General features: G+C 37.9%; 197 protein-coding genes and 30 pseudogenes (2 of these 227 only partly in view). 71 read left to right on the top strand and 156 right to left on the bottom strand.

Annotated elements, in window-relative coordinates:
- Positions 1-135, bottom strand: a pseudogene (locus A3835_07280) (DNA polymerase III subunit alpha); it reaches 3,482 nt to the left of the window's first position.
- Here A3835_07280 and A3835_07275 point away from each other — a divergent pair.
- A pseudogene (locus A3835_07275) lies at positions 109-244 on the top strand (4-hydroxy-3-methylbut-2-enyl diphosphate reductase). The pseudogenes A3835_07280 and A3835_07275 sit on opposite strands and share 27 nt — an antisense overlap.
- A 202-nt stretch (positions 245-446) precedes the next feature.
- On the opposite strand, the gene A3835_07270 reads toward A3835_07275, so the two are convergent.
- From A3835_07270 to A3835_07205, 14 genes and pseudogenes are all read right to left on the bottom strand, one after another.
- Positions 447-1,298 (bottom strand): universal stress protein, encoded by an 852-nt coding sequence (locus A3835_07270; protein ORI07356.1) that lies wholly within the window; start codon positions 1,296-1,298, stop codon positions 447-449.
- A 17-nt stretch (positions 1,299-1,315) separates the two neighbouring features.
- Complete coding sequence (locus A3835_07265) at positions 1,316-3,514, bottom strand: polyribonucleotide nucleotidyltransferase (GenBank protein ORI07355.1); 2,199 nt, start codon at positions 3,512-3,514, stop codon at positions 1,316-1,318.
- Positions 3,504-4,202, bottom strand: a complete 699-nt coding sequence (locus tag A3835_07260) for a sodium:proton antiporter (protein ORI07354.1) — start codon at positions 4,200-4,202, stop codon at positions 3,504-3,506. Before A3835_07260 ends, A3835_07265 begins: the two co-directional genes overlap by 11 nt.
- Complete coding sequence (locus A3835_07255; protein ID ORI07353.1) at positions 4,203-6,362, bottom strand: hypothetical protein; 2,160 nt, start codon at positions 6,360-6,362, stop codon at positions 4,203-4,205.
- The gene (locus tag A3835_07250; protein ID ORI07352.1) at positions 6,355-6,804 is read right to left on the bottom strand and encodes a hypothetical protein; all 450 of its coding nucleotides are present in this window, start codon (positions 6,802-6,804) and stop codon (positions 6,355-6,357) included. The genes A3835_07255 and A3835_07250 overlap by 8 nt, the downstream gene beginning before the upstream one ends.
- Positions 6,801-8,044, bottom strand: a pseudogene (locus tag A3835_07245) (phosphoribosylamine--glycine ligase). Before A3835_07245 ends, A3835_07250 begins: the two are co-directional and overlap by 4 nt.
- 233 nt (positions 8,045-8,277) lie before the next feature.
- A complete protein-coding gene (locus tag A3835_07240; protein ID ORI07351.1) occupies positions 8,278-8,916 on the bottom strand; it encodes a uroporphyrinogen-III synthase in 639 nt (212 codons plus the stop codon).
- Positions 8,909-10,068: pseudogene (locus A3835_07235) on the bottom strand (Bcr/CflA family drug resistance efflux transporter). The gene A3835_07240 and the pseudogene A3835_07235 overlap by 8 nt, the downstream one beginning before the upstream one ends.
- Positions 10,069-10,181: 113 nt before the next feature.
- Positions 10,182-10,826 carry a cupin gene (locus tag A3835_07230; GenBank protein ID ORI07350.1) on the bottom strand — a complete coding sequence of 215 codons (645 nt, stop codon included), beginning with the start codon at positions 10,824-10,826 and terminating at the stop codon, positions 10,182-10,184.
- 224 nt (positions 10,827-11,050) lie between these two features.
- Positions 11,051-11,361, bottom strand: a pseudogene (locus A3835_07225) (GNAT family acetyltransferase).
- A 17-nt stretch (positions 11,362-11,378) separates the two neighbouring features.
- A complete protein-coding gene (locus tag A3835_07220) occupies positions 11,379-11,747 on the bottom strand; it encodes a hypothetical protein (GenBank protein ORI07349.1) in 369 nt (122 codons plus the stop codon).
- Complete coding sequence (locus tag A3835_07215) at positions 11,731-12,135, bottom strand: hypothetical protein (protein ORI07348.1); 405 nt, start codon at positions 12,133-12,135, stop codon at positions 11,731-11,733. Before A3835_07215 ends, A3835_07220 begins: the two co-directional genes overlap by 17 nt.
- 389 nt (positions 12,136-12,524) lie before the next feature.
- Positions 12,525-14,056, bottom strand: a pseudogene (guaA, locus tag A3835_07210) (glutamine-hydrolyzing GMP synthase).
- Positions 14,057-14,066: 10 nt separating this feature from the next.
- On the bottom strand, positions 14,067-15,455 hold the full coding sequence (locus tag A3835_07205) for a sodium:proton antiporter (GenBank protein ID ORI07347.1): 1,389 nt from the start codon (positions 15,453-15,455) through the stop codon (positions 14,067-14,069).
- A 313-nt stretch (positions 15,456-15,768) separates the two neighbouring features.
- Here A3835_07205 and A3835_07200 point away from each other — a divergent pair, with 313 nt between their 5' ends.
- The 4 genes and pseudogenes from A3835_07200 (at position 15,769) to A3835_07185 (ending at position 21,640) form a co-directional block, all read left to right on the top strand.
- Complete coding sequence (locus tag A3835_07200) at positions 15,769-16,218, top strand: hypothetical protein (GenBank protein ORI07469.1); 450 nt, start codon at positions 15,769-15,771, stop codon at positions 16,216-16,218.
- Positions 16,212-18,028: pseudogene (locus A3835_07195) on the top strand (excinuclease ABC subunit C). Before A3835_07200 ends, A3835_07195 begins: the two are co-directional and overlap by 7 nt.
- A complete protein-coding gene (locus A3835_07190; GenBank protein ID ORI07346.1) occupies positions 18,025-18,780 on the top strand; it encodes a hypothetical protein in 756 nt (251 codons plus the stop codon). Before A3835_07195 ends, A3835_07190 begins: the two are co-directional and overlap by 4 nt.
- Positions 18,770-21,640 (top strand): hypothetical protein, encoded by a 2,871-nt coding sequence (locus A3835_07185; GenBank protein ORI07345.1) that lies wholly within the window; start codon positions 18,770-18,772, stop codon positions 21,638-21,640. Before A3835_07190 ends, A3835_07185 begins: the two co-directional genes overlap by 11 nt.
- Here A3835_07185 and A3835_07180 read toward each other — a convergent pair.
- The gene (locus A3835_07180; GenBank protein ID ORI07344.1) at positions 21,637-22,908 is read right to left on the bottom strand and encodes an anthranilate synthase subunit I; all 1,272 of its coding nucleotides are present in this window, start codon (positions 22,906-22,908) and stop codon (positions 21,637-21,639) included. The genes A3835_07185 and A3835_07180 overlap by 4 nt on opposite strands.
- Positions 22,909-23,060: 152 nt before the next feature.
- On the opposite strand from A3835_07180, the gene A3835_07175 reads away from it, so the two are divergent.
- Positions 23,061-23,801, top strand: coding sequence for a hypothetical protein (locus tag A3835_07175; GenBank protein ID ORI07343.1), 741 nt, complete (start codon positions 23,061-23,063; stop codon positions 23,799-23,801).
- Positions 23,802-23,845: 44 nt separating this feature from the next.
- Here the strand turns inward: A3835_07175 and A3835_07170 are convergent, their stop codons facing one another.
- The 24 genes and pseudogenes from A3835_07170 to A3835_07055 all read right to left on the bottom strand — a co-directional run bounded on the left by A3835_07170 (position 23,846) and on the right by A3835_07055 (position 49,266).
- Positions 23,846-25,306: an SAM-dependent methyltransferase gene (locus A3835_07170; protein ID ORI07342.1), complete on the bottom strand. Its 1,461-nt coding sequence runs from the start codon at positions 25,304-25,306 to the stop codon at positions 23,846-23,848.
- Entirely contained in the window at positions 25,306-26,385 is a 1,080-nt protein-coding gene (locus A3835_07165) for a 3-phosphoserine/phosphohydroxythreonine aminotransferase (protein ORI07341.1), read from the bottom strand. Before A3835_07165 ends, A3835_07170 begins: the two co-directional genes overlap by 1 nt.
- A 2-nt stretch (positions 26,386-26,387) precedes the next feature.
- The gene (locus A3835_07160; GenBank protein ORI07340.1) at positions 26,388-27,554 is read right to left on the bottom strand and encodes an exodeoxyribonuclease VII large subunit; all 1,167 of its coding nucleotides are present in this window, start codon (positions 27,552-27,554) and stop codon (positions 26,388-26,390) included.
- Positions 27,547-28,269 carry a bifunctional demethylmenaquinone methyltransferase/2-methoxy-6-polyprenyl-1,4-benzoquinol methylase gene (locus tag A3835_07155; protein ORI07339.1) on the bottom strand — a complete coding sequence of 241 codons (723 nt, stop codon included), beginning with the start codon at positions 28,267-28,269 and terminating at the stop codon, positions 27,547-27,549. Before A3835_07155 ends, A3835_07160 begins: the two co-directional genes overlap by 8 nt.
- A gap of 12 nt (positions 28,270-28,281) precedes the next feature.
- Positions 28,282-29,682: a metal-chelation protein CHAD gene (locus A3835_07150; protein ID ORI07468.1), complete on the bottom strand. Its 1,401-nt coding sequence runs from the start codon at positions 29,680-29,682 to the stop codon at positions 28,282-28,284.
- Positions 29,683-29,826: 144 nt separating this feature from the next.
- Positions 29,827-30,237, bottom strand: a complete 411-nt coding sequence (locus A3835_07145) for a transcriptional repressor (GenBank protein ORI07338.1) — start codon at positions 30,235-30,237, stop codon at positions 29,827-29,829.
- A gap of 72 nt (positions 30,238-30,309) precedes the next feature.
- Positions 30,310-32,135, bottom strand: a pseudogene (locus A3835_07140) (1-deoxy-D-xylulose-5-phosphate synthase).
- Positions 32,128-32,991: a flagellar assembly protein FliH gene (locus A3835_07135; GenBank protein ID ORI07337.1), complete on the bottom strand. Its 864-nt coding sequence runs from the start codon at positions 32,989-32,991 to the stop codon at positions 32,128-32,130. Before A3835_07135 ends, A3835_07140 begins: the two are co-directional and overlap by 8 nt.
- Positions 32,988-34,018, bottom strand: a pseudogene (locus tag A3835_07130) (flagellar motor switch protein FliG). Before A3835_07130 ends, A3835_07135 begins: the two are co-directional and overlap by 4 nt.
- On the bottom strand, positions 34,018-35,715 hold the full coding sequence (locus A3835_07125) for a flagellar M-ring protein FliF (protein ORI07336.1): 1,698 nt from the start codon (positions 35,713-35,715) through the stop codon (positions 34,018-34,020). Before A3835_07125 ends, A3835_07130 begins: the two are co-directional and overlap by 1 nt.
- A gap of 4 nt (positions 35,716-35,719) precedes the next feature.
- Positions 35,720-36,816 (bottom strand): annotated as a pseudogene (locus tag A3835_07120) (histidinol-phosphate transaminase).
- Positions 36,816-37,895, bottom strand: a complete 1,080-nt coding sequence (locus A3835_07115; GenBank protein ORI07335.1) for a chloride transporter — start codon at positions 37,893-37,895, stop codon at positions 36,816-36,818. Before A3835_07115 ends, A3835_07120 begins: the two are co-directional and overlap by 1 nt.
- The gene (locus A3835_07110) at positions 37,879-39,102 is read right to left on the bottom strand and encodes a diaminopimelate decarboxylase (protein ORI07334.1); all 1,224 of its coding nucleotides are present in this window, start codon (positions 39,100-39,102) and stop codon (positions 37,879-37,881) included. Before A3835_07110 ends, A3835_07115 begins: the two co-directional genes overlap by 17 nt.
- Positions 39,103-39,157: 55 nt before the next feature.
- The gene (locus A3835_07105) at positions 39,158-40,222 is read right to left on the bottom strand and encodes a permease (GenBank protein ID ORI07333.1); all 1,065 of its coding nucleotides are present in this window, start codon (positions 40,220-40,222) and stop codon (positions 39,158-39,160) included.
- Positions 40,219-40,767: an aminoacyl-tRNA hydrolase gene (locus A3835_07100; GenBank protein ID ORI07332.1), complete on the bottom strand. Its 549-nt coding sequence runs from the start codon at positions 40,765-40,767 to the stop codon at positions 40,219-40,221. Before A3835_07100 ends, A3835_07105 begins: the two co-directional genes overlap by 4 nt.
- A gap of 11 nt (positions 40,768-40,778) precedes the next feature.
- Positions 40,779-41,315 (bottom strand): 50S ribosomal protein L25/general stress protein Ctc, encoded by a 537-nt coding sequence (locus tag A3835_07095; GenBank protein ID ORI07331.1) that lies wholly within the window; start codon positions 41,313-41,315, stop codon positions 40,779-40,781.
- A gap of 116 nt (positions 41,316-41,431) precedes the next feature.
- Positions 41,432-42,424 carry a transaldolase gene (locus A3835_07090; protein ID ORI07330.1) on the bottom strand — a complete coding sequence of 331 codons (993 nt, stop codon included), beginning with the start codon at positions 42,422-42,424 and terminating at the stop codon, positions 41,432-41,434.
- A 6-nt stretch (positions 42,425-42,430) separates the two neighbouring features.
- Positions 42,431-43,057 carry a phosphoserine phosphatase SerB gene (locus A3835_07085; protein ORI07329.1) on the bottom strand — a complete coding sequence of 209 codons (627 nt, stop codon included), beginning with the start codon at positions 43,055-43,057 and terminating at the stop codon, positions 42,431-42,433.
- Positions 43,058-43,065: 8 nt separating this feature from the next.
- Entirely contained in the window at positions 43,066-43,563 is a 498-nt protein-coding gene (locus A3835_07080; GenBank protein ORI07328.1) for a chemotaxis protein CheW, read from the bottom strand.
- A 9-nt stretch (positions 43,564-43,572) separates the two neighbouring features.
- Complete coding sequence (locus A3835_07075) at positions 43,573-45,927, bottom strand: chemotaxis protein CheA (GenBank protein ORI07327.1); 2,355 nt, start codon at positions 45,925-45,927, stop codon at positions 43,573-43,575.
- 8 nt (positions 45,928-45,935) lie between these two features.
- Positions 45,936-46,889, bottom strand: a complete 954-nt coding sequence (locus A3835_07070; protein ID ORI07326.1) for a fused signal transduction protein/response regulator — start codon at positions 46,887-46,889, stop codon at positions 45,936-45,938.
- A complete protein-coding gene (locus A3835_07065) occupies positions 46,889-47,680 on the bottom strand; it encodes a UDP-2,3-diacylglucosamine hydrolase (protein ID ORI07325.1) in 792 nt (263 codons plus the stop codon). The genes A3835_07070 and A3835_07065 overlap by 1 nt, the downstream gene beginning before the upstream one ends.
- Positions 47,681-47,743: 63 nt before the next feature.
- Positions 47,744-48,229 carry a transcription elongation factor GreA gene (locus tag A3835_07060; GenBank protein ID ORI07324.1) on the bottom strand — a complete coding sequence of 162 codons (486 nt, stop codon included), beginning with the start codon at positions 48,227-48,229 and terminating at the stop codon, positions 47,744-47,746.
- 2 nt (positions 48,230-48,231) lie between these two features.
- Positions 48,232-49,266, bottom strand: a complete 1,035-nt coding sequence (locus A3835_07055; GenBank protein ORI07323.1) for an ipid-A-disaccharide synthase — start codon at positions 49,264-49,266, stop codon at positions 48,232-48,234.
- Between the two features lie 102 nt (positions 49,267-49,368).
- Between A3835_07055 and A3835_07050 the strand changes: the two are divergent.
- Positions 49,369-50,144 (top strand): annotated as a pseudogene (locus tag A3835_07050) (5'/3'-nucleotidase SurE).
- Positions 50,134-50,781, top strand: coding sequence for a tRNA cyclic N6-threonylcarbamoyladenosine(37) synthase TcdA (locus A3835_07045; GenBank protein ID ORI07322.1), 648 nt, complete (start codon positions 50,134-50,136; stop codon positions 50,779-50,781). Before A3835_07050 ends, A3835_07045 begins: the two are co-directional and overlap by 11 nt.
- A 220-nt stretch (positions 50,782-51,001) precedes the next feature.
- On the opposite strand, the pseudogene A3835_07040 reads toward A3835_07045, so the two are convergent.
- From A3835_07040 to A3835_06915, 26 genes and pseudogenes are all read right to left on the bottom strand, one after another.
- Positions 51,002-52,515: pseudogene (locus tag A3835_07040) on the bottom strand (2-isopropylmalate synthase).
- A 145-nt stretch (positions 52,516-52,660) separates the two neighbouring features.
- Entirely contained in the window at positions 52,661-53,392 is a 732-nt protein-coding gene (locus A3835_07035) for a CDP-diacylglycerol--serine O-phosphatidyltransferase (GenBank protein ID ORI07321.1), read from the bottom strand.
- Entirely contained in the window at positions 53,385-54,011 is a 627-nt protein-coding gene (locus A3835_07030) for a phosphatidylserine decarboxylase (protein ORI07320.1), read from the bottom strand. Before A3835_07030 ends, A3835_07035 begins: the two co-directional genes overlap by 8 nt.
- Positions 54,012-54,013: 2 nt before the next feature.
- On the bottom strand, positions 54,014-55,939 hold the full coding sequence (locus tag A3835_07025; GenBank protein ID ORI07319.1) for a cell division protein FtsH: 1,926 nt from the start codon (positions 55,937-55,939) through the stop codon (positions 54,014-54,016).
- On the bottom strand, positions 55,932-56,765 hold the full coding sequence (locus tag A3835_07020) for a ribosomal protein L11 methyltransferase (GenBank protein ORI07318.1): 834 nt from the start codon (positions 56,763-56,765) through the stop codon (positions 55,932-55,934). Before A3835_07020 ends, A3835_07025 begins: the two co-directional genes overlap by 8 nt.
- Positions 56,765-57,130: a two-component system response regulator gene (locus A3835_07015; GenBank protein ORI07317.1), complete on the bottom strand. Its 366-nt coding sequence runs from the start codon at positions 57,128-57,130 to the stop codon at positions 56,765-56,767. Before A3835_07015 ends, A3835_07020 begins: the two co-directional genes overlap by 1 nt.
- Before the next feature lie 63 nt (positions 57,131-57,193).
- Positions 57,194-57,904 (bottom strand): 1-(5-phosphoribosyl)-5-((5-phosphoribosylamino)methylideneamino)imidazole-4-carboxamide isomerase, encoded by a 711-nt coding sequence (locus A3835_07010; protein ORI07316.1) that lies wholly within the window; start codon positions 57,902-57,904, stop codon positions 57,194-57,196.
- Complete coding sequence (locus tag A3835_07005) at positions 57,904-58,515, bottom strand: imidazole glycerol phosphate synthase subunit HisH (protein ORI07315.1); 612 nt, start codon at positions 58,513-58,515, stop codon at positions 57,904-57,906. Before A3835_07005 ends, A3835_07010 begins: the two co-directional genes overlap by 1 nt.
- A complete protein-coding gene (locus A3835_07000; GenBank protein ID ORI07314.1) occupies positions 58,512-59,408 on the bottom strand; it encodes a hypothetical protein in 897 nt (298 codons plus the stop codon). The genes A3835_07005 and A3835_07000 overlap by 4 nt, the downstream gene beginning before the upstream one ends.
- Positions 59,409-59,410: 2 nt before the next feature.
- Positions 59,411-61,192 (bottom strand): UDP-N-acetylglucosamine 4,6-dehydratase, encoded by a 1,782-nt coding sequence (locus A3835_06995; protein ID ORI07313.1) that lies wholly within the window; start codon positions 61,190-61,192, stop codon positions 59,411-59,413.
- Complete coding sequence (locus A3835_06990) at positions 61,193-62,284, bottom strand: aminotransferase DegT (protein ORI07312.1); 1,092 nt, start codon at positions 62,282-62,284, stop codon at positions 61,193-61,195.
- 50 nt (positions 62,285-62,334) lie between these two features.
- Positions 62,335-62,925 carry an acetyltransferase gene (locus tag A3835_06985; GenBank protein ORI07311.1) on the bottom strand — a complete coding sequence of 197 codons (591 nt, stop codon included), beginning with the start codon at positions 62,923-62,925 and terminating at the stop codon, positions 62,335-62,337.
- Positions 62,912-63,517: a UDP-galactose phosphate transferase gene (locus A3835_06980; GenBank protein ORI07310.1), complete on the bottom strand. Its 606-nt coding sequence runs from the start codon at positions 63,515-63,517 to the stop codon at positions 62,912-62,914. The genes A3835_06985 and A3835_06980 overlap by 14 nt, the downstream gene beginning before the upstream one ends.
- Positions 63,510-64,625, bottom strand: a complete 1,116-nt coding sequence (locus A3835_06975; protein ORI07309.1) for a galactosyltransferase — start codon at positions 64,623-64,625, stop codon at positions 63,510-63,512. Before A3835_06975 ends, A3835_06980 begins: the two co-directional genes overlap by 8 nt.
- Before the next feature lie 2 nt (positions 64,626-64,627).
- Complete coding sequence (locus A3835_06970; protein ID ORI07308.1) at positions 64,628-66,727, bottom strand: general glycosylation pathway protein; 2,100 nt, start codon at positions 66,725-66,727, stop codon at positions 64,628-64,630.
- The gene (locus A3835_06965; protein ORI07307.1) at positions 66,720-67,844 is read right to left on the bottom strand and encodes a glycosyl transferase; all 1,125 of its coding nucleotides are present in this window, start codon (positions 67,842-67,844) and stop codon (positions 66,720-66,722) included. The genes A3835_06970 and A3835_06965 overlap by 8 nt, the downstream gene beginning before the upstream one ends.
- Complete coding sequence (locus A3835_06960; GenBank protein ORI07306.1) at positions 67,841-68,884, bottom strand: general glycosylation pathway protein; 1,044 nt, start codon at positions 68,882-68,884, stop codon at positions 67,841-67,843. Before A3835_06960 ends, A3835_06965 begins: the two co-directional genes overlap by 4 nt.
- The gene (locus A3835_06955; GenBank protein ID ORI07305.1) at positions 68,881-69,939 is read right to left on the bottom strand and encodes a general glycosylation pathway protein; all 1,059 of its coding nucleotides are present in this window, start codon (positions 69,937-69,939) and stop codon (positions 68,881-68,883) included. The genes A3835_06960 and A3835_06955 overlap by 4 nt, the downstream gene beginning before the upstream one ends.
- Positions 69,936-70,867 (bottom strand): annotated as a pseudogene (locus A3835_06950) (glycosyl transferase). The gene A3835_06955 and the pseudogene A3835_06950 overlap by 4 nt, the downstream one beginning before the upstream one ends.
- Complete coding sequence (locus A3835_06945; GenBank protein ID ORI07304.1) at positions 70,868-71,629, bottom strand: glycosyl transferase; 762 nt, start codon at positions 71,627-71,629, stop codon at positions 70,868-70,870. It abuts the pseudogene before it with no gap.
- The gene (locus A3835_06940; protein ID ORI07303.1) at positions 71,630-73,147 is read right to left on the bottom strand and encodes a polysaccharide biosynthesis protein; all 1,518 of its coding nucleotides are present in this window, start codon (positions 73,145-73,147) and stop codon (positions 71,630-71,632) included.
- Positions 73,147-75,273, bottom strand: coding sequence for a hypothetical protein (locus tag A3835_06935; GenBank protein ID ORI07302.1), 2,127 nt, complete (start codon positions 75,271-75,273; stop codon positions 73,147-73,149). Before A3835_06935 ends, A3835_06940 begins: the two co-directional genes overlap by 1 nt.
- An 8-nt stretch (positions 75,274-75,281) precedes the next feature.
- Positions 75,282-76,514, bottom strand: coding sequence for a Vi polysaccharide biosynthesis protein VipA/TviB (locus A3835_06930; protein ID ORI07301.1), 1,233 nt, complete (start codon positions 76,512-76,514; stop codon positions 75,282-75,284).
- Positions 76,511-76,951, bottom strand: a complete 441-nt coding sequence (locus tag A3835_06925) for an ecotin (GenBank protein ORI07300.1) — start codon at positions 76,949-76,951, stop codon at positions 76,511-76,513. The genes A3835_06930 and A3835_06925 overlap by 4 nt, the downstream gene beginning before the upstream one ends.
- Positions 76,948-78,270 (bottom strand): UDP-glucose 6-dehydrogenase, encoded by a 1,323-nt coding sequence (locus A3835_06920; protein ORI07299.1) that lies wholly within the window; start codon positions 78,268-78,270, stop codon positions 76,948-76,950. The genes A3835_06925 and A3835_06920 overlap by 4 nt, the downstream gene beginning before the upstream one ends.
- A 9-nt stretch (positions 78,271-78,279) precedes the next feature.
- On the bottom strand, positions 78,280-79,263 hold the full coding sequence (locus A3835_06915) for a UDP-glucose 4-epimerase (GenBank protein ORI07298.1): 984 nt from the start codon (positions 79,261-79,263) through the stop codon (positions 78,280-78,282).
- Positions 79,264-79,452: 189 nt separating this feature from the next.
- Here A3835_06915 and A3835_06910 point away from each other — a divergent pair, with 189 nt between their 5' ends.
- On the top strand, positions 79,453-80,493 hold the full coding sequence (locus A3835_06910) for a luciferase (protein ID ORI07297.1): 1,041 nt from the start codon (positions 79,453-79,455) through the stop codon (positions 80,491-80,493).
- On the opposite strand, the gene A3835_06905 is transcribed toward A3835_06910, so the two are convergent.
- The 11 genes and pseudogenes from A3835_06905 to A3835_06855 form a co-directional block, all read right to left on the bottom strand.
- The gene (locus A3835_06905) at positions 80,490-81,341 is read right to left on the bottom strand and encodes an ATP-dependent DNA ligase (GenBank protein ORI07467.1); all 852 of its coding nucleotides are present in this window, start codon (positions 81,339-81,341) and stop codon (positions 80,490-80,492) included. The two genes, A3835_06910 and A3835_06905, sit on opposite strands and share 4 nt — an antisense overlap.
- Entirely contained in the window at positions 81,338-81,916 is a 579-nt protein-coding gene (locus A3835_06900) for a DNA-3-methyladenine glycosylase (GenBank protein ORI07296.1), read from the bottom strand. The genes A3835_06905 and A3835_06900 overlap by 4 nt, the downstream gene beginning before the upstream one ends.
- Positions 81,917-82,975 (bottom strand): capsule biosynthesis protein CapI, encoded by a 1,059-nt coding sequence (locus A3835_06895; protein ID ORI07295.1) that lies wholly within the window; start codon positions 82,973-82,975, stop codon positions 81,917-81,919. It lies immediately after the preceding gene.
- 44 nt (positions 82,976-83,019) lie between these two features.
- Positions 83,020-83,697, bottom strand: a complete 678-nt coding sequence (locus A3835_06890; GenBank protein ORI07466.1) for a hypothetical protein — start codon at positions 83,695-83,697, stop codon at positions 83,020-83,022.
- 38 nt (positions 83,698-83,735) lie between these two features.
- Positions 83,736-85,082 carry a malate:quinone oxidoreductase gene (locus A3835_06885; protein ORI07294.1) on the bottom strand — a complete coding sequence of 449 codons (1,347 nt, stop codon included), beginning with the start codon at positions 85,080-85,082 and terminating at the stop codon, positions 83,736-83,738.
- A 128-nt stretch (positions 85,083-85,210) separates the two neighbouring features.
- Positions 85,211-87,223, bottom strand: a complete 2,013-nt coding sequence (locus tag A3835_06880; GenBank protein ID ORI07293.1) for a TonB-dependent receptor — start codon at positions 87,221-87,223, stop codon at positions 85,211-85,213.
- Positions 87,224-87,651: 428 nt separating this feature from the next.
- A pseudogene (locus A3835_06875) lies at positions 87,652-88,318 on the bottom strand (hypothetical protein).
- 79 nt (positions 88,319-88,397) lie between these two features.
- The gene (locus tag A3835_06870) at positions 88,398-89,216 is read right to left on the bottom strand and encodes an enoyl-ACP reductase (GenBank protein ID ORI07292.1); all 819 of its coding nucleotides are present in this window, start codon (positions 89,214-89,216) and stop codon (positions 88,398-88,400) included.
- Positions 89,217-89,534: 318 nt separating this feature from the next.
- Complete coding sequence (locus A3835_06865; GenBank protein ORI07291.1) at positions 89,535-90,215, bottom strand: triose-phosphate isomerase; 681 nt, start codon at positions 90,213-90,215, stop codon at positions 89,535-89,537.
- On the bottom strand, positions 90,212-91,414 hold the full coding sequence (gene pgk / locus A3835_06860; protein ORI07290.1) for a phosphoglycerate kinase: 1,203 nt from the start codon (positions 91,412-91,414) through the stop codon (positions 90,212-90,214). The genes A3835_06865 and pgk overlap by 4 nt, the downstream gene beginning before the upstream one ends.
- Positions 91,415-91,430: 16 nt before the next feature.
- On the bottom strand, positions 91,431-92,429 hold the full coding sequence (locus A3835_06855) for a type I glyceraldehyde-3-phosphate dehydrogenase (protein ID ORI07289.1): 999 nt from the start codon (positions 92,427-92,429) through the stop codon (positions 91,431-91,433).
- A gap of 79 nt (positions 92,430-92,508) precedes the next feature.
- On the opposite strand from A3835_06855, the gene A3835_06850 reads away from it, so the two are divergent.
- Positions 92,509-93,390, top strand: a complete 882-nt coding sequence (locus A3835_06850; GenBank protein ID ORI07288.1) for a ribosome silencing factor RsfS — start codon at positions 92,509-92,511, stop codon at positions 93,388-93,390.
- Here the strand turns inward: A3835_06850 and A3835_06845 are convergent.
- Positions 93,374-94,357, bottom strand: a complete 984-nt coding sequence (locus A3835_06845; protein ORI07287.1) for a hypothetical protein — start codon at positions 94,355-94,357, stop codon at positions 93,374-93,376. The two genes, A3835_06850 and A3835_06845, sit on opposite strands and share 17 nt — an antisense overlap.
- Before the next feature lie 103 nt (positions 94,358-94,460).
- Between A3835_06845 and A3835_06840 the strand changes: the two genes are divergently transcribed.
- Entirely contained in the window at positions 94,461-95,396 is a 936-nt protein-coding gene (locus A3835_06840; GenBank protein ORI07286.1) for a sugar transferase, read from the top strand.
- A 91-nt stretch (positions 95,397-95,487) separates the two neighbouring features.
- Here A3835_06840 and A3835_06835 read toward each other — a convergent pair whose 3' ends face one another.
- From A3835_06835 to A3835_06810, 6 genes are read right to left on the bottom strand one after another with little or no spacing between them, the layout of a single operon-like run.
- Positions 95,488-97,071, bottom strand: a complete 1,584-nt coding sequence (locus A3835_06835) for an arginine--tRNA ligase (protein ORI07285.1) — start codon at positions 97,069-97,071, stop codon at positions 95,488-95,490.
- A 9-nt stretch (positions 97,072-97,080) separates the two neighbouring features.
- Positions 97,081-97,302: a preprotein translocase subunit TatA gene (locus A3835_06830; GenBank protein ORI07284.1), complete on the bottom strand. Its 222-nt coding sequence runs from the start codon at positions 97,300-97,302 to the stop codon at positions 97,081-97,083.
- Positions 97,303-97,352: 50 nt separating this feature from the next.
- Positions 97,353-97,964 carry a guanylate kinase gene (locus tag A3835_06825; protein ID ORI07283.1) on the bottom strand — a complete coding sequence of 204 codons (612 nt, stop codon included), beginning with the start codon at positions 97,962-97,964 and terminating at the stop codon, positions 97,353-97,355.
- A complete protein-coding gene (locus tag A3835_06820) occupies positions 97,965-99,407 on the bottom strand; it encodes a hypothetical protein (protein ID ORI07282.1) in 1,443 nt (480 codons plus the stop codon). It lies immediately after the preceding gene.
- Positions 99,408-99,464: 57 nt separating this feature from the next.
- Positions 99,465-100,226 carry a flagellar biosynthetic protein FliR gene (locus tag A3835_06815; GenBank protein ID ORI07281.1) on the bottom strand — a complete coding sequence of 254 codons (762 nt, stop codon included), beginning with the start codon at positions 100,224-100,226 and terminating at the stop codon, positions 99,465-99,467.
- A 4-nt stretch (positions 100,227-100,230) separates the two neighbouring features.
- The gene (locus tag A3835_06810; GenBank protein ORI07280.1) at positions 100,231-101,694 is read right to left on the bottom strand and encodes a phosphoglycerate mutase (2,3-diphosphoglycerate-independent); all 1,464 of its coding nucleotides are present in this window, start codon (positions 101,692-101,694) and stop codon (positions 100,231-100,233) included.
- A 79-nt stretch (positions 101,695-101,773) separates the two neighbouring features.
- Here A3835_06810 and A3835_06805 point away from each other — a divergent pair, with 79 nt between their 5' ends.
- The 8 genes from A3835_06805 (at position 101,774) to A3835_06770 (ending at position 110,726) form a co-directional block, all read left to right on the top strand.
- On the top strand, positions 101,774-102,838 hold the full coding sequence (locus tag A3835_06805; protein ID ORI07279.1) for a phospho-N-acetylmuramoyl-pentapeptide-transferase: 1,065 nt from the start codon (positions 101,774-101,776) through the stop codon (positions 102,836-102,838).
- Between the two features lie 8 nt (positions 102,839-102,846).
- The gene (gene murD / locus A3835_06800) at positions 102,847-104,064 is read left to right on the top strand and encodes a UDP-N-acetylmuramoylalanine--D-glutamate ligase (protein ID ORI07278.1); all 1,218 of its coding nucleotides are present in this window, start codon (positions 102,847-102,849) and stop codon (positions 104,062-104,064) included.
- Positions 104,065-106,932: 2,868 nt separating this feature from the next.
- Positions 106,933-107,598: a hypothetical protein gene (locus tag A3835_06795; GenBank protein ID ORI07465.1), complete on the top strand. Its 666-nt coding sequence runs from the start codon at positions 106,933-106,935 to the stop codon at positions 107,596-107,598.
- Positions 107,595-108,068, top strand: a complete 474-nt coding sequence (locus A3835_06790; protein ID ORI07277.1) for a hypothetical protein — start codon at positions 107,595-107,597, stop codon at positions 108,066-108,068. Before A3835_06795 ends, A3835_06790 begins: the two co-directional genes overlap by 4 nt.
- 127 nt (positions 108,069-108,195) lie before the next feature.
- Positions 108,196-108,552: a hypothetical protein gene (locus tag A3835_06785; protein ID ORI07276.1), complete on the top strand. Its 357-nt coding sequence runs from the start codon at positions 108,196-108,198 to the stop codon at positions 108,550-108,552.
- Between the two features lie 1,023 nt (positions 108,553-109,575).
- Positions 109,576-109,773: a hypothetical protein gene (locus tag A3835_06780; protein ORI07275.1), complete on the top strand. Its 198-nt coding sequence runs from the start codon at positions 109,576-109,578 to the stop codon at positions 109,771-109,773.
- On the top strand, positions 109,745-110,311 hold the full coding sequence (locus A3835_06775; protein ORI07274.1) for a hypothetical protein: 567 nt from the start codon (positions 109,745-109,747) through the stop codon (positions 110,309-110,311). The genes A3835_06780 and A3835_06775 overlap by 29 nt, the downstream gene beginning before the upstream one ends.
- Positions 110,312-110,444: 133 nt before the next feature.
- Positions 110,445-110,726: a hypothetical protein gene (locus tag A3835_06770; GenBank protein ORI07273.1), complete on the top strand. Its 282-nt coding sequence runs from the start codon at positions 110,445-110,447 to the stop codon at positions 110,724-110,726.
- A 71-nt stretch (positions 110,727-110,797) separates the two neighbouring features.
- Here A3835_06770 and A3835_06765 read toward each other — a convergent pair whose 3' ends face one another.
- A complete protein-coding gene (locus tag A3835_06765; protein ORI07272.1) occupies positions 110,798-111,835 on the bottom strand; it encodes a 3'-5' exonuclease in 1,038 nt (345 codons plus the stop codon).
- Between the two features lie 63 nt (positions 111,836-111,898).
- Here A3835_06765 and A3835_06760 point away from each other — a divergent pair, with 63 nt between their 5' ends.
- From A3835_06760 to A3835_06725, 8 genes are read left to right on the top strand one after another with little or no spacing between them, the layout of a single operon-like run.
- Entirely contained in the window at positions 111,899-112,873 is a 975-nt protein-coding gene (locus A3835_06760) for a lipopolysaccharide heptosyltransferase I (GenBank protein ID ORI07271.1), read from the top strand.
- On the top strand, positions 112,866-113,759 hold the full coding sequence (locus A3835_06755) for a lipid A biosynthesis acyltransferase (protein ORI07270.1): 894 nt from the start codon (positions 112,866-112,868) through the stop codon (positions 113,757-113,759). The genes A3835_06760 and A3835_06755 overlap by 8 nt, the downstream gene beginning before the upstream one ends.
- Positions 113,753-114,457 carry a glycosyl transferase gene (locus tag A3835_06750; GenBank protein ID ORI07269.1) on the top strand — a complete coding sequence of 235 codons (705 nt, stop codon included), beginning with the start codon at positions 113,753-113,755 and terminating at the stop codon, positions 114,455-114,457. The genes A3835_06755 and A3835_06750 overlap by 7 nt, the downstream gene beginning before the upstream one ends.
- Entirely contained in the window at positions 114,454-115,515 is a 1,062-nt protein-coding gene (locus tag A3835_06745) for a heptosyltransferase (protein ID ORI07268.1), read from the top strand. Before A3835_06750 ends, A3835_06745 begins: the two co-directional genes overlap by 4 nt.
- A gap of 4 nt (positions 115,516-115,519) precedes the next feature.
- Positions 115,520-116,593 carry a glycosyl transferase family 1 gene (locus tag A3835_06740; GenBank protein ID ORI07267.1) on the top strand — a complete coding sequence of 358 codons (1,074 nt, stop codon included), beginning with the start codon at positions 115,520-115,522 and terminating at the stop codon, positions 116,591-116,593.
- On the top strand, positions 116,590-117,387 hold the full coding sequence (locus A3835_06735; GenBank protein ID ORI07266.1) for a hypothetical protein: 798 nt from the start codon (positions 116,590-116,592) through the stop codon (positions 117,385-117,387). The genes A3835_06740 and A3835_06735 overlap by 4 nt, the downstream gene beginning before the upstream one ends.
- Positions 117,387-117,893: a hypothetical protein gene (locus tag A3835_06730; GenBank protein ORI07265.1), complete on the top strand. Its 507-nt coding sequence runs from the start codon at positions 117,387-117,389 to the stop codon at positions 117,891-117,893. The genes A3835_06735 and A3835_06730 overlap by 1 nt, the downstream gene beginning before the upstream one ends.
- Positions 117,886-118,671 (top strand): glycosyltransferase, encoded by a 786-nt coding sequence (locus A3835_06725; protein ID ORI07264.1) that lies wholly within the window; start codon positions 117,886-117,888, stop codon positions 118,669-118,671. Before A3835_06730 ends, A3835_06725 begins: the two co-directional genes overlap by 8 nt.
- 8 nt (positions 118,672-118,679) lie before the next feature.
- Here A3835_06725 and A3835_06720 read toward each other — a convergent pair whose 3' ends face one another.
- From A3835_06720 to A3835_06710, 3 genes are all read right to left on the bottom strand, one after another.
- Entirely contained in the window at positions 118,680-119,438 is a 759-nt protein-coding gene (locus tag A3835_06720; GenBank protein ORI07263.1) for a xylanase, read from the bottom strand.
- Positions 119,435-120,484 carry a glycosyl transferase family 1 gene (locus A3835_06715; protein ORI07262.1) on the bottom strand — a complete coding sequence of 350 codons (1,050 nt, stop codon included), beginning with the start codon at positions 120,482-120,484 and terminating at the stop codon, positions 119,435-119,437. Before A3835_06715 ends, A3835_06720 begins: the two co-directional genes overlap by 4 nt.
- A gap of 131 nt (positions 120,485-120,615) precedes the next feature.
- Complete coding sequence (locus tag A3835_06710) at positions 120,616-121,515, bottom strand: hypothetical protein (protein ID ORI07261.1); 900 nt, start codon at positions 121,513-121,515, stop codon at positions 120,616-120,618.
- Between the two features lie 86 nt (positions 121,516-121,601).
- Here A3835_06710 and A3835_06705 point away from each other — a divergent pair, with 86 nt between their 5' ends.
- Positions 121,602-122,774 (top strand): O-antigen ligase, encoded by a 1,173-nt coding sequence (locus A3835_06705; protein ID ORI07260.1) that lies wholly within the window; start codon positions 121,602-121,604, stop codon positions 122,772-122,774.
- A 57-nt stretch (positions 122,775-122,831) separates the two neighbouring features.
- Here the strand turns inward: A3835_06705 and A3835_06700 are convergent, their stop codons facing one another.
- The gene (locus A3835_06700) at positions 122,832-125,660 is read right to left on the bottom strand and encodes an excinuclease ABC subunit A (protein ID ORI07259.1); all 2,829 of its coding nucleotides are present in this window, start codon (positions 125,658-125,660) and stop codon (positions 122,832-122,834) included.
- Positions 125,661-125,834: 174 nt separating this feature from the next.
- On the opposite strand from A3835_06700, the gene A3835_06695 reads away from it, so the two are divergent.
- The 14 genes and pseudogenes from A3835_06695 (at position 125,835) to A3835_06630 (ending at position 137,966) form a co-directional block, all read left to right on the top strand.
- A complete protein-coding gene (locus A3835_06695) occupies positions 125,835-126,119 on the top strand; it encodes a ferredoxin (GenBank protein ID ORI07258.1) in 285 nt (94 codons plus the stop codon).
- 108 nt (positions 126,120-126,227) lie between these two features.
- On the top strand, positions 126,228-126,641 hold the full coding sequence (locus tag A3835_06690; protein ORI07257.1) for a nucleoside-diphosphate kinase: 414 nt from the start codon (positions 126,228-126,230) through the stop codon (positions 126,639-126,641).
- Positions 126,642-126,657: 16 nt separating this feature from the next.
- Positions 126,658-127,017 carry a hypothetical protein gene (locus tag A3835_06685; GenBank protein ID ORI07464.1) on the top strand — a complete coding sequence of 120 codons (360 nt, stop codon included), beginning with the start codon at positions 126,658-126,660 and terminating at the stop codon, positions 127,015-127,017.
- Positions 127,018-127,029: 12 nt separating this feature from the next.
- A complete protein-coding gene (locus A3835_06680) occupies positions 127,030-127,176 on the top strand; it encodes a 50S ribosomal protein L32 (GenBank protein ORI07256.1) in 147 nt (48 codons plus the stop codon).
- Positions 127,177-127,179: 3 nt separating this feature from the next.
- Positions 127,180-128,169: a phosphate acyltransferase gene (locus tag A3835_06675; protein ORI07255.1), complete on the top strand. Its 990-nt coding sequence runs from the start codon at positions 127,180-127,182 to the stop codon at positions 128,167-128,169.
- A gap of 3 nt (positions 128,170-128,172) precedes the next feature.
- Positions 128,173-129,180 carry a 3-oxoacyl-ACP synthase gene (locus A3835_06670; protein ORI07254.1) on the top strand — a complete coding sequence of 336 codons (1,008 nt, stop codon included), beginning with the start codon at positions 128,173-128,175 and terminating at the stop codon, positions 129,178-129,180.
- 235 nt (positions 129,181-129,415) lie between these two features.
- Entirely contained in the window at positions 129,416-130,015 is a 600-nt protein-coding gene (locus tag A3835_06665) for a peroxidase (protein ORI07253.1), read from the top strand.
- A gap of 123 nt (positions 130,016-130,138) precedes the next feature.
- Positions 130,139-131,221, top strand: coding sequence for a pilus assembly protein PilZ (locus A3835_06660; protein ORI07252.1), 1,083 nt, complete (start codon positions 130,139-130,141; stop codon positions 131,219-131,221).
- 8 nt (positions 131,222-131,229) lie between these two features.
- Positions 131,230-133,518, top strand: coding sequence for a hypothetical protein (locus tag A3835_06655; protein ORI07251.1), 2,289 nt, complete (start codon positions 131,230-131,232; stop codon positions 133,516-133,518).
- 59 nt (positions 133,519-133,577) lie between these two features.
- Complete coding sequence (locus A3835_06650) at positions 133,578-134,189, top strand: glycerol-3-phosphate acyltransferase (protein ID ORI07250.1); 612 nt, start codon at positions 133,578-133,580, stop codon at positions 134,187-134,189.
- Positions 134,186-134,512 carry a dihydroneopterin aldolase gene (locus tag A3835_06645; GenBank protein ORI07249.1) on the top strand — a complete coding sequence of 109 codons (327 nt, stop codon included), beginning with the start codon at positions 134,186-134,188 and terminating at the stop codon, positions 134,510-134,512. Before A3835_06650 ends, A3835_06645 begins: the two co-directional genes overlap by 4 nt.
- 76 nt (positions 134,513-134,588) lie before the next feature.
- Entirely contained in the window at positions 134,589-135,260 is a 672-nt protein-coding gene (locus A3835_06640; protein ID ORI07248.1) for a DNA-binding response regulator, read from the top strand.
- Between the two features lie 38 nt (positions 135,261-135,298).
- The gene (locus A3835_06635; GenBank protein ORI07463.1) at positions 135,299-136,516 is read left to right on the top strand and encodes a two-component sensor histidine kinase; all 1,218 of its coding nucleotides are present in this window, start codon (positions 135,299-135,301) and stop codon (positions 136,514-136,516) included.
- Positions 136,517-136,518: 2 nt separating this feature from the next.
- Positions 136,519-137,966 (top strand): annotated as a pseudogene (locus A3835_06630) (guanosine polyphosphate pyrophosphohydrolase).
- 102 nt (positions 137,967-138,068) lie between these two features.
- Here the strand turns inward: A3835_06630 and A3835_06625 are convergent.
- From A3835_06625 to A3835_06585, 9 genes and pseudogenes are all read right to left on the bottom strand, one after another.
- The gene (locus A3835_06625; protein ID ORI07247.1) at positions 138,069-138,947 is read right to left on the bottom strand and encodes an excinuclease ABC subunit A; all 879 of its coding nucleotides are present in this window, start codon (positions 138,945-138,947) and stop codon (positions 138,069-138,071) included.
- Positions 138,944-139,261, bottom strand: a complete 318-nt coding sequence (locus tag A3835_06620) for a flagellar motor switch protein FliN (GenBank protein ID ORI07246.1) — start codon at positions 139,259-139,261, stop codon at positions 138,944-138,946. The genes A3835_06625 and A3835_06620 overlap by 4 nt, the downstream gene beginning before the upstream one ends.
- Positions 139,258-139,676, bottom strand: a pseudogene (locus A3835_06615) (restriction endonuclease). Before A3835_06615 ends, A3835_06620 begins: the two are co-directional and overlap by 4 nt.
- Before the next feature lie 831 nt (positions 139,677-140,507).
- Positions 140,508-141,677 (bottom strand): annotated as a pseudogene (locus tag A3835_06610) (tryptophan synthase subunit beta).
- Positions 141,670-142,281 (bottom strand): N-(5'-phosphoribosyl)anthranilate isomerase, encoded by a 612-nt coding sequence (locus A3835_06605; protein ORI07245.1) that lies wholly within the window; start codon positions 142,279-142,281, stop codon positions 141,670-141,672. Before A3835_06605 ends, A3835_06610 begins: the two are co-directional and overlap by 8 nt.
- Positions 142,281-143,884 (bottom strand): annotated as a pseudogene (locus A3835_06600) (bifunctional glutamine amidotransferase/anthranilate phosphoribosyltransferase). The gene A3835_06605 and the pseudogene A3835_06600 overlap by 1 nt, the downstream one beginning before the upstream one ends.
- Positions 143,885-143,969: 85 nt before the next feature.
- Complete coding sequence (locus A3835_06595; protein ORI07244.1) at positions 143,970-144,542, bottom strand: recombination protein RecR; 573 nt, start codon at positions 144,540-144,542, stop codon at positions 143,970-143,972.
- Positions 144,539-145,795 carry a histidine kinase gene (locus tag A3835_06590; protein ORI07243.1) on the bottom strand — a complete coding sequence of 419 codons (1,257 nt, stop codon included), beginning with the start codon at positions 145,793-145,795 and terminating at the stop codon, positions 144,539-144,541. Before A3835_06590 ends, A3835_06595 begins: the two co-directional genes overlap by 4 nt.
- A complete protein-coding gene (locus A3835_06585) occupies positions 145,792-146,463 on the bottom strand; it encodes a DNA-binding response regulator (GenBank protein ID ORI07242.1) in 672 nt (223 codons plus the stop codon). Before A3835_06585 ends, A3835_06590 begins: the two co-directional genes overlap by 4 nt.
- Before the next feature lie 122 nt (positions 146,464-146,585).
- Between A3835_06585 and A3835_06580 the strand changes: the two genes are divergently transcribed.
- Positions 146,586-147,728 (top strand): molecular chaperone DnaJ, encoded by a 1,143-nt coding sequence (locus A3835_06580; protein ID ORI07241.1) that lies wholly within the window; start codon positions 146,586-146,588, stop codon positions 147,726-147,728.
- 215 nt (positions 147,729-147,943) lie between these two features.
- Here A3835_06580 and A3835_06575 read toward each other — a convergent pair whose 3' ends face one another.
- Complete coding sequence (locus tag A3835_06575) at positions 147,944-149,395, bottom strand: pyruvate kinase (GenBank protein ID ORI07240.1); 1,452 nt, start codon at positions 149,393-149,395, stop codon at positions 147,944-147,946.
- Between the two features lie 90 nt (positions 149,396-149,485).
- Between A3835_06575 and A3835_06570 the strand changes: the two genes are divergently transcribed.
- Complete coding sequence (locus A3835_06570) at positions 149,486-150,541, top strand: ABC transporter substrate-binding protein (protein ID ORI07239.1); 1,056 nt, start codon at positions 149,486-149,488, stop codon at positions 150,539-150,541.
- A 121-nt stretch (positions 150,542-150,662) separates the two neighbouring features.
- Here A3835_06570 and A3835_06565 read toward each other — a convergent pair whose 3' ends face one another.
- From A3835_06565 to A3835_06525, 9 genes are read right to left on the bottom strand one after another with little or no spacing between them, the layout of a single operon-like run.
- A complete protein-coding gene (locus A3835_06565) occupies positions 150,663-151,451 on the bottom strand; it encodes a shikimate dehydrogenase (GenBank protein ORI07238.1) in 789 nt (262 codons plus the stop codon).
- Complete coding sequence (locus A3835_06560; protein ORI07237.1) at positions 151,448-152,293, bottom strand: ABC transporter ATP-binding protein; 846 nt, start codon at positions 152,291-152,293, stop codon at positions 151,448-151,450. The genes A3835_06565 and A3835_06560 overlap by 4 nt, the downstream gene beginning before the upstream one ends.
- Before the next feature lie 13 nt (positions 152,294-152,306).
- A complete protein-coding gene (locus A3835_06555) occupies positions 152,307-152,849 on the bottom strand; it encodes an ABC transporter (GenBank protein ORI07462.1) in 543 nt (180 codons plus the stop codon).
- Complete coding sequence (gene glyA, locus A3835_06550; protein ORI07236.1) at positions 152,849-154,093, bottom strand: serine hydroxymethyltransferase; 1,245 nt, start codon at positions 154,091-154,093, stop codon at positions 152,849-152,851. Before glyA ends, A3835_06555 begins: the two co-directional genes overlap by 1 nt.
- Positions 154,090-155,601, bottom strand: coding sequence for a lysine--tRNA ligase (locus A3835_06545; protein ORI07235.1), 1,512 nt, complete (start codon positions 155,599-155,601; stop codon positions 154,090-154,092). The genes glyA and A3835_06545 overlap by 4 nt, the downstream gene beginning before the upstream one ends.
- A gap of 1 nt (position 155,602) precedes the next feature.
- Entirely contained in the window at positions 155,603-156,070 is a 468-nt protein-coding gene (locus tag A3835_06540; protein ID ORI07234.1) for a transcriptional repressor, read from the bottom strand.
- A gap of 1 nt (position 156,071) precedes the next feature.
- Positions 156,072-156,683, bottom strand: coding sequence for a colicin V synthesis protein (locus A3835_06535; protein ORI07233.1), 612 nt, complete (start codon positions 156,681-156,683; stop codon positions 156,072-156,074).
- Positions 156,683-157,777: a type IV pili twitching motility protein PilT gene (locus A3835_06530; protein ORI07461.1), complete on the bottom strand. Its 1,095-nt coding sequence runs from the start codon at positions 157,775-157,777 to the stop codon at positions 156,683-156,685. Before A3835_06530 ends, A3835_06535 begins: the two co-directional genes overlap by 1 nt.
- 55 nt (positions 157,778-157,832) lie before the next feature.
- On the bottom strand, positions 157,833-158,120 hold the full coding sequence (locus tag A3835_06525) for an asparaginyl/glutamyl-tRNA amidotransferase subunit C (GenBank protein ORI07232.1): 288 nt from the start codon (positions 158,118-158,120) through the stop codon (positions 157,833-157,835).
- A 127-nt stretch (positions 158,121-158,247) separates the two neighbouring features.
- On the opposite strand from A3835_06525, the gene A3835_06520 reads away from it, so the two are divergent.
- From A3835_06520 to A3835_06500, 5 genes are read left to right on the top strand one after another with little or no spacing between them, the layout of a single operon-like run.
- The gene (locus tag A3835_06520; protein ORI07231.1) at positions 158,248-158,811 is read left to right on the top strand and encodes a hypothetical protein; all 564 of its coding nucleotides are present in this window, start codon (positions 158,248-158,250) and stop codon (positions 158,809-158,811) included.
- Entirely contained in the window at positions 158,811-159,818 is a 1,008-nt protein-coding gene (locus A3835_06515; protein ID ORI07230.1) for an L-seryl-tRNA selenium transferase, read from the top strand. Before A3835_06520 ends, A3835_06515 begins: the two co-directional genes overlap by 1 nt.
- A complete protein-coding gene (locus tag A3835_06510; protein ORI07229.1) occupies positions 159,815-160,147 on the top strand; it encodes a hypothetical protein in 333 nt (110 codons plus the stop codon). Before A3835_06515 ends, A3835_06510 begins: the two co-directional genes overlap by 4 nt.
- On the top strand, positions 160,134-160,763 hold the full coding sequence (locus tag A3835_06505; protein ID ORI07228.1) for a type III pantothenate kinase: 630 nt from the start codon (positions 160,134-160,136) through the stop codon (positions 160,761-160,763). The genes A3835_06510 and A3835_06505 overlap by 14 nt, the downstream gene beginning before the upstream one ends.
- Positions 160,760-161,368, top strand: coding sequence for an ATP phosphoribosyltransferase (locus A3835_06500; GenBank protein ID ORI07227.1), 609 nt, complete (start codon positions 160,760-160,762; stop codon positions 161,366-161,368). The genes A3835_06505 and A3835_06500 overlap by 4 nt, the downstream gene beginning before the upstream one ends.
- Before the next feature lie 761 nt (positions 161,369-162,129).
- Here the strand turns inward: A3835_06500 and A3835_06495 are convergent.
- From A3835_06495 to A3835_06460, 8 genes and pseudogenes are all read right to left on the bottom strand, one after another.
- A complete protein-coding gene (locus tag A3835_06495) occupies positions 162,130-162,774 on the bottom strand; it encodes an ABC transporter ATP-binding protein (GenBank protein ID ORI07226.1) in 645 nt (214 codons plus the stop codon).
- Entirely contained in the window at positions 162,774-163,838 is a 1,065-nt protein-coding gene (locus A3835_06490; protein ID ORI07225.1) for an elongation factor Ts, read from the bottom strand. The genes A3835_06495 and A3835_06490 overlap by 1 nt, the downstream gene beginning before the upstream one ends.
- Positions 163,838-164,626, bottom strand: coding sequence for a 30S ribosomal protein S2 (locus A3835_06485; GenBank protein ORI07224.1), 789 nt, complete (start codon positions 164,624-164,626; stop codon positions 163,838-163,840). Before A3835_06485 ends, A3835_06490 begins: the two co-directional genes overlap by 1 nt.
- A gap of 145 nt (positions 164,627-164,771) precedes the next feature.
- On the bottom strand, positions 164,772-164,987 hold the full coding sequence (locus A3835_06480; protein ORI07223.1) for an acetyltransferase: 216 nt from the start codon (positions 164,985-164,987) through the stop codon (positions 164,772-164,774).
- 251 nt (positions 164,988-165,238) lie between these two features.
- Positions 165,239-165,844: a hypothetical protein gene (locus A3835_06475; protein ID ORI07222.1), complete on the bottom strand. Its 606-nt coding sequence runs from the start codon at positions 165,842-165,844 to the stop codon at positions 165,239-165,241.
- A gap of 156 nt (positions 165,845-166,000) precedes the next feature.
- Complete coding sequence (locus A3835_06470; protein ID ORI07221.1) at positions 166,001-166,732, bottom strand: multicopper polyphenol oxidase; 732 nt, start codon at positions 166,730-166,732, stop codon at positions 166,001-166,003.
- 9 nt (positions 166,733-166,741) lie between these two features.
- Positions 166,742-167,356 (bottom strand): riboflavin synthase subunit alpha, encoded by a 615-nt coding sequence (locus tag A3835_06465; GenBank protein ORI07220.1) that lies wholly within the window; start codon positions 167,354-167,356, stop codon positions 166,742-166,744.
- A 103-nt stretch (positions 167,357-167,459) separates the two neighbouring features.
- A pseudogene (locus A3835_06460) lies at positions 167,460-168,343 on the bottom strand (AraC family transcriptional regulator).
- A gap of 190 nt (positions 168,344-168,533) precedes the next feature.
- Here A3835_06460 and A3835_06455 point away from each other — a divergent pair.
- The 4 genes and pseudogenes from A3835_06455 to A3835_06440 all read left to right on the top strand — a co-directional run bounded on the left by A3835_06455 (position 168,534) and on the right by A3835_06440 (position 171,734).
- Positions 168,534-169,617 (top strand): annotated as a pseudogene (locus A3835_06455) (hypothetical protein).
- A gap of 45 nt (positions 169,618-169,662) precedes the next feature.
- Positions 169,663-170,810, top strand: a pseudogene (locus A3835_06450) (butanol dehydrogenase).
- A gap of 17 nt (positions 170,811-170,827) precedes the next feature.
- Positions 170,828-171,244: a hypothetical protein gene (locus A3835_06445; GenBank protein ORI07219.1), complete on the top strand. Its 417-nt coding sequence runs from the start codon at positions 170,828-170,830 to the stop codon at positions 171,242-171,244.
- Between the two features lie 89 nt (positions 171,245-171,333).
- Positions 171,334-171,734, top strand: a pseudogene (locus tag A3835_06440) (cupin).
- A gap of 156 nt (positions 171,735-171,890) precedes the next feature.
- Here the strand turns inward: A3835_06440 and A3835_06435 are convergent.
- The 10 genes from A3835_06435 to A3835_06390 all read right to left on the bottom strand — a co-directional run bounded on the left by A3835_06435 (position 171,891) and on the right by A3835_06390 (position 178,681).
- Entirely contained in the window at positions 171,891-172,301 is a 411-nt protein-coding gene (locus A3835_06435) for a hypothetical protein (GenBank protein ID ORI07218.1), read from the bottom strand.
- A gap of 46 nt (positions 172,302-172,347) precedes the next feature.
- Complete coding sequence (locus tag A3835_06430; GenBank protein ORI07217.1) at positions 172,348-172,614, bottom strand: hypothetical protein; 267 nt, start codon at positions 172,612-172,614, stop codon at positions 172,348-172,350.
- 63 nt (positions 172,615-172,677) lie between these two features.
- A complete protein-coding gene (locus A3835_06425; GenBank protein ID ORI07216.1) occupies positions 172,678-173,529 on the bottom strand; it encodes a peptide methionine sulfoxide reductase in 852 nt (283 codons plus the stop codon).
- A 10-nt stretch (positions 173,530-173,539) separates the two neighbouring features.
- Positions 173,540-174,394, bottom strand: a complete 855-nt coding sequence (locus A3835_06420; protein ORI07215.1) for a colicin E2 tolerance protein CbrC-like protein — start codon at positions 174,392-174,394, stop codon at positions 173,540-173,542.
- Between the two features lie 192 nt (positions 174,395-174,586).
- Positions 174,587-175,522, bottom strand: coding sequence for an acetyl-CoA carboxylase carboxyltransferase subunit alpha (locus tag A3835_06415; protein ORI07214.1), 936 nt, complete (start codon positions 175,520-175,522; stop codon positions 174,587-174,589).
- A gap of 1 nt (position 175,523) precedes the next feature.
- Complete coding sequence (locus A3835_06410) at positions 175,524-176,735, bottom strand: beta-ketoacyl-[acyl-carrier-protein] synthase II (protein ID ORI07213.1); 1,212 nt, start codon at positions 176,733-176,735, stop codon at positions 175,524-175,526.
- 34 nt (positions 176,736-176,769) lie between these two features.
- Entirely contained in the window at positions 176,770-177,003 is a 234-nt protein-coding gene (locus tag A3835_06405; protein ORI07212.1) for an acyl carrier protein, read from the bottom strand.
- Between the two features lie 88 nt (positions 177,004-177,091).
- On the bottom strand, positions 177,092-177,835 hold the full coding sequence (locus tag A3835_06400) for a 3-oxoacyl-[acyl-carrier-protein] reductase (GenBank protein ID ORI07211.1): 744 nt from the start codon (positions 177,833-177,835) through the stop codon (positions 177,092-177,094).
- Positions 177,836-177,892: 57 nt separating this feature from the next.
- Entirely contained in the window at positions 177,893-178,312 is a 420-nt protein-coding gene (locus A3835_06395) for a hypothetical protein (GenBank protein ID ORI07210.1), read from the bottom strand.
- Entirely contained in the window at positions 178,313-178,681 is a 369-nt protein-coding gene (locus A3835_06390) for an L-arabinose ABC transporter (protein ID ORI07209.1), read from the bottom strand.
- Between the two features lie 84 nt (positions 178,682-178,765).
- Here A3835_06390 and A3835_06385 point away from each other — a divergent pair, with 84 nt between their 5' ends.
- Positions 178,766-179,287, top strand: a complete 522-nt coding sequence (locus A3835_06385) for an ATP/GTP-binding protein (protein ORI07208.1) — start codon at positions 178,766-178,768, stop codon at positions 179,285-179,287.
- 18 nt (positions 179,288-179,305) lie between these two features.
- Here the strand turns inward: A3835_06385 and A3835_06380 are convergent.
- Positions 179,306-180,045 (bottom strand): annotated as a pseudogene (locus A3835_06380) (hypothetical protein).
- Positions 180,042-180,737 (bottom strand): dUTPase, encoded by a 696-nt coding sequence (locus tag A3835_06375; GenBank protein ID ORI07207.1) that lies wholly within the window; start codon positions 180,735-180,737, stop codon positions 180,042-180,044. The pseudogene A3835_06380 and the gene A3835_06375 overlap by 4 nt, the downstream one beginning before the upstream one ends.
- Positions 180,738-180,866: 129 nt before the next feature.
- On the opposite strand from A3835_06375, the gene A3835_06370 reads away from it, so the two are divergent.
- Positions 180,867-181,055: a hypothetical protein gene (locus A3835_06370; protein ID ORI07206.1), complete on the top strand. Its 189-nt coding sequence runs from the start codon at positions 180,867-180,869 to the stop codon at positions 181,053-181,055.
- On the opposite strand, the gene A3835_06365 is transcribed toward A3835_06370, so the two are convergent.
- Positions 181,052-183,355: a diguanylate phosphodiesterase gene (locus A3835_06365; GenBank protein ID ORI07460.1), complete on the bottom strand. Its 2,304-nt coding sequence runs from the start codon at positions 183,353-183,355 to the stop codon at positions 181,052-181,054. The two genes, A3835_06370 and A3835_06365, sit on opposite strands and share 4 nt — an antisense overlap.
- Before the next feature lie 142 nt (positions 183,356-183,497).
- Between A3835_06365 and A3835_06360 the strand changes: the two genes are divergently transcribed.
- Positions 183,498-184,037, top strand: a complete 540-nt coding sequence (locus A3835_06360; protein ID ORI07205.1) for a hypothetical protein — start codon at positions 183,498-183,500, stop codon at positions 184,035-184,037.
- Here A3835_06360 and A3835_06355 read toward each other — a convergent pair.
- Both A3835_06355 and A3835_06350 read right to left on the bottom strand, forming a co-directional pair.
- Positions 184,030-186,357 (bottom strand): diguanylate phosphodiesterase, encoded by a 2,328-nt coding sequence (locus A3835_06355; protein ORI07204.1) that lies wholly within the window; start codon positions 186,355-186,357, stop codon positions 184,030-184,032. The genes A3835_06360 and A3835_06355 overlap by 8 nt on opposite strands.
- A 10-nt stretch (positions 186,358-186,367) precedes the next feature.
- Positions 186,368-188,208, bottom strand: a pseudogene (locus A3835_06350) (hypothetical protein).
- 89 nt (positions 188,209-188,297) lie between these two features.
- Here A3835_06350 and A3835_06345 point away from each other — a divergent pair.
- Both A3835_06345 and A3835_06340 read left to right on the top strand, forming a co-directional pair.
- A complete protein-coding gene (locus A3835_06345; protein ID ORI07203.1) occupies positions 188,298-188,711 on the top strand; it encodes an acyl-CoA thioesterase in 414 nt (137 codons plus the stop codon).
- Between the two features lie 143 nt (positions 188,712-188,854).
- On the top strand, positions 188,855-189,493 hold the full coding sequence (locus A3835_06340; protein ORI07202.1) for a Cro/Cl family transcriptional regulator: 639 nt from the start codon (positions 188,855-188,857) through the stop codon (positions 189,491-189,493).
- Between the two features lie 85 nt (positions 189,494-189,578).
- Here the strand turns inward: A3835_06340 and A3835_06335 are convergent.
- The 11 genes and pseudogenes from A3835_06335 to A3835_06285 all read right to left on the bottom strand — a co-directional run bounded on the left by A3835_06335 (position 189,579) and on the right by A3835_06285 (position 200,084).
- A pseudogene (locus A3835_06335) lies at positions 189,579-190,444 on the bottom strand (formate transporter).
- A gap of 165 nt (positions 190,445-190,609) precedes the next feature.
- Positions 190,610-191,056, bottom strand: a complete 447-nt coding sequence (locus A3835_06330; GenBank protein ORI07201.1) for a hydrogenase 3 maturation endopeptidase HyCI — start codon at positions 191,054-191,056, stop codon at positions 190,610-190,612.
- On the bottom strand, positions 191,056-191,400 hold the full coding sequence (locus A3835_06325; protein ORI07200.1) for a hypothetical protein: 345 nt from the start codon (positions 191,398-191,400) through the stop codon (positions 191,056-191,058). Before A3835_06325 ends, A3835_06330 begins: the two co-directional genes overlap by 1 nt.
- Complete coding sequence (locus A3835_06320; protein ID ORI07199.1) at positions 191,397-192,221, bottom strand: hydrogenase; 825 nt, start codon at positions 192,219-192,221, stop codon at positions 191,397-191,399. The genes A3835_06325 and A3835_06320 overlap by 4 nt, the downstream gene beginning before the upstream one ends.
- Positions 192,218-192,756 (bottom strand): annotated as a pseudogene (locus A3835_06315) (formate hydrogenlyase). The gene A3835_06320 and the pseudogene A3835_06315 overlap by 4 nt, the downstream one beginning before the upstream one ends.
- Positions 192,753-194,489 carry a hydrogenase-4 component G gene (locus A3835_06310; protein ID ORI07198.1) on the bottom strand — a complete coding sequence of 579 codons (1,737 nt, stop codon included), beginning with the start codon at positions 194,487-194,489 and terminating at the stop codon, positions 192,753-192,755. The pseudogene A3835_06315 and the gene A3835_06310 overlap by 4 nt, the downstream one beginning before the upstream one ends.
- The gene (locus tag A3835_06305) at positions 194,486-195,967 is read right to left on the bottom strand and encodes a hydrogenase (protein ID ORI07197.1); all 1,482 of its coding nucleotides are present in this window, start codon (positions 195,965-195,967) and stop codon (positions 194,486-194,488) included. Before A3835_06305 ends, A3835_06310 begins: the two co-directional genes overlap by 4 nt.
- A 2-nt stretch (positions 195,968-195,969) precedes the next feature.
- Positions 195,970-196,614: a hydantoin racemase gene (locus A3835_06300; protein ORI07196.1), complete on the bottom strand. Its 645-nt coding sequence runs from the start codon at positions 196,612-196,614 to the stop codon at positions 195,970-195,972.
- 1 nt (position 196,615) lies between these two features.
- A complete protein-coding gene (locus A3835_06295) occupies positions 196,616-197,536 on the bottom strand; it encodes a hydrogenase (GenBank protein ID ORI07195.1) in 921 nt (306 codons plus the stop codon).
- Positions 197,537-197,545: 9 nt separating this feature from the next.
- Positions 197,546-199,513, bottom strand: coding sequence for an NADH dehydrogenase (locus A3835_06290; protein ORI07194.1), 1,968 nt, complete (start codon positions 199,511-199,513; stop codon positions 197,546-197,548).
- Position 199,514: 1 nt separating this feature from the next.
- On the bottom strand, positions 199,515-200,084 hold the full coding sequence (locus A3835_06285; GenBank protein ID ORI07193.1) for an electron transporter: 570 nt from the start codon (positions 200,082-200,084) through the stop codon (positions 199,515-199,517).
- 414 nt (positions 200,085-200,498) lie between these two features.
- Between A3835_06285 and A3835_06280 the strand changes: the two are divergent.
- Positions 200,499-201,582 (top strand): annotated as a pseudogene (locus A3835_06280) (multidrug transporter).
- 44 nt (positions 201,583-201,626) lie between these two features.
- A complete protein-coding gene (locus tag A3835_06275; protein ID ORI07192.1) occupies positions 201,627-201,914 on the top strand; it encodes a hypothetical protein in 288 nt (95 codons plus the stop codon).
- Positions 201,915-202,662: 748 nt separating this feature from the next.
- Here A3835_06275 and A3835_06270 read toward each other — a convergent pair.
- The 4 genes and pseudogenes from A3835_06270 to A3835_06255 all read right to left on the bottom strand — a co-directional run bounded on the left by A3835_06270 (position 202,663) and on the right by A3835_06255 (position 207,503).
- Positions 202,663-203,703, bottom strand: coding sequence for a cytochrome C (locus A3835_06270; protein ID ORI07191.1), 1,041 nt, complete (start codon positions 203,701-203,703; stop codon positions 202,663-202,665).
- A 2-nt stretch (positions 203,704-203,705) separates the two neighbouring features.
- Positions 203,706-204,950: a ubiquinol cytochrome C oxidoreductase gene (locus A3835_06265; protein ORI07190.1), complete on the bottom strand. Its 1,245-nt coding sequence runs from the start codon at positions 204,948-204,950 to the stop codon at positions 203,706-203,708.
- Positions 204,951-204,960: 10 nt separating this feature from the next.
- Entirely contained in the window at positions 204,961-205,464 is a 504-nt protein-coding gene (locus A3835_06260) for a ubiquinol-cytochrome c reductase iron-sulfur subunit (GenBank protein ID ORI07189.1), read from the bottom strand.
- 174 nt (positions 205,465-205,638) lie between these two features.
- Positions 205,639-207,503 (bottom strand): annotated as a pseudogene (locus A3835_06255) (tRNA uridine(34) 5-carboxymethylaminomethyl synthesis enzyme MnmG).
- Between the two features lie 168 nt (positions 207,504-207,671).
- Here A3835_06255 and A3835_06250 point away from each other — a divergent pair.
- The 5 genes from A3835_06250 to A3835_06230 all read left to right on the top strand — a co-directional run bounded on the left by A3835_06250 (position 207,672) and on the right by A3835_06230 (position 214,431).
- The gene (locus A3835_06250) at positions 207,672-211,124 is read left to right on the top strand and encodes a 2-acyl-glycerophospho-ethanolamine acyltransferase (protein ID ORI07188.1); all 3,453 of its coding nucleotides are present in this window, start codon (positions 207,672-207,674) and stop codon (positions 211,122-211,124) included.
- A gap of 364 nt (positions 211,125-211,488) precedes the next feature.
- Positions 211,489-212,241, top strand: a complete 753-nt coding sequence (locus A3835_06245) for an amino acid ABC transporter substrate-binding protein (GenBank protein ORI07187.1) — start codon at positions 211,489-211,491, stop codon at positions 212,239-212,241.
- A 9-nt stretch (positions 212,242-212,250) separates the two neighbouring features.
- Positions 212,251-213,003 carry an amino acid ABC transporter substrate-binding protein gene (locus A3835_06240; protein ORI07186.1) on the top strand — a complete coding sequence of 251 codons (753 nt, stop codon included), beginning with the start codon at positions 212,251-212,253 and terminating at the stop codon, positions 213,001-213,003.
- A 73-nt stretch (positions 213,004-213,076) separates the two neighbouring features.
- Positions 213,077-213,694, top strand: a complete 618-nt coding sequence (locus A3835_06235; GenBank protein ID ORI07185.1) for a cysteine ABC transporter permease — start codon at positions 213,077-213,079, stop codon at positions 213,692-213,694.
- The gene (locus A3835_06230; protein ID ORI07184.1) at positions 213,694-214,431 is read left to right on the top strand and encodes an arginine ABC transporter ATP-binding protein ArtP; all 738 of its coding nucleotides are present in this window, start codon (positions 213,694-213,696) and stop codon (positions 214,429-214,431) included. The genes A3835_06235 and A3835_06230 overlap by 1 nt, the downstream gene beginning before the upstream one ends.
- Positions 214,432-214,465: 34 nt before the next feature.
- On the opposite strand, the gene A3835_06225 is transcribed toward A3835_06230, so the two are convergent.
- The 4 genes from A3835_06225 to A3835_06210 form a co-directional block, all read right to left on the bottom strand.
- The gene (locus tag A3835_06225; GenBank protein ID ORI07183.1) at positions 214,466-214,957 is read right to left on the bottom strand and encodes a flavodoxin; all 492 of its coding nucleotides are present in this window, start codon (positions 214,955-214,957) and stop codon (positions 214,466-214,468) included.
- 11 nt (positions 214,958-214,968) lie between these two features.
- Positions 214,969-215,682 carry a UDP-N-acetylmuramate--alanine ligase gene (locus tag A3835_06220; GenBank protein ID ORI07182.1) on the bottom strand — a complete coding sequence of 238 codons (714 nt, stop codon included), beginning with the start codon at positions 215,680-215,682 and terminating at the stop codon, positions 214,969-214,971.
- 3 nt (positions 215,683-215,685) lie between these two features.
- Positions 215,686-215,997: a fumarate reductase gene (locus A3835_06215; GenBank protein ID ORI07181.1), complete on the bottom strand. Its 312-nt coding sequence runs from the start codon at positions 215,995-215,997 to the stop codon at positions 215,686-215,688.
- Between the two features lie 132 nt (positions 215,998-216,129).
- Positions 216,130-217,293 (bottom strand): sugar transporter, encoded by a 1,164-nt coding sequence (locus tag A3835_06210; protein ID ORI07180.1) that lies wholly within the window; start codon positions 217,291-217,293, stop codon positions 216,130-216,132.
- Positions 217,294-217,462: 169 nt separating this feature from the next.
- Here A3835_06210 and A3835_06205 point away from each other — a divergent pair, with 169 nt between their 5' ends.
- The 6 genes from A3835_06205 (at position 217,463) to A3835_06180 (ending at position 227,115) form a co-directional block, all read left to right on the top strand.
- Entirely contained in the window at positions 217,463-221,065 is a 3,603-nt protein-coding gene (locus A3835_06205; GenBank protein ID ORI07179.1) for a pyruvate:ferredoxin (flavodoxin) oxidoreductase, read from the top strand.
- Positions 221,066-221,241: 176 nt separating this feature from the next.
- A complete protein-coding gene (locus tag A3835_06200) occupies positions 221,242-221,847 on the top strand; it encodes a hypothetical protein (GenBank protein ID ORI07178.1) in 606 nt (201 codons plus the stop codon).
- A 52-nt stretch (positions 221,848-221,899) separates the two neighbouring features.
- Positions 221,900-222,406 (top strand): DNA-deoxyinosine glycosylase, encoded by a 507-nt coding sequence (locus A3835_06195; GenBank protein ORI07177.1) that lies wholly within the window; start codon positions 221,900-221,902, stop codon positions 222,404-222,406.
- A 107-nt stretch (positions 222,407-222,513) separates the two neighbouring features.
- Positions 222,514-223,659 carry a hypothetical protein gene (locus tag A3835_06190; protein ID ORI07176.1) on the top strand — a complete coding sequence of 382 codons (1,146 nt, stop codon included), beginning with the start codon at positions 222,514-222,516 and terminating at the stop codon, positions 223,657-223,659.
- Positions 223,660-223,983: 324 nt separating this feature from the next.
- A complete protein-coding gene (locus tag A3835_06185; protein ID ORI07175.1) occupies positions 223,984-225,378 on the top strand; it encodes a C4-dicarboxylate transporter DcuC in 1,395 nt (464 codons plus the stop codon).
- 9 nt (positions 225,379-225,387) lie between these two features.
- Entirely contained in the window at positions 225,388-227,115 is a 1,728-nt protein-coding gene (locus A3835_06180) for a peptidase M3 (protein ID ORI07174.1), read from the top strand.
- Positions 227,116-227,124: 9 nt separating this feature from the next.
- On the opposite strand, the pseudogene A3835_06175 reads toward A3835_06180, so the two are convergent.
- From A3835_06175 to A3835_06150, 6 genes and pseudogenes are all read right to left on the bottom strand, one after another.
- A pseudogene (locus tag A3835_06175) lies at positions 227,125-227,546 on the bottom strand (Sua5 YciO YrdC YwlC family protein).
- Positions 227,543-228,430, bottom strand: coding sequence for a hypothetical protein (locus tag A3835_06170; protein ID ORI07173.1), 888 nt, complete (start codon positions 228,428-228,430; stop codon positions 227,543-227,545). Before A3835_06170 ends, A3835_06175 begins: the two are co-directional and overlap by 4 nt.
- Before the next feature lie 5 nt (positions 228,431-228,435).
- Complete coding sequence (locus tag A3835_06165; GenBank protein ID ORI07172.1) at positions 228,436-229,113, bottom strand: hypothetical protein; 678 nt, start codon at positions 229,111-229,113, stop codon at positions 228,436-228,438.
- Entirely contained in the window at positions 229,103-229,507 is a 405-nt protein-coding gene (locus tag A3835_06160; GenBank protein ID ORI07171.1) for a hypothetical protein, read from the bottom strand. The genes A3835_06165 and A3835_06160 overlap by 11 nt, the downstream gene beginning before the upstream one ends.
- Positions 229,492-230,160 carry a hypothetical protein gene (locus A3835_06155; protein ID ORI07170.1) on the bottom strand — a complete coding sequence of 223 codons (669 nt, stop codon included), beginning with the start codon at positions 230,158-230,160 and terminating at the stop codon, positions 229,492-229,494. Before A3835_06155 ends, A3835_06160 begins: the two co-directional genes overlap by 16 nt.
- 47 nt (positions 230,161-230,207) lie before the next feature.
- Positions 230,208-230,686, bottom strand: a pseudogene (locus A3835_06150) (MATE family efflux transporter); it runs 879 nt beyond the window's last position.

Below are 230,686 nucleotides of genomic sequence, written 5' to 3'. Positions count from 1 at the left end.
GTGATCAGTAATCGCCGCTGCTGTGTCGCCTCTATCATGAAGTACGTGAGCTAGCTCTTTTATCTTGTTCGCTCCGTCAAGCAGGGAGTATTCAGTGTGTAAATGTAGGTGCGTAAAGCTAGAATTTTCACTCATTTTTTATCCTTTTTTAATGAGTGGATTTTACAAAATTTTGGCTAATAAGGTGCTTGATGAAAACTTAATGGGAGCTTTAAAATTTATAGAATTTGTAGTTTGTGGCTAAGAACGAAGCGCGCTGTCATCTGACGCACTATGCTATTAAGGTCTTGTAAATTTTAAAATTTCATGAACGAGTAATTTCGGCTCTAAAAGTTGAGTTAAGCGGTCAGTGAAGCTAAAATTTAGTAGTCAATCCTTGCGAGTGAATGGAATTTTAAAATCTATAAAGTGAAAAAGAATTAGATCGCGGACTAAGCCGCAATCCATTATAAATAAACTGGGATATTTGTGTGTTCTAAGAAAAATCTTGATGTTCCGCCAAGCACCATTTCCATAAGACCATTTTCACCATATCTGCTAGCAACGATAAGATCAGCATTTCTATCAATAGCTGCTTTTAAAAGCGCTTCACCAGGTATCATCGTAGTAGCAATCACTTCAAAAGTGGCTGATATGCCATGAATTTTGAAGTACTCTTCAAGCTTTTTAAGATTTAGTTCAGCATTATCGCCAAGGCTTGCTTTTGAGGTAATGCACTGAACCTTTTTTGCCTTTTTTAAAAGATCGATCGAGCCTGTTAATGCCCTTGAGCTTTGCGTCGTACCAGTCCAGCTTACAAGGATATTATCGGCTTTAAACTCACGCATTTTTCTAGGGATTACAATCGCATTTTTACCACTTTTTAAAACAGCTGACTCAAATGTGCCAGTGATCTTTCCATCAAGTGGCACAGCAGCCACCACTAGATCGCAAAATTTACTCTCTTGCTCCACTATCGCGCTTCTTTTGCCACTATGAATAGTAAAATTTGCAGTGCAAACATCTTCAATGATTTCACTAGTTACTTTTATGCCAAGCTCAGCACAAATTTTATTGAAAATTTTTTCATTCTCTTCATGCTCGACAGCTAGTTCAGATTTAGCTGATTTTAGAAATTCCTCAAAAAGCACTCCTCCACGAAGCGTCATTTTCATATTATAAACTACGCTTGGATCAAGCTGGCAAGTCATAATTTCCATATGTGTGTTAAACCACTGAGCAACCTTTAGGGCACCATAAATTCTTGGCTCGATATCGTCTCCAGCTCCTATTGGAAAAAGCAACTTTTTGTATTTCATAATCTGTCCTTTAAAATTTATTCAACCAAAGAGAGCGAAATTTTATTTCCTTTTTGCTCGCTCACACTTACTTTGACCTGATCGCCTACGTTTAATGGGGTTTTTATCTTTGAGATGTGAAGCAAGCCATCAATGCCATCTTTTAGCTCGATAAATACACCAAAATCAACAACACTCTTTACAGTTCCCAAAAACTCATCACCGATATTAAAATTTGGTTTTGAACGCTCTTTGTCGTGTTTAAACGGCTTTTTGCCAAATGAACGTCCATTGTCTTTTGAAGTGATAGAGATGATGTAGTCCTTTGCGGCATCGACATTTTTCTTTGCTCCACCTGCGATTTTTACCTCGCCTTTTTCTCTATCAAGATCGATTGAGACTTCAAATTTCTCAATGATCTCTTTTATGGTTTTTCCAGCTTGTCCGATGATGTCTACGATCTTGCTTGGATCGACACTAAATAGTTCAAGCTTTGGAAGCACATCTTCATTTATTTCTATATTTTTATCCGCTTCTGTCATCAAAGATAAGATATGCTCTCTACCACGTTTTGCTTGATAAAGCGCCTCTTTTAGCACTTCTAAACTAATGCCACCAAGCTTAATATCCATCTGAAGTGCCGTGATACCATCGCTTGTGCCTGCTACTTTAAAGTCCATATCGCCGTCATGATCTTCAAGTCCCATGATATCTGTTAGCACTGCGTGTTTATCGCCTTCAAATATTAGTCCCATAGCGACACCTGCGACAAGTTTTAAAGTATTTACGCCAGCTGCTCTAAGTGCGAGAGAGCCACCGCAAACGCTAGCCATCGAGCTTGAGCCGTTGCTCTCTAAAATTTCTGAAACGACTCTTATTGTGTATGGCGAAGCTAGATCGATACTTGGTGCAAGGGCACGTTTGGCTAAATTTCCATGTCCAAGCTCGCGTCTACCAGGAGCTTTTAGTGGACTTGCCTCGCCTACGCTAAAGCCTGGGAAGTTGTAGTTAAACATAAATTTCTCTACAAAAGGTACTTTTTCAGTTAGGATGTCATACATTTGAGCGTCACTGTCAGTGCCAAGAGTAGTGACAACTAGGGCTTGCGTCTGTCCTCTTGTAAAGAGGCATGAACCATGGGCATTTGGAAGCACATTTGTTTCGATACTAATAGGCCTAACCTCTTCAAGACCACGCCCATCAGCTCTTACGCCTTCATTTATTATCTGCTCTCTTACGATTTTCTTTTTATATTTACCAAGGACATTTGTGATAACAGCCTCGTCCCAACCCTCTTTTTGTGCTACCTCATCGCTTGAAATTTGTTTCGCGATCTTGCTAAGTTCGCTCGCACGCTCGCTTTTTGCCATTTGATTGATAGCATTTTTGACTTCAGCTTTATAAAATTTATCAATATAAATAGCGATATTTTCATTTTCTATCTCAGGTTTTAGATCAAGTGCAGCGTCCTCTTTTTTATGCTCTTTGAAAGCTTCTTCGTAAGCACTGCTAGCCTTTAATATCGCCTTACCAGCAAAATCAATCGCCTCAACCATCATATCTTCGCTAAATTCATTCATTAGCTGTTTTTGAGACATACTGTCACTTAGGCTAGGATCTATCATCGGCTCAATCGCGACCATCGGAATAAGCTGCGTAGTTTGTTGAGGTAAGCTTCTCATCTCGATCATCAAAAGCTCATCTTTTGTTCCAGCTACGTATAGATCGATCGCACTTTGTTTTAGTTCAGAGTTGCTTGGGTTGATCACAAATTTTTCATCTATATAACCAACTCTCACGCCACAAACTGGGCGATTTACAGGGATGTCGCTAAGATAAAGAGCAACTGAGGCTGCATTTAGACTTACAACTTGCAAATCAACCTCAGGATCAGCTGAAAGCACCATTACAACAATTTGAGTTGGATATGCGTAACCTTTTGGAAAGAGTGGCCTAAGAGATCTATCGATGATGCGAGCTGTTAGCGTTTCAAAGTCGCCTGGCTTTGTCTCGCGCTTAACATAACCGCCAGGAATTTTACCAGCAGCGTAAGCTTTTTCGATGTACTGCACCGTTAGAGGTAAAAAATCCTCCTCAACTTGTGTGTCCTCTCTTGCAACAGTTGCTAAAACGACGGTATTTTTCACCCTTAAAAGCACTGCTCCGCTAGCTTGTTTTGCTACTTTATTAAGGTCAAAAATTTCAACCTGATTATTGACTTCTATACTATATTGCATTATTTTTATCTCCTTGTTGTTTTTGTAACGGCAAATAATAAGGGCTCTCTTCTAATATCGACATGATACGCTCACTCGTAGCTTCGATCTTTTTCTCGTAATACGAATCCACATCGATAAAATCAACGATCTTGTTTATCGTGTAAATTTCATCAACCATATCATTTAAATTTGTAAAGACATCAGTAGCAATCACTGGCGTTGCGTATGAGATGGATTTTACCTTCACATCAAGCAACGTCTTTATGCAAATGAGTGCCGTCATACCAGTCTCGCACCCCTCATCGATTAGTAAAATATTTTTATCTTTTAGCTCTCCTATCAAATTTCCTTTTCGGTATTTATAAACGTTTTTTAAAATTTTTTCTTCATATTTTCTATGCGCTTCGCCGTAAATATAGTCATAGCTTATATTAAAGGCTTTTATAAGCTTATCATTTAATACTATATCTTCTGTCTCACTAACTATTGCAACGTCGCATTCGCTATTATTTGGCGCAGGTATTGGCTCGCTAAAAAGCATCTCGTAGCTTAAATTTAAACTTCTACAAACCGCATCTGTGAGTATAACTGACTCAAGCGACATACAAACGATTATCGTCTTTTTATCTACGAGCTCTTTTTTTGGCAAAATTTCAATTAGTTTGCTAGCTGCTTCTAATTGATCCTTAAATTTAGCCGTTATCATTTAGTTGGCACTCGATTTTGTGCTGCTTTGCGAAAAGTCATAGTGCAAACCGCCCATTGGATAGAAATTTATCGTGAAATAGATACCATTTTTTCTAGTCGATGCTGAACCATTTATTGTTGTTGTTGGCTCGACATCTTGTTGATAAATTATCCCGTAATTCCAGCATTTTCTTTGATGAAGTACACCAACTCTCCAGCTTTTTGTGTAACTTCGCTCGATATCATATTGCCAGCCGCCAATAAGGCTGTATTGATGAGGTAATTTTACTCCAAGACCACTTGTAAAATAGCTATCTTTTGTCGCACTATTTTTTATTTTGCTATCATTTTTCTTCATGGTGTGAAGCATATTTAGCCAAAATAGATCATTTGTGTATGAAAGTCCGCTTTGTATCTTTTTAAGCTCTTTGCTCTTGTGTGAATACTCAAGCTTATTATAAAGGCTTAAATTTTCAAATGGATATAGATAGATAGCATTTTTTAAATTCGAATATTCATCTTCTTTTGTGTAATATCCTTGAGAAATACTATGTTTTATAATCTTTCTACCATTAGAGTTAAAGAAATACTGCGTCAAATAACCAGAAATTTCTTCTTTGCTCTGCCCTTGAGCCAAGAAATTTTCATACTCATTTAAATTTTTATCATAGATAAACTCATCATCTAAATTTCCTTTTCTATAGCCTGGCAGTAGGTATTCAGCTCCAAAATTTAGAGTGTGATAAAAGCTTTCATACGCTTTTGCAAGGTCAGTGTGAAGGGTAAATTTGTGGTAATTATTTACAAAATTTGTATGCTTATCTTCTCTTTTATCATCAAATGAATTTATCTTATTCTCGTAATTTATTCTTGAAGCGTATAGATACTCGTAAAATGAAAATGTTAAGCTATCATCAAGCAGTGGCACATGCACTGAAGCTGGGAGCGTAAATTCATACTGAGTCGCTCTAACGCCTATCTTTCTATCATATCTATGTGACTGAAGATCGAGCGAGTATAAGATATTTGGCAAGACAATATCATCTGTAAATTTATGATACTGAAGTGATGGAAGCTCTTGAAGAGTATCTTTGTTCTCATTTTTTGAGCCAATTTTTTCAGTGTCTATGTAGTATTTTGCATAAGCACCAAAATAATGATCGTCATTTGCGATGAAATAGTTAAATTTAGAAGTTACAAGTGAATCATAATCATCATCCCTGCCCTTTAAATTTAAATAATCTATATCATTTAGCTTCGTTGCATCTATCCAAATTCCCTCTTGCAAATCTGCTTCACTAAGATATCTTATAAGCTTATCTCTTTCGTATTTTAGTCCGATACCTTTATGTGTTTTATTTTTTAGTTCAGCCTTATTTGAAGTCTCTCCTTTTTGCTTGGCTTGGTAGCTGTTTTTATCAGTAAATAAACCAAAGCTGATTTCACCCCTTGAATCAGGCGACTCAGTAAATCTAAACGCACCATAAATTCCAGCACCTCTGTTTGTTCTTATCTGCGGATCAAGCTCGAAGTCCCACTCATTATAAGGTGCAAAATAAATCGGCTGCTTGTAATAAAAACCTTCAGATTTTCCGTATCCAAGCTCAGGCGGTAAAAGACCTGTTCTTCTTGTGGTATCTGTTGAAAAACCAAAATATGGCAAGTAAAAAACTGGTACATTAGCTATACGAAAGACTGGATTAAAAAGATGTAAAAATTTGCTTTGTTTATTTAGCATAGCTGAGCTTGAGGTGATGCTCCAGTCAGGATCTTGAACATTGCAACTTGAAACCATCGCTTTTTTAACTCTATAGTACTCACTATCAGAGCTACTTTCATCGCTTCTCATCCATACTTCCATGTCTTTATTCATCATAAAAAGCGATTCAAAAGCAGTATCATTATTTTTTAAATTTAGCTTTGCATAGTTTGAGCGAGAGACTTCACTTTTGCCCTTCATCATATTGACATTTCCAAAGAGCTCGATAACCGAATTATTTTGATCATAAACTGCACAATCAGCTGTCACAAGATAATCTTGTGAATACACAACAACATTTTTATTGGCCGTTACGATGCCTTTATCTTGCTTTACATCATCAGCCAAAAGCTGCACATCTTGCACAGCTGCACTTAGATTTAAAATACAAACCGGAACTAAAAATAAAATTTTACGCATTTATCACCACTGTTTTTGCTATTTTGTCTTGCCAAGTTTGCCTAGCTGGATTTGCAAATGCCCATGCAAAACCAAGATAAAAACAAGCTTCACTAACCAACCTAAAAATCGCTCTTACCAAGCTTGAAATAAAATTTGGTCTATCTAAAATTTCTACATTAATGCACATCGTCTTTGTTAGCATTTGTCCAAGACTCGTACCATAATACCAAACAAAAAATGTATGGTAAATAATCTTTAGTGCGACTATTTGCCAAAAGAAATTTAAGGTCAAATTTCTGGCTTCATCATAGCTCATAACCGATAAAAAAGCATCCCAGTAAATGATCAAAAACAAAAAAGAAACGATACATTCATCAATTGAGTAGGCTAGCACTCTTTTTGAAAATGGCGCTAGCGAAATTTCTTCTTTTTCAAGTTTTTCAACTATCTGCATACTCATTTTAATGCCTGCCAGGCAATATCTTTTCTATAATGTGCTCCGTCAAATTTTACATTTTCGCAAAGCTCATAAGCTCTATCACGTGCTTCTTTTATACTCTTTGCAGTAGCCACGCAGACTAATACTCTGCCACCATCTGCATAAATTTCTCCGCCTTGCTCGCTAACACCAGCATAAGCAATGTGAGCATCTTTTACATTATTTAAAACTGAAATTTTAGCTTTTGGACTACTTTTATACGGATAGTCCTTACTAGCCATCACAACGCCAACTGCAAATTCATCTTTTAAACTAATAGGCTTTAGCTCGCCCTTTGCAGCATTTAGTAAAATTTCGCTTAGATTTCCGTCAATTAATGGCATCAATACCTCGCACTCAGGATCGCCAAATCTTACGTTAAACTCAAGTACATAAGGCTCATTTTTCACGATCATTAGCCCTACAAAAAGTACTCCACAAAACGGACTGCCCTCGTTTTTCATCCCTTTTAAAGTTGGCTTTACAACCTCTTCTTCAACCCTTTTTATCAGCTCTTTTGAAGCAAGCGGACTTGGAGCATAAGCACCCATGCCGCCAGTATTTGGACCTTCGTCATTATCAAGCAGACGTTTATGATCTTGTGCCACTGGCAAACTTACAAAATTTTCGCCGTCACAAATAGCAAAAAAACTTAGCTCAAAGCCGTCTAAAAACTCTTCAACGACAACAAATTTACCAGCATCACCAAAGCTGGCTCCGCTTAGCATGTCGCTAACTGCCTCTTTGGCTTCTTCTTTAGAATTTGCGATTATAACGCCTTTGCCAGCACAAAGGCCATCGGCCTTTACGACCATCGGAGCGCTTAAGGTATCAATAAATTTAAATGCTTTTTCTTTATCGTCTGTGTTTAAATATCTTGCAGTTTTTATATTATTTCTAGCTAAAAAGTCCTTCATATAGGCCTTACTGGCTTCAAGTCTAGCAGCTGCTTTGCTTGGTCCAAATATAAGCAAGCCCTCTTTTTTAAAGATATCCACTACGCCTTCACTAAGCGTCGCTTCAGGGCCTACGATAGTTAGAGCGATATCATTTTGTTTAGCAAATTTTGCAAGCTCATAAAAGTCTTTTATATTTAAATTCTCGCCAAGGCGTGAGGTCGCACCATTTCCTGGCGCAAAGTATAAATTTATATTTTTTTCGTTTTTTAGTTTTAGAGCAATGGCGTATTCGCGGCCGCACTTCCTATTATGAGAATATTCATTTCATCTCCGTAAATTTAAAAAACCCGAGTGGGCGTCGCATAGAAGAGTGGCCCATAAACAAAGCCAATCTTGCAAATAGATGGATACCAAACGGTTGCAACTTCTCGCCTTTTCAGACTCAAACGAAGCCACATCACAAGGCATCCATACCTTTTCGCTAACAAAAAAGTGTTGGACCCCGTAAAATGCTGACTCGCTTCACTCAGGCAATAAAATTATATAAATTCTTTGCTTAAAGTAATGTTTTGGCAAGCGCGATACAGGCGTTTATATCTTGACTTTGGCTCACTATTGGCTCGGTAAATTTTAGCTCTTTTGCAGTGACCTTTCCAATGCTTATCGCTTGATAGCTCTCATCCCAGCCAAAATTACTAAGAAAATTTTTGACATTTAGCGGAGAAGCGAAGATCAAGATACTATTTTTTAGTGGTTTTAGCTCCATTTTGCAAGGATTTAAGACATTTTCATAGGCGATGATCGCTTTTATATTTACGCCGCCATTTTGCAGAATTTCTAAGAAATTTGAAGCACTATCTTTACCTTTTAGATAGAGAACTTTTTTGCCCTTTAAAAGTGGTAAAATTTCTCTTGCAAAGTCGTCTCCGTGAGCATTATTTCCGGTGTAAATTTCACTAAATCCAAACTCTCTTGCAGCTGCCGCACAACTATTTGCGATGGCAAAGACTGGCAAATTTATAGCTTTTATATTGTTAAATTTTAATGCATTAAAAGCATTTTTAGAAGTGGCTACCAGCACGTCATAATCACTTAAATTTAGTTCAAATTTTAAAAACTCTATCTTGCTAACGCTTAAATTTACAACGCTCTCATCAGCCGTTTTTGTATTTGAAATAAGATAAATTTTACGCAACTCTTTTTAACCTAAAAAATGATATCAAAGCAAGTAATGTGCAAGCTAAAATAACAATAGAAGTCGAATAAAATATATCACCAAGCCCAACTAGCGGAGAGACGACTCCACCTAAGAAAAATGGGCAAAATCCAAGTATCGCTGAGGCTGAGCCTGCGTATTCTCTACCTTCGTTCATGGCTAGCGATGAAGCAGTTGGCAAGACAAATCCTGTAAAAAGAAGCAATAAAAAAAATGCGATAATGACGCCGATCACTTCAAATTTAAAACAAAGCATGAAAGCAATAAAAATGCTAGCAAACAAGGTGCCAAAAAGCCCAGTTTTGAGCGCTTTTCTCTCATTTAAAAGACTAGCAAGCCTTGCTCCTATAACAAGCCCTAAACCATTTGAAGCAAAACAAAAGCTGTAGCTTACTGGACTTAGAGAATAAAATTCTTGAAAAATAAACGAAGATGACGCTATATAGGCAAACATCGCACCCATTGCAAATGTCTGAATGCTTACGAAAAGCATAAATTTTTTCTTTCTTAAAATTTTACCAAAAACACTATAAGTCACTAGCAAAGGCATTTTTAAGCGATTTGACTGACTTAAGCTCTCTTTGAAATAAAAGTTTGCGATAAAAAGTAAAATACCAATGATAGTAAGTGCCATAAAGATGCCACGCCAGTCAGTAAATTTAAGCAGCAAACTGCCGCCTATTGGTGAAAGTATCGGGGCTAGACCATTTACGACCATCATAAGGCTAAAAATTTAGTCATTTCATGGCCCTTATAAAGATCACTAACAACAGCCCTTGAAATAACCAAACTACCGGCACTTGCAAGCCCTTGAATAATTCTCATAAAGATAAAAAACTGGATATTTTGCGCAAAAAATATAAAAATCGTACTTATCGTATAGACGATGAGCGAGATGGTAAGGGGCAGTTTTCGGCCAAATTTATCACTTATTGGGCCAACTATGAGCTGACCTATGGCTAAGCCTGCCATCGATGTCGTGATCGTTAATTGCGTAGCTGTGACACTTGTTTTAAACCACTCGGTAATAGCCGGAAGTGCTGGCAAATAAAGATCTGTAACAAATGGTCCAAATGCAGAGAGGGCACCTAAAAATAGCAATAAAAATAGCTTGGAATTTTCTTTTTTCATAGTTTTTCTTTAAATTTTAAAAGAGATTATATTATGACTTTGCTTTTTGGGTTATTAAGGGTAAATTTAACGTGATATATAAAATATAAAAGCCCTAAAGATAGGGCTTGGTATTACATTTTGTCTTTAGTGACGATTAAAAGCATTTTAAATTTATCTTTTATCTTTAATCCATGTGGTATTTTACCTGGAAGCACGATGGTATCGCCTTTTTTGATATCAAAATGTTCATCACCAATAGTTAGCTTCATCTCGCCATCAAGTGCGATAAGTAGTGCATCACCTGGTGCTGCGTGAGTTGAGAGCTCTTGGTCTGTGTCAAAACTAAGTAATGACATTGAGCCGTTTTCGTTCTTTACGAGCGTTTTGCTAACGATTTTGCCTTTTTCGTATTCGACTGCATCAACTAAGCTAAAAATAGCTGCCTTAGGTAAATGATCTATCATTAAATCCTCCTTAAAATCAATTGAAATATATTTCGTTGGTTCGTTAAAAACTAGCTTGCGCCACACTTTTTTCTCTATCAGACAAGCTTGCTCATTACCTATATGCATCTGCTTTTCACCGTAGTATAGGCTAGCACCGCCCTCCACAACCCATGCGAGGCTGTCACAAAATAACATCTCATGATCTAGCTCCTCGCCCGTATCAAAAGCAAATACATCGACATGAGCATTCTCGCAATCAAAAATTCTCTTGCTAACAACGCTTTTTGCGACGACTTTCGTGTCGGCGTTTAGATTGTAAATTTTACTCATTTTATATCCTTTTTTGCAAAATTATAAAAGGTTAAGAACTAAATTTCATTGACCAATGTTAATAAAAAGATAAAATATATCCTAATTAAAACCAATGCGTATAAAGAAGTTCCATTTACAGAAAATTTCATAAAGGGATTTTTGTGTCTACTCCCACTCAATAATTACCATATCATATTTGTTTCTTTTATTCTATAACGGTATCTTTTTAGTTTCTGTTTTTAATATGCATAACCCGGCTTCCTTGCCGTAGTTTTGTAAGCTTCGTTAAGTACTGATCCAATACCCATTTGATGGAATTTTTTATACCAATTACAAAAATATCTGTACAATCCTTGTCGGTTGCATTTAATACAACAAAACCAACCGACTCATCATTCATATGGCAAGCGAGAAAAGGCTTTTACCGTGAATCACAAATATACTCTTCTGTGCTTTCCGGCATTCCAAACCATTCTGAAAGGTCATATAATATCTCTCTTGATGCACCTTCCTTTCCCAGTTCATCTTCAACTTTTTTTATTTTTATATCAATTTGCTCTTCCACAACTTCTATACTTTTAAATGTATACCTTTATTTCTTAAATTTTCTATGCAATCAGCCAGATATTCAATATTATGCTCTTTGTAAATTGGACTGCTTATAATTTCCTCTTTAAGATTATTGTACTTTTCTACCGTCCTTCCTCTATAATTTTTATCTTTCCATTCCACAGAAACATTATATCCCCTTTTTTCCATCTCCTCCATAACCAATACATGGTAAATAAAAAGATGATACGGGGAATATGTAAACACATAGTCCACAGTTTTATGTTTCTTTTTCCATCCATTGCCCCTCAAAGCACAACATTCCCTATGTTGTCCAAGCAGCTGACTTTTGGGCAATAAGTGGATAAGTTTTTCATGCCATAGTCTCATATTTTTCTCCTGTTAAGAAGGTTGATTTTTCTAAATATTCATTAGGGTATCTTTTTAGTAAAGTGTTAATGTATTCAATTACAACATCTTGATTATTTTTCCCCTCCATATATTCATTTAATATATCAAATAATGCCTGTTTTTCAACTGTACTTGCATTTTTTTTGAAATATCCCCATATGTGAAGAATGGCATTACTAAAATCTTTTTTACTCTCCTTCATATCTCTTGTTTCCTGTATTTTTTTATTTATCCATAAAACATCCGGTTCTTTTTCCCTCAAATACGCCCTTATCTCCAAATATGCTTTATGCGATTTGCTTAGTACAAAATATTTATTTTTTGCCCATAACTCTTCACATTCTATTTTTGTATCTTTGTGTCTCATATTGACACCTCTTTAAAAATATTCAAACTAAAATAAATCCCATATAATGTACCACCATTTAAGCATTTATTAATAGCATTTAAATTTTTATTTAGGTCAGGTATAAATGAATATCCCGCATTACTGTATGTTAAAGTGGTCTCCGATGCAAAGAAGTTTCATTGCTATAACCTCTTCAAATTCAAACTTATCAACCGCTGTTTCCACAAAAGCCTCCCACCAAAATGATGGAAGGCTTTCTAAATAATTTATCTAAATTCAACAACTCCCTTTGGAACCTACTTTTTCTTACTTTTAGTATCAAAATAGTATCACTAAAGAGCTTTTTGCTTCCGTCAGCCGTTGTGATATTGTATTTTCAACGGTTTTACAACAGAAATACTTTTACTCTATTCCCACTCAATAGTTGCAGGTGGCTTGCTCGAGATGTCGTAAACTACGCGGTTGATGCCATTTACCTCGTTTATAATGCGGCGACTTACGTTTTCTAGCAGATCGTACGGCAGGCGTGAGAAGCTTGCAGTCATGCCATCGCTCGCATCGACCACACGCACGCAAACAGCGTTTTCATAAGTGCGGTTATCACCCATTACGCCAACAGAATTTACATTTAAGAGTACGCAAAACGCCTGCCAAGTTTTGTTGTACCAGCCAGTACTTTTTAGCTCGTCACGTAAGATCACGTCAGCTTTGCGAAGTAGCTCTAGCTTGGTTTATTTACTTCGCCCATTATGCGGATAGCAAGGCCCGGTCCTGGGAAAGGGTGGCGGAAGACTAGATCGCGGCTTAGTCCAAGCTCAAGGCCTAGCTTTCTAACCTCGTCTTTAAAAATTTCTCTTAGCGGTTCTATCAGCTCAAATGTCATCCAATCAGGCAAACCTCCAACGTTGTGGTGACTCTTTATCGTCTTACTTGAGCCAACTACGGAGCTTTCGATGATATCAGTATAAAGAGTGCCTTGAGCTAAAAATTTCACATCACCATGCTTTTTAGCCTCTTGCTCAAAAATTTCTATAAATGTCTCACCTATGATCTTGCGTTTTTTCTCAGGATCTACTACACCAGCTAATCGTCCCAGGAAGGTCTCACTCGCATCTATGCTAACTAGCTCAACACCAAGCTTTGTTCTAAATGTAGCTTCAACTTGCTCTCTTTCGTTTGTTCTAAGAAGTCCGTTATCAACAAAAACAAGGATCAAATTTTCAGGCACAGCAGCTGCTAAAAGTGCTGCGGTCACAGAGCTATCCACACCGCCGCTAACTGCGCAAAGCACCTTGTGAGTGCCTACTGTTTTTCTTATCTCTTCTATCTTGTTTTTAGCGAAGCTTCCCATGTTCCATGTGCTCTCGCAACCGCAGATATATTTAGCAAAATTCTTTAAAATTTGCGTGCCATACTCGCTGTGTTGCACCTCTGCGTGAAACTGGATTGCATAAAATTTTCGTTTATCATCGCCAAAAGCACAATAAGGCGAATTTTCACTAACAGCGATCACTTCAAAGCCCTCTGGCAAGTCTTTTACATAGTCACTATGACTCATCCATACGATTTGTTTTGAAGGTGTATCTTTAAATAGCTCATGCTCTTTAATAACGTTAAGCTCTGCCTTGCCGTACTCTTTTTGATCAGCCGCCAAAACCTCAGCCCCATGCGTGTGAGCAAGTAGTTGCATGCCGTAGCAAACGCCAAGTATAGGGATATTTAGCTCAAAGACGCCGTTATCGCAAAAATAAGCATCTTTAGCATAAACACTAGCTGGGCCGCCACTTAAAATGATACCCTTTGGCTCTTTCGCCTTTATCTCACTAAGCTTTGCATTAAATGGCAAAATTTCAGTGTAGACGCCCTCTTCTCTTAGCCTTCTGGCTATTAGCTGAGTGTATTGTGAACCAAAATCCAAAACTATAATCGTATTGTTCATTTATAACCTTTTAAAAATAGATATGAAAAATTTCAAACTGCACATACCAAACAATGATCGATACGATATATCCTAGAACCACCATCCAAGCGTATTTCATATGTGCACCAAAGGTATAAATTCCTTTTAATTTACCCATTACTCCAACACCAGCTGCTGAACCAAAGCTGATCATCGAACCACCGATACCAGCAGTTAGTGTCACTAATAGCCACTGACTCATCGCCTCGCCTGCATCAGCTCCCATTGCTGGATTTGCTTTCAAAACAGCTGACATAACAGGGACATTATCAACGATCGCTGAAAGGAATCCAACTCCGATATTTACAGCAGTTGAGCCAAATTTATCATAAAGTGATACAGCGTAATTTAAAAATCCAGCAAAATGAAGAGCGCCAACTGCAGCTAAAATTCCAAAGAAGAAAAATAGTGTGTTGTTTTCGATCTTTGACATATAGTGAAATACATGCATTGGCTCTTCATTTTTGTGAGCTTTTTTGAAATAGTAAGTATAAAGACTAAGTAGTGAGAAACCAAACATCATTCCCCACATCGCTGGCAAGTGGAAAAGCTGATGCATCATAACTGCACAAAAGATAGTAAATGCGCCTATTGCAATAACTGCTTTGCCACCTTTTTTCATAACCACTTTTGGCTCGTTTGCCACATCAAAATGTGGTGCAGTACTTGGCACCACGCGAGAAAGTAAAAATGCTGTTACAAGCCAGCCAATAATAGATGCTGGGAAAAGTGCGAAAAAGTCTAGAAATGGTGACTTACCTGCTGCCCAAACCATAAGCGTAGTGATATCACCAAATGGACTCCATGCTCCACCTGCATTTGCTGCAACGACGATATTTATCGCGCCAGCTACTAAGAAATTTGTATTATTCCTATCTATCGTTAGAAGAACGGTTGAAAGAATAAGCGCTGTTGTTAGGTTATCAGCTACTGGGCTTATGAAAAATGCCAAAACACCAGTTAGCCAAAATAGTTTTCTATAAGTATAGCCTTTTGATACGAGATTATATTTAAGTGCGTTAAATACGTCTCTTTCTATAAGTGCTTCGATAAATGTCATCGCCACCATCAAGAAAAATACTATCTGAGCGATCTCTAAAATCAGGTGATTTACCTCATGTTCAAGCGAATGCACATCCATGCCATTTATAAGCATATAAACGCCGATAAGCAGGAACATAAACGTACCGATAAAGATAGCAGGTTTTGCCTTATCGATATGGAAATTTTCTTCTGCTGCTATGAAAAAATATCCAACAACAAAAATTATAAGCGATAAAATTCCTGCCCAAGTAGTAGTTAAGTCAATAGCCGCAACTTCTCCATCAGCACCAAAAGCCATCGCAAAAAACAAGCCTAGAAGTCCAAAAAACCTCATTATACTCTCCTTGTAGAATAAAAAATCTTGGTATATTACTTAAATGAGCCTAAAAATTAGGTTAGTTAAAATTATTAAGCTTACATTACATTTTTATTTAAATACGAAAATTTTACTAGATTTTGTTTATCTTGTCAGTTTTCTTTTCTTTTACGGGAGCATTTCCATAAAATGGATCATCTTTATAGCCACAACCACTAAATGCAAAAAGAGTAAAAATTAAAATAAAAGATGATAAGATAAGCCCATGAAAAACGCTAAATTTTTGATAAATACTATTCACGAAAATCCTTTGTATAAAGAAAAATTAAGCATGGCAAATGAGTGCCAACAGCTTTTAGAGCTTATGGGGAAAGCAAAACGATTTTATATAGCTTTTTGCTACGTTAGAGAAGGTGTTTTGACCTTTGTTCTTACTCATCCCACTGGGCTTTTAGAGCTTAGGCGTGATAGTAGTATAAATGATATAAAAAGGTTATTAAAAACCTTTTGCAATTTTAATAAAAATAGCGTTTTTAACAGCATTCTTACTCCAAAACCTATTAACGAAATCAACTATACAAAGAACAAAAAAGAAGAAAATATAAGATTTGTCGTGAGCAAATTTTTAAAATTTTTTAATCAGAAAGAGCAAAGTGCCATCTTTTATGCGCCAGCTAGTAAAGGCGAGTTTAAAAATTTAGCAAAAGACGAGCAAATACACCAAAAATTTGAAGAGCTAAGAGAAATTTTGCTCAAGAAAAATGAGCAGACAAGATGCTAATAGACGAGATCAGAACGCTTCCAAACGAGCCTGGCGTATATCAGTATTTTGACGCGCAAAATAGACTCTTATATGTCGGCAAGGCCAAAATTTTAAAAAACAGGGTCAAAAGCTACTTTAAATTTACCCCAAGCCTAGCGCCAGCCGAAAAACTAAGCCCAAGAATTTCTAAGATGATAAGCGAGGCTGTGCATCTTGAATACATCGTAACTCCAAGCGAAGCAGACGCGCTCATACTTGAAAATTCTTTCATCAAGCAGCTTAAGCCAAAATACAACATCTTGCTTCGTGACGACAAGACCTACCCTTATATCTTTATAAATTTAAATGATGATTTTCCAAGATTTGAGATCACTAGAAAGGTGGTTAAAGGCTCGAATATCCGCTATTTTGGGCCATATTTTAGTGGAGCTAGCGAGCTGCTTGAGGCACTTTATCTAAATTTCAACCTAGTTCAGAAAAAGTCCTGCATCAAAGGCAAAAAAGCCTGCCTTTTTTATCAGCTAAAACGCTGCTACGCCCCGTGTGAAGGCAAAATTTCAAAAGAAAACTACGCTAAAATCGTAAACGAAGCTATCGCAGCCTTACAAAATCCAAATTTGCTCATCACTCGTCTTGAAGAGCTCATGCTAAACTACGCTAAGGCTGAAGACTACGAGCAAGCAGCCCTGACTAGAGATAAGATACAAACACTTAAAAATATGCAAACAAAGGTCGAGGTCGATCTTGCCAAGCTTGAGGACTTTGAGGCATACTCGGTCGCTTGCGTGCACGATATGATCTGTGCGGTAAGATTTAGCGTGCAAAGTGGCAAGATAACTGGCGTAAAAACTGACATCACGCAGGCCAAAAACGCTCAAAAAGACGAGATAAACGAAGCTTATAAGCAGGCTATTTTAAAAAGCTTCATAGCTAGACAGCCGATAATTAGCACCAAAATTTATGTGCATGAGAGCTTTGAAGATAGCGAGCTGGTGGAGGAAATTTTAAACGAGAGATTTGGTCGTAAATTTAGCATCACTTGCCCTAAAATAGGCGATAAGCGTAAAATTTGTGAGATCGCTACAAAAAACGCTGAAGTTAGCATCGAAAAATACCTAAAAACACACGACAATGAGCTATTAAATGAGATAAAAGAGTACTTTAATCTAGCTCACACGCCTTACGTGGTCGAAGCCTACGACAACTCGCACCTTTTTGGCGAGGCAAGTGTCGGAGCGATGGTGCGCTATGAACACGGCGAGTGGGCGAAGCAAAACTACCGCCACATGCATCTAAACTCTAAAAACGACTACGATCAGATGAAAGAGAGCCTAACAGCTAGAGCGCTTAGATTTGACAAGCTTAGCCCGCCTGATATTTGGGTCATTGATGGTGGTGAAGTGCTTTTAAATTTAGCCTGTGAAATTTTAGCAAGTAGTGGCGCAAATGTCGATGTGATAGCCATTTCAAAAGAGAAGATCGATGCCAAAGCTCACCGCGCAAAAGGCGAGGCAAAGGATAAAATTTACACAAAAAATGGTAGCTTTAGCCTAAGTACAAGCGATAAAAAGCTGCAGTTTTTCCAAAAAATGCGTGATGAAAGCCATAGATTTGTCATTAGCTTTCACAGAAAAACAAGGCAGAAAAACGATATGCAAAGATCAATTCTAAAGCAAGCTGGCGTTTCTGAGGGCAGTATCGCGAAATTAATCAGCTTTTACGGAAGTTTGATAAAATCAGCGAAGCGAATTTAGACGAAGTGGCAAAAATAACAAATAAAAGCGTAGCAGAAAAGCTTGCAGTACTCAAAGAAGGAAATTTGAAGTGATAATATATGATGAAAATTTAAAAATATCTGCGATAACGCAAGATTCACTTGAGCTATTGGGTTTTGATAGTTTAGATGACTTTTTGTTGCAATACAAAGATATAAGCGAGCTAGTCATAACAAGCCAAGAAAGTACAAACTACAGCTTCTTGGAATTTTTACAAAATACGAAAGATAATAGCGCTAGAGTAAATTTAAAAAGAAAAGATGGCGGTGCGATCTTACTAGAAGCGAGACTGCAAAATGCTATTTTAAAAAATGGTGAAAAATTTTTTATCGTTCTTTTAGAGAAGCAAGACATAATAAACAACCAAAATCTAATAGCAGCAGTAAAAGTAAAACCTACATTAAGACTACCTGTTTTTAAATTAAATGCATGGTATCTTTTTGACACACAGACACAATCACTTATCGATGATTCCTGGTTTGAAACATCGCTTAAAATACTAAATTTAAATAAAAAAGATTTTGCATCCTATTTAAATATATTTTTGCACAACGCAAGAGAAATTCTTATCCAGATCCAATCAGCCATAATTGCAAAAGACGAGATAATGCTCAAAAAATACGTAGATGAGATAAGAGAAGCTGCATTAAATTTAAAGCTTAATAACCTTGCAAATGAGCTTAACGCTCTTTTAGATAACAATCAAAATGGAAAAATGAAAGAGATGTCTCTTTTTACCAAAAGACTAATCGAGATAGAAAATATCGTCAAAAAATATAGCAAAAAGAGTATCCATGAAAAATAATAAATTTTATATATTGTTAGCACCAATAATAATTTCAGTGATCTTTTGCGCATATAGCGGAAATGAAAGCTATAAAAAATTTACAGATCTAAAAGATCTAAATGAAAAACTATATAAACAATCCTTAGTATTTCAAACTATAAAATCCGTAATACAAGAGCACGATACACTAATAGGCAAAAGCCAAGAAGATATAAAAAAGTTGCGAGATAGCACCTTAAAAAATACACAAAAATTTATAAATTCTATAAGAAAAGACGATCGCACCGAGATACGAAATGTAAATAAATTAAAAGAATTGCTAGCAAATCTAAACCAAAATGATAAATTTGATGAATTATTTTACGAATTTTTCCAAAATATAAATGGAGAAATAGATAGCGATTTTAAACAAGATTTAGACCGAGACTTTCCGCTTATAATAAAAGCTTATGTCGCGACTTTAAGTAAAACTTACAATCAACTCTCTTTAGCAAACAACACTAAATACTACGTAAAAAATATCTTTATAAATGGCCCTTTATTTTCAATAAACAATAATGTGAGAGAAAATATATATTCCGTAAAAGACAACACGCCAAATCTTGATATGCTTCCAAAAAGTGAGCTAAAAGAAAATATTTACAAAGACTTTAATCAGTTTGAAGCCAACTATCAAGCTAAAAAAATAAGAGAAGCTAAAGCCAAGATCGCATTTTCTGAGAAGCTAAATATCGAAGATATCATCTTAATAAAACAGTATGAAGATGATAAATTTATACTTTTATTAAATAGTGCCATAAACATAAAAAATGAGCTACTAGAACTTACCAAGAGCGAGAAAATAAGCTTTGGCATAAAGACCTTTTTCGAGTTTTTGCTTTGTGGCTTGCTCATTTTATCTTTGCTTGGTATTTCTGCTAGGTTGAAATTTTTAAAGGTGCTTATCGATAAGTCAAAATACATATCGAGTTATATCCTATCATCAAAAGAGACAAGTGCAGATAATGCGATATCAAAGCTTATAAAAACTTATGAAGATCTAAAAGAAACCTATGTAAAAGATAGTAGCTTTTTTCAGATAAAAGATAGATATATTTTGTCAGTAAGCAAGAAACTAGAGTCTATTAATAAAGAAATTTTTACATCGACTGCGGCTTTAAAAATAGAAACAAATAATAGCAAAAAGCAAGTATTTATAGACACGATAGAAAAAAATGCAAATATCATGACTTCGCTTTATAACAATGCTAAAAATATCTCAAATGTTAAAAAATATAGCGAATGCAATAAAACTGAGATATTTGATCCTCAAAAAAGCTTTGAAGAAATTTTGCAAGCAAATATCGTCTATTCGCAAAGCAAAAAGATAAATTTTATAAGCTACCTTGATCCAAGCCTTACAAATGAACTAGAAGGAAATCTAAATTCATTAAAAACCGCATTTAACTCTATCTTTTTGGCATCTTTATCAATGTCTTTAAGACATCAAAACATTATCATCACTATCAAAAAAGTTCAAAAAGAGTTTGATAGAAGTGGACTTTGTTCTGTAAGCTTTAGCATAAAAAATAGCTCAGCTGCCATGAGCGAAAAGCAAATTTCAGATATATTTTCAGATGATGAGAATAGCTTAAATAATGATGAGAGCGAGTTTTATCTAAAAATCGCTCAAATTTATTTAAAAAATTTAGAAAGCAAGCTGGAGATTAACTCGTTTCCAAGTATCGGAAATGAGTTTAAATTTGTAGTCATTTTTAAAACAACATCAAACTATAAAGACTTTGATATAAAATGCAATCACAAATTAGCATTCTTACAAGATGTAAATGTCGCTTACAACGAAGCTTTTGAGCAGACTACAAAAGATCTTGGGCTCAAAGTGGATATGCTAACAAGCACTAGTCCATCTATTACAAAAAATTATGATGCTATATTTGTAAGAAACACCAATAAGCAAGGCCAAGATATTAAAAATCCGCTCATTTTAAAAGATCCGCTAACTCCATTAAGTATCACAAGGCTACTTTGCTTAGGTGAAGCTGATATTATGAATAAAAATTTAAACGATAAACCAAAAATTTTAATCTGCGATACTAATGAAATTTACATAGATATAATAGCAAGTGGTTTTAGTAAATTTAACTGTGAAGTTGTTGGAGTTTGTAATAAAAAAGATCTAAAACAAGCCATAAAGCAAGGCGATTTTGACCTTATATTTGTTGGCTCGAAATTTTTCGAAGCTGAAAAAAATAGCCTTCAAAAAAATCTTGATCTTATAAAAACAGCCATACAAAATGCGAAAATTCCAATTATACTAATGCTTTCAAATACTTCAAATATAGATGGAGAGAGTGTCAAAGAATACTTCAATGCTTATATAAAAACGCCAATAAATAGCGACGAACTGGCTCAAATTTTTAGAAAATTTTTGCCAAATTTTGGTGAGATTGCAATAGACGAAAGCTATCTGGCAAAAAGCGAAAATATTATTTTATTTAAGAAATCGCCAATGGAAAATAAAATATTTAGCTCAGCTTTAGGAGAATTTTACAACACACTTGAAACCACAAATAGCTTTGATGAGCTATTAACAAAGATAAAAACCAAAACTTACGGCATCGTTCTTATAGATGAAAATGTAAAAGACTTCAACTATGAAGAGCTAATAAGAGTTGTTGATAAGATAAGACAAAGCCAAAAGGTTGATACAAGAGTGCTGATATTTGGCGCACAAGAGATAAGTGAATTTTCTTTTGTAAAAGTGCTAGCAAAAAATATCACAAAAGCAGAGCTTTCAGCTACCGTAAGAGAGCAAATCGATTCTATGGGCACTAGCTATGCTAAAAGCTCTTATGAATTTATTAAGTTTAACGCCTAAAACTCTTTTGCGTTATTTTTAAATACATTTAGCACGCTTGCTCGCTTATGGCAAATTTCAGCGTATTCTCTTTCGCTCTTTGAGTCATAAACTATACCAGCTCCAGCCCCCACAAATACATCACTAAAGCCATTTTCACCTGACACAAAGATGGCTGAGCGAATAAGAATAGCAACCTGAGCATCGCCATTAAAATGTAAAAATCCAATGCCGCCGCCATAGATATTTCGCTCAGAAATTTCAAGCTCATTGATTATCTGCATAGCTCTTATTTTTGGGGCTCCGCTTAGCGTGCCAGCCGGAAATATACTAGCTAAGACATCGAAAAGATCAAGCCCTTTGGCGCACTTGCCATAGACATCGCTTACGATATGAATTACTTTTTCATATTTTTGGATATGCATCGCATTTTTTACAGCTACACTTTTTGGTTCTGAAACCCTGCCGATGTCATTTCTAGCAAGATCAATTAGCATTTTGTGCTCAGCCAGTTCCTTTTCGTCACTTAAAAGCTCACTTTCAAGTGCTGCATCTGCATTTGCATCGCTTCCTCTAGGCCTTGTGCCTGCGATCGGAGCTACAAAAATTTGCTCACTTTTCATCTCAAAAACAAGCTCTGGCGAAGAGCCAACTACATCGCCATAAGGTGTAGGAAAATGAAACATATATGGGCTTGGATTTGTAAGTGAGAGCTTTTTATAAAAGTCTAGACTGCTCATATTCGTTGAAATTTCAAGTAATTCACCAAGCACCACCTGAAAGGCATCGCCACTTCTTATATACTCTTTTGCTAACTCAACCATATCCTCAAAGTGTTTCTTTTCTTTACCAAGATCAGTTTTTATACTAAATTTACTCTGCTCTTTACTTTTGCATTCAACTTTCGCATCAAGCAAAAAGCCATAATATTTTTTCTTATCTCCATAAAATGTATAAATTTTACTCATCTTATCAAAGTGTAGATAGGCCTTTGCATCGGCATAGATAAATTTTGGAAATTCATACTTTTTAGCTTTCTCTTCTCCAATATATTCAAAATATCTAACGCCATCATAAGCAAAAACACCAAATAGACCCGCAAATGGAGCTAAAGATTTATTACGATTTGTATCAAAATAACTTCTAAGCCCATAAAAATCCATATCCTTTTCATCGATGTATTCGCAATCAATGCCTATAATCGTTTGCGTCTTATCCTCAGCTAGGTAGCTATTTTTAAATTTCTCTCTGATTGCTTCGTAATAAAAAAGTGGTTGTTCTAAGAGCATTTTTTTCCTTTAAATTTTTAATGATTATAAAAAAAGTTCGCTTTTAGTTTTTAAAATTTTTATCAAATTTCTAAATTTATGCCCAAATTTCACCTTTTTACTATTTTTTTAACACCGCTTGGCTAAAATTTGGCACTCGTAAAAGGAAAATTATGCTTTTTGTTGAACTTTTTATAATTGGTATCGGCGTTGGATACATCGCTGGCTTTTTTGGCATCGGTGGCGGCACGGTCGTCGTTCCTATCATGGTCGCTTTTGGATACGATGTGAAAACAGCCATCGGTATAAGCGTCATGCAGATGATATTTAGTGCGACTTTTGGCTCATACCTAAACTATAAAGCTGGGTTTTTAAAACTAAACCGCGGTGTATTTTTAGGTCTTGGAGGATTGGTCGGAGCTAGCTTTAGCGGCATAATAGTATCTCATACACCTGAGCTCTTACTCGAACTGCTCTTGCTTGCAACTTTTATCTTTTCACTCGTAAAACTATACTTCACGCCAAATAGCGACGGTACAAATGCGAACAACTCAGTGTTTTTGTTATTTCTAGTTGGTTTTTGCATAGGTGCACTTGCCATTAGTATAGGCATAGGCGGTGGGGTTTTTATAGCTCCTATTTTAGTTGGCTTCTTGCGCTATGATATGAAAAAAGCCGTTTCAATGGGAGTATTTTTCGTGATGTTTGCAGCCATTTCAGGCTTTATCTCACTATCTTTAAACGGCCACATCTCTTATTTGGAGGGTACATTCCTAGGACTTGGCTCATTAATAGGAGCCTACTTTGGCACCAAGAAAACACAAGCCATGGACAAAAAAGCACTTAAAAAGTGGTTTTTACTCTTTTATATCACGATGATAATCATAATACTAAAAGATATAATGTTTGACTAGATAAGTGATAAAAATTTTTAAGGCTGGGGTAGACCAGCCTTATGCTAAATTTCTTCAAAAAAGTAAGCTTCCCTTAGCTTAAATGCAAGATTGTCTAGTTCGTCTTCTTTTAAATTTACACTCTTTGTGATCTCTTTTAAGCTGGTTTTACCATCAAATTTCAAAGCAGCTTTAATCTCTTCCTGGCTTAAGTTTAGCTTACCGTTTAGCTCATTTGCAAGAGAGATGACTGGCGAACTAGCATTTAAAAAATACTCCAAATACGACGCTGCTGTCTGCTTTAGTCTAGTTTTATCAGGCTCATAAATAAGTGCTGTGAGTTTTGATGAAGAAATTTTTGTATTTGCGTCATTTAAAATTTCAAGCAGTCCTACAAAAGCTTCGTTTGCATTCTCGCCAAGTGCTATTTTTAACTCGCTTAGATTTAAGCTTTGTGGATAGCTTTTGCTTAAAATTTCTTGCGTTTTTGTCCTTGGCTGCTCACTAAAATATACAAAATTTATCTTCTCAAGCTCATTCTCTCCAAGAACTGCATCAAAATCCTCCGCTCCATTTAGTCGCTCTTTGTGAGCTATAAGACTTTTTCTAAAAGATCTATTGAACAAAAAGTCATTTAACTGCTCTTTTTTTATGCGATTTTGATAGCTTTGCTCTATATGCGCGTCAAAGCGGTAAATGCCAGTCGAGCTTGCAAAAATATCATTTAGTGAGGCATCTATGACATAGCAAAGACCGTGTTTATCAATATGTTTAGCAAATTTATGAAAGTAGGTTGGCTCATTGCTTGCTTCTAAAAAATCATGCAAAATATAGTAATCATTGCCTTTTGCGATGATTCCTTGCAAGAAATTTAGCTGGGTTAAAAGTAGCTTCATACTATCCTTGTATACAACATCACTTTGACTTTGCAGGCTAAATTTTAAATAATCTTGTAAAAATTTTAGCTCATCTTTGATAAGAGAAAGGGCTTCTTTGCTCTCCTTGCCAGCACTTACAAAAAGCATAAAATCCCTTAATATATCAAGGCTTTTCCAACCTGGATATGTATTGTAAGAGACATAAGCGATGCCATCTTTACTAAGTAGCGCCTTTATCGTAGCAAGGAGCGCATCTCTTACATTTGGGCTTACCCAACTATAAACGCCATGAGCTATGATATAGTCAAACTCGCCAAGCTCTTTGATGTCTTTTTCGTTCATGTGCAAAAAATCACGCTCAAAAAGTGTGAAATTTTTTAAACCCATCTGCTTGGCTATGCTGTTACCCTCTTTTACCTGATGGCTTGAGATATCGATGCCAACGACTTTTGCATTTTTATGCGAAAGTGCAAATGGCAAGATATTGCCACCATAAGACGAGCCAAGCTCAAGCACTCTAGCCTCTTTTAGGCTAGCTACTTTAAGCCCTAGAAATTTAGCAACCGCTTCTATCCTAACTGGCGAACAGTCACTAAATGCGGCTGAGAAGTAAGGAATTTCATCGTAAGCTTTTTTCGCTTTATTCATCAACCGTGCTTTCTTACAAATTCTCTCATAAACTCGCCAAGTTTATCAACGTCACTTTGGCTAACAGCATTATAGATAGACGCTCTAATACCACCAAGGTGCCTATGACCCTTTAGTCCTATCATGCCCTCTTTTAATGCCTCTTCTACAAAAATTGGCTCAAGAGCGTGATCTTTTGGGATAGTAAAACTAACGTTCATATCCGATCTACTTCCGGCCTTTGCGTGTCCCATGTAAAAGCCATTTGAACTATCGATGATGTCATAAAGCGTGCTTGCTTTTTTGGCATTTATCTTCTCAACCGTGCCAAGCCCACCAAGATCAAGTAAATACTGCATGGTTAAATTTAAAAGATAAATTCCAAATGTTGGCGGTGTGTTGTAAAGCGAGTTTGCCTCTACGTGCGTTTTGTAGCGCAAAAACATAGGGACATTTTGGCTACTCACGCGATCAACCAAGTCTTTTCTTATAATAACGATAGTTACGCCACTTGGACCTGCATTTTTCTGAGCGCCACCGTAAAGCAAGCCAATACTGCTAAAATCAAGCGGCCTAGCGAAAAAGTCGCTCGAAGCATCGACAACTAGGGGCGATTTGGTCTTTGGCATAGCCTTATACTGCGTGCCGTAAATCGTATTATTTGAGCAGATGTAGGCGTAGTCGGCATCATCGCTAAATTTCACCTCAGGGATGTAAGAGAAATTTTCATCCTCGCTGCTTGCGACGACATCTACATTTACACCAAGCACTTTTGCCTCTTTGATCGCTTTATTTGTCCAAACGCCAGTGTTTGCGTACTGCGCCTTGCCACCTTGATATAAATTCATCGGTATCATGCTAAATTGCAAGTGTGCGCCGCCTTGCAAAAATAAAATTTCATACTTATCGCCGATGCCGTAAAGCTTTCTTATCTTCTCCATCGCGCCAAAGTGGATCTCCTCAAAGGTCTTGCTTCTGTGGCTAATCTCCATGATCGAGTAGCCCTCGTCTCTATAGTCTGTAAATTCGGCCTTTGCGTGCTCTAAAACGCTTAGCGGTATCGCGCTTGGGCCTGCACTAAAGTTAATTTTTCTACTCATTTTTACTCCTTGATAATTGCTTTTTTATGTGTATTTTGCGAGATAAGCTCGATCTCATCGTCTATTTTTAAATCCCTAAGATCGGCTCTCTTGCCATCTTTTCTAACCTCGATAAGCCCTTTTGTGCTCTCAAAAAAGAGCTCCCTCATCTCATAAGCCTTCTCTAGCGAGCTAAGGGTCGAGCCTAGAAGCAAGATCTTTCTTTGTACGGCGTTTGTTAGGGCATTTTGCTTGTTTGCTACCTCGCTAAATTTTAGCTCGATCCTAGATTTTAGAGCGTTTGATGAAAATTTAGAAAGTAGTAAATTTAACAAATTTTGCTTCTTTGTGATCTTTAAGCTTAAAGCACTATCAAGATCGTCGCTAAGCCTGTCAAGATACTGAAAAAACGCCTCCTCATCAGGCAGCAGATCAAGCATGGCTGCACTTGGCGTAAGCGACCTGCGGTCTGCTACAAAGTCACTTATAACATAGTCTATCTCGTGTCCGATGGCGCTTATGACTGGCGTTTTGGTGGCATAAATTTCACGCGCTAGACCTTCGTCGTTAAAGCACCAAAGATCCTCTTTGCTGCCACCTCCTCGCGCTAAAACGATCACATCAACGCCGTATTTATCGGCCCTGCGTAAGGCTTTTATAAGCGAGCTTGGAGCACTTTCACCCTGAGTTAATGCGTCAAATATATAAATTTCACTTAGCTTCCAGCGGCTCGTCACGACCTTTAACATATCCTGAAGTGCCGCCGAGGTAGCGCTTGTGACAAGGGCTATTTTTTTAGGTAAATTTGGTATCTCTTTTTTTGCAGCAATGTCAAAAAGGCCCTCATTTTCGAGCTTTTCTTTAAGCTGCCTAAACGCAAGCTCAAGCTCGCCCTCACCATCAGGCAGCATCGCACTAGCCACTAGCTGATACGACCCGCTTGGCGAATAAATGGTCACTTTGCCATAAATTTTTACTTTTAACCCATCTTTTGGCAGGAATTTCACCTTTTGGTTATTCATGCGATACATCACAGCTGAGATGCTTGACTTTTCGTCCTTTAGCGTGAAGTACCAGTGCCCAGAGGCATGCTTAGTAAGGCGCGAAATTTCTCCACTTACCTCGACGTAGTCAAGCGTTGCTTCAAGCAGTGCCTTTGCTTTTTCGTTTAGCTCAGATACACTAAGCATTGATTTCTCTTACCTTCTTAGCGATAAATAGTGTCGAGATATCCATGCTAAAGCCCTTGCAAAGCTCTATCTCAAAGCCAGCTTCGGCTAGCTCGTCGCAAAAGCTCTTTGCATCCAAGAAATTTTCGATCGAGCTTGGTAGATACTCGTATGCCTCTTTATTTTTTGAGATAAAGCCACCAATTTTTGGCAAAATTTTACTTAGGTAAAAATCTCTTAGCGAGGTTATAAGACCCTTTTTCTGACGTTTTGTAAATTCAAGCACGACTACGTAGCCATTTAAAGCAAGCACTCTATTAAACTCCCTAAGTGCCGCCTTTCTCTCGACTACATTTCTAATACCATAGCTTATGCTTAGAATTTGAGCCTCTCCGCTTGCAAGCGTCGTGTTGTCAGCGTAGGCTTCTATAAATTTAAAATTTGGAAATTTCGCTCTCGCCTCTTTTAGCATACCACTTGAGGGATCGATGCCAGTAAGGCTTTTCACCTCAACGCCAAATTCTTTTGAAATTTCACTCCAAAGCCCCATCATATCGCCAGTACCGCAAGCTACATCTACGATATTTATGCTTCTTTCTTTAAAAATTTCTAGCATATATCTGCAGGCAAATTTCCTCCAACTCACGTCCACACCAAGACTTAGCACTCTGTTTGCGACGTCATAAGTCGGAGCGATCTGGTTAAACATATCAACGATTTTTTCTTGTTTTTGCATAAATTTGCCCTTTTATATGTAGTAAATTTTTAAATTTCTTGAAATTTTGCGAGTTGCTTTTATAAATTTAAGACGCTTTTTTAGTATCTCTTCTCTACTTTTATAAATTTGCTTGTAAATTTTACTCTCGAGCCTCTCTTTATCTGGCGTTTCTGGAAGTCTTTTAAGGATACCGAGCCAGACGTCATAGTCTTGAAGACTACCAAAAATTTCTTGCATCTGTTTTAGCTTCTCTTCATACTTTTTAAGCCCTTCAAAATAAAAAATTTCACACAAAAACTCATATGTGTATCTCATCTTTTTAAGCTCTATCCTAAGATCATGAAAGCTCTCATTTGGGCAGTCTTGATTAAGGCTTTTTAGCCTTTTTTGAGCTAAAACCAAAAGCGTTCTAAGCTTAAACGAACCAAGGCGCGAAAGGCTTACATCAAAGAGTTTTGACTTATAAAATTCACCCTCGTTTAAAAATATCTCCCACTCTTTTAAAAATGCGTAGTTTTCTTCGTCGCTAAGGTAGCTTTTTACATTTTCATACTCTAAATCTAGAGCCTTTCGCACAAAATAGATAGGCTCATTTGCGTGCTTTTGCTCGTTTAAAAAGTTCAAAAATACATCCAAATCTCGCTTTTTGTTTGTCGAGTTTGCAAGCATTTTAAAATTCTCACCAAAAAAAAGTGTCACTTTCTCATCAAAAACGCCACTAAAAATTTTAAGGATCGATCTAACCTTTCTTAAATTTACGCGAAGCTCATGCAAAACTTCTTCATCTTTGTCTATCAAATACTGGCTTTTTAGCCTTTTTATTACTTTAAAAATACTAACAAAAAGGACTCTTAGCGCCTCTCCGCTTTTTAGATTTGCAGCAAAATTTGGCAGAATTTCTTTTTCTTTTATGATCTTATAGGCTCTTTTGTAGTCAATTTGTTCATTTTCATTAGCATGGATGGCAAGAAATTTGTTTTTATATCTTTTATCGCAAGTTACGTCACTTAGGCAAAAATTTTCTAAAAATGGTGGCAGATTGAAAAAGACGGCCTCATTTTCATCGCTAAATTCGATCTCAAATGTACAAAGCCCGTTTAGTTCATTTTTAAAAATATCAATATTGCAAGGATTGTTATTTAGTTTAAAAATGTATCTATCTTTTAAGATGACGCTACCGATGCGGCTTTTAAGAGCCTTTTTAAACTCTGCTTTTTCGCAAAATTCTTCATTTTCTTCCCTGATTAGATCTTTGCCAATCTTTACAGTTTTTATAAATTTATCCTCTTCGCTTCGAAAGCGGATCTCTTCATTTTGCGTTATCTTGGTATAAAACTGAGAAATTTCAAGATGTTTAAAGACTACTCCAGCTTCTTTTAAAAAATCTAGAATTTGAGAATTTTTGAGTAAAAATTTACGCTCTATCTCCAAACTCACATTTTTCTCCAAAATTTTTTGTTCATTTTAGCAAGTTAGTGCTTAAAACAATGAGAAAAATGCTAAATTTAGGCTTATTTTAAAAGTATTTTTACAAGAAAAAGATGGAATTTATGCTACTAAATAGCAACATAAATTTTATTTACAGTGTTTACAGCTTTTTACGCTAGCTACGATATTTAGACGCTCTATTATATTTCCGATCTTCTTTTCTAGTGCTTCTTGATATTTGCCAAGCTCAGCATCATCGTAGCTCACGTCCTCGACGCTTCCACAGCTTTCACAGACAACATGAATATGTGGATATTCGTAGATGTCATATCTAGCTTTTTGATTGACGATATTTACTTCGACTACGAGACCTTCGTCTTTTAAAGTATTTAAATTTTTATAAACTGTCGCAAGAGAAACCGATGGACTCTCCTTTAAAATTTCATCATAAAGCTCATCAATCGTTGGATGCGTGTGGCGATCAAGAATTCTTAAAACGCTAAGGCGCTGTGGTGTGACTTTTAGCCCAGATTGCTTTAATAATGATACGTATTGCATAATGCTTTTCCTTATTTTTATTTTGGCTTATGCTAGCAAAAATAATATTAAACGTTACTTTATTAAATGATATTAATTATTTTCTAGTAAATTTTTGGTAATCTGCTCGGCACTTATACCAAGGTACTTTTCAATCTCGGTGGTTGAACCATGGGGGATAAATTTATCTTCATACTCAAAGCTAATGACGCTTATATTTGAAATTTTATTTTCTTGTAAAAATGCACTTACTATCTCACCAATACCGCCTTTTTTAGCACTATCGCTAAAGATGTACCACTTTTTAGTGCGTTTTGCAAGATCTAATAAAAGCTCACTATCAAGCGGCTTTGCAAAGACAAGATCAACCAATATCACATCAAGCTTGCCAGTTAGTAAATTTCTGACCAAATTTGCTCTGCCAACGCCGTTGCCATAGCCTAAAAATACAATATCACTATTTGCATCAGCTAAAATTTCACCCTTGCCAAACTCAAGTGGCTGAGCTTCAAACTCATCTCTTAAGATAAACGCTCCGCGCGGATATCTAAATGCGCTAACACCCTTGTAAGAGTAGGCAAATTCCATAACATTTTTCATGCTCTCTTCGCACCTTGGAGCAAAAAGAACCATGTTTGGCACGGCATTTAAAAAACTGATATCAAAAGCACCCTGATGCGTTTCGCCGTCCTCGCCCACAATACCAGCCCTATCCATCGCAAAAGTGATGTTTAAATTTAAAATAGAAGCGTCATGAATGACTTGATCATAGGCCCTTTGCATAAAAGTTGAGTATATCGCGACAAATGGCTTAAAACCCTCTTTTGCCATAGCTGACATCGAGGTGACTGCATGCTGCTCGGCTATCGCTACGTCCCAAAAACGATCTGGAAATTCTTGTATCAAGCATCCATGCCAGTGCCTGTTGGCATCGCAGCCGTCACACCAACGATATCGCTGTGCTCTCTTGCCATCTTTAAAAGATGCTCGCTAAAGATCGCCGTGGCTGACTTATTTGACTGTCTTTTGATAAATTCTCCACTTTTTAGATCAAATGGTCCAACTCCGTGCCAATTTTCATAATAGCCCTCGGCAAATTCATATCCTTTGCCCTTTAGTGTCTGCACATGCACTATGACTGGTTTTTTCATGTTTTTAGCAGTTTCAAATGTACTAAGAAGCGCTGCCAAATCGTGTCCATCAACTGGGCCTATATACTCAAGTCCAAGCTCTTCAAAAAACATACCTGGAGTAATTAGCCTGATACCCTCCTCCATGCGCCTAGCCATATATGCTGCTGAGTCTGGCATATAACTTAGAAATTTCTCAACCCTGCCCTTAAATTTTTGATAAAACTGCCCTGCCATCATTTGGCTTAGATACTTGCTAAGTGCGCCTATTGGCTTGCTTATACTCATCTCGTTGTCATTTAGGATGATGACGCAAGGATATTTTCTGTCTCCCAGCTCATTTAGCGCCTCGTACGCCATGCCGCCACTTAGTGAGCCATCGCCTATAACAGCTACTGGGATACGATCTTCGTTTTTAAGTTTTATCGCCTTTGCAGCACCAACTGCTAAAGATATGGACGTCGAGCTATGCCCTGCTACAAAGTAGTCAAATTTACTTTCGCTTGGCTTTGTATAGCCACTGATACCATTAAATTTCCTAAGCGTATCAAAGCTCTCCCAGCGTCCAGTTAGTAGCTTGTGTGCGTAGCTTTGGTGGCTCACATCGAAGATAAATGGATCTTTTGTCACATCAAAAATTTTATGCATCGCAACGATGATCTCGACTGCACCAATATTTGAGCTAAGATGACCGCCATTTTTGCTAACGGTGACTAAAATTTTACCCCTGATGTCATGACAAAGTGCGTTTAGTTCATCAACATCTAAACTTTTAACGTCTTTATTCATTATTTACCAGCATTTTTAGTTTTTCTAGCCTTGTTTGCATAGTTGCATCAATATTGCCACCATCACTTATAATAACCACACCGCCTTTGCTTATAGCATCATCAGCGCTTATCTTGACGTGTTCATTCTTGCTAAATTGCTCTTTTATATATTCGCTATCTTCGGGATTTACGCGAATTTCTATATTTTTAACATTACTTAGCTCTTTTATAAGAGAGCTTGCTAGATGATGAGCGATCTGATTTGAAGAGGTTGAAATTTCTTTATCGATTACTTCTTTTGCGATTTTTATAGCAGTTTGTCCAAGCTCTTCTTCGATCTTCTTTAAAAACTCATCAAATTTAATATATTGCTCTTCAAGTTTTGCAGCTGAAGTGCTAAATCTAGCCTCTAACTCATTTATCCTTGCTTCATTTGCCGCATTTGCTTGGGCGATACCCTCATTTTTGCCATCCTCTTTTGCGCGAGAAATTTCAGCCTCAAGGCGCTTAGCAAATTCGCTTTCTTGGTTTTCTATTTGCATTTGAAGTTTGATAATATTGCTACTTAACTCGTCTGTTTTCTTAAGTAACTCTTCGACGAAGCTCGACTCGCCTGCTTGCTGTATTTGTGGACTTTGAGCCTGAGAAGCAAAGTGGTTTTGCGGGCTTGCTTGCGTTTGGTGGTTAGCTTGAGGAATGAAATTTTCACCCTTTTGCCCAAAATTTTGCTCGCTTAGCTCTTCACTAAGATTATTTTCTTCTATCAATACAGGAGCACTATCTGCGACTCGCTCTCCAACTCCAAGTACCTTAAATCTGTAATTTTCTATAAAGTGAGCTGGAGAAGTCTCACTGGTTATTACGCTGCTTTTCATTCTATCATCTCATCTGCTTCGCCGACTTGGAATACACCTTGATCAGCTAGAGTTTGCACTGTCTCCACTATGCGCCTTTGGGCCTCTTCAACATCTTTTACACGCACCGCACCAAGATATTGCATCTCCTCTTTAAAGGCTTCTGCTGCACGCTGAGACATATTTGATAAAAATTTATCCTTGATGCCATCGCTTGAGCCTTTAAATGCGACCATAAGGTCTTTTTTATCGACATTTTTAAGAATTTCTCTAATCGCAGTTGCGTTAAGGTTGATAATATCTTCAAAGGTAAACATAAGCTCTTTAATCGTTGTTGCGAGCTTATCATCACTTTGTTCGATGCGTTCGATCGTACTTTTGCTAGCTTTTTGCCCAAGTCTATTAAGCACTTCTGCCACAGCTCTTGGACCACCAACTTCGACTTTATATGACGTAAGACTTTCAAGCTTGCCCTCAAGTACAGTTGAAACACGCTTAATTACCGATGGACTAATATCACCAAGATTTGCCATCCTGATCACGACTTCGCTTCTTAGCTCATCTGAGAAAAAACTAAGCGTTTCAGCAGCGCTCGTTGAGTCCATGTGAGCTAGTATTAACGCGATGGTTTGAGGGTGCTCTTTTATGATAAAGTCTGCAAGCTGTTGTGGTTTTATCTTATCAAGATAGCCAAAGCTTTTTGAGTTCTCCATGCTTTTTGCAAGCTTGTCTAAAATTTTCTGAGCTGCCTCTGGACCAAATGTGCGGTAAAGAATTTCTTTTGCATACTCTAAGCCACCACTTCTCATATATTGATTTGACTGCATTAATGCATAAATTCTTCTAGCACGGCACTTGCGACTTGTTTGTCTATGTTTTTTGCAGTTGCGATATAGCCTGAAATTTCAGTGATGACATCAACATCCATGTGAGAAAATATAAGAGCAGTTGCCTCTTCGCCAAGCTGAATCAGCAAAATAGCAATCTTTTCAGGCATCGATAGATCATCATATATCATTTTTTGCTTGTCATTTAGCTTTATTGACATCAAATTTCCTTACGCATATTAAAGTCGCTGTCATTTTTTACCATATCTTGAAGTAGCATTGCTATCTCTTCATTTCTTTCTGTGATGATCGCTCTCATTTTCTCAAGTAAAACATCGTATTTTAATTCATCTTCATTAAAATCGCCACTAAGTCCTAGTTGCTCTTCGACCTTTTTGCGAGCAGCTTTAAATTTCTCAAGTGTATCTTCAGCATCTACCTCAATATCTTCAAGACCATCTTGAACTTGCTCATCTTCTTCTTTTGTCTCTTCAAGCATCTTTTGCATAAATGGCACAATGACTTTTTTATAGAAAATATAAAGCAACAATGCTGCAAAAATATATTTTACTAGCGGCAAAAATGGCATTACATAGTTATTTACGAAACTATCCATCTTCTCGCCAGTGCTTACATCCTTGCCAGTTTTAAACTCAAAATTATCTAAACTTACCTCGTCGCCCCTGCTTTGACTATAGCCTATTGATTGCTTGATTAAATTTGTGATTGACTCTCTTTGCTCTTTTGTAAGTGGCGTAAATTCTAGCTCCCCAGTTGGCTTGCCATCTTTATCTTTTTTGCTCTGATAAAGCCCGTCTATAACGACAGCTGCACTTACTCTGTTGATGCTAGCAAACTGCCCTTTTATATTTGTAACTTTCTTTGAAATTTCGTAGTTTGTCTGCTGTGAGCTCTTATTATATTGCTCTTTTAATGTGTTGTCATCTAGCCCTTGAACTGGGCCAATGTTGCTGACCGCACCTGGTACGCCGCCCACTTCATTTGGAGATGATCCCTGGCGTTTTTCTTCTATATTGCTTTCACTTCTAACAACGTTATTTGGGTCGTAAACTTCGCTTTTCGTATCTTTTTTGTCAAAGTCAAAGTCAATATTTACCTTCGCTACGACCTTATCAGCTCCGCCTACTATCGGAGCTAAGACATTTACTATCTTTTGCTCATAGTTGTTTTCGAACTCGCGCTTATAGCGGATCTGTTGAGCTATAGCGTCACTATCAAACTCACCATCTTCGTTGCCAAGTGCGACACCATCTTGATTTACTATTTTTACATTTTCAGTACTTAAGTTTGTAACAGAAGCTGCGACTAAATTTTTAATACCAAAAATTTGCTTTGCATTTAGGCTAACACCTGGCTTTAACTCAACCACGATAGAAGCTGTTGGAAGTGCTTGACGCTCAGTAAAGACGCTCTCTTTAGGGATGGCGATACGCACAGTCGCTTTTTGAATAGATGAGAGACTCTCGATCGTTCTAGCCAACTCACCTTCTAGTGCTCTTTGAAATTTTACCCTTTGCTCGGCATCGGTCGCACCAAATTCTTGTTTATCAAAAATTTCAAAACCAATCTTGCTCTCTTTTGGTATTCCAAGCGTTGCAACTGCAATCCTCTCTTTGTACACATCACTTGTTGGAACAAGAATAGTACCCTCATTTGCAAGCTTATACTTGACGCCATCTTTATTTAGCTGATCTACTATTAAAGCCGAATCGCTCGGACTGATATTTTCAAAAAGGACGCTGTAGCCTGCAAAATTTTCGCTTTTATTTTTATAAAGTGTCAGAAAGACTAAAAATGCCACTACCAAGACAATGGAGCTAGCCGCAACAATCTTTTGTTTTAATGAAAGCTTCTGGTAAATTTGACTTATTTGATGAAGTAATGCCTTAAAATCCATATTCCTACTTTAAAATCTGCTTTAATTCTTCAAAAACTCTATCATTTTGCCACCCAAGTCCAATAGTAATTCTTATTGCATTTAGGCCATAGCTTTTTAGATCTCGCAAAATTATACCTTTTTTTAACATCTTTTCGCATATCTGGCTTGATTTTGGCTCATTAAATTTAAATGTTATGAAATTTGTATAGCTTGGGATAAATTCTATGTTGTTTTGCTTTGCAAATTCTTCATATCTTTTCATTTGATCAAAGTTATTTTGCATGGTTTGCTGTACAAACTCATCATCACCAAGAGCCACAATTGCCGCTTTTAGGCTTGGTGTTGTGATGTTAAAAGGGGCTCTTAGCTTCGAAAGTGCATCTATGATCTCTTCGTTTGCTATACCGTATCCAACACGCATGCCGCCAAGTGCATAAGCCTTTGAAAATGTTCCAAGATAGATGACGTTTTTAAGCTTAGCCGCATCGCTTGATCTTATCTCTTTTTTGTTATCTTTAAATTTTGCAAATTCGTTATAGGCACAGTCAAGCACCACAAGTGTATTTTCATCGATCTTTTCTATAAAATCAAATACATCTTTAGCATCCAAGCACTCACCCAAAGGGTTGTTTGGCATACATAGAAAAATGACCGAAATTTCATCTTTTTTTGCATTATAAATTTCTAAAAATTCATTTAGATCGTGCCCCATGCTCTTTGTGCGATAAATTTTTGCTCCAGTTTGCTTTGCATAAATTTCATACATTGCAAAGGTCACACCAGCCATCAAACGCCGCTTTGTTTGTCTGCTTTTGCGTGCAGTGCATACTCTATAATCTGGTCGCTTCCAGAGCCGATTATTAAATTTTTACTGCTAACATCATATTTTTTAGCCAGCCCTTCTTTTAGTTCAAAATAGCTGTCGTCTGGATATAAATGTGCATTTTTGGCGACCTCTTTTAACGCCTCTTCCACTCTTTTGCTTGTACCAAATGGATTTTCATTACTGGCTAGCTTGATCACGTCTTTTGCTTCGATGCCAAATTCTCTAACTACAAGCTCGATTGGCTTTCCAGCCTCGTAATTTACTAGATCATCTAAAAAATCATTAAATTTCATCACTCATCTCCGTTTAAATAGCTTCCCAGCCACGTAATCTCAGCACCGCTCTCTTTTGCAAGTTCAAAGGCATTTTGTACCTTTTCATCGTCTATATGCCCCTCAAAATCAAGATAGAACATTGACTTAAACTCGCGCTGTTTTATAGGACGTGACTCAAGTTTTGTGATATTGATATTTTCATTTTTAAAAATTTGAAGCAGATCGGCAAGGCGTCCCGGACTGTGATCGGTCTTGGCAAGTATTGAGGTTTTTGAGTTTTCAACTCTTGCGTTTTTAAAATCACTTAAAATCAAAAATCTCGTCCTATTTGCCATATTATCTTCGATCGTCTCATAGATGATCGGCACATTGTAAATTTTAGCTGCGATCTTTGAACAAATGGCGGCTGCATTTCTATCCATAGAGGCCATATATGCGGCGGCTGCGGTTGATTTTGCTGGGACAAATTCGACTTCGTTTAGCAAGTGATCTTCTAAAAATTTACGGCACTGGTTGTATCCTTGCGGATGCGAGTAAATTCGCTTTATCTCTTTTAAATCTTCATTTATGCTGACAAAGCTGTGGTGGATGTCAATATAGAGCTCGGCGACGATTTTTACATCGTTAAATTTACCCAAGCAGTCAAGTGTGGCACCGACAGCACCTTCTGTGTTATTTTCTATCGGCACAACCCCATATTTTGCCTCTTTGTGAGCAAGCTTTGAAAATACAGCTTCGATAGTTGCAAGAGGCAAATACGAACTCATCGCACCAAATCTACTCTGCGCTGCTTGATGCGTGTAAGTGCCCTCAGGTCCGAGATAGACGATCTTTTGCGGCATCTCTAAATTTCTACTAACGGCAAAAATTTCAAGATATATAGCTTCAATCGCAGCCTTGTTTAAAGCTTTTTCTTTGCTAAGGCTTGTTAGGCGGTTTATGATAGCTCGCTCACGCTCAGGGCGATATATAGGCGTCCCAGTAGTTTGTTTTAGCTTGCCGATTTGCTCGACCAGCCTCATTCTCTCATTTAGCTTATTTAAAATGAGATCATCGATCGCATCGATCTCTTTTCTAAGTTCATTTAGCTCTTGCATCGCCATTCTCCAGAAATTCTCTCTCCAAAGCCACGACATCTTCGAAGCTCTCGCGTCTTCTTATCAGCCTATCCTCTCCGTCAAGTAGGCAAACTTCAGCGGCTCTATTTCTTGTATTGTAGTTTGAGCTCATGCTAAATCCATAGGCGCCTGCCCCTTTAACCACAACTAGATCGCCACTCTTGCACTCTGGCAGTTTTATATCTTTTGCCAAAAAGTCGCCGCTTTCACAAACTGGGCCAACCACGTCGCATGGGCTTAAATTTTCGTCCTTGCCGTAGACAAAAATTTCATGATGAGCGCCATAAAGGCTTGGTCTAATGAGATCATTCATCGCGCCATCAGTGATGACAAATCTCTTTTTGCCGTTAAATTTCTCATATAAAACGCTTGCAACAAAATAGCCGGCATTGCCTACGATAAAGCGACCTGGCTCGCAAACGATGGTTACATCTTGACCCTTTAGAGCACCCAAAATTCCTTGTGCGTAGTCGTATAAATTTATCTCTTCTTCATCGCTATAAATAATGCCAAGTCCGCCGCCAACGTCAAAAAATTTGATGTCTATTTCAAGTGCTTTTAGCTCTCTTAAAAGCTCGCTAACGATGTTTGCAGCGTCGATTATCGGGCTAAGTGATGTTAGCTGAGATCCGATGTGAAAGTGTATGCCAGTTGGCTCAAGAGAGTCTGAAGCTTTAGCGTGGATGTACATTTTTTTGGCTGTTTCAGAATCAACTCCAAATTTATTTTCATTTAGCCCTGTTGAAATGTAAGGGTGAGTTTTTGCATCGACACCTGGATTTACCCTAATGCTAATTCTTGCCTTTAAGTTTAGCCCTTTTGTGATCTTTTCAAGTCTTAAAAGTTCAGCAAAACTCTCCACATTTATTAGCAAAATTTCATTTTTTAAAGCCTCTTTTAGCTCATCATCGCTCTTGCCAACACCACTAAAAATGATCTGATACCTCTTCGCGCCTGCTAAAAGCGCTCTTTTTACTTCTCCAATGCTAACACAATCAAATCCAGCTCCAAGGTCGGCTAGAAATTTCAAAACACTTAGATTTGAGTTTGCTTTCACCGCATAGCAAATGAGAGATTTTCTAGCGTAAAATGCGTTTTTTAGCGCCTCGTAGCGCTCTTTAATGTAGTTAAAATCATAAACGTAAAGTGGGGTTTTGTATCTATTTGCAAGCTCTTTAAAATCCATAAAATAGCCTTTATTAAAATGGCTTGATTTTACAAAAAGCTTGCCAAAATTTGGCTTAACGATGCGATCTTATGAGATAAATGGCGTATGCAAAAAGTAAAATAACTGGCAAAACTATGCCGATTTCTGGCAAGATCACAGAAGTTTGTGCAAATTTTGCAAGAATAAAGAGCAGTCCCCAAACGACAAGAGTTATCACAACAAAAATAAAAGTCGAAAGCGCAAGATTAAAAAATCTACCGGTCACAGGCAAATGATAGTAAAAAATGAGCAACAAAAATGGTGCAAAAAATGGTGCGATAGTAAGGTTGTAAAAAGCTGTTTTTGCGCTATCAAGGCCGATACCTTCATTTTTAAATGTTTTTATAAAATTTATCGCATCTGGGATATTAAATTTTGAGTTTTCAACACTAACAGCGCTTTCAATACTCTTTGGCTTAAAGCCTTTTAGTGCATCTAAGTTCTCGCTTTGTATCTTATTAAAACCAGCCTCACCAAGCTCTAAAATTTGCGGTAAAAGAGTTTGATTAACATCTTTTAAAATCCACTCATTGTCTTTAAAATTAGCATGATTTGCAAATGTAGTTGAGAGTAAATTTGTGCCATTTATCTCAAAAATTCTAACATCATTTGCTATTTGATTAACAGAATTTAGCTCTTTTATGTAGATAAATTTGCCTTCAAATTTTAAAAATGAATCATTTGTGCTTTTTGAGAAAGCCGTATTTTTAGCGATACTTTTTTGATAGTCGTGCGCATAGGCAAATGGAGTAAAATTTAAGCCAACATAAAAGATAGTTACAAAAAGTGCAATAAAAAATGGTGGAAAAATTAGACTATTTTTACTAATACCAAGCGCATAAAAACTGATTAGCTCATTTGACCTGACCATATTTACATGCAAAATTATTAGTGCAAAAATAAACGAAAGTGGCAAAACGTAGCCAATAGCGCTAAGCGATGTAAGCCCAACATAAAGGAGCTGAAGGTTAGCAGATGGTGGCAGATCTTTTAAATTTGTAAGCAGATCGATACCAACATAAAATAGTTCAAGCGCTAAAAATACGATAAGAAAAGATTTTATATAGACCCAGCCAACATATCTGGCGTATAGTTTCATTTGATAAGACCTTTTTTTATCGTAAATTTTTGCGAGATTTCGTTGATGTCACTCTTTAGTAGCTCGCAAACTGTTTTTTTTGTATAGGCTAAAATTTCATCTAAAGCCTTTTTCTCCTCATCGCTAAACTCTCCAAGGACAAAATTTTTAGCATCACCAAGGTGCCCAATGCCAACACGCACCCTTTCGTAGTCGTTGCCGATTAATCCATCGATTGATTTTATACCATTATGCCCACCACTACTGCCACCTTTTTTAAATTTAATCGCACCAAAACTAAGATCGAGATCATCATGTATTACGATTATTCTATCTGGTTTATAAAAATCTTTGACCGCTTTTACACTTTGTCCTGAGAGGTTCATAAAAGTTGTTGGTTTTAGCAAGATAATGTCATTGAATTTAAAAACTTCGCCTTGGAATTTGGCTGAGCTAACATCTTTGTAATTTGAGTCTTTTAGGAGATCTATAAGCATAAAGCCTATATTATGTCTAGTGTTTTCATATTTGGAGCCAGGATTTCCCAGCCCCGCTATTAGTGTCACAAAAGCCCTTTTTATTTAGCTTTAATAACTCCAAGTACCGCAACACGGTCAGCGTCTACAATGGTAACGCCTTTAGGAGCTGTGATATCACGAACCAAAATCGTATCATCAATGTCAAGTTTGCTTACATCAACGTCAAATGAATTTGGTAAATTTTCAGCCGTGCATTTTACGCAAAGACGTCTTTTTGACTGGATCAAAACGCCCTTATTTTTAAGACCAATAGGTGTTCCAACTGGCTTAACTGGGATCATATATTTTGATAAAACGCCTGGAAGTGCTACTTTTAGATCTACGTGTTTAAGATCGCTTGTAACAACATCTCTTTGGTAATCAACAATAACGACATTATAAACTTTTCCGCCTACTTTTACATCAAAAGCAAGGCTCTCTTTTTTGCGCGCTTCTTTAATAAAGTCATTTACTTTAAAAGCAGCTGCAATATTCTCTAATCCCTTGCCATAAATGTTGGCGATTAGATAACCATCTCTTCTCAAAGCCTTTGCAGACTTCTTACCGATACTCTCTCTAACGATTCCTTCTAACATCGTTTTCCTTTCGTAAAAAATAGGTGCTGATTCTATCCAATACTTTATAAATTTCAAATAAAGCTTACTTTGGAATGATCGCTTTTTCTATTTGTATTATTAGCTTATTTCTTTGTTTAAAGTGATTTCATAATATCATCAAATGCTGATACAAACTGTTTTAATCCATCATTTAGCAATTCTTTATAAATAATATTTATGTCTATATCATTATTTTTTATAATTTGAAAAAAGCTTAAAATATTTTCTTTACTAGGCACATTTTTTATCTCCGCTTTTGCTTTGATAAATTCTTTTATAGTTTCGATTGGTGCTGTATTGATGGAGTTTTTATACATTAGCTCTCTAACGTAGTAATCCCCTCTTAAGCTACCACCTTTTACACCTGTACTTGCAAAAAGCGTTCTTACATTTTCTAGCCCAAAATCTTCAATCATGTGATATATATTTGCAGCGTTCATTATACCAACTTGTCCAGTTGGTAGACTCTTTGCAGCCATTGTATCATCAAGTTTTCTATCAAATCTACTAACAAAAACACTTACTACACCTTTTGGCATAGTTGTATTTACAAAGCGACTCGTGTAAATTTTAGAACCTTCACTAAAAGCCTCAAGACATTGTTTTGCTTGATCTGGAGAAAAAATGAGTGTTGCATTTACACTAATACCCTTTGCCATAAGTGCGCTCATTGCCTCATAGCCATCTTTTGTAGCTGGAATTTTTATCATAACATTTGGCATTGATATTAGATTATGAAGTCTGATACCTTCCTCTATCGTTGCGGCTGTATCGTCACTTAAATTTGGATCAACCTCAATGCTTACAAAGCCATCATCGCCGTTTGCATAATTTCTTAACATTTTACATGCTGCAATTTTTATATCTTGAGTAGCCAAAATTTCATAAAGATCTTTTGGGTGGCGTTTATTGCTAGTTTCTATTATCTTTTTATAAGCAGGTGAAGCAAATGCTGTTTTAAAAATAGCTGGGTTGCTTGTAGCACCGTTTATAACATTATTTTCCAATAAAGAGTTAAATTCGCTTTGTAAAAAATTTCTCTCTATAAAATCACACCAAAGAGAGAATTTAGCTTTGTTGTCATACATTAATTTCTACCTTATAAATTTTAAAATTTCACGCAAATCTTTAACATCAACACAATGTGTCGCTTCTTTTTTTAAGATATCTTTTGCACAAAATGCAATGCTAAGGTCGCACTTTCTAAACATCGATATGTCATTGGCCCCGTCCCCAACACACATTATCTCGTCCTTGCCTAGATTTAATAGTCCACACAAGCGGTCAATCATATCTCCCTTTGAACTACCAAACATCATTTCTCCACCAACTTTACCAGTCAAAACTCCATCTTTATGATGCAAGATATTTGCAAAATTTGCATCAAATTTAAGTTTCTCTTGCATGACGTCAGTTGCTATGTGAAATCCACCACTAAAAACCACAACCTTGATACCTTTTTGCTTTAAAGCCTCTATTAGCTCGCCAGCCCCAGGCATTATGGGTAAATTTTTGCAAATTTCATTTACCTTTAAAAGTGGTAATCCTTTTAAAAATTTTACTCTTTTTGTAAGACTTTCAAAAAAATCAAGCTCACCGTTCATCGAACGCTTAGTTATGTTAGCTACTTCTTCACTAGCATTATTAGCGGCGGCGAGAATATCTATTGTCTCGCCGTCCATTATTGTAGAGTCAAAATCAAAAACACAAAGTTTTATCAAGCTATACCCTAAAAATCACGTTTTAAAAGGCTTTCGACCTTTAAGATCGTAAGGATATTTTGGTCGCGCTTACCGATACCATAAATCATGCCTTTGTCTTTTACTAAAGTCTCTGGTGGCGGATCGATCCTGTTGCGGTCTATTCTTATAGCCTCCGTCAAGCGGTCTATCACAAAGCCAGCGATATTATCTGCATCTTTCATAACGATATATCTTGTGCTTGCGCTTTGTTTTGTAACATTTAACGAAAAACGTTTTCTTAAATCAATAAGAGGAATAACGTTGCCACGTAAGTTAAATACACCAAGAACATAATCAGGTACGCTAGGAACACGTGTGTATTCAATAGGCTTGATTATCTCTTGAATATTTAAAATAGGTATTGCGTATTCTTCCTCTCCGACCACAAAACCTACTAGCTGAACTATGTCCTCGTTATTTTTTAGCTCGGTTCCATTTATTTGCTGTTTTTGTTTATTTAAAACTTGATTTAGTTTATTGTCCATCCTTTACCCCTAAGCTAATTTTATATTCTTTCTAACGACATTTTCTAGGTATTCGGCTGAATATGGTTTTGTAATATACTCAGTCATTCCAACTTCTACGCCACGTAATCTATCTGTTTTTGACGTCCTTGACGTAACAGCAATAAGTGGTAAATTTCTATACTTAGAGTATTTTCTAATTTCGCCAGCCAGTGTATATCCATCCATTCTTGGCATCTCAATATCTATCAAAATCGCATCAAAGGAGTGTTCTCCGGATTTTACGATATTTAATGCCTCAACACCATTTGTGGCTTCTATTATTGTTACCCCGGTTGGTTCAAGCGCTTTTTGCATGATAGTTCTATCCATTTTAGAGTCATCAACTATCAAGACTTTATAATCACTTGGCTTTTCCTTTGCTTTTGTGCTATCTTCTATTTCGGCTCTAATGTCTACCTTGATATCTTTTGCCATCTCCATCATAGCACCAACATCGATAATCAATGTCACACGGCCATCACCTCTAATAGTCGCACCAGCAATACCTGGGATATTTTGTAGATAATCACCCATTGATTTGATAACAATCTCTTCTTGTCCAACCAAAGTATCAACTATGATGCCTAGTTTTGCTTCGGCAACACCGATTATTACGACATAGGTTTGCTCTCCACCATCAAATGCTTTTTCTACACCAAATACATCAGAAAGTCTAACAAGAGATAAGACTTCATCTCTTAGCCTTAGTACATTTTTGCCATCGATCGTGTAGATATCATCAATCGGTACACGAACAGTCTCAAGAACACTTGCAAGTGGAATAGCATAAAATTCTTCTTGTGTTCCAACAAGTAACGATTGAATAATCGCAAGTGTAAGTGGAATTTTAAGCTTCATAACTGTGCCTTTTCCAACTTCACTTTCAATATCAATGATACCATTTAGCTTTTCAATATTTGTCTTAACAACGTCCATACCAACACCACGACCAGATACGTTTGTAACTTTTGCCGCAGTTGAAAATCCTGGTCTAAAAATAAGGCCAAATGCCTCTTTTTCGCTCATCGCATCAGCTTCACGCTCAGTAATAATGCCTTTTTCTATTGATTTAGATTTAAGCATATCAGCATCTAAGCCTTTACCGTCATCAACTATCTCAACAACGATATGATTGCCTTCATTGTAAGCTTTTAGCTGAACAAGGCCTTTTTCAGGCTTGCCTGCTGCCTTTCTTGTCTCAGGATCCTCGATACCGTGATCGCATGAATTTCTTATGATGTGCACTAGTGGATCGCCGATCTCTTCTACGATTGACTTATCAAGCTCGGTCTCTTCACCTGAAATTTCAAGATCGATTTGCTTACCAAGATCGCGGCTAAGATCGCGTATCATACGTGGAAATTTATTAAAGACTTTTGCTATTGGAAGCATTCTTGTTTTCATAACGGCAAGCTGTATATCGGTCGTTACTAAGCTTAGACTTGAAACGACTTGATTTAGCTCTTCTAAAAATTTCTCTCCCTCGTATCTCTCTTCCACGTCATCATAAATTTTTAATAAGCGGTTTTTACCAAGAACAAGCTCGCCGATTAAGTTCATTAAGTGGTCAAGCCTTTTTACTTCAACACGTATAGTTTGTTCCTGAGCTACTGCACCGCTGCTCGCGGCTGGGACTTTTTTATCTCCATCCTTTTCTTTACTCTCTGCTTTTGCAGCTGGAGCTGAAGTGCTACTTGCAGCCGGAGCTATCTCGCTAGGAGATTTTGGAGCTATGCCTTTTGAGGCACGTCTAGCCTTATCTTCAGCTTTCCTAACTTTTAAAAGTCTCTCTATCTCAGCTTCTACTTCAGAGTCGCTTAGCTTTGAAAGCTCAGCATCACTTATCTCTGGTGCTTCTTCGGCAGGTGCGACTGGTTCTGGCTCTTTTTCCGGTTCTGGTACTGGCTCAGCTACTGGTGTGGCAGGAGCTTCAGGAGCTGCTGCTGGCGCCTCGCCTTCAGAAATTTGAGTAAGTCTTGCACAAATGTTTTTAATATCAATACCAGCAGCTGTATCATTTCCATGATCTCTAATGCTACTTAACAAGCCTTTCATCATATCAACTGACTCAAGAACTACGTCCATAATGTCTGGAGTGATCTTTAGCTCGCCTTTTCTAGCTTTATTTAAAACATCCTCCATATGGTGAGTAAGCTCTGTTAAAACATCAAAATTTAAAAAGCTTGAACTACCTTTTACTGTGTGAGCAACGCGGAAAATTCTATTTAATAATTCCAAATCTTCAGGGTTTGACTCAAGCTCAACAAGGTCATGATCTATCTGCTCAATAAGTTCGAAAGCTTCTATTAAAAAGTCTTCCATTATTTCTTTCATATCATCCATGTTTCACCTCATTTTGCAGATTTAGAATGTGCTTCAATGACTTTTAGCACTTCTTGATAAAATATACTCGCATCAAATTTCGTAAGATACGCAGCACCACCAGCTTCTTTGCTCTTGATTTCGCTAAAATCATTACTCAATGAGGAGTTAAATACTATTGGAACCTCTTTAAATCTTTCATCATTTTTAAGAGTTGAAGCAAAGCGGTATCCATCCATCTGTGGCATTTCGATATCGCTTAATATGACTCTAAGCTCTTTTGATAGGTTGTCTCCGTATCTCTGATAAAGCTCTTCCATTCTCTCCAAGCCCTCAACGCCGTTTTTAGCCTCAACCACGCTAAGTCCCATTTTCTCAAGTGCGTCTTTTACCAGTTTTCTAGCAGTCGAGCTATCATCTAAAACCAAAGAAACACCTTTTAATTTTTGATCATCTGTTACATCAAATTCGATCTTTGGCGAGTAAATTCCAAGCTCTTCTACTATGCTTTCAAGATCAAGAATAAGCAAAACTTCATCATTTTCTATTCTTGTTACGCCTGTTATTTTGCCTTTGTCTAAAGCGCCAGAACCTGAAGCAAAATTTGCAGGCTCGATATCTTTCCAGCTTATACGCCTGATCCTTTTTGCCTCATGGACGATAAAACCGATCAAAATACCGCTAAACTCAGCAATAATAACACGTGGCTTTATAACTACGCCTTCGGTTGGCTCGATAATATTCATCCATCTTGCCAAATTTATGACAGGGATCACCACGCCCCTTAAATCAAAAATTCCCTCGATATACTCGGGAACGCCAGGAAGCTCTGTAAGATTTGGCATCTTAATGATCTCCCGCACCTTTGCGACATTGACTCCGTATATTCCTTCATATACTTTGTTTTCGGTCTTTTTAAAGATACGAAAATCAACAAGTTCCATCTCGTTTGAGTCCGTTTTTAGTACGTTATCTCCAAACATCAATGTCCTTTCAAACTCATTTTGAGCAAATTTAATTTTTGCTGGGCGTATTCTACAACAAAATAACTTTGCTCGCATGCAAAACAAGGTAAATTTATATAAAATCTATCATAAATATTAAATTGCTTGCCTTGATGATAGTGTCCTTCTATTATTATATTAGCGTTGTAGCCGCGTAAATGCCTGCTCATCAACTCTTCAAAATTAGGAATTTTGTAGTCTAAATTTTTCTTAGTAAGCCTAGCTAGTATCGCTTTTGATATTTTAAAATGCAAAAATTTATCCAAAGCATTCATAAATTTTAAAAACCATTTTACACGTAAAAATCTAAGTGCGTATTTATCTATAAAAGGTAAAAATATATCACCATGTGCGATCTGGACGCGCTCTTCATTGATCGTCTTAAAATTTGCTGGCTGTGCAGAAATGTCATAGATTTTGACATTTTTGTAGCTTTGCACCTCATGCCCATCCCAAAAATTTCTTGTTTTATTAAATAAATTTGAAAGTCTAAAGTCGTGATTGCCCTCAAAATAAAAGATCTCTATCTTTTCTGAAATTTTATTTATAAGTCTCAAATGCTCGGCGTAGAAATTTACAGTGTACTCACTCTCGCCACTTAAAAAATCAAACATATCACCTAGTAAAAAAATTTGTGGCGGCTCTTTGATCTCCCCGCTATCAACAGCTCTTAAAAATTTTAAAAAGCCATCGCGGTTTACGTTTTCATGCGCATCAGCTATAAAGATTGCACCTTCTTTTATAACAGGGACATATAGATATTCGCTCAAATTTTGCCTTAATTAAAAATTAGCAGAGCCAAAAAGCAGTTTCTGACTCTTTGTCTCATCTTTTTAGTCAAATTTTATAGGCTTATAGCAAATTTTTACAATCTCAACATCGCTTCTGCCTTTTGGTAAATTTAGCACTACCTCATCGCCCTCAGCCTTACCCAAAAGCTGCTTTGCAAGTGGCGAATTTATCGAGATATAGCCTTTGTCGATGTCACTTTCACTAATGCCAACTATCGTATATGTATGCTCTATTTCGGTTTCCTCGTCCATTATCGTAACACTTGAGCCAAATCTAACTCTATCGTGCTCATAGCTACTTGGATCGATCACTTCAGCATTTGCAAGAAGCGCGCTTAGCTCTGCTATCCTAGCATCTATGAAAGCTTGCTTTTCTTTTGCAGCGTGATACTCAGCATTTTCTTTTAGATCGCCATGGCTTCTTGCGATATCTATCTCAGTTACGATTTGAGGGCGTTGCACCAGCCTTAGATCCTTTAGCTCAGCTTCTATCTTCTCGTATCCATGCATTGTCATTGGTTCACTCATTTTTACTCCATATTTTTTAAAATTTTTACTACATTTTTACTGCTGCCATGCGACAAATACTCTCTCAATTCATCACAGCCTTTTAAAAATTTCTGCCTATCGCAGCTCTCATAAGCTCTTAGCAAATTTTCAGCCGTTGCAAACTCTTGGATAAACTCCTCATGAAGCGGCTCTTTGCCCATGAAATCAAACATTATATTTGCAAGTCCAGCGTGCTTGATCTTTACAAATTTTCTAGCTATAAAAATATCTATTGCTTTTGCCTTATATGCTAGCACAAATGGCGTACCAATGAGCGCTGCTTCAAGAGTAGCCGTACCTGAGCAAACAAAGGCAAAGTCGCTCTCATACAAGGCTTCAGGCGTATTTGAGACGATATCAAAATCACTCACATCGCCATAAATTTCGCCCACTTTATCAAGCAAAAATGGTGGCACGACAAGTAACCTTTTTGCCTCAATATTCTCAGCAAGCTCTCTATAAACTGGTATCAGTCTTGAAATCTCTGACCTTCTTGATCCTGGCAAAAACGCCACTTTGCCACTGCTACTTAGGCTAGTTTTTTTAAGCTTTATCTCATCCATCAAAGGATGTCCCACGTAGGTCGAGCGACTATAAAATTTCGCATCAAATGGTAGGATCGAAGCTAGGTTGTCACAATACCTCTCAACCGCGCTCACTCTTTTTGGCTTCCACGCCCAAACTTGAGGCAAGATGTAGTATGTCACGGCCGTCTTTGCACCAGACTCTTTGATCGCTTTTGCAAGCGGCAGATTAAAAGCTGGACTGTCTATTAAAAGCACGGCATCAGCCTCTTTTGCCATCTGACTCATTTTTTTCATCGCCTTTTTTGCTTTTAAAATGAGCGGCAAAACCTCAACAAAGCCCATCGCAGAAAACTCGCTGCTTTTCATATATGGCGTGCCAAGCTCTTCGCTAAAAATTCCCATTAGCTCAAATTCGCCCTCGAAATTTTTCAAAATTTCTTTTAAATGCAAATTTGCCGACGGCTCAAGAGCGGAGACTAAAATTTTCATTTACACACTTTCATCAGGTCTTTTTTTAGGGGCATTATACGCAAAAATTCTTTAAAATTTTAAGAAAGCTGTGATAAAATCCAAGCCTTTAAAGGATAAAATTTGAAAGAAATTTTGATAACAAATGACGATGGATTTGAAGCGACTGGCTTGCTTGCTTTAAAAGAGGCTTTAAGCGAGCTAGATGGCGTAAATGTCACGATCGTAGCTCCAAGCTCTGAAAAATCAGCCTGCGCTCACTCGCTAACTCTCACAAGGCCACTTAGATTTATAAAACTTGATGATAACTTTTTTAAACTTGACGATGCAACGCCCAGCGACTGCATCTATCTCGCACTTCACGCACTTTATAACAAAAAGCCAGACCTTGTAATAAGCGGCATAAATCACGGGGCAAATTTAGGCGAGGATATCACCTACTCTGGCACGTGTGGAGCAGCGATGGAGGGGGTTTTGCAAGGCATTAGAAGTATCGCTTTTTCGCAGTTTTATGCAAACAACTCGCTAAATGAACTTGGCTTTAATCTAGCAAAAGAGGTGGTGAAATTTATCGTGCCAAAGGTGCTAGAGGGTGAAATTTCGCTAAATCAAAGGGAATTCCTAAATGTAAATATCCCGGCTGTAACTAGCAAAAATTTCAAAGGCTACACCGTCGTCCCAGCTGGCAAACGCACCTACGCCACGCATGCTACGCTTAATCGCAACCCAAGAGGCATCGAGTACTACTGGCTTGGAAACGCCGCACTTGAATACGAAAAAGGCGAGCCAAGCGACATCAGCAAGGTAAATGAGGCTTTGCCACGATAACGCCCATAAAACTAAATATGACTTCATACGAGAGCTTGGAGAGCTTAAAAGGGAAATTTGATGCAAAATGATAGATTTACAAGGATAAGATGGCTCTTTGGCGAGGATGGTTTTAGCAGGCTTCAAAGCGCAAAAGTGCTAGTTTGTGGAGCTGGTGGTGTGGGTGGAATGTGTGTGGATGCGCTTGCTAGAAGTGGGGTTGGGCACATCACTTTAATCGATAAAGATATCTTTGACATAACAAATCAAAATCGCCAAATTTACAGCGAAAACGTGGGCGGCGTAAAGGTGGAGGAATTTGCCAAAATTTATCCTTGTATCACGCCTATTCAGACGCTGATCACGCCAGAATTTATTGCTGGATTTGACTTTAGTAAATTTGACGTAGTGATCGATGCGATCGATGACATCACCGCCAAGATCGCCCTTGCAAATGCGGTAGATCCTAGCAAATTTATAGCCTCTATGGGTGGGGCAAAAAGGGTTGATCCAACCAAGATAAAGGTGGCTAGCGTATGGAAAACTTCGATCGATCCACTAGCTAGAAAATATAGATATGAGCTCAAAAGATCAGGCTTTAGCAGTAAATTTGACGTGGTCTTTTCGACAGAAGAGCCACTTTGCAAGCCACTTGGAAGCTTCATGGGCGTGACTGCTTGCTTTGGACTAAATTTAGCTTCACTGGCTGTTAAAAAGATAGTTGGGTAGTAAGTCGCGGTCTAAACTCTATCAAATTTTAAAATTTACGAGCGAGCATATCACGCCTCTAAATTTAGTAAATTGCTAAGGCGAGTGAGTAAAGATTTTAAAATTTGTAAAGATAGTAAAATCTATTTTTTTAAATAAAGACTTTAAATTTTAAAAATTTATATATTTTTTGGATTAAATTTAAAATAGCTAGCTGCAAATTTAGCAGCCAGCTAAAATTTTAGTTTTTATGTATGCGAAGGTAGCTATTTAGTGCGCCAACATAGGCTTTTGCGCTTGCCATCATAGTATCTATATCAAGTCCATGTCCTATTACAGCCGTTTTGCCCTCAAACTCGACCCTTACATCAACCTTTGCAAGTGCATCCTTGCCTTGAGAAACAGACGCCACTTTATAGTCTTTTAGCGTGCCGCTAATGCCACTAATACGATCAACCACCTTAAATATCGCATCAGCAGTACCATTTCCTAGAGCTGAGTCGCTAATAATCTCATCATTGTGTTTTATGCTAATTGAAGCACTCGCAAGGCTTCCGCCGCTACTTTGAAGAAGAGCCGTGATCTCATAAGCTTGTGGAATTTTTGTAATCTCTTCAGCCACAAGAGCCCTAATATCGTCATCAAATATCTCTTTTTTCTTATCAGCTAGCTCTTTAAATTTTTCAAATGCCTTATTAAGAGCATCGCTATCAAGGTCAAATCCAAGGCTAGCAAGCTTATCTTTAAACGCGTGGCGACCACTATGCTTACCTAAAACAAGAGAATTTTTCTCAAGGCCTATGCTCTCGGCGCTAATTATCTCATAGGTCTCTTTGTGTTTCAGCACACCGTCTTGATGTATGCCACTCTCATGAGCAAAAGCGTTTTTACCAACGATAGCTTTATTTGGTTGAGGCTCAATGCCTATAATACTAGCAATCAGTCTTGAAGTTGGATAAATTTCTTTTGAGATAATGTCTGTATAAAGTGGAGCAAAGACGTCTTTGCGGGTTTTGATAGCCATCACGATCTCTTCAAGCGCAGCATTTCCAGCACGCTCACCTATGCCATTTATCGTACCTTCAACCTGCCTTGCACCAGCTTTTATGGCCGCTAACGAGTTTGCTGTAGCCATGCCTAAGTCATTGTGATTATGCACAGAGATTATCGCTCTATCGCCTACAAATTTTACTATTTCACTAATGCGAGCAGTTATCTCTTCAGGATATAAATAACCAACCGTATCAGGGATATTTAAAGTTTTTGCACCCGCATTTATGGCAGCATCACAAATTTCTTTTAAAAAGCTCATTTCACTTCTACAAGCGTCCTCGCAACTAAACTCCACATCATCGCAAAAGGTTTTTGCGTATTTTATAGACTCTATTGCACGTTTTATTACTTCATCTGGGCTCATTTTTAGCTTGTACTCCATATGAATTGGGCTTGTTGCTATAAATGTATGAATTCTCTTATTTTTAGCTGGAGCTAATGCCTCGCCAGCTGCCTTGATATCACGCTCAACTGCACGTGCAAGAGAGCAAACCGTGATATTTGAGGCTTGCTTTGCTATTTGATTTACCGCATCAAAATCCCCTGGGCTTGCTGCTGCAAATCCGGCCTCCATAACATCCACACCAAGCCTTTCAAGCTGAAGTGCAATCTGTAGTTTTTCAGCTGTATTCATCGATGCACCAGGCTTTGCTCACCATCTCTTAAAGTCGTATCAAAGATTATAATTTTATTTTTATCCATTTTTGTCCTTTTTTATTTTTTATATTTAAATTTTAAATTTGATGAGTTAAGTAAAGAGAAATTTGCTACCTAAGTAGCAGCAGTAGAGAGTTTTTGATTTCGATTTTTGGTAAAAATTTACGTGATTTTATGACGCCATTTTCGCTCATTCGCTCTCCTTTTTTTTGGAATTTTTACTAAACATTATAGTGGCTCTTACTATGCCATAAAGCATATAGACGCTCATAACCAAAGTCGCACTTTCAAATGGATATAGATAAAGCATCGAAAATGCAACTACAAGAGCTACTAAAATTCTTATCACATGGGTTTGTTTTAAATTTATTTTTTTAAAACTTGGATAGCGGATGTTGCTAACCATTAAAGCTGCCAAAGTAGCTTCAAGTAGCATCAAGCACCACTCAAATCCCTCTAAAAAAGTATAGTCGATATAAATTCCAACCCAAAGTACGCTCACAATAGCTGCTGATGGTATAGGAAGTCCGATAAAAACATTTGGCTCATATGTACCAGTAGTGACATTAAAACGAGCAAGTCTGATAGCTCCAAAAACCACAAACATAGCAGCTATAAGTGCCCCAAATCTACCAAAATTTTTACCAATAGTCAAATAAAATAAAATCGCTGGCGCTACACCGAAAGCAACAAGATCTGCAAGGCTATCAAACTCTACGCCAAATTTGCTAGTTGTCTTTGTAAGTCTAGCCACACGCCCATCAAGTCCATCTAAAATAAGCGATAAGATTATATAAATAATGGCTTTAAAATAGTTACCTTGAATAGATGAAATAATGCTAATAACACCTAAAAAAGCGCTAGCTGCTGTAAATAAATTTGGCAAGATATACATTAGTTGCATCTTTTGTATGTTATTCATCTCTTTTTACCTCTTCAAAATATCCCAAAAGTGAAGCAGCCTTTACGCTTTCTCCGACGCTTACACATATCTTAGTATCTCTTGGTAGGTATAAAATCACCTCACCACTTCCTAAAAAACCAAATTTTCTAGATGCTTTTAGGCTAGTAACATTTGAAATTTCTAAACTTCGACTGAAAGCTCCAGCTATAATTTTCATAACAAATTTTATATTTTCTTTTTCAAAGCGAATAATCGCTCTTTCATTTAAAAATTCTGAAATTTTCATAGCTTGACACAAAAATAAGCCATGTCTTTTGCGTATTTCAGCTACTTTTACATCACTTACAGCCCTTAATGTACCAACATCAAAAAAAGATTTTTTTATTACGATCTTAGCTACTTCATTATTATCAAAATTTGAAGCACTAATCTCTTTTATCTTACCATCAATCGGCGATAGTAAAGCCAATTTATCATCAGAAAATGGCTCTCTCTCAGGATCTCTAAAAAAATAAAGTCCCAAAAAAAGTAAAATAGCAAAAAGCAGTGGCAAGATTCCAAACAGCAAAGATAAAACAAATAAAATTAGAAAAAATAATATAAATTTATATCCTGCTTTCGCGATATAGCCACTCATTTTTATTCCTCTTTTTTACTCTTTTCGTCTTCTTCGGTCTCTACAAGTCTGCTCTCTAGACTATTTTCGATCTCATAGTTTTTAACGATCTCTCTAACTCTTTTTCCTTCGATTGTTTCTTCTTCATAAAGTGCTGATACCATATTTTCAATAGCACCTTTATAAATTTCAAGCAAACCAAGCACAGCTGTGTATCTTTCATGAAGAAGCGTTTTTACAAACTCATCAACCTTTTCAGCCATCTTATCACTGTAATCTTTGATGCTTTGACCACCATTTAAAAACGTAGCACGTTGCTTTTCAAGTACCATAAGACCGGCGACATCGCTCATACCATACATACTAACCATAGCTTTTATGATATCAGTCGCACGCTCTAGGTCGTTGCTAGCTCCGGTTGAAATTTCTTTAATAAACACCTCTTCAGCTGCTCTACCAGCCAAAAGTACATCCACTTCTGCAAGTAGTTCATGTTTTTGCATCATAAATTTATTCTCTTCAGGTGTATTTAGAGTATAGCCAAGTGCCGCAAGACCACGTGGTACGACTGAGACTTTTGTTACCCTTTTTGCACCTTTTGTTAGCTCAGCTATCAAGGCATGACCGCACTCATGATAAGTGACGATCCTTTTTTCTTTTGGATTTACGCGGCGAGACTTTTTCTCAAGTCCAGCGATTGATCTCTCGACAGCCTCTACAAGATCAGCCTGCTCAACAAAAGTCTTTGACTTACGTCCTGCAAGAAGTGCAGCCTCATTTATAATATTTTCAAGATCAGCGCCAGCTAAACCAGTAGTAAGCCTTGCGATATCCTCAATATTTACATCTTTGCCAATCTTTACATCTTTCATGTGAACTTTTAAAATATCGCAGCGTCCTTTAAAATCAGGCTTATCAACAAGCACTTGCCTATCAAATCTACCTGGTCTTAAAAGCGCAGCATCTAAAACTTCAGGTCTATTTGTAGCAGCTATAACAATGACTGGTGATTTATCCGCATCAAAGCCGTCCATCTCAGAAAGAAGCTGATTTAGCGTCTGCTCTCTCTCGTCATTGCCACCCATTGGACCAGAATTTCTACTTTTACCGATCGCATCGATCTCATCTATAAAAACGATCGCTGGAGCCTCTTTTTTAGCATTTTCAAAAAGATCTCTAACTCTACTTGCTCCAACACCGACAAACATCTCTATAAAGCTTGATGCCGACATAGAGAAAAATGGCACACTAGCCTCGCCTGCGACTGCTCTTGCAAGAAGTGTTTTACCTGTGCCCGGAGGACCAACTAGCAAAATTCCCTTTGGAATTTTCGCCCCAAGTCTTAGGTATTTATCAGGACTTTTTAGATAATCAACTATCTCTTGAACCTCTTCTTTTGCCTCTTCAACGCCTGCGACATCGTCAAATTTAACTTTTGGTTTTTCAGAATTTATAAGTTTTTTTGCACTTCCGATACCAAGTATGCCGCCGCCAATATTCTTTTGCATACGACTAGCAATAAACATCCAAATAGCAAAAAATATAAATACCGGGATGATCCATGAAAATATAAGATCACCAAACCAGTTATTTTCGCTATAAACACTATAAGTTATGCCATTTTGCTCAAGTATGCCAATGAGTGTTGGATCATTTATACGCTTTGCGAGGTAGATGGTTTTGTCATTACCAACGCCTTTTATCGTGGTTTCAGATATCGCAACTTCATTTAGTTGCTTATTTTTTAACATATCTTTAAACTCAGAATAAGCTACCATTTTACTCTGAGCATTACTATTTAGCCCAAAAGAGCCACCAAGTCCGTCTCCACTAAAGCTTCTAAAAGCTAAAACTATAACTATTGCAAAAATGGCAAAAATAAAAATAGGATTTTTATTAAAAAAACCGTTATTGTTGCCATTGTTTTGGTTATTATTTTGGTTATTCATCTATTTCCTTATAAACAAAGCTACTCCAATCGTTACTTTGTTTTATCTCAATTAGCTCCAAATCCTTAAATGTATCTTTAATCCTATCTTCGTATTTGTTTAAAATTCCTGACAATACCAAGTAGCCGCCTTTTTTAAGCGATTTTTTTAAGTCATTTGAGAGCATAAAAATGACATCAGCAATGATATTTGCTACGACAATGTCATATTTTTGCTCTAAATTCGCGATAGAGCCTGTCCAAATTTTATTAAATTTAACCTCATTTAACTCGGCGTTGCTAATTGAGCTTTGCGTGGCTTGCTCGTCTGTATCACAAGCATCGACCTTACAGCCAAGCTTTGCCAGGGCAATACTTAAAATTCCACTTCCGCAGCCCACGTCTAAAGTAGTATTGCCACTTTTTGCATATTTTTGTAAAAGTTGCAAGCAAGAATTTGTACTTTCATGATGCCCTGAACCAAAAGCTAGAGCTGGGTCGATTATGATATTTGTTACGCCATTAAGTGGCTCTTCCCAGCTAGGTCTAACATAAATTTTATCAACCAAAATAGGCTTAACTGCCTTTTTATATTCACCTAGCCAGTCTTTATTTTCTTTTAAATTAAGAGAAATTTTTAAATCATTTGAAATTTTACGAACACTAGAGAGCCCTTTTGCATACTCTTCAATACCCCAAGCTATATCTTTTAGATCATACTCTTCCCTGATGATGATCTCGTGATCTAGCTCTTCAACACAGGTAACTCCAAAAGAGAAAACTAGCTCTAAAATTTCATCATAAAAATTTGATGTTTTTATACTTAATTCGTAAAATTTATCTTTCATTAACCAAGGACGTCTTCAAGCTTCTCTTTTAAAACTTGTGGCGTAAAAGGTTTAACGATGTAGTTATTAACACCTGCTTTTAAAGCTGTTATAACTTCGGCTTTTCCGCCTTCTGTTGTTACCATTATGATAGGCATATCAACATACTTCTGCTCTGCTCTTACCTTTTTAACAAGCTCAAGACCATTCATCTCAGGCATATTCCAGTCAGTGATAAGAACTTCGATACCTTCATTTTGAGTTAAGATATTCCAAGCCTCAAGACCGTGCTCAGCCTCAAGAATTTCTTGATGTCCTAACCTTTGTAAAGTATTTTTTATGATTCTTCTCATTGTTGAACTGTCATCTACAACCAAAATCTTCACATAATATCCTTTTAGTAAAAATTGCCCTATTCTAGCTAATTTAAATTTATAAAAGCTTTAACGCTATCTAAGTAGTTTAAAGACCTCTTTTAGGTCAAGCAACCCCTCATAGTAGGCTTTCCCAACTATTACGCCACTAATCTCATTTGTGGCTTTTAGCATCAAAATATCATTTATATCACTCACGCCACCACTTGCTATCGTCTCAAGCTTGCTATTTCTAGCTATTTGCAAGCTAAACTCAACATTAACTCCGCCAAGCATTCCATCCTTGTTAATATCGGTGCAAATCACAGCTTCCACACCAACATCTGCAAATTTTCTTGCAAGATCGACTGCTTTTATATTTGAGATCTCACCCCAACCTTGTACGGCCACGTAGCCATCTTTTGCGTCAATGCCGACTACAACTCTATAAATTTCAGCCATTTTTGCTGTAAATTCTGGATCTCTAAGAGCAACTGAGCCAAGGATCACTCTGCTAACTCCAAGATCTAAATAGCGTTTTATTCGCTCTTCATCTCTTATGCCGCCACCCACTTGGACGCTTAAATTTGTAGCCTTTGTAATCTTTTCAATTGTTTTAAAATTTATCGTCTCTCCAGCAAATGCACCGTCTAAATCAACCACATGAAGCCATTTTGCGCCATAATCTTCAAATCTCTTAGCAAGTTCACTTGGCTCGTTGCTATAAATTTTTGCACTTTGCATAAGACCTTTGCTAAGTCTAACTGCTTGTCCCTCTTTTAAATCAATCGCTGGAAAAATTTCCATCATAACCTCGCAAAATTCTCTAAAATTTTAAGTCCAGCTTCATGACTTTTTTCTGGATGAGGCTGAAAGCCAAAGATATTTTCATGCCAAACCGCACTTGTAAATTCATATCCATAAGTCGTCTTTGCCAGTGCAAATTTATCATCACAAACCACATGATAGCTATGTACAAAATATAAATACTCAAGCTTTTTTAGTCCTAAATTTAATGGACTATTTTGCTTAAATTCCAAAGCGTTCCAACCAATATGGGGTATTTTTAATGGCTTATCGAAATTAGTTTCATTAAATTTTACAACCTCGCCAGGCAAAAGAGAAAGTCCCTCATGCTCGCCAAACTCAAAACTTCGCTCAAATAAAAGCTGCATGCCAAGACAAATACCAATAAAAGCTTTGCCGCTTTTTACAGCTTCTTTTACGGCTTCATCCATGCCATTATTTTTTAGCTTTGTCATCGCCTCACCAAAAGCTCCAACGCCTGGCAAAACGATGTGAGAGTACTCTTTTAAACTATCAGGCTCACTTACTAAAACGCACTCATGTCCAAGAAATTTAAAAGCATTTATCACGCTTTTGATATTGCCCGCACCATAATCAATAATAGCGATCATCTGTTCTCTTGTCTTTTTACGCTGAAAAGATAAAAGCTAAGTGCCGCCATTAGCATCGCCACGCCGCCTATTAGATAGATAGCGTTTATGATATTTTCAGGTGCAGTAATAGCAAATTTAAAGACTAGCATAAGCGCTTCGATCGCAAGTGCAATGATAATTGAGCCGATAAATCTCACCATCGTCTTATAAATAACGCTATTTTCTTCTTGATTTTTACCTAAAACCTCTTCTTCAAATATCGTCTTAACAAGATCAAAAATGGCAAGAGCTAGCGTTAAAATGATGGTTGATTCAAAAATTTCTTCGACATTTATATGCTCGATACTTTTTGAGATAAAGCTCTTTACCCCGTGCCAAAATAAAAATGCACAAATCATAAAAAGTGATGCACAAAAGAGCGCATAGACTGTCTTTAAAAATCTACCAAAATGCTCCTCGACAAAGCCGCTATCGACCATATTTAGGATATTTTCTAGGCTTATGTCGATACAAGCGATAAATTTAAGCTTATTTTTTTCGTTATAGATAGGCACACTTGCTGTGACGCATAAACCTCCATTTAAACTTGATGGATATGGATCGCTTAAAACGCACCTTTTCTCACGCACTGCAGTGTAATAGTATGCCTTGTTTGCGCGGTTTTCGCCTTTTGGAATTTTATACTTTTCATTTAGACTGATAGAGTCTTCGATCTGTATGCCATTTTCATCTAAGATGTATAGTGCATCAAAATTTTCTATCTCGTTGCTGATCTTATCAAAGCCAGCTTTTATGTTTTCTAAGCACACTCCAGGCAGTCTGTTTGTTAAATTTCTACTAAATAAATAGCAGATATACGCCCTTACCTTGTACCTCGTGTCACTAAATCTCTTAATATCTTTTATAACCAAAACTAGCCTTTTAAATTTAGCGCATGATTAAACTCAGGCACAATCACCTTAAGTGTAGGTGCGATCTCATTATCCTCAAGCTGCAAAAGCTCACTTATCTGCGAGTTTAAAAGTGCCAAATCGTAAGGCTCTGAATGTGTCACAAAGATCGACTCATACTTGGTTTGCACATCATCTTTGTTAATAAGTAGCTCTTCATAAAGCTTCTCACCTGGTCTAAGACCTACAAATTCTATACCCAAATGCTCTTTATTTGAAAGAAGAAGCATCTTTTTAGCAAGATCAACTATCTTAACAGGCTCGCCCATATCAAGTACGAAAAGCTCTCCACCTTTTGCGATAGAGGCTGCTTGAAGGACTAGCTGGCATGCTTCAGACGTAAGCATAAAGTACCTTGTGATCTCTGGGTGAGTAACACTTAGTGGCTTATTTGCGGCAATTTGTGCTTTAAATTTCGGTATAACAGAACCACTTGAGCCAAGGACATTTCCAAAGCGCACGCAAACTATCTCACACACGCCAGCTTCATTTGAATTTAAAGCATAAAGCTCACAAACACGCTTAGTTGTGCCCATTATATTTGTTGGGCGTACGGCCTTGTCTGATGAGATCATGACAAATTTTTTAACGCCATATTTTTTTGAAAGATCGACAGCATTTTTTGTGCCAAGGATATTATTTTCGACAGCCGAGCGAGGGTTTAACTCACAAAGCGGCACATGTTTATATGCTGCTGCGTGGATAACAATCTCAGGTTCAAAGTCAGCAAAAACTTCTTCAAAATCCTTTAAATTTGTGATATTTACAAGCTTACTGATAGTCCTTTTATCTTTTGTATCTTCGCCTATTTTATAAAGGTTAAACTCACTGTGCTCAACCATAATAAGCTCGCTTACTCCAAATTTTAAGCACTGCTTACAAATTTCACTTCCTATGCTACCACCAGCTCCAGTAACAAGCACTTTTTTGTCTTTTAAAAAATTTGAGATGGCTTCAGGATTTAGGTCTTTTGGCTTCCTAGCGAGCAAGTCTTCGATAGAGATATCCTTGATCGGCTCGTTTTCGATAAGCGAAAATAGCTTCATATCTCTTATGCCATATCCAGTTAGTTCATCAACTAAAGCTTGAAGCCCATCTTGATCAAGTGCAAGTGCGATAATAGCGGTCTTTACATCGTAGTCTTTTATCAAATTTGGTATCTCTTTTTTATCTTGCACTAAGAAACCATCACAATAAGTGCCCACAAGATCACTCCTGCCATCTACCACGCCAACTGCGTAATAGTCAAGATACCCTTGCTTTAAGCCACGCAAAACGTGAAGTGCTTTTGAGGTAGCACCTATAACAACACAAGGCTCACCTTTGTGAGGTTTGTTTGAAAAGTCAAGCACCATGCGCTTTGAAATTCTCAAAAGTCCAATAAGTAGGCATGAAATTAGAAGATCGATGAAAATAACACTTCTTGGGTATGGATTAAAGAAGTCTTGTATTATGAAAAATATGATCGTAAACAAAACCGCTGAGCAAACGTGAGCTAAGAAAATTTTTCTAGCCTCATTTAGTCCAAAAAATCTCCACGGCACCTTGTAAATTTTAAACATCCATAGAAAAAATAGCTTAAAAATAATCAAAAATCCAGCCGTTACAAAAAGGCCCTGAACGTAGATGTCTGGGATGTTTGCGTTAAATCTCAAAAGATAAGCCGCATATATCGAAAACGTAAATATAAAAACATCGCCAATAAGGAAAAATATAAGCCTTTTTAACTTTGTCGCATGAAACATTTAAGCGTTTTCCTTGACTAGTTTGACCACTTTTGCTTGCGTTTCCTCGCTCATATCGCTACCGCTTGGCAAACAAATTCCTCTTGAAAATAGATCTTCACTGCAACCATCGATAAAGCTTAGCGCGCCCTTAAATACTGGCTGCATGTGCATAGGCTTCCAAAGTGGACGGCTCTCGATATTTTGATCAGCTAGTGCTTTTATAACCTTTAAATGCGCATCTTTTTTAGCAAAAACGCCAGTTGTGAGCCATCTGTTGCCACGAGAATCTGCTAGCTCTGGCATAAATTCTAAAACGTCACCAAGCTCTTTTTCATAAATTTCAAATACTTTTCTCTTTTGCTCAACTCTTTTTTCTAAAACTTCCATCTGTGCCACGCCAATAGCGCCTAGAACGTTGCTTAAACGGTAGTTGTAGCCATAGTCTTTGTGCTCGTAGTGAAGTAGCGGCTCTCTTGCTTGAGTGCTGTAAAACCTAGCTTTTTCCACAAATTCACTATCTCCAACCAACACGCCGCCACCTGAAGTGGTGATGATCTTGTTGCCATTAAAACTATATGCACCCATCACGCCAAATGTGCCAAGCGCCTTGCCGCCGTAAAATCCACCAAGCGCTTCAGCTGCATCCTCGACCAAAGCGATACCCTCGTTTTGGCAAATTTCGCAAATTTCTTTCATCTTTGAAGCTTGGCCGTAAAGATGTGTGACGACTAATGCCTTTGGCTTTTTAGGTAAATTTGATATCGCTTTTTTTAGTAGCTCTGGGCTTAAATTCCAGCTCTCGTCGCTATCTATAAAGACCGGAGTTGCTTTTTCGTAAAGTATAGGCGAGACTGAAGCCATAAAAGTAAAACTAGAAGCCAGCACAAAGTCGCCCTCTTTTACGCCAAGGACGCGAAGTGCTAGGTGAAGCGCCGCAGTTCCTGCAGATAGCGCTAGCGCATCTTTAGCGCCAGTGTAGTTTTTTATACTTTCTTCAAATTTATTTACATACTCACCAAGTGGCGCTATATAGTTGCTTTCAAAAACTTTTTTTATATATTCCTGCTCTTTTCCACTCATGTTTGGCGGAGATAAAAAAACCCTATCCATGTTCATACCTTTCGTGATTTTTTAGCGATTTTAGCACTTATTTTTAAATTTTATATCTTGCCACGCTCGCACGCTGGCACTCCGTAAACCTTCACACCATCTTTTATATCTCTTACGACCACACTTCCAGCGCCGATGATGCAGTTGCCACCGATGCTTATACCTTGAATGACACTTGAGCCAATGCCAACATGCGTAAATTCTCCCACGCTCACATTTCCAGCAAGGGCTGTGTTTGGGCTGATGTGAGCAAATTTACCTATCACACACTCATGCTCTATCACCGCGCCAGAGTTTATGATAGCGCCTTCTTTTATGCAAGCTTTTGCGTTTATCACGGCATTTGGCATGACGACCACACCTTTTTCTATCACGGCACTCTGGCTCACAACTGCGCTTTTATGGATCAAAGTTACTATCTCAAAGCCAGCGGACTCTACCCTTTGGCTGATTTTTTGCCTTGTTTTGTTTTCGCCAATGGCTATTATGATATCAGCTTTTTCAAGCTCTGGGCTAAATTTAAACTCACTAGCATCATCCAAAAAAACTATCTCGTCATAGCCATTATTTCTAGCGATATCAGCGACTACAAGGCCATGACCACTCGCTCCGTAGATGTAAATTTTCTTAGTTTTTGCCATTAAATTTCTCCGTCGTTGCCTGCCCCTCTTTGCTTACGCCACTTCGTTTTAGCACCTTTTCGATAGTCTGTAAGGCAATCTTTACGTCAAGCATAAAGCTTAAATTCTTAGCGTAATAGACGTCGTACTCAAATTTTTTCTCCCAGCTTATGGCGTTTCTACCATTTACCTGTGCTAGGCCTGTGATACCAGGGCGCACGTCGTGGCGGTGCTTTTGCATTTCGTTGTAAATGGGTAGATACTCGACCAAAAGCGGCCTTGGCCCAATGAAGCTCATATCACCCTTTAGCACGTTAAATAGCTGTGGCAGCTCATCGAGGCTAAGTGAGCGGATCAGCTTGCCAAATTTACCAAGACGCTGTTCATCTGGCAAGAGCTCGCCGTTTGCGTCACGCTCGTCACTCATCGTCTTAAATTTATAAATTTTAAAAATTTTCTCATTAAGACCTGGTCTTGCCTGAGTGAAAATGACGTCGCGGCTTACTTTAAAGTAGGTAAAGATCGCCGTTGCTATGATGATGGGCGATGTTAAAATAAGCAAAAACAAAGCCCCCAAAATATCAACCGCCCTCTTTAAAAAATTTCTATACATCTATAAATTTCCTATAAATTTCTATATATCTTTTTGCGATTTGCTTCTCGTCAAACTCGCTTACTGCCCAGTCCCTGCCATTTTGTCCAAGCTTAGCGCAAAGCTCCTCATCATCAAGCAAAATTTTGACCTTTTCTGCTAAGTCATTTGCGTCTTTTACCTTGCATAAAAGTCCGTTGTAACCATCTTTTACAGCTTCATTGCAGCCTGTCACGTCACTTGCAACGACTGCTTTAGCCATGCTCATCGCCTCTAAAACCGTTCTTGGAAAGCCCTCTTTATAGCTAGGAAGTGCCAGCAGATAAGAGGCCTTTAAAAGCTGCGGTATGTCATTTCTAGCACCAAGATAACACACTTTACCACCTTTTAAAAAGGCCTCGTCTGCGGTTGATTTATTACCAGCAAAGCCCTCGCCCACAAAGACAAATTTGCAGTTTTTATAGCCATTTAAAATTTCTGCCGCCTCGTAAAATTCACGAACACCCTTGTGCCACATCGCCCTTGCGATCATCAAAATGACCTTTTTTTCACCAAGGTCAGCCGGCTGCGTGATAGCTGGGTCAAATTTAGCAGTATCCACGCCGACACTTTTTATGCGGTACACTTTGCTTTTGTCTATCAAATTTCTTGAGATCAGATAGTCTGGATCTGCGTCATTTACGAAGATGCAAGCATCAGCCTTTGCAAAAGAGAGCTTATAAAGGCTCTCCATGACAAAACGCACGGCCTTTGTCTTAATATCATCATCGATATAAAAGCTACCAAGGCCTTCAACCAAATTTATCACGTGCTTTATGCCAGCGTTTTTAGCGGCAAACGTGCCAAAGACATTTGACTTGTGAGCGCCAGTTTGCAGCAGGTCTAAATTTAGCTCACCTAAAATTTGAGATAGTTTTTTAGAGTTATTTATCACAGTTAGTGGATTTAGGCTAGCCTTATCAAGCTCGTAAGTGACAGTGTGAAAACTTTTAGCAAGCTCGCCAGTGAAGTCGCCTTTTGGGGCGATAGCAAAAACCTCATGACCCATATCTTTTAAAGCCTGCATAATAGGCCGTCTAAAAAAGTGTATACTCATGTCAGCGTGGCTTAAAAACCCTATCCTTGCCATTTTTACCTCTTTAGTTTATAAATTTTTGCTGCCCCATCAAGTATAACTGGCTCAAAAATTTTTGGATCGTACCTTTCAAGCACAAAAAGCTGTATATAAGTGCTATTTAAAATACTCTCATCAAGGATGATAAACCTGCCGTAATCCCTCATGAAAATGACAGAAATGTTTGAAAGTTCGTTATTTTTATACTCTTTGACATTTAGCTTGCCAGCCTCGTTATAATCAGTCTCTATGAAAGATTTAAGAGGCAAGATATTGCCATCATAGATTAAACTTGTGACATCGCTTGTTAGAGTAAATCCACCACTTAGCCTAATGCCCTTTTCGCTTTGCGAGATCGCTCTTGTGGTGACAAAAAGTCCGTTGTTTAAATTTTTACCGCTTTTTAGATCGATCTTGCTAAACTGCAAAATGGTTGGGAAAATACTAAGCATCCTATCTGGCAGGTAATAATATATCTCTCTGCTCTTTGCTGGCAGGCTAAAATTTGCCTCTTTTACCTCGCTAAAAAACTGATCAACGCTTAAATTTCTATCTTTTAAAATTTGAGCCAAGTTGCCATTAAAGTGCTCTTTGAAATTTCGCTCCGTATACTCAACATCGAGCCTTGCCATATTTGCCGAGCTCATCTCATCGCTACCAAGCGCAAAGCTCACGGCAAAATTTTCACGCCCAAGGTGCTTTCCGCCGTCAATTAGTGTCTTAACATCACTGTAATATCTAATAGGATATCCATAGTCCCACCACGCAAGCACGTAGTCTTCGCGCCCTGCGATGCCTTTTAGCTTGTTTAAAATTTCAACCTCTTTATTTACAAAAACTGGCTCAGCCTTGTAGCCATAGATGTGAATGAGCGCTGGAGTAAGCACAAGAGCCGCTATGAACGCTCTTATGAGATTTAAAACAGCCTCTTTTAGCTTTAAATTTGCAAGCACGAACTCCACTAAGTAGCCAAAGCCAAGCGCCATGATAGGCACGGCATAAATGGTAAATCTAAGGCCACTTTTAAAGGCCAAAAAGCCAAGTGCAAGCATACCAAGCGAGACGGCGAACGAGCGGTGTCTATAACAAAAAAGAGCAACACCAACAAGCGAGATCAAAAATGTGATGACATTTGCGCTGATCCTCTCGCAAAATAGCGTAAAATCAACGACGCTTGACTCTTGGATAGTTTGATTGACATTAAAAAAGTGAAAACTCATGCCGCCAACTTCAGGCGCATCTCTAAAGACGTAAAATTTAAGCTGAAAGATTATAGGATTTAGCCCACCGCGGACGACAAAAACGACAAAGATAACCGCCAAAATGCCAAGAGCAATTTTTAAATTTATCACCTCTTTTTTAAATAGACAAAGTGCGTAAATAACGATAACAGCGATAAATTTAAGAGTTAGATCAAGGTTTGAGATAGCAAGTAAAAGCAGTGAAATTTCAAGGTAAAAAAGTGGATTTTTCCTATCAAAAATGAGCGTGTAAAGCAAAAATAGCCCAGTTAAAATGCTAATAAGCGAAAAGGCGCTCATATACCACCACATATAGATAAGCACGCTTAAAGGTGCTATTATCAGGCTCTTTGCGTCCTTTTTCTCAAGCACTCTAACAAGCCCCCAAACGACAAAAACGCTAAGTGGGATGATGAGCATGTCAGTGTCGTAATATCCTGCCATAGTGCGGTTGTAGTAGCTATTTGCGATCACTGCAAGAAGTGCAGCGATGAAGCCAGCCATTTTTGCTTTGTATTCATTTGCGATCAAGATAACAGGCACAGCCACAAGCGACGAGAAAAAGACGCTCATATAAATCATCGCTGTCTCGAGCTTCACGCCCAGAAATTTCACGATCCAGTAAGTAAGTGTCGAAAGCGGATAGCCGTAGTAGCTAAGGTCGTTTTCTTGGTGAAAGCCAGCTAACATATCCCTTGCGCCCTCGGCAAATGCGTAGCCGTCGTTTGTGCTAATCATTAGCTCGTTGTTCCAGAAAAATACCGGATACTCGCTCGCCCAAAAGACCCAGTAAAGCCTACAAACCATGCCAAAGATGACTGCGACAAATATCATAAGGTATAAAGAGTAATTTTTAAAAAATAAATTTCTATTCATTAGGATTTTCCAAAAAATTTATAAGCTCGCTCGCTATATTTTCACTATCAAAAAATTTAGCCCGATTATACGCAACATTTTCAAAATTTTGCCTTATTTCAGGCGTGTTAAGCACCTTTATCATCGCCTCTTTCATCGCATTTTCGTCATCAACTGGTACCAAAATACCAAACTCACTCTCGCCCAAAAGCTCCTTTGCACCGCTCTTGTGCTCGGTCGATATGATAGTTTTTTCACATGCTAGTGCTTCAAGCAAGACATTTGAAAAGCCCTCAAAACGCGAGGCACAAAGCAAACACGAGGCGTTTTTTATATGCCTAAAAGGGTTTTTATCAGTGCCAAGAAGCTTTACTCGCTCGCCCACGCCAAATTTGTCTATCAAATTTTGCAGCTCATCCTTTAAAGGCCCTTTGCCAAGGATGCCAAGCGTAGCACGAGGATCGTTAATTGAAGCTATTATTTTTATTAGCATGGCTTGATTTTTACCACTATCAAGACGGCCGATGTTTATGAAAAATGGCTTAAAATAGCCATCAAGCGGCTCATCTTTTAGCAAATTTATAGTTTTTAGATCAAGGGCGTTGTAAAGCACCTTTGTTTTAGTCTCACTCATACCAAAATTTCGTACCAGATCCTCTTTGTTACCAAGCGCATTTGCTAGGATTAGATTAGCTTTTTTATAAAGATGAGTGAGTAAAAATTTATTAACTCGTCCACTTAGATCGTTTTTATATAAGATAGAAGGACAGCTTCTCTCGCTGATAACTAGCCTAGTTTTTAGCCCTAAAATTCTTGCAACTCCTGCAATATAACAAGGGCGGTTCATAAGCACAAACTGCGTGTCGATGCCTAAGTTTTGACAAAGTTTTTTATACTTAAAGGCAAGCATTGGCATCGCTAAAAAGAGCCTTGCAAGCTTCTTTAGCCCGCTCTCGTAAGGATCGCTATTTTCTATAAAGTGGATCTGCACCTCGCTTGGGATCTCGTAGGTGATGACCTTGCTCATTAAGATGAGATGAACTTCATAACGTCTGATCAAAAATGGCAGTAAATTTGCCACATTTCGCTCAGCACCACCAGGCCCCATCGAGTATAAAAAAACGGCTAATTTTTTCACTTGCTAACAACCTTTTTTATAAATTCTCGCCACTGCTTGATGATATTTTCTTTGCTAAATAAATTTGCACTTTCACTGGCGTTTTTTGCTAGTTTTTGCCTTAAATTTTCATCTTTTAAAAGTATTTCAAGCTTCTCTTTTAGATCATTTGCATCGCCGTTTTTAAAGATAAGCCCGTCCATGCCGTCATTTATAAGCTCTCTTGCGCCCACAGTGTCGCTACTTAGTCTAGCACAGTTAAAAGCACCTGACTCGATTAACACATTTGAAAGCCCCTCGCTTCTTGAACAAAGAGTGAAAATTTTTGCCTCGCTATAAAGCTTACTAACGTCGCTCATGTGACCTAGAAATTTGACATTAAGCCCTAAATTTGAGGCCATCTCTTTTAGATGCACTTCCTGTCTGCCATTGCCTGCGATCTTTATCTCCCAGCCATCAAGTAAGCTCTTATCCACCTTGCTAAGTGCCTCAAAATAGACATCATAGCCCTTTACCGCCTCCAGCCTTGCCACGCTTAAGATAACGTTTTGCTTCTCGCAAATTTCAGGCACATCAATAAAAAGTGGATTGTGGATGATCTCGCGATTTTTGGCAAATTTATAGTAGTCGTAGTCGCTTTTGCTTAGCACGCTTAAGCCATCTACAAAACGGTAGCTAATATCACGCATAGCGCTTGCGATTTTGCTTTTTAAGTAGCTGTGTTCGTGATGCTCGGTTGCTATTAGTTTGCTCTTTAGCCCCAAATTTGCCAGCACGCAAGCGACGTTTGTCCAGTCGATAAAGCTAATTATAAGATCAGCTCTTTGCTCTTTAAAAAGTGCTCTAAGAGCTAGGATTTTCTTAAATTTTAAAGCCAGACCTGAGCCAGTGACGTTAAGGTTTATGATCTTTATCTTTTTGCTAAATTTATAAAGCCCAAGGTCTTCTTCAAGCAGGGCGATAGTGATCTCATTATCTTTGCAAAGCTCGTTTGTAAGCACGTTTAGCACTCGCTCGGCTCCACCGTTTCTAAGCGCAGCTATGACAAAAAGAATTTTCACTTCACACCTCCAAGCTTTAAAAGCTCCAGCCATTTTTTATAAATTTGCTCCACGCTAAACTCATCAAGTCTAGCTCTTGCATTTTTAGCAAATTCGCCCATTTTCGCCTCATCTTGCAGCAAATTTGCAAGCTTTTTGCTCATCTGATCAGTGTCATTTATCTCGCAAAGCAAGCCATCAAAGCCATCTTTTATAAGCTCTTTTGCTCCGCTAGTCCTTGTCGCAACACGCACGCAGTCATAGTTTATCGCCTCTATCAAGGTGTTTCCAAGACCCTCAAAATTTGAGCAAGAGAGCAGCACTTTTGCCCTTTTATAAAGCGAGGCGATGTCGCTTACATTGCCTAAAAACTCTATCTCAGCGCCCAAGCTTTTAGCTAAATTTTCTAAATTTGCCCTCTCGCCACCATCTCCAGCGACAGCAAATTTATAGCCGCTTTGCTTTAAGTTTGCAGCCACTCTTACAAACATTTCGCAGTTTTTTATCTTATTTAGCCTGCCAACAAAGATGATTAAATTTTCTTTATCAAAGCTCTCACTTCGCACCTCTTCAAAGAGCGGGTTATAAATTTTCATCACATTTTTGCAAAATTTCGAGTAATGTCCTAGATCCTCGTCGCTTAGGACGCTAAGTGCGTTTGCAAATGGATAGCTTATGCGTCTTAGCACCTTAAAAATGGCTCTTTTTGGTGCAAGGTAGTTTGTGTGTTCGCTTATGATTATAGGCGTTTTTAGTCCAGCCGAGCTAAAGAGCACCAAGGTATTTACGGCGTCTAAAAATGATATCACAGCGTCAAATTTGCCCTCTCGTATGAGCGCTCTTAAAGCAAGCACCTTTAAAACTCTCTTTTTTAAATTTCCAATCAAGCCAAGCTCATCAGCTCCAACGCCTAAATTTATGAGCTTCACGCCGCTTGCTAGCTCGTAAAATGGCTCGTCTTTGTCAAATTTAACAAGGCTTACATCGTGATCCATGCTAAATCTTGATGCGATCACCGCGCAAACTCGCTCCGCACCGCCACTTCTAAGCGTTGATGTGACAAATAATATCCTCATACGCCAAACCTTTGTTTTATCTTCACTCTAGCTTTGAAAGTGCTGGTAAAAAGCCACTTGGAAGCGGGCTAAGCAGTAAGAAGATAAGCGCTTCTTTGCTAAATTTAATGCTAAGACTTTTAAAGATACACCTTAGCATAAGGCCATATTCGCCCGCTATTTTGGCGTAGTAAGCGGCGTTTTTATACTGCATAGCTAGAAATTTTGGCTCATTTTTGATAGCGATGTCGTAGTGCAAATTTGCTGTTTTGATGTAAGCGTTTGCCACATTTAGCGCGTGTTTGCCGGCATTTAGCGTAGCACTATCGCTTCTTGCGATGCGGTAGATGTAAAGTGGCTTTTTAAGATAGAAGACATTTTTTTCAAAAAAGCGGATGTAAAGCTCATTTTCGCCGCCAAAACTGCTCTCATCAAACCTAAAGCCGTCTATAAATTCACGCGAAAAAAGCTTAAAATATTCGCCATTTATCCGCCCGCAGTGATAATCAACCTTGCTCATCGCCCCACTCTTACTATATGGGCTTCTACCAGCCACGACCTCGGTCATCACGCCATCTTTCTCGCAGATCGCGTCTGCAAAAACGCACGAATACTCGCCACTTTTTAAAATTTCATAGCACTGGGCAATCGCATCTGGTAAAAGCTCATCGTCATCATCAAGCAAGCAGACAAACTCACCTGTTGCATTATCAAAGCCGTTATTTTTGTTGCCATTTGGGCTCTTTTTGTGAGCGCTGTTTTTTACAAACTTAATCCTTGCGTCGTTAAAACTCTTGCAAATTTCACTCGCACTCTCGTCATCGCCGTCGTCAGTTACAACTATTTCTAAATTTTTATAGCTTTGAGCTAGAGCGCTTTTTATGGCCTTTTTTAAAAGCTCTGGACGCTTATAAGTCGCGGTTACGATGCTGATTAATGGCTCGCTCATTTAGCCCCTTTTAAAAATTCTCTCATAGCCTTGAAGCTTTTCAAGTCGTGAGAAAAGTATAAATTTAATTGTCTTTATATAAGCCTTTAAATTTGCACTGTATCCTCTCTCAAGGCGCTCGCCCTCGATGTTTGAGCCACTAAGATCAGTTGGGTGCGCAAAAAGATCGCAAAAATACATCTGCATATCATTAACACCAAGCAAATAGTCCCAAACATCGGTCGTGCAAAGCGCACGCTTATGAATTTCAAGCAAATTTTTAGCACTTTTTTTAGTTAGCACATAGGCCCCTGCTCTATAAATGCTTGAAAATGAGTGCCTTGAGACCTGCCAAAGTGGCTTACTTAGGCTGGTATCCACCTTTTTACCAAAGGCGCTAAACCTGCCTTCTAGCCCATCTTGCATGCCGCATATCAGCACGCTGTTTTCAGGCATCTTGCTAGCTGCTAAAAAGGCCTCTTTTATAGCCTGATCATCTCCTATCACGTCGTCTTCAAAGATGAGGGCAAATTTCGCCTCACTCGCCAAAAACGCCTCGTAGGCTTTTACGTGCGAGAGCGAACAGCCAACTTCTGCTGGGCTTAAAACCTTGCCGTAAGCTTTAAATGATGGCGAAATGATCTTATAGTACTCCCTCGCGTTTAGCTCCCTGCCATCAACTGCGTCTATTAGATTAAAGCTATCATAAGAGCTAAATTTCTGCTGTAAAAGCTCGCGCCTTTTGGTATCTTTAGCTAAAGAGATCAGATAAATTTCATTCATTTAAGACCTTTTAATTTTTTTTAAAATTTTACGCCAAACTATGCCTCGCTCGAAGGCATTAAAAAACAAAAAATATCCCAAAACATAAGCTGCGCTGGCGTATATCGCAGCAAAGATAGCAAATTTTAGCCAGTTATTTAGGCTCACAAAGTCCTTGCAGGCAAACATCGCAAGCACGCATAGCGCAAAAACGGCTAAATTTTTAAAATAAACCCCGTAAAATGTGGTGAGCTTTACCTCTAAATTTAAGGCGGCATTTATGAGGTCAAAGCCCAAAATCCTAATGCTATAAAAAACGGCTGCGACGATGACGATGCCATAAACGCCGTAGTCACTAAACTTAAGCAGGGCTATTTGTGCCACGATAGTGCTAATGCCAAGGATGGTGTTTGCGATCGCTGGGCGGCGAAGCTTGTTTGTCGCGCTATCAAGGTTAAAAAGCGAAAAAACAAAGCTGATAAATACGATCGGCACAAGCGTGATCATCGAGACGTTATAGATAAATTTTATCTCCTCGCTACTTTTAAACGGTAACCAAAGCGTGTAAAAATCAAGCCCAAAAACGACGAAAAATGCAGCCGGGGCGCTCATTACAAAGGCAATCACTTCCATAGAGAATTTTGCCTCTTTTATAAGATCAGTGATCAAATTTTTAGAGTAAAGCTCGACAAATTTTGGCGCAAATATACCACTAAGCTGAGCCACAAAGCTCTCAAGTATGATAGGAGCGGCCTTGGCAACTGAAAGAAGGCCAGTGGCGTTTGCATTGACAAAAATGTTACAGATAAAGAGATCCATGCCTGTTAAAAGTATGCGGTTTAGCGCATTAAAGCTGTTCCAAATGCCAGAGCTTAAAAGCTCTTTGATCTTAGAAAAGTCAAATTTACTAAGGCTAAATTTTAGATCCGGTGTGATGCGAGCTGACATAAAAATAGTGCTAAAAAAGACAAAAAGGCTAGCAACTAGCGCTGAAATGGCGATATATGAGATAAATGGCTTAAAAAAGTAAAAAAGTGCGACGATGAGGGCTGCTAGGATCGCGCTTGAGATGGCATTTCTGATGGAGAGTAGATAGAGCTTGTTTGTCACAAACGCACAGACCGTCAAAACACCGTTAAATAGCCCAACGCAGAAATTTACAAAGTAAAAAACAAGGGTCATTCTCACGTCAAAGAGTAAATTTTCAGGGACATTTAAAAAGCTTTGCAAATTTAGTATAAAAATGGAACTAAGCACCACGACAACGGCACAAAAGAAGATATTTACAACAAGGACTGATGAGTAGTAGGTGTTTGCAAGGCTTAGATCTTTTTTGTGCCACGCATGAGCGACAAAGCGCCCACTGACCGAGTTTATGGCTACACTTACGACCGCTGCGTAGCTAACGATGGCGTTGCTAAGGCCCACAAAGCCAAAAGCCTCGTTGCCAAGGCTTTTTAAGATAAATGGCGTAAGAAAGAAATTTATGCCCATTGATACGACAAAAACGACGATCGAGCTTATTAGATTGATTAGCATTAGACTTTTAACCTATAAATTTTTACACCACTTGAGATGACAAATGGCTCAAAGTATCGCTCGTCTGCTCGCTCAAATATAAAAAGCTGCACAAAAGATGAGTTAAAAGCATTTTCATCAAGCAATAATATCCGCGCATAATCTTCCAAAAAAATGACATAAATTTTAGCGTTTTCATCTACGATTTTTTCATCTATTCGCAAATCTCTTCCAGATCCTTTTACCTTATAAAATGATTTTATAGCTATTTTTTCGCCGTTATGTATGATAAATTTTTGCTCATTTGTAGGCAAAGTATAGTCGTCTCCAAGGTCGATGCCAGCTTCGCTAGCGCCATTTAATGCACTAACATGATAAAAATTCTCTTTTTGCCTTTTGCCAGTTGTAATGTCGATATAGCTATATCTAAAGATATTTGGTGCGATGTCAATCATATTTGGCACAAGATAGTAAAAAACCTCTTTTTTTGCAGCTGGCAGAGTGAAATTTTCGCTTTCAAGCTGACTCAAAAAAGTATTTATATTGCTTGTGTTGTAGTCTTTTAAAATTTTATCTATTGGTCTTATATTTTGCCCAAGTGAGATGTCATTATACGTAACTGCCACTCTTACAAGTCTAGCCGAAAATGCCTCATCTTTTCTCAAAGCAAGGCTAACAAAATAATTATTTTCGCCACCTTGTCTGCCAGGATCGTTTAAAGTCATAACATCAGCAAAATACCTTATAGCATACCCGTAATCCCACCATGAAAATACATAATCATCGCGCTTTGCTACCTTTTTGAGCCCATCAAGCGCCACTGCCTCATCATGGCTAATTACAGTGTTTGGTTTATATGAATAAGCAAAATCTAAATTTATAGCAAGAGCGGCTACGGCAAAAACTAAAAATGATAAATTTTTAATAGAATTTCTAAGATCAAATAAATTTAAAAAAAAATGCAAGAAATACCCAAAACCAAGTGCGACAAGTGGTGTTACGTACATAACAAATCTAACTCCACCAAAGAAAGAGAGGAGTCCAAGTCCAAGCATTGGCAAAGTAAGTAAAAATGGACGAAATTTAAAGCAAAGTAGCAAGTATCCAATAATAGCTGCCAGTAATATAAGAATATTTCCTGACATGAAATAGATAAAATATAAAGGGTTAGCACTTTTTACTTCACTGATAAAATTATGCTCATTTATAAAGTGAAATTTATTGGTAGGCTCATCGGTGTTTTTAAAAATATAATTGCTTATCTTTGAGATAATAAAATCAAAACCGCTAAAATAGATAAAAACCACTAGCATCAAAGCCAAAAAAATACTCAAATTTCTAGGCGAAAGTAGCTTTTCATATTTGCAAAAAACGGCGTAAGATAGAGTTATAATGGCTGTATTAAAAATTAAAATTTTATTTGCTATTAGTGGATCTTTGGTAAAAATATTTAAGCTTACGATGCTTATAGACATAAAAAATATCGCCTGATAATTTTCCAATCTACCTCGCATAAAAGCAAGAGTGTAAAGCAAAAAAATGAATACAATACTTAAAATAAGTGCATATGAGCTTTGATACCACCAAAGATAGATCGCTACAAAAAGAGCTGGAAGAATGATAAATTTACGATCTCTTGTATCTATTAATTTAATTAAAAAAAAGATAATAAAAAGAGCGAATGTGACATTTAGCATATCACTATCAAGATACCCAACCGATGTTCTTACAAAATATCCTGGCAATATAGCACTCATAAATGCTGCCACAGCTCCTACTTTTAGAGCCTTAAACTCATTTGATATTAAAATAACTGGAAGTGCAATGAGTGGAGCTAAAAAAGCGCTCATATAAAACATTACACTCTCGATCTTAAAAGAAAAAATTTTACAAATATAAAAAACTATAGTTGAGATCGGATGATTAAATGGACTAAAGTCATTTTGCTGATGAAAACCAGCCAGCATGTCTCTAGCACCTTCTGCGTAATAGTAGGCATCATTTGTCGTAAGCATAAACTCGCCATTAAAATAAAACTCTGGCATATCCTTTGCCCACAAAACCCAGAGCATCCTAGCTGCAAATCCAAATAGATAAGCAGCTAGAAATATAAGTAAAATTTTTAAATTTATGCTTACTTTATGCACCAAATTCCTTACAGCTTAGCATCAGCCTCTGGATAGATATTTTTTATATCATAAACTAAATGACCTTTTAGATTGAGCTTTTTAAACTCATTGTGAGCGACCGCGATCACAATGCAATCATAATCTTTTAAATCATACTCTTTTACTAGTTCAAAACCATACTCGTGTTTTACCTCAGCACTATCAGCCCAAGGATCTGTTACATCGACTTTGCAACCAAAGTCTTTTAGCTCATCAACCACATCTATAACGCGCGAGTTTCTTATATCTGGGCAGTTTTCTTTAAATGTCATGCCAAGCACTAGCACACGTGCTTTGTTTATCAAAACACCCTTTCTTATCATTAGCTTTATCACCTGATCAGCTGCATATTTGCCCATGTCGTCATTTATGCGGCGACCCGCTAGGATCATTTCCGGATGATAACCCACTTCTTGAGCTTTGTGAGTTAGGTAGTATGGATCCACGCCGATGCAGTGTCCGCCGACTAAGCCTGGACGGAAATTCAAGAAATTCCATTTCGTTCCAGCCGCCTCAAGCACGTCAATGGTGTTGATATCAAGCTTTTCAAATAGCATTGCAAGCTCATTTATAAAGGCGATGTTAATGTCGCGCTGAGTATTTTCGATGACCTTTGCAGCCTCGGCTACTTTGATACTTGATGCTTTATGAGTACCAGCTGTGATGATCGAGCGATACACTTCATCGACTTTATCCGCTATCTCTGGAGTCGAGCCACTTGTGATTTTTTTGATCTTAGTTACAGTATGCTCTTTGTCGCCTGGGTTTATGCGCTCTGGCGAATAGCCGCAGAAGAAGTCTTTATTAAATTTAAGTCCACTCTCTTCAAGTAGCGGCACACAAATTTCTTCTGTAACTCCTGGATAAACAGTGCTTTCATAGACAACGATGTCGCCTTTTTTAAGCACTTTTGCCACGCTCTGGGTCGCTTTTATGACTGGAGTTAGATCAGGGCGTTTGTTCTTATCTATCGGAGTTGGAACGGTTACGATGAAGAAGTTGCAACTTCTGATGTCATCTAAATTTAGGCTAAATTTCATGCCATTATCGATCGCTTTTTTCATCTGCTCATTGCTAAGTTCAAGCGTTCTATCATAGCCACTTTTAAGCTCTTCTATACGTTTTGCATTTACATCAAAGCCTACTACTTCGTATTTTTCGCTAAAAGCTGCTGCTAGTGGAAGTCCAACATATCCAAGTCCTACTACTGCTATTTTCATTTACTTTTTCCTTTCTTTTTTGCTTCTATCTTTTTTACGCGTTCATACATTCTTATTTCCGCACTTACACCTTTTGGAGTTATGATTCTAATAGGGCTAATGCCTGGTAAAATTTTAGTGAATTCGTAATAAACCTTCCTCTTTTTCTTTCCGTCCTTGCATAGCATCATCGTTTGTGCTAGCTCGTCACCGCCGATAAATTCGTAATAAATTCCGCGCGCGTCCTCTTTTTGTTCAAGCTTTCCGCCGAGCAAAAAGGCAAAGTTGCAGTCGATTTCTATTTCTTTAAAAAACGCGACTTCGTATTTAAAATAATCAGGCGGCATCTTTGAGATAGGTAGCTCAAAAATATTTTCCTCGGTTTTAGCCGCGTTTTCGCCTGCCAAAAGCGCAAGCGGCAGCACGCAAGCTGCGATAAAAAGTAAAATTTTTCTCATGCCTTTACTCCGATTTGGAAATATTTAAATCCATGCTCAGCTAAAATTTTAGCGTTGTATTGGTTGCGTCCGTCAAATATGACAGCGTTTTTTAGCCTCTCTTTGATCTCCATAAAATCAGGCGATCTAAACTCGCTCCACTCGGTTACAAGCACCATAGCATCGGCATTATCAAGCGCGTCATATTTGTTTTTAGCGTATTTTATATCTAAATCTGGCATATATTTTTTGGCTTCTTCGCTTGATTTTGGATCATAAGCGACCACTTTTGCACCAGCCTCGTCTAAAAGCTTTATCAAAGTTAGCGAGCTAGCCTCTCTCATATCATCGGTATTTGGCTTAAATGCAAGTCCCCAAAGTGCGATAGTCTTGCCTTTAAGATCGCCGTTAAAAAATTTAGAAATTTTCTCAAAAAGCACCCTTTTTTGAGCCTTATTTCTAGACTCAACCGCGTTTAAAAGCTCTGGTTCAAAGCCATTTTGCCTAGCCGTATAGATGAGTGCCTCGACATCTTTTGGAAAGCAGCTGCCGCCGTATCCGCAACCTGGGTAGATGAAGCTATATCCGATCCTTGAGTCGCTGCCAATACCTTTTCTTACTAAATTTACATCAGCGCCCACGCGTTCGCAGATATTTGCTATCTCGTTTATAAAGCTTATCTTTGTTGCGAGCATCGAATTTGCAGCATATTTTGTCATCTCGGCTGATTTTACGTCCATACAAATAAGCCTGTCATGATTTTTCATAAATGGCTCGTAAAGCTCTCTCATCACGCTAAATCCCCATTCGCTGCTAGCTCCGATAACTACGCGGTCTGGCTTTAAAAAGTCCTCAACCGCAGCACCCTCTTTTAAAAACTCTGGGTTTGAAACCACTTCAAATTTAATATCCATATTTCTTTTTTCAAGCTCAGACTTGATAACCTCATGAACTCTGGCCCCAGTGCCCACTGGAACAGTTGATTTATCGACTACGATTAGTGGTTTGCTTAAATTTTCTCCGATTGATTTTGCAACTGAGAGAACGTATTTTAAATCCGCCTGTCCATCAGCGCCCATAGGCGTGCCAACTGCGATAAATAGCACATCCGCATGCTCTAACGCCTCAGTTATCTGCGTGCTAAATTTAAGCGAGCCGTTTTTGTAGCACTCACTAACAATATCTGCAAGCCCTGGCTCATATATCGGTATGACGCCGTTTTTTAGCCCCTCAATCTTTTTGTTATCGACATCGACACAGATCACACTATTGCCCATTTTGGCAAAGCATGCACCGCTTACTAGTCCAACATATCCAGTTCCAATTACTGCTACCTTCATGCTTTCCCCTTAAATTCTCTTTTCCCACTCAAGGGCAGTTTTTATGATGAGCGCTAGGTCATCTCTTTTTGGCTTCCAGCTAGTTAGTGAGCGAAGTTTACTTGCGTTTGAGATAAGGATAGCTGGATCACCATCCCTTCTTGGTGCATTTTGTACCTTGAAATTCACGCCACTTACTTCTTTTGCCGTCTCGATCACCTCTTTTACGCTAAAGCCCCTGCCATATCCCACGTTAAAAGTTTCGCTACCGTTTTGACCGATGTATTCCAGCGCGCTGATATGAGCGTCTGCTAGGTCGCTAACGTGGATGTAGTCCCTCACACATGTGCCATCTTTTGTTGCGTAGTCATCGCCAAAGATACCCATACTCTCGCGCTTGCCAAGTGCTGTTTGTACGGCCACTTTGATAAGGTGCGTAGCGTTTGGATAGTTTTGACCGATAAGCCCCTCTTCGTCTGCGCCTGCGACATTAAAATAGCGAAGTATCGCAAATTTGAAATTTTCATTTGAAGTGGCGTAGTCTTTGATAATTTGCTCGCTCATAAGCTTACTTCTGCCGTATGGATTTATCGGATTTGTAGCTGTCGTTTCGCTCACTTCTGCCACCTCTGGCTCGCCGTAAACTGCAGCTGTTGAGCTAAATATAAATTTATTTACATTGTAAGTTTTTGCGTATTTTAGCACCCTTGCGACGTTTGCGGTGTTGTTTAGATAGTATTTTAGTGGCTCACTCATACTCTCAAAGACCTCGATAAACGCTGCAAAATGGATGATCGCATCAAATTTACCATTTGCAAAAATTTGGCTCAAATCATCCTCTAAATTTGCGTTTATAAATTTAAAATTTCCTATCTTTTGGAGTGCTTCAAGTGCTTTTTGTGAGCCCTTGCAGAGATTGTCGATGATGGTTATCTCATCTTTGCCTTGCTTTAAAAGTGCTTTTACTACGTGGCTGCCGATGTATCCAGCTCCACCTGTTACTAAAATTTTCAAGTTTAAGCCTTTCATTAAAAGTGTGTAATTTTATCAAAAATAGAGTAAAGCAAAAGTAAAGCAAGGTTAGTTTTTAAAATTTGCCTAAAAGCTGCAAAATAGATATTTCTCTTTATAAATTTAAAATAGACTTACAATCTATTTTAAATTTAATCTTTATAATCTTTTATTTACAAAAAAAGGATAAAAATGAATGTCTCGATATTAAATTTACTACCTATAAAACAAGGCGGTGACGCAAAAGCTGCCATAGATGCGGCCGTCAGACTGGCTAAATTTGCCGAGGATATCGGCATGAAGCGCTACTGGGTCGCAGAGCATCACAATATGAAAAACTTAGCAAGCTCAGCCACGCAGCTCATCATCGCGCACATCTTAGAGCACACAAAAAGCCTGCGTGTGGGCTCTGGCGGCGTGATGCTACCAAACCACAGCCCCTGCTCTATCGCCGAGCAGTACGCCACTCTTGAGACATTATTTCCAACACGCGTCGATCTTGGGCTAGGCAGAGCTCCAGGCACTGACCAAGAGACAGCTGCAGTGCTTAGACGAGGCGCAAGAGAGATAGAATTTGACCTGCAGATAAACGAGCTAATGGACTATTTTAACGCCAAAAGAGCCGTGAAAGCCTATCCAAAAGTAGACAAAATTCCACCTATTTACATACTTGGCTCAAGCATATATAGCGCATACGTGGCGGCTGAATTTGGCCTGCCTTACGCCTTTGCGTCGCACTTTGCACCACGTGCACTAGAAAAAGCGGTAGAAATTTATCGTCAAAATTTCAAACCATCGCCCTTTTTAAAAGCGCCCTATGTCATCGCAGGAGCAAATGTGATAATAGCTCAGACTGACGAGCTAGCAAGGAGTTTAGCCACTACGCAAACGCAGTTTTTCTTAAACGTAGTAACTGGCGAAAAAGAGTATTTGCAGCCACCAAAAAAGGATAACGACGAAGTCTTTGCCATAAGTGGCAAGGCAGGCGCACAGGCTCCGCATTTTGGGCCGATCGACTTTAGGCAAATAGAGCTAAAAAATAGAGAAAGAGCAGTCACAGAAGAGATGATGGCGTGCTCTTTTATAGGCTCAAAACAAAGCGTTAAAGAGCAAATTTTAGAGTTTCAAAATAGACTTGAAGTCAATGAGATCATGGCTCAAAGTTTCATTTTTGATGAGGATGTGCAGCTTGACTCTTTTAGGGCGTTAAAAGAGATCGCGGACAAAATTTAATCCTCTCTAACCCTTAAAAATATAGGAAATCTTGGCTTGCCATTAGAGGTTAAATTTTGAAATTTATATGTGATGATAGAGCCTATCTTTGGTGGCTCTTGACGGTTTTTATCGCTTAGTCCTGAGCCTATTTTAAAGATAGTGCCCTCTTTTGGCTCGCTAGCTTTTTCTTTATCATCTTTGCCGCCAAGCGCCTTGCAGGTGAGCGAGCCAGCAAGATTAGCGTATTTGCCGCTGCCTTTATTTACGGCGATAACCTCACACTCGGCGTCTTTAAATTTCTTAAATTTGAGCGCATTTTTGCTTCGTTTTCGCTCGTATGGCGCATTTGGCTCACGCACCACTGCTCCCTCGCCGCCTTTTGCGATGATATTTTCAGCAAATTTTAAAAATTGAGCGTTATCACGCATTTTTATCTGCTTTATGATGATCAAATTTTGATTTGGCTCGTTTTTTAGAAATTTAGTCAAAACTTCAAGCCTACGAGGCAAGCCGCCGCTCGCCTCTGGCACGTCAAAAATGTGAAATTTAAGCCTGCTCCACGCCTTTTCATCTGGCAGCTTACCCATCACACTTGCTTGAATCTCTTCAAATTTAAGCTCTTTTGCGTAAAGCTCGCCATCAAGTGCAAATTTTGGGAAATTTTTAGTAAAACTTAGCGGTGCATTCAGTTTTTTACCCTGCCTTGAGAGTAAATTCTCTCCGTCCCAGTAGGCACGCACGCCATCAAGCTTTTCGCTAGCTAGCCAGTCTGAGACGTTTTGCTCTTTATACTCGCTAAGGCGCAGCAAGTCAAGAGAAAATGCAAAATTTAAAAGGAGTAAAACCGGAAAAATTATTCTGATCAGGCTTTTGCCTTGCAAAAACAATAGTCCAGATGATCGTCTACAACGCCCACACTTTGCAAAAAAGCATAGGTGCTAACAGAGCCTAAAAATTTAAACCCTCGCTTTTTTAGCTCCTTTGCAACAAAGTCCGACATAGGCGTAGTAGCTGGCACTTGTTTGATATCTTGATAGTGATTTATGATCTGTTTGCCGTCAAATTTCGGGTCAAATTTTTTAAGTAAATGCCCCAACAGATACTCGTAAAAGCTGCCAAATTCTTTGGTTACAGATAAAAATGCAAGGGCGTTTGCAGAAAGCGATTTTAGTTTTAATCTGTTGCGAATCAACCTCTCGTTTTGCATAAATTTAGCTATTTCGTCCTCACCGTAAAGCTTGATCTTCTCTGGATCAAAGCCATCAAACGCCTCTCTCATCGCATCTCTTTTTTGAAGCACCCCATGCCACGAAAGTCCCGCCTGAAAGCCTTCCAAAACTATCATTTCGAAAAATTTTCTATCGTCTTTTATGACTTTGCCCCACTCATTATCGTGGTAGGCTATGTCAAGCTCGCCCTTGGCCCACTCGCAACGTCTCATTTAAATTTTGATCCCATAAAACTCGCTATACCACTCGACAAATTTAGCCACGCCGTCATTTACTTTTGTATTTGGCTTGTAGTCAAAGTCAGCCACCAAATCGCTCACGTCTGCAAATGTAGCTGGCACGTCACCTGCTTGAAGTGGGAGAAAATTTTTCTTGATCTCACGGCCGATCTTTATCTCAACTGCCTTGATGTAGTCCATGAGCTCGACTGGGCTGTTGTTGCCGATATTATAGACTTTAAACGGCGCTTTTGAGGTGGCAGGGTCTGGGTGCTTTGCATCCCAAGCTGGGTTTGGCTTAGCAGGGTTGTCGATGCACTTGATGATGCCCTTTACGATGTCGTCTACATAGGTAAAGTCGCGCTTCATCTTGCCGTAGTTGAAAACGTCGATGCTTTTATCTTTAAGCGCAGCATCAACAAACAAAAATAGCGCCATATCAGGGCGTCCCCATGGTCCATAAACGGTAAAAAAGCGAAGTCCAGTCGTTGGCACGTTAAATAGGTGGCTATAAGTGTGCGCCATCATCTCGTTGCTCTTTTTAGTCGCTGCGTAGAGGCTTATAGGGTGATTGACCCCCTCGTGCGTAGAAAATGGCATATTCTCATTTAGGCCATAAACCGAGCTAGAGCTTGCATAGACTAAATTTTTGATCTCATTGTGGCGGCAGCACTCTAGGATATTCACAAAGCCCGTGATGTTGCTGTCGATGTAGGCTTTTGGGTTTATGAGCGAGTAGCGAACGCCAGCTTGTGCGGCTAAATTTACTACTACGTCAAATTTCTCCTTTTCAAAAAGCTCTTTCATCGTCTTTTCATCAGCGAGGTCAGCTTTTATAAATTTTAAATTTGGATGCGTTTTTGATGTGATGAGCTTGCCATAGTCTATCTCGCTCACGTCAAAGCCAGCCGTTTTTAGGCGCGCAAGCTTTAAATTTACGTCGTAATAGTCATTTATCACGTCATATCCAACGACCTCGCCCCCACGCGCCACAAGGGCATTTGCAAGGTGAAATCCTATAAATCCAGCTGTTCCAGTTACTAAAATTTTCATATTTTTCCTTTCATTTTGACTTATTTTAGTGCAAAAATGTAAATTTATGTATTTAGATCAGGATAGTCCCAGCAGTTAAACTCAGCGCTCAAATCGTCATTTTCTTGCCCTTTGCAGCATAGCCACTCAAGCCCTGCACGCCTCTCCATAACGACCTCTTCGTCAAGTCCAGCCGCCTTTTTGCCATTTACCCTTGCATCTACGCAGGTCCAGTGGTAGCGATAAACTAGATCAAGTTTGCTTAAAATTTCATCCATGCTGCGAAGCTTTGAGCGGCTTTTTAGCCCGCCCTCTCTAAAGATATTCATCACAAACTCGCAGTCACAAATTTTATCCATCTGGCCGATATCTTCAGCGATGCCAAGCGCCCAAAGCAAGATCCAAAGCGACTCATACTTCCAGCCCATATTTACGGCTGTTTTCATATCGGCTCTATCCTCAACGACCTCTTTTTCTTTTACGCTAAGCCCCTCGTAGGCATCACCTAAAAAGCTCTTTGCCCACGTCATATTTTCTTCGCCCAAAGAGCCTTCATCACGGATCGTGCAAGCACACATAATGGCCGTAAATGAGCAAACCGCACGAGTAATGATCTCATCAACGCTTCTTGGCGTAACTTCACTATTGTCATACCTTAGTGGCAGACTCTCAAGCACAGCCACACCCTCTTTTTTTAAAATTTTTATGCTCTCATCTTTTCTTTGTTGCGCTGTTTTTGGCATATCCGCACCTTTTTTAAAAATATCAAACACTCCCATTTTTATTCAAAAAACTCAGCGTTAAATTTCTCTTCGTTAAAATTTTTACCTAAAAATTTACAGGCTTCGATCATATCAGTTCTTGCTATTTCAAAACAACTCGTAGCCCCAGGACTTGGAGTCATATTAAAACTTATGCCCTCGCCTGTGCTTATCTTGCCCTCGCCAAGCTCAAGGCACTTTTTATTACGGTCGATAACTTGCGGTCTTACGCCGCCAAAATTTATAGCATAGCTTAGGTCATTTTCACTTAGGCTTGGTACGATCTTTCTAGCATCTTTTACAAATTCTTTTTTATTGATAAATGGCACTTCAAATAAGAAATTTCTCAAAATATAAGATCTGATGTCGCTATCTTTTAAGAGATTTGTAAAGACTTCAAAGACATTTTTATCAAATTTTAGGCATTTACAAAAGTCAAAAAAGCTTGAACAGCCGTGGTATCTCTCTAGTTTTGGTATGACTAGAGCCGTTGGTCCAAAGCGAGTGTTGCCATTAGCTAGGATATCTGGATCGCCGTGAAGCGCGGCAAATGGTAGCTTATCGTTTTGCACCATATAAACTTTGCCATTTAGCAGGCGTTTTTTTGCAAAGTAAAAGCTTCCAGCAACGGGCAGTGTGCTAAGATGAAGCCCATAACCCATTTTGTGAGCCAAAAATAGCGAGTGTCCGCCAGCATCTACTACGACGTAGTTTGCAGTGATCACCTCACCATCATTTATCTTTATGTGAAATGTATCGCCAGCCTTTTTTATATCAGTTACTTCTGAGTTTAGGCTGATCTCATAGCCATCTCCGCCTAAATTTATAGCATTTTGTACGAGTGAGTTTGCCAAGCCACCAAAGTCCATCGTCGTAAACTGCCCATTTTGCGTGCCTATGGCGATGATGTTTTCTGGCCTCTCATTACCATTTGCGTCAAAAACGACGTTTGGCTCGATCTGTTTTAACTTCTCTTTGTCATAAATTTCAAGGTAAGAAAAAAGCTCCTTAAAACTCTCATATCTCTCTTTCATGCGCTCTACTTCGGCATCTCCGATAGCTAGTGCCATTTTTTGATGAGCGAACATATATTTACCATCTAAGTTGTATTTTAGAGCATATTTTACTGGCATATTTGCCACACGAGAGACTTTTTTCGCCTTTTCTAGTGTGTAGTTTGTCTCAATATCGCCACAATGAATGGTTTGTGAGTTGCCTTTGCCGTTTGAATTTAGAGTAGCTACGCCGTCATATTTTTCTAAAAGTGCGACTTTTTTTATGTCGCTAAATGCAGCCAACTCATAAAAGAGCGCCGTCCCACTAATGCCTGCTCCGACAATTACCACTTCAAAGTGCTTCTGCCTCATTTTTTCTCCCAAAAAAGTTTAGTCGCCAAAATGATACTATATTAATTTTAAAACAAACAGCATAGTGAAAAAAGCTAGAATTTTTATATAAAAGAGAAATTTGGCAAGGCTTTCACCTTGCCTTGAAGTTAAAATTTATAAGATACGTTTACTTTGAAATTTCTACCCGGCTCCCAGTCTACATAGTCTGGATTGCCTGTATAATCAGCCATTCTTTGAGACTGCGAAGCATAAGTTTTATTAAAGAGGTTGTAAATTCCAGCATTTATCTCTAGCCCTTTAAATTTGCCGCTGCTTGGCGCATAGGTAGCGTAGATATCGCTAACTGCGTAGCTTGGTATCTTGACATTTTTATCGTCGCCAGCTGAGACGGTATTTTTTGAAGCAAAGTAGATTAGGTTGTAGCCTATTAGCGTATCGATCCTTGAAAATGCATACTCTGCGTTAAATGTGTATTTATCGCCCTGATCTCGGTAGCCGATGATGTTTGAGGTGTAGTAGCTACCATTTGGTTTTACAACTCTATCTTTATATTTTACATTTTGATGAGTGTAGCTAGCAGCTAGGCTTAGTGCATCTAAATTTAGCCTTGCAAGTAGCTCGACACCGCTTATATCAGCGCCACCAGCGTTTATCCTAACTAAAGTTTGATTTACACCTCCACCTGCTGCATTGTTATCAACTATTAAATTTTTATATTTTGTCATGAAATATTTTGCAGATAAGCTATATGAGCTAGCTTCACTTATATCACCATGATATTTAAGGCCAGTTTCGTAGCTATTGCCAGTTGTCGCTTTTAGATCCTTATTTGCCTTCCAGTTTAGTGCCCTGCCCCTGCTACTTCCACTTGCCATCATCGACTCCATGACATCAGGTCCTCTAAAGACCCTTGCATAGCTTGCAAATGCGTGTAATCCTTTAATGATCTCATAATCAAGTGCAAGTGCTGGCGTAAATTCGTTAAATTTATATGTGTAGCTCTTTACATTTCCAGCTCTGCCGTCGTAGCTTTTTAGCTCATGGTGCGTATATCTGATGCCTGGAGTAACAGTTAGCGAGCTAAAATTTAGCGCATCTTCTGCGTAGATCGAGTAGTTATTTACCTTTTCTGGGTAGTGATTGTCTGGTTTGTTGAAATTTTTACTTTGATAAAACTCAGCGCCATATCTAAAAGTCTGCGTTAAAGCGCCGCTCTCGACTACACTTTTAGCCTTTGCATTTATGCCGTTTGTTTTTACGCCTAAAATTTTTAAGACCGGGTCATCTTTTTTATGCTCGGTATTGTATACCGTTACATCTAAATTTAGAAGATCACTTGGTTTATACTCGTATTTTAGCGTTGTAGTATCACGTTCATATTTTCGGTTATCAACAGGAAATTGACCAGTATACCAGCTGCCAAACTCGGCTCTCATTGGATACATGCCTTTAAATTCATTATGTTCTCTTGAGATAGAAATTCTATGTGCATCAAGGAAGCTATAACCAAGCTTTAAAAGATAGCTAAGGTCGTTACCGTCGCCACCTATCTTTCTTTTGTTGCCACTTTTGCCGTAGTCGTAGCCCTTGTGATTAATAGCGGTTATAAAGTCAAGTCCCTCAACCGGTGCAGTAAAGAGCATAAGACCTTGAGAAAATTCGCTGTTATTTGAGGCGTATCCTGTCTTTATCTTTGCACCGATGATCTCACCACTTTCTAGCAAGTCTTTTGCGTCCACCGTTTTAAAGGCGACCGAGCCACCAAGTGCACCTGAGCCATTTACGACTGACCTTGAGCCAACCTCGACGTCAATAGCTTTTATAAGATCAGGATCGATCAGCAAGTCAGCATTGTGGTGAAAAGTATTTCCGTTTTGTTTTGCGCCGTCTATAGTGATATTTAGACCGCGGTCACTTACGCCTCTCATATAAATTTTTTGGTTCATGCCGTTTGTGCCACCCACATAGACGCCAGGGATGTCCCTCATCACGTCTTTTGCTAGGCCAGCATTTCTAGTTGAAATTTTGATGTCATCAACGCCGTATCCACCACTACTACTTGTTACCTCAACTCCGCTTAATACACTCTCGTCTGCCCCATTTGCACAAATTGCTATGCTTGCTGCAAGAGAGAGTTTAAATAAGCTTTTAAGTCTCATATTTTCTCCTAATTTGGTTATTAAAGTTACTATTTTAATTTTATAGCATAATTTTGAGATTGAATATTATAATTTTAAGTATAAATTTTGGATAAATTTTGAGTTTTTTTGGTAAAAATATAAACTATTTTTAAATTTTAATTATCTAATAAATTAATTAAATATCGAGAAAAAGGATAAAATTATATAATTTTATCAAGATAGTAAATAAGATTAATTTTTAATAGAAAATTATTATAAGTATAAAAATTATTAAATTTTGTAGATAATTTTATCAAGAAAGGCTTAAGAAACATAAAATAAATTTTGCTTTTTAGAGCTCAGAATTGTTTTTATAAACACTCTTAAGTAGATTATGAAAAAATTTCAAAATTTTAAATAAGATAGAGCAAATCTCTTGGATCTGCTGGAAGTATCATATAAATTTACTAGACGCCATTGAAGGCAAAAATGAAAAATTCATTCATGCAAATATCATCCTTTTTCATATTTTTTAGTCTTAGACTTATGTTGGTGTCTTGCCAAAGTATCGGCGGTAGCACAAATATCATCCTATCAAGGCTAAAATTTCTTACATCCTCAGACCAGCCATCCCAGTGGTAAAGCTCATAAAATTTCGATATTTCGCCGCAAAGCGCCCAGTATAAAAATTACGAGTAGCCAAGCTACGTATCCTCCCATTTGCCACTATCTGGCACGCAGTAAAAGACGTTGCCCCCCTTTTTTTGCCACAAAAAGGCGACGCTATTTAGCGCAAATTTTACCCAAAATATCGTTTGCCACGAGCAAATAGCTAGACATCTGTCCTATCTCACTAAAGCTTTTGCCAAGGTTAAAGCTGTAAATTCCACACTTCATCTGCTCGCATCCTGAACCAAGCACGCGTAGCTAACCTCCATTCATCACGATGCCACCACACCCATAAATAAGCGCTCCCATCGGTGAGCAAGTAGCTACCTGAAGCCCTAAAAGCTCGCTTTGCGCCCCGCCCTTATCACGGGGCAAAATTTCACTCATTCTTAGCTTATTTAGCCACTCTTCGACCAGCTACCAGCCCGGCTCATTTGTATCTATAAGCCACCCTAGAGCTCTTATTGCGTACCGTTACAATAAATTTGATGAAATTAAAAGAAGAATTTGGCGAGTCGCCCCGCCAAAAATTTGTATTAGCAGATTATTTTGCGTCCCAAGCTAGGATCGTATTGCCCTCGGCATCGGTAGCCACGTCGCCCATGCCCATGATGTTATAGCCGCAGTCTACGTAGTGAACTTCGCCTGTTACGCCGCTAGCAAGGTCGCTGAGTAGATACATCGCGCTGTTACCGACATCTTCAGTCGTGACGTTTCGTTTTAGTGGGCTATTTACTTCGTTGTAGCGCAAAATCATCCTAAAGTCGCCTATTCCGCTTGCAGCAAGCGTTTTGATAGGGCCTGCGCTGATCGCATTTACGCGAATATTTTTAGCGCCAAGGTCGTGCGCTAGGTAGCGAACCGAGCTTTCAAGCGCTGCTTTTGCGACGCCCATAACGTTGTAGTGTGGCACAAATTTTGGTCCACCAAGGTATGTAAGAGTAAGCACCGAGCCACCCTCTTTTAGCACCGGCAGCACCGCTCGCGTGAGGCTTAGTAGCGAATACACACTCGTGCCCATCGCGATGTCAAAGGCTTCTTTGCTCGTGTTTACAAACTCACCCTCGAGCGCTTCTTTTGGCGCGTAGGCCACGGCGTGCACGACGAAATCGATCTCGCCGAGGTCTTTTTTGATGCGATCCGCAAGGCCGTCTAAGTGGGCAGGATTGTTTACGTCAAGCTCATAAACGAATTTACTCCCAAACTCCTCCGCGATCGGTTCTACGCGTTTTTTCAGCGCATCGTTTAGGTAGGTAAACGCCATTTGCGCACCCTGGGCGTAACAAGCTTCGGCGATGCCGTAAGCGATGGATTTGGCGTTAGCGACGCCGACGATGAGGCCTTTTTTGCCTTTTAGTATCATTTGTTCTCCTTTTTATTAAAGCTACTTAACTTTTTCTGCTTCACAAGCTTACAGCTACAAGCAGAGTTATTTATCTTTCGTTAAAAATTTAAAAGCAATACTCAAAAACTATATGCTTACTCTGTTTATTTTTAAATTTTGCCTTGACTAAGCGACTTAAAATTTTGCAATCCAAATTTAATAAAATGTCAAATTCTAAATATAAATCGACAAGCGGAAATATCGCTAGGCGCATTTAAATGTTTCGCAGTAAATTTTGTCCCAAGACTAGGCATATAGCCTGTCGTAGGGCGAAATTTACAAAATCATTTAAAGACGTCAGCGAGATGACGCGCTAATAAGTTCCAAGAAACCAGAGGCATCCCAGCTCGCAGTACCTACTAATACTCCATCGCAGCTTGCGATACCCGCTATCCCGCCGATATTTGCGACGTTTACGCTACCGCCGTAAAGTAGCGGCGTGCTCGTCTGCTCGCGGATGAAATTTAAAACTCCTTCGATCTGCTCCATACTAGCACTCTTGCCCGTGCCTATCGCCCACACGGGCTCGTAGGCGATCAGCAGCCGCTCGTAACCAAGGTCGATATTTTTTAGCTGCTCCGCTAAAAACTCCTTCGTGCCGCCGGCTTCGTTCACGCTCAAATTTTCGCCGATGCAGTAGACGATCTGCCAGCCCGCCTTTACGGCGAAATCAAATTTAGCTCGCAAAAGCTCCTCGCTCTCGCCAAGCTCGCGCCGTTCGGAGTGCCCGATCAGCACGCTTTTTACGCCAAACTCGTCAAGCATCGCCTTACCGATTTCGCCGGTGTGAGCGCCGCTTTCGCACGGGTAGAAATTTTGCGCGCCGAGTTTAAATTTATGAGCCGCGCCATCAAGCGCGCTAAACGGAGGAAATACCGTCACGTCGTCGTTTGCACCTAAATTTGCATCTAAAATTTGAGCATACTCTCTAAAGCTCGCTCTCGTGTGATTGCACTTTAAATTTGCTAAAAACCTCACTCCGCGGCCTTTCTAAGCGGTTTTATGCCAGGTAGCTCTTTGCCCTCGATGAGCTCCAAGCTAGCGCCGCCGCCAGTCGAGATAAATGTCATCTCGTCGGCATCTCCCGCACGCTCGACGACGTCGGCCGTATCGCCGCCGCCAACGACCGTAGTCGCATGAGTGTCGATGATGGCGTGGCTCATTTTGATACTGCCTTTGCTAAATTTATCCATCTCAAAAACGCCCATCGGCCCGTTCCACCAGATGGTTTGCGCGTCGGCTATGACCTCTTTAAATAGCCTAATAGACGCTGGTCCGATGTCAAGTCCCATCCAGCCATTTGGGATCTCTTGTGCTGGGACGAATTTCACGGCGCTTTCGGCCGAAAAGGTCTGGGCCGCGACGACGTCCACCGGCAGGTAAATTTTAACGCCAAGCTCCCTGCCCTTGCGTAAAATTTCGCGCGCGTCCTCGATGAGATCTTCTTCAAGAAGCGAATTTCCGATATTTTCGCCGAGAGATTTTAAAAACGTAAACGCCATGCCGCCGCCGATGATGAGTTTATCTACGCGCGGAAGCAGGTTATGCAGGGCTTGCAGCTTGCCGCTTACCTTACTACCGCCAACGACCGCCACAAACGGACGCGCAGGGTGCTTAATGAGATTTTGAGCGAAATTTATCTCTTTTTGTAGCAAAAATCCCGCCGCTTTGTGCTTCTCGTCGTAAAATTTAGTGATCGCCTCGACCGAGCTATGCGCCCTGTGGCAGACGCCAAACGCGTCGTTTATGTAAAATTCGCCGTATTTAGCGAGCTCGGCGGCTAGCGCCTCGTCGTTTTTGGTTTCGCCCTTTTCAAAGCGTAAATTTTCAAGAAGTAAAATTTCGCCAGACTTCAGCGCGGCGGCTTTAGCTTTCGCGTCCGCGCCGATGACATCCTCGGCAAAAATCACGTCTCTATCAAGTAGCCTTGAAAGCCTCTTTGCCACGCCTCGTAGCGAAAATTTCTCCTCAAAACCGTTTTTAGGTCGTCCTAGGTGGCTAGCCAAAACCACGCTGCAGCCGTTATCGAGGCAGTAGCGGATAGTAGGAATCGCCGAGCGTATGCGGCGGTCGTCGGTAATGTTTAAAAACTCGTCCATCGGCACGTTAAAATCGCACCTAACAAATACCTTCGCGCCGCCTAGCTCAAGATCGTTGATCGATAAAATTTCACTCATTTTTCACCCTTTAAATTTACTTCGTAGCCACGATCTTAGCTAGATCGACGAGCCTTGTCGAGTAGCCCCACTCGTTGTCGTACCACGCAAAGACCTTCACCATATCATCGGCGATGACCTGCGTAGTGTCGCTGGCTACGATGCTGCTGTATGCGCTCGTGCAAAAGTCGCTGCTAACTCTATAATCGTCATCGACGAATAAAATTCCCTTTAAATTCGACTCCGCAGCCGCTCTAAACGCCTCGTTTATCTCCTCTTTGCTAGCCGGTCTTTTTAAAACCGCCGTTAGATCGACCATGGAGACGTTAGCGACAGGCACGCGGACGGCTTGGCCGTGCATCTTGCCGTTTAGCTCGGGAAGTACTTTTGCGATCGCTTTGGCAGCTCCGGTGGTCGTAGGTCCGATATTTAGGGCCGCAGCGCGTGAACGGCGGAAGTCTTTGGCCTTCACGTCAACCAAGCTTTGGCCGTTTGTGTAGGCATGGATCGTAGTCATGAGCCCTTTTACGATGCCGAATTTATCGTTTAGTACCTTTGCCACTGGAGCTAGGCCGTTTGTGGTGCAACTTGCGTTTGAGACGATCGCTTCGCCTGCGTATTTATCGTCGTTTACGCCCACTACAAAGGTCGCCGTGTCGTCTTTTGCAGGAGCGCTCATGACGACTTTTTTGATACCGCGAGCTAGGTACGGTTCGCATTTTTCGGTGGTTAAAAACTTGCCCGTACACTCTAAAACCACGTCTGCGCCGTAGTCTGCGTAGCTAAGCTCGTTTAGATCTCTTGTTGAAAAAACTCTTATCTTTTTGCCGTTTACTTCTATAAAATCGTCGCTTATCACCTTAACGTCTTGCTTAAATTCGCCGTGCACGCTGTCGTATTTGAGCAGATAGCGCGTCATGTCACGCGTCGCCGTGTCATTGATAGCGACAAGCTCAACGTCGTCTCGCTCTAAAATAATACGAGCAGCGCACCTGCCGATACGTCCAAAACCGTTGATAGCTACTTTAACTGACATCTTAGCTCCTTTTGATATAATTACGCCTAATTCTACAAAAAAGAATTTTAAAACAAATATAAACAAGGCACTTTAATAGATGAAGTTAGCACTTTTTGGCGGGAGCTTTGACCCAGTTCACTTGGGGCATGATAGCATTGTGAAAATGGCACTAAGCGGCCTTGATATCGACAAGCTCATCATCATGCCAACTTTTATAAGTCCTTTTAAGAGCGAATTTTCAGCTCCGCCAGAGCTTCGCCTAAAGTGGATAAGAGAAATTTGGGGCGGCTTAGAGAAGGTCGAGATCTCAGACTATGAGATAAATTTAGCTCGCCCAGTGCCTACCATAGAGACGGTTAAGTATTTGTATGAGAAATTCAAGATAGAAAAATTTTATCTCATAATAGGCGCAGACCACCTAGCTACGCTTGATAAGTGGCACGGCTATGAGGAGCTAAAAAATTTAGTGCAGTTTGTGATCGCTAAGCGCAATCACATAGAAATTCCACAAAATTTACAAAAAATGGACGTGCACGTGGATGTTAGCTCGTCGCAGATCAGGCATCAAAAAGGGCTTGATGAGCTGCCTAGTGAGATAAAAGATGAAATTATAAATTTTTACCAAGGATACAAAATGCAAGAGAGATCGATGCAAGAGCGCACCGAAAGTATAGTTAAGGTTTTAGACGCAAAAAAGGCTGAAGAGATACAAGTGTTTGATATGAGTGGAGATGATTATTTCGTAAAGGCCGTAGTTATCGCCACTACGCTTGGTGAGAGGCACGCTTACTCACTGAGCGAGGATCTAAAAGAGGAGCTTAAACCTCTTGGGGAGAAATTTATAGGCACTGAGAGCTCGCCTGACTGGATCGTGATGGACCTTGGCGACATTTTGATACATCTTTTAAGTCCAGCTTATCGAGCAAAATACAACATCGAAGAGTTTTTGCAAAAGCTAAAAACTAGCAAAGAGTCTTAACAAAAACAAGCGAAGAGCAAATAAGCCATAAAAATATAAAAAATGCTAGCAAAAATGGCTTTTTGCCCGTCGCTTTAAATATGCTTCTATCTATCCCAAATCCCAAAGCACACATCGCCACGCAAAGGCAGATGCTAGCAGCTAGCTTTAAAATTTGCACCAAATTTTCAGGAAAAAATGGCAAAGATCTAACGCAGATCGCCACTAGAAAAAATAGCGCAAACCATGGTATGCTCTTTAGTTTTGAGCCGCCGCTATTTTGGCTTAAATTTAAGAAATTTAGCAAAAACAAAAATGGCACGAGCATGATGACGCGAAGCATTTTTATAATGACGGCGGTGCTACTTGCTGTGCTGTCAAATGCTGCTGAAGCTGCAACTACATGGGCTACTTCGTGAAGTGATCCGCCAATAAAAAAGCCGGTTTGGTGTGGCGTGAGAGCTAAAAATTTAGCTATAAATGGATAGATAAACATGCCAATCGTCCCAAAGAGCACCACTGTGCAAATGGCGATAGCAAGCTTGTTTGCGTCTGCTTTTATCTCATTTTGAGTAGCCATAACAGCAGCTGCACCGCATATACTAGCCCCTGAGCCAATGAGCGCAGCGCTATCCTTACTAAGTCCCAAAGCTTTGGCGGCAAAAAGCGCAAAGCAAAAGGTCGCAAAGACCATAAAAGCTGCATATATCACACCAAGGGTGCCGACACTTGCGATCTCGCCAAGGCTTATATTAAAGCCAAAAAGTATGATACCAAGCCTTAAAATTTGCTTCCCAGCGATCGCTACGACGCCACTACTTTTTAAAATTTGAGTCTGTTTAGTAAAAAGATTTGCAAAAATGGCGCCTAAAATGATGGAGATGATGAGCGGGCTGGTGTGAAATTTAGCCAAAATCGTGTTTGAGAGCGCAAAAGAAATGGCACAAATCAGCGCCAGAACAAGCACAGCAAGAAATTTATGAGACATATTCTAACCTTAATATATTTTTTAAAAATGCAATTAGCACGTTTGGGTATAATTAGACGAATTTTATAATGCAAATTTAAAATAAAGATAAAGGGATAGGACTATGATCATCCTTGGCGAAAAATATGCTTTTACCAGCCTAGAACTAGAAAAGCTTAGAAAGAAATTTGGTCAAGTAAATTTTTTATCCCATGAAAATAGCGACTCAAAAGCCTTGCGAAGTGCACTAGAAAATCTCATAAAATCAGGCGATCAAAGGCTGATCGTATTAAATACCGCAAAGCCAGTCGATAGTAAATTGGTTAGATTTCTCACGCTTTTGCAGTTTAAAACAAAGTACAAAAAGATAAAATTTTTAAATGTAGAGAATTTTTTAGAAATTTATCTGCACAAATGTTATATCCCAGAAAATGGTGAAAATCTTAATTTTCTAGATGAGATAAGGCCTTATGGTGCCTTTGCTTACGCACTCAAGCGAATGATCGATTATGCTAGCTGCTTGATACTTTTCATCTTGCTTTTTGGCCTAAAATTTTATGTAAAGAGAAAGATAGACGAGCAATCACCCGGAAGCCTTTACTTTTTACAAAGTAGAGTTGGGCTGGACAATAGAGAATTTGAGTGCATCAAATTTCGCTCGATGATGGAAGATGCCGAGAAAGATGGGGCAAAATTTGCTAGCGAAAATGATGAGAGGGTATTTGAATTTGGCGAATTTATGCGAAAAATTCGTATAGACGAGGTGCCGCAGTGCATAAACGTGCTTCGCGGACAGATGCACCTGATAGGTCCAAGGCCTGAGCGAAGACACTGGATAAATTTCTTTGAAAAAGAGATACCTTACTACAATGAACGCCACATCGTCCGCCCAGGGATAACTGGCTGGGCACAGGTAAACTACCCTTATGGCTCAAATACACACGACGCTAAACAAAAACTAATGTATGATCTTTACTACATCAAACACTGGTCACTTTGGTTGGAGATAAAGATCATAGTAAAAACTATTGCGATCGTATTTGAGAAAAAAGGTGTTTAAATTCTCAAGAGCATCATGAGTTTGAGATATTTTTAAATAAACCTTTTTTCAAATTTAATTTTGTTGCTTTTAGCCAAAATAAATGTAAATTCTACATCCTATCTTTAGCTGTGATTCCCATTATATTAAATGCTGTTTTTATCGAGATAGCAACAACTGCGAAAACTTTTAACAGGCTATCTTCGTTTTCATTTCCAACCACACGGTTTTCGTTATAAAATTTATGAAAACTAGCAGCCAGCGACTTCAGATAGTCTGGGATCTTTTGAAGCTGCCTTGAGATAAAAGCATCCTCTAAAATTTCAGGCAAGACTAACGCCTCAAAAAGTAAATTTTTCGCATTTTCATCTAGGCATTCGAAGTTTGCATTGATTATATCTTGAATATTTTTCCCAGCCTTTGCAAAGACTTGATTTATCCTAGCATGAGCATAGTTTATATAAAAGATAGGATTTGAGTTATCCTCTTTTTTAAGCTCATCTACGTCAAATTCCAAACTACTCGTATTTGCCTTGCTTATAAAGATAAATCTAAGTGCCTCAGCACCGATCTCACTTACGATATCGCTCATTAGCACAGCATTACCAGCACGCTTGCTCATCTTGTATGGCTTGCCATCTTTTAGCAAACTAACCATCTGCATAAGTATCACTTCAAGCTTGTTTTCATCGTATCCAAGAAAATTTATCGCAGCCTTTAGCCTTGCAATATATCCGTGGTGATCTGCACCCCAAATGTTTATGTAGTGATCAAAATTTTTCTCAAATTTAGCATTATGATAGATAATGTCGCCAGCTAGATATGTTGGTCTGCCGTCATTTCTAACTACGACCCTATCGTTATCATCGCCAAGCGTGGTTGAAGCGATATAAGTAGCGCCATCTTTTTCGTACATTTGATTTGAACGTTTTAGCTTGTTTATAGTTGGCTCTAGTCCGTCATAAAGAGCCTTTTCGCTAGCCCAGCTCTCTATAAATATCCCGACATCTGCTAAATCTTTTTTAATGATCTCAAGCACGATATCCTTGCCAAACTCGGCAAGCTCGAGATTTCTGCTCTCGTCATAAAAAATTTCCTTGCCAAATTTCTCACTTGCAATCCTAGCAATATCTAAAATATAATCCCCGCGGTAGTATTTCTCTGGATAGACAACGCTTTCGTTAAAAAGCTGCTCTTTTGCCGCAAGTGATATTGAAGTACCAAGCAGGTCGATTTGATTGCCAGCGTCGTTTATATAGTATTCTGTTGAGATAGCGTAGCCAAGTCTTTTGCCAAGTCTTGCCAAAGTATCGCCATAAACTGCACCTCTAACGTGTCCAATGTGAAGTGGCCCAGTTGGATTTGCGCTAATGTATTCTATTAAATAGCTATTTTTTTTCACATCTTCTTTTGCAAAATTTTCGCTATCTAGTAAAATTTGCTTTGAAATTTCATCTAAAAACTCGCTTTTTAGCTTGAAGTTTAAGTAGCCATTTACTGCACTAGCTTCAACTATTTTGCTATCACTAAATTTATCAGCAAACTCGCTAGCTATCATGGCTGGAGACTTTCTTAGCTCCTTTGCTAGGCTAAAAAGTGGCGTAGCATAGTGGGCTAAATTTTTATCCTTTGGCTTTTCAAGCACAAATTCACGCTCTAAAACCTTTGAAATTTCAGCTTTTATTTTATTTTTCAACTCTAAAACCTATGCGTTTTTAGTTGTTTCTTCTATTTTTTGACTAGGAGCACTCTCTTCTTTATACTCGACTTTCTCACTTTTTTCAGGTGTTGTATCTTCCATCTCAGCCTTAAAAGTCTTTATGCCTTTGCCTAGTCCTTTTGCAAGTTCTGGGATCTTCTTTGCTCCAAAAAGTAAAACAATAATCGCTAAAACAACTAGCCAGTGACCAATACTAAAAGAACCCATTTTTTCTCCTCAATAAATTTTTCAAAATGTTATCATAAATTCCTGAATTTCTAGCAATCTATCCACTCATCAATAACGCGTCTTAAGTCTATTTTCGTGCTTTTTAGCCTCATCGCTCTAAGTATTGACTTTAATCCACGGTAGCTCTTTTCGATATCATCATTTACTAAAAAATAATCATACTCCAAGATATGCTCCATCTCGCCAACTGCGTTCATTAGGCGATTTTCTATCGTTTCGTCGCTATCAGTTCCGCGGTTTTTCAAGCGTTTTTTAAGTTCTTTTTTATTTGCAGTTGTGATAAAAACTGAAGTTATGTAGCTTCTAAATTTTTCAAGTGCGATGTGAAAGCCTTGCACATCAATGTCAAATATAACTATCTTTCCAGCCTCAAGTGCTGCTAAAACTGGCTTTAGACTTGTGCCGTAATAGTTTTTATGCACCTGCGCCCATTCTAAAAATTCGCCCTTTTCTATGCCACTTTTAAACTCATCTTCTTTTATAAAATAGTAATCCACTCCATCGACTTCACCTTCTCTTTTTGCCCTTGTCGTACTTGAAATAGAAAAATAAAGATCCTTCTCTTCCTTTAAAAGACGACCCAAAAGCGTACTTTTCCCACTTCCGCTAGGCCCAGAAACTACTAAAATTTGTCCTTGCAACTACTTTTCCTCAAAACTTATATTTATCTTTATGTTCATATCTTTTAGCACATCTCTTAGCGAGCTTTCATTTAACGACTCATGGACGTGTTTTGTGATCTTTTTGGTTAGCTCTTCTTTATAATCAGTATCGATTTTTGTTTCATTGCATGAGCTAGTTTGTGGTGCATTATTTAATCCAAATGCTGCTTGCATCGTATTTTCATCTATTTCTTCAATAGATGCTACATTAAAATTTGGGCTACCCAACGTCTCTTCTTTAAAATTTTCTTCCTCAAATGTCTCATCTACCATACCTAGATCTTCTTGAGCAAGGACTTCTTCAGAAATTTCTTCATGATCTTCTTTAGTTGGCTCTTTTTCAAGGTCTATATCTTCATCCAAAGAAATCTCCTCTGTTTCTTGGGTAGATTCTTTATCTATATCTTCCTCTAAATTTTGACTAGCTTCATCTATCAAATTTATCTCGCTGCTTTCAGGCTCAAATTTTTCATCACTACCAAAATCAGTCTCTAGCTCATCAAAATTTTCACTATCTTCGCTAGCTTCTTCGTTTAGCTCTTTATCCAAAGACTCGATCTCGCTTAGCTCTTTTTTACTTTGGCTTATATCATCTACAAAATCTTCATTAAGCTCGGTAGTTTCTAAATTTTGAGAATTTTGCTCAACCATTTTATCAAGCTCGTTTTTCGCCTCTTCATCTGCCAAGTCGCTCTCACCCATATCATCTATCTCATCTACAAGCGAACTAAGCTCATCAAAGTCATTGCTATGCTCTTCTTTTATCACAGGCGGCTCATTGTTTTGCTCTAAGGATTTATCTATATCTTCTGAATCAGCCATATACTTGCTAGCTATGTCATTTATAATATCATCATCTATGAGTTCAGTGTCTGTTTCATCAAAACTGATATCTTTATCCTTTAAATCCTCGGTCTCTAGTTCACTTAGCTCCTCTTTTAAAAACTCGTCATCTAAAGCCTCATTATCAAATTTATCTGCCTTATCATCTTCTTTTGCTAAATTTTCAAGACCCATATCAATTTCTGGAAGCTCAAAATTTTCTAAATCATCAAAGTTTTTATTACTTTCGTCAAAGTCATTAAAATTTGTAGGCTCATCTAATCCAAGCTCAAGTTCTTTATCATTGTCAGTATCTTTGTTTTGTTCAAACAAACTAATAAATTCTGTTGGTAAAAAGGGCTTTTCAAGCATAACATCAGCAAAATCTGGCTTTTCACCGCCTCTAGGTGCTAGATACATTATCTTTTGATTTAAATCAACATCACTGCTATCCATATCACTATCGATGATAATATAATCAAATTGATCGCCAACACTATTAACATCGTCAAATTCGCTATATTCTATGCCTAGCTTATTTAAACTTAACGTTATAAGGCGAGAAACTGCGGGGTTTTTGTTTACAAGTGCAACTTTCATAATCCCTCCTTGAAGAGCTTGAGGCTGTATTCTATGATAAATTTCATTGCTATTTACTTAAAAAAATAGTGCTGGCATATCGTTTAAAATCTGCACCATCATATCAGTTATGATTTTTATAATGCCAGCTAAAATAGCTATCAAAACCGAAAAGCCGATACTTACCTTAATAGGATAACCAACGACTAATAGGTTAAATTGTGGCATAGTTTTCATAAGCATGCCAAAAATAGCATCCGAAAGTATAGAAAGTGCGATGATAGGAAAAGCCAGAACAAATCCAAACATAAAAAGATTGCCAAAAAGCTTTAGGGCGTAGCTCATCACACCACTTCTTGGATAAAAATCTCCAAGCGGTATAGCAGAAAGTGAAGTGGAATAAAACTGTAATATCAAATGGTGTCCATCAAGCATCAAAAATGCAAGAAGCGCGATAAAATTTAGAATATTTGCGATCACTGGCGAATTTGTACCAGTTTGCGGATCAAGCACTGAAGCCATCGAAAAACCCATGATCATAGAGATCTGCTCGCCAGCCATTTGAAGTATTGCAAAAACGATATTTAGCAAAAGCCCAGCGCAAAGTCCGAGCATAGCCTCACTTAAAATTTCCATGATCAAAAAATTTATAGCATGCTCATGAGCGTGAGATAATGGGAAAAGTACGACACAAAGGGCGAAAACTAGCAAAGTTTTTACGCTAAGCGGGATTTGATTGTGAGAAAAAAAAGGAAAAAATACGATAAGCCCACTAAGACGCGCAAAAAGGAGCATAAAGGTTATAACTTTATCAGCTCCAAAAAACTCGACTAGTTCCATTCTTTTATATTAACGCCTCGTCCATCTCAGTTGGAATTTCAAGCCCCATGATCTTTAAAACACTAGGAGCGATGTTGTTTAGACCGCCATTTTTTACCTTTTTTACGCCATCAGCCATCACAAAACAAAAGACATCATAAGTCGTGTGGTTTGTCAGTAGCTCACCGCTGCTATCGCGCATCTCTTCGCAGTTTCCGTGATCACTCGTGATGATCATCGCATAGTTTTTATCTTTCGCCTTAGTGTAAATTTCTCCAAGAGCCGTATCCACCGCTTCAACTGCTTTTATAGCAGCCTCATAGTTGCCAGTGTGCCCCACCATATCGCCATTTGCGAAATTTACCACGATGAAGTCTTGCTCGTCATCCATACCTTTTAGCACGGCTTTGCAAACCTCTGCTGCGCTCATCTCTGGCTTTTCGTCATAGGTCTTTACCTTTGGGCTAGGGATAAGCACCCTCGTTTCGTTGCTGGCTAGCTCCTCGACGCCGCCATTAAAGAAAAATGTTACGTGGGCATATTTTTCAGTCTCAGCCGTGTGAAGCTGCCTTAGTCCAGCCGCTGCTATGACCTCGCTTAGAGTGTTGTTTATCTTTTCATTTTTAAATAGCACTTCAAATTTAAAATTTGCGTCGTATTCGGTCATGGTGATTAGATTTTTGATAGCAAAAGGTCGCTCAAACTCGCTAAATTTCTCCTCGCCTAGAGCCTGGCATATCTCTCTTGCTCTATCATTTCTAAAATTTATTACAATCACGCCGTCATCTTCGCCTATGCCTTTAAAGCCATTAAAGCTTGCTGGCTTTACAAACTCATCTGTCACTCCCTCATCGTAGCTTTTTTGTAGATACTCACTTGGCGATAAGCTGCTTAAATTTGCTCCATTTACCAAGCTATCGTAGGCCTCTTTTACACGTTCCCAGCGTTTATCTCTATCCATCGCGTAAAATCTCCCACAAACGGTAGCTACCTTAAATTTAGCCTCCAAGCTTTTTATAAAATTTATACCGCTATTTGGACTAACGTCGCGTCCATCGGTAATAGCATGGGCAAAAACTTCGCAGCCATTTTTACTAGCAAGCTCGCACATGCCATCAAAATGCTCCATATGAGAGTGCACTCCGCCGTCGCTATAAAGCCCTATGACGTGGATCTTCTTGCACTTTTTAAAAAGAGCTTTTAGGGCTTCATTTTCTGATATCGAGCCGTCAGCGAAGCTGCGTGAAATTTTGACCAAATTTTGATACAAAACTCGTCCGCTTCCTATGCACATATGCCCTACTTCGCTGTTTCCCATCTGCCCTTCAGGTAGTCCCACAGCGTTTCCAGAAGTTTTTATAAGTGAGTTTGGAATTTCTTTAAAAAATTTCTCGTAATTTGGCTTTTTAGCCACCTCAAATGCGTTAAATTTACCGCTTTTATTAAATCCAATACCATCAGTTATTATTAAAATAGTTTTTTGACTCATTTTGAAAATTTATCCTTAATTTTAGATAATTTTTAAGGCCATTATACTAAAATTGCTTTTTTTAAAAATAAAGGCTCTCATGTTTTACTATATCTATGAAATTTTAAATTTTAATATCTTTCAATACATCACCGTCCGTGCTGGTATCGCTTTTTTCATCGCTTTTGCACTCACAGCTTATTTGATGCCCAAATTTATCACTTGGGCAAAGGCAAAAAACGCCGCCCAACCTATCTACGAGCTTGCCCCACAAACTCACCAAAAAAAGGCCAAAACGCCGACCATGGGCGGACTTATCTTTGTCTTCACAGCCGTACTTTCCACGATAATTTGCGCAAGGCTTGATAACGCATTTGTCTTAACATCGCTTTTTTGCCTAGTTTGCTTTACACTGCTTGGCTACAAGGACGATTACAGCAAAATTTTAGGAGCAAAAAATCACGCTGGCCTAAGCCCAAAAGCAAAGCTCTTTTTTCAGTTTTTAATAGCTTTTGTAATTTCTATTTTTTTATATACAAGTCATGAGCTTAGCACCGAGTTTTATCTACCTTTTTTTAAGCAACCTATTTTGGATTTAAAAATTTTTGCCATTTTCTTTTGGACACTGGTCATAGTCGCTGCTTCAAATTCAGTAAATTTAACAGATGGGCTTGACGGGCTAGCTACCGTGCCATCGATATTTTCACTTTTAACACTTGGCGTTTTTGCTTATATCTGCGGACACGCTGTCTTTAGCTCATATTTACTCTTGCCAAAGATAATAGGTGTTGGTGAAAGCGTTGTTGTCTCTTCAGCCCTAATTGGCTCATTGATGGGCTTTTTATGGTTTAACTGCCATCCAGCTGAAGTCTTTATGGGCGATAGCGGCAGCCTAAGCGTTGGAGCATATATCGGTTTTATGGGCGTTGCGACAAAAAACGAAATTTTACTCATCATCATCGGCCTCATCTTTGTCGTTGAAACTCTAAGCGTCATCTTACAAGTGGGAAGCTTTAAAATTTTCAAACGCAGAATTTTTCTCATGGCGCCTATACATCATCATTTTGAGATAAAAGGCTGGGCGGAAAATAAGATCATCGTTCGCTTTTGGATCATCGCACTTTTAGCGAACCTAATCGCACTAACTGCGCTAAAGATCAGATAAGGAAAGCCATGAGAAAATCGCTATTTGGCTATGGTGGCACGATAAAGGCGATCGCAAAGAATTTCACAAAAGACGGCCTTTGGGATATCTATGATGATAAATTTAGTGAAATTTCAAAAGATGAGTTTGGCAATGCTCTTTTGCCAGTTAGCGAATTTGATCCAGTAAAAAGTAGCCTAGAGATACCAAGTCCAGGTATCCCGCCTCATCACGAGCTTATTAAAAAAGCTAGAAATTTGGTAAGCGAGTATGACTATTTTTATGAAATTTATAAAGAAAATCTGCCATTTAATATCTGGATAAGCGGCACAAACGGCAAGACTACGACAACCAAGATGACACAGCACCTACTAGAGAGCAAGGGCTCAGTCATGGGCGGCAACGTTGGCATTGCGCTGGCAAATTTAGATCCGCACGCTAAAATTTGGATACTTGAGACTAGCTCATTTACTCTTCACTACACAAATCACGCCACACCTGGTATCTACGTGCTTTTGCCGATCACTCCAGACCATCTAAGCTGGCATGGCGATATGAGCGAATACGAAAAGGCTAAGTTAAAGCCGCTTGCTAGCATGAGTGAAAGTAGCGTGGCGATCGTGCCTGAAATTTACGCCAACACGCCAACAAGGGCAAAAGTGATCACTTACAAAGATGAGAGCGATCTGGCTAAATTTTGCGGTGTAAGCGTAGATGATATAAATTTTAAAACGCCATTTTTGCTTGATGCGCTGCTAGCACTTGCGGTAGAGAAAATTTTATTTGACCGCTGCGATATCGCACTTTTAAATACCTTCGTCATCGAGGCAAACAAGCTTGAAGAATTTAGCGATAAAAATGGCAGAATCTGGGTCAATGACACAAAAGCTACTAACATAGATGCGAGCATACAAGCCGTAAAACGCTACAAAGATCATTTCATACATCTAATACTTGGTGGCGATGATAAGGGTGTTGATATGACGCCACTTTTTGAAGACTTGAAGAATTTAAGAGTAAAAATTTACGCCATCGGCTCAAATAGTGACAAACTCATGAAATTAGCGACTAAATTTGGCATACCAGCCTTAAAATGCGACTTTTTGCAAAATGCTGTCAATGAGATAAATAAAGAGCTAAAGACCAACGAGATAGCGCTTCTAAGCCCAGCAGCTGCAAGCCTTGATCAGTTTAAGAGCTATGCCGAGCGAGGCGATAAATTTAAAGAGTTTATAAAGGCGCTTTAATTTTACAAGCCCTTTTAAGTAGCCTTGTCAAAAATAAAAACATGCAAATTTATGTTTTTGACATAAATTTTTACTATAAAGTTTTATTGTTGAATACTTTTTAAGTTTGTGCTAATATTTAGCAAAAATTTCCAAGGAAGTTTAATGCCTCTAACGCCCAGAAATGATGTAATTTTTAAAAGGACTTTAATAGATATTATAAAATTTTCATATGACAATGACATAAGCAGACCATTTATATCTAACAACAAACTACTCATTGGATATGGCTTTAGTCTAAAAGATGATATAGAACTTATTTGTGCTCAAATTTATAAAAAAAACAAAGACAAAGTCATAAAAGATGTCAAGCGAGCTATTGCTAACACCGCGAGTACGACTACCATAGAAAAGATAAATACAGATGAACTTTTTAAAAAGATAAATGACGCCGCAAAAGAGGCTTATACAAAGTCTGGAAGTGCCAATACTTTGCCTGAGTTTGAATTTAGCTCGGAAGATCAACTAAATGCCATCTTGGAGCAAAAGCTTACGCCACTAATCCAAGAGATAAATCAAAAATTAAACAACTCGCCACTTAAAAATTTACAAGCCCTTTCACTTACTTCAGATACGCAAAACAGCCAAATTTCAAGAGAGCATGTCGCACTTTTAGCACTTCTTTATATCAGCAAGAAAAGTAATATTGATCCATCCCTAGCAAGCCATATCAAAAGCAAAAATCGTTTTAAGGCCTGGTTTTGGCTAGCATATGAGAGCTTTAGTGATGAAGTAAGTAATAAAATATCTCTTTTGCGAGAAAAAATTTCAAATCAGTTTGGGCTTTATGAAAGTGATGAACAAAATGTTAATTTTGCCGAGTGCATAGATGTTTTTAGTCATTTAAATATATCCAAAGCAAAATATAAATTAAAAAATCAAAACAATAAAGAGATCATCCAGAACGTCACTCATTTAGAATTTATAAAGCTTCAAGAAAATGGATCAAATTTAAACGCACCAGGTACATCAAAATGTGAGGCATTATTTCAGCCATTTGTTACAAAGATAAATTCTTTATTAAGTACTCAAAGTACAAAGACCTTTAACCTTGAAAACATATACTGCGTAAATTTAATCAGCTCAAATGCTTCAAACACTTCAAGAATAAATAAGCTTTTAAGGCAAAGAGAGGAGGAATTTTATAAACAAGAAAATATACTCTTGCTATGCCCAAGGAAGATGACAACTCCTATTAGAGTCTTTCAGCCTAAAAAGAGCGAATTTACCGTTGTGCTAGCTTGTCAAACTCCATTTGATTGCAGTGAGCTAAACCCAAAGGAGCTAAATTCTAGTAGGCCAAACTATGGTAAAGTAAATTTATGCGAGCTAATACTTACTGACTTTAAATTTGACTCTTATGAAGATAGTAAAAATGAAGAGATAAAATTTAAAAATGCAAAGAGCAAAGATACGGTAATACTCTATCAAGAAAACAAAAATGAAGAAGATAAGATAAATGGTGCTACCTTTACTAGCATAAAGCAAAATAGCGATGATATAGAGTATAAACTAGAAGATGGCGTTATAAGTATGAAGTACTTTGAAGACCAAACATCTAACAACAAACACCTAAATTTCTCTTTATTAAATTTCGCCAAAGAGAATAACTTTACCCTAAGAGACGATAAAGGCTCAGCTATGTTTGATATAAAGCTTCGTCTAGCTCATGGCAACAATGTAGTGCCTACATCAGCATCAAGTTCAGGTCTTACTCTTACAATAAACAATCTCATCATTGAAAACGAAGATGGTAAGGCAAGTGAAGATATAGATAAGATATATCTTCATCACTGCTTTGATAAAAGTATATATGAGAGTATATCTTTAGTAAAAAATGAAGACTCAGATATCAAGAACTCATATACAGCTACATTTAATATCCCAATAGACAAAGAGAATAAAGGAGATACTAAATTTATACTTTATTCAAGTGATCTAAGTAAAGTTTATAGCACTAAAGATATTCATGCTCACTCTGATACAGCTGTAATATCTTTAGGATATCAAGATAAGAGTAGCTCTAACTTTTGCTATAGCAATAAGGTCTCGTTAAGAGATATAACAGATCATATAACAAATGTAATCTCTGATAGTGAGTATCCATTTAAGACAAATGAGCCAATATGCTTAAAGGCTATATATAAACAAGAAAAAGGTAGTAAGAGACATAAAGAGATACTTTGGGGATATAAGGTCATAAAAAGTAAAGAATATGATGAGCTATCCAAATCAAATCCAAAAGATGTGGTAGCTCTAAAAGATCAAAAGGGTAAAGAGATAACATTTAAAATTTCAGATGTTATACAAAAAGATGATCTAGATAAGCTAAAGCAAGGTGGTCATACTATAGTATTTTTTGCATATCTTGAAGGTGATAAGGATAAATTTAAGTTTTATACAAGATATGGCAAAAATCATATAAGAATAGATATAAAGATACCTTTATATATTAAATTTAAAGATGATAAGCTAGTTATATATGAGTTTGAGCATGCTATAAAAGAGAAGGCATTTGATGCTAAATTAAAGCTTAGCAATAATAAAGACGATGCTTTAATAAAAAATGGTAATTACTTATATATAAGCAAAGATATCTCATCAAATGAGATAAATATCTATGAAGACGACAAGCTAAGCAAAGAGCTAAAAAGTGATGAGAATACAAATAAGAGCTATCAAATTTATGCAAAAGAAGAGAGCTCTAGTAATCAGTCTAATGCAGATAAAGATGATAAGCTTGGTATAAATTTATTAAGTAAAGAGAATATGAATAAATTTATTAACTCTTTTAATGAATCAAAGAGTTTAACTAGAGTAGATAAAGGTATGTGGAAAGATGGGGATGAAGAAGTCTTAGTAAAAGTGGAGATGAGCAATGAGATAGTTTTTCCACTAAAAATCAAGCCTTTAAATAATAGAGGTATGGAATATGACTGGACGCTTATGTTAGGAGATAAGGGCGAGAGCCAAGCAATATTTGGCAGAAATAGAAACAATGGCAAAAGACAACACGCCGCAAGAGATCTATATACAGATATGCCTTTTAAAAAGAATGTAGACATAAAAACATTTAAGTCAGATGTAGAGATAGTATCTATAGCTGATGGCGAAGTAATAAAGACTGGTAATTTTTACTGTAAAACCGATCACATAACGATACAATATGACACAGTAGAATTTGGTAGCTTTATAATAAGATATGGCGAGGTTGATCCTTCAAGAGTAAAAGTAAAAGCGGGTGATATGGTGCGAAAAGGTCAGGTTATAGGATATTCTGGACTAATGATTGATAACGGTGATCACCCAAATATAGTTGATAAAAAAATAGTAACCATGCTTCACTTTGAGTACTTTACAAATGGAGCCAACAAAGATGATCCTTTAACCGTCACCAATGATCCAAACAATAAATTTAAAAGGCGTAAAGACTTAGCAGATCCTATTGAGATATTAAAAGAGGGATATAAAAATACTTTTGGGGAAATATTATGAGGATAATCTTTAAAATAATCTTAGCTTTACTTATAGCTGTAAATTTATCATTTGCAACAGATGATTATATAGATGATTATTATGATAGCTGGAAGCAAAAGACAATATCAAAAAAGTTTTTGAGTCAAGGTTGCAAAACAATATCAAAAGACATTTGGAATGAAAGCAAGGTTTCCTATCGTCAAACAACTATATTGAATATATACAAAGAGCCTATTTTAAATTTATATGGAGACTACGACTTAAAAATTAAAGAAATACAACATCTAAAAAATCAAAAATACAAAGAGTGTAATAAAAATTTTTGTTACGACTTTGATTTTAAGTGGTTAAACAACAAAAGTCTTTTGATACAACTACATTTTCATGCTGATAAATATTCTAAATCAAGCTGTGAATTATGGCTATATGAAGAAGAAGATGGTAGCGTAGATGTATATAGTTTTACGTCTAAAAATTTACCCGATTAATAATGAACGATATATTTATGAAATCAATCTTTAAAATAATCTTAGCTTTACTTATAGCTGTAAATTTATCATTTGCAACAGATAATTATGATTATAACTGGGAAAAAAGACAATACCTAAAAAGTTTTTGAATAAAGACTGTAAAAAGCTTGCAAAGAAAATTTGGAACGACAGTATGTATACTTATATTGGTGCTACTATATTAGATGTATGGAAAGATTATATTTTAACGTTATTTTTTTCACCAAAACCAGAGTTAAAAGATGTAGAGCTTTTGAAAAATACGAGATATATAGCTTATGATGCAGATAATCTAACTTATGATTTTGATTTTAAATGGATAAACAAAAACACTCTTTTGGTTCAATTATTTGCTCCTAAAAGTGAGCACAATCCTGACAACAGTTATGAATTATGGTTATTTGAAGAGAAAAATGACAAAGTAGATGCATATCATTTTATATCTTGGAATTTACCTGACTAATAAATTTGATAAAAGAATAGAAGATGCAACCTAAATCTATATTATTAATGAGCTTGATGATAGGCTTAAATTTATAAGCTTTTGGACCATAATTTTACATTTGTGTATCCAGATAATTTTATACCCAATTAGAGTCTACCTACCATAGAAAATGGCAATATTGACAACATAAAGGAAACTAGATGAAAAAATTTTATTTATATTTTTTATAGTGTTTTTGTAGTGGTTCGTTTGCACAAGTCTTTACATACAAAACAGATACCATAAGTATAAATTTAAGTACAAAGCAGTTAGCAAAAGATAAGATCAAATTTAGTCTAACCTATGAAAATAACGCATATAAAGATATTGTAAAAATATCTGGAGTAGCCAGGAATAAAAATATAGATCTTAACCCAGAGACAGATGATGAAGAATATGGCGAGAAACTAGCCTACTTTGCAGATGAATACATATATGAAGACAATGATGCTACCTAGCACTACGAATAGATGCCGATGAAAACAAAAGAGCTGTAGTAAATTTTGAAGCATGTGAGGCGATAAACAAAAAGCAATGGGTACCAAAAAATATGCTTGTATCAAAAGAATATTTTAAAGAATTGCAGCGATCAAAATAAATTTAAAAAGATATAAAGTATGGTATATTTTATATTTTTTCTTTTAGTTGGCTTATTTTTTACTTTTTAAAGCCGAAGAGATAAGCGAGAATATATTATATAAAAACGCAGATAGACTCAGAACTGTTTTTAGAAGCAAATTTAAAGAAAATCCAAATAAAGCGGACGAACTTATTGCTATTGAAGAAGAGAATAGACCTAATATAGGTAACTAAGTTTATAGTGATAAAAATGGCAATAAAGGTGGAGACGATGGTTGGAATTTTATAGACAGGGGCTTTTTTCATTTAACCGGGAGAAGCGGCTACTCAAATTTCAATAACTATATTAATAAAAATTTTAATACTGAAGATAATATAGTAGAAAATCTAACTTTAGTAGCCGAATATGGAAAATACGCGATAATGAGTGCTGCATGGTTTTGGCTTTCTAATAATCTACACAAAATAGCAGATGAGAGTAAAAATGACTCAAATAATGAAAATGTAGTGGATAAAATAACTTATGTTATTAATAGGGGGACCGACGACCAAAGCAAAAGAGATAGAAAAGAAAATTATACAAGGATTAGAAATGCTGAAATTTTTCAAATTTTTAAATAGTGCATTTTTATTAGTATCATTACTAACTTGTAACGGTATGGGAAAAGATGAAATACCAAATTTTAAATACAAAGACGCATCTAACTATTATTTTAAAATAGGCAGCGATAGCTATTCTGTAAAGATTTTACGTAATTATAATGAAGACAATCTGGGTCGAGCAATAGGCATAAAAGAGTGTGCCATTATTTACAAAGAGAAAATGAAAAAATGGAGTTTTTGTTACGACGATATGTCTATGTGGAGCGTTACAGCTAATGGCGATATAGTTGAGTTTAAAGGCGGAACTCAAGACAGAGACGGAAACATAGTAGATTTTTATATACTTTTTAAAAATTTAGCCTCGGAATTTTATTTGTATGAGTACACTTGGAAATTTGGATATATAGATGAAACTGCAAACGATGAAAAAATTAATAAAGTAGAAAATTACTACGCAGATCATGGTAAAAAGAATAGACTTTATATAAATCAAATCACTTCAAAAATTCTTAATGACATGAGAAAAAACTTTTATAAAAAAGTAGTAATTAGGTAATTTGAGTAACATATTAAAAAGTAAATATATTTATTTATAAACTCTTAATGTCTAGCAAAGCTACTATAAAATATTGAACTAAAAATTTGAACAAACAGAAAATAGTGGGGTAAATGTAACTTAGCAGTCATAGATGACCCAATTAGCATCAGAAATATTTTACAAAAGTAAATATAATAAAAATTTTTACTACAAATTATGGCATCAAACTTGGCGACAAACAAGACCAAATTTAAAGAAGCTAGGCAAGTCAAACGATCTACAAGAAGAAAACGCCATTTCTATCGTCACCTACATTACTGAGCAAAATGAAAGCAACCTCTTGCAAGAATTTGATATGCCACTTTATTACGAGAAATTCATATTTTCTAATGGAGTTTTAAAAGAGTATGAATTTGGATTTGAGTACCCGTGATATTCCGCGGATCAGGATAATAATTCCATAGAGTAGCAAAAGATATTTTACAGCCTAAAAGCGTAGAATTTCTACTCTTCGTCCAAATTTATTTCAGGTAGTTTTTCTTCTATAAAACTCTTATCTTTTTTGGTAGCTGAGGTAACTTCACTAGCCTTTTTCAAAAGTCCATCAAGTCCTTGTCTTGCCAAACGCTCATTTAGCTGTTCAGGGGTATCTTTTGTGCCGTCAAGATCGCCAAAATCATCAAATTCCTCATAATCCTCACTCTCTTTTTGAACCTTGATCTCGTAATCAAGCTTGCCATTAAGTCTAGCTAGCTCATCTTTTATGGCTTCGCAAAAGACTTCGGTATATCCCCTATGAGAGCAGTTTTTCGCCAAAAACTCGCTCATCACACTTAGGTGATTTATATAGTCATCTTGCAAGATATTTGCCTGCAAAAGCTCAAATTTTAAAAATAACCAGTAGGTGTTAAGAACGTCGCTTTCGCAGTATTCGTTGATCTTATCAAGCTCGCCAGCGTAGTAGAGCTCAAGTACCTGATCACCGTGCACGTCATACTTGCCAGGTAAATTTAAGCTAGCACAAAGAGTGTTGAGCTTTAGCCCTCTTACACTTCCAAAATCGCTTATAAAATCAAGCAGGTCAAGGTGAAATTTAGGCGAATATCTGGCTCTATAATTTTCCCATTTGTTTTTATTTAGCTCTTTGTTTTCGCTCTCATAATAAGCCGCCGCATTTAGGTTATATCGCATCGCACGTACCATTAGCATAGGCAGGTCAAAGCCGCGGCCATTAAAGCTAACAAGCCTTGGATTGTAGTCATTTATAAATTTTAAAAATTTAGCGATGATCTCGCATTCGTCCCTGCCCTCCATTGTACTAACTTTTAAAAATTTACCATATTCATCGGCCATTACCGCAGAGATCGCCACAACTCTATGAAACATCACAGGTAAAAACTCGTTGCCACTAGCCTCTTTTTGTAAAGCCATCGCCTGGATGCTCACATCTTCATCACTTCCGTCAATGCCGTAAATTTTTCTTATCAAATTTGCATCAGGTATAGTCTCGCAGTCAAAAACACAGATGTAGCTTTTTGCCATTTTAGCCCTTTTTTAAGCATTTTTTCTTAAAATCATACCAAAAATTTATATCTAAAGTGATCAATGCAAAACAAAAATCAACTAAAAATAGCCATTGTAAAGCTATCAGCACTTGGTGACATTGTCCATGCGGCTATAGTGCTTCAGTTTATCAAAAAGCACCATCCAAATGCCCATATCACATGGCTCGTTGATGCTCGTTTTGCAAGCCTTTTAAAAGATCATCCACTAATCGACGAGCTAGTCGTTTTACCACTTAAAGAGAGCTTTAAAAAAAGCTACAAGATCATAAAAACGCTTGGTAAATTTGACAAAGTAATTGATATGCAGGGACTTTTTAAATCAGCCGTCGTCGCAAAACTACTTGGTAAAGAAATTTACGGTTTTAGCAAAGAAAGCGTCAAAGAGAAAATAGCTGCTAGACTTTACAAGCATAAATTCAAAATTGACTACAACGAAAACATAATAGTTAGAAATCTAAGCCTTGCAGGATTTGCTCTAAATTTTAGCTTTGATAGAAGTGAAATTTTAGAAAAATCGCCATGCTTTGAAATAGTTGGAAATTTTAAAAATGAAAGTGGCAAAAAGCGTGTATTGATCGCTGCATTTGCGAGTGAAGAGAGTAAAATTTATGACAAATTTAAACAAGTGATCAGACTGCTTGATGGATGTGAAATTTATCTTTGCTACGGCAACGACAGCGAAAAAGCAAGAGCAGAGGCGATCATCTTGGGCACCGAGGTAAAGCTACTTGAAAAACTAAGCATAAAAGATATGATAGATTACATCGCTAGTTGTGATTTGGTAATTGGCAACGATAGTGGCCTAACACACCTTGCATGGGCGATAAATAGGCCTTCTATCACGCTTTTTGGCAACCGTCCAAGCCACAGAAATGCTTACATCACGGATAAAAATTTAGTTATAGATATGGGTAAGCAAATAGACGCGAGAAGTATCGATAAAAACGACTTTTGCATAAGAGAGATTTTCCCAGAAACGATTGCAAATTTTGCAAAAAGGCTACTAAATGGATAGGCTCTATCTGGCTGGCTTTTATACTTTAAAATTTTTGATATTTTTACTGCCTAGCTCACTTAGAGATTTGCTCGCTAAATTTTTAGCTTTTTCGTATATGAATCTTAATAAAAAGCGACTTCACGTCGTTATGACAAATTTAAACCTTGCTTTTGGTGATACAAAAACCAAGAAAGAGAAGCTTGAGATCGCTAAAAAATGCTACTACAACTTTGCAAAATACCTTGGTATAAATTTCATCCTAAATCAAAATACAACAAAGCAAAAAGTGCTTGAAAAAGTTAGTTTTAAAAATGAGCATAATCTGCTTGAAGCGCTTAAGCTTGATCGTCCGATTATCGTGACGACCGCGCATTTTGGGCAATGGGAGCTTTTTAGCTTAGCAATGGCTGCTCGTTTTGGTGCAGTCTCAGTGCTTGGCAGAAAGCTTGATAGTAAAAGCATGGATAAAATTTTAAGTGCAAATAGATCGCAGTTTGACGTGGAGCTCATTGACAAAGATGGCGGCGCAAAAGACATCTTAAAAGCGCTAAAAACTAGGCGAATAGTGGGAATTTTAGTCGATCAAAATACCGCTCCAAAAGATGGCATAAAGGTGAAATTTTTTGACAAAGATGTACTTCACACGCCAGCTGCGAGCGTGCTAGCTCAAAAAACAAATGCCCTAATAATTAATGCATTTATCTATCAAAAAGATGAAAACATAAGTGAAATTTGCTTTTCGCCAGCCATTGATATAAATAAATTTGACAAAGAAGAAGCGGTGCAAAAAGTAACGCAAATGCAGTGCAGCGCGTGCGAAGAGATGGTTAGAGCAAGGCCTGAGGAGTACTTTTGGTTTCACAAACGCTTTAAAAGATTTTACGAAAAAGAGTATAAATGCTAAGTGTGGTCATCTTAACTTTTAACAGCGAAAAATACCTAAAAGAGGTGTTAGAGAGCGCTAAATTTGCTGATGAGGTCATCGTGGTTGATAGTGGCTCAAGCGACAGCACAAAGCAAATTTGTCAAAATTTTAGTAATGTTAAATTCTATGAGCAAGCTTGGCTGGGATTTGGCGCGCAAAAGCAAAAGGGCGTGGATCTAGCTAAAAACGAGTGGATCTTTGTACTTGATAGTGACGAGGTGATCACAAATGAGCTTAGAAATGAGCTTGTAAATACACTAAAAGAGCCAAAATTTATGGCCTACAACGTAGCTAGGCTAAATTTTTTCTTTGGCAAAGCGATCAAAAATATGGGGCTCTATCCAGACTACACAGTGAGGCTTTTTAACAAAAATTTTGCCAAATTTGATGGCAGAGCCGTGCATGAAAAGGTCGTTTTAAATGACGGCCCACAAAGGCTTGGCGCGCTTAAAAACCACTTCTTGCATTACGCATATGAGAGCATCGAGCAGTTTATCGCTAAGCAAAATCGCTACTCAAGCATGGGCGCAAAGAGAAATTTACTAAAGGCGCTTACAAGCCCAGCGTGGACATTTTTTAAGCTTTACGTGCTAAAAGGTGGCTTTAAAGAGGGCTTTACTGGCTACGTCATAGCCAGACTTTACGCTCAGTACACATTTTGGAAATACATAAAATGAAAATATTAGTAATTAAATTTAGGAACATCGGCGACGTGCTTTTGACCACGCCTCTTATTGAAAATTTGCACCACTACTATCCAGATACGACCATCGACTTTGCTCTAAATAAAGGGACTGAAGAGATGATTGAGGGCAATCCTTATATAAATAAAATCCACATTTACGATAGACAAAGTGCAAATTCTGGCTTTTTTAAAAAACTAATTACCGAGATAAAATTTATAAAAGCCATCAAAAAAGAAAAATACGATATGGCCATACAAACAACTACGGGGGATCGTGGTATCATCATCTCAAAATACGCAAAGATCAAAAAAATAGTAGGCTTTCTTGGCAAAAATCAATCAATAAATAAACTTCTAAACGTCAAAGCAAAATACTATGAAAATTTTTCACATACGATCGATCATAATCTAAATGCTTTAAGGGCTTTGGGATTTGAACCGGTTAGCAAAAAGGTGAGTGTATTTTCGGACGAGAGTGTGGAGCGTCTAAATTTACCAAAACGCTTTGTACATATGCATCTTACAAGCCGCTGGATGTTTAAATGCGCAAATGACAAGAGCATGGCAGAGCTCATCGACTACTGCGAAAATGAACTTGGGGTAAAGGTCGTGCTAACAAGTGATAATAAAGAAAATGAGTTAGAAAAGCTAACAAGCGTACTAAAAATTTGCAAAAGTGAGCCCATAAATTTAGGTGGCAAGCTAAATTTGAAACAAACGATCACCTTATCGAAGCGTTCAAGCCTTTTTATCGGTGTTGATACCGCCATCATGCATATTGCCGCTGCAAATGATGTACCAGTCATAGCCTTTTTTGGTCCAAGTAATGCTTTTGAGTGGGGGCCTTGGGATAACTCACTCATGGAAAATGGCTATACAGCACAAAATGGTATCCAAAATATGGGGAAACACATCGTCTATCAAAAAGACTGGGACTTTGTGCCTTGCGATAAAGAGGGCATAGCAAAGCATGGAATAGAAAAGACCTTGATGGATTTTAGCGACGAAATGCCAAAAATAAAAGCCAAAATAAAAGAAATTTTAGGATAGGCAGATGAATATTCTTCACACGCAGACACTTTTTAACTGGGGTGGCGAGCAAAATAAGACGCTAAACGAGATGCGTTTTATGCGCGAGATGGGTCATAATGTCATACTTTTTTGCAACCCAAATTCTCAGATAGAAAGCATTGCAAAAAAAGAAGGCTTTAGTGTTATAGCACAAGAGATGAATAAGAAAAATTTTCATAAAAGCGTACCAGCACTTTGCGAAACGATAAGCTCAAACAAGATAGATATCGTAATCACACATGGCTCGACTGATAGCTGGGTTGGAGCAATTGCTGGACTATTTTACAGAAGCAAAGGCGTTAAATTTTACAAGGAAAGGCATAATCTTTTTCCTATAAAAGGCTTTCTTTCAAAACTCATGCACAAAAAGCTATTTGATAAAATTTTATACATCTCAGATAGTGTCAAAGAGTACCTGTTAAGCATCGGAGTTAGCAAAGATAAGCTCTTTTTTATGCCAAGCACGGTTGATGTGGAGGCGATATATGCTACAAAAAGTACATTTAGAGATGAGTTTAATATATCTCAAGATGAGCTAGTCATCGGTACTTTCACCTCTCTTTACCGCAAAAAAGGAGTCTTTGACTTTGCAAGTGCCGCAAAAGAGATTTTAAAAGAGAAGGACGCCACAATAGTTTTTGCAGGAAATATCAGTGAAAGCACAAAAAATGAGATTGCCTCGATTTTTAGCAAAAAAGATAAGATTATATTTACTGGTTTTAGAAAAGACGCGGCAAATATCATAAAAGGCTTTGATATCTACGTATTTGCCTCGCACTCTGAGGGGCTTGGTACGGTATTGCTTGAGGCGATGAGCTCAAAAGTACCAGTCGTAGTCTATGATAACGCCCCGATGAACGTACTAGTTAAAGACAAAGAGCGTGGGCTTTGTGCTAAAAATTTAGATGAGGTTTCACTAAAAGAGTGTATTTTAGGGCTGATAGATGAGCCTGAAAAAGCTAAAATTTACTCACAAAATGCCTTTAAATTTGTGAATGAAAACTTTAGCCACAAGGCGCTAAAAGAGGCTATTAAAAATTTACTGGAGCAAAAATGAACTACCCAGTTTGCGTGCTAACGATGCACCACTGTAATAACAATGAAAATGACTTTGCCATTAAGCCAGAGCTATTTAAAAAAGCACTTCTTATGGCGCTAGATGAGGGCTATAAATTTATAAATTATGCTCAGTTTAAAGATATAGCTAGTGGCAGAGTAAAAGCCTCAAGAAAGAGCATTTTACTAACTTTTGATGACGGATATTTTGATAATTATAAATTTGCATTTCCTATCCTAAAAGAGCTAAATATTCCAGCTGTTTGCTTTTTGATAACAGATAAGATCAAAGATTTTAAAAGGCAAGACTACAACTTTGTATTTAAAAAACATAAAGAAATAGACTACGAAAAAGATGCGGAGTATTTTTTAAATTTAGACGAGATCAGGCAGATGCAAGAGAGCGGGCTTTTTGAGTTTGATAGCCATACAGCGAGCCACTTTTCTTGTAAATGCAATGATGAAGAAAAATTAAGAGAGGAATTTTCTAGCTCGCTAGCTAAGATAAAAGAGCTATTTCCCGAAAAACAAGAATTTGGCTTTTGCTTTCCAAAAGGGCATTTTAATGAGCTTTCGCAAAAGATAGTTAAAGAGTATTATGACTTTGCTTTTAGTGTGATAGATGGCGGATTTTGCGCAGGAGATGATAAATTTAAGATAAGACGCATCGATATATCAAACAATGCAAAGAGCGAAAAAGACTACATTTTTAGGATCAAAAAGAAGCTTTTTATCTATTCTACGCCGGTACTAGGAAATTTATATTCAAATTTTAGAAATAGAGGCTATAAATAATGCTTGAAGCATTAAACGAGGCTTGTAAAGAAATCTTAAAAGATAAAAAACAAGTCTTAATCGCTCTTACTGGGCTTCACGGCAGTGGCAAAAGCACACTTGCAAAGCAAATTAGAAAAAATGGATTTAAAAACTTTAAACCTTACCAAATCGCCGTAATCGATGATGATGTAATGAGTCTAAATTTATTTATAGCTCGTCCAAAGATAAAAATCAAAAGCGATCATCAAGATGAGCTAAAGCCATTCTTTAAATTTATCACGCCGTTTGTAAAAGTCGTAATATACGTAAGCGCAAATCCACTTTTACGTATAAGTAAATGCGATATACTTTGTATTTTAAACGCTGATGAAGAAGCTCGAATCGCTGGAATTTATAAAAGAAATTCTAGTAACGATTTAATCAACACACAAAAGCATATAAACAAAAAAGAGCTTGATCTAGCAGACCTTACATATAAAGTCAAGTTAGAATTTGACTTAAAAGTTGGAGCAAAAAATGAATAATCCTATCTATATAATATCATTAAAAAGAGATGAAGAGCGAAGGCAAAATTTACAAAGACAATTTAACAGATATGATGAATTTAAAATAATAGATGCAGTTGATGCTAAAAATTTTAGCATCAATGAGTATTACAGCGCCATGATAGATTGCCTACTAAAATCATGCGATGAAAAGTATAAATTTAAAATACCACCATTAGTAGCAACTCCGGGTGAGCTAGCCTGCACAATGTCACATATAAAAGCCTATGAGGATTTTTTACAAGGCGACGCGGAATTTACTTTAATATTAGAGGATGATGTTATTGGAAATGACGAATTAATAAATGAGGCCTTTTTGCTATGCAAAGATATAAGTAGTGATAGCATTTTGATATGCGGTGTGCAAGATGGATTAAATAGTAGATTTCGTGCTTTTGGCAAAAAAATAAAAGAAAATTTATATCTTATCTCACCATACTCATACGCTAGTATATATAGAACGGCTGCTTACATTCTAACAAGAAAGAGTGCAAAAGCTCTGCTTGATTTTTACAAAGATGGCCTTTACGGAGCCGATAAATGGGAAGCGATCCTAAAAAACACTGATCTAAAAATGTACTTTAGCAACATCTTTTCTCATCCAGAGGAGCTAAATAGCTCTAGCTTAGAAATCCAAAGAAAGCAAAAAGATAGGATAAGTTCTCTTTTTAAAAGATGTAATAAAAATTTCTCATACAAAATTTCAAGATTTTATGAAAAACATATAGCTAAAAATGAGAGAATTTTTACAAAGTAAAATTTCTCTTAAGATTTTAGTGTTGAATATAGTGAGCCTAAAAGGTCATTTTGATAGATAAATAGTGTCTTTTTTAGCCAGCTTGCATCTTTTTTTACAGCTATGCGCCTTATGTCATCAAGCACACCATCAGGTTTATTTATCCCACGCTTTGTTGTAAAAAAAACCTCATAGCCAACGCTTTTTGCCACATTTTTTAGCTCATCATTAAATTTACCTCTTGGCCAGCAAAGTAGCTTGTCATCAAAGCCAAAATTTTTATACATAAATTCTTTACATTTTGTAAAATTTTCTTTCATTTCACAAATACCAAAATAATCATCGAAATGCGTGTAAGTATGCGAGTGAAAGTCGAAGCACTCTTTCATCTTTGCTATTTCCTCGTAGTTTAAAAAGACATCTTCAGGTCTAGTTGGTGCAGCATTTTTGTATTCGTTATGATCTAACTCTATAAACTCGCCACTTTTTCTACTCGCCTGCTCTATCCAGCCAGCAACTAGAAAAATAGTCGCTTTAAGATTAAATTCCTTGATAATAGGATATGCGTAGAAAAAATTATCCTTCCAGCCATCATCAAATGTGATAAAGACACTCTTTTTAGGCACACTAAGCTCACCTTTTTTATATGCTACAAACTCAGCCGAACTTAGCGATTTGTAGCCATTTTGAGCCAAAAATTTCATCTGATCTCTAAACTCATCTACGCTACTTGCAATAAACCCACTTTTTTTAAGCACATGATGATACATTAAAACTGTTACACTCATTTTGCAAGTTCCATATATAAATTTTGAGTGTTTTCTATCATTTTTTCGATACTAAAAACCTCTTTTACATACTCTCTGCCAAACTCACCCATCTGTTTTCTTAAATTTTCATCCAAAATGAGCCTTTCTAGTACCTTTTTTAGCCCCTCTTTATCACCATTTTGAAATAAAAATCCACTCTTTCTATCACTCACAGCCTCACCAAGTCCGCCCACGTCGCTTCCGATGGTAGCTAGCTTACACGAAGACGCCTCAAGCAGCGCCCCGCCGATCGCCTCCATATCAGAAGGCAGCACACAGATATCAAGCGAGCCTAAAAAGTCGCTCACATCGGTTCTGTTGCCAAGCATAAAGATATTTTTTTTATCTTTTATATACTCTTTTAGGTTCTCATTTTGAGGACCGTCACCTACGATAAAAAGAGCTGAATTTTCTAAATTTAGTTCACTAAATGCATCGATTAAGAGCTTATGATTTTTAGCGGCTCTTAGCACTGCAACAATACAAACGCCTACCACATTGTCACTTAGGCCAAATTCTTTTTTCATGTTTATCTTAAATTCTGGTGTGTATTTTTGCGTATCAATCCCAGTGTAAATTTTTAGTACCTTCTCTTTTTTGACGCCCCTTTTGATAAGATCAGCGCAAACTGAGTCACACACGCCTACTACTTTTGTGCTTAGATTATAAGGCAAAGGCGATGTTATAGGCAGCTGCAAATGCCTAGTGCGAACCACACTAACGCCACAAATTTTGCCCACTATAGCGCCTATTATGCCATCTTTACCTGAGTGAGTTGAGATAATTTTTATATTATTTTGCTTTACAAATTTACAAATTTTTAAAATTTCAAAGAGATTAAAAGACTTTTTGAGATTAAGCTCAACGAATTCACACTCTATTTGCTTCTCAAAGCTTTTTGAGCCAGGATTTAGCCCATAAAAAACCTTAAATTTGCTCTTATCTAGTCCATTTATCACACGCTGTGTACGGTGTTCCTGTCCGCCAAATCCAAGAGAGCTTTCAAGCTCAAGTATATTTATCATCTTCTACTCTTTAAATTCTTTCATTTTTTTATTTGACAAAAAGCCATTTATTGTATTAAAGATTTTTAAAATTTTTGATACATTTTCGTATGATTTTACATTTTTTAGCACTTTAAACAAAATTCTCTGTTTTATCTAAGTTTTGAAAAACCAGCTGAATTTATGATGCCGTCAATATCCTCATAAAAAAGATCAAGTGCCTTTACATAGCTACTATTTTTTAGATTTGGTCTCGCCGAAATAGCTGGCATATAGACGCTTTTTATCTTTCTTAGTTCAAGATCAGGCACCATTTCAAGTGCTAAATTTTTGTTTTTTAAAATTGAGATTATGTCATCATAAACAAATTTATGATCCATCACAGCTTTTAGCTTTTCAAAGCCAGCAGTGTTGTTGTCTCCTATCTTATAGCAATAAAAAGCCTTATTTAGCTTTACAAGAGTTTTTGAAGCGATAACATTCCTTACTACAGTGTGAAAATCTTCAGCTTGCGTGATCCCAACTGGAAATAAATTTTCTTTTAAAATTTTAGTCCTAATCGCCTTGTTTGCCGCATTATGCAAGACTTTGTTGTGCCTTGAGGCTAAAAGCCTTTTTAGATACTCATTTTTATCGATTGCGCCATCCTCTTTTGTCTCAAAATCCTTTAGAATGAGTTTTTTATGACTATAGACCTTACACATATCTGTTATCACTATGTCGGCATCAAATTTTTTTGCGATATCATAAACACATGAAGCATAATCCTTTTCCACATAGTCATCAGCATCTATACAGATAGCATATTTGCCACTAGCTAGCAATATACCGTCATTTCTGGCAGCACTAACACCAGCATTGCTCTTTGTTTTTAATATTATTTTATCTTTATATTCTTCTAATATTTCTAGCGTATTGTCAGTACTTCCATCATTAATAACTATAATCTCAATATCATCCATGTCTTGAGATATAAGCGAATTTAAACAATCCCTAATGTGCTCTTTTTTGTTAAAAACAGGCACTACAAAGCTTATTTTCACATCAGGCACGATACTTCCTTTTAATTTTTGTTTAATTGTATATTATTTTTAGTTCAGCAATGATAAAATGTCCACTTAAAATTTAAAGGATCTGCATGAAAAACGACATCGTGTCTAAGCTCTACAATCTTTTTTTAGTTATTGTCTTATTTACACTACCAGTAACTGAGGGCTTAAAGCAAATTTCACTTACACTTTTCGTCTTGGCTGGAATTTATATTTGTGTCAAAGAAAAAAGGCAATTTAAATTTGATCTCATAAATATCTCGCTTTTTATCTTTGTTTTGGCTACTTTTATAAGTTGCCTTGTAAATGGAGTTTCTGCATCAAGAGCGCTTGATCCGCTAAGGTGTATGCTATTTTTCTTTGTAGCCAGAAGTGTTGGCATAGAAAAAATAAATTTTAAAATTTTATTTTTTGCCTTATTTGCTGGTTTGATTGCTGCATTTATCCCTGCTTGTGTGGAAAAATTCACTTCAAATGATCCTTTAGCACTTTTTGAGCTTAAATCAATAGGACACGTAAATCATAGCGCTATTTTTATGCTGCTAGTTTTTTGTGTAGCATTAGTTTCGATAAATAGCAAAGAAATTTTTGAAAAGTACATAGGCATAAGTGTTGCCGGAATTTGCGTCCTTGGTATAATGATAGCTGGCTCAAGAGCTGCAATGTATCTTTTGCCAATCATTATTTTTACTTACTTGCTTTTTGAAATTTTAAATAAACAGATAAAAATAAAATTTTTATTAGGCTTAATAATTTTATTTAGTGTAATAGCTATTTCTTATATATACATATCAACAAATATCGCTCAAGATGAAAGATTGTATAGTCAACTAACAAAAGGGGTTACTGGATCAGAGACTAGATATCCGATCTTTGCTAGCGCATTTTATACGTGGTTAGAACACCCTTTATTTGGGATAGGTTCTGGTGAGTTTAAGATCATTGATATAACAAAATATTTTCCAGGTAATGTTGAAGTTCATGTTAGTCACGCACACAATACCTTTTTAACATTTTTAACAGAAAAGGGCATCGTTGCCTTGCTTGCATATTTGGTATTTCAACTATCACTCTTTATAAAATTCATTAAAAATTTTAGACAAAATAGCATAGTTTTTCTTGCACTTTTAATGCTTATGGCTAATAATATAATCTCACTTGCAAATACAACATTTCACCATGAAAATGCACTTTTAATGCTACTATTTTGGGCTCTAGCTTTAAGTGCGATAGATGAAAAATCGACCTTAAAAATTAGCTAATGCTCCAATACGCCTCAACCGTTTCAAATTTTACAAAGAAACGATTGAGCTAAATTTCTACCTTTTCTTCATTTCCTCAAGCTCTTGCGCTAGAAATTCTCCAGTGTAGCTACCAGTTTTTTTATAGTTTTTAGCCACCTCTTTTACACTGCCGCACGCTATCACTTTACCGCCTTTTGCGCCGCCTTCTGGCCCCATATCTACGATATAGTCGCAGTTTTTGATCACATCCATATTATGCTCGATTACAAAGACCGAATTTCCAAGATCAACTAAGTGATTTAGCACCTTTACAAGCCTATCGACATCGGCAAAATGAAGCCCCGTCGTTGGCTCATCAAGGATATAAAGCGTATTTCCAGTATCGCTTCTACTAAGCTCTTTTGCTAGCTTCACACGTTGCGCCTCACCGCCACTAAGTGTGACTGCATTTTGCCCAAGTGTGATGTAGCCAAGCCCTACGTCTTGCAGCGTGGTGAGCTTTGAAGCGATCTTTGGCACAGCCTTGAAAAACTCAACCGCCTCATCTATGCTCATATTTAGCACTTCGGCGATGTTTTTGCCTTTATATAAAATTTCCAAGGTCTGAGCGTTGTATCTAGCGCCGTTACAAACATCACAAACCACATTTATATCAGGTAAAAAGTGCATCTCGATCGTGATCTCGCCCTCGCCTTGGCACTTCTCGCAGCGCCCACCTTTGACGTTAAAGCTAAAACGCCCTATTTTATAGCCTCTAAGCTTAGCTTCTTTAGTCTGCGCAAATAAATTTCTTATCTCGTCCATCACGCCAGTATAAGTCGCTGGATTTGAGCGTGGAGTGCGGCCGATCGGGCTTTGATCGAGGTATATAACCTTGTCTAAATTCTCAAGTCCGTTTAAATTTACCCCAGCTATTTTTTTCACTTTTTTAGCTCTATTTAGCTGCTCCTGCGCCTCTGGAAGCAAGGTCTGAAGCACTAGCGAGCTCTTGCCAGATCCTGAGACACCAGTGATACCAACTAAATTTCTAAGCGGAAATTTAGCGGTTAAATTTGAGATATTGTTGATATTTACATTTGAAATTTCAAGCCACTTCTCAGCCTTTCTATTTTTTTGATAGTTGATCTTTTTCTTACTATTTATGTATTGTGCAGTCTGAGTATCTGAGCTTAAAAGCTCTTTTGCTGTGCCTGCAAAGACCACATTACCGCCAAATTTACCAGCTCCAGGGCCGATATCTACGATAAAATCAGCCTCCTCTATCGTCTTTTTATCATGCTCGACGACGATTACAGAGTTGCCTTTGGCTTGTAAATTTCTAAGCGTCTTTATGAGTTTTAGTGTATCACGCTCGTGAAGACCGATACTTGGCTCATCAAGCACATACATGACGCCACTTAGCCCACTTCCTATCTGGCTCGCGATCCTGATGCGCTGCGCCTCACCGCCACTGATCGTCCTAGCATCACGTCCGAGCGACAAGTAGCCAAGCCCCACGTCATACAAAAAGAAAAGCCTCTCGTTGATCTCTTTTAAGATAGGCTTTGCGATCGCCTTGTCGTAGTCGCTAAGATAGGCAAAATTTTTCTCATTTGAGAAAAAAGCGGTGCAGTTTTCTATGCTCATATCTAAAATTTCACCAAGTCCAAGGCCAGCGACCTTGACCGCTAGGCTTTGGGGCTTTAGCCTGTGGCCATTACAAGCATCGCAAATTTTCTCGCTCATGTACTCGTCAAAGTCCTTATAATCCTTTAAAAGCCCATGTGAAATTTTAACTACTCCATCAAATTTTCTAAGCAGTTTATTTCGCTTCCAAAAGAACTCAACATCCTTGACGTTGCCGTATAAAACGAGCCTTTTTTCATCTTCGCTAAGCTCATAATAGGGCCTTTTAATATCGATACCATTTTGCTCGCAAAAAGCAAGTAAAAATTTATAGTAATAGCTCATGTTGTAGCCGTAAAGTAGCTTGATCGCGCCGTTTTCTATCGATTTTTCCTCGTCTATGATCTTACTCATATCTAGGCTATATCTTATGCCAAGTCCGTCGCAGTGCTCGCAAGCGCCCTTTGGCGAGTTAAAGCTAAAGCTTAGCGGCTCAAGCGGCGTAAATGAAATTTTGCAGTCGAAGCAAGCCATGTGCTCGCTGTAATGTATAAAACTCTCTTTAATCCCCAACTCATCGGCATTTGCGATCTCTATCTCGACCTCGCCAAAGCTCTCATTTAGCGCTTTTTCCACGTCGCTAGCAAGGCGTTCGTGATTTTGTTCATCGATGGCAATCCTATCAACGATGACCTTTATCGTGTGCTTTTTCGTTTTTGCAAGCTCGATCTCCTCATCAAGCCTCACCACCACGCCATCTATCTGCGCTCTCACAAAGCCTTTTTGGCGTAAATTTTCGATCAGATCCGCCCATGTGCCCTTTTTCTCACGCACTAGCGGTGCATAGATGATCACCTTTGCGCCAAGTGGGAGTTTTGAAATTTCATTTATGATATCGCTCGCACTCATTTTCGAGATAGGTTTGCCACATTTATGGCAGTGCTGAACACCAACTCTTGCGTACAAAAGCCTTAGATAGTCATAAATTTCAGTGATCGTACCGACCGTTGAGCGAGGGTTTTTGGAAGTCGTCTTTTGATCGATCGCAATAGCAGGCGTTAAACCCTCGATCTTATCGACATCAGGCTTACCCACACGGTCTAAAAACTGCCTAGCGTAGCTACTAAGGCTCTCCATGTATCTTCTTTGTCCCTCAGCATAAAGCGTATCAAAGGCTAGCGTGCTCTTGCCGCTTCCGCTAAGACCGGTAAAAACCACTAATTTATTTTTAGGAATTTTGAGATTTATATTTTTTAAATTATGTTCTCTTGCGCCAGTTATTTCAATAATATCGTTCATTAAATTTATACAACCTTTTTAAAATTTTAATCTGTAAATTTAGTCTAAAAGTGATAAAAGATTTATAAAGTAGTTTTTCTAAAATTTAAGATCATAGTTAAATTTAAGGGCTTATTTATATCATTTTCAGCTTTTTTTGATATTCTACGCCAAATTTTAACCTAAGGAGAAAAAATGTCTGTAAAAATAACTGATATATGCATAAGCTGTGGTTCATGTATTGATGAATGCCCAGTTTCAGCTATCGTTGATGATAGCGACAACCCAACTGGAGCAGACACATACTATGTTTATTCAAATAAATGTGTTGAATGCGTAGGCTATAACGATGAGCCAGCCTGTGCATCTGCCTGTCCAACTGACGGTTGTATCGTATGGGATGCAGTAGTAGCAGGACAACCTTCTCGCGATCAGATCGGTGCTGATGCACGCAATGGCTCTATTCCAGTTATTCAATAAATTTATATTTATAAATTTTAGGCTCAAATTGAGCCTATTTTATTTTTAAGCTTTATTTGATATAATTGCCAACTTCATTATAAGTAACCTAAATTTTAAGGAAATTTTATGCAAAGAACACTTTCTATTATTAAGCCTGACGCTGTTAAAAAAAATGTTGTTGGAAAAATCATAGATAGATTTGAAAGCAATGGCTTAAGAGTCGCTGCTGCAAAGAAAATCAAACTTAGCAAATGCGATGCAAAAGCATTTTACGCTGTTCACAAAGATAGACCTTTCTTCAACGATCTAGTTGAATTTATGGTAAGCGGACCAGTTGTAGTTATGGTTTTAGAGGGCGAAAATGCAGTTGCTAAAAACCGCGAGCTAATGGGTGCAACTAACCCAAAAGAAGCAGCTCCTGGCACTATAAGAGCTGATTTTGCCGATAGTATTGATGCAAATGCAGTTCACGGAAGTGACAGCCTAGAAAATGCTGTGAATGAGATAAATTTCTTCTTTGCTTCAAGAGAAATTTGCTAACTTTAGGTCAAGAAAATTGATTATATCTTTTTCTAAAATAGCAAACAAAGATATAAGCTTTGAGCTAGTAGGAAATGATAATTTAGTTTTTATTGGAATTTTAAAAAGAAAAGACCCTTTTTTGGTAAAATGCCAAGGTAAAATAAAAGGGAATATAAATTATGTTTGCGATCGATGTGGTGAAGTATTTATGCTACCTATTGATCAAGATGTAGAGCTAAATTTAAGCGATGGTATCTATAAAGATAGCGAAAATGAGCTTAGCGATACGATGGAATTTTTTGATGGCAATATTGATTTAAAAGAAGTCTTTGAGAGTGAGTTAGAAGCTTTTAAGAGTGATTATTTCTATTGTGAAAAATGTAAAAATTTATAAAGGAGAGTAAAAATGGCAGTACCAAAGCGAAGAGTGAGTCATTCTCGTGCAGCAAAACGTAGAACACATTATAAAGTTACACTTCCAGTGCCTGTAAAAGACAAAGATGGTTCTTGGAAAATGCCTCACCGCATAAACAAAACTACAGGTGAATATTAAAATATGATTCGCATTGCTATCGATGCTATGGGTGGTGATTTTGGTGCAGATCCTATAATATCTGGTGTTATTGATGCACTAAAAGAGACAGAATTTAAAGCTGTATTAGTCGGCGATAGCAATGTCATCAAACCACTCATTCCACAGTCTTATTTAAAAAATATCGAATTTTTAGAAGCTAGCGAAGTTATCTCAATGGCAGATGGCGCAACTGATGCGCTTAAAAGAAAAGATAGTACGATCTACAAAGCAATTGAACTCTTAAAAAATAAGGAAGTTGATGCTGTAGTTTCTGCCGGTCATAGTGGTGCAACTATGAGTTTAGCTACCCTAAGAATTGGTAGACTAAAAAATATTTCTCGTCCAGCAATTGCAACACTTATGCCAAATTCAAAAGAATCTGCGACTTTGGTTTTAGATGTTGGTGCAAATGTTGATTGTAGAAGCGAGCATTTGTTTCAATTTGCCATAATGGGTGAAGCCTATGCAAAAGAAATTTTAGGTAGAAAAGAGCCAAAAGTTGGTCTCTTGTCAAATGGCGAAGAAGAGAGCAAAGGCAATGAAGTTAGCAAAGAAGCATTTAAATTAGTTTCTAGACTTGATAGCTTTGTTGGTAATGCAGAAGGTAATCAAATTTTTGATGGTAGTATTGATGTAATGGTTTGTGATGGTTTTATAGGAAATATTCTTTTAAAAACTAGCGAAGGCGTTGCAGATGCTATAGGTAAAATTATCAAAAAACAAATTAAAAAATCGCCTCTTGCTATAGCTGGCTCTGTACTCATGAGAAAAGTTTTTAAGACACTTAAAAAGCAGGTTAGCTATGATGAATATGGCGGTGCACCACTTCTTGGTGTAAATGGTTGTGTTATCATAAGTCACGGCAAAAGTAATTCAAAAGCTATAAAAAATGCAATTTTTCAAGCAATAAAATTTGCTAATTCAAATATAAATAAAGTTATCGAAGAAGAACTTTCGCACTTTGCAAGGTAAAATATGCCAAAAGCTTCACTGATTTCTATCGCTTCTTACATTCCAGAAAAAATTCTAACAAATTTTGACTTTGAAAAGATGGTTGAAACGAGTGATGAATGGATAGTAAAGCGAACAGGTATCGAACAAAGGCATATTGCAACTAACGAAACAACAAGTGACCTTGGTACAAAAGCTGGTGAATTAGCCATAAAACGCTCAGGACTTGATAAATCTCAAATCGATGCAATTATCTGTGCTACGATATCTCCGGATCATCTTTGTATGCCTTCTACTGCTTGCAAAATAGCTGCAAATTTGGGTTTAAACTATGGAGTTACAGCATTTGATATAAGTGCAGCTTGTACAGGTTTTATTTATCTTTTAGAACTTGCAAATTCTCTCATTATTAGCGGCGCCAAAAAGAATGTCTTAATCATCGGAGCTGAAAAATTAAGCTCTATTGTTGACTATACAGATAGAAGCACTTGTATACTATTTGGTGATGGAGCAGGCGCGGCTGTAATTAGTAGTGGCAATGAAAATGAGATCATCGATATTCATACGGCAAGCAACGGCAAGCAAGCTGAACTTTTAATAACTCCAGGATGCGGGAGTGTATTTCCAGCCAGTGAGGAAACACTAAAAAATAGACTAAATTTTATCCATATGAGTGGAAATGAAGTTTTTAAAATAGCAGTTCAAACACTTAGCAAAAGCGTAATAGAAATTCTGCATGCAAACAAAATGCAAAGCGAAGATATTGATTTTTTTATACCTCATCAAGCGAATATAAGAATAATAGATGCAGTAAAAAATAGATTAAATTTTAAAGATGAGCAATGTGTCTTGACTGTTGCTAAATATGGCAATACAAGCTCCGCTTCAATTCCAATGGCTATAAATTATGCCTATGAAGATGGACGCATCAAAAATGGTTCAGTTTTGCTTCTTGACGCATTTGGTGGCGGCTTTACATGGGGATCAGCGATACTAAAATTTGGCGGAAAAAATTTTAGCGATTTACAATAATTACAGCAAGTAATCTTCTAAATTTTTAGCAACGCTTTTACTAATTTCTTTCAAATACTCTCATCAATAATTTTTTAAAATTCAAATTTTTATCGCTTTTAACAAAATCCATTTTCTGCTTTTACCAATAACACTAAATTTACTACACAAAAATTTCTAAAATATGTTTAAACTAAATTTAATTTTGTATAGATATAATTTCGCAATCAATAAAATTTATTATTAAGGAGAACAAATGTTAGTAACAAAAAAAGCACCTGATTTTACAGCTGCAGCAGTTTTAGGAAACAATCAAATTGTAAATGATTTTAATCTTTATAAAAATATTGGCGAGAAAGGCGCGGTTGTATTTTTCTATCCAATGGATTTTACTTTTGTTTGCCCAAGCGAAATTATCGCATTTGACAAAAGATATGACGAGTTCAAGTCACGTGGTATCGAAGTTATCGCAGTTTCATGCGATAACCAATTCTCACATTTTGCATGGAAAGAGACTCCGGTAAACAAAGGCGGTATTGGTAAAGTTCGCTTCCCTATCGTAGCTGATATGACAAAATCAATCGCTCGCGGATTTGACGTACTTCTAGAAGATGCTGGTGTAGCGCTTCGCGGTAGTTTCTTGCTTGATAAAGACGGCACTGTTCGCCACGCAGTTATAAACGATCTTCCACTTGGCAGAAATATCGATGAGATGATAAGAATGGTTGATACTATGCTATTTACAAATGAGCACGGCGAAGTTTGCCCAGCTGGCTGGAACAAAGGTGATGCTGGTATGAAACCAAGCACTGAAGGTGTTGCCGACTACCTTTCACATAACGAAGGCAAACTATAATCAACAGAAATTTCTAGGTATCCTTTACCTAGAAATTTCTCCTCCAAATAAATTTAAATACTTTTTTAATATAACTTTTTATATCATAGCCTTGGCTTTAATCAACAACATTCCGGAGACTACATGGATTTTAAAGGCAGGCAAGAGCTTGTAATAAATTGCGAAGATAGCATACTTAAATTAAGAGATAAATTTATCGACGATGGTATCAAATTTTGTAGACAGCTAACATTTATCGTACCGCACGATCAGGTAAAAATTTGTCTTGAAAACATTTTTGATACACTGCTTATTCAAAAGCCAAATGCTATGCAACTACAAGATGATTTAAATAATCTAATACCAAAATCAAACGCAAGAGACGAATTAATAAATTTCCTACTTTTAAATTTGACTTTAAATTTTAGTCACTCTTGCGACAATAGCACCTTCGTAGGTTATTTCGTAAATGCCGTTTCAAGAATCAAAGAAATTTTATGTGGTGCCAAAGACCAGCAAGAAACAAATGTAAAAGATATGATTGAAACCGGAACATTTTTTTATGAAGATCCGATCAATACATTCACTCGCATGAAAAAAGCCAAGGTAAGGCCTGAGCTTTTAAATTTATATGATGGATTAAATATAAAATATGAGGCTGAAATTTTAGAAGTTAAGGAAGATAGTGTCGTTTTTCGCGTGGATATGATGCAAATTTTAGCCATGAAGCAAGACGGCAAAGGTTTTATTTTGCCAAATAGCTTTTTCTCAAAGCCTTTGTGTGCAGATATCATAAATTATAATATAACAGATAAAAGTGTTACTTTTTCAAATTTCTTGCTAAATACAACAATGTATGCGTACAAAAGAAAATTCCAACGTATTTTGCCAAATCGTTTTACTAAAACTATTATCAAAGGCAAACAAGACAAGATCGAAGGTAGCCTTTATGATGTTTCCGAAGGCGGCATAAGTGTATTAAGTTCACAATCTGCAAATTTTAAAGGTAACGAAGAATTAGAAGTCAATTTTGGTCTCTTGATGTCTGAAAAAATGGTAAAAAGAGTTTCTTTAAGGCTAAAATTAGTTACTGAAATAACCTATAAAGGTTACATTAGATACTGTATGAAGCTTATCGATGATGATGAAACGATAAAAGATTTTACGCAAAAGCGCATAAAAGAGACGCTTGACGAGCTTCGCTCACGTATAAATTTATACGAATAAGGCAGTTAGTGAAAACAATACAAGAAAATTTAAAACTTTTTTATATCGGACTAAAAGACAAAGAACCATTTTTTTATAAAAATAAGGATCTAACCACCCACGCAGCTATAATAGGTATGACAGGTAGCGGTAAAACAGGCCTTGGTATCACGCTTTTAGAAGAAGCCTGCATAGACAATATCCCTTCTATCATCATCGATCCAAAGGGCGACATCACAAATTTAGCCCTCACTTTTCCACAGATGAGGCCGGAGGATTTTTTACCATACATAGATGAAGCAGAAGCGGCTAATAAAGGTCAAAGCGTAGAGGAATTTGCCGCTGCTCAAGCCGAGCTTTGGAAAAACGGCATAGAGTCGAGCTTTCAAGATCTTGAGAGAGTAAAAATTCTAAAAGAGAGCGCTAGCTTTAACATCTACACACCAAAAAGCTCAGCTGGCATAGGCGTGGCACTACTTAGCGACTTTGCCTGCCCAAATATCAATGACGAAGAAATTTTTAGCAACTATATAAATTCGCTTGCAGCCTCGGTATTATCTCTTGTAGGTATAAATTCCGAGGACATGAACTCAAAAGAACAGCTGCTCACCTCAACCATATTTGATACTAAATTTAAAGAGCAAAAAGATGTCAGCATCGAAGAGCTCATAAATTTCATCGCAAATCCGCCTTTTAAAAAGATAGGCGTTTTTGATGCCGATACCTTCTATCCAAGTAGTGAGCGCCTAAAGCTTGCCATGAAGATAAACGCGCTCATCGCAAGCCCAAGCTTTAAGGGCTGGACGCAGGGCGTTAGACTAGAAATTTCAAAAATGCTATTTGACGAAAACGGCAAGGCAAAGTGCAATATCTTTACGATCTCACACCTAAATGACGCTGAGAGGATGTTTTTTGTCACCCTTTTGCTAAACGAGATCATCGCGTGGATGCGCGGCACAGAGGGCACTAGCTCACTTAGAGCGATCCTATATATGGATGAAATTTTTGGATTTTTCCCACCAAACGCAAACCCACCATCAAAAACACCTATGCTCACACTTTTAAAGCAAGCTCGTGCATTTGGTCTTGGCTGCGTCTTAAGCACGCAAAACCCAGTAGATCTTGACTACAAAGGTCTTAGCAACATCGGTACTTGGTTCATCGGCCGCCTCCAAACAGCGCAGGATAAAGCCCGCGTGATCGACGGACTAAGTGGCATCGCAGGCTCAAGCTTAGATAAAGCTTCGCTTGAAAATCTCATATCAAATTTGGCAAAAAGAAATTTCTTACTCAAAAATATAAACGAGGACGGCTTAAACGTCATCTCCACGCGCTGGGCGCTTAGCTATCTAAAAGGACCGCTCAGCCGCGAGCAAATTTCAAATTTGATGAAAGATAAAAAAGAAAATTTAAGCACTCAAAGCGTGGATAAAAGCGAGATGAAATTTAGCATAAAGCCCATAATCTCAAATGAGATCACGCAACTTTATGCTAACTCAAAAAGCCTCACGCCAAATTTATTTGCAAGTGCGAAGGTGAGAATTTATGACACCAAAAAAGGCATCGATAGCGTTTATGAAGTAAGCTATCTTTATGAACTAAACGAAAATGACAATGAGCCAAACTGGGATGAGGCTAGTGAAGGCATGCACATCGATGCAAGCTTGGATGAGCCAAGTGACACAAGCTTTGCAGCTGTGCCAAATTTCATCTTAAAAGCTAAAAATTTTGACAATATCCAAAAAGATTTTAAAGAATATCTATATAGAAATTTCAAATTTAACACCTTTGAAGCGATGGGAATTTACTCAAAAGAAAACGAGTCAAAAGAGGAGTTCTTCATAAGGCTTCAAGATAAATGCAATGAAATTTTAGAGGAGCAAACCGCAAAGCTAACGGCTAAATTTGAAAAAGAGCAAAAAAGCTTACAAGATAAGCTAAACAAGGCTCTAGCAAAGCTTGATAAAGAGCAAAAAGAGATGACCACAAGTGGGCTTGATGCTGCCATAAATATAGGCGCTAGCATACTTGGAGCGATATTTGGCAACAAGCTTTTATCTCGTCAAAATGCGGGCAAAATCGCATCAAGTGCAAGAAGCGCAAATAGAGTCTTAAAAGAGCGAAGTGATGTAAAGCTTAGCGAGCAAAGTGTAAATGATATAAATTTAGCCATTATCGAACTTGAAGAGAAATTTAAAAAAGAAAGCGACGAGTTAAAAGAAGCAAATGATATAAAAAACATCACCATAAATGAAATACAAATTTCACCAAAGAAAAGCGATATCTATGACGAGAAAGTCGTACTTTTGTGGAGATGATTTATAAAATAATTAGTATTTTTTTACTATCATTTCTCTTTAAATTTAAAAGGTAAAATATGCAAAATTTAATACTTTATGCCGTTAGTTATTTGCTTGGAAGTATTCCATCTGGTCTGATTCTTGCAAAAATTTTTGGGCATGTCGATATAAAAAATGAAGGTAGCAAGAGCATCGGTGCAACAAATGTTTTAAGAGTTTTAAAACAAAAAGATCCAAAATTAGCCAAAAAACTAGCCATTTTAACGATAGTTTGTGATGTTTTAAAGGGCGTTTTACCACTCATGGTCGCCTCTTCTCTTGGTGCAAGCCAAAGCGTGCTTTGGACTATGGCGGTTTTAAGTGTGGCAGGACATTGTTTTTCTATATTTTTAGGCTTTCAAGGTGGCAAAGGCGTGGCAACTGGAGCTGGAGTAATCGCATTTTTCTTACCAGTTGAGATCATTATTGCTCTAGCTGTTTGGTTTGTGGTCGGAAAATTTTTAAAAATTAGCTCTCTTGCTTCACTTTGTGCGTTGATAGCTCTGATTGCATCAAGCTTTATAATCCACCCGGATTTAGATGAAATTTATACACACGCTCCGATACTAATCATCGCATTTTTGGTGGTTTATAAACATATACCAAATATCGTTCGTTTAATATCCGGTAAGGAGAAAAAAGTCGTATGAAAAGCGAGATGACGACGATCATTAAAGATTATAAATTTGAAACGATCATCGGAATGCTTGATTTTGAGCGAGTCGCTAAGCAAGAGGTGCAAATGAATCTAGAAATTTGTTCAACTAGTTTTATTGATTATGTTTTAATTATTGACTTTGTTAAAAATTTTTATAATGAAAAACAGTTCCAAAGCGTTGAAGAGTCTCTTGAAGAAACCAGCAAAGCGTTAAAAGAGAAATTTAGCTCACTAACTAGCCTTAAAATGGAAATTTTAAAAACTGAAATTTTACCAAATGCAGTTGTTGGAGCAAAAATAAACACTATTTTTTAAAAATTTATTAAACTATCTTGAAATATTGCTTAATTTATGATACAATCGCCCATAAATTTTAGTTTAAGGAAGCAAAATGCGTATTTTAATAGTTGAAGATGAAGTGACGCTAAATAAGACGATTGCTGAGGGCTTGCAGGAGTTTGGCTATCAAACTGATAGCTCTGAAAATTTTAAAGATGCTGAGTACTATATAGGCATCAGAAATTACGATCTAGTTTTAACTGATTGGATGCTCCAAGATGGTGATGGCATAGATCTTATAAACATCATCAAACATAAATCTCCACGCACTTCAGTTGTAGTTCTTTCTGCAAAAGACGACAAAGAAAGCGAAATAAAAGCACTTAGAGCTGGTGCTGATGACTATATCAAAAAACCATTTGATTTTGACATCTTAGTAGCTAGACTTGAAGCTAGACTACGCTTTGGCGGCACAAATATTATAAAAATTGACGAGCTTATCATCAATCCAGATGAGGAGAAAATCACATATTTGGGTCGTGATATTGAGCTTAAGGGCAAACCTTTTGAAGTCCTAACTCATCTTGCAAGACACTCAGATCAGATCGTATCTAAAGAGCAACTGCTTGATGCTATCTGGGAAGAGCCAGAGCTTGTAACTCCAAACGTCATTGAAGTCGCTATCAACCAAATCCGCCAAAAAATGGATAAACCGCTAAATATTTCAACAATTGAAACTGTTAGAAGACGCGGATATAGATTTTGTTTTCCCAAAAAAGCCTAAGGAATAGATTTATACTACAATTAGCATCTGGTGCTATGATGCTAATTGTAGTTATTTCGGTAATGCTTTATCACTATATAAGGGTTACCGTTTTTCAAAGTGTAGTTAATGAGCTAAACTATCAAGCAGAAGCTTATAAAAAAAATCCTCAGAATTTCAATCCTTTAAATTCAAAAACATTTACGATAGAAAATCCAAATAAAACTCTAGCAACGATAAAAACAGACGAGCCGCAAGATAAAGAAACACATATCGTAACACAAAAATCAAAGGATCAAAGTAAAACTATTTTAATAACAAAACTCGATGAAAGCAGTTATTTAAGCCTAGAAAAAGATACTACTCTTCAAGCTCATATAGTAGAAGAAATTTTTATAGATATTATAATCGTAAATGTGTCAGCGATACTTTTGGTGCTTTTTTATGCACTATTTTTATCAAGAATGCTTTTAATACCTATAAAAATTTTGAGTCACAAACTTACAAATTTAGACGAAAAATTTCTTCATGAGATCGATATCAAGAGCCTACCAGATGAGTTTTTACCACTTGGACAAAGCATAAATAGACTAATCTCTCGCATCCAAACATTTGTCTTATACCAAAAAGAACTTTTTGTAGGCGTGGCACATGAGCTAAAAACACCGCTGGCTGTAATGAAAACAAAAAATGAAGTTACGCTTTTAAAGCCACGCGAGAGTGAAAAATATATCGAGGCTCTAAAATCAAATAATGAAGCTATAAACGGCATGAACGCGATGATAAGTTCTGTGCTTGAGATCGGTCGTCAAGAGGGGGCCCAGTTTGAAGAGCCAGTAAATACCGATGTCATAGGATTTTTAAAAAAACTTGCAAAAAACTATGAGATACTTGCAAAAAATGATGGAAAAAATATAAAACTGGACCTAAAACCAGAAATTTTAAATCTAAAAATACAAACTAGCTTACTAACCCACATTGTGCAAAATTTTGTTCAAAATGCCATTAAATTTTCACCAAAAAATAGTACCATTACGATTAGCTCTAAGCTTATAAAAAATAAATTTATCATCGAAGTAATAGATGAAGGAATAGGCATAGATGAGAGCAAAGATTTATTTGCTCCATTTAAAAGATACGGCGACAAAGGTGGTGCTGGGCTTGGGTTGTTTCTAGCTAAAGGTGCAGCACAGGCTCTTGGTGGCGAAGTAGACATTAAAAATAGAAACGATAGAAGCGGTGCAGTCGCAAGCCTAGTTTTAAATATAAAAGGATAAAAATGGCAAAGAGAACCGCAGTAATCGACCTTGGCTCAAATTCAATGCGAATGGCGATATTTGAGAGAACGTCACGCTTAGCATTTTTTATACTAGCTGAATATAAAACAAAGGTTCGCCTAGGTGAAGGCGGATATGGCTCAAACAATGAAATATCCGAAAGCTCGATGGAAAAAGCGCTAAAGGCTTTTAGAGAATTTTCAAATATCATAAAAAGCTACAAATGCAATAAAGTCTTATGTGTTGGTACTTCAGCGCTTAGGGACGCTCCAAACGCAAATGTTTTGATCTCTCTTTTAAGAAAAAAACTTGGCATAAATTTAAAAGTCATAGACGGCAAAGAAGAGGCTACTTTTGGTGCAATCGCGGCCAAGAATTTACTCCATAACATCGCTGAATGCGTCACTATTGATATCGGTGGCGGATCAACTGAGCTTGCCAGAATAAGCAAAGGCAAAATAATAGATACGCTCTCACTTGACATTGGTACAGTTAGGTTAAAAGAGCTTTTTTTTGATAAGAAAAACTTAAATAAGTTGCCAAAATTTTTAGAACAAGTTACAAAACAGATAGATGAGCGATTTAAATGCCAAAATATAATCGCTATTGGTGGCTCTCTTAGAGCGATATCATCTGCCATAATGAACAAAAATTTATATCCACTCTCTTCACTGCATGGCTTTTGCTATAAGCTTAGCGACGAGCAAGCCTATATCGAGAGCATCGCAAACGTTAGCGTGCTTGAGCTAAATAAATTTCCTATTAAAAAAGATAGATACGACACCATTAGAGAGGGTGCACATATCTTTTTAGCCCTTGCCAAAGCTCTAAATGCCAAAAATATTATAACAAGCGGAGTTGGCGTAAGAGAGGGAGTGTTCTTAAAAGATTTTTTACGCCCTAGCCTTAAATTTCCACAAAATTTTAATCCAAGTATTAAAAGCTTGCAAGATCGTTTTATATTATCATGCAATAAATCAGTCACAAGATATGCAAAAGATATATTTATAGTATTAAAAAAGCTTCACGGTCTAAGTGATAACTATCTTGAAGTGCTTTTAGTTGCTGCAAAACTTCACAATGTCGGTCAAGAGATTGGCTTTTATGGCGATCATAAAAACTCAGCTATATAGTCTTAAATGCCTTAAATTATGGCTTTTCACATGAGCAAAAAGCATTGATTGCAGTAGTAATTGGCACAAACGGAAAGAAAAATATCTATGAATTTGAGCGATATAAAAATTTACTTCCAAAAGCCGAGTGTATAAGATGGCTAAGTTTTATACTCTCACTAGCAAAGGCACTTGATCTAACCTGTGAAAGGCTAAATTTAAACTTCGAATTTAGTGGGCACACGTTAAAAATAGAAGGCGCAAAAGAATTTGCTATGGCAAAAGAAGAGATAAAAAAGATCACAAAACCTGAAATTTTTGCTATTTCGTTTGTATAAATTTTGAAACTAGCTTTAACGCATAAAAATTTTAAGCATACAAGGTTAAAAATTTACTCAGAATAAGACCTGATTATTGGATGAGAATTTTAGCTAAAACTACTAAAATTCTCCGCTCATCTTATCTTTATAGTTACTTAAACTATTTTTTCGCTCTTCTAAAAATGAGCTTAGTTTTTTCTTGTTCTCTTCAAAAAATATAGCAAAATCCTGCTCATTTTGTATCTTGTCTTCACCAAAGCTATCAAGCATTACATTTGAGCTACCAACTATCACTAAATAGCGCCTATTTTCATAGCTTAGAAGCATTAGTTTGTTTGTGCGATCAAGATATTTTTCATAGATGATATTTACACCACTATTTTGATTTTTAAGTAGCCAATTCATCGACTTGGTCTCATTTTGAGGTTGGCCTTGTAGCGTTTTAAATCCGCTAAAGTCATTGCTTTTTGAAGTGATATATTTTTTAAATATATATAAAAACACAAGAAGCGCTATAAGTATGCTTAAGACTATAAAATACCTTGAATCTATGCTTAGCATCGGCTCTTCTTCGGTTTTTGGCATAGTGGCTGCCTCTATTTTTGCACTAGCTTGAGGCATATTTTGTATTTGAGGTTTTGTATTTTTTAGCGTTACACGAATGCGGAGTCCAAAGCTATCAGTTGTCTTTGAGGCGTTTACAATAATAGCATCGTTTGAGCGCAAATTTAAAACTAGCGAGTTTTGCTTTGGCTCTATCTCAAGCTCTTGAATGATTTTTGAGTTTATATCCTTGCTAGCACTTTGATCGTAATTTAGCGAATTTAATATCAAAGATGTTGTGTCTTTTTCGCGCTTTTGAAAGATATTTCCTTCATAAGGTGCATCAAAGCTAAGCATAATATCAACTCTATCGGCACGTTCATAGATATTGTAAGTTAATAGGTTTGAAGCTAAAATTTGAGTTGCAAAAATTAAGAAAAATAGTATAAATTTCATAAAAGTTCTTTTTTGAAGTACTGAATAACTGACTTTGAATCCAAAATTTCATTTATCCTGATGGCTAAATTTTTCTCATAAACCATTACTTCGCCTTTTCCAAAAATTCTATTATTTATATATAGCTCCACACTCTCGCCAGCTGGCTTTTCGAGATCTATGACCGAGCCAGCTTCAAATTTCAAAAGCTCGTTTATGCTAACTGTGGTAGTTCCTAGCTCAGCTATAAAATCAACGCTTATATCCATAAGCTCGTCATAGCTCTTAAAAAGCCCTAACTGCTCTAGCGTCTCTATCGCACTCTCGTCATTCATTGTATGTCGTAGCCTATTTGAAATGTTCTATTTTTTATTTTATATACAAATTTCTCTTTTAGTTTGATACCAAAATTTTCAACTTCACCTAAAAATTCAGGCGTTCCAAGCTTATAAGCATTTGGCTCTTTTTCATTTAGTAAATTTTTAGCTTTGCCAATGATTTGATTTGCTATCTCTTTACAAAGATCGTCTAGATCACCACCATCAACATCTTCGTGACCAAAAAAGGCATTCATGAAAATTTTCAAAGTATCTTTTTTAAAAAATAGGTAAAAATGATACTCGCTCTTGCCCTTATAGACTGGTATGCTAGCTCCATAAAATCCCTTGCCAAGCTCTTGCCAGCTTCTAAATCTAACCCTAAAGTGTCCTTGCAAAGATAGCTTGTAGCTTCATCTATAACTTTTCTCATATCTCTTCCTTAAGACTTGAAATGCATTTTCAATTATACTTTGGCTTTACTAAATTAGCTATAAATTTATTAAGCATTTTAAAAGAGTTTATCTATCTCTTTTACTAGCTTTTCACCGCTAAATTCGGCACAAAGCTTAACTATTTGCGTACCTATTATCGCTCCGTCAGCATATTTTTTTACTTCATTAACATCATCTTTGTTTTTTATACCAAAGCCCACAGCCACTGGCAAATCGCTCTTTTTCTTAAGCTCTAGGACCAAATTTTTTATCCTATCTTCATCAGCCCTTTTTGAACCGCTAACGCCGATTGCGCCAAGAGCGTAGATAAATCCTGAGCCAAATTTTAAAATTCCATCCGCTCTACTACCAGATGTGACGCTGATAAGTGGTATAAGGCTTAAATTTAGCTCTTTGCATTTTAGAGCAAATTCCTCGCACTCCTCGCAAGGCAGATCCGGAACGATAAAGCCGCTAACTCCAGCCTCAACTGATCTTTTTAGAAATTTATCAACGCCATAAGCAAAGATGATGTTGTAATAAACCAGAAATACAAGTGGCTTTGTCACTTTTGCCTTACAACTCTCAAGCATATCAAAGACAACGTCGGTATTTACGCCATTTTGCACCGTCTCAAAGCTAGCTTGCGCGATGAGTTTGCCATCAGCCAACGGATCAGAGTAAGGGATGCCGATCTCTACTAGATCAAGCGTACTCTCATCTAAATTTTCTAAAAATTCCTTCGTTTTTTCTAAGCTTGGATATCCAGCCACGATGTAGCCGATGTTTGCTTTTTTGCCACTAAATGCGCTTTTGATCTTATCCATAAATTTTTCCTTTTTCGTAGCCGATAACTGTGTTATATCCTTATCGCCCCTGCCTGAGATGTTTGCGACGATGACGCTTTTTTTATCAAGTTTTGGGCAAAGCTTCTCTAGATACGCTAGTGCATGCGCACTCTCGATGGCTGGGATGATGCCCTCCATCTTGCTTAGAAAATACAACGCATTTATGCACTCATCGTCGGTTACGGCTTCATATTTTACCCTTTTGATGTCGTTTAGATGAGCATGCTCTGGACCGATGCCTGGGTAGTCTAAGCCTGCTGAGATGCTGTGAACTGGCGAGATCATACCGTATTCATCTTGCAACACAGTCGTTTTCATGCCGTGGATGATGCCGGTTTTGCCTTTGCTAAGCGTAGCTGCGTGATAAGGCGTCTCCACACCAAGGCCACCAGCCTCTATACCTACTAAATTTACACTCTCATCGTCCAAAAACGCACTAAAAATGCCAATAGCATTACTGCCGCCGCCAACGCAGGCTATGACGTAGTCAGCCTTTTTGCCATACTCTGCAAGCTGGGCTTTGGCCTCTGTGCCAATGATGCTTTGGAAGTCACGCACGATCTTTGGATACGGGTGTGGGCCAACGGCTGAGCCGATGACGTAAAATGCGCTCTCTATCTCATTTACCCACGCTTGTATGGCCGCCGTAGTCGCCTCTTTTAGAGTTTTTAAGCCATCTTCTACACTCACCACTTTTGCTCCAAGAAGCTGCATGCGAAAGGCATTTAGCTGCTGTCTAGCCACGTCTGTCGCACCCATATATACGTCACATTCTAAACCCAAAAGTGCCGCCGCGGTCGCTGTCGCCACACCATGCTGACCAGCTCCAGTCTCAGCTAAAATTTTCTTTTTACCCATTTTTTTAGCAAGTAGTGCTTGAGCTAGGGCGTTATTTATCTTATGTGCGCCCGTGTGGTTTAGATCCTCTCTTTTTAGGTAAATTTCATGCCCGTAGTGCTCGCTTAGGCGCTTTGCGAAAAAAAGCGGACTAGGCCTACCCACATAATTTTTAAGCAGATCATCAAGCTCGTCTTTAAACTCTTTTGTCTTTGCGATGCTAGCATAGGCGCTTTCCAGCTCATCAAGGGCAAACATCACCGTCTCGGGCACGAACTGCCCGCCAAATTTTCCAAAATATGCTTTACTATTCATCTTCTACCTCACCTATGATCTTTAAAATTATCTCTATCTTTTGCGCGTCTTTTATGCCGTTTTCGTCCTCGACTTTGGAGTTGATATCGACTAGATATGGCTTAAATTTGAGCGCCTCTTTTATGTTGTGCTCGCCTATGCCCCCAGCCATGCCAAATTTAAACTTAAGCTCTTTTAAAATTTCCCACTCAAAGCTAGTGCCATTTCCACCAGCATTTTCGCCCTTGCAGTCAAAAAGCGCCATGTCAAAATACTTAAAATCAACCTCCGGCAAGCTATCTTTTACGCTAAAAACCTGCCAAATCTCAAGCCCCATATCTTTTAAATTTGCATGCAAATTTTCACTGACTGCTCCGTGTACCTGAGCCACGTCAAGCCCTGTAAACTGGCAAATTTCCATTATCTCGCACTCACTTTGCTCAGCAAAAACACCAACTACTTTTTTGCCCTTGCTGTGAGCAAATTTCGCTATCTGCCTAGCTAAATTTATATCGACCTTTCTTTTACTTTTAGCAAATATCAGCCCTATAAAATCAACATCCAAAGCACAAACCGCACTCGCCTCATCTAGCGTTTTGATGCCACAAATTTTAACTAGCGCCATTACGCTTGCGCCTTTATAAACTCTTCATAAAATTTATACGCCTTGCCTGAATTTATAGCCTCTAAAACCATTTTTTAGCCTCGTCTGGGCTCTTTGCGCCATCAGCCACGTAGAGTGCAAACATCGCGTTAAAGACCACGATGTCAAATTTCGCCCCCTGCTCCTCGCCTTTTAGCGTGCGGATCAAGGTTTTGGCGTTCTCTTCAGGTGTGCCACCCTCGATGTCGCTGTGAAGCGCTCTTTTAAAGCCAAACTGCTCTGGCGTGATGCTGTATTCAAAAATTTCACCATTTTTTAGCTCCACAACGCTTGTTTCACTACAAAGCGTGATCTCGTCTAGTCCGTCATCGCCGCGAACGACCAAAGCGTGCTTTCTACCAAGGATCTTAAGCGTCTGGGCGTAGAGTTTTAGAACGGGCTTATGATAGACACCAACTAGCTGGTTTGTAAGGTTTAAATTTGGATTTAAAAGAGGTCCAAGCACGTTAAATACGGTTCTTATGCCAAGTCTTTGGCGCACCTCTCTCACCTCGCCAACTAGCGGATGGAAAAATGGCGCATGAAAAAAGGCTAAATTTTTACTAGCTAAATTTTCACGCTGTTTTGCCAGTGATTTTTCACTTTTTACGCCTAAAATTTCAAGCACATCAGAGCTACCTGACTTGCTTGAAACTGCCTTGTTGCCGTGCTTTGCGACCTTTATGCCAAGGCTTGCAAGGATAAATGCCACAGTTGTTGAGATATTTATCGTCTTAAAGCCATCGCCCCCAGTGCCGCAAAGATCGATCATAGGCGTGTCATCGCGGTAAGTTTGCGAGTATTTTAGGATATTTTTTGCAAGCGCAGCGAGGCTTTTTGGATAGAGACTCTTTTCGCTTATAAGCACCAAAAGTGCCGAAAGCTGCACGATCTCGTACTCTTTACTAGCTATTATCTCGCAAATTTGCTCAAAGTCGCTATCATCAAGCGGTATGCTCTCTTGAAGCTTGATAAGATATGGCTTAAGAGAGCGAATTTTTGGCTCTTTAACCTCATCTTTTGCCTTATAATTTACAAAATTTTCAACGATCTTTTTGCCGTATTGCGTAAAGTAGCTCTCAGGGTGAAACTGAATGCCAAAGATCGGCTTGTCTTTTACGCTAAGTGCCATTACGACGCCATCATCGCTTATAGCGTCAGCACTTAGACACTCTGGTAGCTCATCGACATAAAGCGAGTGGTAGCGCATAACCTCAAAGCGCTCAGGTAGCCCAGCAAAAAGTGGCTCTTTGTTTTTCACGTCAATAAACGAGGTTTTGCCGTGAAGTGGGTCATCTAGTCTTTTTATCTTTGCACCAAAACTAAGACCTATAGCTTGATGTCCAAGGCAAATTCCAAGCACCGGCACGCCAAGGCCGGCTTTTAGAATTTCTAAACAAACTCCGCTATCTTTTGGGTGCTTTGGCCCTGGGCTTAAAATGATCTTGCTTGGGTTTAGTTTTTTGATCTCGTCAAGCGTGATCTTGTCATTTCTAACGCATCTAACCTCTTCATCTGTAAGCTCTTTTACATATTGCTCAACATTAAAAACAAAACTATCGTAATTATCTATGAGTAAAATCAACCTATATCCTTTAAATTTAGCAGCGGTTGAGCCTTGGCTAAATTTCTATAAATTTAGGCAAAATTATAACTAAAAGAAAGTTTAATTAGGCTTTTGTACGGCTTTCGTAGGCTTTTAAAAGTGAAAGCATGTCGACATTTTCTAAATTTACACCAGTTGGCACGCCCTGAGCGATCTTGCTAAATGAAATTTCACTCATCCCTAGCTTATCCTCGACGTAAAGCATGAGCGCGTCTGAATTTAGCCCTGGCGTAAAGGCAAAAACGACCTCTTTTGAGCCATTTTGTTTGATCGCACTTCGCAGCCTCTCTATGGTGTCCTCGTCGATCTCGTCAAGCACGAAGTAAAGACCGTTATAAATTCCATTTTGCTCAAAAACTAAGATATCTTTTGGACTCTCAACCAGCAATATAACCTCACTATCCCTGCTCTCATCGCTGCAAATATCACAAATTTCATTTTCACTTAGCCCACCGCAACGCTCACAGCGTTTGATAAACCTCACCGCGTCTTCGATATTTTGAGCGAGTCTTAACCCCGCAAAGCTATCTTGCATGCAGACAAAATAGGCAAACCTTGCGGCTGATTTTTTACCAACGCCTGGCAACTTGGCAAAAGACTCAGTTAGCTCGTTAAATTTTTCTAAGCCTCTTTTCATACTCGCTTCGCCTTTGATCTAAGTAAAATTTTAAATACATGATAGCCATCCTCGTAGTCGTAGGCAAGCTCAAATTTTTGCATCTGACAAATTTGCTCGATGATATAAAGTCCAAGCCCCATACCACTTCCTGCACTCACCTTATCGCCACGCACAAAAGCTTGTTTGTAGTAGTCAATCGGGTGATTTAGCTTTTTGCCTAAATTTTTAACCGCTATAAATTCGCTATCGCAGATCAAAATAGCCTTTTTATCCTCTGCGTATTTTAGGGCATTGTCTATCAAATTTTTAATCGCCAAACTAAAAAGCTGAAAATCCACTCTTAAAATGACATCGTCTCTGATATCACAGCTCACTCGCTCTTCAAATTTATCAAGCATGAGCATATCCTGCACCTGCTCTAAAATGAGCGAGAAATGGCACTCTTGGTAGTTTAGTGCGTAGCTTTTAGAAAGGAGCTGCTCGACCTTGCTAAATTCATTTATCAGCATCTCAAGGCGCTCGAAAACGTTTATGAGCCTCATCTTTTGGGTCTCATTTGCGACCATTTCAGAGACGATCCTGCCCTTGCCAATCGGAGTCTTTAGCTCATGCATGATCGCGCGCAAAAATAGCTGCCTTGAGCGGATGAGCTCTCTGATCTTGCAAACAGCATTATCAAACTCAACAGCGACTTGTCCGATCTCGTCTTGCTCGTTTTCATTTAGCCTAGCCGTCATCGCCATTTCCATATTTCCACTGGCAAATTTCCTAATGTCTTTACTAAGCCTTCTAAGCGGCGAGAGACTTCTAAGAACAGAAACATAAAGTGAGATGAGAAGGGCTGAAACTATCAAAAATGCGACCCAAAGCGGATCATTTACGTGTCTTGCGTCGTTACTTTCAAGAAGTAGCTGAAAAGATGGGTTTTTAATAAGCAAATACAAATCGCCTTTATAATTAACCGATTGCACCACTCCAAGAGGCGTGTGCTGTGTAAAAACAATAGTCCCATTTGTAGCTATTGAAGTGGCTAAATTTTTATTTCCAACATACTCTAAATAAAAATTTTTAAAATAATGTTCTAAATCTCTTGGGGGATTTCCACGTTCATAGAGTGCGACAAGGTAGTTCATCGCACTTATTTGTCTATCCTTTAGTTTTTCTAAAGCGCTTTCTTGCTGAATGTTTGCAAAAGTTACAAAGAGCAAGCACATCAGCGAGAAAGCTATGGCAAAGATAATAGTTATCTTCGTAGTTATGGAATATTTCATCCGATAAGCTTATATCCTATGCCTCTTACTGAAAATATATGTTTTGGGGCTTTTGAGCTATCACCGATTTTTGATCTAAGGCGTCCGATAATAACATCTAAGCTCTTTGAATCTTTATCTTTTAGGCTTTTGCAGTTGTAAACTAACTGTTCACGTGATACTGAAAAGCTGTGTTGCTTAATGAGATAAGTTAAAATTTCATACTCAGCTGGAGTAAGCGCTAACGGCTCATTGTTAAAGTAAATTTCGTGACGTTTATCATCGATCCTAAATGCGCTATCAACGACCTCTTCTTGTACTTCATTTGTCTTTTTATATCTTCTTATAAGACTTGTGATACGAGCATACATCTCTTTTGGATCGTATGGTTTTGGCAAATAATCATCAGCACCAAGCTGAAGTCCAACAACCTTGTCGCTAATATCGCTTCTAGCTGAACTTATGATGATAGGAATGTCGTATTTTTGGCGAATTTCTTTACAAACCTCAAGCCCATCAATGCCTGGCAAAGTAAGATCAAGTATTAGCAAATCATAGTTTTTTATCCCAGCGCTAAGTCCTAAATAAGGGTCTTCAAAATTCGTAACTTTTATATTAAAACTATCAAGATATTCAGATAAAATTTGTGCAAATTCTGGATCGTCTTCTATCATTAAAACATTAACCATGAATTATCCTTTTTATTAAAAATAGTAGAGATTATACGGCAAAAATGTAAATTCTTTTTTAAATTTAAACTTTTTTGGGTAAAATCCCATATTTAAAATAAGCTTAATTAACAAGGAAAAATGTGGAATTTGACTATTACGAAATCCTTGAAATTTCAAGAAATGCAAGCGGAGATGAGATAAAAAAAGCCTTTAGAAGACTTGCTTTAAAATATCACCCAGATAGAAATTCTGGCGACAAAGAGGCTGAGCAGAAATTTAAACAGATAAATGAAGCTTATCAAGTTTTAAGTGACGAGCAAAAACGCTCTATCTACGACAGATACGGCAAAGAAGGCCTTGAGGGTCGATTTGGTAGCGGTGGCGGATTTAGTGCCGATTTTGATCTTTCAGATATTTTTGACTCATTTTTTGGTGGCGGTTTTGCAAGTAGTTCTAGGCAGAGAAAAAGATACTCAGAAAAATACTCAGCCGATCTTGAAATTCCTATAAATTTGGAGTTTAACGAAGCTATTTTTGGTTGTGAAAAAGAGATAAAATTTGATCAAAAAGTGCCTTGCCCAACATGCAATGCAACCGGCAGTAAAGATGGCAAGAGCAAGACTTGCCAGCACTGTGGCGGAAGTGGCAGGATAACACGCGGAAATGGCTTTATGAATATCGTCCAAGAGTGTCCATATTGTCACGGAAGCGGTGAAGTAATAAGTGAACCATGCCCCGATTGTAACGCGAAAGCTTATAAAATCCAGCAACAAACTGTAAAGATTACCATCCCTGAGGGCGTTGATAGCGGCATGAGAATGAGAGTAGCTGGCAAAGGCAATATCGGTACAAACGGCGTTCAAGGCGATCTTTATGTAAGCATAAACGTAAAAGAAGACAAGCATTTCATTCGCCACAACGACGATGTTTATCTAGAAATTCCTGTCTTTTTCACACAAGCTATACTTGGCGAAAGTATAAAAATTCCAACTCTTCGAGGAGAAACTGAGCTAAAACTACCTGTTGGAGCAAAGGATAAGCAGCAATTTATCTTTGAAAATGAAGGTATAAAAAGCGTGAATTCGCGCAAAAAAGGTAGGCTCGTAGCGCAAATTTCTATTCAAACGCCTGAAAAACTAAGCGATGAGCAAAAAGAGCTTTTAAATAAGCTTCAGGCTAGCTTTGGCATAGAATCAGGCAAATCAAATACCGATGAAAGCGTCTTTGATAAGATAAAAAGCTGGTTTAAAGGCGATGAACCAAAAGGCAAAAAGAAAAAATAAATTTAGATTTGTGACGTTAAATTTTGCGTCACAAATTTCCGCAAAATAAATTTTATATATCCTAATTTTTACAAGTAAATTTCACACAAATTTTAAAATTTCATGAGCGAGTAATTTCGGCTCTAAAATTTAAGCCAAGCAAAAGGCAAGAACGAATCTTAGCAGTCAATTCTTACGAGCAAGCAAAATTTTAAAATTTGCAAGAGAGTATAAATTTACTCAGTTGCAAGCTCCAAATAATAATCAAGCTGATCGCGTCTGATGATACGTATAAGATTCGTGCTACCCTCAACGCCCGTAGGGTGACCGGCTGTGACAAGATAAGTCTTGTCGTGTTCAACATATCCCTCTTCATACGCCTTTTTCATGACATTTGCTAAAAGTGAGCTAAGCTTTGTTTTTTCTAGTACAAGCGCTGGCGTAACACCCCAAGCAAGAGTAAGCATGTGCGCTGTTTGTTCATCGTGAGCTACTGCGATGATGTCGATATTTGTGCGGTTTCTAGCTAATTTTATAGCCGATTTTCCTGAGCCAGTGATTGAGATTAATGCATCTGCTTTTATGCGAACAGCAAGAGATGCGGCGCTACTTGCCACCATATCAGTCTCGTCAAAAAAGTCAAACTCATCAAATTTATTATATGGATAGATGCTTTGAGTTTGGATGATCGTTTTACTCATCGCCTCCACGACTGCGACTGGGTTTTTACCGATCGCACTCTCCTCACTTAGCATAACAGCATCAGTGCCGTCTAGCACGGCATTTGCCACGTCGCTGATCTCCGCCCTTGTGGCAGTCTCATGCTCTGCCATGCTTAGCATCATCTGGGTTGCTGTGATGACTGGCTTGCTTGCTGCATTTGCCTTTTTGATGATGAGCTTTTGGATAGTTGGAACCTTATAAAATGGCACTTCTATGCCAAGATCGCCACGAGCTACCATGATACCATCACTCTTTGCGATGATATCGTCTATATTTTCAACCGCGTCAAATTTCTCGATCTTAGATAAAACGGCAGCTCTTGAGCCAAATTCTTTTAAGATATTTTTTGCCTTTATTACGTCATTTGCATCTTGCACGAAGCTAATGGCGACAAAATTTACGCCATGCTTTGCGCCAAATTTCATATCTTCTTTATCTTTTTGTGTGATGATCTCTATGCCAAGGGCTGTATTTGGGAAATTTACGCCTTTATTTGAGTTTAAAATTCCATCATTTTCAATGATAGTTTTTACTATTTCTTTACCTTCGCTTATAACCTTTGCTCTTATAGAACCGTCATAGAGATAGACATACTCGCCAACCTTTAGCATTGGTAAAATTTGAGGCTGATTTAGACTTACTTTATAAATTCCTTTTTCTACTTTTTCACCAACAATATCCTCTGCGTATATGCTTAGTTCGTCGCCAGCCTTTAGATAAAATGGCTCACTAAGCTTGCCAACTCTGATCTTTGGACCGCAGATATCTTGCAAGATGCCTATTCTTTTATTTAGCTTTTTTTCAATATTTCTTATCTTGTCAATGTTTGATTTATGGTATTCGTGTGTCCCATGGCTAAAATTTAAACGAAAGACATTAACACCTGCTTTTACCATCGCTTCCATTGTCTCTTCATTATCACTTGCTGGCCCCAAAGTAGCTACGATTTTCGTCTTTTTTATCATTTTATGCCCCATAAATTTGATTTTTGCGATTATAACACATTTTAATAATGTAATTTTTTGTATAATAGTCAAAATTTCAAAGGAGAAGATATGAATAAATTTTTATTAGCATCTCTTGGTTTAGCAGCTGTTGCTTGCGTTGCTATGGGAGATGATAAAGTTTATAAGCTAAAGCTTGCTAGCTCATGGGAGAGCACTATGCCAGTGCTTGGTGATGTGCCAAAAGAGCTAAAGGATAAAGTTGAAAAGATGAGTAATGGCAGACTTGAGCTAAGGATTGATTATCCATCAAAGCATAAATCGCCTTTTGCGATGCTTGATTTTGCTAAAAGCGGTCAATACGACATTACCTACACAAGTAGCTATTATTATAAAGGCAAAGATGCTAAAACTATATTTTTTACAGCAACTCCATTTATGATGAATACTGATGAGCAAACAGCTTGGTATGAATTTGGCGGTGGTAAGGAGCTTGAGGCAAAAGTTTACGATCCATACAATATCAAAATTTTTAGAGCTGGAAATACCGGCATGCAAATGGGTGGCTGGTTTAAAAAAGAGATCAAGTCAGTTGATGATATCAAAGGCTTAAAGATAAGAATTCCGGGCTTTGGTGGTGAAATTTACGCTAAACTTGGCGCTAACATTAACACTATCCCAACTGGTGAGCTTTACATGGCTCTTGAGATGGGAACGATTGACTCAGTCGAATGGGTTAGCCCAGCTTATGATATGGCACTTGGCTTTCACAAAGTGGCAAAATACTACTACACAGGCTGGCAAGAGCCAAACGGTGAAACTCAATTTTTCTTTAATAAAAAATCATACGAGAAGCTTCCAGATGACCTAAAAGCGATATTTGAAGCAGCTGCAGCCGAAGTAGCAAGAGATGCGAATACAAAAGTATTTTATTCAAATGTCGAGTACTGGGATAAAATGAAAAGCGAGTATCCAGACATCCAAGTAAAATCTTTCCCACCAGAAGTAATCGCAGCTCTTAAAAAAGCCACAAATGAGCTTCTTGATGAAGAGAGTGCTAAAGATCCGTTATTTAAAGAGATCGTTGAGTCTCAAAGAGCTTTCCTTAAAAAAGCAAGAGAATGGACTAAAATTTCAGACTACGCTTATATCAAAACAAACGAATAGTAAAATTTAGCAGGGATCTTCCCTGCTTTTTATATTTGCTCCAATTACTTTCAATAAAAATTTTAATCAAAACGTTTTTATACAAGCCATAAATTTTTACAAAAATAAATACTGGCGGCTATTATAGATAGAAAATTTCTCTCATTGAGCGCTCTATCTTTGACTCATCGAGTGTATTGTTAAAAAATAAATTTAGTGCTAAGACCGCTTGATATAAAAGCATATCGGCGCCATCTTTTACACCAAGGCTACTTTGCTTGGCCATTTCTAAAAATGGTGTCTGTTTGCCATAAATCACATCAAATGCGAATTTAGCATCCTTAAAAATGCTTTTTAAAATTTCTTTAGGTACTGGTAGAAAATCATCCTTTAAACCAGCAGAAGTCGAGTTAATGACTAGATCAAATTTTTGCTCTTCGTAGTTATCCCAACTAAAGCATTTGTACTCATCTTTAAATTTTTCAAGCCTATCTTTGCTTCTATTTAGTATGCAAACATCAACGCCTTGTTCTCTTAATGCATAAGTTATGGCATTTGCAGTACCGCCAGCTCCAAGAACAATAGCTTTTTTTACATCTTTAAAATTTTTTATTGCTTTTAAAAATCCAGGCGCATCTGTATTGTATGCATAAATTTTGTCATTTTTAAGCACAAGCGTATTTGCAGAGCCTATTTTACGTGCTATATCTGAAGCTTCATCGGCTAAATTTAAAGCCCACTCTTTATGTGGAAGTGTTACGTTTGCACCGTTTAATTTTAAGGATTTAAATTTATTGATTAATTCGCTGCCATCTTTTAGCAAGACTCTTGTGTAAAGTGCTTTTAAGCCCAGGTCTGCAATGGCTTTATTGTGCAGCCTCGGAGATACCGAGTGAGCTATTGGATCTCCAAAGACTGCGAATGTTTTCATTTTGCTCTAAAGATAAAAGCGTCTTTATTGATATCTTTTCTAATATCGCCTACTGCTTTTTGAAGCGTTTTTTCATCAAATGGACCAACTAAAATTTTAGTCAGTTCACCAACTTTTATAGTCTTGTAGCTATATCCCTTAGCAGCGATCTTTTTCATATATTCAGCATTTGGATTAAATTTACTAGTCACAAATACTTGAACATAAGAGCCTTTTGTAGCAGGTTCAGTTTTAGCTACCTCAGCTTTTTTGTCCGTTTTTTCTATTTTGTTTTCAGCCTTTTTTTCAATCTTTTTATCTACTTTATTTTCAGTCTTAGCTGGTTTTGCCTCACTCTTTTTATCAGTAGCTGCTACTTTTTCAACTTTTTTAACTGAAGTATCTACCTTTGTCTCAGCTTTTTTTGCTGGTATTTCAGCAGGCTTTTCGATAGGCTTAACTATCTCTTTTGGCTCTTCAGTTTTAGAAACAGGCTTATTGTTTTCTTTATCTTTTAGCTTCTTGATCATATCTTCAAATTCATCTTGCTGTTTATTTTCAGGTACGATAGGCACTTGCTCAAAGAGCTGTGTATCGCCTTTTTTATTGTCTGAATTTGTATCAGCTATCGGAGCTTGTCTATCTACTGGCTGCTCGGCTGGTACTGGAGGAAGCACTAGTCTTGAATCAGCTTCATTTTGCGCTTGTGAAGGATCGCTTGAATTTACTAGCTTCATAGCAACTACAATAATCAAAAAAAGTATAATAAGAGCTGCTATAAATATCAGAAGTTTTTTTAGTTTCAATCCTCTTGCGTCATCGTCTCTTTCTAAAAGAATATCTTTTAACTCATCATTTTCCACTTTTTATCCTTAATTACATATATTTTGACCAACTTGCCCCACGCTCTTTTTGATAGAGCTTATAAGGCAATGTTAGTATATTAAATTCTTTTGGCATATCGATATTTGGAAACATTCTCCACTCTTTAGGCAACTTCTGTGAAAGCTTTGCATTGAGCACATTTGCTAGCTGACAAGCCTCATTTAGCGTAGTGTGACCTTTATGCACATAAAGATGCAGATGTCCTGGCGTCTTACTCTCGTAGGCTGTAAAATTTATAAAGCCCTCTTCTCTTAGAAGAAGCTGTGCTTTATGCCAAAATCTATCTGGGGTTCTGCCGTTATAGTCAAAGACTATATTTTCAACTTTATCATTTGCATTTATTAAAGAGTGTGCGATAACAGCTTTGCCCTCTTCATGCTCTTTCATAATATTATAGGTCAGTGGCTCATTTATCTTTTCAAATTTATCAAAGAAAATTTTACCTCTGTATTCTATTTTATTAACGATCGTATCACGCTTGATATAGTAGTGAGTTGTAATAATCTTTATAAGTGCCGTATCAATACTTTGCATCAAAATGTCGCTTTATCATAGATTATAAATTTATGAGCAAGTTCAACTAGCTCAGCTTTTGTCTTCTCTTGCAAAGATGTGTTGTTTATGTCGCTTAGCACGTCAGCTATTTTGTTTGCTATTAGCTCAAACTCAGCCTCTTTCATGCCACGAGCCGTAAGCGCAGGACTACCAACACGTATACCACTTGTGATAAATGGGCTTCTTGTCTCGCCTGGAACCGTATTTTTATTTACTGTTATGCCTGCATTTCCAAGAGCGATATCAGCGTCTTTACCGCTAAAATCTCTATTTAAAAAGCTCATTAATATTAGGTGGTTATCGGTACCGCCGCTCACTAGATCAAAGCCTCTTTTTATTAGTACTTCGCCTAATTTTTTAGCGTTTGCTTTTACTTGTTTAGCGTAAATTTTCCACTCAGGGCTAAGGTTATGCTTAAAGCCAACTGCTTTTGCTGCGATAACATGAACAAGTGGTCCGCCCTGGATGCCTGGAAAAATAGAGGCATTTATCTTCTTAGCATACTCTTCGTTATTTGTCATTATTATGCCGCCTCTTGGGCCTCTTAATGTTTTATGCGTAGTTGAGCTTACGACATCGCAGTATGGAAAAGGATTTTGATGCTCACCAGCAACAACTAGACCAGCGATATGAGCAACGTCTGCAAAAAGTATCGCCCCGATAGCGTCAGCTATCTCACGGAATTTTTTAAACTCAATTTCTCTTGTGTATGCGCTTGCGCCACAAACGATCATTTTTGGTTTTACTATCTTTGCAATATCCATGACCCTATCGTAGTTTATACGGCCATCAAGCTCGACGCCATAGAAAAAGCTCTCATACATCTTGCCGGAGCTGCTTACCTTCGCGCCGTGTGTCAAGTGTCCACCATGGCTTAGATCCATTCCTAAAATTTTATCGCCTGGGTTAAGTAAAGCGCCGTAAACACCTTGATTCGCCTGAGAGCCCGAGTTTGGTTGAACGTTTGCAAATTCACATCCAAAAAGCTCTTTACATCTATCGATCGCTATTTGCTCGATCTCATCTACAAATTCGCAGCCACCATAATATCTTTTGCCAGGATAGCCTTCAGCATATTTGTTTGTTAGGATTGAGCCCATTACTTCCATAACTTCTGGATATGTAAAATTTTCACTAGCGATCATCTCAAGGTGATCACATTGGCGTTTTAACTCTAAATTTACTAGATCGTAAATGTCCTTATCATAGCTTTGCAAACTCATTTTTCATTCTCCTTTATCTCATTTTTAAGTGGTCTCATCGCTGGGAAGAGCACAACATCACGTATTGATTTTTTATCCGTTAAAAGCATCACGAGCCTATCGATGCCTATACCCTCACCTGCAACTGGTGGCATGCCGTATCCTAGGGCTCTTACATAGTCCTCATCCATCTCATGTGCCTCATCATCGCCTGCGTTTTTAGCATCGATTTGCGCTTTAAAGCGGTTGTATTGATCAATTGGATCATTTAGCTCGTTAAAGCCATTTGCTAGCTCACGACCAGCGATAAATAGCTCAAATCTCTCAGCCACATCAGGGTTTGCGTCACTTCTTCTTGAAAGTGGACTGATCGAAATCGGATAATCAATAACAAATGTTGGGTGTATAAGCTTGCTCTCTACATAGTTATCAAATAGCTCAGCCTGCAAGTGACCAAGATCAAGCTTCTCATTTGCTTCAAGGCCATCAGCTCTTAGTTTTGCTAAAATTTTATCTTTGTCGTTTATGATATTCTCATCTAGTCCACCGATCTCAACGAGAGCTTTTTTGTAGCTTATTCGCTTAAATGGCTTACTAAAATCAATCTCCATGCCATCAAAATTTACAACTTTTTCCATATCTAGCTTGTCTAAAATGACATTAAAAAGATCCTCTGTAATGCCCATTAAATCGTGATAGTTATGGTATGCCCAGTAAAACTCTATGCTTGTAAACTCAGGGTTGTGAGTAAGATCCATACCTTCGTTTCTAAAATTTCTATTCATCTCATAAACAGCCTCAAAGCCACCTACTATAAGGCGTTTGAGGTATAACTCAGGTGCGATCCTTAGGTATCTCTCGACTCCAAGGGCATTGTGAAAAGTGATAAATGGCTTGGCGTTTGCACCGCCTGCTATTGGGTGCAGCATCGGTGTTTCAACTTCTAAAAAGCCTTTTTCTTCAAAAAATCTTCTAATCGTACTAATAATCACTGAGCGTCTTTTAAAATCAGCTCTAACTTCAGGGTTCATTATCATGTCGAGATATCTTTGGCGATATCTTGTCTCAACATCAACTAAGCCGTGATACTTCTCAGGAAGTGGACTTATCGACTTTGAAGCAAGGCTAAGCTCGCTTACATGCATGGAAAATTCGCCAGTTCTCGTTATAAATGCATAACCTCTAACATAGACGATATCGCCTATCTCTACGTATTTTTTAACGATTTTAAACCACTCTGGATCAAGCGTTTTATTACTAAAGTAAATTTGTAAATTTCCATCTTCATCTTCGATATTTGCAAAGACGGCTTTTCCAGCATCACGAATGAGTTTTATTCTGCCCGCAAGACCCACTAGCTGACCTTCGGCCTTTTTCTCTTCCGTATCATTAATGTAGTTAAATTTTAGTCTAAATTTAGAGATATTCATATCTCTTCTAAGAAAATGCGGATATGGATTAATACCTAAATTTCTTAGCTCGTCTATGCTTTGTAGTCGTTGAATCTCATGTTGGTTGTCAAATATCACCTTACTTTCCCTTTATATTATTTTTTGAGCATTTTTCACAAATTCCATAAAGCTGCATCATATGACCAGTTAGTTTAAAGCCATGATCTTTTGCGATACTGATTTGTCTTTTTTCTATCATTGGATCTTCAAATTCTATGATAAGACCGCACTTTCTGCATATCATATGATCGTGATGTGGCTTTGTAGCAAGCTCAAATTTTTTACCTTGTGAACCAAAGCTGATTGATGTCACCATCTCTGATTCTTCAAGTAGATTTAGTGTTCTATAAACAGTTGCGATGCCAATATTTAGCTCAGGGTGCGTTTCTTTTATAAAAAGATAAAGTCTTTCTGGAGTAAAGTGTTCACCATTGTTGTATAGCGTTTTTAGTAAAATTTCACGCTGTTTCGTGTATTTTAAACCATTGTCGCGAAGCACTCTTTTGAATTTCTCAAGCAACGCATCATATTCTAAATTTTCTATCATTTTATTCCCCTTTTGTGATATTAGAGTCGGTATTTACACTAGCATTTGCATCCATTGAGATAAATGCGTCAGTTTTATTTGTATCCATTGGTCTTGCCACCATCTCATCTAACTCACTTTTGATATTTTTCACATCAAGGTTTGTTATCCATTTGCCAGTTTCTATCAAAACCGGATAAACTTTACTGTTCGCAAAATAAGGAGCAATTATATTATTTAGCGAAGTACCAGATATTACAGCAACTACTGCCGAAAATGTTAAGAAAATTTTTCCACTTCCCATAACAAATCCACCAAGTCTATCCAAAAAACCAAGTCCGCTTACTGAAACTATTTTTGATAAAAATTTACCAACTAGCAAGCAAACTATCCAAAAAACTAGCCAAAGAGAGATGAATGCGACAAACTGTAAAAATGAAGGATTTTCAAATTTATATATATTTTTAGTTATAAACTCACCAGATAGATCTGAAAATCTACTAGCTATAATTAAGCCTCCGATAAGTCCAATAAGTCCGAAAGCTTCTTTGATAAGTCCATTTAATATGCCTTTTATACCAAGCATCAAGACAAGAGCAATAATAATAATATCAAACCACGTTACTAAATCCATTATATAGTTCCTATTAAATTTTGAAGTTCTTGCTGGCTAGTTGAATAAGCTAGCGCATTTTCTTTTGTAATCTTACCCTCTTTTAGTACTTTCATCAAAGCCTGAGTTTGCGTACTCATGCCAGTTTGTTGTTGATTTAGCTGCATCTGAGAGTAAATTTGATGTATTTTATTTTCACGTATCAAGTTTGAGATAGCCATATTGTTTATTAAAATTTCATGCACAGCGCACCTTCCACCGCCTATCTTTGGGATCAGGCTTTGTGAAACGACAGCAGTTAGCGAAACACTAAGCATATTTCTTACTTGTAATTGCTCGCTCCCATCGAAACTATCAACGATCCTATTTATAGTTTGAATGGCTGAATTTGTGTGAAGCGTACCAAATACTAAGTGTCCGGTCTCAGCCGCCGTAATAGCCGTTGAAATCGTTTCTCTATCTCTCATCTCGCCCACAAGTATGATATCTGGATCTTCACGAACCGCAGATTTTAGAGCCCTTGAGTAAGAAGTTGCGTCAGTGCCGATATTTCTATGAGAAAATAGAGCTTTTTTATTGTTATGCACAAACTCGACTGGATCCTCAATTGTAATAATATGCTTTCTATAATTTAAATTTATCTCATTAAGCATGGCTGCGAGAGTTGTTGATTTACCACTTCCTGTCGGTCCAGTAACCAAAATAAGGCCTTTTTCGCGCTTAATAATATGCTTAAAAATTTGTGGGGCATTTAGCTCATCAAGAGATGGGATATTGATTGGGATTATACGAAAAGCAGCAGCTAAATCGCCATTCATGGTATAGTAATAGTTGCCACGAAAACGGCCTATATCTGGAAGCTCGATCGCAAAGTCAAGCTCTTTATTGTTCTCAAGCTCACTTTTTTGTTCATCAGTAATCAAAGCAAAACATAAATTCTCTATATCCTTGCCACTTAATATGCCAAAATCAATGGGTTTTAAAGCACCATCTACTCTTATTTGAGGCTCAGATCTTGAAACAAGGTGAAGATCGCTTGCCTTATCACTCACAACAGTTTTTAAAAGTGTTTTTATATCGCCAGTAAGATTATTAAGGTTATTATCTTCTGGTATTTTTACACTTAAATTCTTTGCCTGAAGCTGTTCGATTAGATCCATATTTTTACCATTATTCTATTATTTTTGGTACAGCAAAAAAATGTCCTTCACGTGAAGGAGCGTACTTTAAGATCGTATCAATCACATCACTTGGCCTTGACTCATCTTCTCTTAAAGGTGTGCCGCCTTTTATAGAGCTAACTACAGCTTCATCGCTACTTAGATCAAGTTCATTTAAAATATCAACAAAAGATACAATCTCGCTTAGTTGTTTTTTTACTTCTTCTCTTTTTTCATCACTGATTTGTAAGGCAGAAAGTTTTTCTAATTTATTTAAAAGTGTATCATCTATTTGCATTATATAAGTAACCTTATTAATTAATTTTGAGCCATTATATCACATTCAAGCTTTAATTTTGGGATAGTTTTAATTTAATTATGTTAAAATCTGCGAATTAAAATTTTTTAAAAATAAAGGAAAAGCGTTGGCTATAAAAGAAGATCTAACACAGATAAAACAAGAGATTGGTGCTCAAGAACAGTTTTTAGAAAGCATGATCAAAGGTGAGCGTTTCTTTAGAAAGTATAAAAAATTTATGATAATTGCCATTATTGTTGCTGTCATTGCAATTATTGTGTTTTATTCGAACAAAATAATAAATGATAATAGAATTGAAGATGCAAATTTGGCTTACTCAAAGCTCATTTTAAATCCAAACGATGCAAATGCCTTAAATATTTTAAAAGAAAAAGAACCAAATTTATATGCACTTTTTTCACTTCAGCAAAAGCTTGATAAAAATGAGACAGATGGCATTAGCGAGCTTGCAAATTTAAAAGTAAATCCCATAGTAAAAGATATCATTCTTTCACAAAATGGTAATGCAAATACTCAGATTTTAAGCGAATATAGCACACTTTTAAAAGGTTTTGAGCTTTTAAAACAAAACAAAATCAAAGAAGCAAATGATGAGTTTAATAAAATTTCACTCGACTCTCAACTTCAAACTTTAGTTAAAAATTTAAAACACTATCAGGGAATAAAATAATGAAAAAAATTACTCTTTTCTTGGCTTTTGCCTTGGCTTTAATTTTAAGCGGATGTGGCACAAAAAGACAATATTTTGAGCCAGCTCAAACCTCTGGCAAAATTTCTTTGTCAAAAGATATGCCATCTTATATAAAATCAACAAATGCAAATGGTGCCACTCTTGATAACGGCAATATTATCACCAAAAATGGTCTAAATACAAACATCAAGTTGCCTGAAAATTTTAATTTCTTAAATGAAAACAACGGCTTTATCATCTCAGCTAGTATAAATGGCGATCTAAATGTGACAGATCCTAGTGGACGCAGCGTTTATAGCAATAAATTTCCAACAGCAATCGTTGCTGCCTCTCTTGATCAAAACCTATTAGCAGCTATCAGCGCGGCAAACCACATCTATCTAATAGACATAAATACCACAACAACAATAATGGAATATAGCTCGTCTAATATAGCAGCGGTTGATTCAAGGGTCGTAGCACCATTTTTTATGAGCTCACTTATCGTTTATCCAGCATTAGATGGCAAAATTTACATAGTACAAAAAGAGACTGGTAGAATTTTACGTGACGTGGTCGTAAGCTCTGAAAATTTCTTTAATAACATCATATTTTTAGGCGTTGAGGGCGATAATCTAATCGCAGCAACAGCTAAAAAACTTATCGTCATTAACCCAAGTCAAACAGTTTATTATGACGGTGAGATTAAAGATGTATTAGTTAATAACGATGAAATTTATATCTTTAAAAAAGATGGTACGATCGTAAGAACAAATCTTATGTTAAAAGAGCAAAATAAAGTTAATTTCAAATTTGCCATCTTCTCAGCAGCTACTATTATCAACAATAAGCTTTACATAATCGAAAAAACAGGCTACGTTATAAAGACAAATTTAGACCTCAGTGGAGCTGAAATTTATGAGTTTAGCGATGAGATAAAAGATAAAAGTTTTATGGGCAATGGTGCCTTTTATTATGATAATGAGCTTGTTAATTTAGGGCAATGAACCAAAAAATTTGGGAGCTTTTTGAAGCCAAAAAAATCCTTTTAAAAGATATCAAGGCACTTAATACAAGTGAATTTAGCACAAAAAAGACGCTTGATATCTTTTGGGGAGTGGACAATAAGAGCTTTTACAATCTTGTCTTTTTAAGAACAGCAAAAAGTAGATTGTTACGTAAAGAGGCTTTGGAGCTTGAAGAAATTTCTAAAAAAATAGAGATGAAATTCCAAATAAATCTAAGAAAAAAAACTATATTTTATAGCTCTGGCATTTGTTCTAAAGCCTTAAAAGAACTACAAGACAATAATTGGCGATGTTATGATTTTGTGTAATATAGGCAATACTAACGCTACATTTTTAGAAGATGGCAAAATCTCACGTATGAAAATTTCTGAGTTTAAAAGCTATAAGCCAGAAAAAAAAGTATATTTTATATCCGTAAATGATGAAATTTTAAATATTTTAAAAGATAATAAGATGTTTGTGGATCTAGAACCATTTTTTACTATTGATACGATATATCAGGGTCTAGGAGTAGATAGAATCGCAGCATGTTACTCTATAAATAATGGCGTAATCATTGATGCTGGAAGCGCCATAACAGTTGACATTATGGCAAATTCTATCCATCTTGGAGGATATATCTTGCCAGGCATTTCAAGTATGCTAAACGCCTACAAAAGTATCTCGCCACGACTTGATATTACTATAAATTCACAAATTGACATAGATGCACTACCACAAAAAACAGCTGATGCCGTGAGTTATGGCATTATTAAACCAATAATAACTCTACTAGATAAGCTAGCCGGTGATAAAAAAGTCTATTTTACTGGTGGAGATGGCGATTTTTTGTCAAAATTTTTTAAAAATGCTATTTGCGATAAGATGCTAGTTTTTCGTGCCATGCAAAAGCTAATAACTGAAAAGAAAGATATGATAATATGATAACAGTAGCACTACCAAAGGGAAGAATAGCCGAGGCAACACTAGAAATTTTTAGAAAAATTTTTGGTTCAAGTTTTTTATTTGAAGATAGAAAATTAATCCTTGAAGAAGGAAATTTTAGATTTTTAATGGTTCGCAACCAAGATATCCCAACTTACGTCACTGAAGGTGCAGCTGATATTGGTGTAGTGGGGCTTGACGTACTTGAAGAGCACAAGCCAAACGTTGTAAGACTACTGGATTTAAAAATCGGACAGTGTAAAGTTTGCATTGGCATAAAAAACAACTCTGAACTAGATCTAAACCAGCCAGAGCTAAAAATAGCCACAAAAATGCCAAATATAACAAGAAATTATTTTACAAAACAAGCCGTAGCTGTAAAGATCATCAAGCTTTATGGCTCGATCGAACTTGCACCATTAGTTGGCTTAAGCGACGCGATAGTTGATGTGGTCGAGACTGGCTCAACTATGAAACAAAATGGACTAAAGATCGCTGGTGATATCATGCAAAGCACAGCTTATCTAATAGCAAATAAAAATAGTTTTATTATTAAAAAAGATGAGATTTTAGAGCTTTATAAAAAAATCAAAGAGGAAATTTAAAGTCCTTCTCTATTATCATAAAGTATAAAATTTCTCTAACGATATAAAGTCCGATTATTTACTTATAAATTATTTTAGAATAATGCATTGGTAGTCACTGACACACTTTTATATTAATTTATCTTAATAGATTGGTACTGACATACCAAAGAGCGATCTAAATATTACAAAGATAGTAGTTTCTGACGAGCTAAGAGCTAAGCATAAGATAAGGCCTCATTACGAATATCTAAGCTTTGATTGTATTGATTGCCATCAAAATCAAGGCGATAATCCTAGTAAATTTAAAGAGATCGGTGATAATGGCTGCACTAGCTATCATACAAATATGATAGGTAGCAATAAAATTAGCACAAGCTCAAAAGATGCATGTCCACTAAAAAACTTCTTAGCAGCGATAAAGGGCTAAAATATGTAAGCTATAACTATAGATGCAGGACATAGCGCTAGCTTTAGAAATTACCTTGAATACAGAAAGCTAACATATAAAATTTATGAGAAGAATATGCTAGAGCAAAAGATTGATGCTAAGAAAAAATCTTCAAAGATGAATATAAACCTACAAAAGAAGAAAAGGAATTTTTAAAACAAAAAGCTTGATAAGAATAATACAAAACTAGTTGATGGGTTGGCTAGGTAAAGTTTTACTTCTTGCATAAAGCTTTTAATACAAATTTATATTATAAAGATAGAGATAAATCTAAATTGGAGAAATTTATAAAAATATTAAAGATAAAATAATAAATTTTAGTTTTTAAAATTTAAGAAATTTGCACAAGCTCTTTGTTCTCAAGCTTGTATGAGCTATCGCATTTTGCTGCTAAATCATTGTCGTGAGTGACTAGAACAAGGGCGGCATTGTTTTCATTTATATAGTCAAATAAAACTTGCATCACCTCATTTGCAGTTTGCTTGTCAAGGTTGCCCGTTGGCTCGTCTGCAAAGATGATCTTTGGCTTTTTAGTAAGCACTCTAGTGATACTAACGCGCTGCTGCTGACCGCCACTTAGTTCGCCAACTTTTTGGTTCATAACGCTTGAAATTTTAAGCGCTTCAAGATCATTTTTTTCTATCTTTTCACCAGATAAAATGCTAGCAAGCTCAATATTCTCATAAGCACTAAATCCTTTAAAAAGATAGTGTGACTGGAAAATAATGCCAAAATGAAGCCTTCTAATGGCTAAAAGCTCATTTTGAGAAAGCTCATAGATAGATTTATCTTGATAGATGACCTCGCCAAAATTTGGTTTTAAAAGTGTTGAAAGTATGTGTAAAAATGTTGATTTGCCACAACCACTAACGCCAGTTATCGCAATGCTTTGTTTTTGATTGAGAGTTAAATTTATATTATTAAAGAGCGTATAATCATACGCAAAGCCTAGATTAGACGCTCTTAAAATTTCCATTAGCCTATTTGAGCAGCAACTTCTGCAGCAAAGTCATCTACTTTTTTCTCTAAGCCTTCACCAAGCTCGAAACGAACGTATTTTACGATCTCGATCTTGCCGCCAAGCTCTTTGCTCTTCTCTTCGATAACTTGTTCGATAGTCTTTTTATCGTCCATTACATAAAACTGACCTAAAAGTGTAAGGCGTTGGTCAAGCACTGTGTTGTCAGCATAAAATCTCTCGATCTTGCCAGGGATAATCTTGTCCCAAATTTTCTCAGGTTTGCCCTCAGCTTTTAGCTCTTCTTCGATCGCTTTTGTAGCTTTTGCAAGCTCTGCCTCGCCTATTTGGCAGCGACTAGCATACTCAGGAATGTGATGAAGTGGCTTGCCTAGGCGTTTTAGCTCTTCATTGTCTTTTTCAAGTTCAGCGCGAAGTGCGATAAATTCTTTCTCAACAAACTCTTTATCAAGGTCTTTATAGCTTATAACGCTTGGCTTCATAGCAGCTGCATGCATACATAAATTTCTTATAAAATCAGCTGCTTTATTTGCAACTTCTATGCTTTCGCAAGCCGCACCTATAAGCACACCAACACGACCATTTGAGTGAACATAGCCATTTACCACACCTTTATCATCAGCACTAATAGTCTCAAATCGGCGAACTACAAGGTTTTCGCCGATAGTTGCAATCTGAGTTTTGAAGTAATCTTCAAATTTAACACCATTTAAAGTACTCGCATTTAGCTCTTCAACTGTTTTTATGCCGCTTGATTGGATGTGAGCTGTTGCATCTTTTGCAAGTGTTTGAAACTGTGGATTTCTTGCAACGAAGTCAGTTTCAGAGTTGATCTCGCTAATAGTTGCTTTTTTGCATTTTGAGCAAACTTCAACACTTACTAAGCCCTCGCTTGCAAGGCGGTCAGCCTTTTTAGCAGCTTGACCAAGACCCTTTTCACGAAGGATATCAACGGCTTTTTCCATATCGCCATTTGCTTCGCCAAGTGCCTTTTTGCAGTCCATCATGCCAGCTCCGGTTGATTCGCGGAGCTCTTTTACCATTTGTGCAGTTATTTCCATTATTCTTCGTCCTCGCCAAAGTCTTCTTCACTCATAGCCTCAGCTACAACTGCGTCTTTCTCATCTTGGCTTACTTCTTCGCCAGCAACTTGCTCACCACCATCTTGTTCAAGAAGTGATTTACCTTCGTTGATCGCCTCAGCCATCTCTTGGCAGAAAAGCTGAACAGAGCGGATAGCATCGTCATTTCCTGGGATCGGATAGTCAATAACATCAGGATCGCAGTTTGTATCGATCGGTGCTACAACTGGGATTTTTAAACGGTTAGCCTCTTGAACAGCGATCTTTTCTTTAACTGTATCAACGACAAATATCATATCAGGTAGACTTTTCATATTGCGGATACCGCCAAGAGTTGCGATAAGCTTCTCTTTTTTGCGGCGAAGCATCAAAGCCTCTTTTTTAGTTAGTAAATTTATCGAACCATCTTCTTCCATAGTTTCGATAACTTCTAGTTTGCGGATAGACTGACGGATAGTACCAAAGTTTGTCATCATACCACCTAACCAGCGGTGATTTACATAAGGCATTCCACATTTTTCAGCGTACTCTTTGATAGCGTCGATAGCTTGTTTTTTAGTACCAACAAATAGCACTGACTTACCTTCAGCAGCTGCGTCACGAACGATGTTGTAAGTGTAGCGGAAGTAGCGGATAGTCTTTTGTAGATCTATAATATAGATACCTTTTCTCTCGCCAAAGATAAATTTTTTCATCTTTGGGTTCCAGCGGCGTGTTTGGTGACCAAAATGTACGCCACACTCTAATAAATCTCTCATAGTTACCATGAGTTTCTCCTTGTTTTAGGCATTTTGCCTTGAATTTAGTTTTATCCTCCACGACCATTAATGCTTTTGCACAACCAAATTTAGGATTGTCGTGTGTGAAATAAAGGGGGATTATACTTAAAGTAATATGAATTTAAACTAAAGTTTATTTACTTAATTGTGAGTCTTCTTCAATTTTTATTAACTTAGCAAAAATTTCTGCCAATGCTTGCCTTTGTTCGGATGAAATTTCAAGCTTCTTAACATTTAAAAGAATGCTTACAAACTCCTCATTTTGAATCGTTTCTACGCCAAATTTTCTTGCATTTGTAGTGATTTTTAGCACAAGAGGATTTTTTGATTTAAAGTTTTCGTAAGGCATTCTTTCTCTACTTTTCAAAATTACAAAGCGATTATAAAAAATTTATAATAAATTCGGACTCAAATTTATATCAAACTTTTATTCTTTTATCTCAAAACTAAGCGTCGTTTTTAATGTCTCTTTATCGCACTTCGCAGCATCTGGATAAGGTCTTTCATAAATCACCTCAAATACCCAAAATCCTGGTCTTAGAGCTAACACTTCAGTGATGCCTTGCTCATCAGTCACACCATAAAACGCGTGCTTATGGTCTAAAATCCAGCAAAAGTACCAGTTAGTTTGGCTCGCTCTAGCGGCTTTCCATCAGCAAAAACCTGCAATTTAAAAGGCTTATCCACTCTAAAATCCGCTGGGTTTTGTAGCGGTGCGATCTCGATTTTAACTCCAATAGGTTTAGTTACGAAGTCGTTTGTTTCACCTAAATTTAAGACTCTTTTAGATGTTATCGTCATCAGCCGGCAAATCTGTATATCGCTTAGATCCTTTAGATCAAGCTTAGTTTTGTCTATTAGCCACTTGCCATCACTACGTTTTTTAAGCGAATACATAGGATTTTGCTGTGCTAGTAAGATATATGTGCCTTTGTCTAATCTTTCGCCCTCATAGCGGTAGTTCTCACCACTTTGTGTAAGCTTCTTTTTGCTACCATCTTTACTTATTACAGTAATTGGCGCAAAAAGATGGACGCGTTCGGCCATAATAGGCTCTAGCTTTGGAAAATCGTCGCTATAACCCATGTTTGCGATAAATTTTCCTAGCTTTTCATCATTAGCTCCATCTACCCAAAACATGTGTGCTTGCGCCATATAAAAGGCTCCTGTTAACATAATGGCAGTCAAAATTTTACCTATTTGCATGATTTTCCTTGTTGTTCTTTTTGAGATTTGATATCAGATTGTAGCTAAAAATTATTATATTTAGCCATTTTTTTAGATCAAATTAAATATCAAAACGTTCAATACAATTTAACAGGCAAATTTTAACAGGCAAGCAATGAAGCTAAAAATTTACTTTTATTTTTTAGTATTTATTGATGTAGCTCTATTCATCACAAATCCGCAAAAACGCCCAGTCCTACTCTGTTTGCGGTATGAGAATAATTCATCTCTCTCAAAAGTACAACGAGGATCTAGCGATATTTGCTCTACTCCAAGCTTAGCAAATTCGTCTAATAAAGCTGCGTTTATATCAAATTTCCCATCTTTTTTGTATCGGTTAAATTCACCAAGATCTAGCTTGCCTACTTCGTAGTTTTGCACTTTGATATTTGCGCCTATAAATACGCGTAAATTACTAGTGCAGCAACCAAACTCACTCGTCATTAGTCTTACCGCATTTGTGCAAATTTTACTAGTAACACCTGCGCGTCCCGCATGCACAGCTGCGACTACACCAAGATGTTCATCTATTATCAAAACAGGTGCACAGTCAGCGACTAAGACACAAAGCGCCACGCCTTTTAATGATGTTATCACACCATCACACGGAGGTAGGGTATTGTTAAAATCTTGCAAAATTTCCACTTTATTTGAGTGGATTTGGTTCATAAATTTTAAATTAACAGGCATAATACCAAGCGCCGTTGCTAAAATTTCACGATTTTGTGCGACCTTTAGCGGATCATCGCCAACATGATCTGCTAAATTTAAGCTCTCAAAAGCTCCCTCACTCACACCGCCAAATCTATTTGTAAAGCCGGCTAATACGCCATTTTTATCAAAGACGATCTCTAAATTTTCACGCATTTTATCCACCTAGTAAAGACTAGAAATTCGCTCGACATCGTCCCAGCTAAGGGTGCTATCTTGCTTGCAAAAAAGCTGCCTAGCTACGTATCTAGCCAAAAGATCACTTTCGATATTTACGCGCCTGCCGACCTTAAAAGTACTAAAAAGACTATCTTTAAATGTGATTGGTATGATTGTTAGCCTTATACCCTTTGGCAAAATTTCATTTATCGTTAGACTCACGCCCTCGACGCCCACCGAGCCCTTGTTTGCCATAAGAGCCATCGCCTCCTTTGGCAGGTCGATGTAAAAATCAACTCCATTTTCATGCTTTTTTATAGCTGAGATCACGCCGATAAAGTCGATGTGTCCCTGCATCAAATGCCCATCCACACGCTTACCAAGCTTCATCGCAGGCTCGATATGCACCTTGCCACTTAAATTTTCAACCGCGACATTTGCCCTGCTTTCTGCGCTTAGCTCCACGCTAAAGCCATCATCATATAGTTTGGTGACGCTTAGGCAAGCGCCATTTACTGCGATGCTGTCGCCTAAATTTGGGCGAAATTTAGCCTTTAGCCGTAAAACATTTTGCGAGTAGCTAATGACCTCGGCAAGCTCCCTGATTAAGCCATTAAACATATTTTGCCTTTAAATTTTTTAAGGATTTTACTAAAATTTGCCTAAATTTGGTGCATGGATAGATTTGCTAGTTTTTGTGAAATTTAAGAGCACTAAAATAAATTTACGACGCCACGCCAGAGCGTAAAATCTCGCTATGAACTTTAGGCGGCATGCCAAACATCCTTGCGTACTCGCGGCTAAACTGCGACGCGCTCTCATATCCTACATCAAAAGCTGCCTGCGCAACTCCGATCTTTTTGGTCGCGAGCAGATTTTTTGCCTCTTCTAGGCGGATCTTTTTTTGAAAAGCTATAGGGCTTAGCGAGGTTACGATTTTGAAGTTATGATATAGCGAAGACTCGCTCATATCGCACTCTCTAGCGACATCTTTCACGCTTAGCTTTTGCGAAAACTCGTTTTTTATCTTTGCCGCGGCTTTTGAAATTTTATTTGAGACGCTGCCTTGCATTGCAAATTTACTTAAAAAATAGCCGCTTTTATCGTTTGTTACGAGCGTGTAAAGTATCTCTTTTTTTTAGCAAGGTCTGAGAGAAATTTGACCTTCTCTTTTGGCTTTTCTAGCAGCCAAACAAACCTCAAAACAGGCTCCAATATCTCATCCGTTAGCTCGCCAAAAAATATGACTTTTTCGCTTTTTTGTAGGCTCTGCTCTTTTACATCCACGCCTTTTAGCACTTCATAGACCTCATCAAGGCTAAATTTAATGCGAAGCGAGATGTAGGGCTTCTCTTTTGAAGCCTCCTTTAAGCTTACATTTAAGGGCATATGAGTATATGCTAGCGCGTAGGTTCGCTCGTCATATCCATACATCTCATCGCCAAAGCCGATCGCCTTTGCTCCTTGCAGTATTATGCACAATGACGGCTCATAAACTGCGCTGATAAAATCAAGCGAGCTAATGCCGCTTTGCTCTAGACAATTTATGCCACATCTATCTAATAAAAACTCTTTTGTCTGCTCTTTTAGTAAATTTACATCAGCCATTTTTGCGCCTTTAAGCCAAATTTTGCAAGATTATACATTTTTTAGAAAATTTGTAGGATTAGGTATGAAATTTACAGAATCGTTCTAACGTAAAATTTAAAATACAGATATAATGCACCCCAACAAAACGGTATGTGGGACAAGGAAAATCCAAAGCTCGCCAAAATATCAAAAATTTAAAGGAGAAGAGGTGAATCTTAAGAAATTTGCGGCGACGCTTGTAGCGTCAAGTTTTATTTTAGAAGGCAATGCTATGGCAAGCACAAACGTAGCAAAATCACCGCTAGAAGCGGTATCGATGGTGAGTGAGTGGGATAAAATTTTCGCCAAAAGCGATAAGGTAGATCACAAGTAAAGTTAAATTTAAAAATCGTTACGGTGTGGAGATAGCTGGCGATCTTTACACGCCTAAAAATTTACACGGCAAAGCTGCTGCTATCGCAGTTAGCGGACCTTTTGGCGCAGTCAAAGAGTAATCAAGCGGCCTTTACGCCCAAACTTTAGCCGAGCGCGGCTTTATCACGCTTGCCTTTTATCCAAACTACACCGGAGAGAGCGGCGGCGAGCCAAGAAATTTAGCAAGCCCAGAGATAAACACTGATGATTTTAGTGCGGCGGTGGATTTTCTAGGCACCCAGAGCAATATAGACCGCGAAAAGATTGGCATTTTAGGTATATGTGGTTGGGGTGGTTTTGCTCTAAATGCAGCTCTTGCCGATCCTCGCATAAAGGCGGTTGCGACCAGCACGATGTATGATATGACGCGAGTGATGGCAAAAGACTACAACGATAGCGTGGGCGCCTATGAGAGATATAAAACTAAAAAGAAGCTAGCCGAGCAACGCTGGCTCGATGCTAAAAATGGCAAACCGACATATACGGGTGCGGTAAATGTTGATCCAAAAAAGATAGACGCAAGCACGCCACAGTTTATCGCTCAGTATGCAGACTATTACCGCACGCCACGCGGTTATCACAAACGCTCTGTAAATTCAAACAGCGGAGAGAGCGGCTGGATCGTTACAAACCCTATCTCGTTTATAAATATGCCAATCCTTGCCTACGCAAGCGAGATGAGAACTCCAACTCTTATCGTAGCCGGCGAAAAGGCGCACTCAAGATACTTTAGCGAGGATGCTTTTAAATCTCTTGGCACTAAAAATAAAGAGCTAGTTATCGTCCCTGGCACCGTACATACAGACCTATATGACAATAAAAATAACAAGATCCCATATGATAAATTTGAGGAATTTTTCAAAGCAAATTTGAAATAAATCGCTGCCCATGCACATTGCGGGGGAAATTTAAAAAGGAAAACAATGGAAAATTTTACATTTTATAACCCGGTAAGAATAGAATTTGGTAAAGGCAAAGAGGCTCATATCGGCGAGTACATGAGAGAATTTGGAGTTAAAAAAGCCCTTGTGCTATACGGCAGCGAGCGCGTAAGAAAGAGCGGACTGCTTGGCGTAGCTACCGATAGTCTAAAAGCAAACGGCATCGAATTTACTGAGCTTGGCGGCGTAAAGTCAAACCCGGTGCTAAGCAAAGTAAATGAAGCGATCAAAATAGCCCGTGAATTTGGCGTCGATAGCGTGCTAGCTGTTGGCGGCGGCTCGGTGCTAGACTCTGCAAAGGCAGTCGCTGCCGGAGCTAAATACGATGGCGACGTGTGGGACTTTTTCGTAGGTAAAAATCCGGCCGAGTCGCTCATGGTATTTGACATCATCACGCTAGCGGCAACTGGCTCTGAGATGAATCAAAACGGCGTCGTGACCAACGAAGCGGCTAAATTAAAGCTTCATCTGGCGCGCCGTGCCTTTTCCCAAAAGTGTCCGTCATAAACCCGCAGCTACAAGCCACCGTCAGCCGCGACTATCTAGTTTATAGCGCAAGCGACGTTATCGCGCACAGCATCGAGGGCTATTTCACGGCTACAAACTATCCGCTAATCGCCAGAATGCAGGTAGAAGCAAACATCAAAACCATCATCCGTACGACCGAAATTTTACTCGCAAACCCTGATGACTACGACGCTAGAGCTGAGTTTGCCTGGGCTGCGACGATGGCGCTAAATGGCATAACCATGGTCGGTACTTCAGGCATTGAGTATCCAAATCACATGATCGAGCATGCGATGAGTGCAGTAACGTACTGCGCGCACGGAGTGGGGCTTAGCGTAGTGATGCCTGCATGGATGAGGTGGTATAAGGATAGAAATTTAGGCGTATTTGAGCGTTTTGCGAGGGAAATTTTTGGGCTTAAAACCGCAGATGAGGGCATAGAGGCGCTAAAAGCGTGGTTTGACAAAATAGGCACTCCAACAAGACTATCGCAGCTAAAGATAGATAGCGAGTCGCTTATTAACGAGATCGCTGATGTAGCTTTTGAAAACGCAAAGGCGTGGGCGATGCAAGAGCTCTATCCAAAGAAAAATATCGTCCAAATCCTTGAACTGGCAAAATAAATTTAAAGCGAGTAAAAATGAGAAAAATTTTAGCCGTCTTTATGCTTTTTGCTGGGTTAAATTTAGCAGCAGGAGAGAAAATGCAAAATTTAAAGATAGTCCTAAAGAGCTCTAACGGCGAAGCGACGGCTATCCTAGATGATACGGCAGCAGCAAGAAGCTTTGCTGCACAGCTGCCGCTAACGCTAAATTTATGGGACTACGGCGGACACGAAAAGGTCGCTAAGCTGCCAAAACCGCTTGATACAAGAGGCGCTCCGAGCGGCAGCGACGGCAAAAAAGGCGAAATCTCGTACTTTGCTCCGTGGAATAACTTTGTCATCTACTGCGGCTACCAGCCTTACTACGAAGGTATCGTGCGCTTAGGCATGATCGAGGGCGACGCGAGCTTGGTCGCAAAAAACGGGCAGATCAAGATTGAGCTAGTAAAATAATATAAATTTTAGGATGCTTGAAAATCTTGATCAATAAAATTAAAACGCTTAAATTTTAGTTAAAAAAGATAACTGCCACCTACGACAAGGTGAGCGATAAAATTTTTGCAGGCGGTCTGCCAAAAGTCACGCTACTTTTTGGCGCGACACCTTATGCAAACGCAGGAGCAGCGTTAGTGCATTTTCCGCGCGTAGTTCGCACGGCGTGGTACACACATCCCGCAGGGCAAAATTTGATCGTAACAAAGGGCAAAATTTACACTGGCACAGCAGACGGCATCTTGCAAATAGCTAGTGCTGGCGACGTAGTGCTCTGCCTGCCTAACCTCAAGCACTGGCACGGAGCCGGAGTGCAAAAAGATGGCGAGCACATCGCAGTGACCTTTGAAAAGGACGGCAAAACGTAACATGGCTGGAGCATTTAAGCGAGGACGAATACAAAAATTTGATCAAAAAAGCGGACGAACTGCAAAAGATAGACAAATCTTAAAGTGGCGGCCAAATTTAGCCTTTAGCCATAATACATTTTGCCTAAATTTGGGCATTGATGGGCTTAATTATTTAAAATTTTAAAGCTTTGATGAGTAAAAAACACTAATAAAATTTAACCTCAAGCCACTCATTTAAAGTGGCTCGTTTTATAAATTTAAATCAAATTTGCAATCTCAATGAGCCAACTTGCCAACTCTTTTGTTTTTGCATTTATCTGCTTTGCAAAACGCTGCTGCACCTCATACGCCAAGGCGTGGTCGTTTTTAGTTAAAAGATAAAAAGATGGCTTTTCATGCCAAGCAGCCGTGCCTATCTTATCGCTAAATGTAGCTGCATTTATAGGCGTTTGAAGCGCTGCTAAAGCGCGGCTTTGCTTTGCTGGCAGGTCATTTGCCATCACATCCGCAAACGCCTCAGCTGGCAAAAATATCTTGCCATTTGCATCTGGACTAAGACCTTTCATCGGCGCATTTTGCCGCTCAAGCGCCTCAGCAGCGCACTCGATATTATCGGGCAGGGTGGCTGAGAAATAAACAAGAGCAGCGACCTTTTCGTGAGTGCCCAACTAGCAGACTCTTGCCCTGAGCCCTCTAAAGTGTGCGCTTAAGCCTCTAAGCGTCTGCTACAAGTGGAGTTGGCGGGTTTTGCACGGCAACGGCGTTAATGCCAGCTTCTTGCAAGTGGCGGATCACCTCAGCGTAGCAAGAACCATCGGCAAACGCGCCATGAGCTAAAACGATATTTTTAATCATCTTTTTTAAATTTGTTTGGTTTTGACCTTTTGTGGGCGATGTGTGAGCAAAAGTAGGCAAAATGGCACTTGCTGCAAGCAAAGCAGTCGTAGCAAGAAAGTGCCTGCGTGATGAAATTTTAGGCATAAATCCCTTTAAAAGGACTGCCAATGATACAAAAATACAAGCGATCTTAATAAATTTTTGTAATTAACTCGTTTGCAAAATTAGCCACGTCTTGCTAAAATCGCGCGCCAAAAGATCATCCTTCTTTATCCACAGATAAACTCTGCCCTCTCCGTCCCAGTCCATGTCGCCCTCATCATCACTATCTATCTGTAAAAGCAGTTGCCACTGGGCAGAATTTTTCTCAAATTCCGCTATTCTTGGGTGGTGATAAGCGCTACCATCACCACAACTAAGTCCATTTGCAACCAGCTCACACTCTAGCTCCATGCCATCTTGGACATTATCAGAGTGTCCAAGGAGCTTATTTTCTTTAGCCTGCCAGCTTGGCTCAATAACCTCATGATAGGCCTCCCACTCAGCCTCACTAATTTTACTAAATGGCACAATTGAGCTTTGTAAATTTGGCAAATTTATCTCATTTTTAAAGCTAAGCAAGCGTGCATTAAATATAGAATTTTCTCCCTCTAAGCTCTCCGCTCTCCTGCGAGAAAGTGACTCATCATTTACATCAGAAAAGATCACTGCAAAGCCATTTTTATCGGTAGGATCATAGCCCCAAACACGCAAATTTCTATCATAAAAGAGATAGAGCATTCCACTTTTTGGCAGTAGTGAGTCAATGTCAAATTTGCTAGCTTCAGTAAAATTTATCTGTACCACAAAGCTAAGCGCGCCATTTTCATTTGACGGCCATGCTAAACTATCTGGCAGATCTGGCGAGCCGCCAAATTTAGACGCTCCAACGGCGATATCATCGTCATTTTTAGCTTGCACATCTATCCTTATGGCATTTCTTGCTAGTGGCGATAAAAGTTTAAAAAGTTCATCCAGCCCACGTTCTTTACAACCTTTAGAAATTTTTGCAATATCCATATTTTCCTCTTTAACAAGCATCAACGTATATATGATACTTCTTACAATGCAAACAACGAAACAAATATCCAGCAATATCGCCAGCTTTAACAAGATGTTCGCGTAGCATTTTATCGTCGTATTCGGCTCTTTTTGCGTAGTCCTCAAAGACCTCGTCTGCTATACCATTTTCTTCAAGCTCTCTTGTACCAACGTCACCTAAAAATTCGCAATAATCATCACAACAAACTATCCAATGCTCACCCTGCCAGCTCTCGTAGCCCGGGATTCTTCTAAAAAGTTCATCATCCTTTTTAGCATCACTTGTATTTAGTTTGTCAGCATCTTGTACAAATGTAGCATCAAATTTCTTGGCAGCCTTGCCGCTAGAAATACAAGTAGGACAAAGATACGAAATATCTTGCTCGCAATAAATGCTACCGCTATAATAAACTTCAGTATCTTTGCCACAACACTCACACACTATGTTCATATCATCTTTAAATACACCGGTTCTTAAAGGATTAGGATGGTAGATAAATTTTGGTAACGTGATGGCTTTGTCTTTTTGAGCTAAAATTTGATCTCTACTTTTTGGGCGAGGTAGTGCCCATCTATCATTCTCGTCAATGAATTGCACTAGATAGCCAAGTGTCTTTAGCTGCTTTTTATCACTTTTATCATGTATTTTTAAAAGTAAGTCGTAAGCACTCTTTCTCATAGATAAAAGCTGATAAACATCGACTAGAACATACTTTGCGTGAATGTCATCACAATTTTCCAACTCTTCTTTAAACTGATAGAGTGCCTCAATACTAGAAGCATTGCCATTATTTTTATAATATTCTTTTGAAAGAGTGATATATTTTTCTTGAAATTTATTCATTAATATTCTTTATGTGGATTTGATATTAATAATTTTAGTGTTTAAATCTTAAAGATATAAAAGCCAGTGTAAAAATTATGGCAGTTAAAGCGATTAAATTTATATTGATTTTAAATATTTTTAGTATTTTTAGTAGATGGTACCACAAACAAATTTAATAAATATTTTTATAAAATTGTTGTGACTATAAATTTATTCTTCAAATGCTCCGATAGATAGAATTTTTTCTATTCTTTTTGCTACAAGATCTTTTATATCAAGCTTTTCAAGCTCAGCTAATTCTGAGATAAAATAATTTGCAAGTGCTTTTGCAGCACCATCTTTATCTCTATGGGCTCCATTTATCGGCTCATCTATAACAGCATCAATCAGTGATAGACTTTTTAAATCATCAGCTGTTATTTTCATAGATTTTGTAGCTTGTTCTTGTTTAGCTGGGTCATTCCAAAGTATTGCCGCACAGCCTTCTGGCGAAATAACCGAAAACACAGAATTTTTCATCATGGCAAGTCTATCAGCCACACCAATAGCTAAAGCGCCACCGCTTCCACCTTCGCCGATAACAACAGCAATTATTGGAGTTTTTAAATTTGCAAACTCAAATAAATTTCTAGCTATAGCTTCACTTTGTCCTCGCTCTTCAGCTCCAACACCTGGATATGCGCCTGGAGTGTCTATGAGAAATAAAATAGGTAGATTAAATTTCTCAGCCATTTTTGCAACTCTAAGAGCTTTGCGATAACCCTCAGGATGAGGCATACCAAAATTTCTTCTTAATTTATTTTTAGTGCCACGGCCTTTTTGCTCGCCTATAACGACAGTCTTTTTACCTCCAATATAGCCGATGTAACAAACTATCGCTGGATCATCTCTAAATGCTCTATCTCCATGAATCTCATATCCATCAATCAAAAGTGCATTAATATAATCAATAGAATATGGTCTATCTGGATGACGAGCAAGTTGCAAACGTTGATATTCGTTTAAATTTTTATATACTTTTGATATCTCTTTGGATAAATTCTTATTTAAAATTTCAACAGCATGTTCATCGCCTCTGATCTTAGCATTTGCTATATCTTCATCAATTTGCTTTATGCTTTTTTCAAAATCTAAATAATTTGACATCTTAATCCAACTTTTTAAATATCACGACGCCATTCGTGCCACCAAAGCCAAATGAGTTGCTCATAACAGCTTTTATATCAGCTTTTCTAGCTTTATTTGGAACGTAGTCTAGATCGCACTCTGGATCTGGCGTTTCGTAGTTTATCGTTGGAGGGATGATGCCATCTCTCATTGCCATTATAGATATGACAGCTTCGATCGCACCAGCACCGCCTAGGCAGTGTCCAGTTTGACCTTTTGTTGAGCTAACTGGTGGACATTTATCACCAAAAACTGCTTTTAACGCCGCAGTTTCATTCTTGTCATTTACAGGTGTTGAAGTACCATGTGCATTGACATAGTCTATCTTTACACCTTTTGCCATATCAAGTGCTTGTTTCATTGCACTTAATGGGCCTTCAAGTGTTGGTGATGTGATATGGTGTGCATCTCCACTCTCGCCAAATCCAACTACTTCAGCATAAATTTTAGCACCTCTTGCAACAGCTGATTCATACTCTTCAAGCACAAGTGCACCAGCTCCTTCACCCATTACAAAACCATCGCGATTTGCGTCAAATGGCCTCGACGCCTTACTTGGTTCATCGTTTCTTGTTGATAGCGCTTTCATCGCTGCAAAGCCACCTATGCCAACGCCACAGATAGTAGACTCAGCGCCGATAACTAGCATATTTGTAGCTTGACCGATCATTATACATTTTGCAGCTTGCGATATCGCATGAGTGCTTGCTGCACATGCTGTTACACTAGACAAATTTGGACCCTTAAGTCCGTGATTTATAGAAACTATGCCACCTAGCATATTTACAAGTGCTGATGGAATAAAAAATGGAGAAATTCTCTTTACGCCTTTTTCAAAGTATGTAATTGAATTTTTCTCAATATTTGGCAAACCACCTATGCCAGCTGCCGAGCTAACGCCAAATTTATGAGCATCAAACTCTTTAAAATTTGCATCAGCCATAGCTTCATTAGATGCTTTTATGCCAAGCTGTATGAAACGATCTACTTTTTTCACCTCTTTGCCGTCTAAAATGCTATTCGGATCAAAATCAGTTATCTCGGCAGCAATTTTAACAGGAAAGTCACTTACATCAAAGCTTGTGATCTCTTTCACACCTGTTTTACCCTCGCAAATAGCCTTAAAAGAACTCTCTTTGTCAAGGCCAAGTGCGTTTATCATGCCTATACCAGTTACAACGACTCGTTTCAATACATCTCCTTAAATCAAACTGTGTAAATTTTAATTATTTACCTAGCTTTTCTATATAATTTACAACGTCTTGAATGCTTATTAATTTCTCTGCTTCGCTATCAGGAATTTCTACTTCAAATTTCTCTTCTAAAGCCATAACTAGCTCTACAACGTCAAGTGAATCAGCGCCTAAATCCTCAATGATTTTAGACTCTAATTTTACTGCTTGTGGATCTACACTTAGTTGCTCTACAACTACGTCTCTTACGTCTTCAAATACTGCCATTTTAAGGTCTCCTTATAAAAAATGTCTGTTATCTTATAATATTTACGCTTTTATTTATTTTAAATTTCAAAACTTGTCTGAAATTTACCTACATATAAAGTCCGCCGTTTATTTTAAGCGTCTCGCCAGTTACGTAGCTCGCGTGATCACTTAGTAAAAATGCCACAGCCTCAGCCACCTCGCTAGCGCTGCCAAAGCGTTTTAACGGGATATTATCGCTATAAGTTTTCTTCACCTCATCGCTTAGCCCATGCGTCATATCAGTCTCGATAAAGCCTGGGGTTACGCTATTAAAGCGGATATTTCTACTTGCACCCTCTTTTGCAAAGCTCTTGCTCATGGCGATTAGTCCGCCCTTGCTTGCTGAGTAGTTTACCTGGCCGGCATTCCCCATCTCACCAACGATAGATGCGACGTTTACGACCGCTCCGAAACGTTTTTTACTCATAACCTTTAAAGCCTCTCTACATCCGATGAAGGCTGAAGTTAAATTTGCATTTATCACATCTGTAAATTCGCTTGTTTTCATGCGAAGTGCTAACTTGTCGTTTGTGATGCCAGCGTTGTTTACGAGGTAGCTTAACTCACCATCGCTATCAACTATCAAATTTATACCTTTTATAAACTCATCTTCGTCAGTTGCGTCAAATTTTATCACTGCAGCCTTGCCGCCATTTTGCTCGATCTCAGCCTGCAAAGCGTCTGCTATCTCAGGCTTTGAGCGGTAGTTTATCCACACTTTTAAGCCCATATTTGCAAGCGTCTTTGCGATCTGTGCGCCTATACCTCTGCTTGCACCTGTTATTAGTACATTTTTCCCGCTAAATTTCATAAATTCTCCTTATTTTTTCTAATTTTTCAATGATTGTAGCTTATATAAGCTTAACGTCTAAATTTTATCGTTTCTTTCCCACCTTATCTTTTTGCCAAAACCAAGGACATTACTCGTAAATTTTAGTTTTTCAAGATTTATGCACCAAATCTTTGGATCCATTGCTTTTGCATAAAAAAACCTTTTAAAGTAAATTTCTCGCTCACTTGCGCTAGCCTCTCTCATCACTCCTTGAAACTGTACGCCCTCTATCTTACCAACGATCTTTGTATCAAGAGCGACCGTGCCAGCAACAAGCTTTGAGTTTTTTAAAAATTTAACATGTGAGCTCTCATCAGAGCTAGCTAACAAAAGGCAAAAGCTTAGCTCATCAAAGGCGTAAAATGCGCTAAAAGCGTAAGGCTGACCCTCGTCATCAATGGCGCAGACACTTGCGAGATGCATCTTTTTAAAAAATTTAACTATTCTCTCATCCATCTAAATTCCTCTAAAAATGTCAAGAATGACTTGAAATTTAAAGATAACTATAGCGATTATTAGCACCCAAAGTGTAAAAATAATAAGCTCTACTAAAGTAAATTTATCTTTTGCTACTTTTTTAAAAACAAGCATCATTAAAAATGCTCCTAAAAAGCCACCAATTAGCGAAAAATAGTGAATCGCATTAACCTTTACAAAGCTTGGCAAAAGCCCTTTAAAAAATAGTGAAAACATTAAAATCGAGAGCAAATTTGCAAGTATCAAGTAGTAGCCAACGACTGGTAAAACTGGGTAGAGCCTAGCAAAGCCAAAGCTTAAAACAGTGATAAGCATAAGCAAAAAGATCCTAGTCCCAAAACAACACATCGCCCGTCCTTTTTTGACGCATTTTACAAAATTTTGCTTTATGAAATTAAAAATTTGCCGATTTAGCCTCAAAAGGATTTAAAAATGCAAACAAATTTTTACTCTCAAGGAAGCTACAACAACATGAGCTTTTCGATGAAGACTAGCTCAGGCGATGAGATAAGCTTTTCTATGTATGACAACAAAAGTTTGGAGTTTTCTAGCCAAAAAAATGGCACTTCAAGCCAAAGAAGCCTAACCCTTACGCACGAATACGGCTATGAGTTTGCCTATAAAGGCAACGGCATAGACGAGCAAGATATGAAAGAGATTGAAGAGGCGATGAAGCAAATTCGCCCACAGGTTGATGAGTTTATGAAAAATGTCAAAGAGGGCGACAAGATCGCAGGTAGTAGCCAAAGCATAAGCGAGCTTTCAAACAAGATCAAGCAGATGCTTCCTGACGCAAAAGATCTGGATCATAAAAATTTCATAAATGACAATATGCTAAAGATGTTTGACGAGCTTCTAGCTAAAAATGACGCAAATAAAAATCTACTAAGTGCGACAAAAAGGCTATTTGATACATTGCTTGATGAGAGCAACAAAGTATCTTACTACGCTTAAATTTAGGGCCTTCTGGCTCTAAATTTTTATAAGTGCTTCTTTCTCAAAAAAGAGGTGTGACAAGACTATCACGAAATAAAGCTGAAAAAATAGTCCCACAAGCGGCACAAGCGAGACAAGATAAAACAAAAGCGTAAAAGCTATAAATTTTATCCCGCCACCTTCAAGCAGTGCTAGCTCAAATTTATCACTATCAAGAGTGTTTGAGCCAACGTCTATCAGTAAAAGTTTGTAATAGATATAAAAAAACGGCACATTTATGATGAAAAAATTTAATACTGGTACAAATAAAAGCGGTAGGCAAACGAGCAATATCCCAAGAAATTTCATGATCTCAATCATCATCACCTTTAGCACTCTAGCCGTGCTAACCTCGCTTTTAAGCACGTAGTTGTAGTGCCTTTTGTTTATCTCTTTGGCTACGACTGGAGTTAAAAAGCTGGCTACGATTAGGGCGATTATTATGCTGATAATTATCGTTAAAAAGGTGCTAAAACGTAAAAAAGTATACTTATGATCCATTTTGTGGCACTAAAGCTTAAAATTTTAACAGCATATGAAGAGAGCGTTGAGTTTGTATCAATAAAGGCATAATTGCCACTTCTTGCCCCCTCGCTTAATAGGTCAAAGATCTCGCCACCACCCCAGATCGTGAGCCACGCAAGGCTAACGATACTAAGAAAAAGTGGCAAGATAGATAGCGTGATAAATTTGGCAGTAAAAAAGTCTTTAAAGCCAAGGCGAAGAAGATTTATCATTTCACCTTTTTATACTCGTGCTCAAGTGCGGCATAAATTTCATCAATCTTGCTAACGCCATTTGACAAAATTTCACTCATCACTTCGTTATCTTCGCGTCCGTTCCAATTTTTCTTATAGCTACCTTCTTTGTAGCCATTATTTTGACGGAAGCGATTTAGTACATTTTTGGCGATGTAGCACTCATAAAGTGAGTATAAATTTACGCCACATTTTAAAGACATAGAGAAGTAAATTTTTAAAATATCAAATATATCGTAGTCAAACCCGCTGCACTCATGTATGAGCATTTCAACATCATTCATTATCTCATAAATGCTCTCGTCTTCGATCCTTAATGGCTCTTTGCAAAACTCACTAAATCCGCTTGATTGGCAAATATCATCAGCTAAAGTTTCTATATCTCCAAGCTGTTTTGATTTATAAATTTGCAAAGCCAGGCTCATAATAAAGTGCCAAATATCAACAACTTCTATGCGCAAATTTTGCTCATCAGTCTTTGCATCGATGCTCTTCCAATGTTTCCATGCAAAGCTATCGATTAGCTCAGCGCACTCCATATATATGCAGCGCCTCCAGCTGATTAGTTTATTTTTATTAGTATAACCATTTTCCCAGCCAAGCCCATTTGTCTCATCATTTAGGCTTTGCTGCATCTTTAACATCTCTAAAATAATCGTTCTTTCATTCATTTTAGGCCTTTTAAAATTTTAAAGGATTATAACAAAAAATTATTAAATGCCACGAGGCAAGCTTGACTTAAATCATTTTATGTATAAAATTTAGGAGCTAAAATAGGCAAAAATTTCAAAGGAGAAAAAATGAGAGAAAAAGATCTAGTGGTTTGCAATGTTTGCGGACTAAAAAGCAGTGATGATACAAATGCAGTTTTTATCCACGCTCATAAAAATGGCGAAGAAGTTGATATCTGCACCAGTTGTGTTCCAAGCGTGATCCATGGCTCAGGCATGGTCGTAAAATCAAACGAAGAGATAAAGGCTGAAATTTAAGCTTTAGCTATCATTTGAGGATCTTGTCTTACAAGGTCTTCAAATTCTTCTGCACTCATAGGACGAGATAAGAAAAGTCCTTGCACTTCATTACAATCAAGCTCTTTTAAGAAACGAATATCTTCTTCTTTTTCTATGCCTTTTGCACCAACTTTTATCTTCATTGCCTTTGCTAAATCGATAATTGCAGATACGATTTGTGCATCTATTTTGCTATTTGATGCTTGAGCAACAAATTCACTTGCTATTTTTATACGCTTAACACCGTATTTTCTAATATAAATAAATGAAGTATATCCAGAGCCAAAATTATCTATGCAAACGTCTATATTATTTTCTTTAAGAATAGAAAAAATTTTATCGAGCGTTTTAGAATTATTTGTCCATATTTCTTCGCCAAATTCTATTTCAAAAAGCTCTGGATTTATATGATGCGAGCGTAAGCTAGAAATAAAATCTGAAACAAATTTTTCTGATTTACTTTGAATCTGTGCAACATTTATACTTATTTTTGGTATCAAGAGTTTTTCTTTTTGCCATCTATCTACATACTCTATGGTCTTTGAAACTAAAAGCGAGCAAATATCGTTTAAAATATCGCTATTTACATTTACCTCTTTCATAAATTTGCTTGCTTCCATCAAGCTAAATTTTTCTGATTTCCAATATAAAAAAACCTCCGCGTAGATCATTTTTTCGATTTTTAGATCAAATATTGGTTGAAAATATACATGAAGGTCTTCTTGCAAATTAGCTTTTTTAAGCGCGATCTCGATGCTTGAGCTTAGGTGCATTTCATTGCTAATTTTATCGCTATAAACCATAGGATTTAAAGCTGGATTTTTCTTGGCGTAATACATTGCCATATCTGCATTTTTTATAATATTTCTTGGATTTGCCGTGCTATTTTTTGTTGCTACGTCTATGCCTATTATGCACTTAAGTCCAAAGTGATATCTATCTATTTGAATTGGTTTTTCAATAGCGTCTTTTAAGGCAATACCAAGATTTAAGCGTTTTGTATGACTATTTATCTCCATTTTTGCTAGTACGATAAATTCGTCCGCACTAATCCTTGCTATGGCTTCTTGTCTATTGCAAACTTCAAGTATCCTTTTTGCAACTAGCTTTAAAATTCTATCGCCTATTTCATGCCCATAAGATGTATTTATGCTTTTAAAACGGCTTAAATTTATATAATAAACTGCGATTTCCTCATCTTCAGAGATGCTTTTACACATTCTTTCAAGCTCATTTACTATAAAATTTCTATTGCCAAGATCTGTCAAATAGTCCTTCTCAGACATATCTTGAAGTCTTAAATTTGCGAGCATAAGTTCATTAGTTCGCTCATGCATCGACTTTTCCATCTCTCTATGAAGATTTCTCTCATAATCTAATATTTTTCTACTTGCAATAGAGCTTTTAACATAGTAATTAACAATAGCATTTACAACTAAAACAAAAAGTGAGATGAGCGCACTAAAAGATGTTAGATCTTCTTGTAATAGCAAAGGTAAAACTATTATTATTGGTAGCCATTTTGATCCTATTGAGATATCTTTATCGGTATTTGTAACATACTCATTTTTAGCTTTTAAATGAAAAGCCCCTATCATCAAGAAGAAGAAAGGAACGATATATAAAAAATCTATTTTATGGCCAAAATTTACATTTGAGATCTGACTATAGAAAATAAATAAATTTAGCATTGTAAATAAAATGCTAGCCGATATAAGGTAAAAGCCGCTAATTCTTATATGAAGCAAACTACTTGTAAAAATCTCACTTAAAGTAATAAAAAGTATAAGAAAATTTATGGCTACAATAGAGAGAAAAACGATATTTGATCTATTATTTATCATCGATAAGATATCTACTTCATCAAAAATACCATATATTAACATTGCTATTAAAAAAAAGACACTTATGCTATCCATAATGATGGCTAGCTTTTCTTGGCTGGCTGCAAATTTTGAATACAAAAATATACTAACGCCAGCTAAAATAGATATCATCGGCAACATAAAAAACACATCAAGATACGCATAAGAACTATGAGCCCGCAATAGCACATCTTGATTTAACACCATTAATGCATCGCAAATAGACCATAAAAAAACACCAAAACATATTGCAAGCCAATGCGTTATTTTGGTTTTTACTTTATCCATTGAAGTATAAATGCCAAAAGTTACTATAAAAAAACTAAGCAAAATAGATATTTTTCCAATTAGATTATAGTCAAGTAAAGATGCTAATAGTGCAAATACGAATAGCGCTACAACTGCAACTAAGATCCATTTTCGCATGCCAGTTATAGATGATTTTGATATTAAAAAAATAGTGTCCCTCTCCTAAGAAATAGTCCAAATTATACAAAAATTGACTTTGCTTTTGGTTATAATTTCCCAAAAATTTTAAAATTCACAAAGGTATCTTATGAAGTGTAGTATCGTCATAAATGGACAAAATTTAATAGATTATAAATCTTTTATCTTATTTTTCTCAAAGGCAGCAAGAAAGCAGTATTTTATAAACACTTTTATGATATTTACTGAAGCCATCATAGCTGGTTTTGTTGTAGATATGCTATTAAAAAGTAAAATTTTTACTGTTATTGGGGCTGTTTTTGCTATATTTTGGATCATTTTTTATCCTATTTTTTTAAAAAGAAGTCGCATAGCTGCATTAAAGAGAATTGAAATTTCAGATGTTCAAAAGCAAATGAATTTTGAAGTAAATGAGAAATTTCTGGCTTATTATGAAAACGAACCCAAAGAAAATGAAAAATTTGACCTAAATAAAGTTAGTGAAATTTATGAGCTAAAAAATATCTTTATCATTTTTTTAGAAGAAAAGATTCATCTAATAATCCCAAAAGATGAAGTTAGCTCAAAAATGATAAATGAGCTGGCCAAACTTTGCTATAAAGATATTTTGAAATTTGAAAATTTTAGCGCAAAGAGCGTGCTTAAATAGCACTTATTATAAGCTTTTCAAAATCCTCTGCACTCATTGGCTTGCCCCAAAGATACCCTTGCACCTCATCGCATCCAAGCTCTCTTAAAATTTCAAGCTGGGTTTCATCTTCGACACCTTCAGCAATAGTCTTTAGCTCCACATTTTTAGCCAAAGCTATAACACTTTTTACCACGTCTTTATCTATATCATTTTTAGCAATATTATCTATCAGCTCTTTAGCGATCTTTAGGCGACTCATAGGATATTTTTTGATGTAATTCATCGATGAAAAACCGGTACCAAAATCATCTATGGATATGCAAATTCCTCTATTAGAAAGCTCGGATAACGCACTTTGCATCATCTCTTCAGCATTGACAAGACTAGCCTCAGTGATCTCAACATCTACACAAGATGGATCGATGCCGTATCTATCTATATAGCTTAAAAATTTAGATGCAAAATTTATATTATCAATCTGTTTTGGCGAGATATTTATGCCTATTTTTAGATTAGTATTATATTTTTCATTCCAAAAGGCCATTTGTTTTATAGCATTTTTTGCCACCCATTTTCCTATCGCATTGATAATCGAGCTTTGTTCGGCTATTGGGATAAATTTTGATTGATCTACCGGACCTTTTATAGGAGAGTTCCACCTAACAAGAGCCTCTGCTCCTACTATTTTTTTACCTTCTATTAGATATTGGGACTGAAATTTTAGCTCAAATTCTTCATCAAAGCTTATGCTATTTAGCAATATTTCTATATAGTTTCTATCCTGAATCATGCTTTTTATATCGTTATAAAAAACATACTTTTCAGATGCGTCTTTTTTTGCTGCTTCTAGTGCTGCTTCTGATTGCATGATAAAATCATCAGCCAAAATTTCACTAGTTTGTGTCGAGCTAATCCCTATTTTTGCATCAAGTACAATTTTATAATCATCTATAACCATTGGCTCTGAAATAGCTTTTAGTAGATAGCGTAAAAATTCCCTGCAATGTACATTTTCATTTTGCTTGACAACAACTATGAAGTCATCTCCGCCAGACCTTGCAAATAAGGAATCGTTTGGTGGCAATATTGACTCAATATTTGAAGCAAACTTTGCTATTACATCATCGCCGATATAGTGCCCATATGAGTCATTTATCGCTTTAAAATGGTTTATGTCAATACTATAAATATCTATCTTTTCGCCAAGTGCCTTTAACTTTATCATCTCTTCAAGCCTTGCGATAAAATACTGGCGATTTAGAGCATTCGTTAGATAATCATATTTACTGATCCTTTGTAGGTGTTTATTTGTCTCTTCAAGCTCTTTTACTTTACTTTCTATCTGATTATTTAACACTTTTTTGATATGTATTTCACGTTTAATTAAAATGTCCATCTTTCTAACATTAGAAAATGTATAAGATAATGCTCCGTATGCAAGCAAAGTAACTAAAATAGAAAATAACCATGTCAAATTTATCTTCCAAGAGTACAAGATCATGATCGTTAAAAATACGGCAAAAACAAATAGCTTTTGTATTAAAATTTTATCAAAATCGTTTCTAAGTGCCCTAAATTTTAGATTTGCCTCGCCCTCTCTTAAATGAAGTGTGGCAACAAACAACATAAAAAATGAACTCTTAAACACAATGTCGTATCCAAAAAAGGAAATTTCATCTATCCAAAAATCCATTGTAGTGGTAAAAACATCATAAATGCTTATTACAATAAGTGCTATCAAGCATAAAAGCATAGATAGTCTTTTTCTTGAAAATTTAAGTGAAAAAAACGCAATAAATGAAGTACAAAACATAAATAAATCTATAGCGATGTAACTTAGATTAAAAAAATCTTTTTGGCTTAAGACTTGAGTTAAATTTCTATTAAAAATCATAAACCACATAAAGCTAAAATATATTGCGGAAATAGAAACTGAGTCCACAAATACTTGCATTAAAAATAAATTTTTCAAATTTTTAATCAAAATGTAAAAAGCAGAAAATGCAAACATAAAATATGAGACCAAGTATGAGATTTGTATAAAAATGACTTTAGAAAGAAATTGTTTAAAAAAATCAACCTTATCATATAGCATCCACATAGTGTCTGATGCTACCCAGCAAGTAAGGCCTAGTAATATATATATCCAATATGTTTTTAAATTTCTTGTCTCTTTTAGCTTTAAAAAGATAAATAATGTGATCATAAAATCAAATAGAGCAGTAATTATGTCATTATAAAAACTACTAGCAATAAAATAACTAACAACATATACACAAAAAAGTATCAACATAAATAAAAAAGATACTTGATTTTCGTTGCTTATTTCACTTATCATGTTCCGGTCTTTATCTATCTTTCTCTGCCTTTTTGGCTAAGCTTTGCCATCTTTGCCACTCGCCACTTTCATCGACGTCGTTGCCGATAGCTTCGTATCTAGCGTAAAAATGCTCAACAAATTTCTTGCACTCTTCATCTTTTGGCAAATAGCTTAGTTCATCTTTTTGGCAAAATTTCTCCAAAAATGTGCTCGCATCATCTTTTTTAGCGTATGTTTGCGCTAGGTCATAGTAGTTATTCAAGCAAATTTCTTTAAATTTAGCGTAGGCTTGCTCGCTCATATCTACGCTTAGTTTGCCATCAAATTTAAGCACTCCAGCCCTAAAAAGTAAGCTAAGATGTATGAGTCCCTCGCAGTAATAAGCCCTCACCTCATCAACCTTTCGCCACGCGATAAGCCCAACAGCACGAGCTATTAGCTCATGAAAGACGGCCATTTTATACTCCGTCTCTTCGTGTAAAAAGAAATTTACTAGCCCGCCAGTCGTAGCCTTGTACTCTTCTATAAATTTAAAGACACCACTTTTATTCATGCTCATCTCAGTATCAAGCCCGATAAAGAGGATGTGCCCAAACTCATGGCCGATCGTTGAAATTTCATAGACTTTTTCCAAATTTTTGGCTTTAAAAATAAAATTTCTCTACCAAAATCCAAAAATTCCTTGATAAAAATTTCAGCCCCAAGCTTCATAAAAGGCTTTGCCTTTGCGCTTTCATAGACGTGATTTACAAAGGCAAAAATTTTCTTACCACATTTTGCGCTCACACTTTCATCATTTGGCACGACCTGAGCGCTAAAAAGCCCATTTAGCTCCGCGCCGTAATAGATCATCGGCACGCTTATATAAACCTGCGTTCTAGCGATATTTTCGTTAACTGCCCTATTTGTCTCAGCGTTATCAAATTTTATCTTTTCGCAAACGCTCTTATAGGTTTTTGCCACTTTTTCTTTAAATTTAAGCTCATCTATGCCCTCGCTATCAACAAGCCTGATGTCCCACTCAAGTGCAACTGCGTGCGTATAGGCATCCTCGTAGTACTCTAGCGGATGGCCTGGTTGAAGCGCACCTTTTACATCCATCCATGCTATCTCAGCCTCTTGCCAAGCATTTATCACCTTTGCGTTGTCCTCTTCGCAAAAGGCATTTTGCAGCTTTTCAAGGTATTTGACATAAGATTTTTGCTCGTCGTTTTTAGCTAAATTTCTTAAAATTTCAAGATTTTTTGCAAAGACTTTTTTAAGCTCACTAACCTCATCTTTAAAGGCAAGCGCGTAAGGCAAAAAGCTAAATTTCTCGCCCTCTTTGCAAACTGCGCCGTAAGTTCTTTCAGCTCTTACGCCATTAGCGTCACACTGAAATAAGCCGTTTTTAGTGATAAACTCATTTGCCATACCGAGATCACTAAATTTAGCTTCAAACTCTTTATTTGTAGTGTTGATAATGCGATCTTGCCATGAAATTTGCCACGCATTTAAACTAAGCCCAAGCTCATGCATTGCTTCTATAAAAGCTTGATTAAACTGATCTAAAATTTTCTCTTCTTTTGCTTTTTTTATAAGCTCTGTATGTAAATTTTCATATAAATTTCTAACGTAGTTATACATTAAATTTAGTACACTTTTTTGCTCATCCTCGCCTAAATTTAGCTTTTTTAACTCATTTTGAAGCGGATCAACTTTAAGATCTACTATCCTTCTTGCAAGGGCTAGTTTTTGGCTTGGTGTGCCAGCAAGACCACAAATTTTAACAGCCTCGTTTATGATATCATCGTCTAAATTTTTATAAATAGCATTTAACTTGTTTTTTTGCTCTTTTGTAAGCTCATTTAATCTTTTAAAATCGTTCATATTTTATCCCCTGAAGTTGCAGGATTTTAGCATAAAGCCATTAAAATTTGCTACAATCAACCAAAATTCTAACATCTAAAAGGCAAAAAATGGATATTTTAAAAGATTTTGGTGAGCCGCGTATAAAACAAGTCATGCTACCAAAAGATACAAACTCGGCTGGAAATATATTTGGTGGCTGGATAATGAGTCAGATCGACCTTGCAGGTGCACAAGCTGCAAGAGAAATTTCTCCCGAGCGCGTTGTGACAATTTCTATGAAAGAGATCATCTTTAAACAACCAGTCTTTGTTGGTGACGTGCTAAGCTGCTACGCAAAGATCATCGCAGTTGGCAAAACATCGATAACAACACAGATAGAAGTGACTGCGCTTAGGCTAAATGACGGTGGTTTTAGAGAGACTATACATGTCACAAGCGCCATCGCAACCTACGTCAGTGTAACAAAAGATGGACATAAAAAACCTATAGATGAAAATCTAAAAAAACTTCATGGTTTTTAAAAATTTGGTTGCATTTTATGCAACCTTCTTTAAAAATTAATACTACTTTTAAAAATTATTGAAATTTAAAAATTAAAAAGCAAAAATTTCAACTTGATTAAATACTTTCTAAGATAAAATCCAAAACTACTTTTGGGAGAATCATGAAAAAGTCACGTTTAGGCCTTTTACAAACACAAATTTTAGATATCCTAACTCAATCCGAGCTTGATAAATTTGAGTACAAAAACCTTCCAAAAACAAGCATCATTTACGCAGAAGAGATCAAAATCATCATTTTAAAAAGTGGCTGTGCAAAGCTTTCGTTTTTTGAAGACGGGGAAGAATTTATCCTTTACCGTTTGGAAGCAAACAACATCGCTGTTCTTGATGATAATTGTGCTTTTGAAATTTTAGAAGACGCAAAAATTTACTCCATAAACTTAAGCGAAATAAGTGAAATTTTATCAAATGTAAATGTTGTAGATGAAATTTTAAAAGCGGTGCTAAATGCTATCATCGTGCAACGTCAGATCATAAAATCAATACTTTTTGAAGATGCAAAAGGTAGGATTGCAAATTTTTTGATCGAGCTTGCACGCGAACAAGATTTAAAGCAAAATGGCTATCATTACCTCTTTTTGCCATTTTCTCTAAAAGTGCTCTCAAGCTTCGTAGGACTTAAGAGGCAAAGTGCTTCAACTGCATTTAATGAGCTTATAAAAGATGACATTATAAGAAAGATTACACCACACGAGTTTTTAATAATTGATTATGAAAAACTTGAAAGTTACACAAACTAAAACTAAAAATCAAAAATTTTTATAATGGCTAGCAAAAAGTAGCCTTAGAGGAATAGTCTTTGCCAAGAAGCAAAGACTAAAATTTTTAAGCTTTTTTCTTCATATCGAATTTATTTGCCATAAAGCCAACTAAACCAACAAAGAAAAGTCCGCCGCAGATATTACCAAGTGTAACTGGAACTAAGTTTTTACCGATAAAATTTCCCCAGTTTAAAACTTCTAGTTTTTCAGCCGTAATGCCATGTCCTAGAGCCGCAGCTGCAGCAGCGATATCTCCGCCGTTTGCTGCTATATAGTGAGCTTTTGAGATGATGGCTTCAGTGATTATGAACATATTTGCCACGCAGTGCTCCATTGAGCAAGCCACAAATGCGCCGATCATCCACATAATGGCAAAGAATTTACCAGATAGATTGCTCTCACTTGTCGCAGTCCAAATAGACATACAAACAAAGACGTTACAAAAAATTCCGCGGATAAATAGCTCATGAAATGGTGCTGTGATCTTGCCAATGCCAGCTGGTATAAAGTGCTGCAAGATGTAGCCATCATACTTTAGTGGCAAGCCTGAGTAGTAGTACATATAAGCGATCAGTGCGCCGCCAACGAAGTTAAATATCCAAACGATAGCCCAGTATCCGATAGTCTTACCTAGTTTTAGCTTTCCTTCATATGCACTAACACCACTTAAAACAGAGCTTGTAAAGAGGTGACCACCATAAAAAACAACCATCATAAGACCACAACTAAATGTGATACCACCGATAAAATTTGAAAGGCCAATAGACTGATTTTCAGCCATACCAACTGTCGAGTGAGCCCAGAAAATATCACCCATAGCAATAGCGGCTCCAGCATGATAGCAAGGAAGATAATACTAGTAAGTGGCATATGAGCCTTATGCTCCATAGAGCTTGAGACCGCTTGAGCGGTTTCTGCCGGATTTAACATCACATTCTCCTTTTTATTTTCAATCTCGCACATGAGCCAGGCTCATCTTTGCGACCAAAGTTTAACACTTTGCAAAATCACTAAAAGCCAAGATTGCTGCTCACAATTAAAAGCAAAATTTTGCCTTTAGCAACCAAAAAGACTAAATTTAGCTATTTGCTAAATTTAACCAACTAAATTTTTATCAATCTCTACAATTCTCAAAAAAGCTTTTCTGGCACTTTTTTTGGCTTGCTCACTTAGACCTTCTTCAAAATTTAAGACATTTTCGAGCAAGACACTAATGCCTAAAAAGAGCGTCTTTGGACAAATTTTACGCAAGTAGCTTAAAAGTACTGGCGTAGGGAGATTGTGAGTCGAGTAGATATAGTCTCTATCGTTGCTTAGATCAAAAAACTCTATCTTATCCTCACTAAAACCGCTCATCGCATCGACGACTATCAAAATCTCAGGTGCAAATTCTCTAATAGCTGAGAATTCATTCTCAGGCACATCTTGCCCGAAAAAGACCTTCCACTCTTTTAGCTCAGCTTCTACGATGCGGCCGACTTCATTACCCACGTCATCGTCGCCACGCATAGGATTACCGATGCAAAGGATAGCCTTTTTCATCAAAAATCCTTCCTAAGCACGATATATCCCTCTTTTAAATTTGCCAAAATTTCTTTAAGCTTACACTCACAAAGCTGTGGCAAGAGTTTAGCGATATGCTCAGCAAAAATTTCAACTTCAAAATACTTGCTTAAATTTCCGATCTTAAATTTCACGTATTCGCCTGAGTTTTTGATCATCTCGTCAAATTCCTCATCGCTTAGCTCTAAAATTTTCTCGCTAAAGTCTATCGTGCCAACGCCATGTCCCACGCAAGTGGAGAAAATTTTTATCTCCTTTAGCTCGCGTGGAAGCTTATCGTTGTCGTCCATATGCCTTTTTGTAAGCTTATAAACTTGTATCATCTCTTACTCCAAACCTCGCTATCAACGTCTATCGCAAAGCTTTTATCAGCTTTTGCATATTTTAGATAGACATCATTATGCAAAAGCCCCATGCACTCGGCATATCTAGGATCTTCCTCTTTTTTAATAGCTGTAAGCACAGCCTCTCTTGAAATGCTTGGGTCATGGACATCTTTTGAACATTTGATAGCATTCATATATTTTTCAAAAAGGATTCTACCAAAGATATAGCTCATTAGCCTTCTACTTTCAGCTTGCAAGTCACGCTCAAACAAGATATCGCCTATGACCGACTTCTCAACTGAAGGTGGCAATGTGTTATCTTCCTCATAGCTTTTTTTATGAAGTTTTTGATCGATGATACCAAGAGCCATGCCAAGGCCGTAAATAATGCTTGCTGGATGTGGAGGACAGCCTGGGATATAGACATCAACTGGAATTATCTTATCAATGCCACCCCAAACGCTATAAGCGTCATGGAAAATTCCACCACTGCTTCCGCACGCACCAAGAGCAACTACGATCTTAGGATCTGGAGTCGCCTCATAAGCACGAAGAAGCGGATAATACATCTGTCTTGTTACAGGACCGGTGCAAAGTAAAATATCAGCGTGTCTTGGGTTTGCCACAAGCTTAAAGCCAAAGCGCTCAGGGTCCCACATCGGTGTAATAGCCGCAAAAATTTCTATCTCACAGCCGTTACAGCTTCCGCAGTCGATCCTATAAACGCTAAAGCTTCTTTTGATATTTTTTAGATGCTCTAGCTTTGCAGTTAGATCATTTGCTGTTTTTATGTCCTCTGGGACTTGATATAGACTCATTTTATAGCCTCCTCAATGCCTTTTGTTAGCCTCTCAGCAGATTGATTTTTCTTGCACTCTGGGCAGATATAAAGGTAGTCTTTTGCCTCTTCAAGTCTGCCTGGGAGTAAATTTGCTGTGCCAAGCTTTTCAAGGGTGAAATTTATAAGCCTTTTTGGTGTAAATGGCTTGCCGCAGCATTTGCAAGTTTGCATCTCAAGCTCGCCCCTTTGTATAAGAGCGCTCTTGTCAAATTTAACCGCAAGCTCAAAGCTATCGCTTAGGCGAACGGCTCCAGTTGGGCAAACCTCATCGCAGCGCCCACAAAATATGCAGCGCCCACAGTCAAATTCCCAAACAAGCTTTGTTTGTTCCTCGTTCATCTTAAGCTCTATCGCGTTACTAGGGCAAGCGATACCGCAGGCTGCACAACCTATACAAAGATCGTATGTATAGTTTGGCTGACCACGGAAATTTTCAGGAACAATATATGGCTCAAATGGATAGGCGTATGTCGCCTTTCCATATTTTCTGTGATGTCAAATAACTTCATCATCTTAAATCCTTTTTGCTAACCCCGCCATCTTGACAGAATTTTTTAAGGTCTTTTTCTGTTAAAATTTTACTCTTTTTAGTTCTTACATCGACTAGTGTAACACGCTCAGTGCATGAGTAGCAAGGGTCAAGCGAGCAAACGATAAGCGCAGCGTCACTTATGTTGTTTCCTCTAAATTGATATCTTAGGCTTGGCCAGTTGTTATATGTTGCTGCCCTGCATCTCCAGCGATATACTTTTTGAGCACTGCCTTGCATGATCCAGTGGACGTTTTCACCGCGTGGTGCTTCATCATGACCAAGTGCAAAATTCTCAGGTTTGATCATAGTCACAGGATCGATCATGATCGGAGTTTGAGGCATTAGCTCAAAGCATTGGCGGATGATGTGGATAGAGCTTTTTAGCTCTTTATATCTAACCATCTCACGAGCAAATACGTCGCAACCATGCTCAACTGCTACTTCAAATTCTATCTGTTTAAAAAAGTCGTATGGGTGATCGTAACGGTTATCACGTTTAAAGCCAGAGCCTCTCATGTTTGGACCAACTGGGCTAAAGTCACGTGCTATTTGGCGGTCTAGGATTCCCACACCTTTCCAGCGTCCGATTTGGCGTTTATCCTCCATAACTGCGTCCCAAATTTCTGAAATTTGAACGTCAAGTTTATTTATGATCTCGATGCCTTTTTTGATCTCTTGGTTTGTCATATCACGTCTTAAGCCGCCCATAACGACGTTGCCGTATGTTTTACGTCCGCCAGTTACTAGTTGAGCTAGCTCCATAGAGTACTCACGAACCCTAAAGATATGCATAAACGCATTATAGTTACCAGTGACCTCACAAGCTAGACCGATATTTAAAAGGTGGCTGTGAAGACGCTCGATCTCAAGACAGATGACTCGTATAGCTTGAGCCCTTAGTGGAATTTCAAGCTTGATAGCTTTTTCTGCTGCTTCGATACAAGCGATAGCGTGAGCATAACCACAAATTCCACAAACTCTCTCTGCAAGATAGCCCATTTGATCATAGTTCATTCTGTTTTCAGCTAGCTTTTCCATACCGCGGTGTTGATAAAAGAGGCGGTAGTCAGCGTCGATGATCTCGTCGCCGTCACAGAAAAGTCTAAAGTGACCTGGCTCATCTGAAGTAATATGTAGTGGTCCAAGTGGCACATCAACTACTGCATCACCTGTTGGAAACAAAAACTCAGAATCAGGCTCATCTCTATGGTCAACCGGATCAGGGCGGTAGCGATAATCCATCGCATCTTTTCTAAGTGGGTGAAGTCCGTCTGGCCAGTCATCACTTAAAACAAGACGCCTTTTATCAGGCAAACCTTCGGCCACAAGGCCAAACATATCATAAGCTTCTCTTTCGTACCAAACACAAGCTGGCACTAGCGGAGTAACAGATGGGAATGTCGGATCACTTCCTGGAATAAGAGTTTTAACTGTGATAAAGCACTTATCCTCAGCCGCAAAGTCGTCAGCCTCAGTCATCTTGCTACCTTCCATTGAGATAGCGTAGTAAAGTGCATAGCTGCCATTTATCTGGCGCTCGTCATTTGGTATCATTGTGCTTATAAAGCCACCGATATCATAGTAAAGCGTCTTAACAGCCAGTGGAAGGTCGTTTCTATCAACTAAAACAGTGATCTGATCGTCAGCTTGACGAGTTACCTCTAAAATTTTTACTTTAGTTTTTAGGATTTCAACAAATTTATCGCCTCTCATTTTAAAGCTCCCATCATTATATTAACACCGTTATCTACTAGCGTATAAAAGCTATCTACATGCCATACGCCAAAGATTATGATAAGGGCACAAAGTGCTATAAGAGGTAAATTCTCTAACAAACTCATCTCTTTATTATGAACAACCACACCTTTTGGCTCGCCAAAGCTTGCCATGTTAAAGTGTGCAAAGTCAGCTATGAAAATAACTGCAAGTGCAATAGCAAATAGCGCAACTGCGATGTATTGACCACTTGTGATAGCTCCTACAAAGACGTTATATTCGCTAACAAATATAGCAAATGCTGGAACACCAACTAGTGAGCAAACAGCCGCGCCAAACATTATAGTGGTGATCGGTGCGATCTTAACCATGCCGCCCATCTTACTCATATCTTTGTGGCCATAAATTCTTGCTATGTTGCCGGTTGAGCAAAACGCAAGAGCTTTAGTAAAGCTGTGAGCCAAGCAGTGAAATATCGCTGCAAATAGACCAAATTTACCGCCAACACCAAGTGCAAATGCAATAACACCCATATGAACGATTGAGTGGTATGCAAACATTCTTTTTACGTTGTGTTGTCTGATTAGGAAAAATCCCGCTACAAAAAGAGTGATAGTTCCTGAAACGATCATTATGCCCTCAACAAAGCTAAATCCAACAGCTTGAGCTGTGATAGCATAGTATCTCAAAAGTGCCAGCATCGCACATTTTAAAAGTACGCCTGAAAGCAAGGCTGAGATAGGTGCTGGACCTTCAGCGTGAACGTCTGGTAGCCAAGTGTGAGTTGGAGCAAGACCAGCTTTTGTACCAAAACCAATTAGAGCAAATACAAAGATAAGTTTTGCTGCATCTGGGTTTAAATTTTTAGCATTTGTCATTATTCCAGAAAATAGCATAGAAGCTTCGCCATCTCCTAGAGTGCTAAATGTGGCTGAGTATAAAAGAACAGTCGCATAAAGTGCAAATGCTAGACCGATTGAGCAAAGAACGATGTATTTGTAGCCACTTTCTGTTGATTTTTGATCTTTGTGGATAGCGACAAGAAACACAGAAGCTAGTGTTGTAGCCTCGATAGCTGCCCACATAAACGCAACGTTGTTGCAAATAACGCTTAAAGTCATTGTAAAGATAAATACATGGCTTAATGCATAATATTTTTTAAGATCGCTTAAGTGGATGTGTCCGTCTTCAAGCTCCCATCTCATGTAATGGATAGAGTAGAAATTTACTATAAATCCAGTTACAGCAATAAGTACCAAGAAAACACAGCCTAAGCTATCTAAAAACAAAAATTTATCAAAACTATAAAAAGTTCCACTACTTAAGACTTTAAGAACATTGTTAAGTAAAGCCACCGATGTCGCAGCAGAAAACAAAACGTGAAGTCCGCTTAATACCGCATAATTTTTAGGACTCAAAAACAAGATCAAAGCACCAAGGAGCGGTAAGATAAGTATTAAAGCTAAACTATCCATCTCTAACCCCTTAAATTTGAAGCTTTAGAAGTATCTAAGCTATCATAAGCTTTATAAAATCTAATCGCTAGAATGCTCATGATGATAACGGCAAATATCGCATCTGTTAAAATTCCAAGCTCAACTAACTCATGTGAGTTATAAGCCATTAGAGCAAGGCTTAGGTGGATACCGTTTTCAAACAAGCAGTAAGCTAGAATTTGTTTTATAAATGAGTTTCTTAGCATGAAGCCAAAAATTCCCATCATAAAGACCGTTCCAGCTGCGATTAGCATGATCTCTTCTTTAATAAGAGAGAATTTTAAAAATATAGGGTGGATACTCATTGAAAGAGCTAGAGAAAATCCCATAGCAATGACAGGGCTTACAAAAAATCCACCAACTGGTTCATCTTCGCTAACTACGCCAAGTTTTTTGATAAGCCAGAATAAAATTCCTGGCACAAGCAAAACTTTGGTAAAAAATGCAACGATCGCCCAAGTTTTGAGCTGCTCGGCGTTAAATTTCTCAGTTAGCAAGAAAAATATGCTAACTAAAAGTAGTGTCTCAATCGCATAAGCGATGATTGAGAGTTTTAAGCTTCTAAGACCAAAAACCGCAAGCGAAGTTACGATCATGCAAATGGCTAAAATATCAAGTGTTTGCATCTCACACTCCTACTACATAAAGTGTTAGTGCAACAAACGAGATAGCAAGTGCACCAAGTGCATTTTTGCGTAAAGATGAAGTCATTTTAAAGCGTGGTCCAAAGTTGTCTATAAAGACAGCTGCCACATAAAATACTCCAGTTTTTATCACAAAAACGATAATAGCTAAGAAAGGATTACTAAAATTCCATGGCTCAAATATAGTTAGGAAAAGTCCGATCATAGCAAACTGTTTTAATATAAGTGATGCTTGAACTAAACCAAGATCGCTACCTGCGTACTCGCCAAGCAAGCCTTCTTGAAGCTCTTGCTCAGCTTCAGCTACGTCAAATGGTTTTCTACCGGTCTCAACATACATGCACCATAAAAATGCGATAGAAGCTACGGCAAAACTTGGGATTTGATATCCAATAACACCGGTTTTTACCATCTCTTGGATCTCAATTAAATTTGATGTTTTAGCTGCGAGCATTACTACGATTAAGCACATGATCATAACTGGCTCGACATATACGCCAAGCATTTGCTCCCTACCGCCGCCTGTTGCTGCAAATGGGTTGCCGCTATCCATTGAAGCTGCACCAAATACAAATCTAAGCAACGCGCCAAGATAAAGGATCACAAATATATCTGAATACGCTCCAAAAACAGTATCTTTGCTATATGTTATAGGTATAGCAGCTAATACTGCAGCTGAAGTTGCAAAAAGGAAAAATGGAGCCCATCTAAATACCCAGTGAGAGCACTCAGGCACGGTTCTTCCTCTTCTAAAGAGTTTTATAATATCGCGATATGTTTGAAAGAAATCGCTACCTTGTTTTGATTGAAGTCTAGCTCTTAGTTTTCTTGCCATACCATCAAACAAAGGAGCTACCAAAACGATAACGACTACTTGAAATATCATTAAAAGTATAGTTTGCATTTTCGTCTCCTAAACTAAAAAGTAGCCCACAGCAAGTATGGCACAAAGATAAATTAGGATATAAAGCGTATAGATGTTTGTGTATCCGCTTTGAACGATGCCTAGTTTATCGGCAAATTTCATACACCATTTGATGACTGGCTCATAAAACATTCCCCACCAGATATCTTTTGGATGGTTGTGATATTCAACCGCGTCAAAATAATTTCTAGTAACGATCTTTTTATCAGCTCTAAATAGCCATTGCATAATCTTTCTAAGATCGCCTGTAAATGGACCACCTGTCATTTGCATACGTGAGCTATATTTAAAGCCACATGCCCAAGGATCAGTCTCGCGTGGTTTATCTCTGTTTGCTTTCATAACAGCAAGGATGATAAATGGCAAAATCATTGTTGAGCAAAGAACCAAGGCTATCAATGGAGTTGAGATCATACTGCCTATTGGTGAAGTTACATTTATAGCACCAAGGCTAGCTTTATAGTCGCTTATAGCGATAGAATTTACAGCTTGCATGATGTAATCAACTATGTAGTTTGCGCCAAGACCAAAGCCAACGCAGCCTATCATTAAGATGATCATACCAAGAACCATGCCTATTGGACTCTCTTTAGCATTTTCCCAAATTTTTTGATCTCTTGGAGTACCTGCAAAGATAACAGCGTAAAGTTTGAGGTGCATGCCGACCAAAACGCCTGTTAGCGCAAGGGCTACGACGCCAAGCGTAAATGCATATCTAACTAATGTTCCCTCGCCCATCGCACCTTGAAGCATACCTTGATATGTAAACCACTCTGAAACAAAGCCATTTACTGGAGGTAAAGCTGCGATACCCATGATACCTATAAACATACCAAGGCTTGTCCATGGCATTTTTTTAGCAAGACCACCAAGGATGTCCATATTTTGTGTATGAGTAGCGTGGATAACTGAACCAGCGCAAAGGAAAAGCAGGCCTTTAAATATAGCGTGGTTAACTACGTGGTAGCAACCTGCTAGAAAACCTACTGCTGCTAGTGTTAAATTTCCAGCTGCGACACCATAAATTCCTGTGCCAAGACCTAACAAGATGATGCCTATGTTCTCGACTGAGTGATAAGCAAGCAAAGCCTTGAAGTCGTGTTGGCAAAGAGCGTATAAAACACCAAATAGTGAGCTAGCTGCACCAAGAGCGAGTATTGTAAGACCAAAATATGTGCTAAGTGGCAAGTAAAGCGTAAATTTAACTAGTGTAAATAGAGCGACTTTAATCATAACGCCCGACATAAGGGCCGAAACATTTGATGGTGCTGCTGGGTGAGCTTGTGGAAGCCAAACGTGAAATGGCCACATACCAGCTTTGCTACCAAATCCAACCAAAAACAGTATAAATGTAGCAGCAGAAGCACCAAATGGCATCTTAACACCCATGAACGCACTAAATTCTGTACTTCCTGCGTAGTAAGCTGTGATAAGCAAACCACAGGTGATACAAAATGCACCTATTTGCGCGATGCCAAGATATACCATGACCGCTTTTAAAGTGTTTTTACCATCATTTACTATGATAAGGAACGATGAGATAAGAGTCATAAGCTCCCATAAAACGACAAAGCAAAATACATTATCAGCGCTAATTACTAAAAGCATTGAAAGGATGAATGTGTTAAACAAACATGCAAATACGCCAACGTTTGCTTTTTTGATGTACTCATCTGCATAGCTCATACCATAAACACTACTTGCAAATCCGATGAAAACGACGACAAAGCTAAAGAAATTTCCAAGTGGATTTAGCGCAAATTTTGGCGAATACAAAAAGCCATCCATAAGAGCAAAGCTATCGCTTACTCCCATATTTGCAACAAAGTGATACATCGCATAAAAACAGCTTAAAGCACTTAGACCAAAACCAACCTTTACAGCGGCCTTTGGAGCACAATAAAGCAAGATGCTAACGACGGCACTTACAAGAAATAGCATATAAACCGTAGTCATCTTATGCTCCTTGTCCGTTTAAAATTTTAGTAGCAAATTTATTCGCTGCTTCATAGTCTATCCTCTTGCCAAGTTTATGTTTACCCTCTTCTGGATCAATCATAACAAGAGCACTCGTTGGACAGACATCAACGCAAGCTGGTCCATTTTCACGACCAAAGCACATATCGCATTTAACAGCGATATTTTTTGCACCTGATTGTGACTCTATCTCAAGGTTGTACTTTGGCTCGACAGCGTAATTTACTGAAGGCATAAGCTCTGCACTTGAGCTTATTGCACCGTAAGGACAAGCGATCGTGCACATCTTACAGCCTATACAAATTTCCTCGTGAAGCTCGATGCAATTATCATTAAATCGCAATGCCCCAGTTGGACACACATTCGCACAAGGACCATCGTCGCATTGTCTGCACTGAGTTGGCATAACGCCAGTAGCTTCTCTTAGCACACTTAGCCTTGCACGTGACAGCTTGCCGCGTTCATAAGCGCTCTTAAAACATGCAGCCATGCAGGTTGCACATCCTATACAGCGTTTATAATCGGCAATCACAAATTTATGTTTTTTCATAAATTCCTCCCATTAAACAAGGCTAAACTGCCCTGCTCACTTTTAAAGTGATGGTTAGTCACCAAAATAGAGATAGTTAAATTTTTATTTAACATCTCAAACGCTCCTTCCTAATTTTTGTAATAATTCTATAACTTACAATGAATAAATTCCGTCATCTATCTGACAAATTTTGTATTTTTAAAATTAAATTTTTATTTTATATATTTTTAAGATTATCTATTAAGTATCTATTTTTAGGTATATTTATTTGCTAAAGGATAATATTTATTAATAAAATTTTCCTATAAAGAGTAAAAATATCTTAATTAAGTTTAAATTTACAAGTTAATTATTTAAGCTCGGGTTAATTAAATAAAACTGAAATTTAAAAATCTAAAATATAATCCGACCTTTAAATTTAAAAGGTTTTTTATGGAAATTTTTATAGTTATAGTTTTGTTTATTGTTGCAGTGTTTCTTTTTATGAAATTTACTCCAGTTTTTGGTGGCGTGCCAGATATTAAAAGCCAAAAGCTGATAAAGGCTTCGCCAAATTTTAACGGCAAAGTTTTATAAATTTAGAACCAACGATTGATATAGTAAAAAATAGTCCGCAAGCATCTATGTTAAATTTCGTCCTGCAAGCGCTCTTTCCACCAAAGGGCAAGCTACCAACTAAGCCTTTGCCAAATTTAAAATTTGACGCAAATGCCTTGAAAAACGGCGAGTTTATCTGGCTTGGGCACGTTAGCCTAATCTGCAAGCTTGATGGCAAAACTATCATCACAGATCCAGTTTTGCACCGAGCATTTCCACTGCCAATTGGCGGTAAGCCCTTTGCCTACGAGCATGCTATCACCACTAGTGACTACCCAGATGTGATCAATATCGCCCTCATCTCGCACGATCACTACGATCATCTTGATCATAAAACGATCCTTGAGCTAAAGGATAGGATAGACAAATTTCTAGTGCCACTTGGTGTAAAAGCTCATCTTGTAAAATGGGGCGTTGATGAAGACAAAATTTATGAGTTTGACTGGTTTGGTGAGCAAAAAATAGGAAATTTAAACTTCACGTTTTGTCCTTCAAGGCACTTTAGTGGGCGCACATTTAAAAGAAACATGACACTTTGGGGTGGCTGGGCGGTTGAAGAGGCTGGCTTTAGCTTTTATTTTAGCGGAGATAGCGGATACGGCAAGCATTTTAAGATGATAAATGAGAAATTTGGCGCCTTTGATCTAGTTTTTATCGAAAATGGTGCTTACGGCGATGGCTGGCCTTACATGCATATGAAGCCAGAGGAGTCAGCGCAAGCACTAAAGATCTTGGTGCAAAGCTTGGCGTACCGGTGCACTGGGGCAAATTTGATCTATCTTATCACGCTTGGGATGAGCCGATCAAGCGTTTTGAAAAGGCAGCGACAAAACTTGAGCTAAACTACGCGACGCCGATGATCGGAGAAGTTTTCACCACACAAAATCTGCCTAGAAAAAAGTGGTGGGAGAAAATTTAGGAATAAATTTTGCTCTAAATTTTAAAATCCAAAAGGAAATGCTGATGAAAATTTCTGAAAATTTAGCAAATCTAAAAAATGTCATCGATAAAGCTGCAAAAAATGACCTTGATATGAGCGCAACTGGAAGCTTTTTACAAAATTTAGAAAAAGCAAATAAAGAGACTGAAAAAATTTATAAACAGCTAGAAAAAGAGCTAAAAAGCGATGCGCAAATGTTTAAACAATTTGACTTCATGCAGATGATAACAAAGCTTCAATACGGCAATCTAAAACCAAATGAACGTGAAAAACTGCTCAATAAAATGAGCGAGATCGCCAAAGAAATTTAATTTTAAACAGGATTGATGGCAGGGCTAAATTTTGCAGTTTCTGTGAATTTTAGTGGGTTTTAGTGATTGATTTGCTTAAAATAAATTTATTTAAATAGCGACCGTTAAAACTCAGATATATTTCTATTTTATGCCGAAATGCTTATATATTCATAGCTCACATGGTAGTATAGGCATACTACCGCTTTTAGGCTTTTAGGTAAATTTTTAAATTTCATAAATGAGTAATTTCGGCTCCGATTTTAGTGGCAAGCCTTGCGGGACCTAAAATCAATAGTGAATTCTTACGAGAGAATGAAGGTTTAAAATTTGCAAAATAGTAAATTTCTATTTTTAAAAATATAGACTTTAAATTTAAAAACTTTATTCGAAAAAGAGGGGACTTGAATTACGAAGCCGTACCCTTATACCCTTTTTGAATCCACTGTCTGCTTGCAGTTACGAGACGAAATCGAAGTAAAAACCCCTCGCACGTTAGAGGGCATGCGATAGTGCTTTGCGCCGCATGCATTTTATATCAACCAAGTGTCAGGTAAAATTTAAAATTTATGAGCGAGCATATCACGCTTACAAATTCAGTGGCAAGTGATAACGAGACCTGAATTTGGTAAGTTGCTAATGCGAGTGAGTAAGATTTTAAAATTTGTAAGAGTATTTGATCAAATTTACAAAAACGAATTTAAAGAATACCTATTTATATATGTAAATTTACTAGAGAGGATTTAAGAGCCAAAGAGGCTCTTAAATTTTAGTGGAGTTCGCTCCAAACTTTGCGTTTCCAAAGCCAAGCAAAAATTCCTAAGATAAAGAAGTAGATCATGACATAAAGCCCTGTGCTCTCGCGCTCAGCCTTCTTCTTGTCGCCTACTTTTTGGATATAAGCTACCACGTCGTCTTCAGCGGCTTTATTTAAACCAACTCTTGGCATTGCGGTACCTGGTAGCATCTTTTGAGTATCGTTTATAAATTTATGCAGATACTCATCACCTTTTGAACGAATCATCATCGATAGGTCAGGTGGGTTTGAGCCCATATAAGCAGCAAGGCTTACTTTGTTGCTAAATGCATATTTTTTGTCATATTTTATATCATGACATCTTTGACATGCATCAGCAAATACCTTTTCTTCAGTGATCTTGCTCTTTGTATCTGCGTCAGCTGATACCTTTTTAAGGTAAGCAACTATGTCAGCGATCTCAGCGTTTATATCGCCGCCAGCACCCATAAATGCAGTCATCGGATAAGGATGCTCGTCGTTAAATTTATGAGATAGTTTTACAGCCATAGTTGGATTTTTGATGAGTGCAGCTAAAAATCTCTCGTCATAAATTTTACCAGCTGTACTAAGATCTGGTGGCACTACGCCAAAGCTTTGGCTAGCTGTCTCAGCGTCCATACTAGCTGGCATGCCAGCTGCTTCTATGCCGTGGCATCCTGTACATCCAGCTGCCCCAAACGTTTCAGCACCCTTTGCAGCATCACCCTTTGCAAGGTCGATAGAGTTTATATCAGCCCAAAAAGCTGTATAGTCATCAAGAATTTTTTGTGCTGTCTCAACATCTTTTGTAGCTGCATCGATGCTAGCTTTGTTGCCGCTAGCTTTTGCAGCCTCAAGCGCCTCTTTTTTCTGCTCTAAAAAGTGTTTAGCGTAGTCAGTATCTTCTTTTGAGAAGTTATACTCAGCATTTGCAGTGTGCGGATGAAGCTTTGTGTGAGCGTAAGGCTCGATACCCCAGTATAAAATACCTGAAAGGATAACAACGATGGCAAAAATTTTAAGCTCTTTCATGATTAGCCCCTTTTTCTTTCAAGTATTGTGATAACTGGAAGTGCGATTATAAATAGCACTAAAAATAGCAGTGACGCATAAAATCCTATCCAGTCGTTGATGCCGCCTGTTGGGAGCTTGCCATATATAGATAATACGATAAGGTCAGCAACTAGAACCCAAAACCATACGAAAAATAGTGGTCTTTTGTGAGCTGGTGCTACAAGACCGCTTCTATCAAAGAGTGGTATAAGCATAAATGCCACGCCCGCAAATGCAAATGCGATAAGACCGATGTTATAAGCTGAAATTCCAGCTATATCAAAGAAAAAGCCACGTAAAATTTCATATTGCCACAAGAAATACCACTCTGGGTAGATATGTGGTGGGGTTTTTAGTGGATTTGCTGGCTCAAAGTTGATAGGATCCATTGCAAAGTTGAAGTGATAGCAAACAAGATAGATGACAAATATCATAAAGAATGATACATACATAAAGTCTTTTGCCAAAAATCCTGGCCAAAATGGTATAACTTTAGATTTTGCTCTATCGCCGTGTAGATACTCTTGTGCCTCTACTTCAAAGTCTATATCTTCGCTTGTTAGGTTATTAACGTGTGGGACTCTTAAAGAGTAGAAGTGAATAACCAAAACAGCTATCGTTACAAGTGGTAATAAACAAACATGAAGCATAAAAAATCTAGTAAGTGTTGAGTCGCCAACTGCATAATCACCTCTAATCCACTCAACTAAAGCGTCACCAATAACTGGTACACCGCCAAAAAGCTGAGTGATAACAGTCGCCGCCCAGTAGCTCATCTGTCCCCATGGGAGCATATAACCACTAAATGCCTCTGCTGAAAAACAGATAAATAGCACCATACCACTTATCCAAATGACCTCTCTGCCTCTTTTATATGAACCATAGTAAAGTCCAGTAAGCAAGTGAATATACATAATAAGAAATATCGTAGAAGCTGAAACTGCGTGAATGTGACGCCAAAGCCAGCCATACTCGACCTCTTGCATGATAGTATAATTTACACTATCAAATGCCAAATTTACATCTGGTTTGTAATACATTAAAAGCAAAAAACCGGTAACGATTAAGAGCATAAAAAGCGTTGTTAAAATAACGCCCATTGCCCAAAGGAAATTTATATTTTTTGGAATCCAGTATTCGCTAACTAGAACCTTTATAAGTTTTGTAAAAGCTAGGCGTTGATCAAGCCAGTCAATAACGCCAGTTGATTTATGAGCTAAAGACATTGCTATCCTCCTAAGCTTTTGCTACTAATTTTTCGTATTCTGGGCTTGTTTCGCCTAGAACTAGCTTGGTTCCATCGATCTTAAATGGTGGTATATCAAGTGGTCTTGGAGGAGGTCCGTATGTTTGCATTCCGTCGGCATTAAATTCGCCGCCATGACAGGCACATACAAACATTTGTTTGCTTGCTTTATACTCAGGTATACAACCAAGATGCGTGCAAAGTCCGATAAGAACTACGTATCTAGCATCCCCTACGACAACATCTCTTTTGTCATTTTTAGCCATATCAGGACTTTTTTTGAGTATGAAAATAGGCTTTTTACGCCACTCAACCTGCCTCATTTCTCCATCTTTGATCGGACTTAGATCAACTGTTGTGAAACCAGCAGCTTTTACGCTTGGAAGCGGATCCCAAGTCTTTTTAACAGCCACTAGTGACATAGCGCCGCCGACAGCTGCCACAGCACCAAACGCAAGGCCGATAAAGCTACGTCTTTCTTGCTTTACTGACATTAAATTCCTTTCTATAAATAAATTCTTAACGATTATACTCTCAAAAAATTAAAAAAGTATAATTTCTAAATATAATCTGCAAAAATAATGTTAATTTTAGCTTAAACGTAAATCTTGATTTTAAGATAAAAATTTTAAGCTTTATGGCTTTTTGAACTAAACCAAAAATCAAAATCAGCCAAGCCTTTTCTCATTCATCTTTATATAAATATGTAAGATATCAATCGCAGCTGGCGTGATACCTGAGATTTCACTCGCAGCAAAAAGCGTAGGCGGTGTAAATTTCTCAAGCTTTTCGACCACTTCATTACTAAGACCACTCACACCTCTAAAGTCAAAATTTTCAGGAATTTTTACATCCATCATATCTTTCATTTTTTCTATTTGATTTTTTTGCTCATTTATGTAGTGCTGATATTTACACTCGGTTAAAATTTGATCCACACTCGCATCATCTAAATTTACAAATTTCTGATCAAGCTTTCTTAGTTTCTCAGCTGTAAAGCTTTTGCGTGCAACAATCTTTTGAAGGCTCACATTTTGACTTATTGGCTCTTCATCAAGGCTAGCTAAAAGCTCTAAATTTTGCTTGCTCGGCGTAATTTGAGTATTGTTAAGGTAAGCAAGCCCATCTTTTAAATTTTGCCTGATAGCTCAATTTCATTAAAAGTCTCGTCATCAATAAGTCCAAGCTCATGGCCATATCCACCAAGCCTTAAAATGGCATTTTCCTCACGCAAAAGCAAGCGATACTCCGCCCTACTCGTAAACATCCTATATGGCTCTTTTGTCCCTTTTGTGACAAGATCATCGATCAAAACGCCAATATACGCCTCATCGCGGCGCAAAACAAGCGGCTCTTTGTTATCAAGCGAAAGCGCTGCATTTATACCAGCCATTAGCCCTTGAGCACCAGCCTCTTCGTATCCTGTCGTGCCGTTTATCTGTCCAGCCAAGTATAGCCCTTTTACCTTTTTTGTCTCTAAGCTATGTTTTAGCTGTATTGGCTCGACGTAGTCATATTCGATAGCGTATCCATGCCTTACGATTTTCGCATTTTCAAAGCCCTTTATAGAGTGTAACATCTGCACTTGCACTTCATAAGGCAAGCTAGTTGAAAAGCCGTTTATGTAGTACTCTGTCGCTTCAAGGGTCTGAGGTTCGATGAAAAGGTGGTGTCTGTCGCGGTCGCCAAAGCGGTTTATTTTATCCTCGATACTTGGGCAATATCTTGGTCCGATGCCCTCGATCTGACCTGTAAAAAGTGGTGCTTTGTCAAAATTTGAGCGAATTATCCCATGCGTAGTTTCGTTTGTATAGGCGATGTAGCACGGCAGCTGCGTTGGGGAGAAATTTTTAGTTCTAAAGCTAAATGCAACTGGCTTTGCGTCGCCATCTTGCTTTTCTAAAATTTCAAAATTTATCGTTTTTGCATCTATCCTTGGGCATGTTCCAGTCTTTAGCCTGCCTAAATTTAGCCCAAGCTCTCTTAAGCTAGAGCTTAGATCCTTTGCACTTAGCTCACCCACACGGCCGGCTTCTAGTTTGTTAAATCCAACGTGAATTAGCCCGTTTAAAAATGTACCAGTTGTGATTATCACCTTTTTTGCATTATAGATGTTATTTAGGTGGGTTTTAACGCCCGTTACTTCGCCATTTTCGCTTAAAATTTCAGTGGCGATCTCTTGAGAAATTTCTAAATTTGGCGTATTTAAAAGCAAATTTCTCATATAAACGCGGTATCTATCCATATCGATCTGAGCGCGGCTACCACGTACTGCTGGGCCTTTGCTCTCATTTAGCACGCGAAACTGGATACCAACAGCGTCAGTTGTAAGTCCCATTTGACCGCCAAGCGCGTCGATCTCTTTTACAAGATGTCCCTTTGCAAGGCCTCCAATGGCCGGATTACAGCTTGCAGCGCCTATTTGCTCGGCTAAGATAGTGATCAGTAAAGTTTGTTTGCCCATTCTAGCAGCCGCTAGACTTGCCTCAATGCCTGCATGTCCGCCGCCAACAACGATTATTTCATAATTCATGATAAATTTTTCCTATTTTTTGATTGTGTGATTTTATCCAAAAGCATATAAAATTTAAATTTCTTAGAAATTTTTATTACTAAATTTAATGTAGAGTTTTTTATTAATAATATTTTAAATATTTTGCTGTTAGATTTACAAAATTTTTAAAATTACAAAGGTCTTTCTATGATGAGTTTATTAAAAGTTGCTGGTTTTTTGCCATATCTTGCGATCGCATTTTTAAATGCAAGCGTCGATCTAGCACATAAGATCACTATACAAAATGTTCTTTTAAAAACATACGATGGTGACATACTTTTTATATTAACAGCAGTTATAAATGCAATGATTTTATTTCCTTTTATATTTTTATTCTCACCATCAAGCTTTATAAATGATAAATTCTCAAAGACAAAAGTCATAAGAATTTGTGCTATTTTTGGCCTTATCATTAGTGTCGCGGTGCTTTTTAGCTACCTTGCAGGTGCTTTTGGCGTAGCTTTTGCTTTAACTCTTATTTTAGCTGCTCAAAGTGCTATATACTCGCCAGCAAAATATGGAATCATTAAAGCTCTAGTCGGCCCTGAGCGCCTTGGCACAGCAAACGGCATCATCCAAGCGCTCACCATCGTTGCGATACTTTTTAGCTCATTTTTGTTTTCGTTTATATTTGAAAATTTATACATCCAAGGCGAAAACTCAGAAGAAATTTTAAAAAGCGTCTATCCTATTGGTATCTTTTTAGTCTTATTTAGCGCACTTGAAGCGTATTTTGCTTATAAGTTACCTTGCATCGATGAAAAAGACGAAACAAGCGAAAATTTTGATATTAAAAAATATATTCGCCTTAGCTATTTAAGAGAGAATTTAAAAGAAGTAAGGTCAGATAAAAACATCTGGCTAAGCATCGCTGGACTTAGCATATTTTGGGGAATTTCTCAGATCATCATCGCAGCTTTTCCTGCTCACTATAAGGCGGTTTTTAATGACGATAGCTCGCTAGCGGTGCAAGCAATCCTTGCAGCAAGTGCCATAGGTATCGCATTTGGCTCATACGTGGCTGGTTCTATGTCAAAGCTACACATCGAGCTTGGTATCGTGCCGATGGGCGCTATGGGTATATTTTTCTCACTTTTATTTTTCGCATTTGGCTCAAACATCGGTGTAGTAAGCCTTAGCTCATTTGCATTTGGCTTTTTTGGCGGCATATTTATAGTGCCGCTAAATGCGATGATCCAGTACTTTGCCCCGCAAAAGACGACCGGCAAAATAATGGCAGCAAACAACTTCTTGCAAAACGTCTCAATGCTGCTATTTTTAGCTATTGGCATAGGCTTAGTATATTTTAAAATTTCAACCACTGGCCTCTTTGTCTTTACAGCGCTTGTTTGCTTAATTGGCAGCTTCTACGCCATTTTGCAGCTTCCGCACCTTTTTACAAGGCTACTTTTACTGCCATTTTTAAAGACAAAGTACCGCTTTTTTGTAGAAGGGCTTCAAAATTTACCGCAAAGTGGTGGTGTGCTACTTCTTGGCAATCACATCAGCTGGATCGACTGGCTCGTGCTTCAAGCTGCAAGCCCAAGAGGCATAAGATTTGTCATGTATAGAACGATCTATAACAAATGGTATCTAAAGCAAATTTTTAAATTTTTTAAAGTGATCCCAATAGGCGCAGGAGCTAACAAAGAGTCGATCGAGTTAGTTAGAGAGTGCCTAAAAAATGGCGAAGTGGTTGCACTTTTTCCGGAAGGCCACATCAGCTACAACGGCCAGATAAATGAATTTCAAAAGGGCTTTGAGCTTATCATCAGAGATCTGGAAGAAATTTGCATCGTGCCGTTTTACCTTCGTGGCCTTTGGGGCTCGAGCTTTTCAAGAGCTAGTAAATTTTATAAAGACCTCACTTCTAAAAACGGCAGACGTGACATCATCGTCGCTTTTGGCAAACCAATAACCACATTTATAAACGCTGCAAAAATGAAGCAAAAGGTGCTTGAGCTTAGCTTTTCATCATGGGAGAGCTTCATATCAAGACAAAAACCACTAACTGAGGAGTGGCTAAGCAACGCAAAAGAGGATAAATTTAAAGAGTGCGTGAGCGACAGCACTGGGCTAAATTTAAGCAACCTGAAATTTATAACAGCCGTTTTAGTCTTTATCAAAATTTTTAAACGCGAGCTAAAAGATGAGAAAAATATAGGCATTTTATTACCTAGCTCAAGTATCGCAGCGATAGTAAATATGGCGCTTCTTGCCATGGGCAAAGTGAGCGTAAATTTAAACTACACACTAAACGAGACCTCGCTAAATCACGCCCTAAGAAAGGCAAATATAAACACGGTGATCACATCTAACAAATTTCTTGAAAAGCTCACACTTAAGGGCTTTGATCTAAAAGATGCGATGAGTGGCAAGGCTAAATTTGCCGAAGATCTATCAAATTTAGTCTCTAAAAAAGAGAAATTTTTCACACTTTTAACGGCATTTTTTGCCCCAACTTGGCTTATTAAGCTTTGCTATTTTAGGCCAGTGAGCTTAGAAGATACAGCTACCATTTTATTTAGTAGTGGCAGCGAGGGCGAGCCAAAAGGCATCGAGCTAAGCCACAAAAATTTACTTGCAAATATTAAGCAAATAAGCGAACTTCTAAATTTCAAAAAAGATGACGTGATCTTAAACTCACTCCCAGTATTTCACTCATTTGGCCTAACGGTCACCACGCTCATGCCACTTTGTGAGGGCATAAAAATGGTAAGCGTACCTGACCCAACAGATGGAGCAACTATCGGCAAAATGGCTGCAAGACACAGCGCTAGCATCATCTTTGGCACCTCAACGTTCTTTAGGCTCTACACAAGAAATAAAAAGCTTCATCCGCTAATGTTTCAAAGTGCCAGAATGGTCGTAGCTGGGGCGGAGAAGCTAAAACCTGAGATAAAAGATGAGTTTAGGCTCAAATTTGGCATAGAAATTTATGAAGGATACGGCGCAACCGAAACGGCACCGGTGGCTGCTGTAAATATGCCAAATATCCTAGAAAAAGAGAGCCTAAAAGAGCTTACATTTAATAGACCTGGCAGCGTTGGCATGCCTCTGCCTGGCACCATCATCAAGATAATTGACCCAGAGACGCTTGAAGAGCTTGAAACTGGCGAGGACGGACTCATCGTCATCGGCGGATCGCAAGTGATGAAAGGCTATCTAAACGACGAAGCTAAAACAAACGATGTCATCACGCATATAGACGGCGTAAGATATTATAAAACTGGCGACAAAGGTCACATCGATGAAAACGGCTTTGTATTTATCGTCGATAGATACTCAAGATTTGCCAAGATCGGTGGCGAGATGATAAGCCTTGGAAGCGTCGAAGAAGAGCTTGCAAAGGTGCTTGGAAGCGACGTTGTCTTTAGCAGTGCAAACGTGCCAGATAGCAAAAAGGGCGAAGCGATCGCGCTTTTAGTAAAAAGTGGCACAGAGCCTGAAAATTTAGAGCAAATTTTAAAAGAGAGCAACTTAGCTCCGATAATGATGCCAAGCTATATCTTCATCGTTGATGATATCCCAACACTTGCAAGTGGCAAGGTTGATTTTAAGGGCGTAAAAGCTCTAGCGGTCTCACTTCTAGCGGAGTGAGGCACCGCCTCTTTTTTGTAATAAAATAGCGCTAAAATGCTGGCCATGCCGTAGTTGTGACTGACATTTGCATAAATCTTGAAAATTTTTGCAAAGAGTTTTGTATAAAAATTTCTATTGCTTTTTAAATTTGGTGCAATTCGTGTGATTGTTTGCTAAATTCTGCCTTTACAAAATTTTACTAGTAGATCATAAAAGATGATGCCATACAAATAGTGAACAAATGGGCTATAACATAGAAAAAGGTAACAAAGAGCTACTAAATAAGATAAATAATGCCCTAAATGAGCTTAGCAAAGAAGGAGTTTTAAGCGAAATTTCGCTTAAATACTTCGGCAAAGACATTTCTAAATAAGGAGAATCAATGAATTTTAAGCCCATTTTTGGCTTTATCGCAGGTGCTTTTTTAGCTTTAAATTTAAATGCTTCAACTATCAAAAAAGGCGAGCTTATAGTTGCAACTGAAGGCACTTACTCACCTTACTCATTTTATGACGAAAGGGGCGAGCTAGTAGGATATGACGTAGATATCGCAAAAGCTGTAGCAAAGAAGCTAAATTTAAAGATCGACTTTTTAACAGCCCCTTGGGACGCGATGCTTGCGGCATTTGACGCTGGCAAAGCAGACGTTGTTTTTAACCAAGTTAGCATAAACGAAGATAGAAAGAAAAAATATGATATGAGCGTGCCTTACACTATGCCATATCCCGTAATTGTCGTACATAAAGACAATAACGACATCAAAAGTTTTGCTGATCTAAAAGGCAAAAAGAGTGTGCACTCTGCGACTAGCAACTGGGCAGCAATAGCCGAAAAAAACGGTGCAACAGTGGTTGTGGCTGATGGCTTTAGCAAAGGCGTGGAGCTTATCATCTCAAAAAGAGCTGATGATACGATAAACGATAACGTTACATTTTTTGACTACATCAAACAACGCCCAAATGCGCCACTAAAAATCGCATACACAAGCAACGAGCCGATGCCAACAGCTGCAATCGTTAAAAAAGGCAACACTGAGCTACTAGAAGCGATAAACAAAGCACTTGATGAACTAAAAGCCGAGGGCAAGATAAGCGAAATTTCGATGAAATATTTTGGAAAAGATATTTCAAAATAAAGGATCAAAATGAAATTTACAAATTTATTAAAAGTAGTAGCTGTGCTTGCAATGGCTCTAAATTTACAAGCAAAGACCATAAAAGACGGCGTGCTAACAGTAGCAACTGAAGGCACTTACGCTCCTTTTACATTTTATAATGATAAAAATGAGCTAGTGGGATACGATGTAGATATCGCAAGAGCGGTAGCGCAAAAGCTAAATTTAAAAGTTGAGTTTCTAACAGCTCCTTGGGATGCGATGCTAGCGGCATTTGATGCTGGTAAGGCCGATGTTGTATTTAATCAAGTAAGCATAACTGATGAGAGAAAGAAAAAATATGCTTTTTCAGTGCCTTATACTGTGACATTTGGAGCTATCATCACTAGAAAAGATAATAACGACATAAAAAGCTTTGCTGATCTAAAAGGCAAAAGAAATGCCGACTCAGCTACGAGCAACTGGGCGAAAGTCGCCGTAAAATACGGCGCTGAACACGTCGTAACAGATAGTTTTGCTAAAAGTATGGAGCTTCTTATATCAAGGCGTGTAGATGCTGTTGTAAGAGACAACATCGTATTTTACGACTTCATAAAAGAGCGTCCAAACGCACCTGTAAAGATAGCCGCCTCACTTGATGAGAAAGACTACACAGCAGCAGCTGTTAAAAAAGACAACGCCGAACTTGCAGAGCAAATTTCAAATGCTCTAAACGAACTTTCAAAAGAGGGCAAACTAGAAGCTATCTCAAAAAGCTACTTTGGCAAAGACGTCTCAAAATAAATTTATAAACCAACAAGGCAAAAATGGAAAATTTAGATAGAGTGATCGAGCTTGTTTCAGCTCGACGCTACCGATGATCATCGCACTTTTAAAAGTGACGATCCCACTTACTTTACTCTCGTTTTCGCTAGGGCTTGTCATCGCCATTATCACAGCAGTAGCGAGGCTTTCAAATATAAAAATTTTAAAATTTATATTTGCCACCTACGTTTGGATATTTCGTGGTACGCCGCTTCTTGTGCAACTTTTTATAGTATTTTATGGACTTCCTAGCATCGGAGTCACGCTTGATACTTGGAGTGCGGCTACTATCGCATTTAGTCTAAATGTGGGCGCTTATGCCTCTGAATCTGTAAGAGCAGCCATACTTTCTGTGCCAAAAGGTCAGTGGGAGGCTGCAACATCGCTTGGTATGACGCACTATCAAATTTTAAAACGTATCATCGCACCCCAAGCAGTGAGAATCTCGTTGCCACCGCTTTCTAACACATTTATAGGCCTTGTTAAAGACACTTCACTGGCAGCTTCTATAACGATGGTTGATATGTTTATGGTCGCTCAAAGGATCGCAGCAAGGACCTTTGAGCCACTCATCCTCTACATCCTAGCAGCACTTATCTACCTGGTGGTTTGCACACTCTTAACCTATCTTCAATCAAGGCTTGAAAAAGCTGTCTCAAGGTATGTCTAATGGCTATAAATTTTAAAAATATAAGCAAATCTTACGGCGATCATTTGGTGCTAGATAACATAAATACAAGCTTCAAAGAGGGGCAAACGACCGTGATAGTTGGCTCATCTGGTTGTGGTAAATCAACACTTCTTAGATGTATAAATTTACTTGAGATCCCACAAATTGGAATTTTAGAAGTAGATGACAGAGCCGTAAATTTTAAAGAGAAGCTTAGCTCAAAAAAGCTTTTAGAAATTCGCAAAAAAACAGGCATGGTTTTTCAAAGCTTTAACCTTTTCCCACACCTAACAGCGCTTCAAAATGTCACCGAAGCTCCGATCTATGTTCAAAAAAAGGATAAAAACGAAGCAATAAAAGAGGCAAAAGAGCTTTTAGCTAAAGTGGGGCTTAGCCACAAAGAAGATACCTATCCAAACAGGCTCTCAGGCGGACAAGCACAGCGTGTAGCCATCGCTAGAGCCCTGGCTGTAAATCCATACTTTTTACTACTTGACGAGCCTACAAGTGCGCTTGATCCAGAGCTTGAGGCTGAAGTTTTAAAGGTCATCTTATCTCTTGCAAAAGAGAAAAAGTCTATGATCATTGTCACTCATAATATGAATTTTGCTAGAAAGATAGCTGATAGAATTTTGTTTTTAGATAAAGGTGTGATCGCATTTGATGGTTTGGTAGATGAGTTTTTCAATAGCCAAAACGAAAGAATAAAAAGCTTCATCTCAGCTATGGATATATAAAAATTTTAGCTAGAAAATCTAGCTAAAAATTACATTAAGCAAAGTGAGGTTTTATCTGCTCGATCCAAGCTGAAATTCTACCCTCAGTTTTGTCACTTTGGTTATCAGCATCAAGTGCTAGACCTACAAATTTTCCATTTCTAACAGCATCAGAGCCATCAAATGTATAGCCATCAGTGCTAACCTCACCAACTACCTTTGCGCCAGCTTTTACGACCTCATCATAAAGCTTTGCCATGCCGTTACAGTACTCATCAGAGTAGCTCTCGCTATCACCCATACCAAAAACAGCGACTGTTTTTCCGCTTAGATTTAATGCTTTAAAGTCAAACGCATCCCAGTCATCTTGAAGATCGCCACTACCCCAGGTTGATGTACCAAGGATGAGCTTATCAAAGCTATTTAGTTTCGCTGCGTCTACATCAGCAACGTTTAAAAGCTCATTTTCAAGGCCTAGACCCTCACTTATAAGTTTTGCTGCATCTTCGGTATTTCCCATGCTACTTCCATAAACTATACCTATCATTTTTATCCTTTTTAAAAAATTTTACTAATAATCGTATAAGGCACAAGCTTGATCAAACCTCTCGCACAACAGTGCCTAACCTCAACGTGTCGCCTAAATTCCTCATTTCTAGGAAAAACGATATAAACCATCTCGCACTCGTGACCAAGCACACCGACGGCTCTATCTATATCGTCGTTTAAATTTCTCATATCATCAAAGCTCACTTTTTTAAAGCTTGGCATGACGCTGAGCAAATTTTTACCATCTTTTTTAACCGAAATGACACCACCATTTAGCACGACCTCTTTATCTTGATGGCGGAGGCGTATTTTATCATAAACAAATTGACAAAACATCTGTGCCGCATCGATACAAAGCTCAAATTCTCCACTTGCATAAAGCATTTTTATCATCTTTGCAGCCGCCATTTTTGGCTCTTTTGCTATAAATTTTATCTTTGAAAAGTCGCCTTTTAAATAAGCATTTATGATGATATTTGATGAAAAACAAAAGCGATCTGCTGGCTTAAAATTTAGACATTTTTCGCGAAGTAGGAAATTTATCCTAGCCTCAAAAATTTCTTTGAAATTTAGAAATTTAGCGTAAGAAAGTGGTATTTTTAGCTCACTTTCTACGCCAGAATTATAAAGTGCAATAAAAATTTTTGCACGTGAAAGCCTATCAAGCTTTGCAAAAATATTTGGAGTTATTTCGCCAATATCTGATAAAAGCCCGAATCTCATTGATTATTCTTTGCATCCAAATTCCTTATCTAGCCCAAAGACCTTGCAATACTCGCAAAATACGCAGCTAACGCTTCTTTTTGCACAAACAATTGGAATATTTCTCTTTTTTGCTTGAGTTTTAATAGTCTTCATAGTGTTGTGGTTTAAAAAACTAGTTAGCATCACCACGCACTCGGTATCTTGAGGGATTGGTTTGCGATTTACGCGGTTTTCATTTCTAGCATCCCAGTGTTCTATCTTCTCAGCTCCCAAATCATGTAAAACTGCCTTGATAGGCGTTATCTCATCTGCACCGATAACTAAAACTGACATAATAAGCTCCTAAAATTTATTCATTTTCTGATAATGATTATAAGGAAGCTTAACTAAAATTTTTCTTAGTTATGATATTTATTATCACTTATATGTAGAAATTTGTAACGTTTTACTTAGATATTTAAACATCTAAACTCTTTTAATCTTAGATACCGTAAACAAAAATATGATAAGTCCGCTTGCGGCAAAAAAACTACCGACATTCCCGATATTTTGCTCGCCTAAATGAACTATCGTCTGATGCCCTATTAGCGCCCCTGCTCCGATGCCTATGTTATAAATAGCCGAAAATATCGCCATTGCAGCATCAGTTGCATTTGAGGCAAGATTTAGTACTTTTATTTGAAAGCTCATATTTACACCAGCTATGCCAAGCCCCCAAACAAAGGCCAAAACTAGCATTAAAACTTCATTTTTAGCAATAAAATTTAACAAAAGCAAGCAACATAAAATAAGCATGATAGAAATTGCAGAAAATGCATTTGGAATAAGCTTATAAAATTTAGAGAAAAGTAGGCTTGCAACTACGCCAGCAACACCAAATATAAGCAAGAATATTGTGATAAATTTTCCATCAAAGCCACTGATATCTTTTGCAAATGGCTCAATGTAGCTATAAGTGCTAAAATGCGCGCTTATAATAATTGCAGTTAGTAAAAATACGACCATCAAAAGGCCATTTCTTGCAAGTTCTGGCAAGCTTTTAAGCGAGCCTGAGTTTTTGCTTGGCAAAAGTGGCAAAATTTTATATAGCCAAGCTCCAACACCAATAGCAAAAATTCCGATCAATCCAAAGGTCACACGCCAACCAAGTGCATCACCTAAAATTCTTCCAAGTGGCAGACCAAGTATCATCGCTAGCGATGTACCAAGAGCTAGTAATCCAAGAGCTTGCGAGCTTTTATTTATCGGTGCTAGCCTAACAGCAAGTGAAGCAGTGATAGCCCAAAAAATGGCATGGGCAATAGCTACCATCAACCGAGCAATAATTAAAATTTTAAAATTCCAAGCAAAGGCGCAAAGCGTATGAGCTACAACAAATACGATAAAAACCTTTAAAAGAAGAGATCTTCGTTCTAAATTTGCAGTTAAAAGCATAAGTGGCAAAGAAAGTATCGTAACGCTCCACGCATAAATCGTGATGATAAGACCAGTATCAGCCGTGCTCATATCAAAATCTTTCGCAATATCACTTAAAAGTGGCACTGGAACAAACTCAGTAGTGTTAAATATAAAAGCACAAAAAGCAAGAGCTATAACCCTTAAATAGGCTACCCTATGAACACTTATCAAATTTTATCCTTAAATTTTTTCATTACGGTAATGGAATTTTACTTAAAGTTAGTAATTCAAAAGGCAAAATCCTCAGAATTTATTAATGACATAGATTAATAGTAGATTTTGGAAACTATCTCTATAATAAAAGATTTTTAAAAATCGTAAGAAAATTTAAGGCGGAAAAATGGCTAAAATAATGAAAACTATGGACGGAAACGAAGCTGCGGCGCACGCGGCTTACGCATTTACGGAGGTTGCGGGCATCTACCCGATCACCCCTAGCTCGCCGATGGCCGATTACACCGATATGTGGGCGGCTCAGGGTAAGAAAAATTTATTCGGCATGCCCGTTAAAGTCGTCGAAATGCAAAGCGAGGGCGGAGCTGCGGGCACCGTGCACGGCTCGCTGCAAGTAGGCGCTCTAACTACGACGTATACGGCTTCGCAGGGTCTTTTGCTAAAAATCCCGAATATGTACAAGATCGCCGGCCAGCTACTACCCGGCGTCATCCACGTGAGCGCGCGCTCTATCGCGGCTCAGGCGCTTTCTATCTTTGGCGATCATCAGGATATCTATGCCTGTCGCCAAACGGGATTTGCGATGCTGGCAAGCGGCTCCGTGCAGGAGGTCATGGATATCGCCGGCGTCGCGCATCTAGCGGCGATCAAGGGTCGCGTGCCGTTTTTGCACTTTTTCGACGGATTTCGCACGAGCCACGAGATACAAAAGGTCGAGGTGCTTGACTACGCGCACTTTGATAGGCTTCTTGACCGCGAGGCGCTGCAAAAATTTAGAGACGAGGCGCTAAGCCCCGAAAGCCCGAAAACTCGCGGCACGGCTCAAAACGACGACATCTACTTCCAGACGCGCGAGCTAGCTAACCGCTACTACGACGCGGTGCCTGATATCGTGGCCGAGTATCTAAAAGAAATTTCAAAAATCACGGGACGCGATTATAGACCGTTTAATTATTACGGCGATCCGCACGCTACGCGCATCGTAGTCGCGATGGGTTCGGTAACGCAAACTCTAGAAGAAGTCGTCGATTACCTACGCGCAAAGGGCGAAAAAGTGGGCGTGCTAAAGGTACATCTATACCGTCCGTTTAGCCTAAAATACCTCTTTGACGTGATGCCTGAGACGGTAGAAAAGATCGCCGTGCTAGACCGCACGAAAGAGCCGGGAAGCCTCGGCGAGCCGCTATATCTGGACGTCAAGGCGGCGTTTTACGGACGTAAAAATCAGCCCGTGATCGTGGGCGGCCGCTACGGCCTAAGCTCAAAAGACGTCGATCCTGTGCAAATGCTAGCCGTCTTTGAAAACTTAAATTTAAGCGAGCCTAAAAATGGCTTCACCGTCGGTATCGAGGATGACGTGACCTTCACCTCGCTAAAAGTCGGCGAGAAAATTTCGCTAAGCGATGCAAGCGTGAAAGAGTGCCTATTTTACGGCCTTGGCGCGGACGGTACAGTAGGAGCGAATAAAAACTCCATCAAAATCATCGGTGATAAAACAGAGCTTTACGCGCAGGCGTATTTTGCCTACGATAGTAAAAAATCAGGCGGCTATACGCGCTCGCACCTACGTTTTGGTAAAAACCCGATCCGCTCGACCTATCTCGTCTCAAATCCGCACTTCGTAGCCTGCTCGGTTGCGGCGTATCTTGAAATTTACGACGTTATAGACGGCATCCGCGAGGGCGGGACATTCCTGCTAAACTCTATCTGGGACGCCGAGCAAACGGTTGCCAAACTGCCGAATAAAGTAAAGAAAATTTTGGCCGCTAAAAAGGTAAATTTCTACATCATCAACGCCACGAAGCTAGCTCGCGAGATAGGGCTAAAAAACCGCACGAACACAATCATGCAGTCGGCATTTTTTAAACTCGCAGACATCATACCGTTTGCCGACGCGCAAAAATACATGAAAGAGTACGCGCACAAAGCCTATGCCAAAAAGGGCGAGGCGATCGTGGAAATGAACTACAAGGCAATCGACATGGGCGCGGACGGCCTAGTTAAAGTCGCGGTCGATCCTAGCTGGGCAAATCTGACGGATAACGCCGCTAACGAGGAAAAATACGTCGGCGACGAATTTATAGAAAAAATCGTTAAGCCTATCAATGCCGCCAGGGGCGATAGCTTGCCTGTTTCGGCGTTTGTTGGGTACGAGGACGGACACTTTAAATCAGGCACGACGGCGTACGAAAAACGTGGCATCGGCGTGATGGTGCCAAAATGGATCGAGGAAAATTGTATCCAATGTAACCAGTGCGCCTTCGTCTGCCCGCACGCGGTGATCAGGCCGTTCCTCATCGATGAAAACGAGCTTGCTGCCGCTCCGCAAACCGTACAAGATCACGTCTTAGACGCCAAAGGCAAAGAAGTAAAAGGACTAAAATACAAAATCCAAGTGAGCCCGCTAGACTGCACGGGCTGCGAGCTGTGCGCTCAAAACTGCCCGAGCAAGGAAAAATCGCTCGTCATGGTGCCGCTAGCCGAGGAAATGGAGAAAAACGAGCAGGAAAACGCCGATTATTTATTTAAAAAAGTAACCTACAAAGACGACCTGATGAGCAAAGATAGTGTCAAGGGCGTGGGATTTGCGCAGCCGTTATTTGAGTTTCACGGCGCGTGTCCCGGATGCGGTGAGACGCCTTATATCGGGCTTGTTACGAGACTGTTTGGCGACCGTATGATAGTAGCAAACGCGACTGGTTGTAGCTCGATCTACGGCGGTAGCGCACCTTCGACGCCTTATACGACGAACAAAGACGGCAAGGGCGTAGCGTGGGCGAATTCGCTGTTTGAGGATAATGCGGAGTTTGGTATGGGTATGAACGTCGCGGTAGAGACTCTGCGCCACCGTATCGAAGACGTGATGCTACGCACTAAAGATGCCGCGCCAAATGCCTTAGCCGCGCTATACTCCGACTGGATCGCTCATAAAAACGACGGCGAGAAAACGACGCAAATCGCTAAAATTTTAACGCCGATTTTGGAGCAAAATTTAGACGTAGAGGGCGTGAAAGAAATTTTAGAGCTAAAAAGATATCTCGTCAAAAAATCTCAGTGGATCATCGGCGGCGACGGCTGGGCGTACGACATCGGCTTTGGCGGGCTTGATCACGTACTAGCTAGCGGCGAGAACGTAAACGTGCTTGTGTTAGATACCGAAGTCTACTCAAACACTGGCGGCCAGAGCTCAAAATCAAGCCGCGCGGGCTCGATAGCGCAGTTTACCGCTAGCGGCAAACCGATGCAAAAAAAAGACCTAGGCTACATCGCGATGACCTACGGAAATATCTTCGTAGCTCAAATCAACTCAAACGCGAGCCAAGCAAATACGATAAAAGCCATCGCCGCAGCCGAGGCCTACGATGGACCTAGCCTCGTGATCGCGTATTCGCCGTGTATCGCGCACGGTATCAAGGGCGGTATGGCGCTCTCTGGCGATCAGGGCGAACTAGCGACGAAATGCGGCTACTGGCCGACCTACGTCTACGATCCGCGCCTAATCAAAGAGGGCAAAAATCCGCTCAAGATGACCTCAAAAGAGCCTGATTGGTCGCTTTACGAGGAGTTTTTGCTAAACGAGGTTCGCTATAACTCGCTTAAAAAAACTAACCCGCAGCACGCGGACGAGCTGCTGGCTAAAAATAAGGCCGACGCGCAAAGACGCTACCGCCAGCTAAAACGCCTAAGCTTGGCTGACTTTAGCGATGAGGTCGAGTCTAGCTCGCCTGAGATCGCCGAGGATATCTCTTCTGGAGTAACAGCCGAGTAAGGCGCAAATTCTCCCACTTAAATTTATCATGTGGGAGAATTTTGTTTTTAGATAATTTCACTTAAAAAAAATTAAATAACCCACAAACAAAATAAGTAAGTTTCTAATCCTTAAAGTGAAATTAAGTCGTAAAAAGTCAAAATCGCATATCTTAAAATAAATAAAAAGGAGTAAAAATGCTTATTACTATAATTGTCGTTGTTATTGCCTTAGCGGCTTATATTATTAAAATATATAATAAACTACAATCAATGATGCAAAATATCAGAGAGAGCTTCGCAAATATCCAAGCTACGCTCAAAAAACGTTTAGATCTATCAAATCAAATAATAGATATAGCCAAAGATTATGCAAGTAGTGAACAAATGATTCAACTTGGTGTTTCTGGAAATGGAGTCGCAAAAGTAGCTGCTTTGGCTCAAGCCTTTCCGGAACTAAAGGCTAACGAAACATATCAAATGCTAATGTCGCAGTTAGAAAAAATCGAGAGTGAACTCCTAAATAAACGTGAAAGCTATAATGCTGAGGTGAAAAGCTATAATTCTTATAAAAATGCGTTCCCGCAAGTCCTAATAGCCTCAAAACTATCTTTTGAATCAGTCGCTTATTTTGACATTAATGATGAGGACTTTAGCGAAAATTTAAAAATATTTAAAAAAGATGATTCGGCTAGAATACAAGAAATTTTAAGTGACTCTAATAAGAAAATCACCGATATTGCAATGAATGCGAAAAAGATGATTAACGATAAAATTTCAAATAATCCAAACCAAAAAGAGTAACTTTTTATAAAATAATAAATGGTTTAAATGGCTAAAATTTTAAAAGAGATAGATGAATCAAATTAGTCCATTTAAACCGATTTTTGATAAAAATTCTAAAATTTTAATCCTCGGCTCCTTCCCTTCCGTCGTTTCTCGTAAATTTGGCTTTTACTACGCAAATCCGCAAAATCGCTTTTGGCGGGTACTGGTCGGGATTTTAAACGCTCCGTTGCCTACAAATACGGATGAAAAGATAAATTTTCTGTTTGACCACCACATCGCTATCTACGACGCTGCGATCTCGTGCGAGATAAAGGGCTCGAGCGATGCCAAAATGACCACTATCGTGCCTGCAAATTTAGAACCGATCTTTACCGGCGCGCGAATAGCGCAGGTGTTCGCCAATGGCGGCAAGGCGCATGAAATTTGCGAAAAATATCTAAAAACTCAAATTTTAAACGCAACGGGCAAAGAGCCCGTCAAGCTACCCTCAACTAGCCCGGCAAATGCAAATTTTAGCTTTGAAAGGCTCGTGCAAGAGTGGACGGTCGTCGCGGAGGCGCTAAAAGACGGCTAAATTTGACGCAAGCCTTCAAATTTAACTCATCAGAAACAACCGCGCCTTCACCTTAATTTTAGTTTCAAATTTTAAAATTACCCAAACTAAACAAAGCAGGAAAAACTATGAAAATCCTAAAACTTCTATTTTTACTTCCGCTTCTAGCGATCGGCGCGCAGGCGCTGGAGCCAAAAATCGTAATGAAGCCCGAAGCGAGCCTAAAAAACGGGCTTTACTACGTAAAAGGTAAGCTCTACGACGGCACGTTAAAGATGCTTCGATACAGCGTCGAGGACCTATATGACGTAAATGCGATGGGCATGGTCTATCCGAGGCTAAAGCCCCTGCCGCCCACGCTTATACGCGAGATAGACGTAGAGGGCGGCGTCGCGGTGCGATATAGGGACTATTTTGACGGCAGGGACAAACCCTCAAACGAATACCCTCTAAAAAACGGCGTCCGCGAGGGCACGGCGAAGCACTACCACTCAGATAGCGGCGCTCTGATGGGCGAGAGCGAATACAAAAATGACGTCCGCGACGGGCTCTACCGCCGCTACTACTTTGACGAGGGCGGCGCGTTAAAGCAGGAGGGTACCTATAAGGCGGACAGGCGAGAGGGCGTGTTTACCGACTACTACGTTAGCGGCGAGGTTAGCGCACGCAGCCCGTACGTGGGCGGACTGCGAAACGGCGAGGACATCGACTACTACAAAAGCGGCAAAATCCGCGGCGTGCGAACCTACAAAAATGACAAGCGAGAAGGCGCGGAAAAATGGTACTACGAAAGCGGCGCCGTGGAGGAGACGGGCGAATACAAAAATGACCGCAAACAAGGCGTTTGGAAGCGATTTTATGAAAACGGCAAAACACGCGTGGTAGAAAATTACAAAGACGGCGAGAAGGACGGCGTCGCGCGCGAATACTACGGGGGCGGCAAACTTAGAGGCGAATACGAGTACAAAGACGGCCGCCAAACGGGCGCGGGGCTTGACTACTACGAGAGCGGGGCGCCGGCTGCCAAAGTGATGTTTAAAAACGGGCGCTATCACGGGCTATATGAGGAGTATCACGAAAACGGCAAGCTAAAAGCCAGGGTGATGTTTGAGGACGGGTTGGAGGTCGGCGAGGCGCGCCACTACTACGCAAACGGCAAACTAGAGGCCGAGGGCGAATTTGAGCGCGGCAGGCTCATCCGCGCCAAAAAATACGACGAATCGGGTAAGCTAATCAGCGACAAGTCTGATAAAAACGGACTGCCGAGGGGGTAAATACTAAAATAAGTTGCTACTGGCATCATTTGAATTTTTACCAAACCAAATATTTACGTCCTTTTTTATTTTGAATATTTTAATTAGCCTTAAATCACACTACAATAGTTGTACTTAATATTAAAATTTTTATATTTATCTTTTGCATCTTAGCCATAAAAGCAGCAATCTAATCTATAAAATTAATAATATTTTTATAAATAAAAGCGAAATTTCAATATAACAAGTAGTATAATTGCAAGTATATAAATATTATTTTTTATATTTTAAGTGTATTTTTGATTTTTGTATTCTGGTTTTTAAATATCTTAATAAGGAGCAAAAATGCATACTCTTGGTCTAATCATAGCCTTACTTACGCTTTTTGTTGTAGGCTGGGCGATTTTAAAAGGCAAATACGCCACTTTCGTGCTCTTACTCTCTGGCGTTATCATGCTTGTCTCTTCAGTTATTCTTGATACGGGAAAATTTTTACCAGAAAAGGTAAAGAGCACTGGAAATTCCTTGCTAGATGTAGTTGAGTTTATACGCTATATGCTCTCAAATAATTTTTCACAACTTGGACTTTTGATCATGTTAATGGTCGGTTTTGCAAGTTACATGACTCATATCGGAGCAAATCAAGCCTTTGTAGGCATCGCCACAAAAAGGTTTAAAGCCATAAAAAGCCCATATTTTATGATATTCATAGCTTTTTGCGTAGCAAAACTTATAAGCATGGTAATAACCAGTGCGGTTGGACTTGGCGTGCTTTGTCTTGCACTTCTTGGACCAGTTCTTATATCACTAGGACTAAATAAACTAAGCGTTGGTAGTATTTGTGCGATGAGTGGAGCTAGCTCAATGGTACTTCTTGGCTCATCGACAGCCGCTGCTGCAAAAGCAACTGAACTTGAGGTGCTTGATTATGTTTTTATCTATAAAATTCCAGCGGCTCTTCCAACTGTGCTCGTGATCGGCATTGCATTAGTTCTTTGGAATAGATACTTAGACAAAAAAGAAGGTTGGGTTTGTAGCGAGCATGTAGGAGAGAGCATTAGTTTTGACGATAAGGTGGATGTTCCAAAAGAGCAAGCACCTATGATCTATGCTCTTTTACCATTTTTACCGATGATTTTAGTAGTAGTTTTTTCGCCATATTGTTTAAAAACTATAAAACTAAACATATCAAGCGTCATAATCCTTTCTATGATAATTGCTATGGTTTTTGAAGCATTTAGGCATAAATTTAGCTTTGAAAAGCTTGGCGAAGGGCTAAAAGTATTTTTTAATGCCATGGCAAAAAGCTTAAGCGGTGTTGTTATGCTAGTTGTGGCAGCTGGTATATTTGCTGAAGGTTTTAAAGCTCTTGGTATGCTTGATGCTATTGTAAATTTGGCAAAAAGCATAGGTTTTGGAGGGCTTGGCATGTCTATACTTTTTGTATTTATAACAACCATCGTTACAATTATAGCTGGCTCAAACGGTGCAAGCTTTTATCCGCTTTTAAATATGGTGCCAAATATAGCTAAGAGCTTAAACATCAACTCTGTTATGCTCGTGCTTCCTATGCATCAAGCCTCTACAATAGCTAGACCACTTTCACCTGTCTCTGGCGTAGTGGTAGCCATTTCAGGCATGCTTCACATTAGCCCACTTTCGCTCATTAAAAGATGTAGCGTGCCAGCTATTTTAGGTCTTATAAGCCACCATATATTTGTATTTTTACTATCATTTTAAGGAGAAAATATGAGATGGAGCTTTGATGATTCTTACGTAGATTTTGATAACGAAATTTTTACCTCATCGTTTGAAAATCTAAAAGCACAAAATGAAAATTTGGTTAAATTTTTAAACAATAGCGAGCTTACCAAAGCTATCATCTCATACGAAGAAGCATACAAAGAAGCAACCAGCCTACTCGCATTTTGTCGTTGCAAAAGTAGTGATAATACAAAAGATGAGCTAGCTAGTAAATTTGAGCTAAAAATAAAAGAGCAAAAAGCTAAACTTGATACGGCAAAGGAGCTACTTTTTGATAAATTTGATAGCCTAAAAAGTGATGATAAAATTTTTCAAAGCGCTCAATTTAAACATATAAAATTTCTATATTTAGAGCATAAAAATAGTAAGAGTAAAATACGAAAAAAGAGTGAAAGAGATTTTTTTGCAAATTTAGCGCTCACAAATTTTTTCCCACTTTTTACAAATTTTAGACATCTAAATAATTTAATAAATATCTCTACTACCAATAAAAATGCAAAAACACAAAGCTATAATCTTGCAAAATGTATGGGTATATTAAAAGGATCAGATGATGAAATTTTACGCAAAAATGTGTTTGATGCTCTGAGTTCTCACTATGATAAATTTGCCGATCTTTATCTTGATATCTTAAATATGCTTCATGGATTTAGACTGGCTAAATTTAAGGCAGCAAAAGTTGATTTTTTAACTCCAAGCCTTGAAGAAAATAAAATGAGCCTTGACACTTTAAACGCCATGCAAGAAGCCATTAGCAAAAGAGTGGAAAAAATAAGAGAATGCGTAAGAATAAGAGCTAGCTTTTTAGGTAGTAAAAGTATGAGAAGTTGTGATCTTTTGGCACCTTATCCACTTAGCAAGCATAGTGAAATTTCTCATGACGAGGCTATTAAAATCATCAAAAAAGCATTAAAGCCACTAGGTGAAGATAGTTTTATCGAGCTTATGATAGACAAACACTGGATAGAAAGCGAAGTGCGAGAGAATAAAGCTGGCGGAGCATTTTTTGTGAATTTGCCAAAATTTAAGCAACCAAGAATTTTTACCACCTACATGAATACTCTTTCGCACTTAATCCAGCAAGCTCATGAGCTTGGGCATGCTTGGCACTACTACTTGATGCGTGATCTTCCGGTTTTAAGCGCAAATTTTCCAATGAGCTTAGCCGAGAGCGCGAGTACATTTAATGAGACTCTTTTACGAAATGAGCTAAAAAAAGATGACTCACTTAGGGTAGAAATTTTATGGCAGGAGCTAAAAAGCGCTGCAAATTTTTTACTTCATATAAGCGTTAGATACGAGTTTGAAACTAGCTTTTTAAAGCTGAGACAAAAAGGTCAAGTCAGTAAAAAAGATGCAAGCGATCTTTTAAAACAAGCTTGGGATAAATTTTATAAAGACAGCACGAGCGATGTTGAAGAATTTTTGCCATATTTTAAGCCACATTTTTATAAAACAGATAACTACATCTACAACTATCCTTATAGTGTCGGTTATCTACTATCACAATTTTTTCTAAGTGAGTTTAAAAAAGATGAAGCAAAATTTTGCAAAATTTATAAACAATTTTTAATAGAGTGTGGCACAAAAAGCGTGGAAGAGCTAATGAAAAAACACTTTAAAAAAGATACGGCAAAGTGCGAATTTTGGCTGATTGGCATAGATGAAGCGCTAAAAAATTTAGATGAGTTTAAAAAGGTAGTGGCTGTATAAATTCACTAGTTATCTTAAACGTTTTATTTTTTTCGAGAAATTTTATAAATTTTTGATGGAGCATCTTCGAAAAAATGATCATCTACTATTTCATCAGCCACGCTCATAGCCCAAGTTTCATTAAAATTTTGTCCATTCTTGTTTGCACTGCTTGAATAAAGCCAGTCAAATTTAGCTAAAAATTTTTCGTGCTTGCACTCTTTTACGACTCTAATAGCCTTTAAATTTGGATACAAAAATGTAGCTTTTCTTGAACGGCGTATAAAATTTTTATATTTTTTTGGCACTCTAACAAGCTCATTTAAAACGCTAAATTTCGCTGTCGTGATAAGGCAAGGTTTATTCTCATCACGCATTTTGGCCTTATTTATCTCTTTATAATCTTTACTCAAAAAGCCAGCTGTCGTATCGGTTTGTGCTAGAAATATCATAATTTTTCTCTTTTTGATAGTAAAAATATACAAGAGATTATTAGAGCAAATCCTAAAAAATCCCAAAATACAAATTTTGTTCCAAGCCAAAAGTAGCCAAAAAATGCTGCGCTTAGTGGTTCTATGCAGGCTAATAAACTAGCTTTTGCTGCTCCTATGAGCTTAACACCTATCATATAAAAGCTAAATGCAAAAATGGTGCCAAGCGTAATAACAGCAATAAATGCTAGCCATTGATTTATACCATTAAGCCCAGCAAAATCCCAAACTCTCATATAGCAAGCAAGCACTACCCCACCCATAACCATGCCCCAGCCAAGTGTAAGAGTGACTGAATATTTCGCATTTAGCCTTGCTGGAGCAAGATTATAAACACAAACGCAAATAGCGCTAACTAAGCACCAAAACAAGGCCTTTGGCGAAATGACAAGAGATGAAATTTGAGCATGTGTGCTCAGGAAAAATACGCCAAGCATAGCTAAAAATAGAGCTAAAATTTCAAGTTTTCTTGGGACGCGCTTTTCTTTTATGCAAATGACCAGTAAAATTAAAGCAGGAGCAGTGTATTGAATAACAGTTGCAACTGCGGCATTTGAAAGCTCAATGGAGTAAAAATAAGCGTACTGTGTCATCATAAGCCCAAGCAGGGCATAGACTAAAAACTCACCAAGGAGCTTTATATCTTTAATCGGAGCAAAAACGGCACTTGGTTCTTTAAAAGCATAAAAAATTACAATAACAATGCCAGCTAGCATCAGTCTATATGGCACCAAAAAATCAGAATTTATACCAAGTGAAAATAGATACTGCCCACAAACCCCACTAAATCCCCAAAGGATACCGCCAACTAAAGCAAGGAGTATCCCAAGACGATGAGTATTCATTAAATTTATCTATCTTTATGAAGCTGTGCATCTTTGCCATAATACGGCGAATATGGTCCATAAAGTATGCAGTTATGGCAATCTCTTGAAAATAAATAAGCATCTGCCATTACCGCCAGATCGTATGATCTATCTGAGATGGTATTTGCCACCTGTGAGATGACGGCTGAGACTAACATGCCAAGTAGGCTACTTTGGCCACTACTGCTATCTTCTGCTGCCATAGCACTGCCTTGCCAAAGAGTAGCGCCGCTTTTTATATCAATAAGCTTTGCTTCAAGGACAACCTTTGTTGAGCTTGAGATGACTGCATAGCTCGTGCCATAATCTTTTATATTGATGTAAAGCACACTATCAGCATGGAAAATTTTATCAAGCTTATTTAGTGGCACGGCTGCGATCTCGCTTGGCTCGGTTATGCCATTTAGCTTAAAGGTATCATTTACAAGAGCCACTGGAAATACGTAGTATCCTGCCTCACTTAGTGGTGCGACTGCATTTGCTAAAACAGCTGCTGGGCCTGAAATTTCTGTGCTATCGTTTGTTGGCATAAGCACTAAGATAGAATGAGGTCTTTTTTGTAAAAATTCTGAGTAGTCATATGGCTCAGGCTCTTTTATAGAGCAGCCCGTAAAAAATACTACCAAAAATATAGCGGCTATAAATTTCAGGCTATTTTTCATTATTTGCCCCCTCTTTTTGCTCTACTTTTTTTGGAGTTAAATTTTTAGAGCCTTTGATGAAATTTATATACTCCCTTGACTCTGGGAAATTTTGCACCTCTTTGTCAAAATTTGCATTTGCAGAGCCTAAATTTCCATTATTTAAGTATAAAAGTCCAAGGTGTGCGTATACGCCAGGAGCGATCTTGTAGCCCTTTTGTGTTGAGATCTGCACCAGATTTTCTAAGCGTGAAATTTGCTCGTTTGTATCGCCCTCTTCATTTAGATAACTATATAGTGAGCTATTATATGATCCGTCCCAATAATAAAGTGATCTTGGGCCGTTTGAATGACCGCAACCCGCTAAAAATAGCGCAAAAAGCGCAAGGCCGGCAAGCTTTATTTTACTTGCCATGCTCCACTTTCTATGCCATTTACTAGATTATTTACCGCTTCAATAATAGCTAGACTTAAAACCTTGCCATTTAGCGTAGAGTCGTATCCTGCTGTACCGCCAAAACCGATGATTTCTCTGTTTGAAAGGGTGTATTCGCCGGCACCACTAACTGAATAGACAACCTCGGCTGTTTTGGTATCAACGATATTTAAATTTACCTTTGAATAGGCAGTTTGTTGCTTGCCTTTGCCAAGTATGCCAAATAGCTGATGATCACCCGTAGTTTTTCGTCCAAACTCGGTCACATCACCAGTTATCACGTATCTTGCGCCTTTTAGATTTTGAGCAGTTTTACTTAGCTCACTCTCTTGTTTGATTACTTTCATATTTGATCTATCAAGCACCAAAAATCTGCCACTTTGCTGTAAATTTGTGATCAAAATGCTTTGAGCTTGGTTACCAAGCCTATCTTCACCATCGGCAAATATACCATTTTGGTAAGCTGATTGATTATTAAATCGACCTATCGAAACTGAAATTTTTTGACCATTGTAAACTGTGCCGTAGCTTGCTACTTTTGGAGTCTCAACAACTCTTGAGCTCTCACTCGCACATCCAGCAAAAAGAGCTGCCGTAAGCAAAACTGCACCAAATTTAAATACATTTTTCATTTTTTATCCTTTGCGACAAAATCGCTTGTATATTACTAAATTTCTTTTTAAATAGCTTTAAATTTCATCCATGTGCCTTTTAAGTATCTAATCGTAAAAAGCACCGCCTTTACAGCCCAGTCAGCAAACATTGCAAACCAAGTACCTATCATGCCAAGATCAAATGTAAGTGCAAAGATATAGGCCAAGATGACTCTACAAGCAAACATACAAACTAAATTTACAATCATCGGATATTTAGCATCCCCAGCTGCTCGAAAAACGGTCGGATATGTGTAGGCAAGTGGCCAAATAAGGCACATCGCGATACCGTGATACCAGACGATCTGCCTTGTTAAATTTATGGCTTCGCTTGAGAGATTATAAACCCTAAGCAGTGGCTCAAGAAGTAGTAAAATCACAGCTGTGCTAAAAAGCTGGACAATATAGATGCTTATCATCGATTTTCTTACGTAAAATTTAGCCTGAGCAAAGTCGTTTGCGCCAACGCACCTTGAGATAACTACACTAAGTCCTGTGCCTATCG

This window comes from Campylobacter concisus, assembly GCA_002092835.1.
Classification (GTDB): Bacteria; Campylobacterota; Campylobacteria; order Campylobacterales; family Campylobacteraceae; genus Campylobacter_A; species Campylobacter_A concisus_K.
Note: the sequence above shows the minus strand (reverse complement) of the source record. Positions and strands in the feature narration are given on the sequence as shown.

Bases quoted from the DNA above. Each gene is read 5' to 3' on its own strand.
- A3835_06725 (ORI07264.1), top strand. From the start codon at position 117,886: ATGAATAATCCTATCTATATAATATCATTAAAAAGAGATGAAGAGCGA.
- A3835_06930 (ORI07301.1), bottom strand. From the start codon at position 76,514: ATGAAAATAGCAGTAGTAGGACTTGGATATGTTGGACTTCCACTAGCA.
- A3835_06805 (ORI07279.1), top strand. From the start codon at position 101,774: ATGTTTTACTATATCTATGAAATTTTAAATTTTAATATCTTTCAATAC.
- A3835_06345 (ORI07203.1), top strand. From the start codon at position 188,298: ATGGATATTTTAAAAGATTTTGGTGAGCCGCGTATAAAACAAGTCATG.
- A3835_06790 (ORI07277.1), top strand. From the start codon at position 107,595: ATGAGGATAATCTTTAAAATAATCTTAGCTTTACTTATAGCTGTAAAT.
- A3835_06820 (ORI07282.1), bottom strand. From the start codon at position 99,407: ATGAAAGTTGCACTTGTAAACAAAAACCCCGCAGTTTCTCGCCTTATA.
- A3835_06980 (ORI07310.1), bottom strand. From the start codon at position 63,517: ATGTATAGAAATTTTTTAAAGAGGGCGGTTGATATTTTGGGGGCTTTG.
- A3835_06650 (ORI07250.1), top strand. From the start codon at position 133,578: ATGCAAAATTTAATACTTTATGCCGTTAGTTATTTGCTTGGAAGTATT.
- A3835_06705 (ORI07260.1), top strand. From the start codon at position 121,602: ATGAAAAACGACATCGTGTCTAAGCTCTACAATCTTTTTTTAGTTATT.
- A3835_06795 (ORI07465.1), top strand. From the start codon at position 106,933: ATGTGGAAAGATGGGGATGAAGAAGTCTTAGTAAAAGTGGAGATGAGC.
- murD (ORI07278.1), top strand. From the start codon at position 102,847: ATGAGAAAATCGCTATTTGGCTATGGTGGCACGATAAAGGCGATCGCA.
- A3835_07220 (ORI07349.1), bottom strand. From the start codon at position 11,747: ATGAGACTATGGCATGAAAAACTTATCCACTTATTGCCCAAAAGTCAG.
- A3835_06215 (ORI07181.1), bottom strand. From the start codon at position 215,997: ATGTCAGTTTTAGTTATCGGTGCAGATGAGATAACGCCTATCAAGGCA.
- A3835_06475 (ORI07222.1), bottom strand. From the start codon at position 165,844: ATGCAAATAGGTAAAATTTTGACTGCCATTATGTTAACAGGAGCCTTT.
- A3835_07115 (ORI07335.1), bottom strand. From the start codon at position 37,895: ATGCAAGAGCTAAATGAACTTAGAAAAGAGATCGATGCGATCGATGAT.
- A3835_06665 (ORI07253.1), top strand. From the start codon at position 129,416: ATGTTAGTAACAAAAAAAGCACCTGATTTTACAGCTGCAGCAGTTTTA.
- A3835_06670 (ORI07254.1), top strand. From the start codon at position 128,173: ATGCCAAAAGCTTCACTGATTTCTATCGCTTCTTACATTCCAGAAAAA.
- A3835_06240 (ORI07186.1), top strand. From the start codon at position 212,251: ATGAAATTTACAAATTTATTAAAAGTAGTAGCTGTGCTTGCAATGGCT.
- A3835_06925 (ORI07300.1), bottom strand. From the start codon at position 76,951: ATGAGAAAAATTTTACTTTTTATCGCAGCTTGCGTGCTGCCGCTTGCG.
- A3835_06605 (ORI07245.1), bottom strand. From the start codon at position 142,281: ATGGCGCTAGTTAAAATTTGTGGCATCAAAACGCTAGATGAGGCGAGT.
- A3835_06970 (ORI07308.1), bottom strand. From the start codon at position 66,727: ATGAATAGAAATTTATTTTTTAAAAATTACTCTTTATACCTTATGATA.
- A3835_07070 (ORI07326.1), bottom strand. From the start codon at position 46,889: ATGTTTGGAGATAACGTACTAAAAACGGACTCAAACGAGATGGAACTT.
- A3835_06320 (ORI07199.1), bottom strand. From the start codon at position 192,221: ATGAGTCTATATCAAGTCCCAGAGGACATAAAAACAGCAAATGATCTA.
- A3835_06300 (ORI07196.1), bottom strand. From the start codon at position 196,614: ATGCAAACACTTGATATTTTAGCCATTTGCATGATCGTAACTTCGCTT.
- A3835_07005 (ORI07315.1), bottom strand. From the start codon at position 58,515: ATGATCGCTATTATTGATTATGGTGCGGGCAATATCAAAAGCGTGATA.
- A3835_06695 (ORI07258.1), top strand. From the start codon at position 125,835: ATGTCTGTAAAAATAACTGATATATGCATAAGCTGTGGTTCATGTATT.
- A3835_06700 (ORI07259.1), bottom strand. From the start codon at position 125,660: ATGAACGATATTATTGAAATAACTGGCGCAAGAGAACATAATTTAAAA.
- A3835_06675 (ORI07255.1), top strand. From the start codon at position 127,180: ATGATTCGCATTGCTATCGATGCTATGGGTGGTGATTTTGGTGCAGAT.
- A3835_06645 (ORI07249.1), top strand. From the start codon at position 134,186: ATGAAAAGCGAGATGACGACGATCATTAAAGATTATAAATTTGAAACG.
- A3835_07185 (ORI07345.1), top strand. From the start codon at position 18,770: ATGAAAAATAATAAATTTTATATATTGTTAGCACCAATAATAATTTCA.
- A3835_06910 (ORI07297.1), top strand. From the start codon at position 79,453: ATGAATGTCTCGATATTAAATTTACTACCTATAAAACAAGGCGGTGAC.
- A3835_06275 (ORI07192.1), top strand. From the start codon at position 201,627: ATGAAAATTTCTGAAAATTTAGCAAATCTAAAAAATGTCATCGATAAA.
- A3835_06285 (ORI07193.1), bottom strand. From the start codon at position 200,084: ATGAAAAAACATAAATTTGTGATTGCCGATTATAAACGCTGTATAGGA.
- A3835_07045 (ORI07322.1), top strand. From the start codon at position 50,134: ATGCAAAATGATAGATTTACAAGGATAAGATGGCTCTTTGGCGAGGAT.
- A3835_07155 (ORI07339.1), bottom strand. From the start codon at position 28,269: ATGCAAAAACAAGAAAAAATCGTTGATATGTTTAACCAGATCGCTCCG.
- A3835_06940 (ORI07303.1), bottom strand. From the start codon at position 73,147: ATGCTAATCAATCTAATAAGCTCGATCGTCGTTTTTGTCGTATCAATG.
- glyA (ORI07236.1), bottom strand. From the start codon at position 154,093: ATGAGTTTGCAAAGCTATGATAAGGACATTTACGATCTAGTAAATTTA.
- A3835_06305 (ORI07197.1), bottom strand. From the start codon at position 195,967: ATGGATAGTTTAGCTTTAATACTTATCTTACCGCTCCTTGGTGCTTTG.
- A3835_07055 (ORI07323.1), bottom strand. From the start codon at position 49,266: ATGAAAATTTTAGTCTCCGCTCTTGAGCCGTCGGCAAATTTGCATTTA.
- A3835_06660 (ORI07252.1), top strand. From the start codon at position 130,139: ATGGATTTTAAAGGCAGGCAAGAGCTTGTAATAAATTGCGAAGATAGC.
- A3835_06780 (ORI07275.1), top strand. From the start codon at position 109,576: ATGAGTGCTGCATGGTTTTGGCTTTCTAATAATCTACACAAAATAGCA.
- A3835_07020 (ORI07318.1), bottom strand. From the start codon at position 56,765: ATGAAAGATAAATTTTACGAATTAAGTATAAAAACATCAAATTTTTAT.
- A3835_06375 (ORI07207.1), bottom strand. From the start codon at position 180,737: ATGAATGAAAGAACGATTATTTTAGAGATGTTAAAGATGCAGCAAAGC.
- A3835_07025 (ORI07319.1), bottom strand. From the start codon at position 55,939: ATGAATAACCAAAATAATAACCAAAACAATGGCAACAATAACGGTTTT.
- A3835_06415 (ORI07214.1), bottom strand. From the start codon at position 175,522: ATGTCAAATTATTTAGATTTTGAAAAAAGCATAAAGCAAATTGATGAA.
- A3835_06190 (ORI07176.1), top strand. From the start codon at position 222,514: ATGAAAATCCTAAAACTTCTATTTTTACTTCCGCTTCTAGCGATCGGC.
- A3835_07010 (ORI07316.1), bottom strand. From the start codon at position 57,904: ATGGAAATTTTTCCAGCGATTGATTTAAAAGAGGGACAAGCAGTTAGA.
- A3835_06330 (ORI07201.1), bottom strand. From the start codon at position 191,056: ATGAAAAAGGCTATCCTTTGCATCGGTAATCCTATGCGTGGCGACGAT.
- A3835_06310 (ORI07198.1), bottom strand. From the start codon at position 194,489: ATGAGAGGCGATAAATTTGTTGAAATCCTAAAAACTAAAGTAAAAATT.
- A3835_07075 (ORI07327.1), bottom strand. From the start codon at position 45,927: ATGGATGATATGAAAGAAATAATGGAAGACTTTTTAATAGAAGCTTTC.
- A3835_06360 (ORI07205.1), top strand. From the start codon at position 183,498: ATGAAGTGTAGTATCGTCATAAATGGACAAAATTTAATAGATTATAAA.
- A3835_07095 (ORI07331.1), bottom strand. From the start codon at position 41,315: ATGTTAGAAGGAATCGTTAGAGAGAGTATCGGTAAGAAGTCTGCAAAG.
- A3835_06635 (ORI07463.1), top strand. From the start codon at position 135,299: ATGCTAATTGTAGTTATTTCGGTAATGCTTTATCACTATATAAGGGTT.
- A3835_06445 (ORI07219.1), top strand. From the start codon at position 170,828: ATGAGAAAAATTTTAGCCGTCTTTATGCTTTTTGCTGGGTTAAATTTA.
- A3835_06470 (ORI07221.1), bottom strand. From the start codon at position 166,732: ATGCGTGAAAATTTAGAGATCGTCTTTGATAAAAATGGCGTATTAGCC.
- A3835_07205 (ORI07347.1), bottom strand. From the start codon at position 15,455: ATGAGGTTTTTTGGACTTCTAGGCTTGTTTTTTGCGATGGCTTTTGGT.
- A3835_06405 (ORI07212.1), bottom strand. From the start codon at position 177,003: ATGGCAGTATTTGAAGACGTAAGAGACGTAGTTGTAGAGCAACTAAGT.
- A3835_06975 (ORI07309.1), bottom strand. From the start codon at position 64,625: ATGGCAAGGATAGGGTTTTTAAGCCACGCTGACATGAGTATACACTTT.
- A3835_06170 (ORI07173.1), bottom strand. From the start codon at position 228,430: ATGAATACTCATCGTCTTGGGATACTCCTTGCTTTAGTTGGCGGTATC.
- A3835_06290 (ORI07194.1), bottom strand. From the start codon at position 199,513: ATGACTACGGTTTATATGCTATTTCTTGTAAGTGCCGTCGTTAGCATC.
- A3835_06810 (ORI07280.1), bottom strand. From the start codon at position 101,694: ATGAGTCAAAAAACTATTTTAATAATAACTGATGGTATTGGATTTAAT.
- A3835_06755 (ORI07270.1), top strand. From the start codon at position 112,866: ATGGATAGGCTCTATCTGGCTGGCTTTTATACTTTAAAATTTTTGATA.
- A3835_06250 (ORI07188.1), top strand. From the start codon at position 207,672: ATGATGAGTTTATTAAAAGTTGCTGGTTTTTTGCCATATCTTGCGATC.
- A3835_06400 (ORI07211.1), bottom strand. From the start codon at position 177,835: ATGAAATTTAGCGGGAAAAATGTACTAATAACAGGTGCAAGCAGAGGT.
- A3835_06750 (ORI07269.1), top strand. From the start codon at position 113,753: ATGCTAAGTGTGGTCATCTTAACTTTTAACAGCGAAAAATACCTAAAA.
- A3835_07250 (ORI07352.1), bottom strand. From the start codon at position 6,804: ATGAGTATGCAGATAGTTGAAAAACTTGAAAAAGAAGAAATTTCGCTA.
- A3835_06425 (ORI07216.1), bottom strand. From the start codon at position 173,529: ATGGATATTGCAAAAATTTCTAAAGGTTGTAAAGAACGTGGGCTGGAT.
- A3835_06765 (ORI07272.1), bottom strand. From the start codon at position 111,835: ATGGCAAAAAGCTACATCTGTGTTTTTGACTGCGAGACTATACCTGAT.
- A3835_06200 (ORI07178.1), top strand. From the start codon at position 221,242: ATGCTTATTACTATAATTGTCGTTGTTATTGCCTTAGCGGCTTATATT.
- A3835_07110 (ORI07334.1), bottom strand. From the start codon at position 39,102: ATGGATTTTAAAGAGCTTGCAAATAGATACAAAACCCCACTTTACGTT.
- A3835_06565 (ORI07238.1), bottom strand. From the start codon at position 151,451: ATGAAAACATTCGCAGTCTTTGGAGATCCAATAGCTCACTCGGTATCT.
- A3835_06355 (ORI07204.1), bottom strand. From the start codon at position 186,357: ATGATAAGTGAAATAAGCAACGAAAATCAAGTATCTTTTTTATTTATG.
- A3835_06160 (ORI07171.1), bottom strand. From the start codon at position 229,507: ATGGCAAGTAAAATAAAGCTTGCCGGCCTTGCGCTTTTTGCGCTATTT.
- A3835_06845 (ORI07287.1), bottom strand. From the start codon at position 94,357: ATGTCTCATAAATTTCTTGCTGTGCTTGTTCTGGCGCTGATTTGTGCC.
- A3835_06325 (ORI07200.1), bottom strand. From the start codon at position 191,400: ATGATACAAGTTTATAAGCTTACAAAAAGGCATATGGACGACAACGAT.
- A3835_06235 (ORI07185.1), top strand. From the start codon at position 213,077: ATGATCATCGCACTTTTAAAAGTGACGATCCCACTTACTTTACTCTCG.
- A3835_06620 (ORI07246.1), bottom strand. From the start codon at position 139,261: ATGAATGACGAGAGTGCGATAGAGACGCTAGAGCAGTTAGGGCTTTTT.
- A3835_06570 (ORI07239.1), top strand. From the start codon at position 149,486: ATGAATAAATTTTTATTAGCATCTCTTGGTTTAGCAGCTGTTGCTTGC.
- A3835_06760 (ORI07271.1), top strand. From the start codon at position 111,899: ATGCAAAACAAAAATCAACTAAAAATAGCCATTGTAAAGCTATCAGCA.
- A3835_06985 (ORI07311.1), bottom strand. From the start codon at position 62,925: ATGGCAAAAACTAAGAAAATTTACATCTACGGAGCGAGTGGTCATGGC.
- A3835_06770 (ORI07273.1), top strand. From the start codon at position 110,445: ATGACCCAATTAGCATCAGAAATATTTTACAAAAGTAAATATAATAAA.
- A3835_06430 (ORI07217.1), bottom strand. From the start codon at position 172,614: ATGCCTAAAATTTCATCACGCAGGCACTTTCTTGCTACGACTGCTTTG.
- A3835_06900 (ORI07296.1), bottom strand. From the start codon at position 81,916: ATGAGACGTTGCGAGTGGGCCAAGGGCGAGCTTGACATAGCCTACCAC.
- A3835_06775 (ORI07274.1), top strand. From the start codon at position 109,745: ATGCTGAAATTTTTCAAATTTTTAAATAGTGCATTTTTATTAGTATCA.
- A3835_06715 (ORI07262.1), bottom strand. From the start codon at position 120,484: ATGATAAATATACTTGAGCTTGAAAGCTCTCTTGGATTTGGCGGACAG.
- A3835_06385 (ORI07208.1), top strand. From the start codon at position 178,766: ATGCAAACAAATTTTTACTCTCAAGGAAGCTACAACAACATGAGCTTT.
- A3835_06165 (ORI07172.1), bottom strand. From the start codon at position 229,113: ATGAAAAATAGCCTGAAATTTATAGCCGCTATATTTTTGGTAGTATTT.
- A3835_07215 (ORI07348.1), bottom strand. From the start codon at position 12,135: ATGAGACACAAAGATACAAAAATAGAATGTGAAGAGTTATGGGCAAAA.
- A3835_07230 (ORI07350.1), bottom strand. From the start codon at position 10,826: ATGAGTAAAATTTACAATCTAAACGCCGACACGAAAGTCGTCGCAAAA.
- A3835_06730 (ORI07265.1), top strand. From the start codon at position 117,387: ATGCTTGAAGCATTAAACGAGGCTTGTAAAGAAATCTTAAAAGATAAA.
- A3835_07175 (ORI07343.1), top strand. From the start codon at position 23,061: ATGCTTTTTGTTGAACTTTTTATAATTGGTATCGGCGTTGGATACATC.
- A3835_06155 (ORI07170.1), bottom strand. From the start codon at position 230,160: ATGAAAAATGTATTTAAATTTGGTGCAGTTTTGCTTACGGCAGCTCTT.
- A3835_07200 (ORI07469.1), top strand. From the start codon at position 15,769: ATGGCAAATGAGTGCCAACAGCTTTTAGAGCTTATGGGGAAAGCAAAA.
- A3835_06525 (ORI07232.1), bottom strand. From the start codon at position 158,120: ATGCAAATAGATGATACACTTTTAAATAAATTAGAAAAACTTTCTGCC.
- A3835_06220 (ORI07182.1), bottom strand. From the start codon at position 215,682: ATGAGATTCGGGCTTTTATCAGATATTGGCGAAATAACTCCAAATATT.
- A3835_06690 (ORI07257.1), top strand. From the start codon at position 126,228: ATGCAAAGAACACTTTCTATTATTAAGCCTGACGCTGTTAAAAAAAAT.
- A3835_06625 (ORI07247.1), bottom strand. From the start codon at position 138,947: ATGAAATTTATACTATTTTTCTTAATTTTTGCAACTCAAATTTTAGCT.
- A3835_07060 (ORI07324.1), bottom strand. From the start codon at position 48,229: ATGAGTGAACCAATGACAATGCATGGATACGAGAAGATAGAAGCTGAG.
- A3835_07160 (ORI07340.1), bottom strand. From the start codon at position 27,554: ATGCTTAGTGTATCTGAGCTAAACGAAAAAGCAAAGGCACTGCTTGAA.
- A3835_07145 (ORI07338.1), bottom strand. From the start codon at position 30,237: ATGCAATACGTATCATTATTAAAGCAATCTGGGCTAAAAGTCACACCA.
- A3835_06890 (ORI07466.1), bottom strand. From the start codon at position 83,697: ATGCCAAAAACAGCGCAACAAAGAAAAGATGAGAGCATAAAAATTTTA.
- A3835_06225 (ORI07183.1), bottom strand. From the start codon at position 214,957: ATGATAGGTATAGTTTATGGAAGTAGCATGGGAAATACCGAAGATGCA.
- A3835_07035 (ORI07321.1), bottom strand. From the start codon at position 53,392: ATGAATAACATACAAAAGATGCAACTAATGTATATCTTGCCAAATTTA.
- A3835_07165 (ORI07341.1), bottom strand. From the start codon at position 26,385: ATGAGTAGAAAAATTAACTTTAGTGCAGGCCCAAGCGCGATACCGCTA.
- A3835_06585 (ORI07242.1), bottom strand. From the start codon at position 146,463: ATGGTTAATGTTTTAATGATAGAAGACGATCCAGAATTTGCACAAATT.
- A3835_07090 (ORI07330.1), bottom strand. From the start codon at position 42,424: ATGTATGACAACAAAGCTAAATTCTCTCTTTGGTGTGATTTTATAGAG.
- A3835_07030 (ORI07320.1), bottom strand. From the start codon at position 54,011: ATGAGTGGCTATATCGCGAAAGCAGGATATAAATTTATATTATTTTTT.
- A3835_06295 (ORI07195.1), bottom strand. From the start codon at position 197,536: ATGCAAACTATACTTTTAATGATATTTCAAGTAGTCGTTATCGTTTTG.
- A3835_06370 (ORI07206.1), top strand. From the start codon at position 180,867: ATGAGAGAAAAAGATCTAGTGGTTTGCAATGTTTGCGGACTAAAAAGC.
- A3835_06590 (ORI07243.1), bottom strand. From the start codon at position 145,795: ATGAAATATTCCATAACTACGAAGATAACTATTATCTTTGCCATAGCT.
- A3835_06420 (ORI07215.1), bottom strand. From the start codon at position 174,394: ATGAATAAATTTCAAGAAAAATATATCACTCTTTCAAAAGAATATTAT.
- A3835_06555 (ORI07462.1), bottom strand. From the start codon at position 152,849: ATGCAAAGTATTGATACGGCACTTATAAAGATTATTACAACTCACTAC.
- A3835_06850 (ORI07288.1), top strand. From the start codon at position 92,509: ATGAAGTTAGCACTTTTTGGCGGGAGCTTTGACCCAGTTCACTTGGGG.
- A3835_07170 (ORI07342.1), bottom strand. From the start codon at position 25,306: ATGAATAAAGCGAAAAAAGCTTACGATGAAATTCCTTACTTCTCAGCC.
- A3835_06885 (ORI07294.1), bottom strand. From the start codon at position 85,082: ATGAGGCAGAAGCACTTTGAAGTGGTAATTGTCGGAGCAGGCATTAGT.
- A3835_07135 (ORI07337.1), bottom strand. From the start codon at position 32,991: ATGAAAAGCAGCGTAATAACCAGTGAGACTTCTCCAGCTCACTTTATA.
- A3835_06340 (ORI07202.1), top strand. From the start codon at position 188,855: ATGAAAAAGTCACGTTTAGGCCTTTTACAAACACAAATTTTAGATATC.
- A3835_06490 (ORI07225.1), bottom strand. From the start codon at position 163,838: ATGGAAATAACTGCACAAATGGTAAAAGAGCTCCGCGAATCAACCGGA.
- A3835_06740 (ORI07267.1), top strand. From the start codon at position 115,520: ATGAATATTCTTCACACGCAGACACTTTTTAACTGGGGTGGCGAGCAA.
- A3835_06955 (ORI07305.1), bottom strand. From the start codon at position 69,939: ATGAGGATATTATTTGTCACATCAACGCTTAGAAGTGGCGGTGCGGAG.
- A3835_06995 (ORI07313.1), bottom strand. From the start codon at position 61,192: ATGTTTCATGCGACAAAGTTAAAAAGGCTTATATTTTTCCTTATTGGC.
- A3835_06815 (ORI07281.1), bottom strand. From the start codon at position 100,226: ATGGAACTAGTCGAGTTTTTTGGAGCTGATAAAGTTATAACCTTTATG.
- A3835_06745 (ORI07268.1), top strand. From the start codon at position 114,454: ATGAAAATATTAGTAATTAAATTTAGGAACATCGGCGACGTGCTTTTG.
- A3835_07260 (ORI07354.1), bottom strand. From the start codon at position 4,202: ATGATAACGGCTAAATTTAAGGATCAATTAGAAGCAGCTAGCAAACTA.
- A3835_06510 (ORI07229.1), top strand. From the start codon at position 159,815: ATGAACCAAAAAATTTGGGAGCTTTTTGAAGCCAAAAAAATCCTTTTA.
- A3835_06480 (ORI07223.1), bottom strand. From the start codon at position 164,987: ATGCCTTACGAAAACTTTAAATCAAAAAATCCTCTTGTGCTAAAAATC.
- A3835_06500 (ORI07227.1), top strand. From the start codon at position 160,760: ATGATAACAGTAGCACTACCAAAGGGAAGAATAGCCGAGGCAACACTA.
- A3835_06485 (ORI07224.1), bottom strand. From the start codon at position 164,626: ATGGTAACTATGAGAGATTTATTAGAGTGTGGCGTACATTTTGGTCAC.
- A3835_06840 (ORI07286.1), top strand. From the start codon at position 94,461: ATGATCATCCTTGGCGAAAAATATGCTTTTACCAGCCTAGAACTAGAA.
- A3835_06920 (ORI07299.1), bottom strand. From the start codon at position 78,270: ATGAAGGTAGCAGTAATTGGAACTGGATATGTTGGACTAGTAAGCGGT.
- A3835_06735 (ORI07266.1), top strand. From the start codon at position 116,590: ATGAACTACCCAGTTTGCGTGCTAACGATGCACCACTGTAATAACAAT.
- A3835_06640 (ORI07248.1), top strand. From the start codon at position 134,589: ATGCGTATTTTAATAGTTGAAGATGAAGTGACGCTAAATAAGACGATT.
- A3835_07270 (ORI07356.1), bottom strand. From the start codon at position 1,298: ATGAAATACAAAAAGTTGCTTTTTCCAATAGGAGCTGGAGACGATATC.
- A3835_06680 (ORI07256.1), top strand. From the start codon at position 127,030: ATGGCAGTACCAAAGCGAAGAGTGAGTCATTCTCGTGCAGCAAAACGT.
- A3835_06270 (ORI07191.1), bottom strand. From the start codon at position 203,703: ATGAAAGAGCTTAAAATTTTTGCCATCGTTGTTATCCTTTCAGGTATT.
- A3835_06260 (ORI07189.1), bottom strand. From the start codon at position 205,464: ATGTCAGTAAAGCAAGAAAGACGTAGCTTTATCGGCCTTGCGTTTGGT.
- A3835_06895 (ORI07295.1), bottom strand. From the start codon at position 82,975: ATGAAAATTTTAGTAACTGGAACAGCTGGATTTATAGGATTTCACCTT.
- A3835_07265 (ORI07355.1), bottom strand. From the start codon at position 3,514: ATGCAATATAGTATAGAAGTCAATAATCAGGTTGAAATTTTTGACCTT.
- A3835_06185 (ORI07175.1), top strand. From the start codon at position 223,984: ATGCATACTCTTGGTCTAATCATAGCCTTACTTACGCTTTTTGTTGTA.
- A3835_06990 (ORI07312.1), bottom strand. From the start codon at position 62,284: ATGGATAGGGTTTTTTTATCTCCGCCAAACATGAGTGGAAAAGAGCAG.
- A3835_07180 (ORI07344.1), bottom strand. From the start codon at position 22,908: ATGCTCTTAGAACAACCACTTTTTTATTACGAAGCAATCAGAGAGAAA.
- A3835_06180 (ORI07174.1), top strand. From the start codon at position 225,388: ATGAGATGGAGCTTTGATGATTCTTACGTAGATTTTGATAACGAAATT.
- A3835_06195 (ORI07177.1), top strand. From the start codon at position 221,900: ATGAATCAAATTAGTCCATTTAAACCGATTTTTGATAAAAATTCTAAA.
- A3835_06945 (ORI07304.1), bottom strand. From the start codon at position 71,629: ATGAATGAAATTTATCTGATCTCTTTAGCTAAAGATACCAAAAGGCGC.
- A3835_06395 (ORI07210.1), bottom strand. From the start codon at position 178,312: ATGGATGAGAGAATAGTTAAATTTTTTAAAAAGATGCATCTCGCAAGT.
- A3835_06535 (ORI07233.1), bottom strand. From the start codon at position 156,683: ATGGATTTAGTAACGTGGTTTGATATTATTATTATTGCTCTTGTCTTG.
- A3835_06870 (ORI07292.1), bottom strand. From the start codon at position 89,216: ATGATACTAAAAGGCAAAAAAGGCCTCATCGTCGGCGTCGCTAACGCC.
- A3835_07105 (ORI07333.1), bottom strand. From the start codon at position 40,222: ATGAAACTATACGCCAGATATGTTGGCTGGGTCTATATAAAATCTTTT.
- A3835_06505 (ORI07228.1), top strand. From the start codon at position 160,134: ATGATTTTGTGTAATATAGGCAATACTAACGCTACATTTTTAGAAGAT.
- A3835_06515 (ORI07230.1), top strand. From the start codon at position 158,811: ATGAAAAAAATTACTCTTTTCTTGGCTTTTGCCTTGGCTTTAATTTTA.
- A3835_06495 (ORI07226.1), bottom strand. From the start codon at position 162,774: ATGGAAATTTTAAGAGCGTCTAATCTAGGCTTTGCGTATGATTATACG.
- A3835_07125 (ORI07336.1), bottom strand. From the start codon at position 35,715: ATGGATTTTAAGGCATTACTTCATCAAATAAGTCAAATTTACCAGAAG.
- A3835_06465 (ORI07220.1), bottom strand. From the start codon at position 167,356: ATGTTTAATGGCTTAATCAGGGAGCTTGCCGAGGTCATTAGCTACTCG.
- A3835_06880 (ORI07293.1), bottom strand. From the start codon at position 87,223: ATGAGACTTAAAAGCTTATTTAAACTCTCTCTTGCAGCAAGCATAGCA.
- A3835_06390 (ORI07209.1), bottom strand. From the start codon at position 178,681: ATGTGTTGTTTTGGGACTAGGATCTTTTTGCTTATGCTTATCACTGTT.
- A3835_07255 (ORI07353.1), bottom strand. From the start codon at position 6,362: ATGCGTAAAATTTTATTTTTAGTTCCGGTTTGTATTTTAAATCTAAGT.
- A3835_06595 (ORI07244.1), bottom strand. From the start codon at position 144,542: ATGAAAAGAGGCTTAGAAAAATTTAACGAGCTAACTGAGTCTTTTGCC.
- A3835_06540 (ORI07234.1), bottom strand. From the start codon at position 156,070: ATGATAGAAAATTTAGAATATGATGCGTTGCTTGAGAAATTCAAAAGA.
- A3835_06230 (ORI07184.1), top strand. From the start codon at position 213,694: ATGGCTATAAATTTTAAAAATATAAGCAAATCTTACGGCGATCATTTG.
- A3835_07080 (ORI07328.1), bottom strand. From the start codon at position 43,563: ATGGACAATAAACTAAATCAAGTTTTAAATAAACAAAAACAGCAAATA.
- A3835_06720 (ORI07263.1), bottom strand. From the start codon at position 119,438: ATGAGTGTAACAGTTTTAATGTATCATCATGTGCTTAAAAAAAGTGGG.
- A3835_06830 (ORI07284.1), bottom strand. From the start codon at position 97,302: ATGGGTTCTTTTAGTATTGGTCACTGGCTAGTTGTTTTAGCGATTATT.
- A3835_06575 (ORI07240.1), bottom strand. From the start codon at position 149,395: ATGATAAAAAAGACGAAAATCGTAGCTACTTTGGGGCCAGCAAGTGAT.
- A3835_06245 (ORI07187.1), top strand. From the start codon at position 211,489: ATGAATTTTAAGCCCATTTTTGGCTTTATCGCAGGTGCTTTTTTAGCT.
- A3835_06265 (ORI07190.1), bottom strand. From the start codon at position 204,950: ATGTCTTTAGCTCATAAATCAACTGGCGTTATTGACTGGCTTGATCAA.
- A3835_06855 (ORI07289.1), bottom strand. From the start codon at position 92,429: ATGTCAGTTAAAGTAGCTATCAACGGTTTTGGACGTATCGGCAGGTGC.
- A3835_06205 (ORI07179.1), top strand. From the start codon at position 217,463: ATGGCTAAAATAATGAAAACTATGGACGGAAACGAAGCTGCGGCGCAC.
- pgk (ORI07290.1), bottom strand. From the start codon at position 91,414: ATGAGTGAAATTTTATCGATCAACGATCTTGAGCTAGGCGGCGCGAAG.